206 protein-coding genes, 3 pseudogenes, 1 riboswitch and 1 other annotated feature (1 of these 211 cut by a window edge) are annotated in these 230686 nt (G+C 52.0%); of the genes and pseudogenes, 85 read left to right on the forward strand and 124 right to left on the reverse strand.

The annotated features are described in order from the left end of the window. Positions 1 to 80: 80 nt before the first annotated feature. A complete protein-coding gene (gmhB, locus tag D9736_RS04510) occupies positions 81 to 653 on the reverse strand; it encodes a D-glycero-beta-D-manno-heptose 1,7-bisphosphate 7-phosphatase (protein ID WP_097751265.1) in 573 nt (190 codons plus the stop codon). A 187-nt stretch (positions 654 to 840) separates the two neighbouring features. On the opposite strand from gmhB, the gene metN reads away from it, so the two are divergent. From metN to D9736_RS04545, 7 genes are all read left to right on the forward strand, one after another. Next, the gene (gene metN, locus D9736_RS04515; RefSeq protein ID WP_000593990.1) at positions 841 to 1872 is read left to right on the forward strand and encodes a methionine ABC transporter ATP-binding protein MetN; all 1032 of its coding nucleotides are present in this window, start codon (positions 841 to 843) and stop codon (positions 1870 to 1872) included. After that, positions 1865 to 2518, forward strand: coding sequence for a methionine ABC transporter permease MetI (locus D9736_RS04520; protein WP_001294600.1), 654 nt, complete (start codon positions 1865 to 1867; stop codon positions 2516 to 2518). The genes metN and D9736_RS04520 overlap by 8 nt, the downstream gene beginning before the upstream one ends. Positions 2519 to 2557: 39 nt before the next feature. Continuing rightward, the gene (gene metQ, locus D9736_RS04525) at positions 2558 to 3373 is read left to right on the forward strand and encodes a methionine ABC transporter substrate-binding lipoprotein MetQ (protein ID WP_000874226.1); all 816 of its coding nucleotides are present in this window, start codon (positions 2558 to 2560) and stop codon (positions 3371 to 3373) included. A gap of 117 nt (positions 3374 to 3490) precedes the next feature. Continuing rightward, on the forward strand, positions 3491 to 3895 hold the full coding sequence (gene rcsF / locus D9736_RS04530) for an Rcs stress response system protein RcsF (RefSeq protein ID WP_001202329.1): 405 nt from the start codon (positions 3491 to 3493) through the stop codon (positions 3893 to 3895). Continuing rightward, positions 3892 to 4599 carry a tRNA (N6-threonylcarbamoyladenosine(37)-N6)-methyltransferase TrmO gene (gene tsaA / locus D9736_RS04535; protein WP_130205048.1) on the forward strand — a complete coding sequence of 236 codons (708 nt, stop codon included), beginning with the start codon at positions 3892 to 3894 and terminating at the stop codon, positions 4597 to 4599. The genes rcsF and tsaA overlap by 4 nt, the downstream gene beginning before the upstream one ends. Positions 4600 to 4709: 110 nt before the next feature. After that, entirely contained in the window at positions 4710 to 6428 is a 1719-nt protein-coding gene (gene proS, locus D9736_RS04540; RefSeq protein WP_001260707.1) for a proline--tRNA ligase, read from the forward strand. Between the two features lie 52 nt (positions 6429 to 6480). Next, positions 6481 to 7305, forward strand: coding sequence for a YaeF family permuted papain-like enzyme (locus D9736_RS04545; protein WP_130257816.1), 825 nt, complete (start codon positions 6481 to 6483; stop codon positions 7303 to 7305). Between the two features lie 155 nt (positions 7306 to 7460). On the opposite strand, the gene nlpE is transcribed toward D9736_RS04545, so the two are convergent. From nlpE to D9736_RS04560, 3 genes are read right to left on the reverse strand one after another with little or no spacing between them, the layout of a single operon-like run. Next, positions 7461 to 8171, reverse strand: a complete 711-nt coding sequence (gene nlpE, locus D9736_RS04550; protein WP_130257817.1) for an envelope stress response activation lipoprotein NlpE — start codon at positions 8169 to 8171, stop codon at positions 7461 to 7463. A gap of 13 nt (positions 8172 to 8184) precedes the next feature. Continuing rightward, on the reverse strand, positions 8185 to 8607 hold the full coding sequence (gene arfB, locus D9736_RS04555) for an alternative ribosome rescue aminoacyl-tRNA hydrolase ArfB (RefSeq protein WP_000635550.1): 423 nt from the start codon (positions 8605 to 8607) through the stop codon (positions 8185 to 8187). After that, on the reverse strand, positions 8604 to 9149 hold the full coding sequence (locus D9736_RS04560; RefSeq protein WP_130257818.1) for a YaeQ family protein: 546 nt from the start codon (positions 9147 to 9149) through the stop codon (positions 8604 to 8606). Before D9736_RS04560 ends, arfB begins: the two co-directional genes overlap by 4 nt. Before the next feature lie 165 nt (positions 9150 to 9314). Here D9736_RS04560 and D9736_RS04565 point away from each other — a divergent pair, with 165 nt between their 5' ends. Further along, a complete protein-coding gene (locus D9736_RS04565; protein WP_000417058.1) occupies positions 9315 to 9515 on the forward strand; it encodes a YaeP family protein in 201 nt (66 codons plus the stop codon). Then, positions 9502 to 9762, forward strand: coding sequence for a Rho-binding antiterminator (rof, locus tag D9736_RS04570; RefSeq protein WP_000062312.1), 261 nt, complete (start codon positions 9502 to 9504; stop codon positions 9760 to 9762). The genes D9736_RS04565 and rof overlap by 14 nt, the downstream gene beginning before the upstream one ends. 48 nt (positions 9763 to 9810) lie before the next feature. Here rof and tilS read toward each other — a convergent pair whose 3' ends face one another. The 20 genes from tilS to rpsB all read right to left on the reverse strand — a co-directional run bounded on the left by tilS (position 9811) and on the right by rpsB (position 31912). Next, positions 9811 to 11109, reverse strand: a complete 1299-nt coding sequence (gene tilS / locus D9736_RS04575) for a tRNA lysidine(34) synthetase TilS (RefSeq protein WP_130257819.1) — start codon at positions 11107 to 11109, stop codon at positions 9811 to 9813. 64 nt (positions 11110 to 11173) lie between these two features. Continuing rightward, positions 11174 to 11563, reverse strand: coding sequence for a VOC family protein (locus tag D9736_RS04580; protein ID WP_130257820.1), 390 nt, complete (start codon positions 11561 to 11563; stop codon positions 11174 to 11176). 164 nt (positions 11564 to 11727) lie between these two features. Then, positions 11728 to 11982, reverse strand: coding sequence for a DUF4282 domain-containing protein (locus D9736_RS04585; protein WP_130205036.1), 255 nt, complete (start codon positions 11980 to 11982; stop codon positions 11728 to 11730). Between the two features lie 222 nt (positions 11983 to 12204). Further along, positions 12205 to 13164 carry an acetyl-CoA carboxylase carboxyl transferase subunit alpha gene (gene accA, locus D9736_RS04590; protein WP_000055741.1) on the reverse strand — a complete coding sequence of 320 codons (960 nt, stop codon included), beginning with the start codon at positions 13162 to 13164 and terminating at the stop codon, positions 12205 to 12207. Between the two features lie 12 nt (positions 13165 to 13176). Further along, positions 13177 to 16659 (reverse strand): DNA polymerase III subunit alpha, encoded by a 3483-nt coding sequence (gene dnaE / locus D9736_RS04595; protein ID WP_130257821.1) that lies wholly within the window; start codon positions 16657 to 16659, stop codon positions 13177 to 13179. Positions 16660 to 16695: 36 nt separating this feature from the next. Then, complete coding sequence (gene rnhB / locus D9736_RS04600) at positions 16696 to 17292, reverse strand: ribonuclease HII (protein WP_130217320.1); 597 nt, start codon at positions 17290 to 17292, stop codon at positions 16696 to 16698. Further along, complete coding sequence (lpxB, locus tag D9736_RS04605) at positions 17289 to 18437, reverse strand: lipid-A-disaccharide synthase (protein WP_130221597.1); 1149 nt, start codon at positions 18435 to 18437, stop codon at positions 17289 to 17291. The genes rnhB and lpxB overlap by 4 nt, the downstream gene beginning before the upstream one ends. Then, positions 18437 to 19225, reverse strand: coding sequence for an acyl-ACP--UDP-N-acetylglucosamine O-acyltransferase (gene lpxA, locus D9736_RS04610; RefSeq protein ID WP_000565966.1), 789 nt, complete (start codon positions 19223 to 19225; stop codon positions 18437 to 18439). The genes lpxB and lpxA overlap by 1 nt, the downstream gene beginning before the upstream one ends. Before the next feature lie 3 nt (positions 19226 to 19228). Beyond that, the gene (gene fabZ, locus D9736_RS04615; protein WP_000210739.1) at positions 19229 to 19684 is read right to left on the reverse strand and encodes a 3-hydroxyacyl-ACP dehydratase FabZ; all 456 of its coding nucleotides are present in this window, start codon (positions 19682 to 19684) and stop codon (positions 19229 to 19231) included. 104 nt (positions 19685 to 19788) lie between these two features. Further along, positions 19789 to 20814 carry a UDP-3-O-(3-hydroxymyristoyl)glucosamine N-acyltransferase gene (lpxD, locus tag D9736_RS04620; protein ID WP_064524990.1) on the reverse strand — a complete coding sequence of 342 codons (1026 nt, stop codon included), beginning with the start codon at positions 20812 to 20814 and terminating at the stop codon, positions 19789 to 19791. A gap of 3 nt (positions 20815 to 20817) precedes the next feature. Then, the gene (gene skp / locus D9736_RS04625; protein WP_000758958.1) at positions 20818 to 21303 is read right to left on the reverse strand and encodes a molecular chaperone Skp; all 486 of its coding nucleotides are present in this window, start codon (positions 21301 to 21303) and stop codon (positions 20818 to 20820) included. Between the two features lie 121 nt (positions 21304 to 21424). Then, positions 21425 to 23857 (reverse strand): outer membrane protein assembly factor BamA, encoded by a 2433-nt coding sequence (gene bamA / locus D9736_RS04630; protein ID WP_130217324.1) that lies wholly within the window; start codon positions 23855 to 23857, stop codon positions 21425 to 21427. Positions 23858 to 23886: 29 nt separating this feature from the next. After that, positions 23887 to 25239: a sigma E protease regulator RseP gene (gene rseP / locus D9736_RS04635; protein ID WP_130257822.1), complete on the reverse strand. Its 1353-nt coding sequence runs from the start codon at positions 25237 to 25239 to the stop codon at positions 23887 to 23889. An 11-nt stretch (positions 25240 to 25250) separates the two neighbouring features. Next, positions 25251 to 26108 (reverse strand): phosphatidate cytidylyltransferase, encoded by an 858-nt coding sequence (gene cdsA, locus D9736_RS04640; protein WP_130205024.1) that lies wholly within the window; start codon positions 26106 to 26108, stop codon positions 25251 to 25253. Between the two features lie 12 nt (positions 26109 to 26120). After that, complete coding sequence (ispU, locus tag D9736_RS04645) at positions 26121 to 26879, reverse strand: (2E,6E)-farnesyl-diphosphate-specific ditrans,polycis-undecaprenyl-diphosphate synthase (protein WP_112014149.1); 759 nt, start codon at positions 26877 to 26879, stop codon at positions 26121 to 26123. 188 nt (positions 26880 to 27067) lie between these two features. Continuing rightward, the gene (gene ispC, locus D9736_RS04650; RefSeq protein ID WP_130257823.1) at positions 27068 to 28264 is read right to left on the reverse strand and encodes a 1-deoxy-D-xylulose-5-phosphate reductoisomerase; all 1197 of its coding nucleotides are present in this window, start codon (positions 28262 to 28264) and stop codon (positions 27068 to 27070) included. 92 nt (positions 28265 to 28356) lie between these two features. Further along, on the reverse strand, positions 28357 to 28914 hold the full coding sequence (gene frr, locus D9736_RS04655) for a ribosome recycling factor (RefSeq protein WP_000622419.1): 558 nt from the start codon (positions 28912 to 28914) through the stop codon (positions 28357 to 28359). Between the two features lie 291 nt (positions 28915 to 29205). Beyond that, entirely contained in the window at positions 29206 to 29931 is a 726-nt protein-coding gene (pyrH, locus tag D9736_RS04660) for a UMP kinase (protein WP_000224573.1), read from the reverse strand. A gap of 146 nt (positions 29932 to 30077) precedes the next feature. Next, complete coding sequence (gene tsf, locus D9736_RS04665) at positions 30078 to 30929, reverse strand: translation elongation factor Ts (protein ID WP_000818112.1); 852 nt, start codon at positions 30927 to 30929, stop codon at positions 30078 to 30080. Positions 30930 to 31186: 257 nt separating this feature from the next. Continuing rightward, positions 31187 to 31912 carry a 30S ribosomal protein S2 gene (gene rpsB / locus D9736_RS04670; RefSeq protein WP_000246884.1) on the reverse strand — a complete coding sequence of 242 codons (726 nt, stop codon included), beginning with the start codon at positions 31910 to 31912 and terminating at the stop codon, positions 31187 to 31189. Positions 31913 to 32279: 367 nt separating this feature from the next. Between rpsB and map the strand changes: the two genes are divergently transcribed. The 4 genes from map to D9736_RS04690 all read left to right on the forward strand — a co-directional run bounded on the left by map (position 32280) and on the right by D9736_RS04690 (position 37475). Further along, entirely contained in the window at positions 32280 to 33074 is a 795-nt protein-coding gene (gene map, locus D9736_RS04675; protein WP_001018190.1) for a type I methionyl aminopeptidase, read from the forward strand. Between the two features lie 179 nt (positions 33075 to 33253). Then, the gene (gene glnD, locus D9736_RS04680) at positions 33254 to 35926 is read left to right on the forward strand and encodes a bifunctional uridylyltransferase/uridylyl-removing protein GlnD (RefSeq protein ID WP_130257824.1); all 2673 of its coding nucleotides are present in this window, start codon (positions 33254 to 33256) and stop codon (positions 35924 to 35926) included. 30 nt (positions 35927 to 35956) lie between these two features. Next, positions 35957 to 36781 carry a 2,3,4,5-tetrahydropyridine-2,6-dicarboxylate N-succinyltransferase gene (dapD, locus tag D9736_RS04685; protein ID WP_001186656.1) on the forward strand — a complete coding sequence of 275 codons (825 nt, stop codon included), beginning with the start codon at positions 35957 to 35959 and terminating at the stop codon, positions 36779 to 36781. 307 nt (positions 36782 to 37088) lie between these two features. Then, positions 37089 to 37475, forward strand: coding sequence for a DUF3461 family protein (locus D9736_RS04690; protein ID WP_000272188.1), 387 nt, complete (start codon positions 37089 to 37091; stop codon positions 37473 to 37475). A gap of 88 nt (positions 37476 to 37563) precedes the next feature. On the opposite strand, the gene cdaR is transcribed toward D9736_RS04690, so the two are convergent. From cdaR to dgt, 3 genes are all read right to left on the reverse strand, one after another. Then, positions 37564 to 38721: a DNA-binding transcriptional regulator CdaR gene (cdaR, locus tag D9736_RS04695; RefSeq protein WP_130257825.1), complete on the reverse strand. Its 1158-nt coding sequence runs from the start codon at positions 38719 to 38721 to the stop codon at positions 37564 to 37566. Between the two features lie 154 nt (positions 38722 to 38875). After that, entirely contained in the window at positions 38876 to 40303 is a 1428-nt protein-coding gene (gene degP, locus D9736_RS04700; RefSeq protein WP_130205012.1) for a serine endoprotease DegP, read from the reverse strand. A gap of 129 nt (positions 40304 to 40432) precedes the next feature. After that, complete coding sequence (gene dgt / locus D9736_RS04705; RefSeq protein ID WP_130257826.1) at positions 40433 to 41950, reverse strand: dGTPase; 1518 nt, start codon at positions 41948 to 41950, stop codon at positions 40433 to 40435. Between the two features lie 83 nt (positions 41951 to 42033). On the opposite strand from dgt, the gene mtnN reads away from it, so the two are divergent. Genes mtnN through D9736_RS04720 form a run of 3 tightly spaced genes read left to right on the forward strand, consistent with a single transcriptional unit; the run spans position 42034 to position 44186 of the window. Continuing rightward, a complete protein-coding gene (gene mtnN, locus D9736_RS04710) occupies positions 42034 to 42732 on the forward strand; it encodes a 5'-methylthioadenosine/S-adenosylhomocysteine nucleosidase (RefSeq protein ID WP_064525028.1) in 699 nt (232 codons plus the stop codon). Next, entirely contained in the window at positions 42725 to 43525 is an 801-nt protein-coding gene (btuF, locus tag D9736_RS04715; RefSeq protein WP_130205008.1) for a vitamin B12 ABC transporter substrate-binding protein BtuF, read from the forward strand. Before mtnN ends, btuF begins: the two co-directional genes overlap by 8 nt. A 37-nt stretch (positions 43526 to 43562) precedes the next feature. Next, positions 43563 to 44186: a TRIC cation channel family protein gene (locus D9736_RS04720; protein ID WP_064525034.1), complete on the forward strand. Its 624-nt coding sequence runs from the start codon at positions 43563 to 43565 to the stop codon at positions 44184 to 44186. A gap of 46 nt (positions 44187 to 44232) precedes the next feature. Here the strand turns inward: D9736_RS04720 and erpA are convergent, their stop codons facing one another. From erpA to D9736_RS23535, 4 genes are read right to left on the reverse strand one after another with little or no spacing between them, the layout of a single operon-like run. Further along, positions 44233 to 44577 (reverse strand): iron-sulfur cluster insertion protein ErpA, encoded by a 345-nt coding sequence (gene erpA, locus D9736_RS04725; protein WP_001295564.1) that lies wholly within the window; start codon positions 44575 to 44577, stop codon positions 44233 to 44235. Further along, entirely contained in the window at positions 44570 to 44635 is a 66-nt protein-coding gene (gene yadW, locus D9736_RS04730; RefSeq protein WP_120795373.1) for a small protein YadW, read from the reverse strand. The genes erpA and yadW overlap by 8 nt, the downstream gene beginning before the upstream one ends. Before the next feature lie 23 nt (positions 44636 to 44658). Continuing rightward, complete coding sequence (gene clcA / locus D9736_RS04735) at positions 44659 to 46080, reverse strand: H(+)/Cl(-) exchange transporter ClcA (protein ID WP_130257827.1); 1422 nt, start codon at positions 46078 to 46080, stop codon at positions 44659 to 44661. Beyond that, positions 46077 to 46139 (reverse strand): hypothetical protein, encoded by a 63-nt coding sequence (locus D9736_RS23535; protein WP_214430084.1) that lies wholly within the window; start codon positions 46137 to 46139, stop codon positions 46077 to 46079. The genes clcA and D9736_RS23535 overlap by 4 nt, the downstream gene beginning before the upstream one ends. A 161-nt stretch (positions 46140 to 46300) precedes the next feature. Between D9736_RS23535 and hemL the strand changes: the two genes are divergently transcribed. Then, on the forward strand, positions 46301 to 47581 hold the full coding sequence (gene hemL / locus D9736_RS04740) for a glutamate-1-semialdehyde 2,1-aminomutase (protein ID WP_130205003.1): 1281 nt from the start codon (positions 46301 to 46303) through the stop codon (positions 47579 to 47581). A gap of 348 nt (positions 47582 to 47929) precedes the next feature. Here the strand turns inward: hemL and fhuB are convergent, their stop codons facing one another. From fhuB to hrpB, 6 genes are all read right to left on the reverse strand, one after another. Continuing rightward, positions 47930 to 49912: a Fe(3+)-hydroxamate ABC transporter permease FhuB gene (gene fhuB / locus D9736_RS04745; RefSeq protein ID WP_000044040.1), complete on the reverse strand. Its 1983-nt coding sequence runs from the start codon at positions 49910 to 49912 to the stop codon at positions 47930 to 47932. Beyond that, positions 49909 to 50799: a Fe(3+)-hydroxamate ABC transporter substrate-binding protein FhuD gene (gene fhuD / locus D9736_RS04750; RefSeq protein ID WP_130257828.1), complete on the reverse strand. Its 891-nt coding sequence runs from the start codon at positions 50797 to 50799 to the stop codon at positions 49909 to 49911. Before fhuD ends, fhuB begins: the two co-directional genes overlap by 4 nt. Then, the gene (gene fhuC, locus D9736_RS04755; protein WP_001158929.1) at positions 50799 to 51596 is read right to left on the reverse strand and encodes a Fe3+-hydroxamate ABC transporter ATP-binding protein FhuC; all 798 of its coding nucleotides are present in this window, start codon (positions 51594 to 51596) and stop codon (positions 50799 to 50801) included. The genes fhuD and fhuC overlap by 1 nt, the downstream gene beginning before the upstream one ends. A gap of 50 nt (positions 51597 to 51646) precedes the next feature. Then, positions 51647 to 53890 carry a ferrichrome porin FhuA gene (gene fhuA / locus D9736_RS04760; protein ID WP_130257829.1) on the reverse strand — a complete coding sequence of 748 codons (2244 nt, stop codon included), beginning with the start codon at positions 53888 to 53890 and terminating at the stop codon, positions 51647 to 51649. Between the two features lie 219 nt (positions 53891 to 54109). After that, positions 54110 to 56632, reverse strand: a complete 2523-nt coding sequence (gene mrcB / locus D9736_RS04765) for a bifunctional glycosyl transferase/transpeptidase (protein WP_130257830.1) — start codon at positions 56630 to 56632, stop codon at positions 54110 to 54112. A 162-nt stretch (positions 56633 to 56794) separates the two neighbouring features. Further along, positions 56795 to 59224 (reverse strand): ATP-dependent helicase HrpB, encoded by a 2430-nt coding sequence (hrpB, locus tag D9736_RS04770; protein WP_130257831.1) that lies wholly within the window; start codon positions 59222 to 59224, stop codon positions 56795 to 56797. Positions 59225 to 59297: 73 nt separating this feature from the next. Here hrpB and thpR point away from each other — a divergent pair, with 73 nt between their 5' ends. From thpR to panC, 15 genes and pseudogenes are all read left to right on the forward strand, one after another. Beyond that, positions 59298 to 59828 (forward strand): RNA 2',3'-cyclic phosphodiesterase, encoded by a 531-nt coding sequence (thpR, locus tag D9736_RS04775; RefSeq protein ID WP_130257832.1) that lies wholly within the window; start codon positions 59298 to 59300, stop codon positions 59826 to 59828. 14 nt (positions 59829 to 59842) lie between these two features. Continuing rightward, positions 59843 to 60547 (forward strand): DNA/RNA nuclease SfsA, encoded by a 705-nt coding sequence (gene sfsA / locus D9736_RS04780; RefSeq protein ID WP_130204989.1) that lies wholly within the window; start codon positions 59843 to 59845, stop codon positions 60545 to 60547. A 177-nt stretch (positions 60548 to 60724) separates the two neighbouring features. Continuing rightward, positions 60725 to 61180 carry an RNA polymerase-binding protein DksA gene (dksA, locus tag D9736_RS04785; RefSeq protein WP_001155227.1) on the forward strand — a complete coding sequence of 152 codons (456 nt, stop codon included), beginning with the start codon at positions 60725 to 60727 and terminating at the stop codon, positions 61178 to 61180. Positions 61181 to 61246: 66 nt separating this feature from the next. After that, positions 61247 to 62143: a tRNA glutamyl-Q(34) synthetase GluQRS gene (gluQRS, locus tag D9736_RS04790; protein ID WP_167854546.1), complete on the forward strand. Its 897-nt coding sequence runs from the start codon at positions 61247 to 61249 to the stop codon at positions 62141 to 62143. Positions 62144 to 62202: 59 nt separating this feature from the next. Continuing rightward, on the forward strand, positions 62203 to 63600 hold the full coding sequence (gene pcnB, locus D9736_RS04795) for a polynucleotide adenylyltransferase PcnB (protein ID WP_205712921.1): 1398 nt from the start codon (positions 62203 to 62205) through the stop codon (positions 63598 to 63600). Beyond that, the gene (gene folK, locus D9736_RS04800) at positions 63597 to 64076 is read left to right on the forward strand and encodes a 2-amino-4-hydroxy-6-hydroxymethyldihydropteridine diphosphokinase (RefSeq protein WP_130217350.1); all 480 of its coding nucleotides are present in this window, start codon (positions 63597 to 63599) and stop codon (positions 64074 to 64076) included. The genes pcnB and folK overlap by 4 nt, the downstream gene beginning before the upstream one ends. Positions 64077 to 64422: 346 nt before the next feature. Next, entirely contained in the window at positions 64423 to 65007 is a 585-nt protein-coding gene (locus D9736_RS04805) for a fimbrial protein (protein ID WP_130217352.1), read from the forward strand. Positions 65008 to 65111: 104 nt separating this feature from the next. Further along, positions 65112 to 65852: a fimbrial chaperone gene (locus D9736_RS04810; protein ID WP_130217354.1), complete on the forward strand. Its 741-nt coding sequence runs from the start codon at positions 65112 to 65114 to the stop codon at positions 65850 to 65852. Positions 65853 to 65886: 34 nt separating this feature from the next. Further along, positions 65887 to 68487: pseudogene (htrE, locus tag D9736_RS04815) on the forward strand (Yad fimbria usher protein HtrE). Between the two features lie 16 nt (positions 68488 to 68503). Beyond that, positions 68504 to 69073 (forward strand): fimbrial protein, encoded by a 570-nt coding sequence (locus tag D9736_RS04820; RefSeq protein WP_130217358.1) that lies wholly within the window; start codon positions 68504 to 68506, stop codon positions 69071 to 69073. 14 nt (positions 69074 to 69087) lie between these two features. Continuing rightward, a complete protein-coding gene (gene yadL, locus D9736_RS04825; protein WP_130217360.1) occupies positions 69088 to 69693 on the forward strand; it encodes a fimbrial-like protein YadL in 606 nt (201 codons plus the stop codon). A 26-nt stretch (positions 69694 to 69719) separates the two neighbouring features. Then, positions 69720 to 70316, forward strand: a complete 597-nt coding sequence (locus D9736_RS04830; protein WP_130217362.1) for a fimbrial-like protein — start codon at positions 69720 to 69722, stop codon at positions 70314 to 70316. Between the two features lie 46 nt (positions 70317 to 70362). Beyond that, positions 70363 to 71604: pseudogene (locus D9736_RS04835) on the forward strand (fimbrial-like adhesin); the annotation flags it as partial. Positions 71605 to 71716: 112 nt separating this feature from the next. Continuing rightward, positions 71717 to 72511: a 3-methyl-2-oxobutanoate hydroxymethyltransferase gene (gene panB, locus D9736_RS04840; RefSeq protein ID WP_130204969.1), complete on the forward strand. Its 795-nt coding sequence runs from the start codon at positions 71717 to 71719 to the stop codon at positions 72509 to 72511. Positions 72512 to 72522: 11 nt separating this feature from the next. Further along, positions 72523 to 73374, forward strand: a complete 852-nt coding sequence (gene panC, locus D9736_RS04845; RefSeq protein ID WP_001468145.1) for a pantoate--beta-alanine ligase — start codon at positions 72523 to 72525, stop codon at positions 73372 to 73374. Between the two features lie 81 nt (positions 73375 to 73455). On the opposite strand, the gene D9736_RS04850 is transcribed toward panC, so the two are convergent. After that, positions 73456 to 73677 (reverse strand): hypothetical protein, encoded by a 222-nt coding sequence (locus tag D9736_RS04850; protein WP_130257835.1) that lies wholly within the window; start codon positions 73675 to 73677, stop codon positions 73456 to 73458. Positions 73678 to 73745: 68 nt separating this feature from the next. Further along, the gene (rpnC, locus tag D9736_RS04855; RefSeq protein WP_130257836.1) at positions 73746 to 74630 is read right to left on the reverse strand and encodes a recombination-promoting nuclease RpnC; all 885 of its coding nucleotides are present in this window, start codon (positions 74628 to 74630) and stop codon (positions 73746 to 73748) included. Positions 74631 to 74903: 273 nt separating this feature from the next. Here rpnC and panD point away from each other — a divergent pair, with 273 nt between their 5' ends. Then, positions 74904 to 75284 carry an aspartate 1-decarboxylase gene (gene panD, locus D9736_RS04860; protein ID WP_000621508.1) on the forward strand — a complete coding sequence of 127 codons (381 nt, stop codon included), beginning with the start codon at positions 74904 to 74906 and terminating at the stop codon, positions 75282 to 75284. A gap of 3 nt (positions 75285 to 75287) precedes the next feature. Here the strand turns inward: panD and D9736_RS04865 are convergent, their stop codons facing one another. The 4 genes from D9736_RS04865 to D9736_RS04880 form a co-directional block, all read right to left on the reverse strand. After that, entirely contained in the window at positions 75288 to 76514 is a 1227-nt protein-coding gene (locus D9736_RS04865; RefSeq protein WP_130257837.1) for a polysaccharide deacetylase family protein, read from the reverse strand. Positions 76515 to 76570: 56 nt separating this feature from the next. Continuing rightward, positions 76571 to 77011 (reverse strand): PTS sugar transporter subunit IIA, encoded by a 441-nt coding sequence (locus D9736_RS04870; protein WP_130217376.1) that lies wholly within the window; start codon positions 77009 to 77011, stop codon positions 76571 to 76573. A gap of 104 nt (positions 77012 to 77115) precedes the next feature. Then, entirely contained in the window at positions 77116 to 77886 is a 771-nt protein-coding gene (locus D9736_RS04875) for an ABC transporter permease (RefSeq protein WP_064525104.1), read from the reverse strand. Continuing rightward, entirely contained in the window at positions 77883 to 78809 is a 927-nt protein-coding gene (locus tag D9736_RS04880; RefSeq protein ID WP_000150637.1) for an ABC transporter ATP-binding protein, read from the reverse strand. Before D9736_RS04880 ends, D9736_RS04875 begins: the two co-directional genes overlap by 4 nt. A 108-nt stretch (positions 78810 to 78917) precedes the next feature. Here D9736_RS04880 and can point away from each other — a divergent pair, with 108 nt between their 5' ends. Further along, the gene (gene can, locus D9736_RS04885) at positions 78918 to 79580 is read left to right on the forward strand and encodes a carbonate dehydratase (RefSeq protein WP_130204959.1); all 663 of its coding nucleotides are present in this window, start codon (positions 78918 to 78920) and stop codon (positions 79578 to 79580) included. Positions 79581 to 79620: 40 nt separating this feature from the next. Here the strand turns inward: can and hpt are convergent, their stop codons facing one another. Next, positions 79621 to 80157: a hypoxanthine phosphoribosyltransferase gene (hpt, locus tag D9736_RS04890; RefSeq protein ID WP_000683335.1), complete on the reverse strand. Its 537-nt coding sequence runs from the start codon at positions 80155 to 80157 to the stop codon at positions 79621 to 79623. Positions 80158 to 80362: 205 nt separating this feature from the next. Here hpt and gcd point away from each other — a divergent pair, with 205 nt between their 5' ends. Next, positions 80363 to 82753, forward strand: a complete 2391-nt coding sequence (gene gcd, locus D9736_RS04895; protein ID WP_130257838.1) for a quinoprotein glucose dehydrogenase — start codon at positions 80363 to 80365, stop codon at positions 82751 to 82753. A 201-nt stretch (positions 82754 to 82954) separates the two neighbouring features. Here the strand turns inward: gcd and cueO are convergent, their stop codons facing one another. Continuing rightward, positions 82955 to 84505: a multicopper oxidase CueO gene (cueO, locus tag D9736_RS04900; protein ID WP_130257839.1), complete on the reverse strand. Its 1551-nt coding sequence runs from the start codon at positions 84503 to 84505 to the stop codon at positions 82955 to 82957. 164 nt (positions 84506 to 84669) lie between these two features. On the opposite strand from cueO, the gene D9736_RS04905 reads away from it, so the two are divergent. The 3 genes from D9736_RS04905 to speD all read left to right on the forward strand — a co-directional run bounded on the left by D9736_RS04905 (position 84670) and on the right by speD (position 86798). Beyond that, entirely contained in the window at positions 84670 to 85017 is a 348-nt protein-coding gene (locus D9736_RS04905; RefSeq protein ID WP_000846617.1) for a YacC family pilotin-like protein, read from the forward strand. A gap of 104 nt (positions 85018 to 85121) precedes the next feature. Further along, entirely contained in the window at positions 85122 to 85988 is an 867-nt protein-coding gene (gene speE, locus D9736_RS04910) for a polyamine aminopropyltransferase (RefSeq protein WP_130257840.1), read from the forward strand. Positions 85989 to 86003: 15 nt separating this feature from the next. Further along, a complete protein-coding gene (gene speD / locus D9736_RS04915) occupies positions 86004 to 86798 on the forward strand; it encodes an adenosylmethionine decarboxylase (RefSeq protein WP_130217384.1) in 795 nt (264 codons plus the stop codon). A gap of 37 nt (positions 86799 to 86835) precedes the next feature. On the opposite strand, the gene yacL is transcribed toward speD, so the two are convergent. Together yacL and acnB are read right to left on the reverse strand one after the other, a co-directional pair. Beyond that, positions 86836 to 87198 carry a protein YacL gene (gene yacL / locus D9736_RS04920; protein ID WP_000384304.1) on the reverse strand — a complete coding sequence of 121 codons (363 nt, stop codon included), beginning with the start codon at positions 87196 to 87198 and terminating at the stop codon, positions 86836 to 86838. A 175-nt stretch (positions 87199 to 87373) separates the two neighbouring features. Next, a complete protein-coding gene (gene acnB / locus D9736_RS04925) occupies positions 87374 to 89971 on the reverse strand; it encodes a bifunctional aconitate hydratase 2/2-methylisocitrate dehydratase (RefSeq protein WP_130204951.1) in 2598 nt (865 codons plus the stop codon). A gap of 354 nt (positions 89972 to 90325) precedes the next feature. On the opposite strand from acnB, the gene D9736_RS04930 reads away from it, so the two are divergent. Next, the gene (locus D9736_RS04930) at positions 90326 to 92179 is read left to right on the forward strand and encodes a DUF3300 domain-containing protein (RefSeq protein ID WP_130257841.1); all 1854 of its coding nucleotides are present in this window, start codon (positions 90326 to 90328) and stop codon (positions 92177 to 92179) included. A gap of 242 nt (positions 92180 to 92421) precedes the next feature. Here the strand turns inward: D9736_RS04930 and lpdA are convergent, their stop codons facing one another. From lpdA to pdhR, 4 genes are all read right to left on the reverse strand, one after another. Then, positions 92422 to 93846: a dihydrolipoyl dehydrogenase gene (lpdA, locus tag D9736_RS04935; protein ID WP_130205068.1), complete on the reverse strand. Its 1425-nt coding sequence runs from the start codon at positions 93844 to 93846 to the stop codon at positions 92422 to 92424. A gap of 207 nt (positions 93847 to 94053) precedes the next feature. Continuing rightward, the gene (aceF, locus tag D9736_RS04940; RefSeq protein WP_130257842.1) at positions 94054 to 95946 is read right to left on the reverse strand and encodes a pyruvate dehydrogenase complex dihydrolipoyllysine-residue acetyltransferase; all 1893 of its coding nucleotides are present in this window, start codon (positions 95944 to 95946) and stop codon (positions 94054 to 94056) included. A gap of 14 nt (positions 95947 to 95960) precedes the next feature. After that, positions 95961 to 98624: a pyruvate dehydrogenase (acetyl-transferring), homodimeric type gene (gene aceE / locus D9736_RS04945; protein ID WP_000003820.1), complete on the reverse strand. Its 2664-nt coding sequence runs from the start codon at positions 98622 to 98624 to the stop codon at positions 95961 to 95963. Between the two features lie 160 nt (positions 98625 to 98784). Continuing rightward, positions 98785 to 99549 carry a pyruvate dehydrogenase complex transcriptional repressor PdhR gene (pdhR, locus tag D9736_RS04950; protein WP_000331776.1) on the reverse strand — a complete coding sequence of 255 codons (765 nt, stop codon included), beginning with the start codon at positions 99547 to 99549 and terminating at the stop codon, positions 98785 to 98787. A gap of 540 nt (positions 99550 to 100089) precedes the next feature. Between pdhR and aroP the strand changes: the two genes are divergently transcribed. Next, entirely contained in the window at positions 100090 to 101463 is a 1374-nt protein-coding gene (gene aroP / locus D9736_RS04955; protein WP_165383142.1) for an aromatic amino acid transporter AroP, read from the forward strand. A 42-nt stretch (positions 101464 to 101505) separates the two neighbouring features. Here the strand turns inward: aroP and ampE are convergent, their stop codons facing one another. Both ampE and ampD read right to left on the reverse strand, forming a co-directional pair. Next, a complete protein-coding gene (gene ampE / locus D9736_RS04960) occupies positions 101506 to 102360 on the reverse strand; it encodes a beta-lactamase regulator AmpE (protein ID WP_130257843.1) in 855 nt (284 codons plus the stop codon). Continuing rightward, a complete protein-coding gene (gene ampD, locus D9736_RS04965; protein ID WP_130257844.1) occupies positions 102357 to 102908 on the reverse strand; it encodes a 1,6-anhydro-N-acetylmuramyl-L-alanine amidase AmpD in 552 nt (183 codons plus the stop codon). Before ampD ends, ampE begins: the two co-directional genes overlap by 4 nt. Before the next feature lie 87 nt (positions 102909 to 102995). Between ampD and nadC the strand changes: the two genes are divergently transcribed. The 4 genes from nadC (at position 102996) to hofC (ending at position 107119) form a co-directional block, all read left to right on the forward strand. Then, on the forward strand, positions 102996 to 103889 hold the full coding sequence (gene nadC / locus D9736_RS04970) for a carboxylating nicotinate-nucleotide diphosphorylase (protein ID WP_130204942.1): 894 nt from the start codon (positions 102996 to 102998) through the stop codon (positions 103887 to 103889). Positions 103890 to 104091: 202 nt separating this feature from the next. Continuing rightward, entirely contained in the window at positions 104092 to 104532 is a 441-nt protein-coding gene (gene ppdD, locus D9736_RS04975) for a prepilin peptidase-dependent pilin (RefSeq protein WP_130204940.1), read from the forward strand. A gap of 9 nt (positions 104533 to 104541) precedes the next feature. Next, entirely contained in the window at positions 104542 to 105927 is a 1386-nt protein-coding gene (gene gspE / locus D9736_RS04980; RefSeq protein ID WP_130257845.1) for a type II secretion system protein GspE, read from the forward strand. Beyond that, the gene (gene hofC, locus D9736_RS04985; protein ID WP_130257846.1) at positions 105917 to 107119 is read left to right on the forward strand and encodes a protein transport protein HofC; all 1203 of its coding nucleotides are present in this window, start codon (positions 105917 to 105919) and stop codon (positions 107117 to 107119) included. Before gspE ends, hofC begins: the two co-directional genes overlap by 11 nt. Before the next feature lie 34 nt (positions 107120 to 107153). Here the strand turns inward: hofC and guaC are convergent, their stop codons facing one another. Then, a complete protein-coding gene (guaC, locus tag D9736_RS04990; RefSeq protein ID WP_130204936.1) occupies positions 107154 to 108197 on the reverse strand; it encodes a GMP reductase in 1044 nt (347 codons plus the stop codon). A 224-nt stretch (positions 108198 to 108421) separates the two neighbouring features. On the opposite strand from guaC, the gene coaE reads away from it, so the two are divergent. From coaE to yacG, 3 genes are read left to right on the forward strand one after another with little or no spacing between them, the layout of a single operon-like run. Next, positions 108422 to 109042, forward strand: a complete 621-nt coding sequence (coaE, locus tag D9736_RS04995; RefSeq protein WP_130217396.1) for a dephospho-CoA kinase — start codon at positions 108422 to 108424, stop codon at positions 109040 to 109042. Then, a complete protein-coding gene (zapD, locus tag D9736_RS05000) occupies positions 109042 to 109785 on the forward strand; it encodes a cell division protein ZapD (RefSeq protein ID WP_130217398.1) in 744 nt (247 codons plus the stop codon). Before coaE ends, zapD begins: the two co-directional genes overlap by 1 nt. Positions 109786 to 109794: 9 nt before the next feature. Then, on the forward strand, positions 109795 to 109992 hold the full coding sequence (gene yacG / locus D9736_RS05005; protein WP_130257847.1) for a DNA gyrase inhibitor YacG: 198 nt from the start codon (positions 109795 to 109797) through the stop codon (positions 109990 to 109992). Positions 109993 to 110081: 89 nt separating this feature from the next. On the opposite strand, the gene mutT is transcribed toward yacG, so the two are convergent. The 24 genes from mutT to leuO all read right to left on the reverse strand — a co-directional run bounded on the left by mutT (position 110082) and on the right by leuO (position 137154). Further along, positions 110082 to 110480 (reverse strand): 8-oxo-dGTP diphosphatase MutT, encoded by a 399-nt coding sequence (mutT, locus tag D9736_RS05010; RefSeq protein ID WP_130217400.1) that lies wholly within the window; start codon positions 110478 to 110480, stop codon positions 110082 to 110084. Positions 110481 to 110539: 59 nt separating this feature from the next. Next, entirely contained in the window at positions 110540 to 113245 is a 2706-nt protein-coding gene (secA, locus tag D9736_RS05015; RefSeq protein ID WP_130257848.1) for a preprotein translocase subunit SecA, read from the reverse strand. A gap of 61 nt (positions 113246 to 113306) precedes the next feature. Next, positions 113307 to 113819: a secA translation cis-regulator SecM gene (gene secM / locus D9736_RS05020; RefSeq protein WP_130204926.1), complete on the reverse strand. Its 513-nt coding sequence runs from the start codon at positions 113817 to 113819 to the stop codon at positions 113307 to 113309. A gap of 230 nt (positions 113820 to 114049) precedes the next feature. Further along, positions 114050 to 114967, reverse strand: coding sequence for a UDP-3-O-acyl-N-acetylglucosamine deacetylase (gene lpxC, locus D9736_RS05025; RefSeq protein ID WP_000595482.1), 918 nt, complete (start codon positions 114965 to 114967; stop codon positions 114050 to 114052). A 100-nt stretch (positions 114968 to 115067) separates the two neighbouring features. Continuing rightward, positions 115068 to 116219: a cell division protein FtsZ gene (gene ftsZ, locus D9736_RS05030; RefSeq protein WP_064525175.1), complete on the reverse strand. Its 1152-nt coding sequence runs from the start codon at positions 116217 to 116219 to the stop codon at positions 115068 to 115070. Positions 116220 to 116279: 60 nt separating this feature from the next. Next, positions 116280 to 117542 carry a cell division protein FtsA gene (gene ftsA / locus D9736_RS05035; protein WP_095157740.1) on the reverse strand — a complete coding sequence of 421 codons (1263 nt, stop codon included), beginning with the start codon at positions 117540 to 117542 and terminating at the stop codon, positions 116280 to 116282. Further along, on the reverse strand, positions 117539 to 118369 hold the full coding sequence (gene ftsQ / locus D9736_RS05040; protein WP_000075731.1) for a cell division protein FtsQ: 831 nt from the start codon (positions 118367 to 118369) through the stop codon (positions 117539 to 117541). The genes ftsA and ftsQ overlap by 4 nt, the downstream gene beginning before the upstream one ends. Position 118370: 1 nt before the next feature. After that, positions 118371 to 119291 (reverse strand): D-alanine--D-alanine ligase, encoded by a 921-nt coding sequence (ddlB, locus tag D9736_RS05045; RefSeq protein WP_130204924.1) that lies wholly within the window; start codon positions 119289 to 119291, stop codon positions 118371 to 118373. Beyond that, positions 119284 to 120759, reverse strand: a complete 1476-nt coding sequence (gene murC, locus D9736_RS05050) for a UDP-N-acetylmuramate--L-alanine ligase (protein WP_130217412.1) — start codon at positions 120757 to 120759, stop codon at positions 119284 to 119286. The genes ddlB and murC overlap by 8 nt, the downstream gene beginning before the upstream one ends. Positions 120760 to 120812: 53 nt before the next feature. After that, entirely contained in the window at positions 120813 to 121880 is a 1068-nt protein-coding gene (gene murG, locus D9736_RS05055) for an undecaprenyldiphospho-muramoylpentapeptide beta-N-acetylglucosaminyltransferase (protein WP_130204920.1), read from the reverse strand. Beyond that, positions 121877 to 123121, reverse strand: a complete 1245-nt coding sequence (gene ftsW, locus D9736_RS05060; RefSeq protein WP_130204918.1) for a cell division protein FtsW — start codon at positions 123119 to 123121, stop codon at positions 121877 to 121879. Before ftsW ends, murG begins: the two co-directional genes overlap by 4 nt. Then, a complete protein-coding gene (murD, locus tag D9736_RS05065) occupies positions 123121 to 124437 on the reverse strand; it encodes a UDP-N-acetylmuramoyl-L-alanine--D-glutamate ligase (protein WP_130204916.1) in 1317 nt (438 codons plus the stop codon). Before murD ends, ftsW begins: the two co-directional genes overlap by 1 nt. Before the next feature lie 2 nt (positions 124438 to 124439). Further along, complete coding sequence (gene mraY / locus D9736_RS05070) at positions 124440 to 125522, reverse strand: phospho-N-acetylmuramoyl-pentapeptide-transferase (RefSeq protein WP_000964122.1); 1083 nt, start codon at positions 125520 to 125522, stop codon at positions 124440 to 124442. After that, entirely contained in the window at positions 125516 to 126874 is a 1359-nt protein-coding gene (gene murF / locus D9736_RS05075) for a UDP-N-acetylmuramoyl-tripeptide--D-alanyl-D-alanine ligase (RefSeq protein ID WP_130221633.1), read from the reverse strand. Before murF ends, mraY begins: the two co-directional genes overlap by 7 nt. After that, positions 126871 to 128358, reverse strand: coding sequence for a UDP-N-acetylmuramoyl-L-alanyl-D-glutamate--2,6-diaminopimelate ligase (gene murE / locus D9736_RS05080; RefSeq protein WP_130257849.1), 1488 nt, complete (start codon positions 128356 to 128358; stop codon positions 126871 to 126873). The genes murF and murE overlap by 4 nt, the downstream gene beginning before the upstream one ends. Continuing rightward, a complete protein-coding gene (gene ftsI / locus D9736_RS05085; RefSeq protein ID WP_000642222.1) occupies positions 128345 to 130111 on the reverse strand; it encodes a peptidoglycan glycosyltransferase FtsI in 1767 nt (588 codons plus the stop codon). The genes murE and ftsI overlap by 14 nt, the downstream gene beginning before the upstream one ends. Positions 130112 to 130126: 15 nt before the next feature. Next, on the reverse strand, positions 130127 to 130492 hold the full coding sequence (gene ftsL / locus D9736_RS05090; RefSeq protein ID WP_000625658.1) for a cell division protein FtsL: 366 nt from the start codon (positions 130490 to 130492) through the stop codon (positions 130127 to 130129). Then, a complete protein-coding gene (rsmH, locus tag D9736_RS05095; RefSeq protein ID WP_064525204.1) occupies positions 130489 to 131430 on the reverse strand; it encodes a 16S rRNA (cytosine(1402)-N(4))-methyltransferase RsmH in 942 nt (313 codons plus the stop codon). The genes ftsL and rsmH overlap by 4 nt, the downstream gene beginning before the upstream one ends. A gap of 1 nt (position 131431) precedes the next feature. Then, the gene (gene mraZ / locus D9736_RS05100; RefSeq protein WP_064525207.1) at positions 131432 to 131890 is read right to left on the reverse strand and encodes a division/cell wall cluster transcriptional repressor MraZ; all 459 of its coding nucleotides are present in this window, start codon (positions 131888 to 131890) and stop codon (positions 131432 to 131434) included. Positions 131891 to 132489: 599 nt separating this feature from the next. Then, on the reverse strand, positions 132490 to 133494 hold the full coding sequence (cra, locus tag D9736_RS05105; RefSeq protein ID WP_064525210.1) for a catabolite repressor/activator: 1005 nt from the start codon (positions 133492 to 133494) through the stop codon (positions 132490 to 132492). Between the two features lie 81 nt (positions 133495 to 133575). Then, a complete protein-coding gene (locus tag D9736_RS05110) occupies positions 133576 to 133662 on the reverse strand; it encodes a hypothetical protein (RefSeq protein WP_032160836.1) in 87 nt (28 codons plus the stop codon). 11 nt (positions 133663 to 133673) lie between these two features. Further along, a complete protein-coding gene (ilvN, locus tag D9736_RS05115) occupies positions 133674 to 134165 on the reverse strand; it encodes an acetolactate synthase small subunit (protein ID WP_130257954.1) in 492 nt (163 codons plus the stop codon). 2 nt (positions 134166 to 134167) lie between these two features. Continuing rightward, positions 134168 to 135892 carry an acetolactate synthase 3 large subunit gene (gene ilvI / locus D9736_RS05120; RefSeq protein WP_130204910.1) on the reverse strand — a complete coding sequence of 575 codons (1725 nt, stop codon included), beginning with the start codon at positions 135890 to 135892 and terminating at the stop codon, positions 134168 to 134170. A 317-nt stretch (positions 135893 to 136209) separates the two neighbouring features. Then, complete coding sequence (leuO, locus tag D9736_RS05125; RefSeq protein ID WP_130221635.1) at positions 136210 to 137154, reverse strand: transcriptional regulator LeuO; 945 nt, start codon at positions 137152 to 137154, stop codon at positions 136210 to 136212. Positions 137155 to 137814: 660 nt separating this feature from the next. On the opposite strand from leuO, the gene leuL reads away from it, so the two are divergent. From leuL to leuD, 5 genes are all read left to right on the forward strand, one after another. Then, positions 137815 to 137901: a leu operon leader peptide gene (gene leuL, locus D9736_RS05130; RefSeq protein ID WP_001300467.1), complete on the forward strand. Its 87-nt coding sequence runs from the start codon at positions 137815 to 137817 to the stop codon at positions 137899 to 137901. Between the two features lie 90 nt (positions 137902 to 137991). Then, positions 137992 to 139563: a 2-isopropylmalate synthase gene (leuA, locus tag D9736_RS05135; RefSeq protein WP_130257850.1), complete on the forward strand. Its 1572-nt coding sequence runs from the start codon at positions 137992 to 137994 to the stop codon at positions 139561 to 139563. After that, complete coding sequence (leuB, locus tag D9736_RS05140; RefSeq protein ID WP_000042349.1) at positions 139563 to 140654, forward strand: 3-isopropylmalate dehydrogenase; 1092 nt, start codon at positions 139563 to 139565, stop codon at positions 140652 to 140654. The genes leuA and leuB overlap by 1 nt, the downstream gene beginning before the upstream one ends. Before the next feature lie 2 nt (positions 140655 to 140656). Further along, on the forward strand, positions 140657 to 142057 hold the full coding sequence (gene leuC / locus D9736_RS05145; protein WP_130257851.1) for a 3-isopropylmalate dehydratase large subunit: 1401 nt from the start codon (positions 140657 to 140659) through the stop codon (positions 142055 to 142057). Positions 142058 to 142067: 10 nt separating this feature from the next. Further along, positions 142068 to 142673 (forward strand): 3-isopropylmalate dehydratase small subunit, encoded by a 606-nt coding sequence (gene leuD / locus D9736_RS05150; RefSeq protein ID WP_130257852.1) that lies wholly within the window; start codon positions 142068 to 142070, stop codon positions 142671 to 142673. 107 nt (positions 142674 to 142780) lie between these two features. On the opposite strand, the gene sgrT is transcribed toward leuD, so the two are convergent. After that, positions 142781 to 142912, reverse strand: coding sequence for a glucose uptake inhibitor SgrT (gene sgrT, locus D9736_RS05155; RefSeq protein ID WP_130257853.1), 132 nt, complete (start codon positions 142910 to 142912; stop codon positions 142781 to 142783). Between the two features lie 88 nt (positions 142913 to 143000). Between sgrT and sgrR the strand changes: the two genes are divergently transcribed. From sgrR to thiQ, 4 genes are all read left to right on the forward strand, one after another. After that, positions 143001 to 144656: a DNA-binding transcriptional regulator SgrR gene (gene sgrR, locus D9736_RS05160; protein ID WP_130217434.1), complete on the forward strand. Its 1656-nt coding sequence runs from the start codon at positions 143001 to 143003 to the stop codon at positions 144654 to 144656. Positions 144657 to 144689: 33 nt separating this feature from the next. Then, positions 144690 to 144789: riboswitch (TPP riboswitch) on the forward strand. Positions 144790 to 144819: 30 nt separating this feature from the next. Then, positions 144820 to 145803, forward strand: coding sequence for a thiamine ABC transporter substrate binding subunit (thiB, locus tag D9736_RS05165; protein ID WP_130217436.1), 984 nt, complete (start codon positions 144820 to 144822; stop codon positions 145801 to 145803). Next, positions 145779 to 147389 carry a thiamine/thiamine pyrophosphate ABC transporter permease ThiP gene (thiP, locus tag D9736_RS05170; protein ID WP_130257854.1) on the forward strand — a complete coding sequence of 537 codons (1611 nt, stop codon included), beginning with the start codon at positions 145779 to 145781 and terminating at the stop codon, positions 147387 to 147389. The genes thiB and thiP overlap by 25 nt, the downstream gene beginning before the upstream one ends. Further along, positions 147373 to 148071, forward strand: a complete 699-nt coding sequence (gene thiQ / locus D9736_RS05175; RefSeq protein WP_130257855.1) for a thiamine ABC transporter ATP-binding protein ThiQ — start codon at positions 147373 to 147375, stop codon at positions 148069 to 148071. Before thiP ends, thiQ begins: the two co-directional genes overlap by 17 nt. A gap of 86 nt (positions 148072 to 148157) precedes the next feature. Here thiQ and D9736_RS05180 read toward each other — a convergent pair whose 3' ends face one another. Together D9736_RS05180 and araC are read right to left on the reverse strand one after the other, a co-directional pair. Continuing rightward, positions 148158 to 148922, reverse strand: coding sequence for a DedA family protein (locus D9736_RS05180; protein ID WP_130257856.1), 765 nt, complete (start codon positions 148920 to 148922; stop codon positions 148158 to 148160). Between the two features lie 85 nt (positions 148923 to 149007). Further along, entirely contained in the window at positions 149008 to 149886 is an 879-nt protein-coding gene (gene araC, locus D9736_RS05185) for an arabinose operon transcriptional regulator AraC (protein ID WP_130217548.1), read from the reverse strand. Between the two features lie 338 nt (positions 149887 to 150224). On the opposite strand from araC, the gene araB reads away from it, so the two are divergent. The 6 genes from araB to rluA all read left to right on the forward strand — a co-directional run bounded on the left by araB (position 150225) and on the right by rluA (position 160842). Continuing rightward, entirely contained in the window at positions 150225 to 151925 is a 1701-nt protein-coding gene (gene araB / locus D9736_RS05190) for a ribulokinase (RefSeq protein WP_130257857.1), read from the forward strand. A 10-nt stretch (positions 151926 to 151935) separates the two neighbouring features. Continuing rightward, a complete protein-coding gene (araA, locus tag D9736_RS05195) occupies positions 151936 to 153438 on the forward strand; it encodes an L-arabinose isomerase (RefSeq protein WP_000151734.1) in 1503 nt (500 codons plus the stop codon). A gap of 541 nt (positions 153439 to 153979) precedes the next feature. Beyond that, complete coding sequence (araD, locus tag D9736_RS05200; RefSeq protein WP_000888658.1) at positions 153980 to 154675, forward strand: L-ribulose-5-phosphate 4-epimerase; 696 nt, start codon at positions 153980 to 153982, stop codon at positions 154673 to 154675. A 74-nt stretch (positions 154676 to 154749) separates the two neighbouring features. Then, entirely contained in the window at positions 154750 to 157101 is a 2352-nt protein-coding gene (gene polB, locus D9736_RS05205) for a DNA polymerase II (RefSeq protein WP_130257858.1), read from the forward strand. Between the two features lie 163 nt (positions 157102 to 157264). Then, complete coding sequence (rapA, locus tag D9736_RS05210; RefSeq protein ID WP_130217450.1) at positions 157265 to 160171, forward strand: RNA polymerase-associated protein RapA; 2907 nt, start codon at positions 157265 to 157267, stop codon at positions 160169 to 160171. Positions 160172 to 160182: 11 nt separating this feature from the next. After that, a complete protein-coding gene (rluA, locus tag D9736_RS05215) occupies positions 160183 to 160842 on the forward strand; it encodes a bifunctional tRNA pseudouridine(32) synthase/23S rRNA pseudouridine(746) synthase RluA (RefSeq protein WP_000525176.1) in 660 nt (219 codons plus the stop codon). Between the two features lie 117 nt (positions 160843 to 160959). Here rluA and djlA read toward each other — a convergent pair whose 3' ends face one another. Beyond that, positions 160960 to 161775 carry a co-chaperone DjlA gene (djlA, locus tag D9736_RS05220; RefSeq protein WP_001200560.1) on the reverse strand — a complete coding sequence of 272 codons (816 nt, stop codon included), beginning with the start codon at positions 161773 to 161775 and terminating at the stop codon, positions 160960 to 160962. Positions 161776 to 162029: 254 nt separating this feature from the next. Between djlA and lptD the strand changes: the two genes are divergently transcribed. The 6 genes from lptD to apaH are packed head-to-tail and all read left to right on the forward strand — an operon-like array spanning position 162030 to position 168762. After that, positions 162030 to 164387 (forward strand): LPS assembly protein LptD, encoded by a 2358-nt coding sequence (gene lptD, locus D9736_RS05225; RefSeq protein WP_130257859.1) that lies wholly within the window; start codon positions 162030 to 162032, stop codon positions 164385 to 164387. A 52-nt stretch (positions 164388 to 164439) separates the two neighbouring features. After that, positions 164440 to 165726: a peptidylprolyl isomerase SurA gene (gene surA / locus D9736_RS05230; protein WP_000800488.1), complete on the forward strand. Its 1287-nt coding sequence runs from the start codon at positions 164440 to 164442 to the stop codon at positions 165724 to 165726. Continuing rightward, positions 165726 to 166715: a 4-hydroxythreonine-4-phosphate dehydrogenase PdxA gene (pdxA, locus tag D9736_RS05235; protein WP_130257860.1), complete on the forward strand. Its 990-nt coding sequence runs from the start codon at positions 165726 to 165728 to the stop codon at positions 166713 to 166715. The genes surA and pdxA overlap by 1 nt, the downstream gene beginning before the upstream one ends. Further along, positions 166712 to 167533: a 16S rRNA (adenine(1518)-N(6)/adenine(1519)-N(6))-dimethyltransferase RsmA gene (gene rsmA, locus D9736_RS05240; RefSeq protein ID WP_001065381.1), complete on the forward strand. Its 822-nt coding sequence runs from the start codon at positions 166712 to 166714 to the stop codon at positions 167531 to 167533. Before pdxA ends, rsmA begins: the two co-directional genes overlap by 4 nt. 2 nt (positions 167534 to 167535) lie before the next feature. Next, positions 167536 to 167913: a Co2+/Mg2+ efflux protein ApaG gene (gene apaG, locus D9736_RS05245; protein ID WP_130204873.1), complete on the forward strand. Its 378-nt coding sequence runs from the start codon at positions 167536 to 167538 to the stop codon at positions 167911 to 167913. 6 nt (positions 167914 to 167919) lie between these two features. Continuing rightward, complete coding sequence (gene apaH, locus D9736_RS05250) at positions 167920 to 168762, forward strand: bis(5'-nucleosyl)-tetraphosphatase (symmetrical) ApaH (protein WP_130257861.1); 843 nt, start codon at positions 167920 to 167922, stop codon at positions 168760 to 168762. A gap of 77 nt (positions 168763 to 168839) precedes the next feature. On the opposite strand, the gene folA is transcribed toward apaH, so the two are convergent. The 8 genes from folA to D9736_RS05290 all read right to left on the reverse strand — a co-directional run bounded on the left by folA (position 168840) and on the right by D9736_RS05290 (position 176743). Then, positions 168840 to 169319 (reverse strand): type 3 dihydrofolate reductase, encoded by a 480-nt coding sequence (folA, locus tag D9736_RS05255; RefSeq protein ID WP_130204869.1) that lies wholly within the window; start codon positions 169317 to 169319, stop codon positions 168840 to 168842. Positions 169320 to 169509: 190 nt separating this feature from the next. Continuing rightward, a complete protein-coding gene (kefC, locus tag D9736_RS05260; protein ID WP_130257862.1) occupies positions 169510 to 171372 on the reverse strand; it encodes a glutathione-regulated potassium-efflux system protein KefC in 1863 nt (620 codons plus the stop codon). Next, positions 171365 to 171895 (reverse strand): glutathione-regulated potassium-efflux system oxidoreductase KefF, encoded by a 531-nt coding sequence (gene kefF / locus D9736_RS05265; RefSeq protein WP_130217464.1) that lies wholly within the window; start codon positions 171893 to 171895, stop codon positions 171365 to 171367. Before kefF ends, kefC begins: the two co-directional genes overlap by 8 nt. Positions 171896 to 172005: 110 nt before the next feature. Then, the gene (locus tag D9736_RS05270; protein ID WP_130257863.1) at positions 172006 to 173337 is read right to left on the reverse strand and encodes an MFS transporter; all 1332 of its coding nucleotides are present in this window, start codon (positions 173335 to 173337) and stop codon (positions 172006 to 172008) included. 58 nt (positions 173338 to 173395) lie between these two features. Then, positions 173396 to 173683 carry a ferredoxin-like protein FixX gene (gene fixX / locus D9736_RS05275; RefSeq protein ID WP_000203741.1) on the reverse strand — a complete coding sequence of 96 codons (288 nt, stop codon included), beginning with the start codon at positions 173681 to 173683 and terminating at the stop codon, positions 173396 to 173398. Beyond that, complete coding sequence (locus tag D9736_RS05280; protein ID WP_001558531.1) at positions 173680 to 174966, reverse strand: FAD-dependent oxidoreductase; 1287 nt, start codon at positions 174964 to 174966, stop codon at positions 173680 to 173682. The genes fixX and D9736_RS05280 overlap by 4 nt, the downstream gene beginning before the upstream one ends. Positions 174967 to 175016: 50 nt before the next feature. After that, positions 175017 to 175958 (reverse strand): electron transfer flavoprotein subunit alpha/FixB family protein, encoded by a 942-nt coding sequence (locus D9736_RS05285; RefSeq protein WP_130257864.1) that lies wholly within the window; start codon positions 175956 to 175958, stop codon positions 175017 to 175019. Between the two features lie 14 nt (positions 175959 to 175972). Next, positions 175973 to 176743, reverse strand: a complete 771-nt coding sequence (locus D9736_RS05290; RefSeq protein ID WP_130257865.1) for an electron transfer flavoprotein FixA — start codon at positions 176741 to 176743, stop codon at positions 175973 to 175975. Positions 176744 to 177215: 472 nt separating this feature from the next. Here D9736_RS05290 and caiT point away from each other — a divergent pair, with 472 nt between their 5' ends. From caiT to caiE, 6 genes are all read left to right on the forward strand, one after another. Next, positions 177216 to 178730: an L-carnitine/gamma-butyrobetaine antiporter gene (gene caiT / locus D9736_RS05295; protein WP_130217472.1), complete on the forward strand. Its 1515-nt coding sequence runs from the start codon at positions 177216 to 177218 to the stop codon at positions 178728 to 178730. A 30-nt stretch (positions 178731 to 178760) separates the two neighbouring features. Continuing rightward, the gene (gene caiA / locus D9736_RS05300; RefSeq protein ID WP_130217474.1) at positions 178761 to 179903 is read left to right on the forward strand and encodes a crotonobetainyl-CoA dehydrogenase; all 1143 of its coding nucleotides are present in this window, start codon (positions 178761 to 178763) and stop codon (positions 179901 to 179903) included. A 128-nt stretch (positions 179904 to 180031) separates the two neighbouring features. Next, entirely contained in the window at positions 180032 to 181249 is a 1218-nt protein-coding gene (gene caiB / locus D9736_RS05305) for an L-carnitine CoA-transferase (protein ID WP_130257866.1), read from the forward strand. 72 nt (positions 181250 to 181321) lie between these two features. Beyond that, a complete protein-coding gene (caiC, locus tag D9736_RS05310) occupies positions 181322 to 182875 on the forward strand; it encodes a crotonobetaine/carnitine-CoA ligase (RefSeq protein ID WP_130257867.1) in 1554 nt (517 codons plus the stop codon). 109 nt (positions 182876 to 182984) lie between these two features. Beyond that, positions 182985 to 183770: a crotonobetainyl-CoA hydratase gene (caiD, locus tag D9736_RS05315; RefSeq protein WP_130257868.1), complete on the forward strand. Its 786-nt coding sequence runs from the start codon at positions 182985 to 182987 to the stop codon at positions 183768 to 183770. Between the two features lie 5 nt (positions 183771 to 183775). Then, positions 183776 to 184366: a carnitine operon protein CaiE gene (caiE, locus tag D9736_RS05320; RefSeq protein WP_130257869.1), complete on the forward strand. Its 591-nt coding sequence runs from the start codon at positions 183776 to 183778 to the stop codon at positions 184364 to 184366. Positions 184367 to 184574: 208 nt separating this feature from the next. Here caiE and caiF read toward each other — a convergent pair whose 3' ends face one another. The 12 genes from caiF to D9736_RS05380 form a co-directional block, all read right to left on the reverse strand. Continuing rightward, positions 184575 to 184970 (reverse strand): carnitine metabolism transcriptional regulator CaiF, encoded by a 396-nt coding sequence (caiF, locus tag D9736_RS05325; protein WP_130204845.1) that lies wholly within the window; start codon positions 184968 to 184970, stop codon positions 184575 to 184577. Between the two features lie 260 nt (positions 184971 to 185230). After that, the gene (carB, locus tag D9736_RS05330) at positions 185231 to 188452 is read right to left on the reverse strand and encodes a carbamoyl-phosphate synthase large subunit (protein ID WP_001126356.1); all 3222 of its coding nucleotides are present in this window, start codon (positions 188450 to 188452) and stop codon (positions 185231 to 185233) included. Positions 188453 to 188469: 17 nt separating this feature from the next. Further along, entirely contained in the window at positions 188470 to 189618 is a 1149-nt protein-coding gene (gene carA / locus D9736_RS05335) for a glutamine-hydrolyzing carbamoyl-phosphate synthase small subunit (RefSeq protein ID WP_001589662.1), read from the reverse strand. Between the two features lie 455 nt (positions 189619 to 190073). Beyond that, on the reverse strand, positions 190074 to 190895 hold the full coding sequence (dapB, locus tag D9736_RS05340) for a 4-hydroxy-tetrahydrodipicolinate reductase (protein WP_130257870.1): 822 nt from the start codon (positions 190893 to 190895) through the stop codon (positions 190074 to 190076). A 160-nt stretch (positions 190896 to 191055) separates the two neighbouring features. After that, entirely contained in the window at positions 191056 to 191421 is a 366-nt protein-coding gene (locus D9736_RS05345; protein ID WP_130257871.1) for a DUF805 domain-containing protein, read from the reverse strand. Positions 191422 to 191443: 22 nt separating this feature from the next. Beyond that, positions 191444 to 192358 carry a ribonucleoside hydrolase RihC gene (rihC, locus tag D9736_RS05350; RefSeq protein WP_130257872.1) on the reverse strand — a complete coding sequence of 305 codons (915 nt, stop codon included), beginning with the start codon at positions 192356 to 192358 and terminating at the stop codon, positions 191444 to 191446. Between the two features lie 65 nt (positions 192359 to 192423). Beyond that, positions 192424 to 193374, reverse strand: a complete 951-nt coding sequence (gene ispH, locus D9736_RS05355) for a 4-hydroxy-3-methylbut-2-enyl diphosphate reductase (RefSeq protein WP_001166395.1) — start codon at positions 193372 to 193374, stop codon at positions 192424 to 192426. Between the two features lies 1 nt (position 193375). Then, the gene (gene fkpB / locus D9736_RS05360) at positions 193376 to 193825 is read right to left on the reverse strand and encodes an FKBP-type peptidyl-prolyl cis-trans isomerase (RefSeq protein WP_000004655.1); all 450 of its coding nucleotides are present in this window, start codon (positions 193823 to 193825) and stop codon (positions 193376 to 193378) included. 107 nt (positions 193826 to 193932) lie between these two features. Further along, positions 193933 to 194427, reverse strand: a complete 495-nt coding sequence (lspA, locus tag D9736_RS05365) for a signal peptidase II (protein WP_000083369.1) — start codon at positions 194425 to 194427, stop codon at positions 193933 to 193935. Continuing rightward, the gene (ileS, locus tag D9736_RS05370) at positions 194427 to 197243 is read right to left on the reverse strand and encodes an isoleucine--tRNA ligase (RefSeq protein WP_130257873.1); all 2817 of its coding nucleotides are present in this window, start codon (positions 197241 to 197243) and stop codon (positions 194427 to 194429) included. The genes lspA and ileS overlap by 1 nt, the downstream gene beginning before the upstream one ends. A gap of 42 nt (positions 197244 to 197285) precedes the next feature. Further along, complete coding sequence (gene ribF / locus D9736_RS05375) at positions 197286 to 198227, reverse strand: bifunctional riboflavin kinase/FAD synthetase (protein ID WP_130204831.1); 942 nt, start codon at positions 198225 to 198227, stop codon at positions 197286 to 197288. A gap of 7 nt (positions 198228 to 198234) precedes the next feature. Continuing rightward, positions 198235 to 198453 carry a DUF2575 family protein gene (locus tag D9736_RS05380; RefSeq protein WP_064525381.1) on the reverse strand — a complete coding sequence of 73 codons (219 nt, stop codon included), beginning with the start codon at positions 198451 to 198453 and terminating at the stop codon, positions 198235 to 198237. Positions 198454 to 198555: 102 nt separating this feature from the next. On the opposite strand from D9736_RS05380, the gene rpsT reads away from it, so the two are divergent. After that, positions 198556 to 198819, forward strand: a complete 264-nt coding sequence (gene rpsT / locus D9736_RS05385; protein ID WP_001274019.1) for a 30S ribosomal protein S20 — start codon at positions 198556 to 198558, stop codon at positions 198817 to 198819. Positions 198820 to 198915: 96 nt separating this feature from the next. On the opposite strand, the gene nhaR is transcribed toward rpsT, so the two are convergent. Both nhaR and nhaA read right to left on the reverse strand, forming a co-directional pair. After that, a complete protein-coding gene (gene nhaR / locus D9736_RS05390; RefSeq protein ID WP_130204829.1) occupies positions 198916 to 199821 on the reverse strand; it encodes a transcriptional activator NhaR in 906 nt (301 codons plus the stop codon). Positions 199822 to 199880: 59 nt separating this feature from the next. Next, positions 199881 to 201047, reverse strand: a complete 1167-nt coding sequence (nhaA, locus tag D9736_RS05395) for a Na+/H+ antiporter NhaA (protein ID WP_130257874.1) — start codon at positions 201045 to 201047, stop codon at positions 199881 to 199883. A gap of 584 nt (positions 201048 to 201631) precedes the next feature. On the opposite strand from nhaA, the gene mokC reads away from it, so the two are divergent. After that, positions 201632 to 201784, forward strand: coding sequence for a type I toxin-antitoxin system toxin MokC (gene mokC / locus D9736_RS05400; protein ID WP_000809168.1), 153 nt, complete (start codon positions 201632 to 201634; stop codon positions 201782 to 201784). 105 nt (positions 201785 to 201889) lie between these two features. On the opposite strand, the gene dnaJ is transcribed toward mokC, so the two are convergent. Then, positions 201890 to 203020 carry a molecular chaperone DnaJ gene (gene dnaJ, locus D9736_RS05405; RefSeq protein WP_001118464.1) on the reverse strand — a complete coding sequence of 377 codons (1131 nt, stop codon included), beginning with the start codon at positions 203018 to 203020 and terminating at the stop codon, positions 201890 to 201892. Between the two features lie 88 nt (positions 203021 to 203108). Then, positions 203109 to 205025 (reverse strand): molecular chaperone DnaK, encoded by a 1917-nt coding sequence (dnaK, locus tag D9736_RS05410; RefSeq protein WP_000516135.1) that lies wholly within the window; start codon positions 205023 to 205025, stop codon positions 203109 to 203111. Between the two features lie 374 nt (positions 205026 to 205399). Here dnaK and D9736_RS05415 point away from each other — a divergent pair, with 374 nt between their 5' ends. The 3 genes from D9736_RS05415 (at position 205400) to satP (ending at position 207258) form a co-directional block, all read left to right on the forward strand. Next, complete coding sequence (locus D9736_RS05415; protein ID WP_130221672.1) at positions 205400 to 205804, forward strand: DUF2541 family protein; 405 nt, start codon at positions 205400 to 205402, stop codon at positions 205802 to 205804. Between the two features lie 25 nt (positions 205805 to 205829). Next, entirely contained in the window at positions 205830 to 206543 is a 714-nt protein-coding gene (gene msyB, locus D9736_RS05420) for an acidic protein MsyB (RefSeq protein ID WP_130217496.1), read from the forward strand. Between the two features lie 148 nt (positions 206544 to 206691). Continuing rightward, positions 206692 to 207258, forward strand: coding sequence for an acetate uptake transporter (gene satP, locus D9736_RS05425; protein WP_000528538.1), 567 nt, complete (start codon positions 206692 to 206694; stop codon positions 207256 to 207258). 207 nt (positions 207259 to 207465) lie between these two features. Here satP and mog read toward each other — a convergent pair whose 3' ends face one another. Continuing rightward, the gene (gene mog, locus D9736_RS05430; RefSeq protein ID WP_130204821.1) at positions 207466 to 208053 is read right to left on the reverse strand and encodes a molybdopterin adenylyltransferase; all 588 of its coding nucleotides are present in this window, start codon (positions 208051 to 208053) and stop codon (positions 207466 to 207468) included. 114 nt (positions 208054 to 208167) lie between these two features. Next, positions 208168 to 209121, reverse strand: a complete 954-nt coding sequence (tal, locus tag D9736_RS05435) for a transaldolase (protein WP_000130187.1) — start codon at positions 209119 to 209121, stop codon at positions 208168 to 208170. A gap of 279 nt (positions 209122 to 209400) precedes the next feature. Here tal and D9736_RS05440 point away from each other — a divergent pair, with 279 nt between their 5' ends. Then, entirely contained in the window at positions 209401 to 210831 is a 1431-nt protein-coding gene (locus tag D9736_RS05440) for a sodium:alanine symporter family protein (protein ID WP_130217498.1), read from the forward strand. A gap of 69 nt (positions 210832 to 210900) precedes the next feature. After that, positions 210901 to 211677 (forward strand): peroxide stress protein YaaA, encoded by a 777-nt coding sequence (gene yaaA, locus D9736_RS05445; RefSeq protein ID WP_130204817.1) that lies wholly within the window; start codon positions 210901 to 210903, stop codon positions 211675 to 211677. 39 nt (positions 211678 to 211716) lie between these two features. Here the strand turns inward: yaaA and D9736_RS05450 are convergent, their stop codons facing one another. The 7 genes from D9736_RS05450 to yjjY form a co-directional block, all read right to left on the reverse strand. Then, positions 211717 to 212031: a DUF2502 domain-containing protein gene (locus tag D9736_RS05450; RefSeq protein ID WP_130257875.1), complete on the reverse strand. Its 315-nt coding sequence runs from the start codon at positions 212029 to 212031 to the stop codon at positions 211717 to 211719. A gap of 205 nt (positions 212032 to 212236) precedes the next feature. Then, a complete protein-coding gene (gene thrC, locus D9736_RS05455) occupies positions 212237 to 213523 on the reverse strand; it encodes a threonine synthase (protein WP_130257876.1) in 1287 nt (428 codons plus the stop codon). Next, positions 213524 to 214456: a homoserine kinase gene (thrB, locus tag D9736_RS05460; RefSeq protein ID WP_130257877.1), complete on the reverse strand. Its 933-nt coding sequence runs from the start codon at positions 214454 to 214456 to the stop codon at positions 213524 to 213526. Between the two features lies 1 nt (position 214457). Further along, entirely contained in the window at positions 214458 to 216920 is a 2463-nt protein-coding gene (gene thrA / locus D9736_RS05465; protein WP_130257878.1) for a bifunctional aspartate kinase/homoserine dehydrogenase I, read from the reverse strand. A 25-nt stretch (positions 216921 to 216945) separates the two neighbouring features. Beyond that, positions 216946 to 217065: a sequence feature (Thr leader region), on the reverse strand. Next, positions 217001 to 217066: a thr operon leader peptide gene (gene thrL / locus D9736_RS05470; protein WP_001386572.1), complete on the reverse strand. Its 66-nt coding sequence runs from the start codon at positions 217064 to 217066 to the stop codon at positions 217001 to 217003. It overlaps the preceding feature by 65 nt. A 213-nt stretch (positions 217067 to 217279) precedes the next feature. After that, the gene (locus D9736_RS05475) at positions 217280 to 217966 is read right to left on the reverse strand and encodes a tRNA/rRNA methyltransferase (protein ID WP_130217510.1); all 687 of its coding nucleotides are present in this window, start codon (positions 217964 to 217966) and stop codon (positions 217280 to 217282) included. A 399-nt stretch (positions 217967 to 218365) separates the two neighbouring features. Then, a complete protein-coding gene (yjjY, locus tag D9736_RS05480) occupies positions 218366 to 218506 on the reverse strand; it encodes a protein YjjY (protein ID WP_057696375.1) in 141 nt (46 codons plus the stop codon). 95 nt (positions 218507 to 218601) lie between these two features. On the opposite strand from yjjY, the gene arcA reads away from it, so the two are divergent. After that, the gene (arcA, locus tag D9736_RS05485) at positions 218602 to 219318 is read left to right on the forward strand and encodes a two-component system response regulator ArcA (protein ID WP_001194358.1); all 717 of its coding nucleotides are present in this window, start codon (positions 218602 to 218604) and stop codon (positions 219316 to 219318) included. A 47-nt stretch (positions 219319 to 219365) separates the two neighbouring features. Here arcA and creD read toward each other — a convergent pair whose 3' ends face one another. From creD to creA, 4 genes are read right to left on the reverse strand one after another with little or no spacing between them, the layout of a single operon-like run. Then, a complete protein-coding gene (creD, locus tag D9736_RS05490; RefSeq protein ID WP_130257879.1) occupies positions 219366 to 220718 on the reverse strand; it encodes a cell envelope integrity protein CreD in 1353 nt (450 codons plus the stop codon). A gap of 57 nt (positions 220719 to 220775) precedes the next feature. Next, positions 220776 to 222200: a two-component system sensor histidine kinase CreC gene (gene creC, locus D9736_RS05495; protein WP_130217514.1), complete on the reverse strand. Its 1425-nt coding sequence runs from the start codon at positions 222198 to 222200 to the stop codon at positions 220776 to 220778. Next, entirely contained in the window at positions 222200 to 222889 is a 690-nt protein-coding gene (gene creB / locus D9736_RS05500) for a two-component system response regulator CreB (protein ID WP_130257880.1), read from the reverse strand. Before creB ends, creC begins: the two co-directional genes overlap by 1 nt. 12 nt (positions 222890 to 222901) lie before the next feature. Then, positions 222902 to 223375 (reverse strand): protein CreA, encoded by a 474-nt coding sequence (gene creA, locus D9736_RS05505; RefSeq protein WP_000875488.1) that lies wholly within the window; start codon positions 223373 to 223375, stop codon positions 222902 to 222904. 210 nt (positions 223376 to 223585) lie between these two features. Here creA and robA point away from each other — a divergent pair, with 210 nt between their 5' ends. Next, positions 223586 to 224455, forward strand: coding sequence for an MDR efflux pump AcrAB transcriptional activator RobA (robA, locus tag D9736_RS05510; RefSeq protein ID WP_130221680.1), 870 nt, complete (start codon positions 223586 to 223588; stop codon positions 224453 to 224455). Here robA and gpmB read toward each other — a convergent pair. Further along, positions 224452 to 225099 (reverse strand): 2,3-diphosphoglycerate-dependent phosphoglycerate mutase GpmB, encoded by a 648-nt coding sequence (gpmB, locus tag D9736_RS05515; RefSeq protein ID WP_059216559.1) that lies wholly within the window; start codon positions 225097 to 225099, stop codon positions 224452 to 224454. The two genes, robA and gpmB, sit on opposite strands and share 4 nt — an antisense overlap. Positions 225100 to 225149: 50 nt before the next feature. Here gpmB and yjjX point away from each other — a divergent pair, with 50 nt between their 5' ends. Next, the gene (gene yjjX, locus D9736_RS05520; protein WP_130217516.1) at positions 225150 to 225671 is read left to right on the forward strand and encodes an inosine/xanthosine triphosphatase; all 522 of its coding nucleotides are present in this window, start codon (positions 225150 to 225152) and stop codon (positions 225669 to 225671) included. A gap of 201 nt (positions 225672 to 225872) precedes the next feature. On the opposite strand, the gene trpR is transcribed toward yjjX, so the two are convergent. Both trpR and sltY read right to left on the reverse strand, forming a co-directional pair. Then, positions 225873 to 226199 carry a trp operon repressor gene (trpR, locus tag D9736_RS05525; protein ID WP_000068677.1) on the reverse strand — a complete coding sequence of 109 codons (327 nt, stop codon included), beginning with the start codon at positions 226197 to 226199 and terminating at the stop codon, positions 225873 to 225875. 89 nt (positions 226200 to 226288) lie between these two features. Beyond that, positions 226289 to 228226, reverse strand: coding sequence for a murein transglycosylase (sltY, locus tag D9736_RS05530; protein WP_130257881.1), 1938 nt, complete (start codon positions 228224 to 228226; stop codon positions 226289 to 226291). Positions 228227 to 228561: 335 nt separating this feature from the next. Here sltY and ettA point away from each other — a divergent pair, with 335 nt between their 5' ends. After that, positions 228562 to 230229 carry an energy-dependent translational throttle protein EttA gene (ettA, locus tag D9736_RS05535; RefSeq protein ID WP_000046754.1) on the forward strand — a complete coding sequence of 556 codons (1668 nt, stop codon included), beginning with the start codon at positions 228562 to 228564 and terminating at the stop codon, positions 230227 to 230229. A gap of 160 nt (positions 230230 to 230389) precedes the next feature. Here the strand turns inward: ettA and nadS are convergent. Then, positions 230390 to 230503: pseudogene (nadS, locus tag D9736_RS23345) on the reverse strand (NadS family protein); the annotation flags it as partial. A gap of 33 nt (positions 230504 to 230536) precedes the next feature. Next, positions 230537 to 230686, reverse strand: the end of a protein-coding gene (gene nadR, locus D9736_RS05540) for a multifunctional transcriptional regulator/nicotinamide-nucleotide adenylyltransferase/ribosylnicotinamide kinase NadR (protein WP_130217520.1). 1083 nt of this gene lie beyond the right edge of the window; the window shows 150 of its 1233 coding nt (coding positions 1084-1233); the start codon falls outside the window, past its right edge — the gene reads right to left on this strand; the stop codon is at positions 230537 to 230539.

A 230686-nucleotide genomic window follows, 5' to 3' on the forward strand; every position in this document is an offset into this window, starting at 1 on the left:
TGGAGGCGCATTATAGGGAGTCGGCTCAGGAAGACAAGCGGAAAAATGCATTTTTATTTCAACCGCTCATCTTTTAGTCATCACGCCGATTTTTGCTGCTTTTTTATCGCTTGCGGCAGGTCTGCCAGGCTATTTAACACCCAATCCGCCGCGTTTTCTGCTTCAGGCGTAATAGGTTTACCCGTACGCACCAGCACTTTTGTTCCCACATTCGCCGCTGCCGCTGCCTGCATATCTTCTAATTTATCGCCCACCATATAAGAAGCGGCCATATCAATATGCAAATAATCGCGTGCTGACAAAAGCATCCCCGGATGTGGTTTGCGGCAGTCGCAGACCTGGCGAAACTCTTCAACACTACCCTGCGGATGATGCGGGCAATAATAGATGCCATCCAGATCGACATCGCGGTCCGCCAGCGACCAGTCCATCCACTCGGTCAGCGTTTCAAACTGTGCTTCGGTAAATTTACCGCGAGCAATGCCAGACTGGTTGGTTACTACCACCAGCGCAAAGCCCATTTTTTTTAGCTCGCGCATGGCGTCAATAACACCGTCGATAAATTCAAAGTTGTCGATCTCATGGACATAGCCGTGATCGACATTAATGGTGCCATCACGGTCAAGAAAAATTGCGGGTACGCTCTTCGCCACCTTTTATAGCTCCTTAATAAGGCATGTGACGCTAGTATCGCATGTTTCGACCTGCAAGAAAGTGCTCTTCGCATAAACCTGATTGATTTAGACGTCTGGATGCCTTAACATCCATTTCATTGACGGCGTTGCCCGTTTCAGGCATGCGAAATGCCACGACTAACTTAATGACGATAATAAATAATCAATGATAAAACTTTCGAATATCACCAAAGTGTTCCACCAGGGCACTCGCACCATCCAGGCGTTGAACAACGTCAGCCTGCATGTGCCAGCTGGACAAATTTATGGCGTTATCGGTGCCTCAGGCGCGGGTAAGAGTACGCTTATACGTTGTGTAAACCTGCTGGAGCGCCCAACCGAGGGTAGCGTGCTGGTCGATGGCCAGGAGCTGACCACGCTGTCAGAATCTGAGTTGACCAAAGCTCGCCGCCAGATTGGTATGATTTTCCAGCATTTTAACCTGCTCTCTTCGCGTACTGTTTTTGGCAACGTGGCTCTGCCGCTGGAGCTGGACAACACACCGAAAGACGAGATCAAACGTCGCGTGACGGAATTGCTGTCATTGGTTGGTCTTGGCGATAAGCATGATAGCTATCCGTCGAACCTTTCCGGTGGGCAGAAACAGCGCGTGGCAATTGCCCGTGCGTTAGCCAGCAATCCCAAAGTATTGCTGTGTGATGAAGCCACCAGCGCGCTGGACCCGGCAACGACACGTTCTATTCTCGAACTGCTGAAAGACATCAACCGCCGTCTGGGTTTGACGATTCTGTTGATCACTCACGAAATGGACGTTGTGAAGCGCATTTGTGATTGCGTGGCGGTCATCAGCAATGGCGAACTGATCGAGCAGGACAAGGTAAGTGAAGTGTTCTCGCATCCGAAAACGCCGCTGGCGCAGAAATTTATTCAGTCGACCCTGCATCTGGATATCCCGGAAGATTATCAGGAACGTCTGCAAGCGGAGCCGTTCACTGACTGCGTGCCGATGCTGCGTCTGGAGTTTACCGGTCAGTCGGTCGATGCCCCACTGCTTTCTGAAACCGCGCGTCGTTTCAACGTCAACAACAACATTATTAGCGCGCAGATGGATTACGCCGGTGGCGTTAAGTTCGGCATCATGCTGACTGAAATGCACGGCACACAACAAGATACGCAAGCCGCCATTGCCTGGCTGCAGGAACACCATGTAAAAGTAGAGGTACTGGGTTATGTCTGAGCCGATGATGTGGCTGCTGGTTCGTGGCGTATGGGAAACGCTGGCAATGACCTTCGTATCCGGTTTTTTTGGGTTTGTGATTGGTCTGCCGGTTGGTGTTCTGCTTTATGTCACGCGTCCGGGGCAAATTATTGCTAACGCGAAGCTGTATCGTACCGTTTCTGCGATTGTGAACATTTTCCGTTCCATCCCGTTCATTATATTGCTGGTATGGATGATTCCGTTTACCCGCGTTATTGTCGGTACATCGATTGGTTTGCAGGCAGCGATTGTTCCGTTAACCGTTGGCGCAGCGCCGTTTATTGCCCGTATGGTCGAGAACGCTCTGCTGGAGATCCCAACCGGGTTAATTGAAGCTTCCCGCGCAATGGGTGCCACGCCAATGCAGATCGTCCGTAAAGTGCTGTTACCGGAAGCGCTGCCGGGTCTGGTGAATGCGGCAACTATCACCCTGATTACCCTGGTCGGTTATTCCGCGATGGGTGGTGCAGTCGGTGCCGGTGGTTTAGGTCAGATTGGCTATCAGTATGGCTACATCGGCTACAACGCGACGGTGATGAATACGGTACTGGTATTGCTGGTTATTCTGGTTTATTTAATTCAGTTCGCAGGCGACCGCATCGTCCGGGCTGTCACTCGCAAGTAACGTTCAACACAACATAAATAATTGAAGAAGGAATAAGGTATGGCGTTCAAATTCAAAACCTTTGCGGCAGTGGGAGCCCTGATTGGATCACTGGCACTGGTAGGCTGCGGCCAGGATGAAAAAGATCCAAACCACATCAAAGTCGGCGTGATTGTTGGTGCCGAACAGCAGGTTGCAGAAGTCGCGCAGAAAGTTGCGAAAGACAAATATGGCCTGGACGTTGAGCTGGTAACCTTCAACGACTATGTTCTGCCAAACGAAGCATTAAGCAAAGGCGATATCGACGCCAACGCCTTCCAGCATAAACCGTACCTTGATCAGCAACTGAAAGATCGTGGCTACAAACTGGTCGCAGTAGGCAACACTTTTGTTTATCCAATTGCTGGCTACTCCAAGAAGATCAAATCACTGGATGAATTGCAGGATGGTTCGCAGGTTGCCGTGCCAAACGACCCAACTAACCTTGGTCGTTCACTGCTGCTGCTGCAAAAAGTGGGCTTGATCAAACTGAAAGATGGCGTTGGCCTGCTGCCGACCGTTCTTGATGTTGTTGAGAACCCAAAAAATCTGAAAATTGTTGAGCTGGAAGCACCGCAGCTGCCTCGCTCTCTGGACGACGCGCAAATCGCTCTGGCAGTTATTAACACCACCTATGCCAGCCAGATTGGCCTGACTCCAGCGAAAGACGGTATCTTTGTCGAAGATAAAGAGTCCCCGTACGTAAACCTGATCGTAACGCGTGAAGACAACAAAGACGCGGAAAACGTGAAGAAATTCGTCCAGGCTTATCAGTCTGACGAAGTTTACGAAGCGGCAAACAAAGTGTTTAACGGCGGTGCAGTTAAAGGCTGGTAATTTTTAGGCTGTTTCCACAATTTGTAATATCATTCAGGACGGGCGCTTGCCCGTCTTGTCATTTTTACAAGCGCCTGATTCAATATTGACGTTTTGATCATACATTGAGGAAATACTATGCGTGCTTTACCGATCTGTTTAGTAGCACTCATGCTAAGCGGCTGTTCCATGTTAAGCAGATCCCCTGTCGAACCCGTTCAAAGCACTGCACCCCAGCCGAAAGCGGAGCCTGCAAAACCGAAAGCGCCGCGCGCTACGCCGGTCCGAATTTATACCAATGCAGAAGAATTAGTCGGCAAACCGTTCCGCGATCTCGGTGAAGTCAGTGGCGACTCATGCCAGGCCTCTAATCAGGACTCTCCGCCGAGCATTCCAACCGCGCGTAAGCGGATGCAAATCAATGCCTCTAAAATGAAAGCCAATGCGGTATTACTGCATAGCTGCGAAGTCACCAGCGGTACGCCAGGCTGCTATCGTCAGGCTGTATGTATCGGTTCTGCGCTTAACATTACGGCGAAATGAGCAGTTTCCAGTTCGAGCAAATAGGCGTTATTCGCTCGCCCTATAAAGAAAAATTCGCCGTTCCGCGCCAGCCTGGTCTGGTAAAAAGCGCCAACGGTGAACTGCATCTCATTGCTCCCTACAACCAGGCCGACGCCGTTCGCGGCCTGGAAGCGTTCAGCCATTTATGGATTCTTTTCGTCTTTCATCAAACGATGGAAGGCGGCTGGCGTCCGACTGTGCGTCCACCGCGCCTCGGCGGTAACGCCAGAATGGGGGTTTTCGCTACGCGCTCCACTTTCCGCCCTAACCCGATTGGTATGTCGCTGGTAGAGCTGAAAGAGGTTGTTTGCCATAAAGACAGCGTGATTCTGAAGCTCGGCAGTCTGGATCTCGTCGATGGTACGCCGGTGGTGGATATCAAACCGTATCTCCCCTTTGCCGAATCGCTTCCCGATGCCAGCGCCAGCTATGCGCAAAATGCGCCAGCGGCAGAAATGGCGGTGAGCTTTACCGCAGAGGTCGAAAAGCAGCTTTTGACACTGGAGAAGCGTTATCCGCAGTTAACGCTGTTTATCCGCGAAGTACTGGCGCAGGACCCGCGCCCGGCCTATCGTAAAGGTGAGGAAACGGGTAAAACCTATGCCGTCTGGCTGCATGATTTTAACGTTCGCTGGCGCGTCACCGACGCAGGTTTTGAAGTCTTTGCGCTGGAACCGCGTTAAATTCACGCCCTTCTCTTTTGACATTTCTTTTGCACTGGTAAACTAAATCACTTTTTTTGTCCCAGGCTCGCCTTGAGCCTGTTCTACCTTCCAACTGGAACCGTAACAACATGCGTACTAGCCAATACCTGCTCTCCACTCTCAAGGAGACACCTGCCGACGCCGAGGTGATCAGCCATCAGCTGATGCTGCGCGCCGGGATGATCCGCAAGCTGGCCTCCGGGTTATATACCTGGCTGCCGACCGGCGTGCGCGTTCTGAAAAAAGTCGAAAACATCGTGCGTGAAGAGATGAACAACGCCGGTGCGATCGAGGTGTCGATGCCGGTGGTTCAGCCAGCCGATTTGTGGCAAGAGAGTGGTCGTTGGGAACAGTACGGTCCGGAACTGCTGCGTTTTGTTGACCGTGGCGAGCGTCCGTTCGTACTCGGCCCAACTCATGAAGAAGTTATCACTGACCTGATTCGTAACGAGCTTAGCTCTTACAAACAGCTGCCGCTGAACTTCTATCAGATCCAGACCAAGTTCCGCGACGAAGTGCGTCCGCGTTTCGGCGTCATGCGTTCCCGCGAATTCCTGATGAAAGATGCTTACTCTTTCCATACTTCTCAGGAATCCCTGCAGGAAACCTACGATGCAATGTATGCGGCCTACAGCAAAATCTTCAGCCGCATGGGGCTGGATTTCCGCGCCGTACAGGCCGACACCGGTTCTATCGGCGGCAGCGCCTCTCACGAATTCCAGGTGCTGGCGCAGAGCGGTGAAGACGATGTGGTCTTCTCCGACACCTCTGACTATGCAGCGAACATTGAGCTGGCAGAAGCTATCGCGCCGAAAGAACCGCGCGCTGCTGCTACCCAGGAAATGACGCTGGTTGATACGCCGAACGCGAAAACCATCGCGGAACTGGTTGAACAGTTCAATCTGCCGATTGAGAAAACGGTTAAGACTCTGCTGGTTAAAGCGGTTGAAGGCAGTAGCTTCCCGCTGGTTGCGCTGCTGGTGCGCGGTGACCACGAGCTGAACGAAGTTAAAGCAGAAAAACTGCCGCAGGTTGCAAGCCCGCTGACTTTCGCGACCGAAGAAGAAATTCGTGCCGTGGTTAAAGCCGGTCCGGGTTCACTGGGTCCGGTAAACATGCCGATTCCGGTGGTGATTGACCGTACCGTTGCGGCGATGAGTGATTTCGCTGCTGGTGCTAACATCGATGGTAAACACTACTTCGGTATCAACTGGGATCGCGATGTCGCTACCCCAGAAATTGCGGATATCCGTAACGTGGTGGCTGGCGATCCAAGCCCGGATGGTCAGGGTACGCTGCTGATCAAACGTGGTATCGAAGTTGGTCACATCTTCCAGCTGGGTACCAAGTACTCCGAAGCACTGAAAGCCTCCGTACAGGGTGAAGATGGTCGTAACCAAATCCTGACGATGGGTTGCTACGGTATCGGGGTAACGCGTGTGGTAGCTGCGGCGATTGAGCAGAACTACGACGAACGCGGCATCGTATGGCCTGACGCTATCGCGCCGTTCCAGGTGGCGATTCTGCCGATGAACATGCACAAATCCTTCCGCGTACAGGAACTGGCCGAGAAACTGTACAGCGAACTGCGTGCACAAGGTATCGAAGTGCTGCTGGATGACCGCAAAGAGCGTCCGGGCGTGATGTTTGCTGATATGGAACTGATCGGTATTCCGCACACTATTGTGCTGGGCGACCGTAACCTCGACAACGACGATATCGAATATAAATATCGTCGTAACGGCGAGAAGCAGTTAATTAAAACTGGTGACATCGTCGATTATCTGGTGAAACAGATTAAAGGCTGATGTCAGAAAGGGTCCTGAATTTCAGGACCCTTTTTTACATGGATTGTATAAAATGGATAAACCAAAGGCGTACTGCCGCCTGCTTGTCCCCTGCTTTCTTTTACTTTCGGCCTGTACCGTTGATATCAGCCAGCCAGACTCATCAGCCACAGCGGTAGATGCCGAGGCAAAAACATGGGCAATCAAATTCCAACATCAAAGCTCTTTCACCGAACAAGCAATAAAAGAAATAACGGAACCTGATCTCAAATCCGGCGATTTGCTGTTCTCCTCAAGCCTTGGGGTTACCTCATTTGGTATCCGCGTCTTCAGCACTTCCTCTGTGAGTCACGTTGCAATCTATCTGGGTGATAATAACGTTGCAGAAGCGACAGGCGCTGGCGTCCAGATTGTTTCCCTGAAAAAAGCCATGAAGCACAGTGATAAGCTTTTCGTCCTACGAGTCCCGGACCTTACCCCGCAACAAGCCACAGAAATCACCGCGTTCGCCAACAAAATCAAAGATAGCGGGTATAACTATCGCGGCATTGTCGAGTTCATTCCATTTATGGTGACCCGCCAGATGTGCTCACTGAATCCTTTTTCCGCAGATTTTCGCCAACAGTGCGTCAGCGGCCTGGCGAAAGCGCAGTTAAGCAGTGTGGGCGAAGGAGACAAAAAGTCGTGGTTTTGTTCGGAATTTGTCACTGATGCATTTGCCAAATCCGGGCATCCGCTTACGCTGGCGCAATCGGGCTGGATTAGCCCTGCCGATCTGATGCATATGCGTACTGGCGATGTCTCTGCATTTAAACCAGAAACGCAGTTACAGTATGTTGGGCACCTGAAGCCAGGGATTTATATTAAAGCAAGTCGCTTTGTTGGACTGACTCAGTGATAAAAGCCAGCCTCGTGCGCAAAATGCCGGATGCGGCGTGAACGCCTTATCCGGTCTGCAAAATCGTGCTAATTCAAAATATTGCACTGTATGCTTTAGGCCTGATAAGCGCAGCGCATGAGGCAATATTTCGTTTGTTTCTATCTCAAGACGGGTTACAGCCCCAAACTACTGCAATCCTTGTTCGGGTAAAATTTACCCGCCGTATCGGGCGCTAATACTTTGGTCGGCGCACCGGTATCCGGATTAGCCTCCAGCGTAAAGTGACCTTCAACTGACAGTAACACCGGTTTTTCACTGTTACCCCGCGCAGCCAGGTAGCCACGCTCCAGCTCTGCGTTATTCGCCACCATAAAACGTTTTCCGGTCGCGCAATCAGTAAAGGTCGCCGCATCAGCCATATAGAAATACATGCCACGCAGGGTCATCGGCGTCATTGGCATGCTCGATTTTGTCGGTTCCAGCGTGTAGTTGAACTGCGATTCAATGGGATTACCTTCACGATCGAGCATCTCCAGTGCATCCCCTTTCGCTCGATAATATGACTTTTCACCTTTGCTGTCGGTTAATACCAGCTTGTCGGCAGTTCGCGCCCATGTACCATAGGAGGCAAAGGATGAAGGCTCTTCACGAGCGCCAAGATAGCGTTCGTTCATCACCCAGGTTCCATCTTTTTCGAGGAACAGAGAGGTTTCGATCCCTTCGCAATCGGCACACGGCAGCACGCCGCGCCAACTTTGCGGCATCGGTTTCAGTTCGGCAGCCTGCGCCGGAGAAAGCGTATCGACTTCGGCCCGATTGTTACATCCCATCAGAGTAAAGAGGCTGATTACAGCCATCGCTGTCACTATCGCTTTTCTCACCATCCATTCCTTCTTTTTACTCCCGACCGCTGCGCACTTTGCCGCGCATCGCCTTCACGCTTGATTTTTGTGCCTTCGATGCCAGCCTGCGCTCTTTTGATGCGCGGGTGGGCCGCGTGGGTCGTCGGGCTTTTTGTTCTGTTGTTAATTCTTTAATCACTGCCACCAACCGGGCCAGCGCCGCTTCGCGGTTGAGCTCCTGACTACGGTATTCCTGCGCCTTAATGACAATCACGCCATCGCTGCTGATTAAATGATGGCTGGCGGCGAGCAGGCGTTCTTTGTAATACTCTGGCAGGCTGGACGCCCGAATGTCAAAACGCAGATGAATAGCCGTTGAGGTCTTATTAACATGCTGCCCGCCCGCGCCCTGCGCACGAATGGCGGTGATCTCAAGCTCACCATCGGGGATAGCAACATGTCGGGAAATCACAATCATGAAGGTTGTTGCCAGGCGGTTAACTTCACTTCCAGATTATTCTTATCATCCGATAACCAGATAACACCATCCTGAATCGTTGCCTGCAGCGTCATGGTACGATCGGCAAAGGCGCTTACTTTCGCCAGTTGTTCATCGTCCAGATACCAGACGGAAAGATTGGCAAACTGCGCACATTTGCTCTGATTTTGCTGCCACCAGATTTGCGCCGCCCGACTATTATAGGCAAACAGCGCCACTTCTGCGGCCTGGGTGCAGGCTTTCTTAATCCGCCGCTCATCCGGCAGCCCCAGTTCAATCCACAAATCAATGCCCAGGTGATCGTTACGCAGCCACGCTTCCGGCTCATCATCAGCACACAAACCACGGGTAAATTGCAAACGTTCATCGGCATATTTTAGCCACGCCAGCAGGCGCAGCATCATGCGCTCCTGGGTTTCTGAAGGATGGCGCGCCAGCGTCAGAGAGGCATCGAGAAACTGGTTGCGGTCGAGATCGGCCACATTAACCGTCGCTTTATAAATTGTCGCTTTAAGCGCCATAAGAAAACTCCTTTCGAATCAGGAGGCCATTGTAACGGAATACGTGCAGTTGCGGCGCTGATATTGCAGAAATGAGTGTGGTATAGTCACCTTGCGAAACAGAGTTTATCTTCGTAGGCTTAGACTTGCATCCACGGTTAAGTCAGAGTGCTGACAGGAGGGCATGTGGAAAAATATTGTGAGTTAATACGCAAGCGGTACGCGGAAATCGCCAGCGGAGACTTAGGATACGTTCCGGACGCGCTGGGCTGCGTTTTGAAAGTGCTGAATGAAATGGCTGCCGACGACGCCCTTTCTGAGGCTGTCAGGGAAAAAGCAGCATACGCTGCGGCAAACTTACTGGTGAGCGATTATGTCAATGAATGATACGTATCAACCAATCAATTGTGATGATTACGATAATCTTGAGCTCGCCTGCCAGCATCATTTAATGCTGACACTTGAGCTGAAAGATGGCGAAAAATTGCAGGCGAAGGCCAGCGATTTAGTCTCCCGCAAAAATGTGGAGTATCTGGTCGTCGAGGCCGCTGGCGAAACCCGCGAGCTACGTCTGGATAAAATTACCAGCTTTAGCCACCCGGAAATCGGTACGGTGGTAGTGAGCGAGTCCTGATTGACTTTCGCCGGATGCGACGTTTGAAGCGTCTTATCCGGCTTTCACTTAACTAAGCGTTTTTTGCCAGACAAAACTTACGCCCTTCTCACCTTCAGCCACACCTTCTTGCGTCACAAATACCCCTGCCGCCGCAATCAGCGTTTCGCCATAAAACAGCAGTGGCGTGGTGTCACGTAGCCACGGCGGCACGCCCAGCTCTTGCCAGATTTTCTTCAGCTTACGTCCGCCTTTGCGCCCGACAATATGCAGCAATCCTGGCGCTTTAAAACGCACGCTGACTGCTTCGTCTGCACGCGGAGGGCGAATATCGTCTCCCGCAGTAAGCTGTACACTTCCCAGCCCCGCCGGTAATTCCAGCGGCTGTTGCCACGCCTGCCACGGCACAATGGTTTCGCTTTGCCCGGCGACGGATTTAATCCACCACAGTTGCGACTGATAGCGGCGGATTTCAAACGCGCCCAAACGTAAACAGGGGGAAGCATCTTCCCGCGCCAGCGCCACTTCCTGCCAGATCCTTTCCAGCGCGTCGCGGGAAGGCATTGGTGCATTCAGCCCTGACAGCCAGCGGCGGATAATCGCCGCGCGACGGGCATCACTCATCGCCAGCATTGGCGCAATCTGCAGCGTCCTTTGCGACGTTTGGCAGTGCGCTAAATCATCCGCCAGCAGTTCATCCAGCAGACTCTCTTGTTCGGCGCAAAGTGCGGCACTACGGGCCGTCGCTTCGGCAAAATGTGGCCAACGCTGCTGCAATAACGGCACCACGCGCAAGCGCAGGAAGTTACGATCGTAGCTATCATCCTGATTACTTTCGTCTTCAATCCAGCGTAAACCATGCGCCAACGCCCACTGCGCCAGTTCCCCCCGCGTGCGAGCGAGTAACGGGCGGATAAGCCGCGTTCCGGCAAACTCCGAGACTTCCCCCATAGCCGAAAGCCCGGCAGGGCCGCTACCGCGTTTAAGCGCCAGCAGAAAGGTTTCACATTGATCGTCAAGATGTTGTGCTGTGACCAGTACTTCACCAGGCAACAGGGTGCGGGCAAATGCCTGATAACGCGCCTGCCGCGCCTGGGCCTCAATGCCTAACCCCTCTTGCGCAAGTTGTACGCGCTCGACCACCAGCAGCACCTGCCACTGCTGGCAGATATTTTCACAATGTTGCACCCAGGCATCAGCATTGGCACTTAAACCGTGATGCACATGGATAGCGCGCAAAGTGACGCCCGGATTTTCCGCCCGCCACTGCACCAGCTGATGCAGCAGAACGGTGGAGTCAAGCCCGCCGCTAAAGGCCGCCAGAATCTGGCGTGAGGTGAGAAGTTGTGTATTCAGTGTGAGTGTCATGATAGCGCGATTTTACAGTAGCGATGCCCGGCACGTTACCGGGCAAATGCAGTAATGACAAGCCTTACTGCTCATACAGTTCCAGCGGCAGTCCGTCAGGGTCGTTAAAGAACGTGAAGCGTTTTTGCGTGTATGGATCGATACGTATCGCTTCACATTTCACGTTATTGCTTTCCAGGTGCGCCACTGCCGTATCGATATCATCAACGCTAAAAGCCAGATGGCGCAGGCCGCAGGCTTCCGGTCGACTGGGTCGTTGCGGCGGAAACGGAAATGAGAAAAGCTCAATCACGTACTGCCCATTAAGTGCCAAATCCCCTTTCCGCGAATCTCGCGCTTCACGATAGACTTCGCTTTGCAGCGTGAAGCCGAGAATGTCGCAGTAAAAAGCTTTGCTCACCGCATAATCCGTCGCAATAATCGCAATATGGTGAACCTGTTTTAAACCCAACATAGAATCTCCTGCATTGATATGATACGCACGTGCATCGCTATATATTGATAATACGCACAAATTACAGGAAAGATGAATCAGACATTTACACTGACTTTAAAACAACATCTCAAACGCCTGTAATAGCGGTTGAGATGCGGTTTGGTGAAGCGCTTTGCGAGAGATTACTCTGCGCTATTCTTGCTAACACTCTCGGCAATGCGGCGCAAATATTCGTTATTCTTAAACGCTATCATAATTAATTCGAACGTCATACGACAGCTTATTAGACCAATGACGGTATAAGCTAACCCTAAGATAATGTTTCCACTAAATATGGAGAAGACACCGCCTATCAGTGTCAGCACCATAGCCAGCCAGTAAAAAAACACCAGAACACGCGGCATAAGAAGATGATCAAATCCTAAAATTGCTTTCATATTTTATCCTTAAAAATTCTATGAGATTGATAAATTTATATTATTTTTGACCACTGTGTATATTGGTATATGCCTCCGAAATCGGAGTTATCAACATGAGTTCAAGAATTTTATGGCAGGAGAAAACGAAAGTAAGATTATCTAAATGTATTTATAATATGACTAAATAAACCACATAGAAAAAAAGGCCACCGAAGTGACCCTTTTCAGAATATTTGCTGATTACGCGTAGCCGTAGCTCATCAGGCGCTGATAACGACGATTTTTTAAATCTTCAGTGCTTAACACGTCGAGATCGGCTAGATCCGCCAGCAGCTGCGCTTTCAACGATGCCGCCATCGCTTCCGGGTTACGGTGAGCGCCGCCCAGCGGTTCCGGGATGATGGAGTCGATCAGTTTCAGTTCTTTCAAACGCGGAGCGATGATACCCATCGCTTCAGCCGCCAGCGGCGCTTTGTCGGCGCTCTTCCACAGAATGGACGCGCAACCTTCCGGCGAGATAACGGAATAGGTGCTGTATTGCAGCATATTCACTTTATCGCCCACACCAATCGCCAGCGCGCCGCCAGAACCACCTTCACCGATAACCGTACAAACTACAGGTACGCCGAGGCGAGACATTTCACGCAGGTTGCGTGCAATGGCTTCAGACTGACCGCGCTCTTCTGCACCCACGCCCGGATATGCCCCCGGGGTGTCGATAAAGGTGATGATTGGCATCTTAAAGCGTTCAGCCATTTGCATCAGACGCAGTGCTTTGCGGTAACCTTCTGGCGCTGGCATACCAAAGTTACGGCGAATTTTTTCTTTGGTTTCACGACCTTTTTGATGACCAATGATCATCACCGGACGACCATCGAGACGGGCGATACCACCGACGATAGCTTTATCGTCTGCATACGCGCGGTCGCCAGCCAGTTCGTCAAATTCATCAAATGCCAGGCGAACGTAATCCAGGGTATAAGGACGCTGTGGATGGCGTGCCAGTTGGGCAATCTGCCATGCACCGAGATCGGCGAAGATTTTACGTGTCAGTTCTACGCTTTTTTCACGCAGACGATGCACTTCTTCATCGATGTTAATATCCAGTTTCTCATCCTGACGGCTAACCGCAGTCAGAGAATCGATTTTCGCTTCCAGCTCTGCAATCGGCTGTTCAAAATCAAGGAAATTCAGACTCATAGTATTCCTGTATTAGTCAAACTCCAGTTCCACCTGCTCCGAACCAATGAGGCCACGGAGATCGTTTAATAAACGATCGCTCGGAGAGACACGCCACGTCGCGCCAAAACGCAACCGCGCGCGTGCATCCGCCCTCTGATAGTAGAGATGTACTGGAATTGTCCCAGAGCGGTGGGGTTCCAGAGACTGACGGAGTCGGTTTAAAAGCTGGTCATCAATTTGCCTGTCCGTCAGCGAGATAGCAAGCCCGCGAGCATATTTTTCCCGGGCTTCGTCAATATCCATCACTTCGCGAGCGGTCATTTTAAGCCCACCGCTGAAGTCATCAAAGCTGACCTGTCCGCTGACGATAAGTATGCGGTCTTTTTCCAGCAATTGCTGGTATTTATCCAGGGCGTCTGTAAACAACATCACTTCCAGGCGCCCGGAACGGTCATCCAGCGTGCAGATACCGATACGATTGCCGCGCTTGGTGACCATAACCCGCGCGGCAACAACGAGCCCCGCAGCCGTGGTGACTTTACCACGTTCTGTCGGGTGCATGTCTTTCAGCCTTACGCCTCCGACATAACGCTCAATCTCTTTTAAATACTGGTTGATAGGGTGTCCCGTCAGGTACAGACCTAACGTTTCACGTTCCCCATCTAACACCACCTGCTCCGGCCACGGCTGGCAGCTGGCGTAGGATTGTTCAATTTGTTCCGGCTCTTCGGCCAGCACGCCGAACATATCGGCCTGACCGATAGCTTCCGCTTTCGCGTGTTGATCTGCCGCTTTTAACGCATCGCCCAGCGAGTTCATCAGCGCCGCGCGGTGTGGCCCAAGACGGTCAAACGCCCCGGACATGATCAATTTTTCCAGCACTCGCCGGTTTAACTTTTTGGTGTCGGTTCGGGCGCAGAGATCAAACAGTTCGCGGAAGTAGCCGCCTTTATTACGGGCTTCGATGATGGCCTCAATCGGACCTTCACCTACCCCTTTGATCGCGCCAATACCATACACGATTTCGCCGTCGTCGTTGACGTGGAAATGGTAGAGACCGGAGTTTATATCTGGTGGCAGGATTTTCAGCCCCATCCGCCAGCACTCATCCACCAGGCCCACCACCTTCTCGGTATTATCCATATCGGCAGTCATTACCGCCGCCATAAACTCTGCCGGATAGTGCGCTTTCAGCCATAACGTTTGATATGACACCAAAGCATAGGCCGCAGAGTGCGATTTGTTAAATCCGTAACCGGCGAATTTCTCCACCAGATCGAAGATTTTCATCGCTAGTTCGGCGTTGATCCCGTTCTTTTCTGCACCTTCAGCAAATACAGAACGCTGCTTAGCCATCTCTTCCGGCTTTTTCTTACCCATCGCACGACGCAGCATATCCGCGCCACCGAGGGTATAACCAGAGAGCACCTGGGCAATCTGCATGACCTGTTCCTGATACAGGATAATGCCGTAGGTTGGCTCCAGTACCGGTTTCAGGCTTTCATGCTGCCACTGCACGTCCGGGTAGGAAATCTCCTCGCGACCATGTTTACGGTCGATAAAGTTATCCACCATCCCTGATTGCAACGGGCCGGGGCGGAACAGTGCCACCAGTGCGATCATATCTTCGAAGCAGTCAGGTTGCAGACGCTTGATCAGGTCTTTCATGCCGCGCGATTCAAGCTGGAATACCGCAGTGGTTTCCGAGCGTTGCAGCATGTCGAAGCTTTTCTTATCATCAAGCGGGATCGCGGCGATATCCAGCGGCGGCTCGCCATTCTTCGCCCGCCGCTTGTTGATCATCTCCAGCGCCCAGTTGATGATGGTGAGCGTACGCAAGCCGAGGAAGTCGAACTTCACCAGTCCGGCGTATTCAACGTCGCTTTTATCAAACTGGGTGACCGGATGTTTGCCCTCTTCATCGCAATAAAGTGGCGCAAAATCTGTAATTTTGGTCGGCGCGATAACCACCCCACCGGCGTGCTTACCGGCGTTACGGGTGACCCCTTCCAGTTTGCGCGCCATGTCGATCAGCGCCTTAACTTCTTCATCTGCTTCGTAGATTTCCGGCAGCTGCGGCTCGGCTTCAAACGCTTTCGCCAGCGTCATCCCCGGATCGGGCGGGATCAGTTTCGAGATACGGTCGACAAAGCCGTACGGATGCCCCAGCACGCGGCCTACGTCGCGGATCACCGCTTTCGCCGCCATCGTACCGAAGGTGATAATCTGCGATACCGCATCACGACCGTACATGTCCGCTACGTGTTCGATAACCTGGTCGCGTTTCTCCATACAGAAGTCAACGTCGAAGTCAGGCATGGAGACACGCTCCGGGTTAAGGAAACGTTCGAACAGCAGGTCAAATTCCAGCGGATCGAGGTCGGTGATTTTCAGCGCGTAGGCCACCAGTGACCCTGCACCGGAACCACGGCCCGGCCCTACCGGTACGCCGTTATCTTTCGACCACTGGATAAATTCCATAACGATGAGGAAGTAGCCCGGGAAGCCCATCTGGTTGATAACCTGAAGTTCAGTCTCCAGACGCTCGTCATATTCCGTGCGGCGCTTAAGACGTTCTTCCTCGTCAGGGAATAAAAATGCCAGACGCTCTTCCAGCCCCTCTTTCGCACGCTTGACCAGATAATCTTCAGTACTCATGTCCCCGGTCGGGAACTGCGGCAGGAAGTATTCACCAAGACGCACAGTTACGTTACAGCGTTTGGCGATCTCAACGGTGTTGGCAAGAGCTTCGGGGATGTCGGCAAACAGCTCGCACATCTCCTCTTCGCTACGCATATATTGCTGCGGCGAATAGTTACGCGGGCGTTTAGGATCGTCGAGGGTAAAGCCGTCGTGGATCGCGACGCGGATTTCGTGTGCGTCAAAGTCGCTGCTGTCGATAAAGCGCACGTCGTTGGTCGCCACGACGGGCAAACCGCGCGCTTCCGCCAGTTCCACCGCCGCGTGCAAATAGCTTTCTTCGTCCGGCCTTCCGGTGCGGATCAGCTCGAGAAAATAGCGATCCGGGAAGTGTTCTTCATAAAACGCGACACACTCATCTACCAGCGCGCTGTTACCACGCAAAAGACTGCGCCCGACGTCGCCCATGCGCCCGCCAGAGAGCAAAATCAGCCCTTCGTTTAATTCGATAAGCCAGTCGCGATCGATGATCGGTCCGGCGGCACCGTAACCGCGCTGATACGCTTTTGAGATCAGCAACGTCAGATTCTGATAGCCAGTATTGTTCGCCGCCAGCACCGTCAGGTGGGTTAACTCATCACCCAGCAGGTTGCACTGGACATTAAAATCTGCCCCGACGATGGGCTTAATCCCTGCGCCATGTCCCGCTCCGTAGAACTTCACCAGACCGCAAAGGTTGGTGAAATCGGTGATCGCCAGTGCTGGCATACCCAACGCCGCCGCCTTTTTTACCAGCGGCGCGGTTTTTGCCAGGCCATCGATCATCGAGTAGTCGCTGTGCACCCGCAGGTGTACGAAACGTGGTTCAGACATCTTCAGATTCCGGTTTACTTAATCTCGACACAAGAATCAGGACGCAAGTCCCAGTGCGCGTTTGACAGGCCCAAAGCTGCGACGATGATGTTCAGTCGCGCCATATTCAGCCAGTTTTTCCAGATGAAAAGCGGTTGGATACCCTTTGTGTTGGGCAAAACCATATTGCGGGAAAACAATATCCAGCGCCGCCATTTCGGCGTCGCGCGTCACTTTCGCCAGGATAGACGCAGCACTGATTTCCGGTACGCGGCTATCGCCTTTCACCACTGCCATCGACGGCATCGGTAATTTCGGGCAGCGGTTACCATCAACCAACACATATTCCGGCGCAATATGCAGCCCAGCGACGGCACGCTGCATCGCCAGCATGGTCGCGTGTAAAATATTCAGCTCGTCGATTTCATGAGGTTCCGCACGGCCCAGGCTCCAGCTTAACGCTTTCTCTTTGATCTCTTCACAGAGCGCAAGACGACGTTTTTCACTTAGCTTTTTGGAATCATTCAACCCGACAATCGGGCGCGTGGGATCGAGGATCACGGCAGCGGTAACGACCGCGCCAACCAACGGCCCGCGCCCAACTTCATCCACACCTGCAACCAGATTCGTGTGCGGATAGACAAATTCGATCATTGTGCTAACTCCAGAACGGCTTGTGCCGCCTGCTCATCGGCATTGCAGCGGATCTGCTGATGCAGTTCGCGGAAAGTGTCGTGCATCGCGTGGCTGGTTTTCCCGTTCGCCAACAGCGGTAACAGCGACTCAGCCAGTTTTTGCGGCTCACACTCTTCCTGCAATAATTCTTTAACTAACTCTCTGCCCGCCAGCAGGTTTGGCAGCGAGACATAATCGGTTTTCACCAGCCGCTTCGCCAGCCAGAAGGTGAAAGGCTTCATGCGATACCCCACCACCATCGGGCATTTCGCCAGCATGCACTCCAGTGCAGCCGTACCCGACGCCAATAGCGCCGCATCGCTGGCGACCATCGCCTCACGGCCCATTCCATCCAGCATATGAACCGAAAGGTCTGGCGCGACTTCAGCTTTGATGCGTTCAAACTGCTCACGGCGTTTGGCATTTACCAGCGGCACCACGATCTCCAGATCAGGGTAAGTCTGGCGCAAAAGCTGGGCAGTTTTCAGGAAATCGGCGCTAAGCATCTCCACTTCCGCGCCACGGCTTCCCGGCAACAATGCCAGACAGTGGGCATCGTGAGGGATCCCCAGCACATCACGCGCGGCGTTTTTATCTGGATCTAACGGCATGGCATCAGCCATGGTGTGACCGATAAAACGGCACGGCACGTTATATTTGTCATAAAACGCTTTTTCGAAAGGCAGAAATGCGAGCACCAGATCGGTGGCTCTGCCTATTTTGAAAACGCGTTTCTGTCGCCACGCCCAGACGGACGGACTGACATAATGAATGGTTTTGATACCCTGCTTTTTAAGGTTACCTTCAAGGGTAATATTGAAGTCAGGCGCATCAATACCGACAAAAACATCTGGCTTCAGTTCGCCAAAACGCTTTGTCAGATCGGCACGAATATGCAGTAAGCGACGCAGACGCCCGAGCACTTCAACAATGCCCATCACCGCCAGCTCTTCCATTTCGTACCAGGCTTCGCAGCCTTCGGCTTGCATTCGTGGTCCGGCAACACCAACAAAGCGGGCATTGGGCACACGTTCTTTCAGAGCACGGATTAAACCGGCCCCCAGGATATCGCCGGAGGTTTCTCCGGCGACCAGGGCAATCGTTAATGGACGCTGTTCAGTCATTAACGAATCAGACCGCGCGTTGAGCGTGCAAAGAAATCGGTAAAGGCTTTTACTTCCGGATACGTTTCCGCAAGTTCGGCAATTTCCGGTTTCACTTCATCGAGCGTTTTACCGCTGCGATAAATCAGCTTATACGCATTGCGGATAGCGGTAATCGCCTCGCGGCTGAATCCGCGGCGCTTCAGCCCTTCGATATTAACACCGAACGGCGTTGCGTGGTTACCCTGCGCAATGACATAAGGAGGGACGTCCTGCGCCACACCGGAGCAACCGCCAACCATCACGTGCGCACCAATGATGCAGAACTGATGGACTGCGGTCATGCCGCCGATAATCGCGAAGTCGTCAACAGATACGTGACCCGCCAGCGTTGCGTTGTTGGCGAGAATGCAGCGGTTACCTACCGTACAATCGTGCGCAATGTGCGCGTTGATCATCAGTAAGTTGTCGCTGCCCACCTTCGTCAATCCACCGCCCTGGACTGTGCCACGATGAATGGTGACGCTTTCGCGAATGCGGTTACGATCGCCGATTTCCACGCGGGTCGGTTCGCCAGCATATTTCAGATCCTGGTTAACTTCACCGATGGAGGCGAACTGATAAATCTCATTGTCGCGGCCAATTTTAGTATGACCATTCACGACAACGTGAGATTTCAGTACGGTACCCTCACCAATTTCGACATGGGGTCCAACGATACAAAAAGGACCAATGTGGGCGTTGGCGCCAATCGACGCGCCCTCTTCCACAATGGCGGTTGGATGCACAAAGGCGGATTTATCAATCACGTATCAGGCCTCCCGGCTACGAGCACACATCATCGTTGCTTCGCAAACTACTTTACCGTCGACCAGAGCAACCCCTTTAAAACGGGTCAGGCCGCGGCGCGTTTTTTCGAAAGTGACTTCCATGATCATTTGATCGCCTGGCACGACCGGGCGCTTGAAGCGCGCTTCGTCAATACCGGCGAAGTAGTACAGCTCACCCGGTTCCAGTTTTCCTACGCTTTTAAACGCCAGAATACCTGTTGCCTGTGCCATTGCTTCCAGAATCAGCACACCCGGGAAAATCGGTTTTCCAGGGAAATGGCCCTGGAAGAATGGCTCATTGACAGAGACATTTTTTACTGCGCGCAGAAAACGACCTTCTTCAAAATCCAGCACGCGATCCACCAGTAAGAACGGGAAACGGTGCGGCAGAAGTTCTAAAATCTCTTCAATCTGCAGAGTATGAGTGTTAGTAGTCAAGATACTCTTCCTGTCAAAATATAAGAAACGACAATAATAACACGGCCTGCCGCAATCGTAAGAATGAGACAGGCCGTAAAGTTTGGCGAACAAAAGATGGAACGTTAGTCTTGTTGATTAACCTTGCGCTCAAGCGACTTCAGACGCTTGCTCATGTCATCAATGTTCATCACCAGTGCAGCGGTTTTGCGCCAGACTTTGTTGGGTTGCAGCGGAATGCCTGAGGAATAGACGCCTGGTTCAGTGATGGGACGCATCACCATACCCATGCCCGTAACCGTCACTTTATCGCATATTTCCATATGCCCGTTGATTACGCTGGCACCGCCGATCATGCAGTAACGACCAATTTTCAGGCTGCCCGCCATAATGACGCCACCGGCAACCGCCGTATTGTCGCCAATCACGACGTTATGTGCAATCTGGCACTGGTTATCAATGATCACGCCATTGCCAATAACGGTGTCGTCCAGCGCACCGCGATCGATGGTGGTACATGCGCCGATCTCCACGCGATCGCCAATAATTACGCGACCAATCTGCGGGATCTTCACCCAATTACCACGATCGTTGGCATAGCCAAAGCCGTCTGCGCCTACCACAGTTCCGGATTGGATCAGGCAATTCTGACCAATCTGGATCTCATGGTAAATCGTCACGTTCGCCCAAAGACGCGAACCTGCACCGATTTTGCTGTTTTTACCAACGAAGCAACCGGCGCCGATAACCACGTTATCGCCCAGTTCAACGCCGGACTCAATCACCGCGTTAGCGCCAATTGATACGTTGTTACCCAGCTTAGCCGTCGCGTCGATCACTGCACTCGGTGCAATGTTTTGCGCGGGCTGTGGCGTGGTATCTAAAATTTGCGCCATGCGCGCGTAAGTCAGGTAGGGATTCTTCACTACCAGCGCGGCACTTTTCGCGAAAGGGAGATCGTCCTGGGTCATGACAACCGCAGACGCCTGGCACAAGCCTAAATGTTCACGGTATTTAGGATTAACCATGAACGTGATGTGACCTGTTTGTGCAGATTGCATGGACGCAACGCCGGTGATGACGATATCGCCATCACCGTGTAGTTCTGCATCCAACTGCTGCGCTAAATCAGCCAGTCGAATTGAAGGCATTACTTATTTAACCTGTTTCAGTACGTCAGCAGTGATGTCTTTTACATCGCTGCTGTTGTAAGCAACGGCGTTTGCGTCAACAACCAGATCGATGCTCTGGCTGCTGGCAACGGATTTCACAGCAGTCTGGATACGAGTAACCAGTTTACCGCGTTCTTCGTTGGAACGACGTGCGCGATCCTGCTCAAAAGCCTGCGCTTTCTGAGCAAAAGTCTGGCGCTGAGCCATCACGTCTTTTTCCAGCTTAGTGCGATCGCTGCCGGCTTTCATGGACTGCAGCTTTTTCATTTTAGCTTGCAGATCAGTTTCCATACGCTGCAGTTCGCTGGCACGGCCTTTGAACTCATTTTCCAGCGTGTTAGAAACACCGGTTTTCTGTGCTACCTGCTGAAACAGGCTGCCCATATTGACGATTGCAATTTTGTCAGCCGCCTGAGCAGAAGTTGCCAGTGCTAAACCGAGACCTGCCGCTAATAACCACTTTTTCACAATAAACTCCTTACCATCCCATTTGCACCGGAGGGTGCAGTTCTTTGCGTGGCCCGGCGATCTTATCGTGATCGCCTAAAGTCATCGCTACACTACCACTACATTCCTTTGTGGAGAACACTTACCAGGTTTTACCAATGTTAAACTGGAACTGTTCAGCCTTGTCTCCATCGTACTTTTTGAACGGCTGGGCGTAGGAGAACACCAACGGCCCCAATGGGGACATCCATTGTAATGCGATACCCGCAGACATACGGATATTGCTTGGATCACTATAGTCCGGATATCCAGAGTACTGACTAGAATCCCAGTTAGTATCCCAAACGGTACCCATATCCCAGAAGAAGGAGGTACGGACCGAGTTGGCATACTTGTCGCTAATGAACGGCGTCGGAGTGATGAGTTCCAGGCTGGCAACCGCCATAGCGTTCCCCCCAATTGCATCATCCGATTTACACAGGTCGGTTGCTCCGTCCTGAGTTGCACATTCATAATCGTAGTCCGGATCATAATCACTGGCCTGATGCGGGAAGTAAACCGCTTTCGGACCGATGGTATTGGACTGGAAGCCACGCACGGTGCTGGAACCACCGGCATAGAAGTTTTCATAGAACGGCATTTCTTTGCCGCCTAAACCATCACCGTAGCCCCAGCGAGTACGTCCCAGAACAACCCATTTGTGATCGTCGTCGATCGGCACATAGGTCGCCGTGTCTAACGTCACTTTATAGTATTCGTTATCCGATCCCGGAATGGTCACTTTACCGGTCAGGTTGACACGGGAACCATCCGTCGGGAAATAACCACGGTCGAGCTTGTTATAGGTCCAACCATAGTTAAACGTGAAGTCGTCCGTTTTGAAGCTGTTATCCTGATCAGAGGTGTTTGGATGTTCACCCATAGAGTAGAGATAACGCCACATCGCAACCTGCGGCTGCATGTTGGACAGGGAGTTATGGACATAACCCAGACCTGCACGCAGCGAGTTATATTCGTTGATCGGGAAGCCCAATGTTACGTCTGTACCATAACTCTTGTTGGTATAGTCGGACAGGTCAGCGTCATCTGCCTGGAAGTCATTATAGAAGACACGACCGCCGAGGCTTACACCATCTACAGTGAAGTACGGGTTGGTTACCGACAATTCAGCATAGGTCTGGTAATCGTTTTTGGTCCCGTTGATACCAACAGCATAACCGGTACCTAACCAGTTATCCTGCTGCACGCCAGCCTGGAAGCTCACACCACTTTCAGTACCGTAACCAATACCAAAGTTGAAGCTACCGGTGTTGCGCTCTTTTACCTTGTAGACCACGTCAACCTGGTCCGGGCTACCCGGAACACGTTGGGTATCGGTATCAACCGTTTCAAAGAAGCCCAGACGATTCAGACGTTCTTTACCCTGATCGACCAGGTCGCTGCCCAACCAGGCACCTTCCATCTGGCGCATTTCTCGGCGCAGGACGGCATCTTTCGAGGTGTCGTTACCTTCAAAACGGATCTTACGTACGTAGAAACGGTTACCCGCATCAACGTTCACACGTAATTTAACGGTTTTGTCGGCGTCGTTGATTTCAGGCATCGACTGCACGCGCGGATAGGCATAACCGTAGCGACCGAGAAGTTTTTTAATGTCATCTTCCATTTTGGTCACTTTGGTGCCGTTATACAGCTCACCCGGCTCGATCTTAGTCAACTGTTCGATTTCCGCAGAGTGCCCGGCAAGGTTACCGCTCACTTCAACGCCAGAGAGTTTGTACTGATCGCCTTCGGTGATGTTTACCGTGACGTAGATACCTTTTTTATCTGGAGTCAGACTGACCTGGGTAGAGTCGATGTTGAAACGGGCATAACCGCGATCCAGATAGTAGCTGCGCAGGGTTTCAAGGTCGCCCGCCAGTTTCTGTTTCTGATATTTACGATCGCCTACCACGTTCCACCACGGCACTTCATCACGCAGCTGGAAATGAGAGATCAGTTCGTCGGTGGTGAAAGCATGATTACCAACAATGTTGATTTGCTGGATTTCAGCTGACACACCTTCCTGGAACACCAGTTTTAGGTCAACACGGTTACGCGGCAGTGGGGTCACGACAGCTTTTACGCTGGCGCTGTATTTACCGACGCTGTAGTAGAAGTCTTCCAGACCTTTCTCGATATCGGCAATGGTGGTGCGATCGAGGGATTCCCCCACTCGCACGCCAGAAGCCTCGAGGTTTTGCTTCAGCATGTCATCTTTCACCGATTTGTTACCGGAGAAAGTGATGCTGGCAATGGTCGGACGTTCTTTTACCTGAACCAGAAGGGTATCACCATCACGAAGGACGCGAACATCCTCAAAGTTGCCGGTAGCAAACAGAGCGCGAATGGTATTACTGATATCTTCATCATTAACCGTGTCGCCTGTGCGCACCGGCATACTGAGGAGGGCCGCACCAACGGCGACACGCTGAAGGCCTTCGAAATGAATGTCTTTCACTACGAACCCTTCAGCACCGTATACGGTGGCGCTGCTAAACAGCAGCGACGCTATGAGCAACTTTTTCATCGCCATCGTTATTATGCGTTCTTCCTAACTAACTCTCATAACCGAGAGAAATCATTGAAAAGTGCAAGCCCCATTAACAGCACCAGCAAAATCGAGCCAATGCGATAACAAAAGTCTTGAACCCGCTCGGATACCGGTCCGCCCTTGATCTTTTCGATCGCAAGGAACAGCAGATGCCCCCCGTCAAGTACGGGCAACGGAAACAGGTTAATTATCCCTAAGTTCACGCTAATAAGCGCAAGGAACGGCAGGTAATAAACAACCCCGAGTTCCGCTGTCATCCCAGCCCCCTTGGCGATAGAGATCGGCCCACTGAGGTTGTTCAGTTTCACATCACCGGTGATCAATTTTCCCAGCATACTGACCGTCAGCTTCATCAATTGCCACGTTTTGTCCGTGGCTTCAACGATGGCGTTGAACGGTCCATACTGGCGTACAACTTTATACTCATCTGGCAAAGGAATGACTTTCGGCTCAATGCCGGCAAAACCAATCGCTTTACCCTTACCCGGTTTGCTCTCCGGGATTAATGTCAAAGACAAGGGACTCCCCTGCCTTTCGATATCTAACGCTAACGGTTTATCCGGGTTATCCCGGACAAGCATCACAAACGTCAGCCATTGCGTTAATGGCTGACCATCGACTTTAACGATCCTGTCGCCTGCTTGCAAACCCGCCTTACTTGCCGCTGAGTTTGGTGACACATTTTCCAGTACAGGTTCAATTTGCGGCCCACGAGGGCGAATCCCCAAAGAAGATACCGGATCTTCCTTATCAGGCTCAAACGCCCAGTTTCGCAAATCAAGCTTTACATCTCGTCGTTGATCGCTGCCAAAAGGTGCCACCGTAAGGGTGGTGCTTTCGTCGCCGATTTTGTCAACCAGTTGTAAGCGCACGGCATCCCAATCAGGCGTTTCGATACCATCTACAGCTTTTAGTTCCGTGCCAGGTACAATTTGTGCTTGTGCGGCAATCGAGTTGGCTGATATTTCACCAACAACGGGGCGAACGCCGGGAACACCAATGATAAAAACCAGCCAGTAAGCAAAGATAGCAAAAATGAAGTTTGCAACCGGACCTGCGGCGATTATCGCTGCTCGCTGGCCAACAGTTTTATTGTTGAAGGCATGGTGGCGAAGTTCCGGAACAACCGGTTCTGCGCGTTCATCCAGCATTTTGACATAACCGCCCAGGGGGATCAGGGCGATGACATATTCGGTGCCGAGTTTGTCAGTGCGGCGCCAGAGCGCCTTACCAAAACCTATCGAGAAACGCTCAACGCGAACACCACAGCGCCGGGCAACCCAGAAATGACCAAATTCATGCACGGTGATAAGCACACCCAGTGCAACGACGAACGAAGCCAAATCCCAGAGAAAACTCAGCATAATACCTTCCGTTAAAGCGTCCTGAATACCAGCAACAACAGGCAAGCAAAGACCGGCACCGCAGCCGTCAGGCTATCAATACGATCTAAAATACCACCGTGTCCTGGAATTAAATGACCGCTGTCCTTAATTCCTGCTTCGCGCTTAAACATGCTCTCAGTTAAGTCGCCGAGCACAGAGGCTAGAGCTGCGACAATAGAGCAAATGAGTAAGGTGACGGGGGCGACGTCGAGATTCGCCCACATACCGTAACCCCATGAGATTACTGCGGCGGTCGCGAGTCCGCCAATAAAACCTTGCCAGGTTTTACCCGGAGAAACCTTCGGCGCCAGCTTATGTTTGCCAAATAATTTGCCAAACATATATGCCCCTGAGTCAGCTCCCCAGACCAGGATCATGACATAGAGCAGCCATATCGCGCCACTGTAATGATTCTCGTCATAGTGCCACGCACGTAACGTCAGCATGCCCCAAAAGAAAGGCACAATGGTTAATACACCGAAAATAATGCGTAACGTTTTAGAGTTTCGCCAGATTGCCGCCGAACCGGGGTAAAATAGCACCAATAATAACGCAACACCCCACCAACCAAGCGAAGCCCAAAGTGAGACTTCAACCAGTGGTTGATGAATATTCCGATGATATTCCGGCAATAGAAAAAGCATCAGCGCCAGCAATAACCCGCACAGCACCGCCAGCCATACCCGCTGCGAGCGAGTGGTAAAACCGCTAAGCTGTCCCCATTCCCACGCCGCCAGCATACAAACTACCAGCGTAACAATGGCGAACCCCACCGGCGGCAACAAAAACAGCGCCGCGATGACTACGGGTATTAAAACAAAAGCAGATATCAGGCGATACTTCAGCAAAAGCGACCCCCATCAGGCTGTTTCATCACCGGGCTCGGTGCCGCCGAAACGACGCTCACGATTAGCAAAGGCATTTAACGCCCCTTCAAAGTCTTGTTCATCGAAATCGGGCCAAAGAACATCTGTAAAGTAAAGTTCGGCATAGGCAATTTGCCAAAGCAAAAAGTTACTAATGCGATGCTCCCCCCCAGTCCTAATTACTAAATCTACAGGGGCCAGTTCATGCATACAGACATGCTGGTTAAGCATCTCTTCATCTATCTGATCCGGTTGCAGGTTTCCTTGCTGCACCTTTTCAGCCAGTTGCCTGACTCCCTGGGCAATATCCCAACGTCCACCGTAGTTCGCCGCAATATTTAGCGTCAGACCGGTATTCCCGGCAGTTAACGCTTCAGATTTACGAATACGTTCTTGCAAACGCGAGTTAAAGCGACTGGTATCGCCAATAATACGCAGACGCACGTTATGTCGGTGCAGGCTTTTTACTTCGCTATCAAGCGCCCACACAAACAGTTCCATTAACGCACTGACTTCCTGCGCTGGTCGGTTCCAGTTTTCACTACTAAAGGCATACAGCGTTAACGCCTCAATACCGTTGTTGGCCGCAAAAGAGACAGCCCGGCGGACGGATTTTGCCCCGGCTTTATGCCCAAAGGCACGAATCTTCCCTTGCTTTTTTGCCCAGCGACCATTGCCGTCCATAATGATCGCAACATGGCGACAGCCATGTGCTGGCAATTTTTCGCTAAGTGGTTGAGTAGCAGACAACATCACGCGTTTTTTATTCCCTGATAGGGTTTACGGTACTCAGGAATACTGAAGCCTATACAAAAAAAAGCCGTGTAAAACCACGGCATATCTGACCTTACAAAGCCAACTACTGACGATCAGATGGCGCAGACTATATCACTGAAGCCCTACGCTAACAAATAGCACGACTCTCTGTAGCCGGATTATCCTCAGCTTGCGAGACGCATCACCTCTTTTCTGGCGACCTCACGCGCATTGGCATCAACAGACAACACATCGTCCACACATTGTGGTTCGCGCATATCCATTTTTTCCAGCACGGATAAATTCAACGCGGCGATATCCGTAAAGCGGATTTGTTGCGCAAGAAAGGCTGCAACAGTGATTTCGTTTGCGGCATTCAATGCGGTCGTCGCTGCCTGGCCCTGTTCGAACGCCTTCATCGCCAGTTTCAGGCATGGATAACGCTCATAATCCGGTGCGGCAAATGTCAACGCACTTAATTTGCAAAAATCGAGCGGCTTCACGCCAGAGTTCACGCGATTCGGCCATGCCATGGTGTGGGCAATTGGCGTACGCATGTCGGGTTCGCCCAGTTGCGCCAGAACGCTACCGTCCTGATAACGCACCATCGAGTGAATCACTGACTGCGGGTGAATCAGCACTTCCATCTGGCTGGCGCTGGCGTTAAACAACCAGCGAGCTTCAATGTATTCCAGACCTTTGTTCATCATGGTAGCCGAATCGACAGAAATTTTACGTCCCATCGACCAGTTCGGATGACGGCATGCTTGATCGGGCGTCATTATTGCCAAATCGCGCAAGGGCGTCTCACGGAAAGGGCCACCAGACCCGGTAAGTAAAATGGACACCACGCCATTTTGCTCAAGGTCAGCGTATCCCAGATTATGCTGAATAGGTTGCGGTAAACTCTGAAAAATGGCGTTGTGTTCGCTATCGACCGGTAATAACTGTGCTTTACTCTGCTTTACTGCGTCCATAAACAGACGTCCGCAGGTGACCAGTGATTCTTTGTTTGCCAGCAGGATGGTTTTACCGGCGCGGATCGCGGCAAGGGTAGGTAACAGGCCAGCAGCGCCCACAATCGCCGCCATCACCTGATCAACATCTTCAAGCGCCGCCATATCGCAGGCAGCTTGTTGCCCGCTTAAGACTTCGGTGCGGCTACCCTGTTGCTGTAGCATCGTTTTAAGAAGTTTCGCACTCGCTTCATCGTCCATAACAGCATAGCGGGGAGAGAACTCCAGGCACTGTTCTACCATGCGAGTGACATTTTTGCCTGCCACCAGCGCAACTACGCGGAAGTGTTCGGGATTATGGCGCACCACGTCCAGCGTGCTGCAACCAATCGAGCCGGTCGAGCCCAGAATGGTGAGTTGCTTCATGAAACATCCAGAGTTGAGACAGAATAAAAAGCAAAACGCCGCCAGCCGATCCGCAAGGATCTACTGAGCGGCGTTTTTTGTCGTTCAAGAAATCAGAACTGCATCAGTTCTGCTTCTTTGTCTGCCAGCGCCGCTTCAATTTTCTTGATTGCAGCATCAGTCAGTTTCTGTACATCGTCCTGAGAACGGCGATCGTCGTCTTCGCTGATCTCTTTTTCTTTCAACAGTGCTTTCACTTTGTCGTTCGCATCACGACGCACGTTACGTACTGCAACACGCGCCTGTTCAGCTTCGCCACGAACGATTTTGGTCAGATCTTTACGACGCTCTTCCGTCAGCGGCGGCAGCGGAACACGAATGTCGCTACCCGCAGAGTTCGGGTTCAGGCCGAGATCGGACGCCATAATCGCTTTTTCAACGGCCGGAGACATTGAACGGTCAAACACGTTGATTTTCAGAGTACGGGAATCTTCTACCGTTACGCTTGCCAGCTGACGCAGCGGCGTTGGCGTGCCGTAATATTCCACGACAATGCCATCCAGCAGGCTGGGAGAAGCACGACCCGTGCGTATTTTGCTGATTTGGGTTTTGAACGCTTCAACGCATTTGTCCATGCGTACTTCAGCATCTTTTCTGATATCGCTAATCACGTTACGAATCCTTGAAAACTTGTCTCAGTCAGACCAGACAGTCACACACAGTGGAAGTGTGCTAAGTATAGCCCTGATTAAACATATTACGGGTAATTGTCTGGATTATTAGGCTATTTTATTTGCCATTTTGGCCCCGGGCAGTGCTCGCCATCCTCACGTACTTATGTACGCTCCGGTTGCTGCGCGCTGGCCGTGACCAGACTGCCTGCAACAATAACGCCTTATAACCAGACTTACGCCCCCGCGATACTTATGCGGAATCTTACCCTTATTTATCCATCACGGGAATTATTCCGTGATTAATGTTCCTTCTTTTTCACCCATTACCACACGGCGCAGTGCACCCGGTTTGTTCATGTTGAAAACACGAATCGGTAATTTGTGGTCACGAGCCAGCGTAAAGGCCGCCAGGTCCATGACTTTCAGCTCTTTTTCCAGCACTTCGCTGTAAGTCAGCTGCTCATACATAGTTGCAGTTGGATCTTTCGCTGGATCAGCGGTAAACACACCATCAACTTTGGTCGCTTTCAGCACCACATCGGCTTCAATTTCGATACCACGCAGGCAAGCTGCGGAGTCAGTGGTGAAGAATGGATTACCCGTACCGGCGGAGAGGATCACCACACGGTTGTTACGCAACAGGCTGATTGCTTCTGCCCAGCTGTAACTGTCGCACACGCCATTCAACGGAATAGCGGACATCAGACGAGCGTTCACATAGGCGCGGTGCAGTGCATCACGCATTGCCAGACCGTTCATTACGGTAGCCAGCATCCCCATGTGGTCGCCCACAACGCGGTTCATACCCGCTTTCGCCAGACCAGCGCCACGGAACAGGTTCCCCCCACCAATCACCACACCAACCTGAATACCCAGTTCAACCAGCTCTTTGATTTCCTGAGCCATGCGATCCAGTATGCTTGCATCAATACCGAAGCCTTCCGTGCCCTGCAGAGCTTCGCCACTCAACTTAAGCAGAATGCGTTTATAGACGGGTTTTGCATTGGTAGCCATGTTTCTTTCCTGAGACTGTCAACGATTGAAATGAATTAATACCAGCGACATTGTACGTCGCTTTTCAGCGCAGCCCCATAAGGGTTAGCTGAATTTACAAGATGGGCGCAAAAAGAAGCCGCCCTCAGGCGGCTCCTTTTCGATAATTAAGACTGCTTGGACATCGCAGCAACTTCTGCTGCAAAGTCAGTCTCAACTTTCTCGATGCCTTCACCTACTTCGAAGCGGATGAAGCCAGTCACTTCAGCGTTATGCTCTTTCAGCAGCTGACCAACAGTTTTTGCCGGTTCCATAACGAACGGCTGACCGGTCAGAGAAACTTCGCCGGTGAATTTCTTCATGCGGCCTTCAACCATTTTCTCTGCGATTTCTTTCGGCTTACCAGACTGCATCGCGATGTCCAGCTGTACCTGGTATTCTTTCTCTACCACTTCAGCGGATACATCTTCTGGTTTGATGAATTCTGGTTTGCTTGCAGCAACGTGCATAGCGATGTGTTTAACCAGCTCTTCGTCAGCGCCTTTAGCAGCAACCAGAACGCCGATACGCGCACCGTGCTGATAAGAACCCAGAACGTCGCCTTCCAGTGCAGCAACGCGGCGAATGTTGATGTTTTCACCAATTTTCGCTACCAGCGCAACACGTTCTTCTTCGAACTGTGCTTTCAGAACTTCAACGTCAGTGATTTTGCCAGCTACAGCTGCGTCCAGAACTTTGTCTGCGAACGCCTGGAAACCAGCGTCTTTCGCTACGAAGTCAGTCTGGCAGTTAACTTCCAGAATGATGCCGTAGTTGCCGTCGATTTTGGTTTTGATCACGCCGTCAGCAGCAACGTTGCCTGCTTTTTTCGCTGCTTTAATAGCACCGGACTTACGCATGTTTTCGATTGCCAGCTCGATGTCGCCGTTAGCTTCAGTCAGTGCTTTTTTGCAATCCATCATGCCTGCGCCAGTACGCTCACGCAGCTCTTTTACCAGGGATGCGGTAATTTCAGCCATTCTAAAATCCTCGGAGATGTGATCTGCCCGGCGTTAAACCGCACAGATATAAAAGTGAAAAAGGGGGCCATATGCAGGCCCCCTAACCAAACGTGTACTACCTGGTCTATAAGGGCTCTCCCCCTTCATATTTCGCGCCGCAGATGCGTTGTCTTCGCTCGCTCATCCCGGTCACTTACTGATGTAAGCTCCCGGGAATTCTCGAGCTTGCCGCCTTTCTGCAACTCGAACTATTTTGGGGGAGTTATCAAGCCTTATTACTCAGCTTCTACGAAGCTTTCTTCCGCCTGGGAAGCCAGATCCTGAGAACGGCCTTCACGTACGGTTGCAGCAACAGCGCCCAGGTACAGGGTCACAGCACGGATTGCGTCGTCGTTACCCGGGATAACGAAGTCAACACCGTCCGGATCAGAGTTGGTATCAACGATAGCAAATACCGGAATACCCAGGTTGTTTGCTTCTTTGATAGCAATGTGTTCGTGGTCAGCATCGATTACAAACAGAGCGTCCGGCAGACCGCCCATGTCTTTGATACCGCCCAGGCTGTTTTCCAGTTTCTCCAGCTCACGAGTGCGCATCAGCGCTTCTTTCTTGGTCAGCTTTTCGAAAGTACCGTCCTGAGACTGAGTTTCCAGGTCTTTCAGACGTTTGATGGACTGACGAACGGTTTTCCAGTTAGTCAGCATACCGCCCAGCCAGCGATGGTTCACGAAGAACTGGTCGCAGCTCAGAGCAGCGTCTTTCACCGCTTCGCTTGCAGCGCGTTTAGTACCAACGAAAAGGATTTTACCTTTGCGAGAAGCAATCTTGTTCAGTTCAGCCAGAGCTTCGTTGAACATCGGTACAGTTTTCTCAAGGTTGATGATGTGAACTTTGTTACGCGCACCGAAGATGAACGGCTTCATTTTCGGGTTCCAGTAACGGGTCTGGTGACCGAAGTGAACACCAGCCTTGAGCATGTCGCGCATGGAAACAGTTGCCATGATTAAAACCTCTATATAAAAGTTGGGGTTATGCCTCCACGTATCCCATATTACCGACCCCAAAGGGCACCCCGGAATATGTGCCGATACGTGTGTGTTGTTACACAAAGTGAGATTGTCGCTTCCGTCCAGTCTGTGTATACGAAATGGATCGGAAGTCCGGCGCGCTTTATACCACAAATACGTCGCGGACACCAATAATTGTTGGCGCTGTGTACAGCACCAGACGATGAATTTTCTATTATAGAAAACGTTCAGTGGCACGTTTGGCGAAATTCAGAATGATTCTCAATTTGCCCGGGTGTGATACCATTGACAGCACTTACATATATATTGTCGGTATCACCGACGCTGATGGACAGAATTAATGGCTATCTCAATCAAGACCCCTGAAGATATCGAAAAAATGCGCGTCGCTGGCCGCCTGGCTGCCGAAGTGCTGGAGATGATCGAACCCTATGTTAAACCGGGCGTCAGCACCGGCGAGCTGGATCGCATCTGTAATGATTACATTGTTAATGAACAACACGCGGTTTCTGCCTGCCTCGGCTATCATGGTTATCCGAAATCTGTTTGCATCTCTATTAATGAAGTGGTGTGCCACGGTATTCCGGACGATGCCAAGCTGCTGAAAGATGGCGACATCGTTAACATCGATGTCACCGTTATTAAGGATGGTTTCCACGGCGATACCTCGAAAATGTTTATCGTCGGTAAGCCGACCATCATGGGCGAACGCCTGTGCCGCATCACACAAGAGAGCCTGTATCTGGCGCTGCGTATGGTGAAACCAGGCATCAATCTGCGCGAAATCGGTGCAGCGATTCAGAAATTTGTCGAAGCAGAAGGCTTCTCTGTCGTTCGTGAATATTGCGGACACGGTATTGGTCGCGGCTTCCATGAAGAACCGCAAGTACTGCACTATGACTCCCCTGAAACCAACGTCGTGCTGAAACCAGGGATGACATTCACTATCGAGCCAATGGTCAACGCGGGTAAAAAAGAGATCCGCACCATGAAAGATGGCTGGACGGTAAAAACCAAAGATCGCAGCTTGTCTGCACAATACGAGCATACTATTGTGGTGACTGATAACGGCTGCGAAATTCTGACGTTACGCAAGGATGACACCATCCCGGCGATAATCTCGCACGACGAATAAGAGGAAGACAAACGCAAAAATGCCTGATGCATCCTACCTTCTCCATTTGCAAGGAGTTGTAGGCTGGATAAGGCGTTCACGCCGCATCCGGCATGAACAAAGCGCACTTTGTCAACAATCTGAAGCCGGCGAATGCCGGCTTTTTTAATGTGATAATGTAATCTTATGGGTGGCGCACGATGAATACCCTTCCAGAACAGTACGCAAACACCGCTCTCCCCACCCTGCCCGGTCAACCGCAAAATCCATGCGTCTGGCCCCGTGATGAATTAACTGTCTGTGGGATAAAAGCCCATATCGATACTTTCCAGCGTTGGCTGGGCGATGCCTTTGATAGTGGGATTTCCGCTGAACAATTGATTGAAGCCCGCACTGAATTTATCGACCAGCTCCTGCAACGGTTATGGATTGATTCAGGATTCAGCCAGATCGCCGATCTGGCGCTGGTTGCCGTCGGTGGTTATGGTCGTGGCGAGCTGCATCCGCTTTCAGACGTCGATTTACTGATCTTAAGCCGTAAAAAACTTCCGGACGATCAGGCGCAAAAAGTGGGCGAGCTGTTAACGCTGCTCTGGGATGTGAAGCTGGAAGTCGGTCATAGCGTGCGCACGCTTGAAGAGTGCATGCTGGAAGGATTATCAGATTTAACCGTCGCCACCAACCTGATCGAATCCCGCTTGTTAATTGGCGATGTAGCGCTATTTCTCGAACTGCAAAAGCATATTTTCAGCGAAGGATTCTGGCCGTCCGATAAGTTTTACGCGGCGAAAGTTGAAGAACAAAACCAGCGCCACCAGCGTTATCACGGCACCAGCTACAATCTTGAACCAGACATCAAAAGCAGCCCCGGCGGTTTGCGCGATATCCACACTCTGCAATGGGTTGCCCGCCGCCATTTTGGCGCAACATCACTCGATGAAATGGTCGGATTTGGCTTCTTAACGTCTGCGGAACGTGCAGAGCTAAATGAGTGTTTGCATATTCTCTGGCGAATTCGCTTCGCCCTGCATTTGGTAGTCAACCGTTACGATAATCGCCTGTTATTTGATCGCCAGCTTAGCGTTGCCCAGCGTCTGAATTACGGTGGTGAAGGTAACGAGCCAGTCGAACAGATGATGAAGGATTATTTTCGCGTTACGCGCCGCGTTAGCGAACTTAACCATATGCTATTGCAACTGTTCGACGAGGCTATCCTCGCCCTCCCTGCCGACGAAAAACCGCGACCAATAGACGATGAATTTCAGCTACGCGGCACGCTTATCGATCTGCGCGATGAAACGCTGTTTATGCGCCAACCAGAAGCGATATTACGCATGTTCTATACGATGGTGCGCAACAGTGCGATCACCGGCATTTACTCCACCACGCTGCGCCAGTTACGTCATGCCCGTCGCCATCTGCAACAACCGCTGTGCAATATTCCTGAAGCGCGAAAGCTATTTTTGAGCATTCTGCGTCACCCTGGTTCGGTGCGTCGAGGACTGTTACCGATGCATCGCCATAGCGTGCTCGGTGCCTATATGCCGCAATGGTCGCATATCGTCGGGCAGATGCAGTTTGACCTGTTCCACGCCTACACGGTGGATGAACATACTATTCGCGTGATGTTGAAACTGGAGAGTTTTGCCAGTGAAGAAACGCGCCAGCGCCATCCGTTGTGTGTGGATGTCTGGCCGCGATTGCCGTCACCTGAGCTTATCTTTATCGCCGCACTGTTTCACGATATTGCCAAAGGGCGTGGCGGCGACCACTCTATACTCGGCGCACAAGACGTGGTGCATTTTGCCGAGCTCCACGGGCTGAACTCGCGCGAAACGCAACTGGTCGCCTGGCTGGTTCGCCAGCACTTGCTGATGTCGGTCACCGCCCAACGCCGCGATATTCAGGACCCGGAAGTCATCAAGCAGTTTGCCGAAGAAGTGCAAACGGAAACCCGGCTGCGCTATCTGGTATGCCTGACAGTGGCCGATATTTGCGCCACCAACGAAACACTGTGGAATAGCTGGAAGCAAAGCCTGTTGCGCGAACTCTATTTCGCCACCGAAAAACAGCTACGACGCGGGATGCAAAACACGCCGGATATGCGCGAACGGGTTCGCCATCACCAGCTTCAGGCGCTGGCGCTGCTGCGCATGGACAATATCGACGAAGAGGCGCTGCACCAGATTTGGTCGCGCTGTCGCGCTAACTATTTTGTCCGCCATAGCCCAAATCAACTGGCCTGGCATGCGCGCCATTTATTACAGCATGATTTAAGCAAACCGCTGGTATTGCTTAGCCCGCAGGCTACGCGTGGAGGCACCGAGATTTTTATCTGGAGTCCGGACCGCCCCTATCTGTTTGCCGCCGTCTGTGCCGAATTAGACCGCCGCAATTTAAGTGTTCACGACGCACAAATTTTCACTACCCGCGACGGAATGGCAATGGATACCTTCATCGTGCTGGAACCAGATGGCAGCCCGCTGTCCGCAGATCGCCATGAAGTCATTCGTTTTGGACTTGAGCAGGTGCTGACGCAAAGTAGCTGGCAGCCACCACAGCCGCGTCGTCAACCGGCCAAACTACGTCACTTTACTGTTGAAACCGAAGTGACGTTTTTGCCTACCCATACCGACCGAAAATCATTCCTTGAGCTTATCGCTCTCGACCAACCGGGTCTGCTGGCCCGAGTTGGGAAAATTTTTGCCGATCTGGGAATTTCGCTTCATGGCGCTCGAATTACAACCATTGGCGAGCGAGTAGAAGATTTATTCATAATCGCCACCGCTGATCGGCGCGCACTTAATAACGAGTTGCAGCAGGAAGTGCATCAGCGGTTGACAGAGGCCCTCAATCCAAACGATAAAGGGTGATGTGTTTACTGATATGAAAAGAGTTTAACAATGCAGCAGTTACAGAACATTATTGAAACCGCTTTTGAACGCCGTGCCGAGATCACGCCAGCCAATGCAGACACCGTTACCCGCGAAGCGGTAAATCAGGTGATCGCCTTGCTGGATTCCGGCGCACTACGTGTAGCGGAAAAAATTGACGGTCAGTGGGTGACGCATCAGTGGTTGAAAAAAGCGGTGCTGCTCTCTTTCCGTATTAATGATAATCAGGTGATCGAAGGGGCAGAAAGCCGCTACTTCGATAAAGTGCCGATGAAATTCGCTAACTACGATGAAGCACGTTTCCAGAAAGAAGGCTTCCGCGTCGTGCCACCAGCGGCAGTGCGTCAGGGCGCATTTATCGCCCGTAATACCGTGCTGATGCCATCTTATGTCAACATCGGCGCATATGTTGATGAAGGCACGATGGTTGATACCTGGGCCACCGTCGGTTCCTGTGCGCAGATTGGTAAAAACGTGCATCTGTCTGGCGGCGTAGGCATTGGTGGCGTGCTGGAGCCGCTGCAGGCTAACCCGACCATTATTGAAGATAACTGCTTCATCGGCGCACGCTCTGAAGTGGTTGAAGGGGTGATTGTCGAAGAAGGTTCCGTCATCTCTATGGGCGTATACATCGGTCAAAGCACCCGTATTTACGACCGTGAAACCGGCGAAATCCACTACGGTCGCGTTCCGGCGGGTTCTGTGGTGGTATCCGGCAACCTGCCGTCGAAAGATGGCAAATACAGCCTTTACTGTGCGGTTATCGTTAAGAAGGTTGACGCGAAAACCCGCGGTAAAGTCGGTATCAACGAACTGCTGCGTACCATCGACTAAAAGTATGCACACGGGCAGCACGACGCTGCCCGTTTGCTTTCTGGCTCAGATTAATTCGTCCTACTCATTCTTCCCCTTTTTTAAATACTTTTTCATCTTGTTTCGGACTGTCGTGTAATTCGCAAAACGAAGATAAATGTGCTAATCCATCCCCTGGAATATCGCCAGAATAAAGCAGGTAATTTTTTGATTTTTACGCCATGATAGAAGTCTGGAAAAAAGGCTTTCTGCGATCACAGTCGAGCCGGGCGGGCCAGGCCAAATGCTAAGATAAGCACAATTTACTGACTCATTTTGAGGTAACGCTATGTACGACAATCTGAAAAGTCTGGGTATTACCAATCCTGAAGAAATTGATCGTTACAGCCTCCGGCAGGAAGCCAACAACGATATTCTGAAAATCTATTTTCAGAAAGACAAAGGCGAGTTTTTCGCTAAAAGCGTGAAGTTTAAATATCCGCGTCAGCGCAAAACAGTGGTCGCCGATGGTGTGGGTCAGGGTTATAAAGAAGTGCAGGAGATCAGCCCGAATCTGCGTTATATCATTGATGAACTTGATCAAATCTGCCAGCGTGATCGTAGCGAAGTTGATCTTAAGCGTAAGATCCTCGACGACTTACGTCATCTGGAGTCAGTAGTAACCAATAAGATCAGCGAGATTGAAGCCGATCTGGAAAAACTGACGCGTAAATAATCCCGAACTGACGGTTAGCTCGGGCAATCCCCTCTTCCCTTCGGGGTGAGGGGAACAAGCCAGCGCCGCCTCGACCTTAACGCATAACCTACCGTTCTTCATCCAGTTGCAACGCAACATACAGCAGCAACCTGTCATCAAAATTGCCCAAATCAAGCCCGGTCAGTTCAGATATACGATTAAGCCGATACTCCAGGGTATTACGATGAATAAACAGCGCCTTTGACGTTGCCAGCGGTTGCACATTGTGACGAAACCACGCCGTCAGCGTTCGCCGCAGTAAACCGTTATTGTCCATCGCTTTCAGCCGCGCCAGCGGTCGCGCCAGTTCGTTGGCTTGCCAGTCGCCACGTAAACTGTCGAGTAATACTGGCAGCATCAGATCCTGATAAAAATAGCAGCGACTTTCTGGCATACGCTGTTTACCCACTACCATCGTTGTTTTCGCCGTACGATAAGAACGCGCAATACTGCCAGCGCCGGTAAAATAATTGCCCAGTGACACGCGAAAACGCAGCTGGCCGTACTCCTTCATACGAGTAATAAGTTGCTCTACTCGCTTACGATGGTCTTCCGCATCCCAGCGCCCAAACGTATTCAACGCCGGTTTCAGCACTACCATTTCGGTTAGCGAGACTATCGCCACCAGATTATTGCGTTCCGGCGTGGTGAGTGCATTTTGCAGTTGCTGTAGTTCCGCCATCGCGCTGTCCACGCCAAGCTGGCCGCTATCGACCTCGACAATGGCCACCACGCGGGGTTGATTGAGATCGATACCCAGTCGTTGCGCCCATTCGGTTAACGCTGGCGTATTTTCTTCAGCCTGAATCAGATGCATGACTAACTCTTCACGCAGTCGGCTATCCTGCGCCAGCAGGTGCATCAACCGCGACTGTTCCAGCATCATCTCCGCCGTCATACAGACCAGTTCACCATATTTGCGCAAATGCTCCGGTTCACCGGTCAGGCCGATAACGCCGACAATCTCGCCTTCCAGCCTTAACGGCAGGTTAATCCCCTGACGTACACCGTGCAGATGGCGCGCTACCGCATCATCGATATCGACCACCCGCCCTTGCGACAGTACCAGTAATGCACCTTCGTGCAATTCACCAATACGCTCACGATCGCCGCTGCCGATAATTCGCCCGCGAGCATCCATTACGTTGATATTGGTATCGATGATGCGCATGGTACGCGCCACGATATCCTGCGCCATTTTGGTATCAAGATGCCAGCCAGCCATAAGCCCTCCGTTGTGCACGGTTTAGCATAAGGAAGTACGCAACGCACGGCATTGTGCAAATGCACAAAGGACGACGGAGAAATATGGAGTTGTGGAGGGGGTCACAAATTGAAAAGAGAACCCCTTCCCGTTTGCAGGAAGGGGTTGAGGGAGATTACTGCATTAACAGGTAGATGGTGCTATCGCCGCGCTGAATGTTCAGCGCCAGCACTGACGGCTTGCTGTCGAGAACTTTACGCAGTTCAGCGATGTTTTTCACTGTCTGCTGGTTCGCGCCAATAATCACATCACCTTTTTTCAGGCCAATCTGCGCAGCCGGAGTACCGGTTTTCACGTTGTTCACGACCACGCCCTGATCTTTGCCTTTGTTGCTCATTTCAGCGCCTTCAATGCCGTTGAAGATAGAGCTGGAATCAACCTGATTCTGGCTGCTCTGCTGCAGTTCCAGATTCACGTTGACCTGCTTACCATCGCGCAGCAAGCCCAGGGTCAGTTTGCTGCCCACCGGCATAGTACCCACCTGAGCACGCAGTGCGGCAAAGCTGCTGATCGGCTTACCGTTCAGTGAGGTGATCACATCACCCGCTTTAATACCCGCTTTTGCAGCGGAGGAATTCGGCAGAACCTGACTTACGAAAGCGCCACGCTGGGCGTCAACTTTCATCGCTTTCGCCAGTTCAGAGTTCAGCTCAGTACCCATAATGCCCAACTCACCGCGTTTCACCTGGCCGTATTCCACCATCTGCGAGGTCAGGTTTTTCACCATGTTGCTCGGGATAGCAAAACCGATACCGATGTTACCGCCGTCTGGTGCAAGGATCGCGGTGTTAATACCGATCAGTTCACCGTTCAGGTTAACCAGCGCACCACCAGAGTTACCCCGGTTGATTGCTGCGTCCGTCTGGATGAAGTTTTCGTAGTTTTCGGCGTTCAGACCGCTACGCCCCAGTGCAGAGACGATACCGGAAGTTACCGTCTCGCCCAGACCAAACGGGTTACCGATAGCGACGGTGTAATCACCCACGCGCAGCGCATCGGAATCCGCCATCTTAATCGCGGTCAGGTTTTTCGGGTTCTGGATCTGGATCAGCGCGATATCAGAGCGCGGATCTTTGCCGACCATCTTCGCGTCGAACTTACGGCCATCGCTCAGTTGAACTTTAATGACCGTCGCGTTATCGACAACGTGGTTGTTAGTCACGACATAGCCTTTATCGGCATCAATGATGACGCCAGAACCCAGCGCCATGAATTTTTGTTGCTGGCCACCGCCGTTACCACCTTGTCCACCGCCCTGACAGAACGGGGAGCTCTGGAACGGAGAACCTTCCTGGCAGAACGGGGAATCATCACCGAAGAACTGCTGGAAATTACGCGGCATACGCGGCGTATTAACGGTTGTGCTACCTTCTACGTTAATGCTGACCACTGAAGGCATCACCTTTTCGAGCATCGGTGCAAGGCTTGGCATCTGCTGGGCTGTCGTTGCTGAAGAAGTCTCAGCCGCCGTTGCAGAGAGCGGAGATAACGCCAAACCTAAACTCAGAGCCAGTGCACTCAGTGCTAATGTGGTTTTTTTCATGTATTTCAGTCTCGATTAACAGATAACGCAAAATTGCTGTGTTCTTCAGATTCGTTTTATAGCGCGAAGTTCCGAACTAAAGTTTCTGCAAAAAGTAAAAATTTATTGTCCGTCTTTACAAAAGCCTGGTTATTGTTCTACGGCCATCAGACGTCGGTATTCATCCCACGCATAAAGGTCTGTCATACCGCTGATATAATCCTGTAACAGTCGGCAGCGGTAATAATATTCCCATAGCGGAAGCTCAGGTGAATCTGACGATAATTTACTGACAGCCTCAACATAGGCCAACCGATGGCGCGTTGAGAGCTTATGGAATAAACGCGTTTCAATGGGGAAACGTTTCACACGCTCTTTTTCAACAAGTTCGGTAAAGTCTGATAACGACATGTTTAACAACGGTCGATATATCTCTAATAAACCGCTAATCACCCGGTAGCCCTGCAATTCAAGCTGCTCGACATCTGGATGGCTAAACACATGTTTTACAGCGACATTTTTATATAACTTCAGCAACTGGCTACATTCGCTGGCATCTTCTAACAGTGCATGATTAAAGGTTCCGGCAAAAATTTCAGGTAAGTTATCAATAAATCGTTGTGCCGCATACGGCACCAGTTTATTTAAGGTATTTACGCGTAAATACATAAAAAACTGATCTTCCGTGCTACGACTTAAGCTATTTGAGCGCGATTTTTCCCAGGCATTTTCTACCACCTGCGCAAACAGCGAGCCGTTCTCATGCTGGCCCCACGCTTCATGCAGATGATGATAAAGCTGTTCAACGGTAAATATTCTTTTTTCTACCGCATCTTCAAGATCAGCCACACAATAAGATATATCGTCAGCAGCTTCCATAATCCACGTTAATGGGAAGCGACTGTAAAGCGCTAAATTAAGTTCTTTACGTAAACGCGCAATATAGAATTCTTCAGAAAGGTAATAGCCCGGCTTTTTCATTAAATAATCGTGAGTCGCGGGCGTTTCGCCACGCCACCACGCCGGACGGGTATATTTTAAAATACCGCCTACCTGGGCCCAGGTAAGATTCATCCGCATCAATGTATGCACCAGACGAATACCCTGTGCGTTACCTTCAAAATGACATAAGTCCTGACGAATTTTTCGCCGCAGCTCGTTGAGCGGCTCCTCCCCTTCCCTCAATCGCAACGCTGCCACGCTACAGCGATCGTCGGTTAATGGCTGACTTTCGGCATCCGCCGGGTACAAGCGCTGACGGAACCAGTCATTAATGGCTGCCTCGCCGAAATGACCAAACGGCGGATTTCCTATGTCATGCATCAGGCACGACATTTCGACAATGCTTTCAAACGGCCCGGTCAACTCGTCCAGACCGTAAGCCTCCAGCAATTTAAGCTCTTTCAGGCGGCTTAAAATTTCTTTAGCGATATAACGCCCCACCTGCTGAACTTCCATAGAATGGGTAAGACGCGTGCGCACGGCAGCATTGCGCTCAAGTGGGAAGACCTGGGTCTTTTGTTGCAGACGGCGAATCGCCGGGGAGTTGATAATACGCCCGCGATCGCTCTCGAAGATCCGCAGGATCTCATGTTCAGTTTTAACGCCCTGCGGTGAACGATAACGACGATGCCAGTTTATTTTATTTCGGAAATCAATCTGTGCCATGTCCTCTCCCGCGTGAGAAATACGCTTCCCCTCAAGCGCATGATAAACTATGCCTTCAAATCGAGCTTATCGCGAGTAAATCTATGAAAATCGGCATCATTGGTGCAATGGAAGAAGAAGTTACGCTGCTGCGTGACAAAATCGAAAACCGTCAAACTATCAGCCTGGGCGGTTGCGAAATCTATACCGGCCAACTGAACGGAACCGAGGTTGCGCTTCTGAAATCAGGCATTGGTAAAGTCGCAGCAGCGCTGGGTGCAACTCTGCTGCTGGAACACTGCAAGCCTGATGTGATTATTAACACCGGTTCCGCGGGTGGCCTGGCGCCAACGCTGAAAGTGGGCGATATCGTTGTCTCGGACGAAGCACGTTATCACGACGCGGATGTCACGGCGTTTGGCTATGAATACGGTCAATTGCCTGGCTGCCCTGCAGGCTTCAAAGCTGACGATAAACTGATCGCTGCCGCCGAGTCCTGCATTGCCGAACTGAATCTTAACGCTGTACGTGGCCTGATTGTTAGCGGCGACGCTTTCATCAACGGCTCTGTTGGTCTGGCGAAAATCCGCCACAATTTCCCGCAGGCCATTGCAGTAGAAATGGAAGCGACGGCTATCGCTCACGTTTGCCACAATTTTAACGTTCCGTTTGTGGTGGTGCGCGCCATCTCTGACGTCGCCGATCAACAGTCTCACCTTAGCTTCGACGAGTTCCTGGCCGTTGCTGCCAAACAGTCCAGCCTGATGGTTGAGTCACTGGTGCAGAAACTGGCTCATGGCTAAGTCACTATTCAGGGCGCTGGTCGCCCTGTCTTTTCTTGCGCCACTGTGGCTCAACGCCGCGCCGCGTGTCATCACTCTTTCCCCCGCTAACACCGAACTCGCATTTGCCGCCGGGATCACGCCGGTAGCGGTCAGCAGTTATTCCGACTATCCGCCAGAAGCACAGAAAATAGAGCAGGTTTCCACCTGGCAAGGGATGAATCTGGAACGTATTGTGGCGCTAAAACCCGATCTGGTCGTAGCCTGGCGCGGGGGTAACGCCGAGCGGCAAGTTGACCAGCTTGCTTCGCTGGGAATAAAAGTGATGTGGGTCGATGCGACAAGCATTGAACAAATTGCCGATGCGTTACGTCAACTGGCCCCGTGGAGTCCGCAACCTGACAAGGCCGAGAAAGCCGCGCAAACCTTGCTGGAACAGTATGCGCAACTCAAAGCTAAATTCGCCGACAAACCTAAAAAACGTGTTTTCTTACAATTCGGCATTAATCCGCCCTTCACCAGCGGAAAAGAATCGATTCAGAACCAGGTACTGGAAGTTTGCGGTGGAGAAAACATCTTTAAAAACAGCCATGTTCCCTGGCCACAGGTGAGCCGCGAACAGGTATTAGCACGCGCGCCACAGGCAATTGTCATCACTGGCGGATCGGACCAAACTCCTAAAATCGAGCAATACTGGGGTGAACAGCTCAAAATTCCCATTATTCCTCTCACAAGTGACTGGTTTGAACGTGCAAGCCCACGTATTATCCTCGCTGCACAACAACTCTGTAATGCGCTTTCACAAGTGGATTAGCGCCTGACCTTTTCAGGTGCTCAGTGGGGATTGAACAATGCTCGTCTATTGGCTGGATATAGTCGGCACAGCGGTATTTGCCATCTCCGGCGTTTTACTTGCCGGAAAATTGCGTATGGACCCTTTTGGCGTCCTGGTATTAGGCGTGGTTACCGCAGTAGGCGGTGGAACCATTCGTGACATGGCGCTGGATCACGGTCCGGTATTTTGGGTGAAAGACCCTACCGATCTGGTCGTTGCAATGGTAACCAGCATGCTGACGATCGTCCTGGTACGCCAGCCAAGACGCTTGCCGAAATGGATGCTGCCGGTGCTGGATGCTGTTGGGTTGGCAGTATTTGTTGGCATTGGCGTCAACAAAGCCTTTAATGCGGATGCGGGTCCATTGATTGCGGTATGTATGGGTGTTATTACGGGCGTTGGCGGCGGGATCATTCGCGATGTGCTGGCGCGCGAAATCCCCATGATTTTACGTACAGAAATCTACGCAACAGCCTGTATTATCGGCGGTATTGTCCACGCTACGGCTTATTATACGTTTTCCGTCCCGTTAGAAACGGCCAGTATGATGGGGATGGTGGTAACGCTATTGATTCGACTGGCAGCTATCCGTTGGCATCTTAAACTGCCGACGTTTGCGCTGGATGAGAATGGGCGTTAAAGAGAGTAGATGTGCCGGATAGTTTATCCGGCACATTAACAGCAGATTAGATGCTGAAGGAAGAACCGCAACCGCAGGTGCTTTTCGCGTTCGGGTTGGTCACGATGAAACGCGAACCTTCCAGTCCTTCAGTATAATCAACGGAACCACCAACCAGATATTGCAGGCTCATTGGGTCAACCACCAGGCCTACGCCCTGTTTTTCAATGGTCATATCGCCTTCGTTCACCTGATCATCAAAGGTGAAACCATACTGGAAGCCGCTGCAACCGCCACCGGTGATATACACGCGTAATTTCAGATTCGGGTTATCTTCGTCAGCGATCAGGCTTTTAACTTTGTTGGCTGCTGCGTCAGTAAACTCCAGCGGCAGTGCTACGTCATCACTCATATTTTGCTCCAAACGACATCGGCAATTGGGCAAATTCTAACCCAATAATAATCGCCATTATCTAATACCCTGGTATTTCGTTCAAGTATTCTCGCTGGCGACAGCGGCCTTGCTTCGCGCCAGTTGCTCCGCTTCCTGTTTTGCCAGCGTGCGCGCAAGAATCGCCGAGTATAGCGGTTTTCCGCCGGTAAATTGTGCTAATAGTGTTGCGCCAAGACCGGTAATAATCATTGGCAAAATGAGCTGATAGTTATCTGTCATCTCTAGTACCAGAATGATCCCCGTTAACGGCGCGCGAATGGACGCCGCCAGTAACGCGCCCATTCCGGCAATAGCAAAGGTGCCTGCTTCAAGGTGATATTGCGGAAACAGTTCAACGGCAACCATCCCGAACGCGGTTCCCAGCACGGTACCCAGCGCCAGCATCGGGGCAAAAATACCGCCCGGCGCGCCGGAAGAGAAACAGAGTAAGGTGGTGATGACCCGCGCGACAAAGATAAATACCAGCATTCCCATGCTGAAGTTCCCCGCCGTGGCGATAGGAATCAGGTTAAAACCACCGCCTGAGGTTTCAGGAGCGACAAAACCCAGCAGCCCACACAAACCACCAATCGCACCGCCCATCAGTACCCATTTGGTTATATTGCCGCCGTGTACGCGGTGTAGTAAATCCTGCATCCCCAGCACCCATTTATTAAAAACAGGGCCGAAGATGCCAAAAATAATACCGAGGATCAGATAAAGCCACAGCGTATTGAGCGGGGCGTCAGAAAGTTTACCGACGTCAATAAGTGCAACTTCGTGGTTAAATACCCGGTACATAATGGTCGACATAATGACGCCAATAAATACCGCTTTAATCGAAATTAGCGTATAGCGAAACTGCGGACGCATCTCTTCAATAATAAAAAGAATACCCGCCAGCGGCGCGTTAAAAGCCGCCGCCAGCCCCGCCGCCGCACCGGTTGCCAGTAACGTATGGCGAGCTTCGTCACCTTTCATGCGGAAAATATCAAGCACCATCCGGCCAATATTACCGCCAATCTGCACGGTTGGCCCTTCGCGCCCCAGTACCATACCGCCGCCCAGCGTCCCCAGGCCACCAAAGAATTTCACTGGCAATACACGCCACCAGCGAACGGGACGTTGATCTTCCAGCGCCCCTTCAATTTCCGGGATACCCGAACCACCCGCTTCCGGCGCGTATTTGCGCACTAAGAAATAACCGAACATCGCCAGCACTGCCGAACAGAGAAAAGCAACGGTTAACAGAAGTGGATAATTATCGGCAGTATGTACCAGCGCGCCCATGCGTTGGTTCTGCAACCAGGCGACACCTTTGTCAAAAGCAACCGCTGCCAGCCCGACAAGGGTACCGACGACCGCCGCCATAAACAAAATAGCTAATGGCGTTTTATCACGCTCAAGAAGCTGGCGAATGAGTTGTCTGCGTCGCAGACGCGCAGCCTGCGGTATTTCATAAGAGGGAGTATCAGTTTTCATCCAATGATCACATATTGGTCATACAAATAAGATGACGGCATTTTACTCGTACATTCAATGAAAATCCTTTGCAAAGCGTAATGTTTCAAATGCACAAAACTTTTATACTCTACGAAGTCAAAGTTGCAGCAGTAAAAGCAACTTGTTGACGAGTATTTAACTTGTTATGAATAACCTAGAATAGCAGCCATTCACTTTTTCTACGAATCAGGAACCCTCCATGAGTAAGTCTGAAAATCTTTACAGCGCAGCGCGTGAGCTGATCCCTGGCGGTGTGAACTCTCCTGTTCGCGCCTTTACTGGCGTGGGCGGCACTCCACTGTTTATCGAAAAAGCGGACGGCGCTTATCTGTATGATGTTGATGGCAAAGCGTATATCGATTATGTCGGTTCCTGGGGGCCGATGGTGCTGGGCCATAACCATCCGGCGATCCGTAACGCAGTGATTGAAGCCGCCGAGCGCGGTCTGAGCTTTGGTGCGCCGACCGAAATGGAAGTGAAAATGGCGCAACTGGTGACCGAACTGGTGCCAACGATGGATATGGTGCGCATGGTGAACTCCGGCACCGAAGCGACAATGAGCGCCATCCGCCTGGCCCGTGGTTTTACTGGCCGTGACAAGATCATCAAATTCGAAGGTTGCTACCACGGTCATGCTGACTGCCTGCTGGTGAAAGCCGGTTCTGGCGCACTCACTTTAGGGCAGCCAAACTCACCGGGCGTTCCGGCAGATTTCGCCAAACATACCTTAACCTGTACTTATAACGATCTGGCCTCTGTACGCGCCGCGTTCGAACAGTACCCGCAAGAGATTGCCTGTATTATCGTCGAGCCGGTGGCAGGCAATATGAACTGTGTTCCACCGCTGCCAGAGTTCCTGCCAGGTCTGCGCGCGCTGTGCGACGAATTTGGCGCGTTGCTGATCATTGATGAAGTGATGACTGGCTTCCGCGTGGCACTGGCTGGCGCACAGGATTATTATGGCGTGGTGCCAGATCTCACCTGTCTGGGCAAAATCATCGGTGGTGGAATGCCGGTAGGTGCCTTCGGCGGTCGTCGTGATGTGATGGATGCGCTGGCTCCGACTGGTCCGGTGTATCAGGCGGGTACGCTTTCCGGTAACCCGATTGCGATGGCAGCCGGTTTCGCCTGTCTGAATGAAGTCGCGCAGCCGGGCGTTCACGAGACACTGGATGAGCTGACAACACGTCTGGCAGAAGGTCTGCTGGAAGCGGCGGAAGAAGCGGGAATTCCGCTGGTTGTTAACCACGTTGGCGGCATGTTCGGTATTTTCTTTACCGACGCCGAGTCCGTGACATGCTACCAGGATGTGATGTCCTGTGACGTGGAACGCTTTAAGCGTTTCTTCCATATGATGCTGGACGAAGGTGTTTACCTGGCACCGTCAGCGTTTGAAGCGGGCTTTATGTCTGTGGCGCACAGCATGGAAGATATCAATAACACCATCGATGCTGCACGTCGGGTGTTTGCGAAGTTGTGATCCAACATTGTTTGTCGGATGCGGCGTGAACGCCTTATCCGGCCTACGGTTCAGGACCGTTTGTAGGCCCGATAAGGCGCACCAGCGTCGCATCGGGCATCGGTTGTCGGATGCGGCGTGAACGCCTTATCCGACCTACGGTTCGGGGCCGTTTGTAGGCCCGATAAGACGCGTCAGCGTCGCATCGGGCATTGTTTGCCGAATGCGGCATGGACGCCTTATCCGACCTGGAGTGCAGGACCGTTTGTAGGCCCGATAAGACGCGCCAGCGTCGCATCGGGCATTGTTTGTCGGATGTGGCATGAACGCCTTATCCGACCTACAGTTCAGCGCCGTTATATGGAAAAATTAACGGCTCTGCTTTCTCAGCAAATAAATAAAATACGGTGCGCCGATAAACGTCGACAGCAGACCCGCCGGGATCTGGAATGGAAACAGCACCATCCGTCCACACCAGTCAGCGAACACCAGCAGTAATCCCCCCACCAGCGCTGAAATCACGATGTGCGGCATCGTCCGTCGAAAGCCCATCATCCGCGCAATATGCGGTGCCATCAGACCAACAAAACTCAACGGTCCAATGGTCATTGTCGCGGTCGCCGTCAGGCAAGCCGCTAGCAGCAGCAGCGCAATTCGCGTCGGCGTCAGCGCCATCCCCACGGCCCGCGCGGTATCACCGCCCAGCGGTAAAATGGTCAGCCAGCGGCGGCACAGCGGGGTAATCGCCAGCAAAATCACCATCACAATCCCCGTGCGCCAGACCTGCGCATCGGTCGCGTTGTAGGTCGAACCAGAAATCCAGGTCAGCACTTGCGCCATTCGCGGGTCACCGCTCGCCTGCAACATCATCAAAAGCATGGTGAACGCGGTGCTTAACGCCATCCCCGCCAGTAACATGCGGTGAGGGGAAAATCCACCGCGTCCGGCGGCGATCATAATGATCAACAGCGTCACCGCCGCGCCGAGACTTCCCGCGGGTAACAGCCAGCCAAAGGCATTACCCGGTACCAGAAACAACATCAACACCACGCCAAACGCCGCGCCAGAGCTAATCCCCAGCACTTCCGGGCTTGCCATCGGGTTTCCGGTCAGCCGCTGAATAATACAGCCCGCCACCGCCAGCATGACGCCCGCAAACAGCGCTGCCATAATTCGCGGCCAGCGCCAGGGCATCAAATCCTCGAGCAACGCCCCGCTCGCCCACGTCCAGCCGTGCGCATCACGACCAAACGACAGCGCCACCACCACAGCCATCAACAGCAGCACGCCGCCCGCGAGGGCAAACGCCAGCACGTGTTGGCGTTCAGTCGCGACACGATCGTTGACCTTCATATCCGGCGCGCTAATGCTGCGTAAACGCGGCAGCAGCCACAGTAGCAGCGGCGCACCGATCAACGCAGTGACCGAACCGGTAGAAACTTCCATCCACACGCGAGTCAGCCAGAGGATGATTTGATCAGAAAGCCACAGAATTAACGCACCAATCAGCGACGCCAGCATCAATCGTGGCAACAAACGCCGCGCCCCCAGCATTTTTGCCAGCAGCGGCGCGAACAACCCGATAAAGCCGATAATCCCCACCGCGTTCACCAGCAGCGCACTGATGACTATCGCCAGCGACAGCGCCGCCAGACGCGCCAGCGACAAGGCCAGCCCCAGATTGCGCGCCACGCCATCATCAAGTCCCATCAGGGTTAACGGGCGAAGTAGCAGTAACGTCAGCATCACGCCGCCCAGCAGCTGCGGCCATAAACGCTCAACGCCGCCCCAGTCGGTTTGCGTCAGCGTTCCGGTGCTCCACAGGAACATGCTTTGCAGCTGGTCGTGATGGAAGATAACCAGTAGCTGATTAATTGCCCCGCAATAAAGGCTCACCACCAGCCCCGCGAGGATCAGCGTTACTGGCGAAAGCCGTTTCCCCCACGCGACGCCAAAAACGATTAAGCCAACGACACAAGCGCCCGCCAGCGCAGCAAACTGGCTCGCCATCGCGCCGGGGATCGCCCAGAGCGTGGTGACGGTAATCCCCAGTTGCGCGCCTGTAGCAACGCCCAACGTCGTCGGTTCCGCCAGCGGGTTACGCAGCACTTGCTGAAACAGCACGCCCACCAGCCCCAGGCCCGCGCCCACCAGCAGCGAAATCGCCAGACGCGGCAACAAGCTGTAGTGAAAAATCATCTGCTCGATGACATCGATATCCGGCGACCAGGCAGCCTGCGCCCACTGGCTACGCGGCAGCGCCTGCGAAAAGTTCATCCAGGTGAGCGCCGCTGCGACAATCACCAGCAGCGCCAGCAATAACGCCGGGAAAAGCGCAATTCGTTTACTCACGCTTTACCTCCGATGGCGTTATCCAGAATACGCACAAAGTGCATTGCCGAAAGCGTCGCGCCATAGAACCAGACTGCCGGAACGCGCTGAAAACGTCCGGCGCGGACAAACGGCATGGCCTGCCACAGCGGGGTTGCCATTAGCGCGTCCATCTCCTTGCTGTTGTCATGATCAAAACAGAGCACATCAACATCTTTATACGCCGCCAGACGATCGATACTGACGGTAGTACTGCCCCAGAAATTGGTTTCTCCCTGCCAGGCATTCACAATGCCGTATTCATCGAGAATTTCCTGGAACAGGCTGTTTGGACCGAAGACCAGCATATGGCGCGGATCGAGAAGCGACGTCAGCAATAACGGGCGCGCTCCACGCTTCACAAAGCGGGGTTTCATGCTACGGATAAAGTCTTCATATTGCGCTAAATGCGTTTCTGCTGCGCTTTGCAGATTAAGTAAATCCGCCATTTCCGTCAGCGATTTACGCGCCATCGCCAGCGGCTGTTTTCCGTCGCTGAAGTTAAATCCGCGTCCCGGCGCAATGCGTGCCAGCATTTCTGGCGAAGGCCCATATCCCGCCGACCAGACCATAAACGATGGTTTCATTTCGGTCAGCAGTTCAAGGTTAGGTTCTGTGCGCAAACCAACGTCAATCACCGATTCAGGTAATGGTGGTTCGCTGACCCACAGGCGATAGTTGATGGTGTCCGCCACGCCGTAAGGTACGATGCCGAGCGCCAGCAGTAATTCCACCGGCAACCACTCCAGCGCCACAACGCGATGTGGATCAATAGCCGCCGCACGGGCGGTATTCATCTGCCATAGCAACGGAGAAAGCGCCATCGCCGTTAACAGTCGGCGGCGCGAAATAAGAGGTAAACCGCTCATCAATAAACAAAACTCACAGGTGCAGCACCCGCCGGATGCGGCAAAATCCCCATCGGGATGCCATAAATCATTTCGAGGGTTTCGCCGCGCATAATTTCCGCAGGCGTTCCCTGAGCAATCATTTCACCACCGCGCAGGGCGACCAGATAATCACAATAGCGCGCCGCCATATTGATATCGTGCAGCACAGCAATGACCGTCAGACCACGTTCCTGACTTAAACGATGCACCAGCGCCAGCACGTCAACCTGGTGGGCGATATCCAGCGCCGAGGTCGGTTCATCCAGCAGCAGGCAACGGCTATCCTGCGCCACCAGCATGGCGATCCACGCCCGCTGACGTTCGCCGCCAGAGAGACTATCGACCAGCCGATGCGCCAGCGGTTTTAAGCCAACCAGCGAAATCGCCTCTTCGACCTTTTCGCGATCAGCCGCGCCAAAGCGCCCCAGCGCGCCATGCCACGGGTAACGACCAATCGCCACCAGTTCACGCACGGTCATCCCTTCTGCCGGAGGAAGCTGCTGCGGCAAATAAGCCACTTTGCGGGCGAACGCTTTGCTGCTCCAGCTTTCCAGCGGCTGGGCATCAAGAAGAATTTCGCCTTCCGACGGTGGCTGATGACGGCCAAGCATTTTGAGCAGAGTGGATTTACCAGAACCGTTGTGACCAATCAAACCGGTCACTTTCCCGGCAGGAAAGGTTAACGACAGCGGATGCAAAAGCGTGCGCCCTGGCACACGAAAGGAGATATTACGCAGTGCAAAAGTGGTATCGGAATGATTCGTGTATTCCTGCATAACAGCCAACTTGTGAAGCGGGCACGGAAATCCGTGCCCCAAAGAGAAAATTAGAAACGGAAGGTTGCGGTTGCAACGACCTGACGTTCTGCGCCCCAGAAGCAGCCATAAGTGTTAAAGCAGCTGGCGACGTATTCACGATCGAACAGGTTGTTAACATGCAGCGCTACGTTGGAGCCCGCCATACCGACTCGCGCCAGATCATAACGCACTAACGCATCCACGACCGTATAACTTCCCACTTTAAAGGAGTTCGCCGGATCGCCGTAGCTGGAGCCAGTATAACGGCCGCCAGTACCCAGCGTCAGACCTGAAAGTGGACCGTCAAAGAAGGTGTAATCAGCCCACAGAGAAGCCATGTGTTTTGGCACCTGCGCAGGTGTATTGCCTTTATAGGTAGTATCGGTGGTGTATTCCGCGTCGGTATAGGTATAAGAACCGACCACGTTAACACTCGCCGACAGCGCCGCTTTTGCTTCGATCTCTACGCCACGCGCACGGATCTCGCCACCTTCAACCGAGAAGAAGGAACCCTCAGGATCCGCCATCAGGTTGTTGGTTTTGGTGAGATTATACAGCGCGCCAGTCACCACAATTGGGCGATCTTCCGGTACGTATTTCACGCCGACTTCGTACTGCTTACCTTTAGACGGTGCGAAAATATTACCATCCTTCCCGACCTGTGAAGAAGGTTCAAACGATTCGCTATAGCTGAAGTACGGTGTTACGCCGTTATCAAACAGGTAGTTAACGCCACCACGCCAGGTGAACTGTTTGTCATCACGCTTGTCTGTCGTTCCCGCTACGCGGTTAAGAGATTCTTGATCTGCCCAGTCGTAACGACCGCCCAGAGTGACCAGCACTTTATCCCACTGCGCCTGATCCTGAACGTAAATACCCGTTTGCTTCTGCTTATTCAGAATACGGTACGGGCCGGAGTTTGCCGGATCTTTCGCATTGAAATCGAAATCGGTATTCACCGGATTGTACAGATCGAGCAGTGGCACAGAGTCGTCGTAACCAAACCAGGCGTTGATGTCATTACGCATACGCATAAAGTCGACACCGGTCAGCAGGGTATGGTCGATATCGCCAGTGGCGAATTTGCTTTGCAACTGGGTATCAACAGAGAAGTTTTGCAGCTTCTCATCATCAACGACGTATTTGCGCGCCAGATAATGGCCTTTATCCGCTGGCGCTAAAGCTGCACACTGTTGGCTGTAAGCATTCGCCGGATCGGAGCAGACGCCGTAACCATAAACGCTGTTTTGCGAGGTTTTGTTTTCAGCAAAGCGCAGGTTCTGACGCACAGTAAAGGTGTCGTTAAATTCGTGGTCGAAGCTGTAGCCCACCATCTTCTCATTACGAGAATAGGTGTTGTTCTTCGCCCCTTCATTAAAGTCAGTCGGCAGACGCTTACCGTTTGGCAGCGTATCAACGGTCCCTTCTTTCGGCAACCAGCCGTAATAACCAGTTTCCGGCTCATTCTGGAAGTAAGAGAGGAAGGTGAAATTGGTTTTATCGTCCGGACGCCAGGTAAACGCTGGAGCGATGGCATAACGCTGCTCTTCCGCCCCCTTTTGCTGGGCATTGGCAGAGCGCGCAAGACCGGTCAGACGATAAGAGTAAACGCCGTCATCATCCAGCGCATCGCTAAAGTCAAAACCGGTCTGGAACAGGCTGTCAGTCCCGGCTTTAAACTGTACTTCTTTCAACGGTTCAGTGGTCGGGCGCTTGCTGACCATGTTCAACAGGCCGCCTGGGCTGCTTTTCCCATAAAGCACAGATACCGGGCCACGCATGATTTCAGCGCGCTCCAGCATGTACGGGTCGATAACCGCATCGTTATAGAAGTTGCCCTGCATCTTCAGGCCATTCAGATAGTTGTTCTGGCTTTGGCCGTCAGCGGCAAATCCGCGGATGATCAAGTAATCGTAAGTGTTGGACGCACCACGGGTTCCCACAGCAACACCCGGCGTGTAGCTGAGCGCCTCTTTTACCGACTTCGGCTGGTGCAGCGCCATCTCTTCAGCAGTCACAACAGAAATAGACTGTGGCACTTTTTGAATCGGCGTATCGGTTTTAGTGCCGGTAGCTGACTGTCGCGCCGCGATAGTGGCAGCCGGACCCCATGCGCTTTCTTGCGGCGCAGGTGCAGCGGTAACGGTGATAGTGTCTTCTTTCGGTTCAACCGCTGCCTGTGCATAAACAGACATGCCGCTAACCGCTGTGGCTACTACAACTGCGATTTTACGCAGTGAGTGTTTTGGCTGAGCAGTTTTGGAACGCGCCATTGGTATATCTCTGATGTAAAGTGAATGATAACGTAAACGAGAATGATTATTATAAAGATAAGATAATATTCGAAACGCTGGCGGGTTCGCAAGCGGTACGCAATATGAGCGTTCCTGAAGGGTTAATAAACAACCAGATGAAAAGAAAGGGTTAATGCTTTTGGAGGGATGTTACTTTACCGGATGGCTACTCGCCATCCGGTATGTCACGCTTAGACGTTAATTACTACCAAACATATCCTTGATCCAGCCTGCCACGCCGTCGCTGTCTTTCTGCTGCTGTTGAGCAGGTTGCTGTTGCGGCTGTGAAGACTGATCAAATGGATTGCCTGACGGCTGCTGCTGTACCTCACTCTGCTGGCACAGCGATTGCGGATCGCTGGTCCAGACCGGCAAAGTACGCATACCACCGCTGCAAACAAAGTTACCGTCGTAATCCACGCCCATATCCACGATATCTTCCGGCGGTACAAGATTCAGCGGCGTTGGTGTCTGATTAGCCAGATAACGCTGGTAAATCGACATCGCCCCGCTGGCACCGTACAGCTTAGTCGGCTGGTTGTTATCGCGGCCTACCCAGGTGATGGTCACCGTGCTGCCGTCAATGCCCGCAAACCAGGTATCAACGTTGTTGTTGGTAGTACCCGTTTTCCCTGCCAGATGCAGGTTCGGGTATTTAGCCCCAAGCTGACGCCCTGTACCACGTTGCACCACTTGCTGCATGGTCCACAGCGTCAGATACGCCGCCTGCGCCGGAACTGCGCGTTCCGCCTGCGGGAAGCTCTGATACAGCACCTTACCATCTTCCGCGATTACCGAACGCAGTGCAGAAAGTGGCGCGCGGTTACCGCCGCTGGCGATAGTCTGGAACGCCTGCGCCACTTCGATTGGCGTTAAGTTCAGCGCTCCCAGCAACATTGCCGGAACTGGATTCAACTGGTCTTTCGGCACGCCCAGTTTGATCCAGGTATCCGTAACCGCAGGCAGCCCCAGCGCCATCCCCAGATTCACCGTCGGCACGTTCATCGAACGGGTCAACGCATCCACCAGCATCACTCTGCCGCTTTCGCTATAGCGACGATCATCGTTCTGCGGTGACCAGACCTGACCGTTCGGCTGACGCAGCGCGATTGGCGCATCGGCAATCCACGTATTCAGACGATAGATTTTCGGCTGGCTTAACGCCGTAAGATAAGTCGCTGGTTTTGCCAGTGAACCAATCGAACGACGTGCCTGCATCGCACGGTTGTAGCCCGCAAACTGCGGTTCAGCCCCCCCGACCATCGCACGGACTTCGCCACTAAAGCGATCAACGACGACAATCGCCGTTTCCAGATCGCTCAACTTACGCTGTTTCTTCAGTGCAGGAATGCCTTCTACGGCAGCTTTTTCTGCCGCATCCTGGGCCACTGAGTCAAAAGTAGTGAAGATCTTCACACCAGAGAGATCTTTCACCTTATCGCCCAGTTTCGCCTGCAACTCCTGACGTACCAGCTGCATAAAGGCTGGCTGAGGAGAGATTACTCCGCCGCGTGGCTGTACGCCCAGCGGTCGCGCACTCAGCATTTCATACAGTTCGCCGTCGATAATCTGCTGTTGTTGCAGCAAACGCAGCACCAGGTTACGTCGCTCCAGCGCCAGTTTCGGATTACGCCACGGGTTGTAGATCGACGCGCCTTTCACCATGCCAACTAACAGCGCCTGCTGGTCAAGGCTCAACTCTTCTACCGGGCGACCAAAGTAGTACAGGCTCGCCAGCGGGAAGCCACGAATTTCGTTGTCGCCGCTCTGACCGAGATACACCTCGTTCATATACAGCTCAAGAATGCGATCTTTGCTGTAACGTGCATCCATGATCAACGCCATATAGGCTTCGTTCGCTTTACGCCAGTAAGAACGTTCGCTGGAGAGGAACAGGTTTTTCACTAACTGTTGCGTCAGTGTACTCGCCCCCTGCACCGTGCGTCCGGCTGTCAGGTTCGCCAGCACCGCACGTCCAATGGAGTAGAGGCTGATGCCATCATGCTCGTAGAAATGACGGTCTTCTGTCGCCAGCAAGGTATCTACCAGCAAGTCCGGGAAACCACTGCGCGGCACAAACAGACGCTGCTCGCCGTTTGGCGAGGAGATCATGGTGATCAGGCGCGGATCAAGACGGAAGAAACCGAACTGACGGTTGTTCTCCATATTGACGATGGTCGCCAGATGATCACCATCAAAAGTCAGACGCGCACGCACCTGCCCTTCTTTACTGTCCGGGAAATCAAACGGACGGCGGATCATTTCAATGCTGTTGGCCTGCACGGTAAATTCGCCAGGACGGGTCATCTTCGACACCTGACGATACTGGGTCGCCTCCAGCAGTTTCACCATCTCGTTCTTGCTGATGGTCATATCTGGTTCAAGGTTAACCATTCGGCCATAGACCGCCGCTGGCAACTGCCAGACCTTGCCATCAATACGGCTACGAATTTTTTGATCGAGATAAACGCCGTAAATGGCGATCAGCACGGCAAAAACGATAGCCAGTTTTAGCAGCAGCCATAACCAGCCGCGTTTGCCACGAGGCTTACGCCCTTTTCCTTTGCCCTTTCCTTTGCGCGGCATCGGTTCTTCGTCCTCATAGTCATCATAATCGTCGTAATCATCGTCGTCTTCGTAACGACGACGGCTTACCTTTTGTTTGACTGGACGCGTCGGTTTCCCTTTGCGTCCAATTGGCTCGCGGTCATTCCCGGCCATGCTTTTTCTCCGCAATATTCAGGCGCAAAAGCCCGATTTTCTGTTCTTCTGTTGCAATACAGAAGAAGATATCTCTCAAAATGCTTTTCTCCCTCTCCCTGTGGGAGAGGGCCGGGGTGAGGGCATCAGCGCGCACATTGCCCCTATGCCCGTTTACCAACCTTACGAATACTTTTTCGTCCGCCGCGTTGGTGCGGTATTCGCCGGGTCGTCCGGCCAGACGTGTTTGGGATAACGCCCTTTCATCTCCTTTTGCACCTCACGATACGCCCCTTTCCAGAAGGCCCCCAAATCACGCGTGATTTGCAGCGGCCTTTGGGCGGGTGAAAGTAACTCCAGCACCAGCGGCACACGCCCCTGGGCGATTGTCGGATTGGTGGCTTCGCCAAACATCTCCTGCATTCTTACTGCCAGCGCAGGTGGGTTATCTTCATGATAACGAATGGCGATCCGACTTCCCGTCGGCACAGTGTAATGCGCAGGCAGGGAACTCACCAGACGTTGCTGCATTCCCCAATCGAGTAATCCATGCAGCGCCTGGTAAATATCGACTGATTTCAGGCCACGTAGCGAATGTACACCGCTCATATGCGGCAACAACCACGTTTCAAGCGTCGCCAATAAACTCGCGTCATCGACCGCTGGCCAGTCATACTCTGGTAACCACTTCGCAGCGCACAGTAAACGCAGGCGTAGCTGTTCCGCTTCTGGCGTCCAGTTGAGGACGTTTAATCCTTTATCGCGTATACCGTTAAGCATCGCCTGATGTAATTCTTCTTCCGAAGGTTTCGCTAGTGGCTGCACTTTTACCGTGAGCTGGCCAATTTGCAGCCGACGCCAGGCTTTCAGCGTGCCTTGAGCATCGTCCCACTCCACAGTGTCAGACTGTTGCACCAGTTGCGGGCAACGTTCTACTAACGTATTAATATCGACCGGCAGCGCCAGCAAAATCCGCGCATCCGGCGAGGCGCTGCCCTGCAATAATAACGGTGCGATCAGCCATTCGTGGCGGTTTAACGCGTCGTCGGCATCCAGCATCGCCCCCATACCGTTCGCCAGTTGATAGCGACCATCTTGCCCACGCCGACGAGCAATACGATCGGCAAACGCCCCGGCAAGTAGCGGCGCAATAAGCGAACTGTCCTCCTCACCGCCGCGTACGTTTAAGCGTTTCAACAGTTGCTGACTACGTTGCTGCCAGGCAGGTTGATTGCGCGAGAACGCCACGCCAAGATCGCCATTACCCATCCGTGGCGGTTCTTCGAGAATAGCGGCAATTTTTGCGGCGGTAGCCGCTTCATCGTCACTCTTCGCGCTCACCAGCATTGCCGCTAAACGCGGATCGTTACCCAGCGCCGCCATTTTTTGCCCTTGCGCACTAAGCCGTTCACCGTCCAGCGCCCCCAGCATTTGTAACAGGCGTTTCGCCGCCTGTAGATTCACCGCTGGCGGGTGATCCAGCCAGTTCATCTGTGCCGGATCGCTACATCCCCATTGCAGTAACTCCATCAACAAACCGGAGAGATCGCTTTGTAAGATCTCCGGTTCACTTTGCGCTGCGGCGCGTTCCGCCTGCTCTTTAGCGATTAAATGCAGGCAAATACCTGGCTCCAGACGCCCGGCGCGCCCGGCACGTTGCGTCATCGACGCCTGACTAACGCGCTGAGTGATCAACCGAGTAAGACCCGTACGCGGATCAAAGCGCGCTACCCTTTCCTGGGCGCAATCCACCACCAGACGGATACCTTCGATGGTTAGACTGGTTTCAGCGATGTTGGTCGCCAGCACCACTTTGCGCATTCCTTGCGGCGCAGGGAGGATAGCTTTTCGCTGATCGTTCAGCGACAACGCCCCATACAGTGGGCAGAGCAACACATCACTGCCGATGCGTGACGCCAGTTGTTCCTGCACGCGCTGAATTTCTCCGACGCCAGGTAAAAATAACAGTAATGACCCAGTTTCCTGGCGCAGCAATTCGGCGGTAGCGGCAGCTACTGCTTCGTCAAAGCGTTGGTGTGCAGGCAACGGCAAATAGCGGCGTTCCACCGGATACGAGCGCCCTTCGGAAACAACAACGGGCGCTTCTGGCAGCATCTGCTGCAAGCGATCGTTATCCAGCGTAGCCGACATAATTAGCAGCTTTAAGTCATCGCGCAGACCTTGTTGCACATCGAGTAACAACGCCAGCGCCAAATCCGCCTGCAAACTGCGTTCATGAAATTCATCGAGGATCACCAGCCCCACGCCGTTCAGTTCCGGGTCGCGCTGGATCATGCGCGTCAACACGCCTTCGGTGACCACTTCCAGACGAGTATTCGGCCCGACGCAGTTTTGCGCACGCATCCGGTAGCCAACTGTGTCGCCAGGCTTTTCGTTCAGCAGCTCCGCCAGGCGTTGCGCAACGTTACGCGCCGCCAGTCGACGTGGCTCCAACAGGATGATTTTCCCGTTAATGCCTGAATGCGCCAGAAGTTGCAGCGGTAGCCAGGTCGATTTTCCGGCTCCGGTCGGCGCACTTAATAACACCTGCGGCGCATAATCGAGGGCGGCAAGTAATTCAGGTAAGACGGCTGCAACGGGTAACGACGACACAAAACGCTCCAGAGGGTTAACATTCTTCGCGCCACATTGTAGCATCGCGGTAATTCATAACCGAGTGCCTGACATGTCTGAACCGCAACGGCTGTTCTTTGCCATTGACCTACCTGCTGAAATCCGCGAACAGATTATTCACTGGCGCGCCGCACAGTTTCCACCTGAAGCAGGCCGCCCGGTTGCTGCTGAGAATTTGCATCTGACATTGGCGTTTTTAGGCGAAGTAAGCGCAGACAAAGAGAAGGCGCTCTCACTGCTGGCCGGGCGAATTCGTCAACCCGGTTTTACACTCACGCTTGATGACGCAGGTCAGTGGCTGCGTTCACGCGTGGTATGGTTGGGTATGCGCCAGCCGCCGCGCGGCTTAATCCAACTGGCGAATATGCTTCGTTCGCAGGCAGCACGCAGTGGTTGTTTTCAAAGCAATCGACCGTTTCATCCGCATATCACCTTATTGCGCGACGCCAGCGAGGCGGTAACAATCCCACCGCCTGGTTTTAACTGGTCATATGAGGTGAAGGAGTTCACTCTTTATGCTTCCTCGTTTGCCCGTGGGCGTACACGTTACACACCGCTCAAACGCTGGACGCTGGCGCAATAACAAGGATTGTCATAATGGAATTTTCTCCTCCTTTACAGCGCGCCACGCTAATTCAGCGTTATAAACGCTTTTTAGCCGATGTGATCACACCTGATGGTCGTGAATTGACGCTACACTGCCCCAACACTGGCGCGATGACCGGTTGTGCAACGCCTGGCGATACCGTCTGGTATTCGACTTCCGACAATACAAAACGGAAATACCCGCACACCTGGGAATTAACCCAAAGCCAAAGCGGCGCATTTATTTGCGTTAATACGCTTTGGGCGAATAGATTGACGAAAGAGGCTATCCTTAATGGGGAAATTTCGGAGCTATCAGGCTATAGCTCGCTGAAAAGCGAAGTAAAATACGGTGCCGAGCGCAGTCGTATTGACCTCATGTTACAGGCGAGGTTTCGACCTGACTGCTATATTGAAGTGAAATCGGTTACGTTAGCGGAAAATGAGCAAGGTTACTTTCCCGATGCCGTTACCCAACGTGGGCAGAAACATCTTCGGGAGTTGATGAGCGTAGCGGCTGAAGGCCAACGTGCGGTGATTTTTTTCGCTGTACTGCATTCAGCCATTACACGGTTTTCACCCGCGCGCCACATCGATGAGAAATACGCGCAACTATTGTCAGAAGCACAACAGAGGGGAGTAGAAATTCTGGCTTATAAAGCGGAACTTTCTGCTGAAGGTATGGCTCTTAAAAAATCACTGCCTGTTACATTGTAGTAGTGTAAGTAACTGGTTAATTTACATTCTGGTCGCGTGCGCAAATACGCTTTTCCTCACACAGTTGTCAAGTGTTACGTTTAGATAATTGCTATCCGGAAAAGCATCTGCTATTTATAGCGGCCTCATTTTTCCCCCGAACATGGGGATCGATAGTGCGTGTTAAGGAGAAGCAACATGCAAGAAGGGCAAAACCGTAAAACATCGTCCCTGAGTATTCTCGCCATCGCTGGGGTGGAGCCATATCAGGAGAAGCCGGGCGAAGAGTATATGAACGAAGCCCAGCTGGCGCACTTCCGTCGTATTCTGGAAGCATGGCGTAATCAACTCAGGGATGAAGTCGATCGCACCGTTACACATATGCAGGATGAAGCAGCCAACTTCCCGGACCCGGTAGACCGTGCAGCCCAGGAAGAAGAGTTCAGCCTCGAACTGCGTAACCGCGATCGCGAGCGTAAGCTGATCAAAAAGATCGAGAAGACGCTGAAAAAAGTGGAAGACGAAGATTTCGGCTACTGCGAATCTTGCGGTGTTGAAATTGGTATTCGTCGTCTGGAAGCGCGCCCGACAGCCGATCTGTGCATCGACTGCAAAACGCTGGCTGAAATTCGCGAAAAACAGATGGCTGGCTAATTACAGCCGTTCCATCACGTTTACCACAGGCGGGAAATACTCCCGCCTTATTTTTTGTTCAAAGAGATGACAGACACACAGTATATTGGTCGCTTCGCCCCCTCTCCTTCCGGCGAGCTTCATTTTGGTTCTCTGATTGCTGCGCTTGGCAGCTATTTGCAGGCTCGCGCCCGGCAAGGTCGCTGGCTGGTACGCATTGAAGATATCGACCCGCCTCGTGAAGTTCCCGGTGCCGCAGAAACTATCCTGCGCCAGCTGGAACATTACGGCCTGCACTGGGACGGCGATGTTCTTTGGCAATCGCAACGTCACGACGCCTATCGCGAAGCACTCGCCTGGTTACATGAGCAAGAGCTAAGTTATTACTGCACCTGCACGCGTGCGCGTATTCAAAGCATTGGCGGTATTTACGACGGTCATTGCCGAGCATTGCATCATGGACCTGACAACGCGGCTGTGCGTATTCGGCAGTTGCATCCGGTCACACAGTTTACTGATCAACTACGCGGAATTATTCTCGCCGACGAAAAACTGGCGCGAGAAGATTTTATTATTCATCGTCGTGATGGTTTGTTTGCCTATAACCTGGCGGTGGTGGTCGATGATCACTTCCAGGGCGTCACAGAAATTGTTCGTGGGGCAGATTTAATTGAACCGACAGTGCGGCAAATCTCGCTGTACCAGCTTTTTGGCTGGCAGGTGCCAGATTACATTCATTTACCGCTGGCGCTAAACGAACAAGGCGCTAAACTTTCCAAGCAGAATCATGCGCCTGCGTTACCGAAAGGCGATCCGCGCCCGGTGTTAATCGCGGCACTTCATTTTCTGGGTCAGCAGGCAGAAGCGCACTGGCAGGATTACAGCGTAGAACAAATCCTTCAGTCAGCCGTCAAAAACTGGACGCTGACCGCCGTGCCAGAGTCGGCAATTGTAAATTCAACATTCTCAAATGCGTCATGCTGAGCTATGATTAGCCGCTATTTTTTTGTCCTGAATGATGTTTGACACTACCGAGGTGTATTATTTTTACCCGAGTCGCTAATTTTTGCCGCAAGGTGTTGAGCCGCGAGGAGAGCGAAGCTGAACAGGCAGTCGCCCGTCCACAGGTGACGGTGATCCCGCGCGAGCAGCATGCTATTTCCCGCAAAGATATCAGTGAAAATGCCCTGAAGGTAATGTACAGGCTCAATAAAGCGGGATACGAAGCCTGGCTGGTTGGCGGCGGCGTACGCGACCTGTTACTTGGCAAAAAGCCGAAAGATTTTGACGTGACCACCAACGCCACGCCTGAGCAAGTGCGCAAACTGTTCCGTAATTGCCGCCTGGTAGGTCGCCGTTTCCGTCTGGCTCATGTGATGTTTGGCCCGGAAATTATCGAAGTCGCCACCTTCCGTGGTCACCACGAAGGCAACGTCAGCGACCGCACGACTTCTCAGCGCGGGCAAAACGGCATGTTGCTACGCGACAACATTTTCGGCTCCATCGAAGAAGACGCCCATCGCCGCGATTTCACTATTAATAGTCTGTATTACAGCGTCGCGGATTTTACCGTCCGTGATTACGTTGGTGGCATGCAGGATCTGAAAGACGGTGTTATCCGCCTGATTGGGAACCCGGAAACGCGCTACCGTGAAGATCCGGTACGTATGCTGCGCGCAGTACGTTTTGCCGCGAAACTGGGGATGCGCATCAGCCCAGAAACTGCCGAGCCGATCCCACGCCTTGCTACTCTGCTCAACGATATTCCGCCAGCACGCCTGTTTGAAGAGTCTCTTAAACTGTTGCAAGCGGGCTACGGTTACGAAACCTATAAACTGCTGTGTGAATATAATCTGTTCCAGCCGCTGTTCCCGACCATTACCCGTTACTTCACGGAAAATGGCGACAGCCCAATGGAGCGGATCATTGAGCAGGTACTGAAGAATACCGATACGCGTATTCATAACGATATGCGCGTTAACCCGGCGTTTTTGTTTGCCGCCATGTTCTGGTATCCACTGCTGGAAACAGCGCAGAAAATTGCTCAGGAAAGCGGCCTGACCTATCACGACGCTTTCGCGCTGGCGATGAACGACGTGCTGGACGAAGCCTGCCGTTCACTGGCAATCCCGAAACGTCTGACTACGCTAACTCGCGATATCTGGCAGTTGCAGCTGCGTATGTCCCGTCGTCAGGGCAAACGTGCATGGAAACTGCTGGAGCATCCGAAATTCCGCGCCGCCTACGACCTGCTGGCTCTGCGTGCTGAAGTGGAACGCAACGCCGAGCTGCAACGTCTGGCGAAATGGTGGGGTGAGTTCCAGGTTTCTGCGCCACCAGACCAAAAAGGGATGCTCAACGAGCTGGATGAAGATCCAACACCGCGCCGTCGCACTCGCCGTCCGCGCAAACGCGCGCCGCGTCGCGAGGGTACCGCATGACGGTGGCGTATATTGCCATAGGCAGCAATCTGGCCTCTCCGCTGGAGCAGGTCAATGCTGCCGTGAAAGCATTAGGCGACATTCCGGAAAGCCGCATTCTTGCTGTTTCTTCGTATTACCGTACCCCGCCGCTGGGGCCGCAAGATCAACCCGATTACTTAAATGCAGCCGTGGCGCTGGAAACCGCTCTTGCCCCTGAAGAGTTACTCAATCACACACAGCGTATTGAGTTGCAGCAAGGTCGCGTCCGCAAAGCTGAACGCTGGGGACCACGCACGCTGGACCTCGACATTATGTTATTTGGTAATGAAACAATTAATACCGAACGACTCACCGTTCCGCACTACGATATAAAGAATCGTGGATTTATGCTGTGGCCGCTGTTTGAGATTGCGCCGGAGCTGGTTTTTCCTGATGGAACAACATTAGACAACTTATTACAAATAAATAAATACGATGAATTAGACAAGTGGTAATTAAATAGCCACTTGAATATAAATAAATTCTGAAAAATACTCCCCAACAATTGCAATCAATGCATTTTTAAGTTACAACCACAATTAATAATATATCCCCCCCTCTTAACCTTCCCACCCCATACACTATTTTTTCAACTTTAGATATTTAGTTTTACTTAAAGATGAATTAAGTGGATATATAATTTTTATTATGCACAATATCCCCCCTAATGATGAGCAGATGTAACATTCGGTAAATTCAAGTCCTCATCATTAACAAACCAATCTTCCTAGTCTATCGGGCCTCCCCATGTGCGGACTCCCGATTGAAGTTAAACTCATGGAATATAATTCAAGGATTTTTATGTCTAAAAAATTAGGTTTTGCCCTGTCTGGTCTTATGCTGACAATGGTTGCAGGTACTGCTTCTGCAGATATGGACGGTGGTCAGTTAAATATCAGCGGTCTGGTTGTTGATAACACCTGTGAAACCCGTGTAGACGGTGGTAACAAAGATGGTCTAATCCTGCTGCAAACTGCAACTGTTGGTGAAATCACTGACGGCGTACTGAATGATACCGTTGGTGCTAAAGCTAAACCTTTCAGCATCACCGTTGACTGTAGCAAAGCGAACCCGAATCCAGGTAGCACAGCTAAAATGACCTTCGGTTCTGTTTTCTTTGGTAATAGCAAAGGAACGCTGAACAACGACATGTCTATTAACAACCCGTCTGATGGCGTAAATATCGCTCTGCACAATATTGATGGTTCCACTATCAAACAAGTTCAAATTAACAATCCTGGCGATGTGTACACTAAAACCATGGATGCGACGACAAAATCTGCAGTTTATGATTTTAAAGCGTCTTACGTTCGTGCTGAAGCAAGTCAGACAGCAACTGCTGGTTATGTAAAAACTAACACTGCATACACCATTACTTATCAGTAAGTATTCACCAATTAAATTGATTGAATGAATATACAGGGAATAGTATTAATAATTACTATTTTTATATTATTCCCTGTCTTAATTAACTCTGTCAGGGATGGTTTATGTTTTTTAACACCAAACATACAGCAGCTTTATGCTTCGTAACCTGTATGGCTTTTAGCTCATCGACTATTGCGGATATCGTCATTTCTGGTACTCGCGTAATATACAAAGGCGATCAAAAAAGCGTCAACGTACGTCTGGAAAATAAAGGGAATAACCCATTGCTTGTTCAGAGCTGGTTAGATACTGGCGATGACAACGCAGAACCTGGCAGTATTAAAGTCCCCTTTACCGCCACGCCGCCAGTATCGCGTATTGATGCTAAACGTGGGCAAACAATTAAATTGGTGTATACCGCCAGTACCTCGCTGCCTAAAGACAGAGAGAGCGTGTTCTGGTTTAACGTACTGGAAGTTCCTCCAAAACCAGATGCCGAAAAGGTAGCAAATCAAAGCCTGCTGCAACTGGCATTTCGCACACGTATAAAACTGTTCTATCGCCCGGAAGCATTGAAGGGAAATCCCTCTGAAGCACCATTAGCCCTGAAATGGTCCTGGTCAGGTTCCGAGGGTAAAGCAGCATTACGAGTGGCCAATCCAACCCCTTACTACGTCTCTTTTAGCAGTGGTGATTTAGAAGCCAGCGGTAAACGCTATCCGATTGATGTGAAAATGATTGCACCATTCAGTGATGAAGTCATGAAAGTCACTGGCCTTAATGGCAAAGCAAATTCTGCAAAAGTGCATTTTTACGCCATTAATGACTTTGGTGGAGCCATTGAAGGTAATGCCAGTCTGTAATCAGGCAAGGATATAATTCCGCAGGAAGCATAACGTGACTATAAAACCAACTAAAAATTATCATAATCATCTGACCCGTATCGCCACGTTTTGCGCGCTGCTGTATTGCAATAGTGCTTTCAGTGCTGAACTCGTTGAATATGACCATACCTTCCTGATGGGGCAGAATGCCTCAAATATTGATCTCAGCCGGTATAGTGAAGGTAACCCTGCTATACCGGGTGTTTACGACGTCAGTGTTTATGTCAACGATCAACCTATTATTAACCAAAGCATTACATTTGTTGAGATTGAAGGAAAAAAGAACGCACAAGCCTGTATCACACTTAAAAATTTATTGCAGTTTCATATTAATTCTCCCGATATAAACAGCGAAAAAGCCGTTCTGCTTGCCCGGGATGAAGCTCTCGGCAATTGCCTCAATTTGACGGAAATTATCCCTCAGGCTTCCGTTCGTTATGATGTTAACGATCAACGTCTGGATATAGACGTTCCTCAAGCCTGGGTAATGAAAAATTACCAAAACTATGTTGATCCATCGTTATGGGAAAACGGCATTAATGCAGCCATGTTGTCATACAACCTCAATGGATATCATAGTGAAACCCCTGGTCGAAGAAATGACAGCATTTATGCTGCTTTTAACGGTGGGATGAATTTAGGTGCATGGCGACTGCGTGCCTCAGGCAACTACAACTGGATGACCGATTCTGGCAGTAATTATGATTTTAAGAATCGGTATGTTCAACGTGATATCGCCTCGCTGCGATCTCAACTCATTATTGGTGAGTCTTATACTACGGGCGAAACCTTTGATTCCGTCAGTATCCGAGGCATTCGCTTATACAGTGACAGCCGCATGTTGCCTCCGACATTAGCCAGTTTTGCGCCTATCATTCATGGTGTTGCCAATACCAACGCCAAAGTCACTATTACGCAAGGTGGCTATAAGATTTATGAAACGACTGTGCCGCCAGGCGCTTTCGTCATTGATGATCTGAGTCCGTCAGGGTACGGCAGCGATCTTATTGTTACTGTCGAAGAATCCGATGGCTCAAAGCGGACATTCTCGCAACCTTTCTCATCGGTTGTTCAAATGTTACGCCCTGGCGTTGGACGCTGGGACATTAGCGGCGGTCAGGTCTTAAAAGATGATATTCAGGATGAGCCTAATTTATTTCAGGCCAGCTACTACTACGGTCTGAATAACTATCTGACGGGTTATACCGGTATTCAGATTACCGATAATAACTATACCGCCGGTTTGTTAGGTCTTGGCCTGAATACCTCAGTCGGTGCATTTTCTTTAGATGTGACTCACTCCAATGTTCGTATCCCGGATGATAAAACATATCAGGGGCAAAGTTATCGTGTTTCCTGGAACAAGTTATTCGAAGAAACAAGTACTTCACTGAATATCGCGGCCTATCGCTATTCGACACAGAATTATCTTGGTCTTAATGATGCACTAACTCTAATTGATGAAGTGAAACATCCCGAACAAGATCTTGAACCGAAATCCATGCGTAATTACTCGCGCATGAAAAATCAGGTTACGGTCAGTATTAACCAACCGTTGAAATTTGAGAAAAAAGATTACGGTTCATTTTAGCTTTCCGGAAGTTGGTCCGATTACTGGGCTTCAGGGCAAAATCGTAGCAATTATTCTATTGGCTACAGTAACAGTGCATCCTGGGGCAGCTACAGTGTCAGTGCACAGCGTTCATGGAATGAAGACGGTGACACTGAAGATAGCATTTATCTCAGTTTCACTATTCCTATTGAAAAACTACTCGGCACTGAACAACGTAATTCAGGTTTCCAGAGTATTGATACTCAGATGAGCAGTGACTTTAAGGGTAATAACCAACTCAACGTCAGTAGCAGTGGCTATAGCGATAACGCTCGCGTCAGTTATAGCGTGAATACTGGCTATACGATGAATAAAGCCAGCAAAGATTTGAGTTATGTTGGGGGTTATGCCAGCTATGAGTCACCGTGGGGAACCCTGGCAGGTTCAGTTTCTGCAAATAGCGATAACAACCGTCAAGTTTCTCTCAGCACCGACGGTGGCTTTGTATTGCATAGCGGCGGCCTGACCTTCAGCAATGACAGTTTTAGCGACTCCGATACACTGGCGATAGTTCAGGCTCCAGGTGCTCAAGGAGCGCGAATAAATTATGGCAACAGTACTATCGATCGATGGGGGTATGGTGTCACCAGTGCACTTTCTCCTTATCATGAAAACCGTATCGCGCTGGATATCAACGATCTCGAGAACGATGTTGAATTAAAAAGTACCAGTGCAGTAGCTGTTCCGCGTCAGGGGTCAGTCGTCTTTGCTGATTTTGAAACCGTGCAAGGGCAATCAGCCATTATGAACATCACACGAAGTGATGGTAAAAATATTCCATTTGCTGCAGATATTTATGATGAGCAAGGAAATGTCATTGGTAATGTTGGACAAGGTGGACAGGCTTTTGTTCGTGGTATTGAACAGCAGGGAAATATCAGCATTAAGTGGATAGAAGAAAGTAAACCCGTTAGTTGCCTTGCGCATTATCAACAAAGTTCAGAAGCAGAAAAAATAGCGCAATCTATTATTCTGAATGGAATTCGGTGTCAGATTCAGTAACTACAAGGGACGTCAAATGATAAAAATAACGCCATATAAAATAGCGACACTGATGGGAATATTATTATCCCCCTCAGTATTAGCAACGGATATTAATGTAGAGTTTACAGCTACTGTCAAAGCGACAACCTGTAATATCACTCTTACTGGTAATAATGTCACGAATGATGGCAATAATAACTACACATTGAAAATCCCCAAAATGGGGCTGGATAAGATCGCGAATAAAACTGCAGAATCTCAGGCTGATTTTAAACTGGTTGCCAGTGGGTGCAGCAGTGGCATTAGCTGGATCGATACCACTCTGACCGGAAACGCCTCATCAAGTTCACCCAAGCTTATTATACCGCTGTCTGGTGATACAAATTCTACGACAAGTTATATCGGTATGGGTTTCAAGAGACGGGGTGCTGATGATGCCACTTTTCTTAAACCCAACAGTGCGGAAAAGATACGCTGGGACACAAACGAAATACCGTCCGACAAAGGTCTTGAAATGACTGTTGCGCTACGTGAAACATCTCAAGGCGCTGGTGTGCCGGGGAATTTCCGCGCTCTGGCGACGTTTAATTTCATCTATCAATAATAAGGATAATTAAGATGACATTTAAAAATTTACGTTATGGATTATCCAGCAGTCTGGTTCTGGTAGCCTCATTATTCAGTGTCCCGTCTTATGCTGCAACAGACAGCATTGGACTGACTGTTATTACCACTGTGGAAATGGGTACCTGCACAGCAACACTTATGGATGGTAATAATAAAATCTCCACGGTTAATTTTGGTGATGTATATATATCTGAAATAAATGCTAAAACCAAAATTAAAACATTCAAACTACAGTTTAAAGATTGTGCAGGGATTCCAGGAAAGAAAGCATATATAACATTAACCAAAGTTGGCACATGTGAAGGAAATGCCAATAATGGTGATGGATTTGCCAATGCATCTACATCCACAGAAAAAGCAAATGCGGTTGTGGTTGAAGTCTGGGGTGCCATAACACCAGATCGAGCAGATAAAAATAAACAATTTAGCTGCGCTACTCCTCAAGCGAAAGAAAAGAGTATTGTGGGTGCAACAGGTACTAATGTTGTGAACTTTGATATGAGTGCAGTCCTTGTGGTAGATAAGGATAAAACTGTCAATAATGTTACGGCAGGTGATTTTTTCGCCCCTGCAACATTTACTATCACCTATAACTAACAGACTGACAGATTCAGGAACTATATATGCATCCCACTCAACGTAAGCTGATGAATAGAATAATTCTGTTTCTGTCATTACTGTTTCCCATTACCTGTCCAGCCATCGCTGGACAGGATATCGACCTTGTTGCCAATGTAAAAAACAGCACTTGCAAAAGCGGAATCAGTAACCAGGGTAATATTGATCTTGGCGTCGTTGGTGTGGGATATTTTTCAGGTAATGTTACTCCTGAAAGTTATCAACCAGGTGGAAAAGAGTTCACTGTCACTGTCTCAGACTGTGCATTTCAGGGAACAGGAAATGTATTAAATCAACTACACATAGACTTTAGAGCACAAAGTGGTGCAATGGCTAATGGTTCCCGACAAATATTTTCCAATGAAGTTTCGTCAGGGGCGAGTAATGTAGGAGTGGTTATATTTTCTATCCAGGATCCGGCGAATACATTCAATGTTCTTAATGCTTCAGGCAGCTCACGTTCCATTTATCCAGTGATGTCGGATGACATGAATGGTTCATCCTGGAAATTTAGCACTCGAATGCAAAAAATCGATCCTGCATTGAGTGTTACATCTGGTCAACTTATGAGCCATGTGTTAGTTGATATTTACTACGAATAACTAATAAAAATAGCACAAACTCTAATAAAAACGCAACAATGGAGTAAAAATGAAAACACTCTTCAAATATTTTCTTTTTCTGGCACTATATTTTTGTTGTTATACAGTTAGCGCAACTACAAGTTTTATTGTGGGAGATAAATCAGGCGTTGATAATTTTAAAGGCCCCTCCACTGCCGCACAGATGACCTTTAATTACACATCAACATCAAGCAACTTGGTTTTTTATAAACCCACGCAGTTCGGCCCGACAGGGGTAAAACTGTACTGGTCATATCTGGACACAGGTATCGGTGGTGGTATTCTTTACTGCAATACATCTGGCGGAGCGATTGCTGGGCCAATAACCATTGAAAATGCCATGGTCTATTCAGGTAAAGATTATGGCGGGCATAAACTATTTAAGACATCAGTTCCTGGCCTGTATTACACTTTGTTAATATCAAATGTCTGGTCTGCATACAATACAATAACTGATATTCAATCACCAGGAATATATATCGGAGATCCTTCAAACCAAGAATTTTTCTTTTCCGTAACAGACAACGATCTACAAACCAGGGGTTGCAACAGAGCAAACAGCGACAATAAATTTTGGGCTATTGGTGGTATTTTACACAACATAACTGTTGAATTTTATACAGATGTTAATTTCGACCCTACATCTAATCAACAAGTCCAGTTATCCAGCTCATCAAATTATCTTTATTCGTTTAAGGCCTTCAATCCTGGTACTAAAATCAAACCTCATAGCAACCACATTTATGTCAATTTCACACTGAATAATGTGAAATTAACCTTACCAACATGTTTTATATCCATGCTTACCGGACCATCAGTCAATGGTTCAACGGTTAGAATGGGAGAATATAGTTCTGGGGCAATTAAAAATGGTGCGTCACCTGTTCCCTTTGATATCTCGCTTCAGAATTGTATTCGTGTGCGTAATATTGAAACAAAACTTGTCACTGGAAAAGTAGGTACTGAAAATACACTACTGCTTGGCAATACGCTTACTGGAAGCACTGCAGCCAAAGGTGTTGGCGTACTCATTGAAGGTTTAGCAACCAGTAAAAATCCGCTAATGACATTAAAACCTAATGATACGACCTCTGTTTATAAAGATTATGAAACCGAAGATGACACCTCCGATGGGGTTTACCCTAATCAAGGTAAGGGCACATCACAGCCTCTTCATTTCCAGGCTACATTAAAGCAAGACAGGAATATTACTATCGAACCTGGGGAATTTAAAGCTACCAGTACTTTCCAGGTAACCTATCCCTGATAACGTAGCAGCACTGCCAGCTTCTGGCAGTGCTGCTACGGATAAATCATTGCCCCCACCAATGTGACTGATAAAATGCCAGACAGCACAACATCATTTATCAGGATACGTTATGAAACCGACAACGATTTCCCTGCTGCAAAAATACAAACAAGAAAAAAAGCGTTTCGCGACCATCACCGCTTACGACTACAGCTTCGCTAAACTGTTTGCCGATGAAGGGCTTAACGTGATGCTGGTGGGTGATTCGCTGGGCATGACCGTTCAGGGCCACGACTCCACTCTGCCAGTAACCGTTGCCGATATCGCCTACCACACTGCCGCCGTACGTCGCGGTGCACCAAACTGCCTGCTGCTGGCTGACCTGCCGTTTATGGCATATGCCACGCCGGAACAAGCCTTTGAAAACGCCGCAACGGTTATGCGTGCTGGCGCCAATATGGTCAAAATTGAAGGCGGTGAGTGGCTGGTTGAAACGGTACAAATGCTTACTGAGCGCGCGGTTCCTGTATGTGGTCACTTAGGTTTAACCCCACAGTCAGTGAATATTTTCGGCGGCTACAAAGTACAGGGGCGCGGCGATGAAGCGGGAGATCGACTGCTCAGCGATGCATTAGCCTTAGAAGCCGCTGGTGCACAATTGCTGGTGCTGGAATGCGTGCCGGTTGAGCTGGCAAAACGCATTACCGAAGCGCTGGCGATCCCGGTTATCGGTATTGGTGCGGGTAACGTCACCGATGGGCAGATCCTGGTGATGCACGACGCCTTTGGTATTACCGGCGGTCACATTCCTAAATTCGCTAAAAATTTCCTCGCCGAAACGGGCGACATCCGCGCGGCTGTGCGGCAGTATATGGCTGAAGTGGAGTCCGGCGTTTATCCGGGCGAAGAACACAGTTTCCATTAAGGAGTCACGTTGTGTTAATTATCGAAACCCTGCCGCTGCTGCGTCAGCAAATTCGCCGCCTGCGTATGGAAGGTAAGCGCGTGGCGCTGGTGCCAACCATGGGTAACCTGCACGATGGCCATATGAAACTGGTCGACGAAGCCAAAGCCCGCGCCGATGTGGTGGTGGTCAGTATTTTCGTTAACCCGATGCAGTTCGACCGCCCGGAAGATCTGGCACGTTATCCACGGACCTTGCAAGAGGACTGCGAAAAGCTAAACAAACGTAAAGTGGATTTAGTTTTCGCGCCCTCGGTAAAAGAGATCTACCCGAACGGTACCGAAACCCACACCTATGTTGATGTTCCTGGCCTTTCGACCATGCTGGAAGGTGCCAGCCGTCCGGGACATTTTCGCGGCGTGTCGACCATCGTCAGCAAGCTGTTTAACCTGGTCCAGCCGGACATCGCCTGCTTCGGCGAAAAGGACTTTCAGCAACTGGCGCTGATCCGCAAAATGGTTGCCGATATGGGCTTCGATATTGAGATTGTCGGCGTACCGATTATGCGCGCGAAAGACGGTCTGGCGCTGAGTTCCCGTAACGGTTATCTGACGGCGGAACAACGCAAAATTGCGCCGGGTCTGTACAAGGTTTTAAGTTCGATTGCCGACAAATTGCAGGCTGGAGAGCGGGATCTCGATGAGATTATTGCCATTGCAGGGCAAGAACTGAATGAAAAAGGCTTCCGCGCCGATGATATTCAGATTCGTGATGCCGACACATTGCTGGAGGTCTCTGAAAACAGCAAACGGGCAGTGATTCTGGTAGCCGCCTGGCTTGGCGATGCTCGCCTGATCGACAACAAACTGGTCGAACTGGCGTAATACTTAACTGGCGCTACGGCTGATGGCGCCAATTATTCATTGCCACGATATTTGTAAGCGATTATTCATATCGTAGACAACTTAGTTAGAGTTAATTAGCTTATCAATCTCTGCAAGAGATAAAGCTGTCACCTCTGCAACGTCTTCCCGAGACATCCCTTTATTCAGAAAACGTTGGGCGAATTCCTGTCTTACTTCCTGTCTTACTTCTTGATACGCTTCTTGATACGCCTTCTGGAATCCCTTCTCTTCAAACCACTGCGCCAACGTCTGCCTGGTTTCTCTCCGTGTCTTTATGTCCATAGGTTCTCTTAATTATCTGGTCAGTTAACAATAACAATTATCTGGCTAAAACTGATAATGCAGATAACTTAGTTAATCAGCTTATCAACCTCAGCAAGAGGTAAATTTGCCATCTCTGCAACGTCTTCCCGAGACATTCCTTTACTCAGAAGACGCTGGGCGAATTCCTGACTTACTTCCTGTCTTCCCTTCTCAATCCCCTTCTCTTCAAACCACTGCGCCAGCGTCATCATAGACTCCCCTCCCGTTTCCCTGTCTCTCACCACACCATAAAACAAATCCGCTTGTTCAGTATGACCACGTTGCAGCATATAGTTTTGCATGGCAACTAACTGACTTCCGCTAGTGTACCCTTCGTCAATCAGCGTGACCAGTTGCTCCAGCAATAACATTAAGTCGCGTTGGCGAATATGTTTTTGCAGCAGTTCGAGAATCGCAATCCGCCGATGTTGCATGATTTCGTCATCCGGCGTAATGGTGATGTCCACCAGCGGGAATGGACTGTTATAAACGCGTCGCGCCAGCTCCGGTGAGTAAAACATATCAAACCAGCACATTGAGAGCGGATAAGGTGTGGCCTCGCCCTGATAAAACAGAATCGGCACCACCAGCGGCAGCTTATCGTGATCCGCCTCCAGATGCCGGTGCATGGCAGCAATAGAATAACGCATCATGCGAAAGGCCATTTTCTTATCCGGCTTGCTTTGGTGTTCAATCACAACGTGCAGATAACCGGGATTGCCCTGCATTTGCACGGAATAGAGCACGTCCGTGCTGTGTCCTTTCAGGCTCTCTTCAATGAAACTCCCCGACTCTAAATGAAGCGTGTTGAGGTCACAAAGTTCGCGTAATTCCACTGGCAAATGGATATCCAGGAAGTCGCGAGCCGTTTCCGCATGCATTAAAAATTGTTTAAATACCGCGTCATGCGGTGTGGTACTCGGTGCGTCCATCTTCCCTGCCTTCCGTGTGGCCCTGTGTGAAGGCAGTATCCAGTCAAGGCGTGCCGTCGTCAGCCACCTCTTTGTTGTTTACCGAGCAGCGTTCAGAGAAATTTCAATTGGTTACAGGCGTTACATGGCACGCTTCGGCGCGGTACGCAAACTGCTGGTGCAAAAGCCATCAGATCAGTAGACACTTATCAAAAATCGGGCAATACTGCGTGAGAATTTTCTCAAAGCAGGCACCGCCTGCTTCGTTAACGACAGGGTAGAAAGGTAGAAGTTATGATTCGCACGATGCTGCAGGGCAAACTCCACCGCGTGAAAGTGACTCATGCGGACCTGCACTATGAAGGTTCTTGCGCCATTGACCAGGATTTTCTTGACGCAGCCGGTATTCTCGAAAACGAAGCCATTGATATCTGGAATGTTACCAACGGCAAGCGTTTCTCCACCTATGCCATCGCGGCAGAACGTGGTTCGAGAATTATTTCTGTCAACGGTGCAGCGGCCCACTGTGCCAGCGTCGGCGATATTGTCATCATCGCCAGCTTCGTCACTATGCCAGATGCAGAAGCCCGTACCTGGCGCCCCAACGTTGCCTACTTTGAAGGCGACAATGAAATGAAACGTACCGCGAAAGCGATTCCGGTACAGGTTGCCTGATAATCACCCCTGCGGCTGGTTACTCACCAGCCGCGACATCGTCTCCAGCGAATCTGTTCTTAAAATATACAGCCGCTTTAATAAATACGGATTATCCCCCGGTTTAACTTTCCCTTTCATGGTGGTCACCGCCAGATGAAACCCGGCATCATTTGCCGCCTTTACCGCTTTGTCATTAAATCCGCCAAAGGGATAAGAAAGATACAATACATGAGGATTAAATTGGTTTAGCGCCCGGCGAGAGCGTTCGAAATCAAACAGAATATTATGCTCACTGCGGCTGAGTAATATGGGTCGGCGATATCCATCTACCCTATGCAAAAAATGAGTATGTGACTGGAAATCAAAAACATCGCTGACATCAAGCAGTTCAGAAACACTCATAAACTGTAATGACTGCGGATTCCATTTCTGTGGATGACGTTTGATGCGAGAGGTAATAATAAATGCCGTCGCCTTCATACCGTATTGTTTCAGAATGGGATATGCATAACGACTCACTGATTTCAAGCCATCATCAAATGTCAGCACCACCGCGCGAGCCGGAAGATTCATCGAATTACGCAGATACCCTTCCAGTTGATACAAGGTTAACGTGGTATATCCACGATCGCGCAACCAGGTCATCTGGTTATTGAAAGCTCGCACCGACGTCGTGGTCGAAGTATGACGAAAACGGGTGTTCTCTTCATCGCGTAAAATATGATGGTAGGTCAACACAGGAATACCGTTATCCTGCTGCGCATCCAGTGCACTGATATAGGCCAGTCGTTCGCCAATACGAATTTGATACCAGGTTTGATTCAGGCGATCTTTTAATTTATTAATAATGGGATAACGCAAATTATCGGCCAACACGCCAAATGGCGCACTACCCGCATCAGGCGCGTTGTATATCGGAGTATCTTTCCATGTAATAAGATTTTGGTTACTCAGTGGCTTATTCAGATCCCCCAGACCATCTTCAACTTTTTGCCGCCCTTGTACAGGTTCCAGATGCCCTTTATCAATATACCCCGTAGCAAAACCAAAATTGAATTCATAATAATCGGCAGCGGTTGGGATGACCGAAATAATCTGCCCGGCGCGAATGTTGCCGACGGTTACCGTTTTGTCGCCAATTTTTCCCCAGATAGCTGCATCCTGAGTGGTTTGCATATAACGCGCGGGAAGCGCTGCGCCGACACCAGATGAAACCAGCAGCAGTAAAAAAATAATCTTTTTAATCATGAGAAAACTACCAGGCGAGAAACAGCGCCGTTAGTGTAGCAAAATCGGAATGCGATTTAATACTCGAACCAATTATGCTTGAGGACAAAGGGGGGATTTTTTTGTTGTTGGTGCCAGAGACTACTGACTTCAGGCCCACCCAGTTCGACAATTCGCTCGCGAAACTCCGCACTGGATAACGTTTCACGGTAGGCCAGCATCTGCTCAATTAACGGTAACGTGACACCAGAAATCACTTCGCAACGGGAATGTTTGTGGCTTAATAACGATGCAACACGATAAGGCGCAGCACCTGCAATATCGGTTAAAAAGATAACCCCATCGCCAGAATCTGTTTCATGCAGAGCATCGCACATCATGCGGCTGAGCATATTGGAACTTAATCCGCGCCAGAAATTCACCGCCCGGCACTGGATAAGTGCGCCATGTTTTTTTTCCAGCGCATCCAACATCTCTTGCGCCCGGTCGTCGTGACAGGTAATTACCCAACCTAACATCACCTTCCTCCTTAGCTGAAAATCAGTCTACCCTGACCATTGTTGATAAAGGGTGATAGTCGTCAAAACTCCTCTCCCCCGAATCCAGAGGAGAGGAAATAGCCTTAGCTGCGCAGACCGCGCCCACGCTGGATCAGCGACCAGCAGATCAGATAAAACGCAATAATAAAAATAACCAGCACACCAAAAGTAGTAACCAGCGGCACATCATTAATGCCAAGGAAGCCGTAGCGGAATCCACTGATCATATAAACGATTGGGTTGAGATGCGACAGCCCCTGCCAGAACGGTGGCAGCAAGGTCAGTGAGTAAAACACCCCGCCCAAATACGTGAGTGGCGTTAACACAAAGGTTGGCACCAGGCTGATGTCATCAAACGTTTTGGCAAACACACCATTAAGCAATCCGGCAAGAGAGAACAACACCGCCGTGAGCACCAGCGTTAAAGCGACAAATACCCACGAATGCACCTGAAACGGTACAAAGAACAGCGAAATTGCTGTCACCAGCATACCAACAAGCAGTCCGCGCGCTACGCCACCGCCGACATATCCGGCAATAATGACGTGAGTCGGAACCGGAGCGACCAGCAGTTCTTCAATATTACGCTGGAACTTGGCGCCAAAAAATGATGAAGCGACGTTGGCGTAGGCATTGGTGATCACCGACATCATGATCAGCCCCGGAACAATGAACTGCATATAGCTGAAGCCATGCATATCACCAATACGCGAACCAATCAGGTTACCGAAGATGATAAAGTAAAGGGTCATGGTGATGACCGGTGGCACCAGCGTCTGTATCCAGATACGCATAAAGCGATGGATCTCTTTCGCCCAGATGCTTTTTAACGCCACCCAGTAAAGATGCATCATGCGCGATCTCCTTGTTTTTCATTAACCAGTGAAACAAACAACTCTTCCAGACGGTTAGCTTTGTTACGCATACTTAATACCTGAATGCCCTGCTCACTTAGCTGCGTAAATACGCTGTTGATCCCCTGCTCACGCAGCACTTCAACTTCCAGCGTGGCGGTATCCACCAGTCGATACTGATAGCCATCGAGTTTCGGTAACGGGCTTTTCGGTGCGAGATCGAGAATAAAGGTTTCTGATTTCAGCTTCGCCAGCAGCGCCTTCATCGAGGTATTTTCCACCAGCTCACCGTGTTGAATAATGCCGATATTGCGGCACAGCATTTCTGCTTCTTCCAGGTAATGCGTGGTAAGAATGATGGTGGTGCCTTTGTCGTTTAAATCCTTCAAAAAGCCCCACATTGAACGGCGAAGTTCGATATCCACGCCTGCGGTCGGTTCATCAAGAATCAGCAGTTTAGGTTCGTGCATCAGCGCGCGGGCAATCATTAAACGACGTTTCATCCCGCCCGATAACATGCGCGCACGTTCGTTGCGTTTTCCCCACAAATCGAGTTGCTTAAGATACTTTTCGCTGCGTATGTACGCTTCTTTGCGCTCTACACCGTAGTACCCCGCCTGATTCACCACAATTTGCTGTACGGTTTCAAACGGGTTGAAGTTAAATTCCTGTGGCACCAGTCCTAACTGACGTTTAGCGTTGACGACATCTTTTTCAAGATCGTAACCAAATACGCTGACCCGCCCGGAGGTTTTATTTACCAGAGAGCTGATAATACCGATAGTGGTTGATTTTCCGGCCCCGTTCGGCCCGAGAAGCGCATAAAAATCACCCGCTTCGACTTGCAAATCTATCCCACGAAGCGCCTGAACGCCGCCTGGATAGGTTTTTTTAAGCTGTTGAAGTTCCAGTGCAATGGTCATAAATTTTTACTTACCTTACGTTCTTACACTTTATCTGTGGTTTAAATCGTCCCGGAGTTGCCCTATATTAGCCAAACGTAATTATTTGGTTACAGGTCGTTAACCTCCATGAAAGACATAGATACACTCATCAGCAATAATGCACTATGGTCAAAAATGCTGGTGGAAGAGGATCCCGGGTTTTTTGAGAAACTGGCACAAGCGCAAAAACCGCGCTTTCTATGGATTGGATGTTCCGACAGTCGCGTTCCTGCAGAACGTTTAACCGGTCTTGAGCCGGGCGAACTCTTTGTTCACCGTAATGTTGCTAACCTGGTCATTCACACCGACCTGAACTGCCTTTCCGTGGTTCAGTATGCAGTGGATGTTCTCGAAGTTGAACACATTATTATCTGTGGCCACTACGGTTGCGGCGGCGTACAAGCCGCAGTTGAAAACCCGGAACTGGGGCTTATCAACAACTGGCTGCTGCACATCCGCGATATCTGGTTCAAACATAGCTCATTGCTCGGCGAAATGCCGCCAGAGCGCCGTCTGGATACCTTGTGTGAACTGAACGTAATGGAACAGGTATATAACCTGGGCCACTCCACCATTATGCAATCAGCGTGGAAACGCGGGCAGAAAGTGACCATTCACGGCTGGGCCTACGGCATTCACGACGGCTTGCTGCGTGATCTGGATGTTACTGCCACCAACCGCGAAACCCTTGAGCAACGTTACCGTCACGGGATTTCCAACCTCAAGCTGAAACACGCCAACCACAAATAAATATGCCATGCCGGATGCAACACATCCGGCAACTTTACACTTACTCGTCCAGCAGAATCACTTTGCCGATATAGGGCAGATGACGGTAACGCTGTGCGTAATCAATGCCGTAACCCACCACAAACTCATCCGGGATCGAGAAACCGATAAATTCTACCGGGACGTTCACTTCACGACGGGACGGTTTATCGAGCAGCGTACAAATCGCCAGCGACTTCGGTTCGCGCAGGCTTAAGATCTCACGCACTTTCGACAGTGTATTCCCCGAGTCGATGATATCTTCAACAATCAGCACGTCCTTGCCACGGATATCTTCATCCAGATCTTTGAGGATTTTCACATCACGGGTGGTGGACATGCCGCTACCGTAGCTGGAGGCGGTCATAAAATCGACTTCATGAGATACCTGAACTTCACGGCACAGGTCCGCCATAAACATAAATGAGCCACGCAGCAGACCTACCAGCACCATATCGCTGCCGCTGTCTTTGTAACGCTCAGTAATCTGACGACCCAGTTCGGCGATACGCGCTTTAATCTCCGCTTCGGGGATCATTACTTCTACAGTATGTTTCATATCTCTAACCATATGATTTAAAAACAAATCACTTCGCACGGGCGGGATTCAGCACCGCAACAAAGCGCAAGACATGCAGTATACCAGTAAAACTATTCATTGGCGGAATCTGTTAATAAAGCTCAAATTGTGATGACGATCACACATGTTAAAACCTATAATTAATTGCTACTAAAATATTAATGAATTGAAATGGTGTTTCTTTATGGCAATTAACAATACAGGCTCGCGACGATTACTCGTCACGCTAACAGCCCTATTTGCAGCGCTTTGCGGGCTGTATCTTCTCATTGGCGGAGGCTGGCTGGTCGCGATTGGCGGCTCCTGGTACTACCCTATCGCAGGCCTTGTGATGCTCGGCGTCGCCTGGAAGCTGTGGCGCAATAAACGCGCCGCGCTTTGGCTGTACGCCGCCCTGCTGCTCGGCACCATGATTTGGGGCGTCTGGGAAGTTGGTTTCGACTTCTGGGCGCTGACTCCGCGCAGCGACATTCTGGTCTTCTTCGGCATCTGGCTGATCCTGCCGTTTGTCTGGCGTCGCCTGGCCATTCCTTCCGGCGGCGCAGTTGCCGCACTGGTGGTGGCACTGCTGATTAGTGGCGGTATCCTGACCTGGGCCGGATTTAACGATCCGCAGGAAATCAATGGCACTTTAAGCGCCGATGCCACACCTGCCGAAGCTATCTCACCCGTTGCCGATCAGGACTGGCCTGCCTATGGCCGCAATCAGGAAGGTCAACGCTTTTCACCACTGAAACAAATTAACGCCGATAACGTCCACAACCTGAAAGAAGCCTGGGTGTTCCGTACAGGCGATGTGAAACAGCCGAACGATCCGGGCGAAATCACCAATGAAGTGACGCCAATTAAAGTGGGCGACACCCTTTACCTGTGTACCGCTCACCAGCGTCTGTTTGCGCTCGATGCCGCCAGCGGCAAAGAGAAATGGCATTACGATCCTGAGCTGAAAACCAACGAGTCCTTCCAGCATGTAACCTGTCGTGGCGTCTCTTATCATGAAGCCAAAGCTGAAACGGCTTCGCCGGAAGTGATGGCGGATTGCCCGCGTCGTATCATTCTTCCGGTGAATGATGGTCGCCTGATTGCGATTAACGCTGAAAACGGCAAGCTGTGCGAAACCTTCGCCAATAAAGGCGTGCTCAATCTGCAAAGCAATATGCCGGACACCAAACCGGGTCTGTATGAACCGACTTCGCCGCCGATTATCACCGATAAAACCATCGTGATGGCCGGTTCAGTTACCGACAACTTCTCAACCCGCGAAACGTCTGGCGTGATCCGTGGTTTTGATGTCAACACTGGTGAGCTGCTGTGGGCCTTTGATCCGGGCGCAAAAGATCCGAACGCGATCCCGTCTGACGAGCACACCTTTACCTTTAACTCGCCAAATTCGTGGGCTCCTGCGGCCTATGACGCGAAGCTGGATCTGGTCTATCTGCCGATGGGCGTGACCACGCCGGATATCTGGGGTGGTAACCGCACACCGGAACAGGAACGTTATGCCAGCTCGATTCTGGCGCTGAATGCCACTACCGGGAAACTGGCGTGGAGCTACCAGACCGTTCACCACGACCTGTGGGATATGGATCTTCCGGCACAGCCGACGCTGGCGGATATCACCGTTAATGGTCAGAAAGTGCCGGTTATTTACGCTCCGGCGAAAACCGGCAACATTTTTGTGCTCGATCGTCGTAATGGTGAACTGGTGGTTCCGGCCCCGGAAAAACCGGTTCCCCAAGGTGCAGCGAAAGGCGATTACGTTACCCCTACTCAACCGTTCTCTGAACTGAGCTTCCGTCCGACAAAAGATTTGAGCGGTGCGGATATGTGGGGCGCCACCATGTTTGACCAGCTGGTGTGCCGCGTGATGTTCCACCAGATGCGCTATGAAGGCATTTTCACCCCGCCATCTGAACAGGGTACGCTGGTCTTCCCGGGTAACCTGGGGATGTTCGAATGGGGCGGGATTTCCGTTGATCCGAATCGTGAAGTGGCGATTGCCAACCCAATGGCGCTGCCGTTTGTTTCGAAACTGATCCCGCGCGGACCGGGTAATCCGATGGAACAGCCGAAAGATGCCAAAGGTACGGGTACGGAATCCGGCATTCAGCCGCAGTATGGCGTACCTTATGGCGTCACGCTCAACCCATTCCTTTCACCGTTTGGTCTGCCGTGTAAACAGCCAGCATGGGGCTATATCTCGGCGCTGGATCTGAAAACCAACGAAGTGGTGTGGAAGAAACGAATTGGTACGCCGCAGGATAGTATGCCGTTCCCGATGCCGGTTCCGGTGCCGTTCAATATGGGTATGCCGATGCTGGGCGGGCCTATCTCCACGGCGGGTAACGTGCTGTTTATTGCCGCTACGGCAGATAACTACCTGCGCGCTTACAACATGAGCAACGGTGAAAAACTGTGGCAGGGTCGTTTACCAGCGGGTGGTCAGGCGACGCCAATGACCTATGAAGTGAATGGTAAGCAGTATGTGGTGATCTCCGCAGGCGGTCACGGTTCATTTGGTACGAAGATGGGCGACTATATTGTGGCTTATGCCCTGCCGGATGATGTGAAGTAAGACTTGCTCAGATTGCTGACAACGTGCGCGTTGTTCATGCCGGATGCGGCGTGAACGCCTTATCCAGCCTACAAAATTGTGCAAAATCAATGAATTGCACAGGTAGCGTAGTCCTGATAAGCGTAGCGCATCAGGCAGATTTGCGTTTGTCATCAGTTTAATGCCCGGAGAGATCCGGGCATATTCCCGAATACGGTCTTTTTATACCGTAAACCCTAACATCATCCCCGTATCTTCATGCTCCAGCAAATGGCAGTGCGCCATATAAGCATGTTCTTTCGGTGCATCGTGATTAAACTTCACCAGCACTTCACTGACATTACCTTCTACCTTAACGGTATCTTTCCAGCCCGCGCGATGCGTCGCTGGCGGTTTGCCATTTTCTGACAAGATACGGAACTGCGTGCCGTGAATATGGAACGGATGCAGCATCATGTCGCCCACGCCAGAGATAACCCAACGTTCGTACTGCCCTTTCGCCGCCGCAAACATCGGCTTGTTCATATCAAACGCCTGACCGTTGATTTTATTGGCATGGTGGAAATCGAACTTCCCGCCGTGGTTCATATGATTCATATTGCCATGCCCCATATGCCCCATCATCTGGCTGTGATCCATCCCGGTCATCGCCTGATCGCCATATTTCTCCATCAGCATCTGCAACCCCATCATATCGAGCATCGGGTCCATAGAGAGTTGCAGCTTACGTACCGTCAAACCTTCCAGCGAAGGTAAAGCAGGCAGGCTACTTAACGTATCTGGCAAAGCACCTGAGGCACTAATAGCAATCGGCTGAATCCGCATTACCGGATGCGGCTTGTCAAACGGCGCAATCGCCATCCCCATCTGGCTGACCGGCAGCGTCACCAGGTCAAATGGTTTGTTGTCGTTAACCTCCACCAGCACTTCAAAACGCTCGCCCATCAGCACTGGCAGCTCGTTCACCTTCACCGGTTCAGGCAGCAGACCGCCGTCGCTGGCAATCACATAAAGCGGGCGATTGTCGCTGGTAGCGAAATTGAGCGAGCGGGCGTTACAGCCATTGAGTAAACGCAGGCGCAGCCAGCCGCGCGGTGCGGCGTGTTGCGGGTAGATTGCACCGTTGGTCAGCAACGTATCACCAAACCAGCCCACGGCGGCGGTCATCACATCCAGTTGATAATCAATCTGTCCGTCGGCGTTAAATTTTTTATCCTGAACGATCACCGGAACATCATCGATACCCCACTGTTTTGGCAGCATTAATTTCAGGATCTCGTCATCTTCAATCACCACCAGACCAGCCAGCCCCATCGCCACCTGACGCCCAGTTTTGCCGTGCTGATGCGGATGGAACCAGCAGGTAGCGGCAGGTTGATCGACGTTCAGCGTCACCGTGCGTTGACCGCCAGGCGGAATAATCCCCTGTGGGCCGCCGTCCACTTCACCCGGTACTTCCAGCCCGTGCCAGTGCAACGTCGTCTCTTCCGTCAGTTGGTTATAGATATCAACCGTTACCGCTTTGCCACGCTGTAACTTCACCGCAGGCCCTAACAGATTACCGTTATAGCCCCAGGTGGTCGCCGTTTTCCCGGCAAAGGTGGACTGACCTGGCATTATCGATAATTTTATGCGGCCACGAACATCAGAAGTGAGGAGTTCGGGGATCGGCAGTGTTGGACGTTCGGCGGCAAAAACTGTTCGACTCCACAGCGGCAAAGCCGAAGCCACGCCCAGCGCGACGGAATATTTTAAGAAATCACGGCGTTGCATAGTTATTTCCTTATTCTCAAGCAGGCGAAACAAAATCAAACGTTGAGCATAGTCCTTCCCCTTACGGGAAGGTCAAGCCGCAGACACAATTTAATCGACAATAATGGTCGTCGCCTCGCTCACAGTGTGCTAACGTTTATCTTCTTTAAGTCCTGGTAGAAGCAATGAAGACGTTTTTCAGAACAGTGTTATTCGGCAGCCTGATGGCCGTTTGCGCAAATAGTTACGCGCTCAGCGAGTCTGAAGCCGAAGATATGGCCGATTTAACGGCAGTTTTTGTTTTTCTGAAGAACGATTGTGGTTACCAGAACTTACCTAATGGGCAAATTCGTCGCGCACTGGTCTTTTTCGCCCAGCAAAACCAGTGGGATCTCAGCAACTACGACACCTTCGACATGAAATCCCTCGGTGAAGACAGCTACCGCGATCTCAGCGGTATCGGCATTCCCGTCGCGAAAAAGTGCAAAGCCCTGGCCCGCGATTCCTTAAGCCTGCTTGCCTACGTTAAATAATCACAGCTCCTTTTTGTAGAAATATTGACCGTGCAACCACGGTCAATGTTAGCTATTATGTTGCGCTCTTTTTTTACGAGTGTTAACAAAGGAGGTATCAACCCATGGCCGAAAATAAACTGTGGCATGAAACGCTACACGACCAGTTTGGGCAGTACTTTGCGGTAGATAACGTTCTGTATCATGAAAAGACCGATCACCAGGATCTGATCATTTTTGAGAACGCCGCATTTGGTCGCGTGATGGCGCTGGATGGTGTCGTACAAACCACCGAGCGCGACGAGTTTATCTATCATGAGATGATGACCCATGTTCCGCTACTGGCCCACGGTCACGCGAAACATGTGCTGATTATCGGCGGCGGCGACGGTGCCATGCTGCGTGAAGTAACCCGACATAAAAACGTTGAGTCAATCACGATGGTGGAAATCGACGCGGGTGTCGTGTCGTTCTGCCGTCAGTATCTGCCCAACCATAACGCCGGTAGCTACGACGATCCGCGCTTTAAGCTGGTGATCGACGATGGCGTCAATTTCGTGAATCAAACCAGTCAGACCTTTGATGTCATTATCTCCGACTGCACCGATCCTATCGGTCCCGGCGAAAGCCTGTTCACCTCAGCATTTTATGAAGGCTGCAAACGCTGCCTGAATCCTGGCGGTATCTTCGTCGCACAAAACGGCGTCTGCTTTTTACAGCAGGAAGAGGCTATCGACAGTCATCGCAAACTCAGCCATTACTTCAGCGACGTTGGCTTTTATCAGGCGGCGATCCCGACCTATTACGGCGGCATCATGACCTTTGCATGGGCGACAGATAACGACGCCTTACGCCATCTCTCAACCGAAATTATTCAGGCGCGTTTTCTCGCCTCTGGCCTGAAATGCCATTATTACAATCCGGCAGTCCATACGGCAGCTTTTGCCTTACCTCAGTATCTGCAAGACGCTCTGGCTTCACAGCCGTCCTAAGGAGAAGATAAGAAATTGAAAAAACTGAAACTGCATGGCTTTAATAATCTGACCAAAAGTCTGAGTTTTTGTATTTACGATATCTGCTACGCCAAAACTGCCGAAGAGCGCGACGGTTATATTGCTTATATCGATGAACTCTATAATGCCAACCGTCTGACCGAAATCCTGTCAGAAACCTGTTCCATTATCGGGGCCAATATTCTTAACATCGCCCGCCAGGATTACGAACCACAGGGTGCCAGCGTCACTATCCTGGTGAGTGAAGAACCGATCGACCCGAAACTCATCGACAAAACAGAACACCCCGGCCCACTGCCAGAAACGGTCGTTGCCCATCTCGATAAAAGTCATATTTGCGTACATACCTACCCGGAAAGTCATCCTGAAGGCGGTTTATGTACCTTCCGCGCCGATATTGAAGTCTCTACCTGCGGCGTGATTTCTCCGCTGAAGGCGCTGAATTACCTGATCCACCAGCTTGAGTCCGATATCGTAACCATTGATTATCGCGTGCGCGGTTTTACCCGCGACATTAACGGTATGAAGCACTTTATCGACCATGAGATTAATTCGATTCAGAACTTTATGTCTGACGATATGAAGGCGCTGTATGACATGGTGGATGTGAACGTCTATCAGGAAAATATCTTCCATACCAAGATGTTGCTTAAAGAGTTCGACCTTAAGCACTACATGTTCCACACCAAACCGGAAGATTTAACCGACTGCGAGCGCAAAGAAATTACCGCTGCGCTGTGGAAAGAAATGCGCGAGATTTATTACGGGCGCAATATGCCAGCCGTTTAACGGCTCAGGCGGAGCACGGAGGCTCCGCCTGAGTGACTTACTTCTGTTGCACGAAATTACGGTAAGCCGCCACCACCTGAAGAAAATCCTCAACGCCGCACAGCGACAAGCTCTCTTCGTCGTAGTAGTTCATCCCCTCTTCCATTTCATCGCCAGCGAATTCCAGTTGATTGGCGCGAACCATCACCTCTTCGCCATCCATCCATAGTGTGTACTCATGCCCTGCCCGCTGCCAGGAACGTTCGCTACCTTTGAGCGTGCGCGCGGCGTCTTCCACTTCATCAAGCAAGGCCAGGTTTTCTTTCACCTCTTCATTAAACCAGTGCCCGACCACTTCATGCCCCATGGACATGCGCACCTTTACCACTCCGGTAATATCGCGCAGAAATTCGTAATCCATAGTGTGTTCCTCTGCTCCCGGCAATGCGCCGAAATCGCATTGCGCCATTGATGTAATTATCGCAGCCTTATCGGAGAAAAACAGCGGAGCGACGGTGGTTTAGAGATAAAAAAATGCCCGGGAATCTCATTCACCGGGCATTGTGTCGTTTATGCGCAGCGCATGCGCTTACTTATTAAACCGCTGTCTGGAAAATCACCCCGTCCGCTTTTTCGGTGTACTGAGAAAGCTGGTTGAAGTTCAGATAACGGTAAGTATCAACGGCAGTTTTATCCACCTGCGCCACGTAGGTCTGGTACTCTTCCGGCGTCGGCAGTTTGCCAATCAGCGCCGCAACAGCAGCCAGTTCCGCAGAAGCCAGGAAGACGTTCGCACCAGTACCCAGACGGTTCGGGAAGTTACGGGTAGAGGTGGAAACCACCGTCGCACCGTCTGCCACACGCGCCTGGTTACCCATACACAGGGAACAGCCCGGGATCTCGATACGCGCACCGCTCTTACCGAAGACGCTGTAATAGCCTTCTTCGGTCAACTGCGCAGCGTCCATACGCGTTGGCGGTGCCACCCACAGGCGGGTCGGCAACTGACCTTTGTGCGCATCCAGCAGTTTACCCGCAGCACGGAAGTGACCGATGTTAGTCATGCAAGAACCGATAAACACTTCGTCGATTTTCTCGCCCTGTACCGCAGACAGCGGACGCGCGTCGTCCGGATCGTTCGGCGCACAGAGGATTGGCTCTTTGATATCAGCCAGATCGATGTCGATCACTGCCGCGTATTCCGCATCTGCATCGGCTTCCAGCAGCTCAGGATTCGCCAGCCATTTTTCCATGCCCTGAATACGACGTTCGAGAGTACGACGATCGCCATAACCTTCCGCGATCATCCACTTCAGCAGGACGATGTTGGAGTTCAGGTATTCGATGATCGGCTCTTTGTTCAGCTTGATGGTACAACCAGCGGCAGAACGCTCGGCGGACGCATCGGTAAGCTCAAATGCCTGCTCAACTTTCAGATCCGGCAGACCTTCAATTTCCAGAATGCGGCCAGAGAAGATGTTTTTCTTGCCTTTCTTCTCAACGGTCAGCAGACCTTGTTTGATCGCATACAGCGGAATGGCGTGTACCAGATCGCGCAGGGTAATGCCCGGCTGCATCTTGCCTTTGAAGCGCACCAGAACGGATTCCGGCATATCCAGCGGCATTACGCCAGTTGCAGCAGCAAACGCCACCAGACCAGAACCCGCCGGGAAAGAGATACCGATCGGGAAACGGGTATGGGAGTCACCACCCGTACCGACGGTATCCGGCAGCAGCATACGGTTTAGCCAGGAGTGAATGACGCCGTCACCCGGACGCAGCGACACACCGCCACGGTTCATAATGAAGTCCGGCAGCGTGTGGTGCGTGTTAACGTCAACCGGCTTCGGATACGCCGCTGTGTGACAGAAAGACTGCATCACCAGGTCAGCCGAGAAGCCCAGGCACGCCAGGTCTTTCAGTTCATCACGGGTCATCGGGCCAGTGGTATCCTGAGAACCTACAGAAGTCATTTTCGGTTCACAGTACGCGCCTGGACGAATACCTTTCACACCACAGGCGCGACCTACCATTTTCTGCGCCAGCGAGAAGCCACGGTCGCTTTCAGCGACATCTTTCGCCTGACGGAACACATCGCTCTGCGGCAGACCAAGTGCTTCACGCGCTTTGGTGGTCAGGCCACGCCCGATAATCAGCGGAATACGACCACCAGCACGCACTTCATCAATCAGCACGTCGGTTTTCAGTTCGAAGGTCGCCAGCAGCTCGTTGGTTTCGTGGTTACGCACTTCGCCTTTGTACGGGTAAACGTCAATCACATCGCCCATATTCAGGTTAGAGACGTCCACTTCAATTGGCAGTGCACCCGCGTCTTCCATCGTGTTAAAGAAGATGGGTGCAATTTTACCGCCGAGGCACAGACCACCGCCGCGTTTGTTCGGCACATGTGGAATATCATCGCCCATAAACCACAGGACGGAGTTAGTGGCGGATTTACGCGAAGAACCCGTACCCACAACGTCACCGACATACGCCAGCGGGAAACCTTTCTGTTGCAGAGCTTCAATTTGCTTGATCGGACCAACAGCGCCTGGCTGATCTGGCTCAATACCTTCACGGGCGTTTTTCAGCATCGCCAGCGCGTGCAATGGGATATCCGGGCGTGACCACGCATCCGGTGCCGGAGAAAGGTCATCGGTGTTGGTTTCGCCAGTGACTTTGAAGACGGTAACGGTCAGTTTTTCAGCCAGCGCCGGGCGATTCAGGAACCATTCGGCATCCGCCCAGGACTGCATTACCTGCTTCGCGTATTTGTTGCCTGCTTTGGCTTTCTCTTCTACGTCATAGAAGTTATCGAACATCAGCAGCGTGTGGGACAGTGCTTTGGCAGCGATCGGTGCCAGTTTGGCATCATCCAGCGCGTCGATCAGCGGATGAATGTTGTAACCACCCTGCATGGTGCCCAGCAGTTCGATGGCTTTTTCCGGAGTCAGCAGTGGGGATTTGGCTTCGCCTTTGGCGACAGCAGCCAGGAAACCTGCTTTTACATAGGCGGCTTCATCGACGCCAGGGGGAACACGGTTGGTTAACAGATCTAACAGGAATTCTTCTTCGCCCGCGGGCGGGTTTTTCAGCAGCTCTACAAGCGCGGCCATTTGGTTTGCATCCAGGGGTTTGGGCGCAATCCCCTCAGCGGCACGCTCAGCTACGTGCTTACGGTATTCTTCTAGCACGACGGTTCTCCTCGCTCTCATTGTCATAGTGCGGCAGGCGATTCTCTTCACGCTCCTGTGAGACAGCAGTTTGTAGGGTAAATGCCCAGTACCGCAACGGGCAGAATAGCAGGATTTTGACGATGTGTTAATCTGTTTACAAAAAAGCAACATAAAAAAGTGGCTGAATCGTTAAGGATGGTCTAGAGATTGTTTCCCTCCGTAAAAACTTCGTTAATTCGCATGATGATAATCACCTTTCTCAACGAATCCCAAGATTAGTCAAAATTTAAACTACCGCCTCTTTATACTCGGATTCACAGCACCTGCGGGTGGCAGTTCGCCGACCATTGCGATTTCCTTGAGATCCGAATTATGAAAATGACTTTGCCGTTTAAACCCCATGTGCTGGCGCTAATTTGCAGTGCCGGGCTTTGTGCCGCCTCTGCCGGGCTATATATAAAAAGCCGCACAGTGGAAGCGCCTGTGGAAGCGCAATCGACACAACAGACTGCGCCTGACATCACCGCAGTTACGCTTCCTGCAACGGTTTCCGCGCCCCCCGTAACGCCTGCCGTCGTTAAATCCGCATTCAGCACTGCACAAATCGATCAATGGGTCGCGCCCGTCGCGCTATATCCCGACGCCCTGCTTTCGCAGGTGCTGATGGCATCGACCTATCCGGCAAATGTCGCCCAGGCCGTGCAGTGGTCGCACGACAACCCGCTCAAGCAAGGTGATGCCGCTATTCAGGCAGTATCCGACCAGCCGTGGGATGCCAGCGTCAAATCGCTGGTGGCTTTTCCGCAATTGATGGCGTTGATGGGGGAAACCCCGCAATGGGTACAAAATCTTGGCGACGCATTTCTGGCACAGCCGCAGGATGTGATGGACTCGGTACAACGTTTGCGGCAACTGGCGCAACAAACCGGGTCACTGAAGTCATCAACTGAACAAAAGGTCATCACGACAACGAAAAAAGTCGTACCGGCAAATCAGCCCGCCAGCGCCCCTGTCACACAATCAAATACCGTTTCTACGTCCAGCCCCGTCGTCGCAGAACCTGCACCGACCGTAATAACCATTGAGCCCGCCAATCCGGATGTAGTTTATATTCCCAACTACAACCCAACCGTGGTTTACGGCAGTTGGGCCAATACCGCTTACCCGCCGGTTTACCTGCCGCCACCAGCCGGAGAACCGTTTGTTGACAGCTTTGTGCGTGGATTCGGCTATAGCATGGGCGTTGCTACCACGTACGCACTATTCAGCAGCATAGACTGGGATGACGACGATCATGACCATCATCATCATGACGATGATGATTATCATCACCACGATGGCGGTCATCGTGACGGTAATGGCTGGCAACACAACGGCGACAACATCAATATCGACGTCAACAATTTCAACCGCATTACTGGTGAGCATCTTACTGACAAGAATATGGCATGGCGGCACAATCCGAATTACCGCGATGGTGTGCCTTATCATGATCAGGATATGGCAAAACGGTTTCACCAAACCGATGTTAAAGGCGGCATGAGTGCCACACAGTTACCTGCCCCAACGCGCGACAGCCAGCGCCAGGCGGCAGCAAGCCAGTTTCAGCAACGAACACACGCAGCACCAGTCATTACACGAGATACCCAACGTCAGGCTGCGGCACAGCGGTTTAATGAAGCGGAACACTATGGCAATTATGACGACTTCCGCGAGTTCAGCCGCCACCAACCACTGACCCAGCAGCAAAAGGACGCCGCTCGTCAGCGTTATCAGTCTGCCTCACCTGAGCAGCGCCAGGCGGCCCGCGAGAAAATGCAGACTAACTCACACAACCAGCAGCGAAGAGAGGCGGCGCGTCAGCGTTATCAATCTGCCTCGCCTGAACAGCGCCAGGCGGCTCGCGAGAAAATGCAGACTAACCCGCAGAACCAGCAGCGAAGAGAGGCAGCGCGTCAGCGTATCCAGTCTGCCTCTCCTGAGCAGCGCCAGGCGGCCCGTGAGAAAATGCAGACTAGCCCGCAGAATCAACAGCAAAGAGATGCAGCACGTCAGCGTATCCAGTCTGCCTCGCCTGAGCAGCGTCAGGTTGCGCGGGAGAAAATTCAGGAGAGCCGCCCGCAACGTCTGAACGACAATAACCATACTGCCCGATTGAATAATGAGCAACGGTCAGCGGTACGCGAACGGTTGTCTGAGCGTGGAGCAAGGAGACTGGAAAGGTAAATTGCAGGCATAAAAAAAGCGGCGTAGTTAGCCGCTTAAGACTGATGACAAACATCGAATTGCCCGATGCGCAAGTTTATCGGGCCTACATGGCTCCTGCAATGTATTGAATTTGCATGATTTTGTAGGTCGAATAAGGCGTTCACGCCGCATCCGGCATCAACAACGAGCACTTTATCAACAATCTGAAGCGGCCTGGTCAGCCGCTTCTTAATTTACCGGATGTTCCGGCACAAGAAGAATTACTTCTTCTTCGCTTTCGGGTTCGGCAGGTCGGTGATGCTACCTTCGAACACTTCTGCTGCCAGGCCCACAGACTCGTGCAGAGTCGGGTGCGCGTGGATGGTCAGCGCGATGTCTTCAGCGTCACACCCCATTTCGATCGCCAGACCGATTTCACCCAGCAGCTCGCCGCCGTTGGTACCGACAATCGCACCACCGATCACACGGTGAGATTCTTTGTCGAAAATCAGCTTGGTCATACCGTCTGCGCAGTCGGAAGCGATCGCACGACCAGAAGCAGCCCACGGGAAGGTGGCAGTTTCGTAGCTGATGCCTTTCTCTTTCGCTTCTTTCTCAGTCAGACCTACCCATGCAACTTCTGGTTCGGTATAGGCGATGGACGGGATAACTTTCGGATCGAAGTAGTGTTTTTGACCTGCGATAACTTCAGCGGCAACGTGACCTTCGTGAACACCTTTGTGTGCCAGCATCGGCTGACCGACGATATCGCCGATAGCAAAGATGTGCGGCACGTTAGTGCGCAGCTGTTTGTCAACGCGGATGAAACCACGGTCGTCAACTTCCACGCCAGCTTTACCTGCGTCGAGGTTTTTACCGTTCGGCACACGACCAATCGCTACCAGCACGGCGTCGTAACGCTGCGGTTCAGCGGGTGCTTTTTTGCCTTCCATCGTCACATAAATACCGTCTTCTTTCGCTTCAACGGCGGTAACTTTGGTTTCCAGCATCAGGTTGAATTTCTTGCTGATACGCTTGGTGAAGACTTTAACGATGTCTTTGTCCGCCGCCGGGATAACCTGGTCGAACATTTCAACCACGTCAATCTGTGAACCCAGCGCGTGGTATACGGTACCCATTTCCAGACCGATGATACCGCCGCCCATTACCAGCAGGCGTTCTGGTACTTCTTTCAGTTCCAGCGCGTCAGTGGAGTCCCAGATACGCGGATCTTCATGCGGAATAAACGGCAGTTGAATCGGGCGAGAACCCGCTGCAATGATCGCGTTGTCGAAGTTGATCACGGTTTTACCGTTCTCACCTTCAACTTCCAGGGTGTTAGCCCCGGTGAATTTACCCAGACCGTTGACCACTTTGACTTTGCGGCCTTTCGCCATACCAGCCAGACCACCGGTCAGCTGATTGATCACTTTCTCTTTCCAGGTACGAATCTTGTCGATATCGGTTTTCGGTTCGCCGAAGACGATACCGTGTTCAGCCAGCGCTTTGGCTTCTTCGATAACTTTTGCTACGTGCAGCAGTGCTTTAGAAGGGATACAGCCGACGTTCAGGCAAACACCGCCAAGGGTGTTGTAACGTTCTACGATTACGGTTTCCAGACCTAAATCAGCGCAACGGAAGGCAGCGGAGTAACCTGCGGGGCCTGCCCCAAGTACCACGACCTGAGTTTTGATTTCAGTACTCATCATGACCTCTATATATTTATCTCCGGCGGGTCTGACGTTTTTTTTATGACGCCCATTATCCACCGGGTCGTTCTATCCGTCGGTATTTTACAAAATTGTTAACAATTTTTAAACAACAAACGGCAACCGATTTGTCTATTCGCTAATAATCTCAATACATTCATGAGATTACCAGAAAAAAGCCGGCCGTTGGGCCGGCTCTTTTATTTACATCACCAGACGGCGAATATCAGACAGCGTGTTGTTAATGATGGTAATGAAACGGGCACCATCAGCACCGTCGATCACACGGTGGTCGAAGGAAAGAGAAATCGGCAGCATCAGACGCGGCACGAACTCTTTACCATTCCACACCGGCTCCATCGCGGACTTGGAAACGCCGAGGATAGCCACTTCCGGCGCGTTCACAATCGGCGCGAAGTGGGTAGTACCCAGGCCGCCGATGCTGGAGATGGTGAAGCAACCGCCCTGCATTTCGCCCGCAGTCAGCTTACCGTCACGCGCTTTCTTAGAAATAGTCATCAGCTCGCGAGACAGCTCGATGATGCCTTTCTTGTTGACGTCTTTGAATACCGGAACAACCAGACCGTTCGGGGTATCCACCGCCACACCGATGTTGATGTATTTCTTCAGGGTCAGACGCTGACCGTCTTCCGACAGCGAACTGTTGAAGCGAGGCATCTGCTCAAGCGCCGCAGCAACGGCTTTCATGATGAAGACAACTGGGGTTATCTTCACATCCAGCTTACGTTTCGCCGCTTCTTCGTTCTGCTGTTTACGGAACGCTTCCAGCTCGGTGATATCAGTTTTGTCGAAGTGGGTAACGTGCGGGATCATCACCCAGTTACGGCTCAGGTTAGCACCAGAGATTTTCTGAATGCGGCCCAGTTCCACTTCTTCGATTTCACCAAACTTGCTGAAGTCCACCTTCGGCCACGGCAGCATGCCTGGGATACCGCCGCCAGTCGCCGCCGGAGCCGCTTCTGCACGTTTGATAGCTTCTTTCACGTAAGCCTGAACGTCTTCGCGCAGGATACGACCTTTACGGCCAGTGCCCTTCACTTTCGCCAGGTTAACGCCAAATTCGCGTGCCAGACGGCGGATCAGCGGAGTCGCGTGAACGTAAGCGTCATTTTCAGCAAATTCAGATTTACCTTCCGCTTTCGCAGCCGGTGCCGCTGCCGGGGCTTCAGCTTTTGCTGCCGGAGCCGGCGCTGCCGCTTCCTGTTTCGCAGGAGCTGCCGCAGGCGCTGCGCCTTCAACTTCGAAGATCATAATCAGCGAGCCAGTTTTCACTTTATCGCCAACGTTGACTTTCAGTTCCTTCACGACACCAGCAAACGGAGCCGGAACTTCCATAGAAGCTTTGTCACCTTCTACGGTGATCAGTGACTGTTCAGCGGCAACTTTGTCGCCCACTTTCACCATCACTTCAGTCACTTCAACTACGTCACCGCCGATATCCGGAACGTTAACTTCTTTCACGCCAGCCGCTGGTGCAGGGGCCGCTGCCGGAGCCGCTTCCTGTTTAGCTGCCGGAGCTGCCGCGCCTGCTTCACCCGCGACTTCGAAGACCATAATCAGCGAGCCGGTAGACACTTTGTCACCCACGTTCACTTTGATCTCTTTCACGGTGCCAGCAAACGGAGCCGGAACTTCCATAGAGGCTTTATCGCCTTCTACGGTGATCAGCGACTGCTCAGCTTCAACTTTGTCGCCCACTTTCACCAGGATTTCGGTCACTTCGACTTCGTCGCTGCCGATATCCGGAACGTTAACGTCTTTTGCTGCCGCAGCCGCGGGTACTGCTGCCGGAGCTGCTTCTTTCTTCTCTTCTGCCTGAGCAGGTGCAGCGTCTGCTGCACCGTCGGCGGAATCGAAAATCATAATCAGTGCGCCGGTCTGGGTTTTATCGCCAACAGAGACTTTGATCTCTTTAACGATACCCGCCTGCGGAGACGGAACTTCCATAGAGGCTTTGTCGCCTTCTACGGTGATCAGCGACTGTTCGGCTTCAACTTTGTCGCCCACTTTGACCAGGATCTCGGTGATTTCAACTTCATCAGCCCCGATGTCCGGTACTTTGATTTCGATAGCCATTATTCTTTTACCTCTTACGCCAGACGCGGGTTAACTTTATCTGCATCGATGTTGAATTTGGCGATTGCGTCAGCAACCACTTTCTTATCGATTTCGCCACGTTTAGCCAGTTCGCCCAGCGCCGCTACAACCACGTAGGAAGCATCAACTTCGAAGTGGTGACGCAGGTTCTCACGGCTGTCGGAACGACCGAAGCCATCAGTACCCAGTACGCGGTAGTCGTCAGCCGGTACGTAAGTACGGACCTGCTCAGCGAACAGTTTCATATAGTCGGTAGATGCCACTGCCGGAGCGTCGTTCATCACCTGAGCGATGTATGGAACGCGCGGAGTTTCCAGCGGGTGCAGCATGTTCCAGCGTTCACAATCCTGACCATCACGCGCCAGCTCGGTGAAGGAGGTCACGCTATAAACGTCAGAACCTACGCCGTAATCTTTCGCCAGGATCTCTGCCGCTTCACGGACGTGACGCAGGATAGAACCGGAGCCCAGCAGCTGAACTTTACCTTTGCTACCTTCAATGGTTTCGAGTTTGTAGATACCTTTACGGATACCTTCCTCAGCACCTTCCGGCATTGCCGGCATGTGGTAGTTTTCGTTCAGCGTAGTGATGTAGTAGTAAACGTTCTCTTGTTTTTCACCGTACATACGCTCCAGACCGTCATGCATGATGACAGCAACTTCGTAAGCGTAAGCCGGGTCGTAAGAGATACAGTTCGGGATAGTCAGCGACTGAATATGGCTGTGACCATCTTCGTGCTGCAGACCTTCACCGTTCAGGGTGGTACGACCGGAAGTACCGCCGATCAGGAAGCCACGCGCTTGCTGGTCGCCAGCTGCCCAGCACAGATCGCCGATACGCTGGAAGCCGAACATCGAGTAATAGATGTAGAACGGAATCATCGGCAGATTGTTGGTGCTGTAAGAGGTCGCCGCTGCCAGCCAGGAACAACCTGCGCCCAGCTCGTTGATCCCTTCCTGCAGAATCTGACCTTTCTCGTCTTCTTTATAGTAAGCAACCTGCTCGCGGTCCTGCGGGGTGTACTGCTGACCGTTCGGGCTGTAAATACCAATCTGACGGAACAGACCTTCCATACCGAAAGTACGCGCTTCGTCGGCGATGATCGGTACCAGACGATCTTTGATCGACTTGTTCTTCAGCATCACGTTCAGGGCACGAACGAAAGCGATAGTGGTAGAGATCTCTTTGCTCTGCTCTTCCAGCAGCGCACCGAAGTCTTGCAGGCTCGGCAGCTCAAGCTTCTCGGTGAAGTTCGGCTGACGGCTTGGCAGATAACCGTGCAGTTTCTGACGCTGAGCGTGCAGATAGGTATGCTCTTCAGAACCTTCCGGGAAGGTGATGTACGGCAGTTTTTCGATATCTGCATCAGACACCGGCACATTGAAACGGTCGCGGATGTGACGCACGCCGTCCATGTTCATTTTCTTAACCTGGTGCGCGATGTTTTTACCTTCAGCCGCGTCGCCCATGCCGTAACCTTTAATGGTATGAGCAAGGATTACTGTCGCTTTGCCTTTGGTTTCCTGCGCTTTCTTGAATGCAGCGTAGATTTTCTTCGGATCGTGACCACCACGGTTCAGCGCCCAGATCTGCTCGTCAGTCCAGTCTGCAACCAGTGCTGCGGTTTCAGGATATTTACCGAAGAAGTGTTCACGAACGTACGCACCATCTTTCGATTTGAAGGTCTGGTAGTCGCCGTCAACGGTTTCGTTCATCAGCTGGATCAGTTTACCGCTGGTATCTTTACGCAGCAGTTCATCCCAACGGCTACCCCACATGACTTTAATCACGTTCCAGCCAGCACCTTCGAAGATGCCTTCCAGTTCGTTGATGATCTTGCCGTTACCGGTGACCGGGCCGTCAAGACGCTGCAGGTTACAGTTGATAACGAAGACCAGGTTATCCAGTTTTTCACGGGTAGCGATGGTGATCGCACCTTTGGATTCCGGTTCGTCCATTTCACCGTCGCCGAGGAACGCGTAAACGGTTTGTTTAGAGGTATCTTTCAGGCCACGGTGTTCCAGATATTTCAGGAATTTAGCCTGGTAAATAGCACCAATCGGACCCAGACCCATAGATACGGTCGGGAACTGCCAGAATTCCGGCATCAGTTTCGGGTGCGGATAGGAAGAGAGGCCATTGCCGTGAACTTCCTGACGGAAGTTATCCAGCTGCTCCTGAGTCAGACGACCTTCCAGGAAAGCACGTGCGTACACGCCCGGGGAGATGTGGCCCTGGAAGTAAACCAGGTCGCCGCCATCCTGCTCGTTACGTGCACGGAAGAAGTGGTTAAAGCACACATCATAAATGGTTGCGGAAGACTGGAAGGACGCCATGTGGCCGCCCAGTTCGAGGTCTTTTTTCGACGCACGCAGAACCGTCATGATGGCGTTCCAGCGGATAGCTGAACGAATACGGCGTTCCAGTTCCAGATTACCCGGATACTCCGGTTGTTCTTCAACGGGGATGGTGTTGATGTAGTTGCTGATACCGGTGCCTGCGGCTACGTTGACACCGCCTTTGCGGGCTTCAGCAAGCAGTTGGTCGATCAGATACTGAGCACGCTCAACACCTTCTTCACGGATGACCGATTCGATCGCCTGGAGCCAGTCGCGAGTTTCGATCGGATCCACGTCATTTGGGAAACGTTCTGACATGGGTTATTCCTTATCTATCTAATAACGTTGAGTTTTCTGGAACCTGTCCCATTGAACTCTCGCCGGAAAGCTCAATAAGACAGGTTCTACGTTTAGTTGCCGCGCTTTTATATGCGCTTGATTTACAACATCTTCTGGATAATTTTTACCAGAAAAATCACTAATTCTTTCGTTGCTCCAGACGGCGCAGAGAACGCTCACGGCGACTCTCTTCACGGCTTCTGTCGAGCAAAATTTCTTCGATAAAGGCCAGATGGCGATGCGATGCTTCGCGCGCTTCCTCCGGCTTACCGGCCATAATCGCTTCGAATATGCGGGTGCGGTGACTACTCACCAGCGGCAGCATCTCGCGACGCGAATAGAGCAATTCGAAGTTCTGACGGACATTCTGGGCCAACATCGGCTCCATACACCTTAGCAGATGAAGCAAAACCACATTGTGGGCCGCTTCGGTGACGGCAATCTGATACTGGAGTACGGCGTTTGATTCCGCGTCCAGATCGCCAGACTGCTGCGCCAGTTCTATGGCGTGGTGGAGTTCACGGATGCGTTCCTTGTCTTCATCGGTACTACGCAGCGCGGCGTAATAAGCGGCGATACCTTCCAGGGCGTGTCGTGTTTCGAGCAAGTCATACTGTGATTCAGGATGGTCGGAGAGCAGCTCCACCAGCGGATCGCTGAAGCTTTGCCAGAGGCTGCTCTGAACAAACGTGCCGCCACCCTGGCGACGAAGCAACAAGCCCTTCGCTTCGAGACGTTGAATCGCCTCACGCAATGAGGGACGGGATACATCGAACTGTTTTGCCAGTTCGCGTTCCGGTGGGAGTTTTTCGCCCGGGCGGAGAGTGCCTTCGAGGATCAAAAACTCCAGTTGCTGCTCAATCACATCGGAGAGTTTTGGTTGGCGGATTTTGCTGTAGGCCATGAGTTCCTGTCTTAAGCCACTTGCCGAAGTCAATTGGTCTTACCAATTTCATGTCTGTGACGCTAAAGTAACAAAGTATTCACCTTATGTCCATACAGGTTTTGATTGAAATCATGAAACTGTGCACATTTTAACAACTTGACATATATAACGTTTCAAAGTTGTAACTATGCACAAATGTAGGCTTTACGTAAGAAAGGGATTTTTTAACGATTATTAAACTATAAAAATCCGAGTTGAACCGATTCACTTACCAATTTATCGGTTTTTAATTCAAAAATAATGAATTTATATTCATTTTATATATTGAGCGGATTTGAGGCTGATCTTTACAAACGGTTCCTTTTTAAGCAACTCATCTTCAACCATGCATAAAGCGGGTGCATTCGCTGCCGCATACCATTATTCTTGATCTGACGGAAGTCTTTTTGTAACAATTCAAACGTCTTTGATGTAAACAAATTAATACAACAAACGGAATTGCAAACTTACACACGCATCATTGCGTAGATCAAAAAAACAATCACCGCACGAGGTTTCATGATGGAAGGTCAACAGCACGGCGAGCAGCTAAAGCGCGGCCTTAAAAACCGCCATATTCAGCTTATCGCGCTGGGTGGCGCGATAGGGACAGGACTATTCCTGGGTAGCGCCTCCGTAATTCAGTCCGCAGGACCAGGGATTATCCTGGGTTATGCCATTGCTGGTTTTATCGCCTTTCTGATCATGCGTCAGCTAGGTGAAATGGTGGTCGAAGAACCTGTCGCAGGCTCCTTCAGCCACTTTGCTTATAAATACTGGGGCAGCTTTGCCGGATTCGCTTCTGGCTGGAACTATTGGGTACTGTACGTTTTAGTTGCCATGGCAGAACTTACGGCTGTCGGCAAATACATTCAGTTCTGGTATCCGGAAATCCCCACCTGGGCTTCTGCCGCCGTATTCTTTGTGGTGATTAACGCCATCAACCTGACTAACGTTAAAGTGTTTGGTGAGATGGAGTTCTGGTTTGCCATTATCAAAGTGATCGCGGTGGTAGCGATGATCATCTTCGGCGGCTGGCTGCTATTCAGCGGCAACGGCGGCCCGCAGGCGACTGTTAGCAACCTGTGGGCTCAAGGTGGCTTCCTGCCGCACGGCTTCACCGGGCTGGTGATGATGATGGCGATTATCATGTTCTCGTTCGGTGGTCTGGAACTGGTGGGGATCACCGCTGCAGAAGCTGATAACCCGGAGCAAAGCATCCCGAAAGCAACTAATCAGGTTATCTACCGCATCCTGATTTTCTACATTGGTTCGTTAGCCGTTCTGCTCTCACTGATGCCGTGGACACGGGTTACCGCTGACACCAGCCCGTTTGTGCTGATCTTCCACGAGTTAGGCGATACCTTTGTGGCAAATGCGCTGAACATCGTGGTACTGACGGCTGCGCTCTCCGTGTACAACAGCTGCGTATATTGCAACAGCCGTATGCTGTTCGGTCTGGCACAACAGGGTAACGCACCGAAAATGCTCGCTTCCGTCGATAAACGCGGCGTACCAGTAAATACCATTCTGGTATCTGCGCTGGTTACGGCATTGTGCGTACTGATTAACTACCTTGCCCCAGAGTCCGCTTTCGGACTGTTAATGGCGCTGGTGGTTTCTGCACTGGTTATTAACTGGGCGATGATTAGCCTGGCACATATGAAGTTCCGTCGCGCTAAGCAAGAACAAGGTGTGGCAACTCGTTTCCCTGCCCTGCTCTATCCGCTGGGTAACTGGATCTGTCTGCTGTTTATGGCGGCGGTACTGGTGATAATGCTGATGACGCCGGGAATGGCGATCTCGGTTTACCTGATCCCGGTATGGCTGGTTGTGTTAGGTATCGGTTATCTGTTCAAAGAGAAAACCGCAAAAGCCGTAAAAGCACATTAATCTCTCTACGCCCTCACCCGTTCTGGGTGAGGGCGGCAATATTTACACCAATGTCCCGTAAATCGTCAGTAGCGCAATCACCACCACAACCACGAACGAGGTTTTCTTCGCCATTGAAACCGCTGCTTTCGGTGTCTCAACCTTATCGACATGCGGTTCACGCGCCAGTGAGAACTGTGCCAGACGCGTTAACACCTGGTATTGCGATGTATGGAAATCGGTCAGTGAAGCAAACCAGGCTGGTAACGCTTTCTCACCGTGACCAATCAAGGCATAAACTACGCCCGCAAGGCGAACTGGCACCCAATCCAGTACATGAAGCACGGCATCAACCCCCGACTGTAAACGATGATGCGGCGTCTGGTAGCGCGCCAGCCAGTATTGCCATGCGCGCAAGAATGCATAGCCCATCAGGGTAACGGGTCCCCAGATACCGCCTACAATTAGCCAGAACAGTGGCGCAAGGTAAAAACGAAAGTTAATCCACAGCAGGGCATTTTGCAGTTCACGCAAAAACTCACGCTCATCGCAGCCTGCGGGGACGCCATGAATCATGGTTAACTCGCCAGCCATCGTGGAACGGGCATGGCTGTCGTTACGAGAAGCTGCGGTCAGATAAGCATGATAATGGAGACGAACTTTTCCTGCGCCAATACACAACAAACCAATCAACAGCCACACCACCAGCGTCGGGACGTTGAACAATAGTCCATGCAACGCGCGCAACAGTAAAAAGGTCGCCCCCATCGCGATAATGGCCATTCCTAATGTGCGCCCCAGCGAGAAATGTTTCACCCGACGGAAAAACGCCTCGAGGCGGTGATCAAGCTGCCAGTGCTCGCCCAACTTAAACAGGCGCTCGAAAATTAACACCAGTAAGGTTGTAAACAGCGTCATGTTGTCTCCTTGCTGACCAGGGCGCGAAACCGTGCCCAATCAAAGGCAGGGCCGGGATCGGTTTTCCGATCCGGCGCAATATCACAATGTCCCGTCATATTACTGGCAATGGCTGGATAGCGATGAATCAATGCCCGCGTAACCGCCGTAAGCTGTTGATACTGCGCATCGGTATACGCCAGCGTATCAGTGCCTTCCAGCTCAATCCCAATGGAGAAATCATTACAGCGTTCGCGCCCCTGATACATGGAAACACCCGCATGCCAGGCGCGTTTATCGAAAGGAACATACTGGACAATTTCACCATCACGGCGAATCAAACAGTGAGCGGAGACGCGCAAATGGGCAATCTCTGCAAAGAAGGGATGTGCCTGCGGATCAATAGTTCCGGTGAATAATGCATCAATCCACGGACCGCCAAACTCGCCTGGCGGCAGGCTAATATTGTGCACCACCAGCAAGGTGGGAGTTTCGTCATCCGGGCGACAATCGTAATGTGGTGAGGGAACGCGGCGCGCGCCGACCAGCCACCCCTGTTCTAACAACATGCAGGATCTCCTTATATGTGGTGCTAATACCCGGTTCAGAGTAGCATGTTTCTACCTTATGATTCGTTAGCTATCTGGAGTTTTAACATGCCGCCTCGCCGCTATAACCCTGACACCCGACGTGACGAGCTGCTGGAACGCATTAATCTCGATATCCCCGGCGCGGTGGCCCAGGCGCTGCGAGAAGATTTAGGCGGAACAGTCGATGCCAACAACGACATTACGGCAAAACTTTTACCGGAAAATTCACGCTCTCATGCCACGGTGATCACCCGCGAAGAGGGCGTATTTTGTGGTAAACGCTGGGTTGAAGAAGTGTTTATTCAACTGGCAGGCGACGATGTCACCATTACCTGGCATGTGGATGACGGTGATGTCATTAACGCCAATCAACTCCTTTTCGAACTCGAAGGCCCATCTCGCGTGCTGTTAACCGGCGAACGTACTGCGCTTAATTTTGTACAAACTCTTTCTGGCGTAGCCAGTAAGGTTCGCCACTATGTTGAGTTGCTGGAAGGCACCGATACGCAGTTGCTGGATACGCGAAAAACCTTACCCGGCCTGCGTTCTGCCCTGAAATACGCGGTACTTTGCGGCGGCGGGGCTAACCATCGTCTGGGGCTTTCTGACGCCTTCCTGATCAAAGAAAACCATATTATTGCCTCCGGCTCAGTGCGCCAGGCGGTCGAAAAAGCGTCCTGGCTGCACCCGGATGCGCCAGTAGAAGTTGAAGTCGAGAATCTGGAAGAACTTGATGAAGCACTGAAAGCAGGTGCCGATATCATCATGCTGGATAACTTCGACACAGAACAGATGCGCAAAGCCGTTAAACGCACCAACGGCAAGGCGCTGCTGGAAGTGTCTGGCAACGTCACCGACAAAACGCTGCGCGAGTTTGCTGAAACGGGCGTGGACTTTATCTCCGTCGGTGCGCTAACTAAACACGTACAGGCACTCGACCTTTCAATGCGTTTTCGCTAATTGCTGACAGATTTATCCGCTCCATCGCGGGCGGATAATCTCCCCTTCCCCAACTTTCTTCGTAGCGCCTCGCAAATTTCTTGTCTTTCGCTGCAACGTAATAAAAAACCTCGGAAGCCGCCTTCCCGTTTCGTTTTTTGCCCCTCGCCTGTGCTGATGGCGTTTGCCAAAGTAGCGCCAACCAAATCAAGGAGCGAAACAGATGGACAAGCAACGCGGTTTTACACTTATCGAACTGATGGTGGTTATTGGCATCATTGCCATTTTAAGCGCCATTGGTATTCCCGCTTATCAAAACTACCTGCGCAAAGCCGCACTTACCGACATGCTACAAACCTTTGTGCCTTACCGTACCGCCGTAGAATTGTGCGCGCTGGAACATGGCGGACTGGACACTTGCGACGGCGGCAGCAATGGCATCCCCTCGCCTACCACCACCCGCTATGTTTCAGCCATGAGTGTGGCAAAGGGCGTGGTGTCACTGACCGGGCAAGAGAGTCTCAATGGGCTAAGCATCGTTATGACACCCGGTTGGGATAACGCTAACGGTGTCACCGGCTGGACGCGCAACTGCAATATTCAAAGTGACAGCGCATTGCAGCAAGCCTGCGAAGATGTCTTCCGCTTTGATGACGCCAACTAAGGAGCGGCGATGAATATTTCACAGCTCACCGTCCTGTGTTTGCGTTACCAGGGGGTCTTACTGGATGCCAGCGAAGAAGTGGTTCATGTTGCGGTGGTCGATGCCCCCTCACATGAGTTGCTGGACGCATTGCATTTCGCTACCACCAAACGTATTGAGATCACCTGCTGGACGCGCCAACAGATGGAAGGTCACGCCAGTCGCAAACAACAGACATTGCCCGTAGCCGTTCAGGAGAAACATCAGCCTAAAGCAGAATTGCTGGCTCATACGTTGCAATCTGCACTGGAACAACGCGCATCAGATATTCATATCGAACCAGCGGACAATAGCTATCACATCCGCTTGCGTATCGACGGCGTTCTGCATCCTTTACCTGATGTTTCACTGGATGCCGGAGTCGCTTTAACCGCCAGGTTAAAAGTGCTGGGAAGCCTGGATATTGCGGAACATCGCCTGCCGCAGGACGGGCAATTCACTGTCGAACTGGCAGGGAACGCCGTCTCATTTCGTATTGCTACCTTGCCATGTCGCAGCGGAGAAAAAGTGGTATTACGGTTGTTACAGCAGGTGGACCAGGCGCTGGATGTCAACACGCTGGGAATGCAACCATCACAACTGACGGACTTTACCCACGCCTTGCAGCAACCACAAGGACTGGTGCTGGTAACTGGCCCTACCGGCAGCGGCAAAACAGTCACGCTGTATAGCGCACTGCAAACGCTGAATACCGCCGATATTAATATTTGCAGCGTGGAAGATCCGGTTGAGATCCCCATCGCTGGGCTAAACCAGACACAAATCCATCCGCGTGCCGGACTCACCTTTCAGGGCGTTTTGCGTGCGTTATTGCGCCAGGATCCTGACGTCATCATGATCGGAGAGATCCGCGATGGCGAAACGGCAGAAATTGCCATTAAAGCCGCGCAAACGGGTCATCTGGTATTGTCCACGCTACACACCAACTCCACCTGCGAAACGCTGGTGCGTTTACAGCAAATGGGCGTTGCTCGCTGGATGCTCTCGTCGGCCCTCACTCTGGTAATAGCCCAGCGCCTGGTACGTAAACTTTGTCCGCATTGCCGCCAGCGGCAAGGGGAACCGATCCGCCTTCCGGACAATGTATGGTCATCTCCGCTGTCCCGCTGGCAGGCACCGGGTTGTGAACATTGCTACCACGGTTTTTATGGTCGTACCGCCTTGTTTGAAGTCCTGCCCATTACACCAGCCATACGCCAGCTTATTTCCTCTAATACTGAAGTTGAATCGCTGGAAACACACGCCAGGCGGACAGGTATGCGCACACTTTTTGAAAACGGCTGCCTGGCCGTGGAACAAGGCTTAACCACCTTTGAAGAGTTAATCCGCGTGCTGGGGATGCCACATGGCGAATAAGCAACTCTGGCGATGGCATGGCATAACCGGCGACGGCAATGCGCAAGATGGGATGCAATGGTCTGAGAGCCGTGCTTTGCTACTTTTGGCTCTACAGCAGCAAAGGGTTACCCCACTGCACCTGAAGCGAATCAAGATCAGTTCTGCACAGTGGCGCGGAGATAAAAGCGCGGAAGTCATTCATCAACTGGCGACGCTACTTAAAGCCGGGTTAACGCTTTCTGAAGGGCTGGCACTGCTGGCTGAACAGCATCCAAGTAAGCAATGGCAGGCATTGTTGCAATCGCTGGCGCACGATCTCGAACAGGGCGTGGCCTTTTCCAGTGCCTTATCGCCCTGGTCAGAGGTTTTTCCGCCGCTTTACCAGTCGATGATCCGCACGGGGGAAGTGACCGGTAAGCTGGATGAATGCTGCTTTGAACTGGCGCGTCAGCAAAAAGCCCAGCGCCAGTTGGCCGACAAAGTGAAATCAGCGTTGCGTTATCCCATCATCATTTTAGCGATGGCAATCATGGTGGTTGTGGCAATGCTGCATTTTGTGCTGCCGGAGTTTGCCGCTATCTATAAGACCTTCAACACCCCACTACCGGCGCTAACGCAGGGGATCATGACGCTGGCAGACTTTAGTGGCAAATGGGGCTGGCTGCTGATAGTGCTCGGCTTTCTGCTGGCGATAGCCAACAAACTGCTGATGCGTCGCCCTACCTGGCTTATTGCGCGGCAGAAATGGTTATTACGCATCCCGATAATGGGAGCCCTGATGCGGGGACAAAAACTCACGCAGATCTTTACGATTCTGGCGCTGACACAAAGTGCAGGGATTACTTTTTTGCAGGGAGTGGAGAGCGTCAGGGAGACGATGCGCTGCCCGTACTGGGCGCAACTTCTGACACAAATTCAGCATGATATCAGTAACGGTCACCCCATCTGGCTGGCGCTAAAAAATGCGGGGGAGTTTAGCCCACTCTGTTTGCAGTTAGTGAGGACAGGAGAGACATCCGGGTCGCTGGATATCATGCTGGAGAATCTTGCCCATCATCATCGGGATAACACGCTGGCGCTGGCAGATAACCTTGCCGCCTTACTGGAACCGGCGTTGCTGGTCATTACTGGAGGAATTATCGGTACGTTGGTGGTGGCAATGTATCTGCCAATTTTCCATCTGGGCGATGCGATGAGTGGGGTGGGATAATGCTGGCGTGTTGCTCCACGCCAGCATTGGGAGATTACAGATTATTGAAGATGCGGTTTTCTTGTTCCAGTACGCGGATAAACGTGGTGCGTTTGGTCAGCTCTTTCAGGCGTGAAGCCCCAACGTAAGTGCAGGCTGAACGCAGACCGCCTAAAATATCACGCGCGGTATTTTCAACCGGACCGCGCAGAGGAAGCTTAACGGTTTTACCTTCTGCAGCGCGATATTCCGCAACGCCGCCAACGTGACGTTTCATCGCAGACTCGGAGCTCATACCGTAGAACAGCATAAATTTCTCGCCGTTCTCTTCAACAATACGGCCGCCGCTCTCTTCGTGACCCGCCAGCATTCCGCCAAGCATTACGAAATCGGCACCGCCACCAAAAGCTTTCGCGACATCGCCCGGTGTGGTACAGCCGCCATCGCTGACGATCATCCCGCCCAGACCGTGCGCGGCATCGGCGCATTCGATCACCGCAGAAAGCTGCGGATAACCGACGCCCGTTTTCACGCGAGTTGTACAAACAGAGCCAGGACCAATGCCAACTTTAACGATATCGGCACCGGAGAGGATAAGCTCCTCACACATTTCGCCAGTTACCACATTGCCTGCACAAATAGTTTTGGTCGGCCACGCTTCACGCGCCTTCGCAACAAACTGCACGAAGTGTTCGGAATAACCATTCGCCACGTCAATACAAACAAAGTTTAATGCCGGGTTCAGGTCGAGAATTTGTTTAGTTTTTTCGAAATCGGCATCCGACGTACCGGTAGAAACCATCACATGTTTCAGCACATCAGCAGAAGAATTGTTGATAAACGCTTGCCACTCTTCAACAGAGTAATGTTTATGTACAGCGGTCAAAATATCGAAAGAAGCCAGTGCCGTAGCCATACTAAAAGTGCCTACGGTGTCCATATTTGCGGCGATAATCGGCACGCCGGACCAGCTTTGACCTGAATGTTTGAAGGTGAATTGACGTTCCAGTTCAACATCGGAACGGCTTTTAAGAGTAGAGCGTTTAGGGCGGATGAGGACGTCTTTAAAACCTAACTTCAGATCTTCTTCGATACGCATGTGCAGATTCCTGGGGTTAATGGCTATAAGGGTAAGAGCGCAACTCCAGTGACGCTATCATACGCACTAATCGATATGGCGCAAGACTGCGAAATTGTCTTTTTTTACGCTACAATCCCATAAATTTACCTGGTAAATAGTGGGCGAACGTTTCATCAATTTCGCTTTCGCGCGCTCTTTATTAACATTTTGATAATCATGATGAATTCCCAGGAATATAGATTATGAGGTATACAGTTGCCTTAACAGGCGGCATTGGCAGTGGCAAGAGTACCGTTGCAAATGCATTTGCTGACCTCGGAATTAATGTCATTGATGCCGATATTATTGCGCGTCAGGTGGTTGAACCGGGTACACCTGCACTGCGTGCCATTGCTGAACACTTTGGCGCGGATATGATTGCTGCTGATGGAACATTGCAACGTCGCGCCTTGCGCGAGCGGATCTTTGCCTATCCGGAAGAGAAAAACTGGCTTAATGCCCTGCTGCATCCTCTGATTCAGCAGGAGACGCAACGCCAGATCCAGCAAGCAACTTCACCTTATGTGTTATGGGTTGTGCCATTGCTGGTAGAAAACTCACTGTATAAAAAAGCGAATCGAGTGCTGGTGGTGGATGTCAGCCCAGAAACGCAGCTTAAGCGCACCATGCAGCGCGATGATGTTACTCGCGAGCATGTCGAACAAATTCTTGCTGCCCAGGCTACGCGCGAAGCCCGTCTTGCGGTGGCAGATGACGTCATTGATAATAACGGCACACCGGATGCTATTGCATCAGATGTTGCCCACTTGCACGCACACTATTTGCAGCTCGCGTCGCAGTTTGTCTCACAGGAAAAAACTTAATGCAGACCCAGGTCCTTTTTGAACATCCACTAAATGAAAAAATGCGTACATGGCTGCGCATTGAGTTTTTAATTCAACAACTCACCGTAAATTTGCCTATTGCTGACTACGCTGGTGCTCTGCATTTCTTCCGTAATGTTAGTGAATTGCTGGATGTGTTCGAGCGTGGAGAAGTTCGTACCGAACTACTGAAAGAGCTGGAACGTCAACAGCGTAAACTCCAGACCTGGATTGGTGTGCCTGGCGTGGACCAGACCCGTATTGAAGCATTAATTCAGCAGTTGAAGGCCGCAGGTAGCGTGCTGATTTCCGCGCCGCGTATCGGGCAATTTCTGCGTGAAGACAGGATGATTGCCCTGGTGCGCCAGCGTCTGAGCATTCCCGGTGGTTGTTGCAGCTTTGATTTACCTACGTTGCATATCTGGTTGCATTTACCCCAGTCGCAGCGCGACAGTCAGGTAGAAACCTGGATTGCCAGCCTGAGCCCGCTGACACAGGCACTTACAATGGTGTTGGATTTGATTCGTCAGTCGGCACCGTTCCGCAAACTGACCAGTCTGAACGGTTTTTATCAGGATAACGGCGAAGACGCCGATTTGTTACGGCTGAATCTGGCACTCGATTCACAGCTTTATCCGCAAATATCCGGTCATAAGAGCCGTTTTGCCATTCGCTTTATGCCGCTGGACAGTGAAAATGGACAAGTACCGGAACGTCTGGATTTCGAACTGGCTTGTTGCTAAGGAGTAAAAATGTCAGAAACTATTACGGTGAATTGTCCCACCTGCGGGAAAACGGTGGTGTGGGGTGAAGTCAGCCCATTTCGGCCATTTTGTTCCAAACGCTGCCAGTTGATCGACCTCGGAGAATGGGCTGCGGAAGAAAAACGAATCCCCAGCAGTGGCGATCTTTCTGAGAGCGATGACTGGAGCGAAGAGCCAAAGCCGTGACATTTGTCTAATGCCGCACGTAGGCCTGATAAGACGCGCCAGCGTCGCATCAGGCATCGTGTGTAAATGTCGGATGCGGTATAAACGCCTTATCCGACCTCCAGACACTTAAGCTTCGCAATTACCGGTTCATTGGCTGGCGGAAAATCTTCTGCATTGAGGCTGGCCAGCGCCATCCACTCACCGGGCTGTCCCTCTTTCCCCCACGGTTCCCCTTCCCAGCTTTCGACCAACCAGAACCACAGTGTGATATGCCTGTCAGAGAACTGATATTCCAGCTTTTCAAACAGCGAAAAACGTTGCGGGGTAACCCCGACTTCTTCCTGAAGCTCCCGTACCATCGCTTGTTCTGCCGTTTCTCCCGTTTCTATTTTACCGCCCGGAAACTCCAGCTTATTTGCCATGTGCGCATCTGCGGCGCGACGGGTTATAAAGATTTCGTTGTTTTCGTTGCGAATAATACCTACCGCGATTTGCAGTTTTTTCATTGTCTTAAGCCTATAAAAAAGGCGCAGAATCCTGCGCCTTTTATTTCAACACTTAGCTTTTATTGCAGGCGACCATGGCACTGCTTGTATTTTTTACCAGAACCGCATGGGCAAGGATCGTTACGTCCAACTTTACGATCGCCGGTTTGCGCTGCCAGCGCAGCCGCAGCTGCAGAGTCGTCATCCTGATGGCTAAGCTGCTGCATTTGCGCTAAACGCTCAGCTTCCATACGACGCTGCTGCTCCAGTTCTTCAACTTCTTCCGGCATGCGTACTTGTACTTTGCTTAACGTGCTGATGACTTCATATTTCAACGATTCAAGCATCGCCGCAAACATGGAGAACGATTCACGTTTGTACTCCTGCTTCGGATCTTTCTGTGCATAGCCACGCAGGTGGATACCCTGACGCAGATAATCCATCGCCGCCAGGTGCTCTTTCCACAGGGAGTCCAGCGTTTGCAGCATCACCCCTTTCTCGAAGTGACGCATCATCTCAGCGCCAACCACTTCTTCTTTACGGTGATACACTTCGATGGACTGCTCCAGGATACGCTCACGCAGCGTCTCTTCATGCAATTCTGGCTCTTTGTCCAGCCACTCGGCAATCGGCAAATCAAGGTCGAAGTCGTTTTTCAGACGTTCTTGCAAACCTGGAATGTCCCACATTTCTTCCAGTGACTGTGGCGGAATGTAGGCATCGATGGTTGCTTTGAACACATCTTCACGAATGCTGTTGATGGTTTCGCTCACATCGCTGACATCCAGCAGTTCGTTACGCTGGGAGTAAATGGCACGACGCTGATCGTTAGCTACGTCATCGTATTCCAGCAGCTGTTTACGAATGTCGAAGTTACGGCTTTCAACTTTACGCTGAGCATTGGCAATTGCTTTAGTTACCCACGGATGCTCAATGGCTTCGCCGGGTTTCATACCCAGTTTACGCATCATGCCTGATACGCGGTCAGAGGCAAAAATACGCATCAGCGCATCTTCCATCGACAGGTAGAAACGGGAAGAACCGGCATCACCCTGACGACCAGAACGGCCACGCAGCTGGTTATCGATACGACGAGATTCGTGACGCTCAGTGCCGATGATATGCAGGCCACCTGCTTCCAGTACCGCGTCGTGACGCACCTGCCAGTCGGCTTTAATTTTTTCAATTTGCTCTGCGGTCGGGTTTTCCAGCGCGGCAACTTCTGCCTGCCAGCTACCACCAAGCACGATGTCAGTACCACGACCCGCCATGTTGGTCGCGATGGTCACTGCAGCCGGATAGCCCGCCTGAGCAACGATTGCCGCTTCGTTGGCGTGGAATTTAGCGTTCAGAACGTTATGTTTGATACCGGCTTTGGTCAGCTCGTTTGATACCAGTTCCGATTTCTCGATTGAAATAGTACCCACCAGCACTGGCTGGTCTTTCGCAGTACGTTCTTTGATATCTTCAATGATCGCCTGAATTTTTTCCGCTTCGGTCATGTAGACCAGATCCGGCAGATCTTTACGAATCATCGGGCGGTTGGTCGGAACGACTACAGTATCCAGCTTGTAGATGGAACTGAATTCGAAGGCTTCGGTATCAGCCGTACCGGTCATCCCCGCCAGTTTTTCATACAGACGGAAGTAGTTCTGGAAGGTGATCGAAGCCAGTGTCTGGTTTTCGTTCTGGATCTGTACACCTTCTTTCGCTTCCACAGCCTGGTGCAGACCATCAGACCAGCGACGGCCCTGCATGGTACGACCGGTATGTTCGTCAACGATGATAACTTCACCATCTTTAACGATGTAATCGACATCGCGAGTAAACAGCGCGTGAGCACGCAGCGCCGCCGTTACGTGGTGCATCAGCATAATATTGGCCGGAGAGTACAGCGACTCACCTTCATCCATAATGCCTTCTTTCACCAGCAGCTCTTCAATAAGCACCAGACCACGTTCGGTCAGGTTCACCTGGCGAGATTTTTCATCCACCGAGAAGTGGCCTTCACCCTGGAAGGTTTCGGAGTCTTCTTTTTCCTGACGGATCAGGTACGGAATGATTTTGTTTACGCGCTTATACATTTCCGAACTGTCTTCCGCCGGGCCGGAAATGATCAGCGGTGTACGCGCTTCATCGATCAGGATGGAGTCCACTTCGTCCACCAGCGCATAGTGCAGTTTACGCTGTACACGTTCTTCAGGGCTGAACGCCATGTTGTCGCGCAGGTAGTCAAAGCCGTATTCGTTGTTAGTACCGTAAGTAATGTCAGCCGCGTAAGCTTCACGCTTTGCCGGTGCAGGCATGCCCGGCAGGTTGATGCCGACGGTCAAGCCGAGGAATTCAAACAGCGGACGGTTGTTTTCTGCGTCACGTTGCGCCAGATAATCGTTGACGGTAACAACGTGCACGCCTTTACCGGTTAATGCGTTCAGGTAAGCAGGCAGCGTTGCGGTCAGGGTTTTACCTTCACCTGTACGCATTTCCGCGATGCAACGTTCATTAAGAACCATACCGCCGAGCAGCTGTACGTCGAAGTGGCGCATGCCAAAAACACGCTTACTGGCTTCACGCACGACAGCGAAGGCTTCCGGAATCAAGTTTTCCAGCACTTCGCCTTTTTCCAGACGCGCGCGGAACTCTGCCGTTTTTCCTTTCAGTTCTTCGTCGGAGAGTTTTTCAATCTCCGGTTCCATGGCATTGATAATGTTGACGACTTTGCGCATCCGGCGCAGGGTACGATCGTTACGACTACCGAAAACTTTAGTTAATAATTTGATTAGCATAATAAAATCTCAAACACCCCGCATTGCGGAGTAAATAAAATGAAGTAAAGGTTTTTCGTTGTTAGCTGAGGCGTTGAGGGCCAGCACGGATGCCCTGCGCCTGGCTTATCCAGACGGGCGTGCTGAAGTTTGCTTGAGGGGTAAAATGCGCATAATCAATGCGATAACCATTTTCAGACCGCGTGCCTTCCTGGGTCAGCAGCGCGCTGAGCGTATCCAGTAAAGCAAGATGTTGCGCCTGAAGCGGTAAAGATTCCTCGGCAACGGGCAGCGTTTGCGGCGCCATTGCAAAGGAGAGATGGCGTATTACCGTGCGAATAGCATGTTGATGCCAGTAATCAACGGAATAGTTCGAGTTTGGGCGGCGCGTGTTTGCTTCCAGCAAGGCCAACTGACTAAAGTTAACTTTGGCTGAAGGCTCGTGATTGCGCGTTGTCGCTTTTGCGGGCGCGTTTGGCTCGGCGGCGTTGCTGAGCGCAGGCAAACCTAAACTCGCCGCGACCATCCCTAATAAGAGATGCGGCCAGAAGTAGCGTCTACCTAACTGTCGCCAGCGCGTCAGTATTCCACTCACGTTATTGCCATCCCGATCGTATTCAACGTTTTTAGCGCACAAATCTTATCATTAAAGCCAGAAGTCCACAGCAGTATTCAAGATAAGTAACACGTAAAAGTGCTTAAGAAAACAGCGTTCGCACCGATTTCTTACGACGCTGTAAAAACTCAAAAAAAAACGACTGGGTCACCTGGCCGGAGAGAGTGCCAGATTTGCCAGTCGAATTTTATACGACAGTATAGATGTCGTTATGCCAGTACGGCTGAAGGCGCTTTGAAGGCCAACGGCAGTTCTGCGTCGTCCTGGAAGGTCACATATTCCCAGGCTTCCTGTTTCGCCAGGACAGCCTGCAACAGTTTGTTATTCAGTGCATGACCGGATTTATAAGCGGTAAATGCGCCGATAATGTTGTGACCACACATGAACAAATCACCGATCGCGTCGAGCATTTTGTGACGCACAAACTCGTCTTCAAAACGCAGGCCGTCTTCGTTCAGTACGCGATAATCGTCAACAACGATGGCACAATCGAAGCTGCCGCCCAGGCACAGGCCACGGGACTGCAGATATTCGATATCACGCATGAAACCAAACGTACGCGCACGGCTGATCTGGCGCATAAACGCATCAGCAGAGAAGTTCATCGCATAGCGTTGATTGCTGGAATCGATTGCCGGATGGTTGAAATCGATGGTGAAGTCCAGCGAAAAACCATTGTACGGCTTAAATTCAGCCCACTTATCGCCATCTTCGACGCGAACAGTCTCTTTGATGCGAACAAATTTCTTGGCGCAGTTCAGCTCGTCGATACCAGCATCAAGCAGCAGGTAAACAAACGGAGCGGCACTGCCGTCCATGATTGGGATTTCCGGCGCGTTAACTTCGATAACAATGTTATCGATGCCTAAGCCCGCGAGCGCTGCGTTCAGGTGCTCAACAGTTGAAATCCGTACATCATGCTCGTTGACCAGACACGTACAGAGCATGGTATCACGCACAGATTTGGCATCGGCCGGGAAATCTACCGGTGGATTCAAGTCGGTGCGACGATAGATGACCCCGGTGTTGGCCGGCGCAGGGCGTAAGGTCAGGGTGACTTTCTTGCCGGTATGTAAACCGACACCCGTCGCCTGAACGATACGTTTAAGTGTCCTTTGTTTGATCATCGTATTATCTCGCCAAATTATCTATCCAACCGAAGTGTACTATACATTCGGCAGGCCAGTTTAGCACAAAGAGCCTCGCAACCCAAATTCCAGCTAATTCTTAGTCAGCTTGCTTACGCAGGAATGCCGGGATATCCAGATAATCCGGCTCTTTCACGGTTTGTGGCGTATTGTCGTTCACCACTTTAGCCACGGGCTTCTGCTCTTGCGTCAGCGGCGCCATACCATGCTGCTGGTAGCGATCCATCACTGGCTGTTGAACTTGCTTATTGGTCACGAGCGTGATTTCAGGACGTTTGTCCATACCGATACCTGTAGCAACCACGGTTACACGCAGTTCATCGTTCATATCCGGGTCAAGAGAAGTACCGATAACCACGGTCGCGTTGTCCGAAGCAAATGCACGGATGGTGTTACCTACGGTTTCGAATTCATCCAGACGCAGGTCGAAGCCCGCAGTGATGTTAACCAGCACACCGCGCGCGCCAGACAGGTCGATATCTTCCAGCAGCGGAGAAGAGATAGCCATTTCGGCCGCTTCTTCCGCACGATCTTCACCGCTCGCCACGCCAGAACCCATCATTGCGTAGCCCATTTCAGACATCACAGTACGTACGTCTGCAAAGTCCACGTTCATCAGACCCGGACGAGTAATCAGCTCGGCGATACCCTGAACCGCGCCTTTCAGCACATCGTTAGCTGCGCCAAACGCGTCCAGCAGGGAGATACCGCGGCCCAGAACTTTCAGCAGTTTGTCGTTCGGGATTGTGATCAGTGAGTCCACATGTTTGGATAATTCAGTGATCCCCTGCTCCGCAAATGCCATACGCTTCTTGCCTTCAAAGTTGAAAGGCTTGGTCACGACAGCAACGGTCAGAATACCTAAATCTTTAGCCACTTCAGCAACAACCGGCGCTGCACCTGTACCGGTACCACCGCCCATGCCCGCTGCAATAAAGACCATGTCTGCCCCTTCCAGCGCCGCACGCAGTGCATCACGATCCTCATCAGCCGCATTACGGCCAACTTCTGGATTAGCGCCAGCTCCCAGTCCTTTGGTGATACCACTACCGATCTGAATCGTCTGCCCAACCGCTGTTTTACGCAGCGCCTGTGCATCGGTATTTACCGCGAAAAATTCAACACCTTCAATGCGCTCACGCACCATGTGTTCAACAGCATTACCGCCGCCGCCGCCGACGCCGATGACTTTAATCACCGCGTCGTTGGTAAGTTCCATTGGTTCAAACATAGTTTCTCTCCGATATGTGCCTGTCGCCTGAGGCCGTAATCACCGCCGGCCTCATAAAAATTAAAATTCTTTTCGCAGCCAACTATTGAGTCGCTTGATCCACGAGCCAACAGATGCTGTAACACGTTTTTCAATTTCCGCTTCACCGTTAAGATGTGACTCTTTCCCGTAATGAAGCAATCCCACTGCCGTTGAATAATACGGCTCCTGAGCGTAATCCGTTAAACCGGTGATATTCAGCGGCGCGCCGATACGCACCTGCGTATGAAACACGCGTTGAGCGCAGGCAGCAAGACCTTCGATCTGCGCCGCGCCACCGGTTAATACGATACCCGCAGCCAGGTGATGCTTTACGCCTTGTTGGCGAAGCTTTTCCTGCAGCTGCAATATCTCTTCGTTGACCAGGTTGAGCAGCTCGGTATAGCGCGGCTCAATCACCTCCGCCAGCGTCTGACGTTGCAGACTACGCGGCGGACGACCACCTACACTCGGCACTTCCACGCTCTCGTCTTTACCGACGATGGAACCCAGCGCGCAGCCATGACGAACTTTAATCGCTTCGGCGTCGCTTGGCGGTGTGCCAAAGGCATAAGCGATATCACTGGTCACGACATTGCCAGCATAAGGAATTACCTTGGTGTGACGCAATGCCCCGCCAGTATAAACGGCGATATCCATTGTACCACCACCGATATCGACGACGCAGACGCCCAGTTCACGTTCGTCTTCCGTCAATACCGAATAACTTGATGCCAGTCCGGCAAATATCAGTTGGTCAACTTTCAGGCCACAACGTTCAACGGCTTTCACAATGTTTTTTGCCATATCGTTGTGACATGTGATCAGGTGCACTTTTGCCTGCATACGCACGCCAGAAAGTCCTACCGGATTTTTGATCCCTTCCTGATAGTCAATCGCATACTCTTGCGGGATCACATGCAGCACACGATGTTCATCACGCACGCGCACCGATTTCGCGGTATGGACGACATTTTCTACATCTTCTTGTGTCACTTCTTCTTCAGAAATAGGCACCATACCAATTTCATTCTGGCAGCTGATGTGCTTACCAGAAAGCGCCAGATATACCGAAGAGATCTGACAATCTGCCATCAATTCTGCCTGGTCAATGGCGCGCTGTACGCACTTGACCACGGATTCGAGGTCGTTCACCCCGCCTTTATCCATACCACGTGACGGGCAGCTGCCCACACCAATGATATTGACCATACCGTCGGGCAGAACTTCCCCTACTAAAGCGGCAACCTTCGCGGTACCAATCTCCAGTCCTACTACCAGTTTTCTGTCCGTCGCCTTGATCATTGTTGTTCTGCCTGTGCCTGATTTTGTTGCTGAGTAGATTCCTCTGGTGGCAAGGGCGCCCAGCCGACTGCCGCACCAGAGTCATAACGCAAATCAACGTAGCTAATCCGTTTGCCATCGGTTTGCGCCTGCTGCTGTAAAACCGGATAAAGTTCTACAAAGCGAGCCAAACGTTTCATCGTATCGCCCCGGCCAAGATTGAGCTTAATATCGTTATTCAGCGTCAACTGCCAGGAACGCCGCGCGGTCATCGCCGCTTCCTTCAGAGTAAATCTGTCCTTTGCCAGCATCTGCCCCATTTCGCGATAACCCTGCAACACTTCATTTGCGCTGCCTTCCGGACCATACAACATTGGGAGCACCTGCTTGCTGGTGCGATCTGGCGGAACGCTGAAGGTGTTTCCTTCGGCGTCAACCATATGCTGATCATTCCAACGCGCAATCGGCACATATTCAACCAGATGAATCTTCAATTCATCAGGCCACTGCTTTCTGACGCTCACCTGCTTAATCCACGGCAGGCGTTGTTCAATTTGCGTCTGGATGATGTTTACATCCTGGGTCATAAAGGTACCTGGCTCACCCAATGCCAGGATCGACTGCCGGATATCGTCATTACGCGTGTAATGGCGTTCACCGGTCAACACCAGCTTTGAGAGCGGCAGGCGTTGCGCATCTTCCATCCAGCCCAACACGACCCAGCCGCTCACCAACACTGTCGTTAAAACGGTCAGCAGGAAAAGGATCCCCGCCAGACGCGTTCCATTATTGCGGTGAGAAGAAATCTCTTCTTCACTGTTTCGCGTGTTCAGAGCAGCCTGCGACATATTAGTCCGCCAGTTCCAGAATTCGTACTACCAACTGCGAGAAGCTCATACCCGCCTGACGTGCCGCCATCGGCACCAGACTGTGACTGGTCATACCCGGTGAGGTATTAGCTTCCAGCAGATAAAACTGTCCATCGCTGTCCAGCATGACGTCTATACGCCCCCATCCTTTGCATCCTAAAGTCGTCCATGCTTTCAGCACTAATGCCTGCAAATTTGCCTCTTGAGCCACTTCTAAACCTGCCGGGCAGAAATACTGTGTCTCATCAGAGAGATACTTCGCCTCATAATCATAGAAGGTTCCAGCGGGTTGAATACGTATTGACGGTAAAATTTCTTCACCGAGTATCGCAACCGTGAACTCCGGCCCACTTAGCCATTTTTCAATCAAAACTTCTTCATCGTGCTGAAATGCCAATCTTAATGCATCTTGCAGAGCATTTTCTGCTACTACTTTTGACATTCCCACACTGGAACCTTCGCGGCTCGGCTTGACGATAAGCGGCAAACCTAAGGCAGAAATTTCTGCTAACTGCTTATCACTAATGCCTTTTTCAAACTCTGCGCGGGTTAATGCTACCCACGGCGCTACCGGTAAACCAGCGCCCTGCCAAAGCAGTTTGCTGCGTAGTTTATCCATTGAAAGCGCAGATGCCATCACTCCACTGCCGGTATAAGGCAAGCCCATCAGCTCGAGCATACCCTGCAGCGTGCCATCTTCACCACCGCGACCGTGCAGAGCGATAAACACTTTCTGAAAGCCCATCGACTTCAGTTGCGTTACGTCGATTTCTTTTGGGTCGACAGGATACGCGTCAATACCGCCTTCACGCAGCCCAGCTAACACTGCCGCGCCAGAATTCAGAGAAACTTCCCGCTCTGCGGAGGTCCCGCCCAACAGGACCGCGATTTTATCAGTCATGTTGCTCTTCCTCCGTAGTTTGCGGCTTCAGTTTGATTTCAGCTAAAGATCGGGCAATTTTTCCGATATTTCCTGCCCCCTGAACGAGGATCAGGTCGTTACCAGTTAATACTGGTGCTAACATCTCGGCCACCTGCGCCGGGTCCGGCACCAGAATCGGATCAATTTTCCCACGGCCACGGATTGTACGACACAACGAACGACTGTCCGCTCCCGGAATAGGCGCTTCGCCTGCCGGATACACTTCCAGCATCAGCAGGGTATCCACCTGAGTCAGCACATTGGCAAAATCATCATACAGGTCGCGCGTGCGGGTGAAACGGTGCGGCTGAAACAGCATCACCAGGTTTTTATCCGGCCAACCTGCACGCGCCGCTTTAATAGTCGCGTCCACTTCGGTCGGGTGGTGACCATAGTCATCAACCAGCATTGCCGTACCGCTTTTACCATTCACGGGTTCCAATGGAAATTCACCAAGGAAATCAAAGCGGCGTCCGGTCCCCTGGAAACTCTCCAGCGCACGCAAAATAGCCTCGTCTTCAATCCCCTCTTCCGTGGCGACCGCAACGGCAGCGGCAGCATTCAGGGCATTGTGACGACCTGGCGCATTCAGTGTAACGCGCATTGGCTCTTTGTCCTGACGCAGCAGCGTAAAGTGTCCCTGCGGGCCAATCTGCTGATAATCTTCCACACGCACGTCAGCATCTTCGCTGAAGCCATAAGTGGTGGTCTGACGGCCTACACGCGGTAACAATTCGCGAATTACCGGATCGTCAACACACATCACCGCACGACCGTAAAACGGCAGGTTGTGCAGAAAATTAATAAAGGTCTGTTTTAAATTCTCAAAGTCGCCCTGGTAGGTATCCATATGGTCGGCTTCGATATTAGTGACAATCGCTACCATCGGTTGCAGATGCAGGAACGACGCATCGCTTTCATCCGCTTCAGCAATCAGGTAACGACCGTGCCCTAAACGTGCATGAACTCCCGCCGCTTTTACCAGCCCACCGTTCACGAAGGTCGGGTCGAGGCCCGCTTCTGCGTAGATGCTGGAAACCATCGCGGTGGTTGTGGTTTTGCCATGCGTCCCGGCAATGGCGATGCCATGACGAAAACGCATTAACTCAGCCAGCATTTCAGCACGACGAATAACCGGAATACGTGCCTCATGAGCGGCAACAATTTCCGGGTTATCGGCGGAAATCGCGCTGGAAACTACGACCACACTGGCATCACGCACGTTTTCCGGGCGATGGTTGAAGTAAATCGTCGCTCCCAGATTCGTTAACTGTTGCGTGACTGGGTTTGGCGCTAAATCGGAACCACTGATCTGATACCCTTCATTGGCCAGAACTTCGGCAATACCGCCCATACCGGCACCACCGATGCCGACAAAGTGTATGTGCCGAACGCGACGCATTTCAGGCACGATGTAACGCAGTTTTGCCAATTGTTGTGTATTCATTCTTTACGCCATTAACTTCTCAAATTCATACGATGCAAAAGGCATCGCTACGATTACGCCCGGGCAGCCCGACTCACTTCATTTGCCACTCGCTCGGTGGCATCCGGAATGGATGCAGCTCGGGCGCGTTCTGCCATGGTTAATAAGGTTTCTCGCGACCACCCGGCCAGGGTGTTGGCGACGGCATCCACAGTAAGCTGTGGCTGCTCGATAATTTTGGCCGCGCCCGCTTTTTCCAGCGGCAGCGCATTCCAGTACTGTTGGCGGTCTTTATGTTGAAACGGCACAAACAACGCCGGTAGCCCTGCCGCAGCGATTTCACTCACCGTCAACGCGCCAGAGCGGCAAACGACGACATCCGCCCACGCATAGGCCGCCGCCATATCATCAATAAATTCCGTCACTTTATGCTGCGGTTGCCCCGCTTCGGCATAAGCCTGTTCAACGGTTTGTTGCGAACCTTTGCCGCTCTGATGCCAGATAGTGACTGAATCACCCAGCTTTGCTGCAACCTGCGGCATTGTCTGGTTAAGGATGCGCGCTCCCTGGGAACCACCCACAACCAGAACACGAACCGGACCTTCACGACCAGCCATACGCTGCTGTGGCAACGGCAGCGCCAGCACATCAGTACGCACCGGGTTACCAACAACTTCGGCATCAGGGAAAGCCCCCGGAAACGCCTGCATCACTTTGGTAGCAATTTTCGCCAGCCATTTATTGGTCAAGCCAGCAATGCCGTTTTGTTCGTGAAGTACGACCGGAATGCCTAACGACCATGCAGCCAGACCACCAGGCCCGGAAACATAGCCGCCCATACCGAGCACCACATCGGGCTTGTAAGCTTTCATAATCGCCCGCGCCTGACGCCAGGCGTTAAAGATCCGCAGCGGAGCCGCGAGCAACGCTTTAATACCCTTGCCGCGCAGACCAGAAATACGAATAAAGTCGATCTCGATACCGTGCTTCGGCACTAAGTCCGCTTCCATACGATCGGCAGTACCCAGCCAGCGAACTTGCCACCCCTGGGCCATTAAATGGTGCGCAACAGCCAGTCCCGGGAACACGTGCCCGCCAGTACCGCCTGCCATCACCATTAATCGCTTCCCTTTACCACTCATCGAGAACCTCGTACAAACGCCTGCGCTTTCTCCAGACGTGTTTCATAATCAATACGTAACAGCATCATGATGGCTGTCGACATAATCAGTAAGCTCGAACCACCGTAACTGATCAGCGGCAATGTCAGACCTTTAGTTGGCAACATCCCCGCTGCCGCGCCTACGTTAACCAGCGCCTGGAAGCTAAACCAGATACCAATTGAACAGGCGAGAAAACCGGAAAAACGGTGGTCAATTTCTAACGCTTTACGGCCAATCGACATCGCGCGAAAAGCGACGAAGAATACCATTAAAAGCGCCAGCACCACACCGATATACCCCAGTTCTTCGCCGATTATGGCGAAAATGAAGTCAGTGTGAGCTTCTGGCAGATACTCCAGTTTTTGTACCGAATTGCCTAAACCTTGCCCCCACAATTCGCCACGACCAAAAGCCATCAGGGATTGCGTTAACTGATAGCCGCTACCGAAGGGATCTTCCCACGGGTTCCAGAACGCAGTAACACGGCGGATACGGTACGGTTCGGCGAGGATCAGCAGCACGACCGCTGAAATCCCCATGCCGATAATGGCAATGAACTGCCACAATTTTGCCCCCGCCAGGAACAGCATCGCCAGTGTGGTGACGAACAATACGACTACTGTACCAAGGTCTGGCTGTGCCAGCAGTAACACTGCCAGCACCAGAATTACGCCCATCGGTTTCAGGAAGCCGCGCAGGTTGTTACGTACTTCGTCGCCTTTGCGCACCAGATAGTTGGCGATGTAACAAAACAGCGACAGCTTGGTCAACTCCGCAGGCTGAATACGCAGCAGGCCGAGATCGATCCAACGTGATGCCCCTTTAACTGAGCTACCTACCACCAGCACGATCATCAGCAGGATGATTGATCCAAGCAGCATCGTGGCGCTGTAACGTTGCCAGAACTCCATCGGCAGACGCAGCGTAATGATCGCCAGAATGAATGCCAGGATCAGATAGACGCCATCACGCTTCGCGAAGAAAAACGGATCGTTGGTTAAGCGCTGCCCAATGGGCATTGACGCCGAAGTCACCATGATAAAGCCGATCGCCGCGAGGCCGAAGGTCAGCCACAGCAAGGTGCGATCGTACATGATCAGGCTGTCGGTATCTTTTTCCCGCGAGCCCATCACCCAGCCTTTAAGCGCCGTGGAGATCCAGACCAGGATACTGAGTCCTGGCAGGCGCGGCATTTTCAGGCGAGGGAGAGATAAACGCATCAACCTAACTCCTTCGCCAGACGGGCGAACTCATTGCCCCGTTGTTCAAAGTTCTTGAACTGATCGAGGCTGGCACAGGCTGGTGACAACAGCACCATATCCCCTGGCTGCACGCGTGGCGCCAGCAAGAGCATCGCCTGCTCCATGGTTTCGGTTTGCTCTGCCACTTCCGGGCGCAGTGCCGCTAACTGGGCGCCATCACGACCAAAACAGTACAAACGCACGTTGTCGCCATTCAGATAGCGCGCCAGTGGACTGAAATCCGCCGATTTGCCATCACCGCCCAGCAACAAATGCAGCGTACCGTCTACCTGCAAGCCGTTCAGCGCCGCTTCTGTACTCCCGACGTTGGTAGCTTTCGAATCGTTAATCCAGCGCACGCCGTTGTGCTCCAGCACCACTTCAAAACGATGCGGCAGACCAGTAAACGTAGTTAACGCTTTCAGGCTGCTGGCGCGCGGTAACCCTGCGGCATCAGCCAGCGCCAGCGCCGCCAGCGCATTGGTATAGTTGTGTTGCCCGGAAAGTTTCATCTCTTTCACGTTCAACACTTTCTCGCCTTTCACCCGCAGCCAGGTTTCGCCCTGCTGATGATTCAAGTGGTAGTCACCCATGTTGACGCCAAAGCTGACGCAACGTTCATCCGCACCGCGAATCGGCATCGTTAAGGCATCATCGGCATTGACGACACAAACTTTCGCATTTTCGTAAATGCGCAGTTTTGCCGCTCGATATTGCTGCAATCCAAACGGATAGCGATCCATATGATCTTCAGTCACGTTCAGAATGGTCGCCGCCACCGCCTGTAAGCTGGAGGTGGTTTCCAGCTGGAAGCTCGATAGTTCCAGCACGTACAGTTCGCACTCGGCATCCAGCAACATCAACGCAGGCAGGCCAATGTTACCCCCCACGCCGACGTTAACACCTGCCGCTTTCGCCATTTCGCCCACTAAGGTGGTGACAGTGCTTTTGCCGTTAGAACCGGTGATCGCCACAATCGGTGCCTGCGCTTCGCGGCAGAACAGTTCGATATCGCCAACAATTTCAATTCCGGCATCGGCAGCGGCGCTTAAAGATGGATGCGCCAGCGCAATACCGGGGCTGGCGACGATCAGATCGGCTGCCATCAGCCACGCGTCATTAAGACCGCCAGTGTGACGTTCCACCGCTTCGGGTAATTTATCCAGGCCAGGCGGTGTCATACGTGTATCCATAACGCGCGGCGTCACGCCGCGAGCAAGGAAAAAGTCCACGCAGGAAAGCCCGGTGAGGCCCAGGCCGATAATAACGACATTTTTACCCTGGTAATCAGCCATGATTAACGTACCTTCAGCGTTGCCAGGCCAATCAGGACCAGCATCAGCGAAATAATCCAGAAGCGCACAATGACGCGCGGTTCCGGCCAACCTTTCAGTTCATAGTGGTGATGAATCGGCGCCATGCGGAAAATACGTTGCCCGCGCAGTTTAAAGGAGCCGACCTGCAAAATAACCGACAGGGTTTCAACCACAAACACACCGCCCATAATCACCAGCAGGAATTCCTGACGCAGCAGCACAGCGATAATGCCCAGCGCGCCGCCTAATGCCAGCGAACCGACATCGCCCATAAAGACCTGCGCCGGATAGGTGTTAAACCACAAGAAGCCCAGCCCTGCCCCGACTATCGCGGTGCAGACAATAACCAGTTCCCCGGCGTGCCGCAGATACGGTATATGCAAGTAGCTGGCAAAGTTCATGTTGCCGGTTGCCCACGCCACCAGCGCAAAACCACCGGCGACAAATACGGTCGGCATAATCGCCAGCCCGTCGAGGCCATCGGTCAGGTTTACCGCGTTACCGGTACCCACAATGACGAAGTAAGCCAGCAGGATGTAGAACAGCCCCAGCTGCGGCATCACATCTTTAAAGAACGGCACCACCAGCTGCGTTGCTGGCGTGTCTTTCCCGGCAAGATACAGCGCAAAGGCGACGCCCAGCGCGATCACCGACATCCAGAAATACTTCCAGCGCGCAATCAGGCCCTTGGTGTCTTTACGCACCACTTTGCGATAGTCGTCGACAAAACCAATGATGCCGTAACCCACCAGCACCACAAGTACGCACCAGACGTACGGGTTGGAGGGGTAAGCCCACAGCAGTACGGAGATCACAATCGCCGTCAGGATCATAATCCCGCCCATGGTCGGCGTACCGCGCTTACTAAAGTGCGATTCCGGGCCATCGTTACGAACGACCTGACCAAAGGAGAGTTTTTGCAAATGGGCAATCATACGCGGGCCCATCCACAATGAGATGAACAGCGCGGTCAGCAGGCTGACGATGGCGCGAAACGTCAGATAGGAAAAGACGTTAAAGCCGGAATAATATTTGACCAAATGTTCGGCCAGCCAAACTAGCATGTCCCATTCTCCTGTAAAGCGCGTACCACCTCTTCCATGGCGGCACTACGTGAACCCTTAACTAAAATCGTAATCACCTGTTGCTCTGCAATCAGTGATTTAAGACGCGCAATTAACGCGGATTTATCAGCAAAATGTTCGCCAACGCCGCTGGCGGTGCTGATAGCATGGCTTTGTTTACCCACGCTTAACACGCGGTCAATACCAGCCGCCTTCGCCGCTTCGCCCACCTGTACATGGCAGGCTTCGCTTTCAGCGCCCAGTTCCGCCATATCGCCCACCACCAGCACGCGGTAGCCAGGCATTTCAGCCAGTACCTGGACAGCTGCGGTCATTGAACCGACATTGGCGTTGTAGGAGTCGTCGAGCAACAACTGGTTTTCCGCCAGTTGAATGGGGAACAGACGCCCGGGAACGGCTTTCAGATTTGCCAGCCCCGCTTTGATGGCATCAAGCGTTGCGCCCACGGACATGGAGAGCGCGGCGGCTGCCAGCGCATTCGCAATATTGTGACGCCCCGGTAGCGGTAGCAGAACATCGACGCTACCCGTTGGGGTTTGTAGCGTAAATTCCGTACCGTGCGAAGTCACATGGATATTGGTGGCGGTGAAATCGCTGTTGGCGGCATTGGGTGAGAAACGCCACACTTTGCGTGAGCCAATTACGCTCTGCCAGTTCAGCCAGTCGTTGTTGTCGGCGTTCATAATGGCGATACCGTTTTCCGGCAGGCCGGTAAAGATTTCGCCTTTCGCTTTTGCCACGCCAGCCAAAGAACCGAAACCTTCCAGATGCGCCGCCGCCAGATTGTTGACCAGCGCCGCTTCCGGGCGAGTCAGGCTAACGGTCCAGGCAATTTCGCCCTGATGGTTCGCGCCAAGCTCAATTACCGCGTAATCGTATTCCGGCGTTAAGCGCAGCAGCGTCATTGGCACGCCGATGTCGTTGTTGAGATTGCCTGCCGTATAAAGCGTGTTGCCGCACTGGCTTAAAATCGCCGCCGTCATCTCTTTAACGGAGGTTTTACCGGAGGAACCTGTCAGAGCAACCACGCGCGCCGGAACTTGCTGGCGTACCCATGCAGCCAGTTCACCGAATGCCAGACGCGTGTCTTTAACGATTAACTGCGGCAGGTCGATATCCAGTGGACGGCTGACCAGTAGTGCGCCCGCGCCGCCAGCTTTCGCCTGGTCGGCAAAATCGTGGGCATCGAAACGTTCGCCTTTCAGGGCAACAAACAGGCAGCCCGGCGTCAGTTTTCGCGTGTCAGTGGTTACAGCATCAAGGGTGATATCTGCCCCTTTTAGTTCACCGTTGAGAATATCGGTAAGTTGGCTAAGGGTTACGCTAATCATGCGATCACCCCCAGCAAACGCGCCACCGTGACGCGATCGGAGTAGTCCAGGCGCTGATTGCCAACAATCTGGTAATCTTCATGGCCTTTGCCCGCGACCAGCACCACATCGTTCTCTTTAGCCTGCATAACGGCGCAAGTCACCGCTTCGGCGCGGCCTTCCATCACTTTGGCATGTCCGGCATCTAACATTCCCGCCAGAATATCGTTGATGATGGCGCGCGGTTCTTCGGTACGCGGGTTATCGTCAGTTACTACCGCCACGTCAGCAAACTCTTCAGCAATCGCCCCCATCAGTGGACGCTTGCCTTTATCACGATCGCCGCCACAGCCGAAGACGCACCACAGCTTGCCTGCACAGTGAAGACGTGCAGCCTGCAAGGCTTTTTCCAGTGCATCCGGGGTGTGAGCGTAATCCACAACCACCGTCGGTTTGCCCGGTGCAGTAAACACTTCCATACGTCCGCAAACCGGTTGCAGACGCGCGGCGGTTTTCAGCAGGTCAGCCAGCGGATACCCCAGTGCCAGCAGCGTCGCCAGCGCGAGCATCAGGTTGCTGACGTTAAAAGCGCCCATCAGATGGCTTTCAATTTCGCCATCGCCCCAACTTGAGCTAAAGCGAATCGTCGCACCGCTGTCGTGATAGTTCACGTCGTTCGCTTTTAACCAGCGGCCATGACAGTTCAGATTGATATGGTCTTCCATCGACACCGCAATTGCATCCGGCAGTTTTGCCAGCCAGCGACGGCCTACTTCGTCATCGGCGTTGACTATCGCCTGACCGCAATGATGTTCAGAATAAAGCAGCCATTTTGCGGCTTCGTAATGTTCCATATCACCGTGATAATCAAGGTGATCGCGGCTTAAGTTGGTAAAGACCGACGCCGCAAATTTCAATGCTGCCACACGGTGTTGTACCAGCCCATGGGAGGAAACTTCCATTGCGCAAAAAGTCGCGCCCTGATCCACCAGCCCCGCCAGCTCATGCTGAACGTCGACTGCCGAACCGGTCGTGTTTTCCGTCGGAATAACTTTACCCAGCAGGCCGTTACCTACGGTACCCATCACCGCGCTGGTTTCACCAAGCAACTGACTCCACTGCGCCAGAAGCTGGGTAGTGGTGGTTTTGCCGTTGGTACCCGTTACGCCCACGAGACGTAAATTGTCAGAGGGTTCATGGTAAAAGCGGCCCGCCAGCGCTGATAAACGCTCATTGAGCTGGCTGAGATAGATGACCGGTACGCCGTGCATTTCACGGATTTCACCATCGGTCGCCTCATCTTTCGCCTCTGCAATAATGGCAGCCACACCTTGCGCTATCGCCTGCGGGATATATCGACGCCCGTCCGCCTGATGACCTACTACAGCTACAAAAAGATCGCCCGACGCAGCCACACGGCTGTCGAGTGTCATCTCTCGCAGTGCTCGCGAAGGTGCGTTTGGCACCCACGGAGCAAGAAGGTCGCGCAAATTACGATCTGCCACCTGTCCCCTCGCCTTGATTAATCACAAATTCGTTTTTATCACCCGTTGTCAGCGCATCCGGTTCGATGTTCATGGTGCGCAATACGCCGCCCATGATGGCACCAAAGACCGGCGCGGAAACGGCGCCGCCGTAGTATTTACCCGCCTGCGGATCGTTGATAACAACAACCAGCGCGAAGCGCGGCTGACTCGCAGGCGCAACGCCTGCGGTATAAGCAATATATTTATTGATGTAGCGACCATCCGGCCCGACCTTTTTCGCGGTACCGGTTTTAATGGCGATACGATAGCCTTTAATCGCCGCCTTCACGCCACCGCCGCCCGGTAGTGCCACGCTTTCCATCATATGCACCACAGTGCGGACAATGGATTCCGGGAAGACACGTTCACCAGGAACCGGGGGGTCAACCTTGGTAATCGACAGTGGGCGATAAATGCCGTAGCTGCCGATAGTTGCATAGACTCGCGCTAACTGTAACGGTGTTACCATTAGCCCGTAGCCGAAAGAGAAGGTGGCCCTCTCTATGTCAGACCACCGTTGTTTTTGAGGATATAAGCCACTGCGTTCTCCGACCAACCCCAAATTGGTCGCTTTTCCCAACCCAAAACGAGAGTAAGTATCTACTAACGCTGAGGACGGCATCGCTAACGCCAGCTTGGAAACACCGACGTTACTCGACTTCTGTAATACCCCGGTCAGGGTTAATTCGCTATAGCGCGCCACGTCTTTAATTTCGTGGCCGTTAATTCGATAAGGAACGGTATTAAGCACCGAGTTTTCCCGCACCACACCACGTTGCAACGCGGTCATCACCACCATCGGTTTAACAGTAGAACCCGGTTCAAACACGTCGGTAATGGTACGGTTACGCATCGCCTCTTTTGGCGTGCCACTCAGATTGTTGGGGTTGTAAGACGGGCTGTTGGCCATCGCCAGCACTTCACCGGTGTTGACATCCACCAGCACGGCGCTGCCGGATTCAGCCTTGTTAAAGGCCACGGCGTTGTTCAGTTCGCGATAAACCAGCGCCTGCAGGCGTTCATCAATACTCAACGCCAGGTTGTGCGCCGCCTGGCTGTCGGTAGAAGAAATATCTTCGATTACACGGCCATAGCGGTCTTTACGCACAATACGTTCGCCCGGTTGCCCGGTAAGCCATTTATCAAAACTTTTCTCAACGCCCTCAATCCCCTGGCTATCAACGTTGGTAAAGCCAATGAGGTGAGCGGTCACTTCGCCAGACGGGTAGTAACGGCGAGATTCTTCGCGCAGATGAATCCCCGGCAGCTTCAGTTTTTTGATGTATTCAGCCATGTCAGGGTTAACCTGACGCGCCAGATAGATAAAGCGCCCTTTCGGGTTGGCATTAATGCGGGCGGAAAGTTGATCCAGCGGAATATTGAGCGCGTTAGCCAGCGCCTTCCAACGGTCGCCGACGCTGATGCCACCGGCTTCATGCACTTCTTTCGGGTCGGCCCAGATCGCTTTTACTGGCACACTTACTGCTAACGGGCGACCAGAACGGTCGGTAATCATGCCGCGGGAGGTGGAGACTTGCTGAACGCGAAGAGAGCGCATGTCGCCCTCTTTCACCAGCATATCCGGGGAGATTACCTGCAACCAGGCAACGCGCCCCAGCAGGAAAGCCAGTGCCAATAAAATACAGCCGCATAACAACGCAAAACGCCAACTGATAAAGTTGGCATGTTCTTCCTGACGTTTTGGTTTCTGCGTTTTCGCCGCTGCTTTCATGCGTCGCGTTTATCCTTATTTTTGCACTACGATATTTTCTTGTGATGGATCAACATGCTGCATTTGCAGCTTCTCCGTGGCGATCCGTTCCACCCGGCTATGGTCGCCGAGCGCATTCTCTTCAAGAATGAGGTTGCGCCATTCAATGTCTAAAGCGTCTCGCTCCAGCACCAGTTGTTCGCGCTGAGCGGTGAGCAAACGGGTATGGTGCGCCGTGGTCACCACAGTCACCGCCGTCAAAATAATGCAAATGAACAGGCAGAGCGGCAGCTTCCCAAACCGCAAAAGATCGTCACCGATAACGCCAGGCAAGGCATGGCGCTCGTGGCTTCCCATCGATCCTTTAACTTTGCTGAGGGCTTCTGTCACTCTGCTGATCATGCGTTCGTCCTCTCTGCAATACGCAGAACTGAACTACGGGCACGAGGGTTCTCTGCCACCTCTTCTTCGCCCGGCATCAACTTACCTAGTGCTCGCAACTGACGGCCACCCAGTTTTTTGAGCTGCTCTTCAGTCATCGGTAACCCTGCCGGAACTTGTGGACCGCGACTGTTTTCACGCATAAAGCGTTTCACAATACGATCTTCCAGCGAATGAAAACTGATGATCGAAAGCCGCCCGCCTGGGGCCAGCACGTTAAGCGAGCTTTTTAGCGCCTGCTCTATCTCCTCCAGTTCACTGTTCACCCAAATGCGCACCGCCTGGAAGGTACGGGTCGCGGGATGTTTGAATTTGTCTTTCACCGGCGTTGCGGCAGCAACGACTTCTGCCAGTTCTTTAGTGCGGGTCATCGGCTGTTCGCGGTTACGCTCGACAATGGCGCGTGCAATACGTTTAGCAAAACGCTCTTCGCCATAGGTTTTTAATACCCAGGCAATATCGGATTCTTCTGCGGTTTGTAGCCATTCGGCGGCAGACTGACCGCGTGTCGGGTCCATACGCATGTCCAACGGGCCATCGCGCATAAAGGAAAAACCGCGTTCAGCATCATCGAGTTGCGGTGAAGAGACGCCAAGATCGAGCAGAATGCCGTCGATCTTGCCGATAAGATCGCGCTCGGCGACATATTCGCCCAGCGCAGAGAAAGGTCCATGAATGATGGAGAAGCGCGGATCATCAATAGTCTTCGCGACGGCAATAGCCTGCGGGTCGCGATCGATTGCCAACAAGCGTCCCGTTTCGCCAAGTTGCGAAAGAATCAGACGTGAGTGACCACCGCGACCAAAAGTTCCATCAATGTAGATACCGTCAGGACGGATATTGAGGCCATTTACGGCTTCGTCCAGCAGTACCGTGGTATGTTTATAGTTTTCCATCATTTTATAGAGACAAGTCCTGCAGTCGCTCCGACAAGTTTTCGGTAACAGACTGTTCAGCGTCGATATCTTCCCTGACCTGTTGATGCCAGGTCGTTTCATCCCACAGTTCGAACTTATTGAACTGCCCGACCAGCATCACTTCTTTCGTCAGCCCGGCATGCTGCCGCAACACAGGCGCGATTAATAATCGACCTGCGCTATCCAGCTGACACTCACTGGCATGCCCTAACAGAAGGCGTTGAACACGACGTTCAACAGGGTTCATGCTCGAAAGACGCGATAATTTGTGCTCGATAATTTCCCATTCAGGAAGGGGGTAAAGCAGCAGGCACGGGTGATGAATGTCAATGGTACACACCATTTGACCGGCAGCGCTCCCGAGCAGTTCTTCCCGATAACGGGTAGGCACCGATAAGCGCCCTTTACTGTCGAGATTGACTAACGTTGCTCCCCGGAACATGCCAGTCTCCCCCCGATTACCACTTTATCCCACAAATTCCCACTAAAAGGAGTTTACGGAGCGGAGGAAAAGCTTGTCAAGCCAGGAACATTCCTTACCGAAGCAAAAAACCCAATGTTTACGGCTAATATCTGCATTGTTTAAAAATCGCCCAACAAACGAAGCAAATTAACGTCATGAATAGTTGTAAGAAAAAATCCCATTCATCATTACCGTTTTAAAAACGACTCGATTTTCCTTAATGGAAATATAAAGTGTCAGTTTGCGACGCGAGCGGCATTTTAGGACATATCTCCCCCGGATAACAGTCCCTGTTGCACGTGCGCCATGCCTGATGCCAGCGACTTTGGACAAAAGTTTAGAAAAGTGTTTGTTTAATCGGCAATTGCCGATTTGCTTGTAACAAAATAATGCAATTGCAATCTACCGTTACGAGTTAATTATCATTCAGCGCAGCGAATGGAGTTAATTGGCAGGATATTCAGGAGGGCTTATGGATAATTGTCCAGAATAGTCTTATTTACATTATGGATATCGATGTCCAATTACGTACTCAATGCGCCAGAGGTAAAATCCACTGGCGCATCTTTTCGTAATGTTTATCTACGGCTTAGTACACCACGACGATAGAGATTACGTTTAATGCGTGTTAAGCCTGGTTTTGGTTTGCGCGGCTCGTCCAGACTGGCGAGCACAATCTCCAGTACGCGTTCCGCAACATCGCGATGACGCTGGGCTACCGCCAGTACCGGACACTGTAAGAAGTCGAGCAATTCGTTGTCACCAAAGGTCGCAATTGCCAAATCAGAAGGCAGTTTGCCATCGCGGCGCAGCGTGACATCCATAACGCCTTGCAACAACGCAAATGAGGTGGTGAACAGCGCCTGCGGCATCGGATGCGTTTCCAGCCATTTTTCGAACAACTGGGCAGCGGTTTCTCGCTCATAACTGTTGGCATAAAGGAAATGCACTTCGCGTGGATCATCTTTCCAGGCGGTACGGAAACCCTGCTCGCGCAGGAAGCTGACAGAAAGCTCCGGCAACGCGCCAAGATAAAGCACCGTCTCAGCAGGAAACTTACGTAACTCTTCGGCCAGCATTTCTGCATCATCCTGGTCGGCACCAACCACGCTGGTGAAGTGTTCACGATCGAGGGCGCGATCCAGCGCGACAATCGGGAACGGGTCGTTAGCCCAGCGTTGATAAAAAGGATGCTCCGGCGGCAGCGACGTCGAAACAATGATGGCATCGACCTGACGCTGCAAAAGATGCTCAATACAGCGCATTTCGTTGTCTGGCTGATCTTCTGAGCAGGCAATCAGCAGTTGATAACCCCGTTGCCGTGCCTGGCGTTCAAGATAGTTAGCGATACGGGTGTAACTTGTGTTCTCCAGATCGGGGATCACAAGACCAATCGAACGTGTGCGTCCAGCACGAAGCCCAGCAGCCACGGCATTTGGGTGGTAATTGTGCTCACGCACCACTGCCATGACTTTTTCAACGGTTTTGTCGCTCACACGGTATTGCTTCGCTTTGCCGTTAATAACATAGCTTGCAGTGGTCCGCGACACTCCCGCCAGCCGAGCGATTTCATCCAGTTTCACAATTGCCCCTTGAGTAAAATGTAAAAACCATACCCATTGTACTGGCATGGGTTAAATTCATTAACATCTAAGCGCAGAAAATTAACTGCGGCAACTGCTTTTATTCCAGGTTCCCACTGAATTCGCAAAAAAAGCCCAACGTGACATGTTGGGCTGTAAATTGCGCATTGAGATCATTCTCAACGCATTATTTTATCGCCGCGCGAAAGTCCTACTACACCGGAACGAGCGACCTCCACAATTTTCGCCACATCGCGAATCGATGCTAAAAATGCATCAAGCTTATCGCTGGTTCCCGCCAATTGAACGGTATAAAGCGATGGCGTGACATCAATGATTTGCCCACGGAATATTTCCGTATTGCGCTTCACTTCGTCACGTCCGTAGCCACTGGCCTGAATTTTCACCAGCATGATTTCCCGCTCAACATGCGCCCCCTGCCCCAGTTCGCTAACATGCAGCACATCGACCAGCTTGTGTAATTGCTTTTCAATCTGCTCCAACACTTTTTCATCGCCCACGGTCTGGATAGTCATACGCGATAATGTCGGATCGTCGGTTGGCGCAACGGTCAGGCTTTCAATGTTATAGCCCCGTTGGGAAAAGAGGCCGATCACGCGGGATAACGCGCCTGATTCATTTTCGAGTAATACGGATAATATCCGGCGCATAATCAGGTTCTCTCCGTTTTGCTTAACCACATTTCATCCATTCCGCCGCCACGAATCTGCATCGGGTAGACGTGCTCGCTGCCATCAACAGTGACATCAACAAACACCAGGCGATTATTGCGGACCTGTTCCAGTGCCTCGCTAAGTTTGTTTTCCAGCTCTTGCGGATGAGAGATCTGGATCCCAACATGGCCATAGGCTTCCGCCAGACGAACGAAATCCGGTAGCGACTGCATATAAGATTGTGAATGGCGGCCGGAATAGATCATGTCCTGCCACTGCTTCACCATCCCCAGATAGCGGTTATTGAGATTCACCACCAGCACCGGCAGTTCATATTGCAAAGCGGTAGACAGTTCCTGAATGTTCATCTGAATGCTGCCGTCGCCAGTGACACAGACCACGGTTTCTTCTGGCAATGCCATTTTGACACCCAGCGCCGCAGGCAAACCAAAGCCCATAGTGCCGAGGCCACCGGAATTGATCCAGCGGCGCGGTTTGTCGAAAGGATAATAAAGCGCGGCGAACATCTGGTGCTGCCCGACGTCGGACGTGACATATGCATCGCCTTTCGTCAGTCGCCAGAGTGTCTCGATCACCGCTTGCGGTTTAATCTTTTCGCTCTGAGTGTCGTATTTAAGGCACTGGCGAGCGCGCCACTGTTCAATCTGTTGCCACCAGTCACGAATTTCATCCAACGGTTGGTGAGCCGTTTCTTGTGCCAGCAACTCCAGCATTTGATCCAGCACCAACCGCGCGTCACCAACGATCGGAATGTCGGCGGTAACGGTTTTTGAGATCGACGTAGGATCGATATCAATATGTAAAACCGTTGCATTCGGGCAGTACTTGGCCAGATTGTTAGTGGTGCGATCGTCAAAGCGCACGCCGACCGCAAAAATAACATCGGCATTATGCATGGTCATATTGGCTTCGTAGGTGCCGTGCATTCCCAGCATCCCCAGCGCCTGACGATGCGTTGCCGGAAACGCCCCCAGCCCCATTAATGAAGAGACGACGGGAAGATTAAGCTGCTCAATAATCTGTTTGAGTTGTTGATGGCAACTCGCAGTCACGGCGCCGCCGCCAACGTAAACTACCGGTTTTTTCGCTGCCGCCAGTGTCTGCAATGCGCGTTTAATCTGCCCCTTATGACCCAGTGTTGTCGGGTTATAAGAGCGCATACTGACCGACTCCGGCCAAACGTAGGGTAATTTGTTCGCCGGATTAAGAATATCTTTCGGTAAATCAACCACCACTGGCCCAGGACGACCACTTGCCGCCAGCCAGAATGCCTTTTTCAGCACCTGAGGAATGTCTTCCGTTTGCTTAACCAGGAAACTGTGTTTGACCACCGGGCGGGAAATTCCCACCATGTCGCACTCCTGAAAGGCATCGTAGCCTATCAGCGAGGTCGCTACCTGACCAGAAAGGACAACCAAGGGAATGGAGTCCATATAAGCAGTAGCGATACCGGTAATCGCGTTAGTCGCCCCAGGACCCGACGTCACCAGCACGACCCCCACTTCCCCGGTTGCACGTGCCAGGCCATCGGCCATATGCACAGCCGCTTGCTCATGACGAACTAATACGTGATCGATCCCCCCCACGGTATGCAATGCATCGTAAATATCAAGGACCGCGCCTCCGGGATAACCGAATACTTGTTTAACGCCCTGATCGATAAGCGATCGGACGACCATCTCGGCTCCAGACAACATCTCCATGGCCTGCCTCACTGTTTGGCGGAAAAAATGTGTAAAACACATTAACCGTCCGATCTTGCTTAAGCAATTGGCAGACAGAGTCACAAACGTGAAGAAATAAGAATAAACAGGAGGAAAGGAGAAAAGAAACGATAAAATACTCTAGAATGAAGGCGTAAATTGATAATAAATTGGCTAGATTCGACTACTTACAGCAATTTCTCTATTTTTTTAATTATTCATGAAATCTGGCGCACATGCATTTAGAACAAAATTCTGCATTTAATAAAAAAAGCAGAATAAACCAGAAAGGAATGCCTGATTTATTCTGCTTTTGTTTAGCGTTTACATATAGAAATTAATTGCTCTTCCATCCACTGATGGCCTTTATCGCGCCCGGCAGCTTCATGCCAGGAGAGATAACAGGTTCTGCTATTCTGTTTTAATGGCAGCGGCAATATCTGTAATTCTAAAGATTCGGCGAACTCTTCAGCCAGCCAACGAGGCGCAATAGCGACCAGGTGAGTTTGCGACACCACGCTAAGGACGCTCATCATTGCCATGCCCTGATAAGCAATACTGGCTTGCTTATCTACTGTGTCGTACCACGGTTGACTAAATGAGGCGAAACGATCGAGCGAAACCGCCGCATGTTGTTCGTTATAAACATCATGTTTCAGTAATGGGCCTTTAATATGCGGATGGTTCTTACTGGCTACCAGCACCATTTCATCTTTAAATAACGGCACACTGGTAAATTCAGGGCGGTGGAAATCTTCATAACTTATGACGAACTCCGTTTCCTGATAGCGCAACTGATGTTCAGTGTTCTGATTTAATGAAGACTTGAACATAACATGTATATTTGGCGCAATCTGTTCAATGTGATTATAAATCTGCGAGGTCAGAATGCTGTCTAACGGGCTGCAAACACAGAGATGGAATACCCGCTCGCTACTGGCAGGCTCAAAACCTGAACCCGGTAATTCGTTTTGCACTAATTGCAGCGCCTGGCGCACAGAGCCAAAAAGCTGAAATGCGCGGGCAGTCGGTTGGATACCACGACCATAACGAACAAACAACTCGTCATTAAACATCACTTTCAGGCGTGCAACAGCGTTACTGACCGCAGGTTGCGACATTCCCAGAACATGAGCGGCACGAGTAATATTCTGCTCCTGCATCACGGCATCGAAAACAGTTAATAAGTTTAGATCGACCATGCGCAGCTGTGGCTTACTAAAATCTGCTGGTTCTGGATGATCTGTTTTTACCTCTGGCATACTTAACTCCACTGTCACACTTAACTCCCTTTTCCTTACCGGAATGCAGAAAAAAAATAATCCTGAAAAATATGATTTACCATACATATAAAATAAGAAAAAGGAAAATGAGTAAAATTAGGAAAACATAAAGATAAGAGTTCTGTTTAAAACAGAACCCACCGCCGCGCAGAGAGTCACCCACCACAGCATGATTATCTATAATGTTTTTGTCACACAAACAATATAATCATAATCACCATGAATGCTCAATCATCCGTGATATGTATAAAATCGCCACTTTAATTAAAAATTTATATATTAATCACCCATACCTTCCTTATTAACTTATCAATAATATAAGCCTCATCAATAATTAAACATTCATCAAATAAATAATTACAGAAAAATCATCAGGATGGGTTAGGTAATTGATACTATCTATACGTATATCACTTATTGATTAAATGCAATAAATTATGCTGAAGTATGTCAATTAATGAAAAGTGTGATCTGGCTGACAGAAATTAATATTGTTGGTTTATGTATACACAGCACAATTAGCTAATTTGAGACATGCAAAATTACCGCTGAAAAGCCGCTTTTCTTACTACAGGGTTGACATCCGTTTTTGTATCCAGTAACTCTAAAAGCATATCGCATTCATCTGGAGCTGATTTAATGACTCACATCGTTCGCTTTATCGGTCTACTACTACTAAACGCATCTTCTTTGCGCGGTAGACGAGTGAGCGGCATCCAGCATTAAGCCAGCACGCAGTCAAAAACAACCCGCGCCATTGCGCGGGTTTTTTTATGCCCGAAGCGAGGCGCTCTAAAAGAGACAAGGACCCAAACCATGAGCCAGCAAGTTATTATTTTCGATACCACATTACGCGACGGTGAACAGGCGTTACAGGCAAGTCTGAGTGCGAAAGAAAAACTGCAAATTGCGCTGGCCCTTGAGCGTATGGGGGTTGACGTAATGGAAGTTGGTTTTCCCGTCTCTTCGCCGGGCGATTTTGAATCGGTGCAAACCATCGCCCGCCAGGTCAAAAATAGCCGCGTATGTGCGTTAGCCCGCTGCGTGGAAAAAGATATCGATGTGGCGGCTGAATCTCTGAAAGTCGCCGAAGCCTTCCGTATTCATACCTTTATTGCTACCTCCCCAATGCACATCGCCACCAAGCTGCGCAGCACGCTGGATGAAGTGATCGAACGCGCTATCTATATGGTGAAGCGCGCCCGTAATTACACCGATGACGTTGAATTTTCTTGCGAAGATGCCGGGCGTACCCCGATTGCCGATCTGGCGCGAGTGGTCGAAGCGGCGATTAACGCCGGTGCCACCACCATCAACATTCCGGACACCGTGGGCTACACCATGCCGTTTGAGTTCGCCGGAATCATCAGCGGCCTGTATGAACGCGTGCCTAACATCGACAAAGCCATTATTTCCGTACACACCCACGACGATTTAGGCCTGGCAGTCGGTAACTCACTGGCGGCGGTACATGCCGGAGCGCGGCAGGTAGAAGGCGCAATGAACGGGATCGGCGAACGCGCCGGAAACTGTTCGCTGGAAGAAGTGATCATGGCGATCAAAGTTCGTAAGGATATCCTCAACGTTCATACCGCCATTAATCACCAGGAGATATGGCGCACCAGCCAGTTAGTTAGCCAGATTTGTAATATGCCGATCCCGGCAAACAAAGCCATTGTTGGCAGCGGCGCGTTCGCACACTCCTCCGGTATCCACCAGGATGGCGTGCTGAAAAACCGCGAAAACTACGAAATCATGACACCAGAATCTATTGGTCTGAATCAAATCCAGCTGAATCTGACCTCTCGTTCAGGCCGTGCGGCAGTGAAACACCGCATGGATGAGATGGGATATAAAGAAAGTGAATATAATTTAGACAATCTGTACGACGCCTTCCTGAAGCTGGCAGATAAAAAAGGTCAGGTGTTTGATTACGATCTGGAGGCGCTGGCCTTTATCGGTAAACAGCAAGAAGAGCCAGAGCATTTCCGTCTGGATTACTTCAGCGTGCAGTCTGGTTCTAACGATATTGCCACTGCCGCCGTCAAACTGGCCTGCGGCGAAGAAGTCAAAGCAGAAGCCGCCAACGGTAACGGTCCGGTCGATGCCGTCTATCAGGCAATTAACCGCATCACTGAATATAACGTCGAACTGGTGAAATACAGCCTGACCGCTAAAGGTCACGGTAAAGATGCGCTGGGTCAGGTGGATATTGTCGCCAACTACAACGGTCGCCGCTTCCACGGCGTCGGCCTGGCCACCGATATTGTCGAGTCCTCCGCCAAAGCCATGGTGCACGTACTGAACAATATCTGGCGCGCCGCAGAAGTCGAAAAAGAGTTGCAACGCAAAGCTCAACACAACGAAAACAACAAGGAAACCGTGTGATGTCGAAGAATTACCATATTGCCGTATTGCCGGGGGACGGTATTGGTCCGGAAGTGATGACCCAGGCGCTGAAAGTGCTGGATGCCGTGCGCAACCGCTTTGCGATGCGCATCACCACCAGCCATTACGATGTAGGCGGCGCAGCCATTGATAACCACGGGCAGCCGCTGCCGCCTGCGACGGTTGAAGGTTGTGAGCAAGCCGATGCCGTGCTGTTTGGCTCGGTAGGCGGCCCGAAGTGGGAACATTTACCACCGGACCAGCAACCAGAACGCGGCGCGCTGTTGCCTCTGCGTAAGCACTTCAAATTATTCAGCAACCTGCGTCCGGCAAAACTGTATCAGGGGCTGGAAGCATTCTGTCCGCTGCGTGCTGACATTGCCGCTAACGGCTTTGACATCCTGTGTGTGCGCGAACTGACCGGCGGCATCTATTTCGGTCAGCCAAAAGGCCGCGAAGGTAGCGGACAATATGAAAAAGCGTTTGATACCGAGGTGTATCACCGGTTTGAGATCGAACGTATCGCCCGCATCGCGTTTGAATCTGCTCGTAAACGTCGCCATAAAGTGACGTCGATCGATAAAGCCAATGTGCTGCAATCCTCTATTTTATGGCGGGAAATTGTTAATGAGATCGCCATTGAATATCCGGATGTCGAACTGGCGCATATGTACATCGACAACGCCACCATGCAGCTGATTAAAGATCCATCACAGTTTGACGTTCTGCTGTGCTCCAACCTGTTTGGCGACATTCTGTCTGATGAGTGTGCGATGATCACTGGCTCGATGGGGATGTTGCCTTCCGCTAGCCTGAACGAGCAAGGTTTTGGTCTGTATGAACCGGCGGGCGGCTCGGCACCAGATATCGCAGGCAAAAACATCGCCAACCCGATTGCGCAAATTCTGTCGCTGGCACTGCTGCTGCGCTACAGCCTGGATGCCGATGATGCGGCTTCCGCCATTGAACGCGCCATTAACCGCGCATTAGAAGAAGGCATTCGCACCGGAGATTTAGCCCGTGGCGCTGCCGCCGTTAGTACCGATGAAATGGGCGATATCATTGCCCGCTATGTGGCAGAAGGGGTGTAATCATGGCTAAGACGTTATACGAAAAATTGTTCGACGCTCACGTAGTGTACGAAGCCGAAAACGAAACCCCGCTGTTATATATCGACCGCCACCTGGTGCATGAAGTGACCTCACCGCAGGCGTTCGATGGCCTGCGCGCCCACGGACGCCCAGTGCGTCAGCCAGGGAAAACCTTCGCCACTATGGATCACAACGTCTCAACTCAGACTAAAGACATTAATGCCTGCGGTGAAATGGCGCGGATCCAGATGCAGGAGCTGATCAAAAACTGCAAAGAATTTGGCGTCGAGCTGTATGACCTGAATCACCCGTATCAGGGGATCGTCCACGTAATGGGGCCAGAACAGGGCGTCACCTTGCCGGGGATGACCATTGTCTGTGGCGACTCGCACACCGCCACCCACGGCGCATTTGGCGCACTGGCCTTTGGTATCGGCACTTCCGAAGTGGAACACGTACTGGCAACGCAAACCCTGAAACAGGGTCGTGCGAAGACCATGAAAATTGAAGTCCAGGGCAAAGCCGCACCGGGCATTACCGCGAAAGATATCGTGCTGGCGATCATTGGTAAAACCGGCAGCGCTGGCGGCACCGGGCATGTGGTGGAGTTTTGCGGCGAAGCAATCCGTGATTTAAGCATGGAAGGTCGGATGACCCTGTGCAATATGGCAATCGAAATGGGCGCGAAAGCCGGTCTGGTTGCACCTGACGAAACCACCTTTAACTATGTCAAAGGCCGTCTGCATGCGCCGAAAGGCAAAGATTTTGACGATGCCGTCGCCTACTGGAAAACCCTGCAAACCGACGAAGGCGCAACTTTCGATACTGTTGTGACTCTGCAAGCAGAAGAGATCGCCCCTCAGGTCACCTGGGGAACGAACCCCGGTCAGGTGATCTCTGTGAACGACAATATTCCCGACCCGGCTTCGTTTGCCGATCCGGTTGAACGCGCGTCGGCAGAAAAAGCGTTGGCCTATATGGGGCTGAAACCGGGTATTCCGCTGACCGAAGTCGCTATCGATAAAGTGTTTATCGGTTCTTGCACCAACTCGCGCATTGAAGATTTACGTGCGGCAGCGGAAATCGCCAAAGGGCGAAAAGTCGCGCCAGGCGTACAGGCACTGGTGGTTCCCGGCTCTGGCCCGGTAAAAGCTCAGGCGGAAGCGGAAGGTCTGGACAAAATCTTTATTGAAGCCGGTTTTGAATGGCGTTTGCCTGGCTGCTCAATGTGTCTGGCGATGAACAACGACCGTCTGAATCCGGGCGAACGTTGCGCCTCCACCAGCAACCGTAACTTTGAAGGCCGCCAGGGGCGCGGCGGGCGCACGCATCTGGTCAGCCCGGCAATGGCTGCCGCCGCTGCTGTGACCGGACATTTCGCCGACATTCGCCACATTAAATAAGGAGCACACCATGGCAGAGAAATTTATCAAACATACAGGCCTGGTGGTTCCGCTGGATGCCGCCAATGTCGATACCGATGCGATTATCCCGAAACAGTTTCTGCAGAAAGTGACGCGTACAGGTTTTGGCGCGCATCTGTTTAATGACTGGCGTTTTCTGGATGAAAAAGGCCAACAGCCAAACCCGGACTTCGTGCTGAACTTCCCGCAGTATCAGGGCGCTTCCATTTTGCTGGCTCGAGAAAACTTCGGCTGCGGCTCCTCGCGTGAGCACGCGCCGTGGGCATTGACCGACTACGGTTTTAAAGTGGTGATTGCGCCGAGTTTCGCTGACATCTTCTATGGCAACAGCTTTAACAACCAACTGCTGCCGGTGAAATTAAGCGATGCAGAAGTGGATGAGTTGTTTGCACTGGTGAAAGCCAATCCGGGGATTCATTTCGACGTGGATCTGGAAGCGCAAGAGGTGAAAGCGGGTGATAAAACGTATCGTTTTTCTATCGATGCCTTCCGCCGCCACTGCATGATGAATGGTCTGGACAGCATCGGTCTGACCCTGCAGCACGACGACGCTATTGCCACTTATGAAGAGAAGCAACCGGCGTTTATGCGTTAATTTGTACGCCGTCCGGCACTCAATCGCCAAAAAGAAAAAAGCCAGCAGGTATTCACTGCTGGCGTGGCGATTAACACCAATACTCAGTCACACATGATGTCCGCAAATCAGTATTCAGAATCACTCCCCTCCCACTGCATCAGTTCTTCAAGCATGGCTAAACGCTGTGGAACGCTTAACCAACGCAGCCAGCACAACGTCGCTATCGCGGTAAAATAGTGCTGATAAAACTGACGCATGGGGCACCTCGTTGCTTCATCGTTAGGAATTATTGACTTAATATAGGGAAAATAAAATTGCTGACTTTTGCGCAGGAGTTCCCCTTTTATGCCATCTGCTCGTCTGCAACAACAGTTCATCCGCCTGTGGCAATGCTGCGAGGGTAAATCGCAGGACACGACGCTCAACGAACTAGCGGAGTTATTGAGCTGCTCCCGTCGTCATATGCGCACCCTGCTCAACACCATGCAGGATCGCGGCTGGCTGACGTGGGAAGCGGAAGTCGGGCGCGGTAAACGCTCGCGTCTGACATTCCTCTACACCGGGCTGGCGCTTCAGCAACAGCGGGCGGAAGACCTGCTGGAACAGGATCGCATCGACCAGTTGGTGCAGTTAGTCGGTGATAAAACTGCCGTGCGGCAAATGCTGGTTTCTCATCTGGGCCGCAGCTTCCGCCAGGGGCGGCACATCCTGCGCGTGCTCTACTATCGCCCGTTGCGCAATCTGCTGCCTGGCAGCGCATTACGCCGTTCCGAAACCCATATCGCCCGGCAAATCTTCAGTGCGTTAACCCGAATAAATGAGGAAAATGGGGAACTGGAGGCGGACATAGCCCACCACTGGCAGCAAATTTCCCCACTCCACTGGCGCTTCTTTTTGCGCCCCGGGATCCATTTTCATCATGGTCGTGAACTGGAAATGGACGACGTCATCGCCTCGTTGAAGCGGATCAATACGCTGCCGCTCTATTCCCACATCGCTGAAATTGTGTCGCCGACGCCCTGGACGCTGGATATTCATCTCACTCAGCCAGATCGCTGGTTGCCGTTACTGCTGGCGCAAGTTCCGGCGATGATCCTGCCGCGTGAATGGGAAACCCTCAGCAATTTTGCCAGCCACCCTATCGGTACCGGTCCGTATGCGGTAATGCGTAACAGCACTAACCAACTGAAAATTCAGGCATTCGATGATTTCTTCGGTTATCGGGCATTAATCGACGAAGTTAACGTCTGGGTCTTGCCGGAAATTGCCGATGAACCCGCTGGAGGCCTGATGCTGAAAGGGCCGCAGGGCGAGGAAAAAGAGATTGAAAGTCGCCTGGAAGAAGGTTGCTACTATCTACTGTTCGACAGCCGCACCCATCGCGGGGCGAATCAGCAAGTCAGAGACTGGATAAGCTATGTACTTTCGCCGACCAATCTGGTTTATTTCGCCGAGGAACAGTACCAGCAACTGTGGTTTCCGGCCTATGGGCTGCTCCCCCGCTGGCACCATGCCCGCCCAACACATTGCGAAAAACCTGCCGGGCTGGAACATCTCACCCTGACCTTTTATCAGGATCATATTGAACATCGGGTGATTGCCAGGATCATGCAGCAGATTCTGGCAAGTCACCAGGTCACGCTGGAAATCAAAGAGATCAGCTACGATCAGTGGCACGAAGGTGAGATCGAAAGCGACATCTGGCTTAACAGCGCCAACTTTACGCTGCCGCTGGATTTTTCGCTGTTCGCGCACTTGTGCGAAGTACCGCTGCTACAACACTGTATTCCTCTCGACTGGCAAGCCGACGCCGCCCGCTGGCGTAATGGCGAGATGAATCTGGCGAACTGGTGCCAACAGCTGGTTACCAGTAAAGCAATGGTACCGCTGATCCACCACTGGCTGATCATTCAGGGGCAACGCAGTATGCGCGGCCTGCGCATGAATACCCTCGGCTGGTTCGATTTTAAATCAGCGTGGTTTGCGCCACCGGATCCATGATTGCTGGTTGATAACAAAATCACTACACTAACGCCGTTCTCAACGGGGTGCCACGCAGACGCGTGCGCTGAGAAAATACCCGTCGAACCTGATCCGGATAACGCCGGCGAAGGGATTTGAGGCTCCTTCTCAAGTCCTTTGCCACTCTTTTTTGAGGTGCAAAGTGTTAAAAAAATGTCTTCCCCTGCTGTTGCTGTGCACAGCGCCTGTTTTTGCTAAACCCGTTCTGACTGTTTATACCTACGATTCCTTCGCCGCCGACTGGGGGCCTGGTCCGGTGGTCAAAAAAGCCTTTGAAGCCGACTGTAATTGCGAACTGAAACTGGTGGCGCTGGAAGATGGCGTTTCGCTTCTCAACCGTCTACGGATGGAAGGCAAAAACAGCAAAGCCGATGTGGTGCTGGGGCTGGATAACAACTTGTTAGACGCCGCCAGCAAAACCGGATTGTTTGCCAAAAGCGGTGTGGCAGCGGATGCCATTAACGTTCCCGGCGGCTGGAATAATGACACTTTCGTCCCGTTTGATTACGGCTACTTCGCCTTCGTTTATGACAAGAACAAACTGAAAAATCCGCCGCAAAGCCTGAAGGAGCTGGTTGAGAGCGATCAAAACTGGCGGGTGATTTATCAGGATCCGCGCACCAGTACGCCGGGGCTGGGTCTGCTGTTGTGGATGCAAAAAGTCTATGGCGATGACGCCCCGCAAGCCTGGCAGAAGCTGGCGAAGAAAACCGTCACAGTCACCAAAGGCTGGAGTGAAGCCTACGGCCTGTTTTTAAAAGGCGAAAGCGATCTGGTACTGAGTTACACCACCTCTCCGGCTTATCACATTCTCGAAGAGAAGAAAGATAACTACGCCGCTGCGAACTTTAGCGAAGGTCACTATCTGCAAGTGGAAGTTGCCGCCCGCACCGCTGCCAGCAAGCAGCCGGAGCTGGCGCAAAAATTCCTCCAGTTTATGGTTTCTCCGGCTTTCCAGAATGCGATCCCAACCGGCAACTGGATGTATCCGGTGGCAAATGTCACGCTGCCTGCCGGGTTTGAACAATTGACCAAACCGGCCACCACGCTGGAGTTCACGCCAGCCGAAGTGGCGGCACAACGTCAGGCATGGATTAGCGAATGGCAACGCGCCGTCAGCCGTTAATTCCCGGCTGGTTAATTCCAGGTGTAAGCGCCGCTACGCTTGTGGTGGCGGTTGCACTGGCGGCGTTTCTCGCCCTGTGGTGGAACGCGCCGCAGGGTGACTGGGCGGCAATCTGGCAGGACAGCTACCTGTGGCATGTGGTGCGCTTCTCCTTCTGGCAGGCGTTTCTCTCGGCGCTGCTCTCTGTCGTACCCGCAATATTCCTTGCCCGCGCGCTTTATCGCAGGCGCTTTCCCGGGCGGTTGGCGCTGTTGCGTCTGTGCGCAATGACCTTGATCCTCCCGGTGCTGGTCGCCGTTTTCGGCATTCTTAGCGTCTATGGTCGCCAGGGCTGGCTGGCATCGCTCTGGCAATCGCTTGGTCTGGAGTGGACATTTTCGCCCTACGGCCTGCAAGGCATTTTGCTGGCGCATGTATTTTTTAATCTGCCGATGGCGAGCCGCTTATTACTCCAGGCGCTGGAAAACATTCCCGGCGAACAACGTCAACTTGCCGCACAACTTGGGATGCGTGGCTGGCATTTTTTCCGCTTCGTCGAATGGCCGTGGTTACGGCGCCAAATCCCGCCGGTTGCTGCGCTTATCTTTATGCTCTGTTTCGCCAGCTTCGCAACCGTGCTATCGCTGGGCGGCGGTCCGCAAGCGACGACTATCGAGCTGGCTATTTATCAGGCGCTGAGTTACGACTACGATCCTGCCCGCGCGGCGATGCTGGCGCTGATCCAGATGGTGTGCTGTCTCGGTCTGGTGCTGCTGAGTCAGCGATTGAGTAAGGCCATTGCACCTGGCACCACGCTGCTGCAAGGTTGGCGCGACCCGGACGATCGTCTGCATAGCCGCATTTGCGACACTGTGTTAATTGTGCTGGCGCTGCTGCTGTTGCTGCCACCGTTACTGGCGGTGATCGTCGATGGGGTAAATCGCCAGTTGCCGGAAGTGCTGGCACAACCGGTGCTGTGGCAGGCGCTGTGGACCTCGTTGCGTATTGCGTTGGCGGCAGGCGTATTGTGTGTAGTGCTGACCATTATGCTGCTATGGAGCAGTCGCGAACTGCGGGCGCGGCAAAAAATGCTGGCGGGTCAGGTGCTGGAGATGAGCGGCATGTTGATCCTCGCCATGCCGGGGATTGTGCTGGCAACGGGCTTCTTTTTACTGCTCAACAACACCATTGGCCTGCCGCAATCTGCTGACGGCATTGTGATTTTCACCAATGCGTTAATGGCGATCCCTTATGCGCTGAAGGTGCTGGAAAACCCGATGCGCGATATCACCACGCGTTACAGCATGTTGTGTCAGTCGCTGGGTATTGAAGGCTGGTCGCGCTTAAAAGTGGTGGAGCTGCGCGCCCTGAAACGTCCGCTGGCGCAGGCGCTGGCCTTTGCCTGCGTGTTATCGATTGGTGATTTTGGCGTGGTGGCGTTGTTCGGTAACGATGATTTCCGTACCCTGCCGTTTTATCTCTACCAGCAAATTGGCTCTTATCGCAGCCAGGACGGCGCGGTCACCGCGTTAATTCTGCTGCTGCTCTGTTTTCTGCTGTTTACCGTGATTGAAAAACTACCGGGGCGAAATGTTAAAACTGACTGATATCACCTGGCTTTACCACCATTTGCCGATGCGTTTTAGCTTAACGGTGGAACGCGGCGAGCAGGTGGCGATCCTCGGGCCAAGCGGCGCGGGTAAAAGTACCCTGCTGAATTTGATCGCCGGTTTTCTGACGCCAGCCAGCGGTTCGCTGACTATCGACGGCGTTGATCACACCACGACGCCGCCGTCACGCCGTCCGGTGTCGATGCTGTTTCAGGAAAACAACCTGTTCAGTCACCTGACGGTCGCGCAGAACATCGGGCTGGGACTTAATCCAGGACTGAAGCTGAACGCGGTACAGCAGGATAAAATGCATGCTATCGCCCGCCAGATGGGAATTGATAATTTAATGGCGCGGTTACCGGGCGAGCTTTCCGGCGGTCAGCGACAGCGCGTGGCGTTAGCGCGTTGTCTGGTACGCGAACAGCCGATTTTATTGCTCGATGAGCCGTTCTCCGCGCTCGACCCGGCGCTACGCCAGGAGATGCTGACGCTGGTAAGTACGAGCTGCCAGCAGCAAAAAATGACGTTATTGATGGTGTCGCACAGTGTGGAAGATGCCGCGCGGATCGCCACGCGCTCGGTGGTGGTCGCCGACGGGCGTATCGCCTGGCAGGGTAAGACCGATGAATTGTTGAGCGGTAAGGCGAGTGCTTCGGCACTATTGGGGATTACGGGTTAGTATGCACTGTCGGATGCGGCGTGAACGCCTTATCCGACCTACGGGTGCGTTTTGTCCGCATCAGTCGCCCCGCACAAGACTATGCCCTAAACCCCAACCACTTTACGCAATATATCGATATACATCGGCATCAACGGATGGCGAATTAACACCACCAGCGCCACCACGCCAATGGCAGAAATCAACGGTGCCAGCCACAGCAAATGACCACGCGACAAATAATGACTTAAACGATCGGTTACCTTGCCGCTGCGCCATAATCGCCAGCACAACCAACCGCCAACCCACAAAAACACCGCCGTCGCCAGCAGCAACCATTTAAACTCGCCACTCTGCATTCCGGCAGGAATATCGATCGCCGCGCCTGCCAGAATCCCCGGCAGGAAGTAAAATGGCGGCCACAGCAGGCAGCCGATAATATTTGGCGTGATAAATTTTGCCACCGGGAGATCCAGCATCCCCGCCACCATTGGCACCAGCGGACGCGTCGGGCCGACAAAACGACCGACCAGAATGGTAAACATGCTGTGTTGATGCAACGCATGTTCAGTTTTATCAAGTAGTGCTTTGTTTTTCTTCAGAAATGACCAGCGATGCAACGGCTTTTTAAACCGCCAGCCCAGCCAGAAGGAGATCCAGTCGCCCATCAGGCAGCCAACAATCCCCGCCAGCCAGGCGTGCCAGAAACTTAACTCGCCGCTACCTATCAGCGCCCCCAGCCCCGCCATCAGCACCGTACCGGGCAGAATCAAACCGACCAGCGCCAGTGACTCCAGAAAGGCCACCAACACCACCGCCATCAATGAATACACAGTGGATTGGGTAATAAAGTGTTCCAGCAATGCTTGCATAATGTGCCTGTCAAATGGACGAAGCAGGGATTCTGCAAACCCAATGCTACTCCGTCAAGCCGTCAATCGTCTGATTCGTTACCAATTATGACAACCTGAGAGCTACATCATTCACTTTTTCTTCACATCCTGCCCTAAACTCGCTCGGGCTGGCGCCTGTACATTTTTTAAATACCCGCGAGAAATAGAGCTGATCGTCAAAGCCAACATTGCGTCCGACGGTGGCGATAGGCATACGAGTCGTGCTCAATAGCAGCTTCGCCTGACTGATGCGTTGATCTTCGCGCCAGCTTAAGACGCTTATCCCTAATTGCTGGCGGAACAGATGCGACAGACGCGACGGAGACAGGCAAACATGCTGTGCGACACTGGCGATATCAAAATTGCTGTCCGCCAGGTGATCGCTGATGTACTGACAAGCCTCGCGTACCCGATTATCCATTGGCGGATGTAGCGACTCATTAATGACTTCCATGCGCCGCAGTAACAATTGCTCAAGAAGATTTATCGCCAGCAACTCCGAATAGCGCCCTTCCCCTTGTCCAGCATTGATAATTTGCCCGAACAAATCGCTGAAATGCGGCTGATGCGCTTCGTTCGGGCGAAAGAAACCGGTATTGGCAAATATCGACGGCCAGTTAAGCCATTCGTGCCAGTAAGCGCGGGGGCGAAAGTAAACCCACTGGTGATACCATTCGCGGGCCTCCGGATGACGACCGTAGTGATGAATTTCTCCCGGCGGGAATAGCAAAATATCGCCAGGCCGGCAGACAAATTCTCGCCCCTGGTTTTTCACTATGCCCTGTCCGCGAATGGTGAGATTGAGAATATAGCCTTTCATTCCCAGCGGTCGGTCGATAAAAAAATCGAGATAACCGTTGGCCTCAATCGGCGTTAAACCCGCCACCAGATGGGCGTTGAACGAGTAACCCGGCAGCAAGGGATCATTTTGCGCTTCAGCCATACTTTTCATACTCCCGCCATTCAGAGAAGAAACCAATTGTCCATATTGCATCAGACATTGCCGTCACTGCGTCTTTTACTGGCTCTTCTCGCTAATCCAACCGGCAACCCCGCTTGTGAAAAGCATTTTGTAACAAAGGGGGGCAAAAGCCATGACAAAAACGCGTAACAAAAGTGTCTATAATCACGGCAGAAAAGTCCACATTGATTATTTGCACGGCGTCACACTTTGCTATGCCATAGCATTTTTATCCATAAGATTAGCGGATCCTGCCTGACGCTTTTTTTCGCAACTCTCTACTGTTTCTCCATACCCGTTTTTTTGGATGGAGTGAAACGATGGCGATTGCAATTGGCCTCGATTTTGGCAGTGATTCTGTGCGAGCTTTGGCGGTGGAATGCGCCACCGGTGAAGAGATCGCCACCAGCGTAGAGTGGTATCCCCGTTGGCAGGAAGGGCAATTTTGTGATGCCCCAAATAACCAGTTCCGTCATCATCCGCGTGACTATATCGAGTCAATGGAAGCGGCGCTAAAAACCGTGCTGGCCGCGCTTAGCGCCGAACAACGCGCTGACGTGGTCGGCATTGGCGTCGACAGTACCGGCTCCACGCCTGCACCAATCGACGCCGACGGCAACGTGCTTGCGCTGCGCCCGGAGTTTGCCGAAAACCCGAACGCGATGTTCGTTTTGTGGAAAGACCACACGGCGGTTGAAGAAGCGGAAGAGATTACCCGCTTATGTCACACGCCGGGCAACGTTGACTACTCCCGCTATATCGGCGGTATTTATTCCAGCGAATGGTTCTGGGCAAAAATCCTGCATGTGACTCGCCAGGATAGCGCCGTGGCGCAATCTGCCGCATCGTGGATTGAACTGTGCGACTGGGTACCCGCCCTGCTCTCCGGCACCACACGCCCGCAGGATATTCGCCGCGGACGCTGTAGCGCCGGGCATAAATCTCTGTGGCACGAAAGCTGGGGCGGTTTACCGCCAGCCAGTTTCTTTGATGAGCTGGACCCGATTCTCAACCGTCATTTACCTTCCCCGCTGTTCACTGACACCTGGACTGCCGATATTCCGGTGGGCACTTTATGCCCGGAATGGGCGCAGCGTCTCGGTCTGCCTGAAAGCGTGGTGATTTCCGGCGGCGCGTTTGACTGCCATATGGGCGCAGTCGGCGCAGGCGCACAGCCTAACGCACTGGTAAAAGTTATCGGTACTTCCACCTGCGACATTCTGATTGCCAACAAACAGAGCGTTGGCGAGCGGGCAGTTAAAGGCATTTGCGGTCAGGTTGATGGCAGCGTGGTTCCTGGATTTATCGGTCTGGAAGCAGGTCAGTCGGCGTTTGGTGATATCTACGCCTGGTTTGGTCGCGTACTCGGCTGGCCGCTGGAACAGCTTGCCGCCCAGCATCCGGAACTGAAAGAGCAAATCAAAGCCAGCCAGAAACAACTGCTTCCGGCGCTGACCGAAGCATGGGCTCAAAACCCGTCTCTGGATCACCTGCCAGTAGTACTCGACTGGTTTAACGGTCGTCGCACGCCAAACGCTAACCAACGTCTGAAAGGGGTGATTACCGACCTGAACCTCGCTACCGACGCTCCACTACTGTTCGGCGGTTTAATTGCCGCTACCGCTTTTGGCGCGCGCGCAATTCAGGAGTGCTTCACCAACCAGGGGATCGCCGTAAACAACGTGATGGCGCTGGGCGGCATCGCGCGGAAAAACCAGGTGATTATGCAAGCCTGCTGCGACGTGCTGAATCGCCCGCTGCAAATTGTCGCCTCTGACCAATGCTGTGCGCTCGGTGCGGCGATTTTTGCTGCCGTCGCCGCGAAAGTGCATGCCGACATCCCATCAGCCCAGCAAAAAATGGCCAGTGCGGTAGAGAAAACCCTGCAACCGTGCAGCGAACAGGCACAACGCTTTGAACAGCTTTATCGCCGCTATCAGCAATGGGCGATGAGCGCCGAACAACACTATCTTCCAACTTCCGCCCCGGCACAGGCTGCCCAGGCCGTTCCGACTCTATAAGGACACGACAATGACGATTTTTGATAATTATGAAGTGTGGTTTGTAATTGGCAGCCAGCATCTGTATGGCCCGGAAACCCTGCGTCAAGTCACCCAACATGCCGAGCACGTCGTTAATGCGCTGAATACGGAAGCGAAACTGCCCTGCAAACTGGTGCTGAAACCGCTGGGCACCACGCCGGACGAAATCACCGCTATTTGCCGCGACGCGAATTACGACGATCGTTGCGCTGGTCTGGTGGTGTGGCTACACACCTTCTCCCCGGCAAAAATGTGGATCAACGGCCTGACCATGCTCAACAAACCGTTGCTGCAATTCCACACCCAGTTTAACGCGGCGCTACCGTGGGACAGCATCGACATGGACTTTATGAACCTGAACCAGACTGCACACGGCGGTCGCGAGTTCGGTTTCATCGGCGCGCGTATGCGTCAGCAACATGCCGTCGTTACCGGTCACTGGCAGGATAAACAAGCACATGAGCGTATCGGCTCCTGGATGCGTCAGGCGGTATCTAAACAGGATACCCGTCATCTGAAAGTCTGCCGTTTTGGCGATAACATGCGTGAAGTGGCGGTCACTGACGGCGATAAAGTTGCCGCACAGATCAAGTTCGGTTTCTCCGTCAATACCTGGGCGGTTGGCGATCTGGTGCAGGTGGTGAACTCCATCAGTGACGGCGATGTTAACGCGCTGGTCGATGAGTACGAAAGCTGCTACACCATGACGCCTGCCACTCAAATCCACGGCGAAAAACGACAGAACGTGCTGGAAGCGGCGCGTATTGAGCTGGGGATGAAGCGTTTCCTGGAACAAGGTGGCTTCCACGCATTCACCACCACCTTTGAAGATTTGCACGGTCTGAAACAGCTTCCTGGTCTGGCCGTACAGCGTCTGATGCAGCAGGGTTACGGCTTTGCGGGCGAAGGCGACTGGAAAACTGCCGCCCTGCTTCGCATCATGAAGGTGATGTCAACCGGTCTGCAGGGCGGCACCTCCTTTATGGAGGACTACACCTATCACTTCGAGAAAGGTAATGACCTGGTGCTCGGCTCCCATATGCTGGAAGTCTGCCCGTCGATCGCCGTAGAAGAGAAACCGATCCTCGACGTTCAGCACCTCGGTATTGGTGGTAAGGACGATCCAGCGCGCCTGATCTTCAATACCCAAACCGGTCCAGCGATTGTCGCCAGCCTGATTGATCTCGGCGATCGTTATCGTCTGTTGGTTAACTGCATCGACACGGTGAAAACACCGCACTCCCTGCCGAAACTGCCGGTGGCGAATGCGCTGTGGAAAGCGCAACCGGATCTGCCAACCGCTTCCGAAGCGTGGATCCTTGCTGGTGGTGCGCATCACACCGTCTTCAGCCATGCGCTGAACCTTAACGATATGCGCCAGTTCGCCGAGATGCACGACATTGAAATCACGGTGATTGATAACGATACCCGCCTGCCAGCGTTTAAAGACGCGCTGCGCTGGAACGAAGTGTATTACGGATTTCGTCGCTAAGTAGCCGCATCAGGTATGTAACGCCTGATGCGACGCTGGCGCGTCTTATCAGGCCTACACGCTGCGATTTTGTAGGCCGAATAAGCCAAAGCGCATCCGGCATTCAACGCCTGATGCGACGCTAGCGCGTCTTATCAGGCCTACACGCTGCGATTTTGTAGGCCGGATAAGCAAAGCACATCCGGCCTTCAACGCCTGATGCGACGCTGCCGCGTCTTATCTGGCCTACACGCTGCGATTTTGTAGGCCGGATAAGCCAAAGCGCATCCGGCATTCAACGCCTGATGCGACGCTGCCGCGTCTTATCTGGCCTACACGCTGCGATTTTGTAGGCCGGATAAGCAACGCGCATCCGGCATTCAGCGCCTGATGCGACGCTGGCGCGTCTTATCAGGCCTACGCGCTGCGATTTTGTAGGCCGGATAAGCAACGCGCATCCGGCATTCAGCGCCTGATGCGACGCTGGCGCGTCTTATCAGGCCTACACGCTGCGATTTTGTAGACCGGATAAGCAAAGCGCATCCGGCACGAAGGAGTCAACATGTTAGAAGATCTCAAACGTCAGGTTTTAGAAGCCAACCTGGCGCTCCCAAAACACAACCTGGTCACTCTGACCTGGGGCAACGTCAGCGCCGTTGATCGCGAGCGCGGCGTCTTTGTAATCAAACCTTCCGGCGTCGATTACAGCATCATGACCGCTGACGATATGGTCGTGGTCAGCATCGAAACCGGTGAAGTGGTTGAAGGTACGAAAAAGCCCTCCTCCGACACGCCAACTCACCGACTGCTCTATCAGGCATTTCCGTCCATTGGCGGTATTGTGCACACGCACTCCCGCCATGCCACCATCTGGGCGCAGGCGGGTCAGTCGATTCCAGCAACCGGCACCACTCACGCCGACTATTTCTACGGCACCATTCCCTGCACCCGCAAAATGACCGACGCAGAAATCAACGGCGAATATGAGTGGGAAACCGGTAACGTCATCGTTGAAACCTTTGAAAAACAGGGTATCGATGCAGCGCAAATGCCTGGCGTTCTGGTCCATTCTCACGGCCCGTTTGCATGGGGCAAAAACGCCGAAGATGCGGTGCACAACGCCATCGTGCTGGAAGAAGTCGCTTATATGGGGATTTTCTGCCGCCAGCTTGCTCCGCAGCTGCCTGATATGCAGCAAACCTTGCTGGATAAACACTATCTGCGTAAGCATGGTGCAAAGGCGTATTACGGGCAGTAATGACTGTATAAAACCACAGCCAGTCAAACGAAACCAGGCTATACTCAAGCCTGGTTTTTTATTGGATTTTCAGCGTGGCGCAGGCAGGTTTTATCTTAACCCGACACTGGCGGGATACCCCTCAAGGGACCGAAGTTTCTTTCTGGCTGGCAACGGACAACGGGCCGTTGCACGTTACGCTTGCGCCGCAAGAATCCGTGGCGTTTATTCCCGCCGATCAGGTTCCCCGCGCTCAGCATATTTTGCAGGGTGAACAAGGTTTTCGCCTGACGCCGCTGGCGTTAAAGGATTTTCACCGTCAGCCGGTGTATGGCCTTTACTGTCGCGCTCATCGCCAGTTGATGAATTACGAAAAGCGCCTGCGTGAAGGTGGCGTTACCGTCTACGAGGCTGATGTGCGCCCGCCTGAACGCTATCTGATGGAGCGGTTTATCACCGCTCCGGTGTGGGTCGAGGGAGATATGCGCAATGGCGCTATCGTTAATGCTCGCCTGAAACCGCATCCCGACTATCGTCCGCCGCTCAAGTGGGTTTCTATTGATATTGAAACCACCCGCCACGGTGAGCTGTACTGCATCGGCCTGGAAGGTTGCGGGCAGCGCATCGTTTATATGCTGGGGCCAGAGAATGGCGACGCCTCCGCGCTCGATTTTGAACTGGAATACGTCGCCAGTCGCCCGCAGCTGCTGGAAAAACTTAACGCCTGGTTTGCAAACCACGATCCCGATGTGATCATCGGCTGGAACGTGGTGCAGTTCGATCTGCGAATGCTGCAAAAACATGCCGAGCGTTACAGTATTCCACTGCGTCTGGGGCGCGATAACAGCGAGCTGGAATGGCGCGAGCACGGCTTTAAAGACGGCGTCTTTTTCGCCCAGGCCAAAGGTCGGCTAATTATCGACGGTATCGAGGCGCTGAAATCCGCGTTCTGGAATTTCTCTTCATTCTCACTGGAAACTGTCGCTCAGGAGCTATTAGGCGAAGGAAAATCTATCGATAACCCGTGGGATCGGATGGACGAAATTGACCGCCGTTTCGCCGAAGATAAGCCCGCGCTGGCGACTTATAACCTGAAAGATTGCGAGCTGGTGACGCAGATTTTCCATAAAACTGAAATCATGCCGTTTTTGCTCGAACGAGCGACGGTGAACGGCCTGCCGGTGGATCGGCACGGGGGGTCGGTGGCGGCGTTTGGTCATCTCTATTTTCCCCGTATGCACCGCGCTGGTTATGTCGCGCCTAATCTCGGCGAAGTGCCGCCACACGCCAGCCCTGGCGGCTACGTGATGGATTCGCGGCCAGGGCTTTATGATTCGGTGCTGGTGCTGGACTACAAAAGCCTGTACCCGTCGATCATCCGCACCTTTCTGATTGATCCCGTCGGGCTGGTAGAAGGCATGGCGCAGCCTGATCCAGAGCACAGCACCGAAGGTTTTCTCGATGCCTGGTTCTCGCGGGAAAAACATTGCCTGCCGGAGATTGTGACTAACATCTGGCACGGGCGCGATGAAGCCAAACGTCAGGGCAACAAGCCGCTGTCGCAGGCGCTGAAGATCATCATGAATGCCTTTTATGGCGTGCTCGGCACCACCGCCTGCCGCTTTTTCGATCCGCGCCTGGCCTCGTCGATCACCATGCGTGGTCATCAGATCATGCGGCAAACCAAAGCATTGATTGAAGCGCAGGGCTACGACGTGATCTACGGCGATACCGACTCAACGTTTGTTTGGCTGAAAGGCGCACATTCGGAAGAAGAGGCGGCGAAAATCGGTCGTGCACTGGTGCAGCACGTTAACGCCTGGTGGGCGGAAACGTTGCAAAAACAACGGCTGACCAGCGCGCTGGAACTGGAGTATGAAACCCATTACTGCCGTTTTCTGATGCCGACCATTCGTGGAGCCGATACCGGCAGCAAAAAACGCTATGCCGGGCTGATTCAGGAGGGCGACAAACAGCGGATGGTGTTTAAAGGGCTGGAAACCGTGCGTACCGACTGGACGCCGCTGGCCCAGCAGTTTCAGCAGGAGCTGTACTTGCGCATCTTTCGCAACGAGCCATATCAGGAGTACGTGCGTGAAACTATCGACAAACTGATGGCGGGCGAACTGGATGCGCAACTGGTTTACCGTAAACGGCTGCGCCGTCCGCTGAGCGAATATCAGCGTAATGTACCGCCACATGTACGCGCTGCACGCCTTGCCGATGAAGAAAACCAAACTCGCGGTCGCCCCTTGCAATACCAGAACCGTGGCACCATTAAGTACGTATGGACCACCAACGGCCCGGAGCCGCTGGACTATCAACGTTCACCGCTGGATTACGAACACTATCTGACCCGCCAGCTTCAGCCAGTGGCGGAAGGAATACTCCCCTTTATTGAGGATAATTTTGCTACACTTATGACCGGGCAACTTGGGCTATTTTGAGCAAAAAAAGAGTTCGTCAGATACCATTTTGATGCGTGACGAATGCCTTGCCATCCAGTACCATAGCGCCCTTTCCATTCCTGGACCTGAATAACACCACTACCACATTAGCCTGGTAGCGGGTAGTTATTGCCTGCAATTAAAGATATAGAGCCAAACACATATGCCTTTTACACTTGGTCAACGCTGGATCAGCGATACAGAAAGCGAATTAGGACTTGGAACCGTTGTCGCGGTGGATGCGCGAACTGTCACATTACTTTTCCCATCTACTGGTGAAAACCGTCTGTACGCACGCAGTGATTCCCCCGTGACCCGCGTGATGTTCAACCCTGGTGATACCATTACCAGCCATGACGGCTGGCAGATGCAAGTCGAAGAAGTAAAAGAAGAAAATGGCTTGCTGACCTATATCGGTACTCGCCTGGATAATGAAGAGTCCGGCGTTGCCCTGCGTGAAGTTTTCCTTGATAGCAAACTGGTGTTCAGCAAACCGCAGGACCGCCTGTTTGCCGGGCAGATTGACCGTATGGACCGCTTTGCGCTGCGTTATCGCGCGCGTAAGTATTCCAGCGAACAGTTCCGTATGCCGTACAGCGGCCTGCGCGGTCAGCGTACCAGTCTGATCCCGCACCAGCTCAACATCGCTCATGATGTTGGTCGCCGCCACGCGCCGCGCGTTCTGCTGGCTGACGAAGTGGGTTTAGGGAAAACCATTGAAGCCGGGATGATCCTGCATCAGCAGTTGCTCTCTGGCGCTGCTGAACGTGTGCTGATTATCGTACCGGAAACTTTACAGCATCAGTGGCTGGTGGAAATGCTGCGCCGTTTCAACCTGCGCTTTGCGCTGTTTGATGATGAGCGTTATGCCGAAGCTCAGCACGATGCTTACAACCCGTTCGACACCGAACAGCTGGTGATTTGCTCGCTGGATTTTGCCCGTCGTAGCAAACAGCGTCTGGAACACCTCTGTGAAGCCGAGTGGGATCTGCTGGTGGTCGATGAAGCGCATCACCTGGTGTGGAGCGAAGACGCGCCGAGCCGTGAATATCAGGCTATTGAACAACTGGCAGAGCACGTGCCGGGCGTTCTGCTGCTGACCGCAACCCCGGAACAGCTGGGAATGGAAAGCCACTTCGCCCGTCTGCGTCTGCTGGACCCGAACCGTTTCCACGATTTCGCGCAGTTCGTTGAAGAGCAGAAAAATTATCGTCCGGTTGCGGACGCCGTTGCCATGCTGCTGGCAGGTAACAAACTGAGCAATGACGAACTGAACATGCTTGGCGAGATGATCGGCGAGCAGGATATCGAGCCGCTGTTGCAAGCAGCAAACAGCGACAGCGAAGATGCCCAGAGCGCCCGTCAGGAACTGGTTTCGATGCTGATGGATCGCCACGGTACCAGCCGCGTGCTGTTCCGTAACACCCGTAACGGTGTGAAAGGCTTCCCGAAACGCGAGCTGCACACTATTAAGCTGCCGCTGCCGACGCAGTATCAGACCGCTATTAAAGTCTCCGGCATTATGGGCGCACGTAAAAGTGCGGAAGATCGCGCTCGCGATATGCTCTACCCGGAGCGTATTTATCAGGAATTTGAAGGCGATAACGCCACCTGGTGGAACTTCGATCCGCGCGTTGAATGGCTGATGGGCTACCTGACCAGTCATCGCTCTCAGAAAGTGCTGGTGATCTGCGCCAAAGCGGCCACTGCGCTGCAACTGGAGCAGGTACTGCGCGAACGTGAAGGTATTCGCGCCGCGGTGTTCCACGAAGGCATGTCGATTATCGAACGTGACCGCGCTGCCGCCTGGTTTGCTGAAGAAGACACCGGTGCGCAAGTACTGCTGTGCTCGGAAATCGGTTCTGAAGGACGTAACTTCCAGTTCGCCAGCCACATGGTAATGTTCGATCTGCCGTTCAACCCGGATCTGCTGGAGCAGCGTATTGGTCGTCTGGATCGTATCGGTCAGGCGCACGATATTCAGATCCATGTGCCATATCTGGAAAAAACCGCTCAGTCAGTACTGGTGCGCTGGTATCACGAAGGTCTGGATGCGTTCGAGCACACCTGCCCGACCGGACGCACTATTTACGATAGCGTATACAACGATCTGATTAACTATCTGGCTTCACCGGATCAAACCGAAGGCTTTGACGATCTGATCAAAAACTGCCGCGAGCAGCATGAAGCGCTGAAAGCACAGCTGGAACAGGGTCGTGACCGCCTGCTGGAAATCCATTCCAACGGTGGCGAAAAAGCCCAGGCACTGGCAGAAAGCATTGAAGAGCAGGATGACGATACCAACCTGATCGCCTTCGCCATGAACCTGTTCGATATCATCGGTATCAATCAGGACGATCGCGGCGACAACATGATCGTGCTGACGCCGTCCGATCATATGCTGGTGCCGGACTTCCCTGGCCTGTCGGAAGACGGTATTACCATCACCTTCGACCGTGAAGTGGCGCTGGCGCGTGAAGATGCACAGTTTATTACCTGGGAGCATCCGCTCATCCGCAACGGTCTGGATCTGATCCTCTCTGGCGATACTGGTAGCAGCACGATTTCACTGTTGAAAAACAAAGCATTGCCGGTAGGTACACTATTGGTAGAGCTGATTTACGTGGTTGAAGCCCAGGCGCCGAAGCAGTTGCAGCTTAACCGCTTCCTGCCGCCGACACCGGTACGTATGCTGCTGGATAAAAACGGCAACAACCTGGCGGCGCAGGTGGAGTTTGAAACCTTTAACCGTCAGCTTAACGCGGTGAACCGCCACACCGGCAGCAAACTGGTTAACGCCGTGCAGCAGGATGTTCACGCTATCCTCCAGTTGGGTGAAGCGCAGATCGAGAAATCTGCCCGTGCATTGATTGATGCAGCGCGTAACGAAGCCGACGAAAAACTGTCTGCCGAGCTGTCTCGTCTGGAAGCGCTGCGCGCAGTGAACCCGAACATTCGTGACGACGAACTGACCGCCATTGAGAGCAACCGTCAGCAGGTAATGGAAAGCCTGGATCAGGCAGGCTGGCGTCTGGATGCCCTGCGTTTGATCGTTGTAACGCATCAGTAACGGAGCCGAAAATGGGGATGGAAAACTACAATCCACCGCAGGAACCCTGGTTGGTTATCCTGTATCAGGATGACCACATTATGGTGGTCAACAAGCCGAGCGGTTTGTTGTCTGTGCCGGGTCGTCTGGAAGAGCACAAAGACAGCGTGATGACGCGCATTCAGCGTGATTATCCGCAGGCAGAATCGGTGCATCGTCTGGATATGGCTACCAGCGGGGTGATTGTAGTGGCGCTGACCAAAGCCGCGGAGCGGGAGTTAAAACGCCAGTTCCGCGAGCGCGAGCCGAAAAAGCAGTATGTGGCCCGCGTCTGGGGGCATCCATCCCCCGCAGAAGGTCTGGTGGATCTACCGCTGATTTGCGACTGGCCAAACCGCCCGAAGCAGAAAGTCTGTTACGAAACAGGGAAACCTGCGCAGACGGAATATGAAGTGGTGGAGTATGCGGCGGATAACACGGCAAGAGTGGTGTTAAAACCGATTACCGGGCGTTCGCATCAGTTGCGTGTGCATATGCTGGCGCTGGGTCATCCGATTCTCGGCGATCGCTTTTATGCATCACCAGAAGCGAGAGCAATGGCACCGCGTTTGTTGCTACATGCAGAGATGTTGACGATTACCCATCCGGCGTATGGCAATAGTATGACGTTTAAAGCGCCAGCGGATTTTTAATCGTCACGCTGGCGAAGTTCGGTAGGCCGGAGAAGGCGTTCACGCCGCATCCGGCAATTTTGCGCCGATTGCCTGATGCGATGCGGGCCGCGTCTTATCAGGGCTACAATTTGAAACTTATTTAAATCCTTTCTGCTGCTTAATCAGCTCATACGCCTGCTGAATTTCCTGTGCTTTCTGCTTCGCCATCTCCATCATCTCAGGCGGTAAACCTTTCGCCACCAGCTTATCCGGATGGTGTTCACTCATCAGCTTACGGTAGGCACGTTTGATGGTGGTCGCATCATCCGTCGGCTTCACGCCCAGCACATTACAGGCATCTTCCAGCGTCGGGCCACGCTGCGCTTGCTGCCAGTTACCACCGCCAGATTGCTGCTGATAACCGCCGCCAAACTGTGCACCGCCCTGCATCATGCGCAGAAACTGATCAAACTGGGCGCGGGAGATCCCTAATTCTTCAGCAATGACATACAGCACCGCTCGCTCATTCGGATGCAGCGAACCATCAGCAAATGCCGCCTGAATCTGGATCTCCAGAAACATGCGAATTAAATCAAAACGCCCGAAGCAGACACTGCGAAACTGACGCATCTTTTCACGCAGTGGGTAATTGTCTGATTTTCCCACCCGGAATGCATTTTGCGCCGCAGTACGGGAAGCGCCATGAAGATTCATTCTGTCCATCAGTTGGCTGGCGATATGAATATCAGCTTCCGTGACGCGACCTTTGGATTTGGTTAAATGCCCCATCACTTCAAAAGTGGTGGCAAAAAACAGCGCCTGACGCTCACGCTGGTTGGCGAACCACGCCATTTTACGGCTACGGGCTTTATCAAACATATGGCCAATTAACAGGCCCAATACTACGCCCCAAAAGCCGCCGCCCATTATTAAGGCCACGGCCACGCCAATGATTTTTCCCCAATACTGCATATATTCCCCAAATCGACACACGGATATCAGGGCTATCTCCCACAATATAAAGGTGCTTTTACCGTTTTCCGGCTACGGTCAATTGTGGGACATCGCCTATAATTTGCATTATCATACCTGTCATTCAATGCCGTGCCTAACACCACAGACGCTATTCGGACAGGATTAACACTAGCGTAGAGATGACGAGTACGTTAGTCTCTGACCGTTTGTCACGCGCAACGTTACCGATGATGGAACAATAAAATCAACGTATGAAAAAACGTATCCCCACTCTCCTGGCCACCATGATTGCCACCGCCCTTTATAGTCAACAGGGACTGGCAGCCGACCTCGCCTCACAGTGCATGTTGGGCGTGCCAAGCTATGACCGTCCTCTGGTACAGGGCGATACCAATGACCTACCCGTGACGATTAATGCTGACCATGCAAAGGGGAACTACCCCGATGACGCCGTGTTTAGCGGCAGCGTGGATATCATGCAGGGTAACAGCCGTCTGCAGGCCGATGAAGTACAGCTTCATCAAAAAGAGGCGCCAGGACAACCGGAGCCGATACGTACCGTCGATGCGCTCGGTAATGTCCATTACGACGATAACCAGGTGATCCTCAAAGGGCCAAAAGGCTGGACGAATCTGAACACCAAAGACACCAACGTCTGGGAAGGTGATTATCAGATGGTGGGGCGTCAGGGGCGCGGTAAAGCAGACCTGATGAAACAGCGTGGCGAAAACCGCTACACCATTCTGGATAACGGTTCTTTTACCTCCTGTCTGCCAGGTTCTGATACCTGGAGCGTGGTGGGTAGCGAAATTATTCATGACCGCGAAGAACAAGTCGCGGAGATCTGGAACGCCCGTTTTAAAGTGGGTCCGGTTCCGATCTTTTACAGCCCCTATTTACAGTTGCCGGTGGGTGACAAACGTCGTTCTGGTTTCTTGATCCCGAACGCCAAGTACACCACCACCAACTACTTTGAGTTCTACCTGCCGTATTACTGGAACATCGCGCCAAATATGGATGCCACCATCACGCCGCATTATATGCATCGTCGTGGCAACATTATGTGGGAAAACGAATTCCGTTATCTCACCCAGGCCGGCGCAGGCTTGATGGAACTGGACTATCTGCCTTCAGATAAAGTCTATGAAGATGAACATCCAGAAGATAGTAATTCACGCCGTTGGTTGTTCTACTGGCAACACTCCGGAGTGATGGACCAGGTTTGGCGCTTTAACATCGACTACACCAAAGTCAGCGACCCGACCTATTTCAATGATTTTGATAATAAATATGGTTCCAGTACCGATGGTTATGCCACGCAAAAATTCAGCGTGGGCTATGCGGTGCAGAACTTTGACGCCACGCTTTCGCATAAACAATTCCAGGTTTTTGATGATACCAGTGGCAACAGCTATGCCGCTGAACCGCAGTTAGACGTCAACTACTACCATAACGATCTCGGCCCGTTTGATACCCGATTTTATGGTCAGGCAGTGCATTTTGTTAATACAAACAGCAATATGCCGGAGGCTACTCGCGTTCATCTGGAGCCGACGATCAACCTGCCGTTATCCAACACCTGGGGCAGTATCAATACCGAAGCGAAGTTGCTGGCTACCCATTATCAGCAGACCAATCTCGACTGGTATAACAGCAACCCGCAAAACAATAAGTTGGCAGATTCTGTTAACCGCGTAATGCCGCAATTTAAAGTTGACGGCAAAATGGTCTTCGAACGTGATATGGAAATGCTGGCGCCGGGTTACACCCAGACGCTGGAGCCGCGCGCACAATACCTGTATGTGCCGTATCGCGATCAGAGCGACATCTATAACTATGACTCCGCACTGTTGCAATCCGACTACTCGGGCCTGTTCCGGGACCGGACTTATGGCGGTCTTGACCGTGTTGCTTCCGCAAACCAGGTCACAACCGGTATCACAACTCGCGTATATGATGATGCAGCCGTTGAACGTTTTAATATTTCCGTTGGTCAAATCTACTATTTCACGGAGTCTCGCACCGGCGATGACAACATAACATGGGAGAATGACGACAAAACGGGCTCACTGGTATGGGCTGGCGATACCTACTGGCGCATCTCCGAGCGCTGGGGATTGCGGGGCGGCATTCAGTACGATACTCGTCTTGATAACGTAGCCACCAGTAACACCAGCATTGAATACCGTCGGGATGAAGACCGTCTGGTACAGCTGAACTATCGCTACGCCAGCCCGGAATATATACAGGCGACACTGCCTAATTATTATTCCACATATGAACAGTTTAAAAACGGCATTTCGCAGGTGGGTGCAGTCGCTAGCTGGCCAATCGCCGATCGTTGGTCGATTGTCGGGGCGTACTACTACGACACCAACGCGAACAAGCAAGCCGACTCAATGTTAGGTGTGCAATACAGCTCCTGCTGCTATGCGATTCGCGTCGGTTATGAGCGTAAGCTGAACGGTTGGGATAACGATAAACAACATGCGATATATGACAACGCAATCGGCTTTAACATCGAACTTCGTGGCCTGAGTTCCAACTACGGTCTGGGTACGCAAGAGATGCTGCGTTCGAACATTCTGCCGTATCAAAACTCTTTGTGATTTGTTGATTTACCACGTAATCCGCAGTGCGGTTAATTGAAATGGAAAAAGTATGAAGAACTGGAAAACGCTGCTTCTCGGTATCGCCATGATTGCGAATACCAGTTTCGCTGCCCCCCAGGTAGTCGATAAAGTCGCAGCCGTCGTCAATAACGGCGTCGTGCTGGAAAGCGACGTTGATGGATTAATGCAGTCGGTAAAAATGAACGCTGCCCAGGCAAGGCAGCAACTTCCTGATGATGCTACGCTGCGCCACCAAATCATGGAACGTTTGATCATGGATCAAATCCTCCTGCAGATGGGGCAGAAAATGGGGGTTAAAATCTCCGATGAGCAGCTTGATCAGGCGATTGCCAACATTGCCAAACAGAACAACATGACGCTGGATCAGATGCGCAGCCGTCTGGCTTACGATGGTCTGAACTACAACACCTATCGTAATCAGATCCGCAAAGAGATGATTATCTCGGAAGTGCGCAACAACGAAGTGCGTCGTCGCATCACTATCCTGCCACAGGAAGTTGAAGCTCTGGCGCAGCAAGTCGGTAATCAAAATGATGCCAGCACTGAACTGAACTTAAGCCACATCCTGATCCCGCTGCCGGAAAACCCGTCTTCTGAACAGGTGAATGAGGCGGAAACTCAGGCGCGTGCCATTGTCGATCAGGCGCGTAACGGCGCTGATTTCGGTAAGCTGGCAATTGCTCATTCTGCCGACCAGCAGGCGCTGAACGGCGGCCAGATGGGCTGGGGTCGCATTCAGGAGCTGCCGGGGATCTTCGCCCAGGCATTAAGCACCGCGAAGAAAGGCGACATTGTTGGCCCAATTCGTTCCGGCGTTGGCTTCCACATTCTGAAAGTTAACGACCTGCGCGGCGAAAGCAAAAATATCTCGGTGACCGAAGTTCATGCTCGCCATATTCTGCTGAAACCGTCGCCTATCATGACTGACGAACAGGCCCGCGTGAAACTGGAACAAATTGCTGCGGATATCAAGAGCGGTAAAACCACATTTGCTGCCGCAGCGAAAGAGTTCTCTCAGGATCCTGGCTCTGCAAATCAGGGCGGCGATCTCGGTTGGGCTACGCCAGATATTTTCGATCCGGCCTTCCGTGACGCACTGACCCGCCTGAACAAAGGCCAGATGAGTGCACCGGTTCACTCTTCATTCGGCTGGCATTTAATCGAACTGCTGGACACCCGTAACGTCGATAAAACCGATGCAGCGCAAAAAGATCGTGCATACCGCATGCTGATGAACCGTAAGTTCTCGGAAGAAGCAGCAAGCTGGATGCAGGAACAACGCGCCAGCGCTTATGTGAAAATTTTGAGCAACTAATGGTTAAACCCCAACGTGTTGTGATCACTCCCGGCGAACCCGCCGGGATTGGCCCGGACTTAGTTGTCCAGCTTGCACAACGAGAGTGGCCGGTAGAACTGGTTGTTTGTGCTGATGCCACTCTCCTTACCGACCGGGCAGCGATGCTCGGTTTACCGCTTAACCTCCGCCCTTATTCCCCCGACTCCCCTGCGCAACCGCAATCTGCGGGAACGCTGACGCTACTTCCCATTGCACTACGTTTACCTGCCACTGCGGGACAATTAGCAGTTGAGAATGGGCATTATGTGGTGGAGACGCTGGCACGCGCGTGCGACGGTTGCCTTAACGGCGAATTTGCTGCACTGATTACAGGTCCGGTGCATAAAGGCGTTATCAACGACGCAGGCATTCCGTTTACCGGTCATACCGAGTTTTTTGAAGAACGCTCGCAGGCGAAAAAAGTGGTGATGATGCTGGCAACCGAAGAACTTCGCGTGGCGCTGGCAACAACGCATTTACCGCTGCGCGATATTGCTGACGCCATCACCCCTGCGCTTCTGCACGAAGTGATTGCTATTTTGCATCACGATTTGCGAACCAAATTTGGTATTGCCGAACCGCGGATTCTGGTCTGTGGCCTGAATCCGCACGCGGGCGAAGGCGGTCATATGGGCACGGAAGAGATAGACACCATCATTCCCGTTCTCGACGAACTGCGGGCGCAGGGGATGAAACTCAACGGGCCGTTGCCTGCCGATACCCTGTTTCAGCCGAAATATCTCGACAACGCCGACGCCGTGCTGGCGATGTACCACGATCAGGGTCTTCCCGTGCTAAAATACCAGGGCTTCGGGCGCGGTGTGAACATTACGCTGGGCCTGCCCTTTATTCGCACATCAGTGGACCACGGCACCGCGCTTGAACTGGCGGGACGTGGCAAAGCCGATGTCGGCAGTTTTATTACGGCGCTTAATCTCGCCATCAAAATGATTGTTAATACCCAATGAATAATCGAGTCCACCAGGGCCATTTAGCCCGTAAACGCTTCGGGCAAAACTTTCTCAACGATCAGTTCGTGATCGACAGTATTGTTTCTGCCATTAACCCGCAAAAGGGCCAGGCAATGGTCGAAATCGGCCCCGGTCTGGCAGCTTTAACCGAACCGGTTGGCGAACGACTGGACCAGCTGACAGTCATCGAACTTGACCGTGATCTGGCAGCGCGCCTGCAAACGCATCCGTTCTTAGGCCCGAAACTGACGATTTATCAGCAGGATGCGATGACCTTCAACTTCGGTGAACTGGCAGAGAAAATGGGCCAGCCGCTGCGTGTTTTCGGCAACCTGCCGTATAACATCTCCACACCGTTGATGTTCCATCTGTTTAGCTATACTGATGCCATTGCCGACATGCACTTTATGTTGCAAAAAGAGGTGGTGAATCGTCTGGTTGCAGGACCGAACAGCAAGGCGTATGGTCGATTAAGCGTCATGGCGCAATACTATTGCAACGTGATCCCGGTGCTGGAAGTGCCGCCATCAGCCTTTACACCACCACCCAAAGTGGATTCCGCCGTCGTGCGCCTGGTTCCTCATGCAACGATGCCTCACCCGGTTAAAGATGTTCGCGTGCTGAGTCGTATCACCACTGAAGCCTTTAACCAGCGTCGTAAAACCATTCGTAACAGCCTCGGCAACCTGTTTAGCGTCGAGGTGTTAACGGGAATGGGGATCGACCCGGCGATGCGAGCGGAAAATATCTCTGTCGCGCAATATTGCCAGATGGCGAACTATCTGGCGGAGAACGCGCCTTTGCAGGAGAGTTAACGATGATCAATTCGCCCCGAGTGTGTATTCAGGTTCAAAGCGTCTACATTGAGGCACAATCTTCACCTGATAACGAACGTTACGTTTTTTCTTATACCGTAACCATACGCAACCTGGGGCGAGCGCCAGTGCAGTTGTTGGGGCGTTACTGGCTGATCACTAACGGCAATGGCCGTGAAACAGAAGTCCAGGGCGAAGGTGTGGTGGGCGTCCAACCGCATATCGCGCCTGGCGAAGAGTACCAGTATACCAGCGGCGCGATTATCGAAACGCCGCTGGGCACCATGCAGGGTCACTACGAAATGATTGATGAGAACGGCGTTCCCTTTATCATCGACATTCCCGTATTCCGACTCGCCGTTCCAATATTCATTCATTAAAAAATTATGGCGACATACCTTATTGGCGATGTTCATGGCTGTTACGATGAACTGATCGCATTGCTGCATAAAGTGGAATTTATCCCTGGGAAAGATACCCTCTGGCTGACGGGCGATCTGGTTGCGCGCGGTCCTGGTTCGCTTGATGTTCTGCGCTATGTGAAATCCTTAGGCGACAGCGTACGTCTGGTGCTGGGCAATCACGATCTGCATCTGCTGGCAGTATTTTCAGGCATAAGCCGCAACAAACCAAAAGATCGTCTCACGCCGCTACTGGAAGCACCTGATGCCGATGAACTGCTTAACTGGCTACGTCGTCAGCCTTTGTTGCAAATCGATGAAGAGAAAAAGCTGGTGATGGCCCACGCGGGGATCACGCCGCAGTGGGACTTACCGACCGCGAAAGAGTGCGCACGTGACGTAGAAGCGGTACTGTCAAGCGACTCTTACCCTTTCTTCCTCGATGCCATGTACGGCGATATGCCGAACAACTGGTCACCAGATTTGCGTGGTCTGGCGCGATTACGTTTTATCACCAACGCCTTTACCCGTATGCGCTTTTGCTTTCCAAACGGTCAACTGGATATGTACAGCAAAGAATCGCCGGAAGAAGCCCCTGCCCCGCTGAAACCGTGGTTTGCGATTCCTGGTCCCGTCGCTGAAGAGTACAGCATCGCTTTTGGTCACTGGGCATCGCTGGAAGGCAAAGGTACGCCAGAAGGTATTTACGCGCTGGATACCGGCTGCTGCTGGGGTGGTACATTAACCTGCCTGCGCTGGGAAGATAAACAGTATTTTGTCCAGCCGTCGAACAGACATAAGGATATGGGTGAAGCGGCGGCGTCTTAAACACAGCCTGATACAGGAAGGCCGGATAAGACGCGACCGGCGTCACATCCGGCACTAGCCGTAAATTCTATACAAACTTACCGCCGCTCCAGAATCTCAAAGCAATAGCTGTGAGAGTTCTGCGCATCAGCGTCGTGGAATTCGCTGAATACCGATTCCCAGTCATCCGGCTCGTAATCCGGGAAATGGGTGTCGCCTTCCACTTCTGCGTCGATATGCGTCAGATACAGTTTTTGCGCTTTCGGCAGGAACTGCTCATAAACGCGACCGCCGCCAATCACCATAATTTCTGGTACGTCACCACACGCCGCAATGGCTTCATCAACCGATTTCACCCACGTTACGCGATCGTCCGTACCCGGCTGGCTGCTGATGACAATATTCTTGCGTCCAGGTAGCGGGCGGCCAATGGATTCCCAGGTATGGCGGCCCATAATCACAGGTTTATTTAAGGTGTTGCGTTTAAACCAGGCGAGATCGGCAGGCAGATTCCACGGCATGGCGTTTTCCATGCCGATAACGCGATCTACCGCTAGCGCCGCAATCAAACTGATCATTGAAATTTCCCGATAAAAAAAATTGTCGTCACTATACGTAAAGCGTAAACCTTCGTCGACTGGCGAGAGGATGATGTTGAGGAAAATTTTTATTTTGCTGGCGAGTCCATAATCTGTTCGTGGACTCGCCGCAATACAATGAAATAAAAACAAATAGTTAGCTGTAAAGCGTGATTTACGTCACTCTATATTAGGATAAGGGTTTCGTTTCCGGTTCATCCGCCATATTACCGGTATGTTTCCCCTCTTCAGTACCCTGCCAGCCATGCCGTTGGGTGAGTGACAGATGTTCCCGGTCCTCGGTGATGATCTCGCTTAACATCGCGCTGGTGCGTTTATAGACCGCCGCGCGGGCTTTGGTATCGTTTTCGCCCATTGCCATCTCTTCCACCATTTCAATATTAAAGCGGCGGAACACATCGGCGCGTTCTCGCGCTTCATACGGCCCCAGCCCTAAACTTTCCAGCGCCAGACGCCCGATTTTCAGCGCTCCTTCGAAGGTTTCACGTTCCGGCTTTTCAACACCTGCCTGGCGCAAACGAATGTAGTGGTCGACATCGCGGGCGCGGGCAATAATATGCAAATGCGGGAAATGTTCTTTCACCATCTCCGTCAGTTGCAGGTTGGTTTGCGGATCGTCGATGGCGTTAATCAGCACTTCCGCTTTCGCCGCACCCGCAGATTCCAGTAAATCCATCCGCGTGGCATCGCCATAAAACACTTTCATGCCGAATTTACGCAGCGTTTCGATATGGTCCGGGTCGTGATCGAGCACCACCATTTTCACCCCGCTGGAGAGCAATAAACGTCCGGTGATCTGCCCAAAACGACCGAATCCGGCAATGATTACCCGCGGCTGTTCTTCGTCGATCTCATCGGCTTCACGCGCCTCTTCAGTAGAAGATTGCTCAAGGCGATTGAGGATCACCAGCAGGATCGGCGTTGCCGCCATCGACAGCGCCACCGCCAGGGTCAGCGATTTCGCCCACTCCGGCTCCAGCACATTCGCCATTTGCGCTGCACCAAATACCACAAAGGCAAACTCACTGCCCTGCCCTAACAGCACCGCAAACCAGCGACGCTGTTTATTTGGCACCTGCAACGGTCGGGCAATCAGCCACAGCATGGCAATTTTGATGATGAGGAAACCAAGCAGCAAAATGACAATACGCAATGGGTTTTCAATCAGCGTGCCAAAGTCTATCGACATGCCAACACCGATAAAAAACAGCCCCAGCAACAAACCTTTAAACGGTTCGATATCGCTTTCCAGCGCATGACGATATTCCGAGCTTGCCAGCAGTACGCCCGCCAGAAACGCGCCCATCGCCATCGACAAGCCAACCTCTTCCAGCAGCAAACCAAAGCCAAACACGAGGAATAAAGCTACGGCGCTGAACACTTCCCGCAAGCCAGAGCGGGCAACAAAACGCAGCGCCGGACGCGTGACATAGCGCCCCAGCAGTACCACCAGCACCAGCGCGCCCGCCACTTTTAACGCCGACAGGGCAAATGCGCCCATCGTCGTTGAGGCACTGCTCGCCGCCAGTAGCGGGATCATCGCCACCAGCGGGATTGCCGCGATATCCTGGAACAGCAGCACCGCAAAGGCACTGCGGCCCATCTGCGTCATCATCAGATTGCGCTCATTCATCGCCTGCATGGCAATTGCCGTAGAGGAGAGCGCCAGCGTCATGCCGATCAGTTCCGCGACCTGCCAGCGCAGTCCAAGTAACATGCAGAACAGCCCCAGCAGGCCGCCACAAATCACCATCTGTAATGCGCCACCACCGAACACTGCCGCACGCAGCTTCCACAGCCTTTGTGGATCGAGTTCGAGGCCGATAATAAACAACATCAGCACCACGCCGATTTCAGCAAAGTGCAGAATAGATTCGGCATCGGTCACCAGTCGCAGCCCCCACGGGCCAATAATACAACCCGCGATCAGGTAGCCAAGTACCGATCCCAGACCAAGACGTACCGCAATGGGGACAATCAGCGCCGCCGAACCGAGATAAATCAGCGCCTGAATCAGCGTATGGCTATCCATGATGTGCCTCCTGCCATTCCAGCAGACGTTGCTTATAGTGGCGCGCCTGCCCTTCGAGGGTTTCGTCGTCACAAATAAAGGTGCAGTGCATGGCAAACGGTGGCAGCCAGTTCAGCCCGCAGTAGATTGCCGTCGCCTGTAGCGGCTGCGCCAGCACATCAAAGCCCGGATGCGCACCAATCTCAAAATGGCTTTCCCCGCCGCCGGTCGTTACCGCCCACAGCAAATGTTTACCATGCAGCGCCGTGCCGCCATGACCGTAAGCCCAGCCGTGGGAGAAGACTTTATCGATCCAAAGTTTAAGGAGCGGTGGAATGCTGTACCACTGCATCGGGTGCTGCCAGACGATCAGATCGGCGCGAGACAGCGCCTCCTGCTCGGCGGCGATATCGATATTGAAGTCAGGATAGAGTTGATAAAGAGAGCGAATTTCGACGCCTTCCAGCGTCCTTGCCTGTTCAAGCATCCGTTTATTCGCATGGGAATGATGCGGATACGGATGCGCATAAATTATGAGGATCATAGTTATTAGCCCGCGTGTTTACGCCTTTGTTTTCCCACAAAGTGTAGTCATATATTCACGCGGCTTATAGTCAATAATATTGATTCAGAAAAGAGAGAAATCTGAACAAATTACCCCATTCTCTGCCCGCGGATCGTCATATTACTGGTCTGCGCCAGTGACATCCCACGTGTTTCCGGGGCAAACGCTACGGAAATCAACAAGCCAAATAGCGAGATCCCCGCCCCCATCAGCATGGTGCTACTGATGCCGTAATTATTGATAAAGATTGGCAGCGCCCAGGTCGAAACAATGGTGCCAATACGGCTTAATGACATAATCACGCCCACGGCTGAAGCCCGAATATCCGTCGGGAAGAGTTCATTAGGATAGAGCCACTGCAAATTACCCGGCCCACCGGAGAAAAAGGCATACACCGCAAAAGCCATTACTACCAGCCAGATCCCCATATCCGGGATCAGCCCCAAAACCGCCAGCGCCAGCGTCATCATGGCAAAGCTGCCAATCAACAATGGACGCCGTCCGGCAGTGTTTAACCACAGCATCGGCGGAATACAGCCGAGCATAAAGAACAGGCTAATCACCACATTCCCCAGCGCCGCGTTTTTGCCAACACCAAATCCCAACAAACCAACGATTTGCGGGCCAAAGGTGTAAATGGCGAACATTGGGATCACCTGGCAGGTCCAGATGGCGGCAACAAACAGAACAAAAGGAAAATGGCGGCGATTAAACAGATCGCGAAAACGGGTTTGCTGCGGCTGCTCTTCCTCGAAAGCCACCGGTTCGCCAAACAGTTTGATCATCATCTCTTCGCACTCTTTTACTCGCCCTTTGCGTAACAACCAGCGGGGAGATTCAGGCAGTTCGAATCGACCAATCAAAATCAACAAACAGGGGATCGCCGCGCTACCCAGCATCCAACGCCAGCCGCCTTCCACATCATAAAGCCAGTAGCCAACCAGATCGGCGCAGGTCGCGCCGACATACCACATCGCGGCGATAAAGCTGATGGAAAACGCCCGCTGACGGGTACTGGAGAACTCGGTGATCATTGAGGTGGCGATGGGATAATCTGCACCGATGACAATGCCGATAAGTACCCGCATCACCAGCAGTTCGACGGGGGATGAGACAAACATCGTCGCCACCGATATCACGCCGATGGCGATGATATCAATGAGGAACATTTTGCGCCGTCCGACTTTATCGGTGATATAGCCAAACAGCGATGTGCCAACGAACAGCCCGGCGAGCGTTCCCGCGCCCAGCAAGCCAATCCAGTCAGCGTCCAGTTTCAGCGCCGGAGTCAGTTGCTCCAGTGCCACGCCAATCATTACCAGTACATAACCATCCAGAAACGGACCACCGCTTCCCCACAGCAAAATGCGGCGGTGAATAGAGGAAAATTTAAGATCGTCAAAGTTTCTGGACGGTTGCATGGGTTATTCCTGTTTTTTTGCAATGAGAGTCAGTACGGCGTTACGTATCGAACCGACATCAACCGTAACGGAACTCCACACCAAAGGTGCCGCGCGGGTATTCCCACTGTTCCAGCGCCGACCCCAGCCCCAGAATGCGACAGGTGCCGCACTCCAGACATCCGGCGTAATCGAAGCGCACACTGCCGTCATCCTGCTTCTTGTACAGACCTGCGGGGCACGCTTTCACCAGCAGCTCCAGCGCCTGTTTATCGGCATCGGCCTTCACAACAATGTGCGGATGCTCTTCATCGACATTGAATTTATTGACGCCCAGTTTGACGTCCACATTGACGGGAGAAGTCATAAAACGGTCACTCCTTTCATGCCATCCTTGATTAGATTGATGAAGCCCACTTTCTTGCCGTGGCGGAGGATTTTCTTGCGCATCAGTTCCGGCGCGCTGCCGTCAATGGTGAACAGGTCACGCGCCACGCCCACCGCCAGTTCCGGGTAGCCGTTAAACATGCGTGGGTTATCAAGGAACGCCGGTAGTTTCTGGTACATTCGCATATCGCGCAGCGGACCACTCTCAAGATGCTGACGATATTCCGCTAGTTTTTGCTTACTGAAATCGTCGCTTTTCATCGCTGAAAGCACGGTTTTTGCTGCGGCTTCCCCGGCGGCAATCGCCAGATCCATACCGCGAATGGTAAAACCGAGGTTCATACACATTCCGGCGGCATCACCGGCAATCAATACGCCGTCACCAACCAGCTCCGGTAGCATGTTGATGCCTGCTTCCGGCACTACGTGAGCGGAATATTCCACCAGCTTGCCGCCCGCGATCAGCGGTGCAACTGCCGGATGTTGTTTGAAATCTTCCAGCATTTGCGGCACCGATTTTTTTGCGTCATGCAGATGATGCAGACCACAAACCAGCCCCAGCGACAGAGTGTTTTCATTGGTATAAAGGAAGCCGCCGCCCATCAGGCCATCGGTGGGTGATCCCGCAAACAGGCAAGCCGCGCCCTGATTACCCTGCAACTGAAAACGGTCTTCGATAACCGACTTCGGTAACTCGATCAGTTCCTTCACGCCAACCGCCACATCCGTCGGTTTAACGCGTTTAGCCATCCCCAGCTTTTCGGCAAGGATGGAATTCACCCCATCAGCAAGGATCACTGTTTTCGCTTCAATCACATCACCATCGGCTTCTACGCCGACAACTTTGCCATCGCGCTGTACGAGGTTATCGACGCGGATCCCGGTAATTAACTGCGCGCCCGCTTCTTCGGCCTGCTCCATCAACCAGGCATCAAATTTACTGCGCAAAACGGAGTAAGAACGCTGGGATGGCGAGGTTTCGTCACCATTGCAGTAGTCCATAGTCATCGCTGACTTTTCCGTCATAAACGCGAGTTTTTCATGGGTGATCAGGCGTTCTACGGGGGCGGACTCGGCGAAACCTGGAATAATGTGTTCCAGACTGTGGGCATAGAGACGCCCGCCGGTGACGTTCTTGGCACCTGCGGAATTGCCACGCTCGATAACTAACACTTGCGCCCCTTCGCGGGCGAGCACCAGTGCGGCAACCGAACCGGCAAGCCCTGCACCAACGATGATGGCGTCAAAGATATCTTCGGACATAAGAACTCCCTGTCAGCGGCAGGGCCGAAATGCAGCCCTGCCAGAGTGGATCAACGCGCTAAAGCTGCGGTCAGTGCCGGAAGGATCTTCACGGCGTCGCCAACAATGCCGTAATCCGCGTACTGGAAGATCGGCGCATTTTTATCTTTGTTGATGGCGAAAATGGTTTGCGACGCGTTAGCGCCAACCATGTGCTGGATCTGCCCGGAGATGCCCACCGCCAGATACAATTCAGGTTTCAGCATCAGGTTGGAGATACCGACATAGCGTTCGTGTTCCATCCATTTTTCGTTTTCCGCCACCGGACGAGAACAGGCCAACTCCGCACCTATCGCCTTGCAAAGCTGTTCTGCCAGCGCAATGTTCTCTTTGCTGCCAATGCCGCGACCGACGCTGACCACCAGACGGGCTTTGTCGAGATCGACGCTGTTGCTCTGGCGCGCCTGGGTTGCCATGCGGGTAATCGCCACAGCCGGAGCCTGCCACTCCACGGTGTGCGTTTCGCCAGTACGTGATGCGTCTGGCTGAGCCGCATCGAACGTGCCGCTGCTGATGGTCAGTACCGCATACGGCGTGGCAATGCGTTCTTCGCCAATCGCCAGACCGCCGTAAACCATGTGTTTCACTGTCGCTTTACCGTCCTGTACGCTGACGGTGCTGGCATCGTTAGACACCGCCGCTTTAAGGCGATAACCCAGTTTTGCCGCCAGTAATTTGCCGCGACGGGTGTTTGGCAGCAGTACCAGGCCGTCTGCGCCGTGCTGGCGAATAGTGTCAGCCATGACACTGGCGTAATCTTCGATCATCCGATCGTCCGGTTTGCCGCTTAATTTCCAGACATGATTAGCGCCGAGCTGGATTGCCTGTACGCCATCGGCATCATTGAGGACAAAGGCATTGATTTGATTAGCTAAAGCCTGCGCACCGTTCATCAGTTCCGGCAGACGAGAAGGGGTATCGCTGAATACCCAGACTTGAGAAAACGTGTTCATAGCATCCCCTGTAATTAAATGACTTTGCGAAGATTTTCAGCAAATGCGGCGATCTGTTCTTCGCCGTCGCCTTCAATCACGATGCGCTGACGCTCGCGCTGTTTCGGTGCGGCAACCTGTTGTTCAGACCAGGCTTCCACGGTGTTAAAGCCAATATCCGCCGCCGACCATACCTGGACTGGCTTTTTCGCCGCGCCGAGAATGGCTTTCATCGAAGGAATTTGTGGGGAGTTGATATCAGTGGAAACAGCAACAACCGCAGGCAGCGGAATGCTTAAGGTTTCTGTTTCATCTTCCAGTTCGCGCTCAACGGTGAGGGTATCTGCCGTCAGGGAGATAATTTTGCTGACACCGTTAACTGCCGGAATATTGAGGATTTCGCCCACCAGCAAACCAACCTGCTGGGCATAAAGGTCGGAAGAACCGTCGCCGCACAGGATCAGATCAAAGCCAGCTTTCTGCGCCGCGGCAGCCAGTGCAGTCGCCGTTTGTTGCGGCAGTGCCTGCTCGAACTGGTCATCAATCACCACAATCAGTTCATCCGGGCCGCGCGATAGCACATCTTTACGCCCTTTGGCGTTGGTCAGGGCTTTACCGCCCACACTTAAGGCCGTCACCTGCGCCTCTGCCGCCTGCTGTTTTAACTGGCAAGCCGCTTCAATAGCGTTGAGATCGTATTGGCTTATTTTGGCATCGGCTTTGCTGAGATCTAATGAACCATCAGCATTATTGATCGCAATATCCTGTTCATCAGGCACGCACTTATAGCAAGTAATAATCTTCATTGCATCTCCAGAAATCATGAAGGAAACGTCGTTCATATCGGTGGTGTTAATTACAGATATCACGTCCTTTAATTCGGGAATAAAATTTTAATCACCAATATTGAAAATGTCACACGCAGATAAATCCAACTTTCAATATTGTTAAGTTCCTCACCAATATTGAAAACATGGCGTAGCAAAAAGAAATTTTCAATATTGTTTTATGGATCACCAATATTGAAAGTCAGATGCTATTTTTTTACTCACAATCAAACTTATCATATTGATTAATAATGGATATTTACACAAAGACACTCTGTTTTTACCCGATAAAAAACTGTGGTTTACATCACAGAATGCAGCCAGTTGAATACCCATTATGAGTTAGCCATTAACGCGTCCACGAGGTTAATAATAATTATATTAAATGTTAACAAAAATAAAACAAACGGGAACGCCAAATAAATATTTATTTTTACAGTGGAATTAACTCATGACAAAAGAAAAGAGAAAAACGGGAATAGAACCGAAGGTGTTCTTTCCGCCATTAATAATCGTTGGCATACTTTGTTGGCTTACAGTCAGAGATCTGGATGCGGCGAATGTCGTTATTAATGCTGTATTCAGTTACGTCACCAATGTATGGGGATGGGCATTTGAATGGTATATGGTGGTGATGCTTTTCGGTTGGTTCTGGCTGGTATTTGGCCCGTATGCCAAAAAGCGTTTAGGTAACGAACCCCCTGAGTTCAGCACCGCCAGTTGGATCTTTATGATGTTCGCCTCCTGTACGTCTGCTGCCGTACTGTTCTGGGGATCGATTGAGATCTACTACTACATCTCCACGCCGCCATTTGCTTTAGCGCCAAACTCCACTGGCGCGAAAGAACTGGGGCTGGCCTACAGTTTGTTCCACTGGGGACCGCTACCGTGGGCCACTTACAGCTTCCTTTCCGTCGCCTTCGCGTACTTCTTCTTTGTCCGCAAAATGGATGTGATTCGCCCCAGCTCCACTCTGGTGCCGCTGGTAGGTGAAAAACATGCCAAAGGCTTGTTTGGCACTATCGTCGATAACTTCTATCTGGTGGCGCTGATCTTCGCAATGGGCACCAGTCTGGGTCTTGCCACGCCGCTGGTGACCGAGTGTATGCAGTATCTGTTTGGTATTCCGCATACCCTGCAACTGGACGCTATCATCATTACCTGCTGGATCATCCTCAACGCTATCTGCGTAGCCTGTGGCCTGCAAAAAGGGGTGAAAATTGCCAGCGATGTGCGCAGCTATTTGAGTTTCCTGATGCTTGGCTGGGTATTCATCGTCAGCGGCGCCAGCTTCATCATGAACTACTTCACCGACTCGGTGGGGATGTTGCTGATGTATCTGCCGCGCATGTTGTTCTATACCGATGCCGTTGGCAAAGGCGGCTTCCCGCAGGGCTGGACCGTGTTCTACTGGGCATGGTGGGTAATTTACGCCATCCAGATGAGTATCTTCCTGGCGCGTATTTCCCGTGGTCGTACCGTGCGTGAACTGTGCTTCGGTATGGTGATGGGGCTGACAGCATCCACCTGGATCCTGTGGACCGTGCTCGGCAGTAACACTCTGCTGTTGATGGATAAAAACATCATCAACATTCCAAACCTGATCGAACAGTACGGTGTGGCGCGCGCCATCATCGAAACCTGGGCCGCTCTGCCGCTCAGCACTGCCACCATGTGGGGCTTCTTCATTCTCTGCTTTATTGCCACCGTTACCCTGATTAACGCCTGCTCTTACACCCTGGCGATGTCCACCTGCCGCGAAGTGCGCGACGGTGAAGAACCGCCACTGCTGGTGCGTATCGGCTGGTCAGTGTTGGTTGGTGTTATCGGCATTGTTCTGCTGGCGCTCGGCGGTCTGAAACCGATTCAAACCGCCATTATCGCCGGAGGATGCCCGCTGTTCTTCGTCAACATTATGGTGACGCTCTCGTTTATTAAAGACGCGAAACAGAACTGGAAAGATTAATTAACCCCCAAAATATCAAGAGGTTGAAAGATGGATTTTAATTTAAATGATGAGCAGGAACTGTTTGTCGCCGGTATCCGCGAACTAATGGCCAGCGAAAACTGGGAAGCCTATTTTGCCGAGTGCGACCGTGACAGCGTCTACCCGGAGCGTTTTGTCAAAGCGCTGGCGGATATGGATATCGACAGCCTGCTGATCCCGGAAGAGCACGGTGGTCTGGATGCGGGGTTTGTTACCCTCGCCGCCGTGTGGATGGAACTGGGTCGTTTGGGGGCGCCAACCTACGTGTTGTATCAGTTGCCAGGCGGGTTTAACACCATCCTGCGTGAAGGTACACAAGAGCAGATCGACAAGATTATGGCGTTTCGTGGTACCGGTAAGCAGATGTGGAACTCAGCGATTACCGAACCAGGCGCGGGCTCTGACGTGGGTAGCCTGAAAACGACTTATACCCGTAGAGATGGTAAGATTTATCTTAATGGTAGTAAGTGTTTTATTACCAGCAGCGCCTACACCCCGTACATCGTGGTGATGGCGCGCGACGGGGCTTCTCCGGACAAACCTGTCTACACCGAATGGTTTGTCGATATGAGCAAACCGGGCATCAAAGTGACCAAACTTGAGAAGCTCGGGCTGCGTATGGATAGCTGCTGTGAAATCACCTTTGACGACGTGGAACTGGACGAGAAAGACATGTTCGGTCGGGAAGGTAACGGCTTTAACCGCGTCAAAGAAGAGTTCGACCATGAACGTTTCCTGGTAGCCCTGACCAACTATGGTACAGCGATGTGCGCCTTTGAAGATGCGGCGCGCTACGCCAACCAACGCGTGCAGTTTGGCGAGGCGATTGGTCGTTTCCAGTTGATTCAGGAAAAATTCGCCCACATGGCGATCAAATTAAACTCCATGAAAAACATGCTGTATGAAGCAGCGTGGAAAGCAGACAACGGCACCATCACCTCTGGTGATGCGGCAATGTGCAAATACTTCTGCGCCAATGCGGCATTTGAAGTGGTGGATAGCGCAATGCAGGTGCTGGGCGGTGTCGGGATTGCGGGCAACCACCGCATCAGCCGCTTCTGGCGTGACCTGCGTGTAGACCGCGTCTCCGGCGGATCTGACGAAATGCAGATCCTGACGCTGGGTCGTGCGGTGCTGAAGCAATACCGCTAAGTCCGTGCGCTGCCTGATGCGACGCTGTCGCGTCTTATCAGGCCTACGGGAGCACGAATGTAGGCCGGATAAGGCGTTTACGCCGCATCCGGCAGTCATGCGCTACACAAATTTTTCAGGAGCTAATAATGGATCATCTACCCATGCCGAAATTCGGGCCGCTGGCCGGATTGCGCGTTGTCTTCTCCGGTATCGAAATCGCCGGGCCGTTCGCCGGGCAAATGTTCGCAGAATGGGGGGCGGAAGTTATCTGGATCGAGAACGTCGCCTGGGCCGACACCATTCGAGTTCAACCTAACTACCCGCAGCTCTCCCGCCGCAATTTGCACGCGCTGTCGTTAAATATTTTCAAAGATGAAGGCCGCGAAGCGTTTCTGAAATTAATGGAAACCACCGATATCTTCATCGAAGCCAGTAAAGGTCCGGCCTTTGCCCGTCGTGGCATTACCGATGAAATCCTGTGGCAGCACAACCCGAAACTGGTTATCGCTCACCTGTCCGGTTTTGGTCAGTACGGCACCGAGGAGTACACCAATCTTCCGGCCTATAACACCATCGCCCAGGCCTTCAGTGGTTACCTGATTCAGAACGGTGATGTTGACCAGCCGATGCCTGCCTTCCCGTATACCGCCGATTACTTTTCTGGCCTGACTGCCACCACGGCGGCGCTGGCAGCACTGCATAAAGTGCGCGAAACCGGAAAAGGCGAAAGTATCGACATCGCCATGTATGAAGTGATGCTGCGTATGGGCCAGTACTTCATGATGGATTACTTCAACGGCGGCGAAATGTGCCCGCGCATGACCAAAGGGAAAGATCCCTACTATGCAGGTTGCGGTCTGTACAAATGCGCCGACGGCTACATCGTGATGGAACTGGTGGGCATTACTCAGATTGCAGAATGCTTTAAAGATATTGGCCTCGCGCATCTGCTCGGTACGCCGGAAATCCCGGAAGGCACCCAGCTTATCCACCGTATCGAATGCCCTTACGGACCACTGGTAGAAGAGAAACTCGATGCCTGGCTGGCGGCGCACACCATCGCGGAAGTTAAAGAACGCTTTGCTGAACTGAATATCGCCTGCGCCAAAGTGCTGACCGTACCGGAACTGGAAAGCAATCCACAGTATGTGGCCCGTGAATCAATCACCCAGTGGCAAACGATGGATGGTCACACCTGCAAAGGGCCAAACGTGATGCCGAAATTCAAAAATAACCCAGGCCAAATCTGGCGCGGAATGCCATCACATGGCATGGACACGGCTGCCATTTTGAAAACTATCGGCTACAGCGAAAACGACATTCAGGAGTTGGTCAGCAAAGGTCTGGCCAAAGTTGAGGACTAAACGCGTGGCGCCAGTCAGCTTGCCTGACTAGCGCCCGCCCAATCACAAACGAACAAAATGGATAGAGGTGCAATGGATATCATTGGCGGACAACATCTACGTCAAATGTGGGACGATCTGGCGGACGTTTACGGTCACAAAACGGCGCTGATTTGTGAATCCAGCGGCGGAGTCGTTAACCGGTATAGTTATCTTGAGTTAAATCAGGAGATTAACCGCACGGCAAACCTGTTTTATACGCTGGGGATTCGCAAAGGCGACAAGGTTGCTCTACATCTCGACAACTGCCCGGAATTTATCTTTTGCTGGTTCGGGTTGGCAAAAATTGGCGCGATTATGGTGCCGATTAACGCCCGCCTGTTGCGCGAAGAAAGCACGTGGATCCTGCAAAATAGCCAGGCGTGCCTGCTGGTAACCAGTGCACAATTCTATCCCATGTATCAACAGATTCAGCAGGAAGATGCCACGCAGTTGCGGCACATTTGCCTGACAGATGTGGCGCTTCCCGCTGATGATGGCGTGAGTTCGTTTACTCAACTGAAAAATCAACAACCTGCCACCTTGTGCTATGCACCGCCGCTATCGACCGACGATACGGCGGAAATTCTCTTTACCTCCGGTACCACTTCCCGACCGAAAGGTGTGGTGATTACCCATTACAACCTGCGCTTCGCTGGATATTACTCCGCCTGGCAGTGCGCACTGCGTGACGATGACGTCTACCTGACGGTAATGCCTGCGTTTCATATCGATTGCCAGTGTACTGCGGCGATGGCGGCGTTTTCTGCCGGAGCCACCTTTGTGCTGGTCGAGAAATACAGCGCCCGCGCCTTCTGGGGACAGGTACAGAAGTACCGCGCCACCATTACCGAATGTATTCCGATGATGATTCGTACGTTGATGGTGCAGCCGCCTTCAGCGAACGATCGGCAACACCGCCTGCGGGAAGTGATGTTTTATCTCAACCTGTCGGAGCAGGAAAAAGATGCGTTTTGTGAACGCTTCGGCGTTCGCTTGCTGACGTCTTATGGGATGACGGAAACCATTGTGGGCATTATCGGCGATCGCCCTGGCGATAAACGACGCTGGCCGTCGATTGGTCGGGCGGGGTTTTGCTACGAAGCGGAGATTCGCGACGATCACAATCGTCCGCTCCCGGCTGGTGAGATCGGTGAAATCTGCATTAAAGGCGTACCGGGAAAAACCATCTTCAAAGAGTATTTTCTCAACCCGCAAGCCACTGCGAAAGTGCTGGAAGCCGATGGCTGGCTGCATACTGGCGATACCGGATACCGCGACGAAGAGGGCTTTTTTTATTTCGTCGATCGCCGCTGCAATATGATCAAACGCGGTGGGGAGAATGTCTCCTGCGTGGAGCTGGAAAATATCATCGCCACCCATCCAAAAATTCAGGACATCGTGGTTGTTGGTATTAAAGATTCGATTCGCGATGAAGCCATCAAAGCGTTTGTGGTGCTGAATGAAGGTGAAATATTGAGCGAAGAGGAATTCTTCTGCTTTTGCGAACAGAATATGGCGAAATTTAAAGTGCCCTCTTATCTGGAGATCAGAAAAGATCTGCCGCGTAATTGCTCGGGGAAAATAATCAGAAAGGCGCTGAAATAAACACTACAGCAGGGTACTACTCTGCCTGGTAATAATCACGTTCAACAATAATATGCATTTTTTTGCAGGGCCGTTGTCGTCCCTGAAAAAGCAAAAATGGAGAAAAGGAATGAGTGAATCATTACATCTGACCCGCAATGGATCAATTCTGGAAATTACCCTTGATCGACCAAAAGCGAATGCTATTGATGCGAAAACCAGCTTTGAAATGGGCGAAGTATTTCTAAATTTCCGTGACGATCCGCAATTACGTGTCGCCATTATTACCGGTGCCGGAGAGAAATTCTTTTCCGCAGGCTGGGATTTAAAAGCAGCAGCAGAAGGCGAAGCACCGGATGCTGACTTTGGTCCGGGTGGTTTTGCGGGCTTAACCGAAATTTTCAATCTGGATAAACCGGTCATCGCAGCCGTGAACGGCTACGCCTTTGGCGGCGGTTTCGAACTGGCGCTGGCGGCAGATTTTATTGTTTGTGCCGATAACGCCAGCTTCGCCCTGCCGGAAGCCAAACTGGGCATCGTTCCTGACAGCGGCGGTGTGCTGCGTCTGCCGAAGATCCTGCCGCCTGCCATCGTCAATGAAATGGTGATGACCGGCAGAAGAATGGGCGCAGAAGAGGCGCTGCGTTGGGGGGTAGTCAACCGCGTGGTTAGCCAGGCGGAACTGATGGATAACGCCCGCGAACTGGCGCAGCAACTGGTTGACAGCGCCCCGCTGGCGATCGCGGCGCTGAAAGAGATCTACCGCACCACCAGCGAAATGCCGGTAGAAGAAGCGTATCGCTATATTCGCAGCGGCGTGTTGAAACACTATCCGTCGGTTCTGCATTCGGAGGATGCCATTGAAGGGCCGCAGGCGTTTGCCGAGAAGCGCGATCCGGTGTGGAAAGGACGTTAACAACCGTGAGCTATTACGCCTTTGAGGGGTTAATTCCGGTGGTTCACCCGACGGCGTTTGTCCATCCCAGTGCAGTCTTGATTGGCGATGTGATTGTGGGGGCCGGAGTCTACATCGGCCCCCTCGCCTCACTGCGTGGTGATTACGGGCGGTTGATCGTGCAAGCGGGAGCCAATATTCAGGATGGCTGCATTATGCATGGCTACTGCGACACTGACACCATCGTTGGAGAAAACGGCCATATCGGGCACGGAGCGATCCTACATGGCTGCATGATTGGTCGCGATGCATTGGTCGGGATGAACAGCGTGATTATGGATGGCGCGGTCATTGGCGAAGAGAGCATTGTTGCCGCCATGAGCTTTGTCAAAGCAGGCTTTCACGGCGAGAAACGCCAGTTGTTGATGGGTACGCCAGCCCGCGCTGTACGCAGTGTGAGTGACGACGAGTTACACTGGAAGCGGTTGAATACCAAAGAATATCAGGATCTTGTCGGGCGCTGTCATGCATCGTTACATGAAACGCAGCCGTTGAGGCAAATGGAGGAAAATCGCCCCCGTTTGCAGGGGACGACGGATGTGATGCCGAAACGGTAACATCGTCGGATGCGGCATAAACGCCTTATCCAACCCGGCAGGAAAGCACCCGTAGGCCGGATAAGATGCGCCAGCATCGCATCCGGCGATAGCTGTCGGATGCGGCATAAACGCCTTATCCAACCCTGCTGGAGAGCAACCGTAGGCCGGATAAGATGCGCCAGCATCGCATCCGGCGACCAGGTCGCACGGTATCAACGAAATGACATTAACGACGCATACTCTTTGACAACATCATCTGCCACTTCTGCTCGCGGTTAAGTTCCGTGAGCGGAACGGCAGGAATACGCGGCGTCTTTCTTACGCCGACTAATTTATCCCGGCTGTTATTGCGCAGGCGCGCGTAAATTTGCTCATCGATATCGACCACTTTTACCAGTCGCTGGCACTGGCATCCCCGCCCTTCCAGCTTATTAGGGATCATCTTAACTTCGCAGCTTATTTCTGCGACTTCCGACAGAATATAAGTCAGGGTATTAACCGCCTTGCTGTGTTCAATATCGAAATGAATAGAGATCTCTCTTGCTATCACCCAGCGGTTTTCAGCCATCATCCATTCGGCGATTAACAAATAGAGTGGTTTTTCAACACATCCTTCACACATACGAACTCCAGTTTCACAAATTAAAAGACTGGCTATGACTCGTTTTGCAGCAATGAAACAAGGCCATATTAAAATTGTGGATATATCGATAGTATGCAACCTAACGAAGGATTAGTGTGAGCAAAATCCTGCTTACGCCATCAAAAATATGAATTCCAACAAAGTTTTGTCTTACAGGTAAAAAAAACGGTCCTCTTTCGAGAACCGTATTAGTTATTCGATCAAATTGGCGAATAAAACATATCCGCCATCACACGCTATTATTTGATCTGTGCGTGCATTTCCTGCACCGATATTACTTTTTCGGTCGCATCGGCATTCAGCGCCATCGCGGTGGCAAAGCCGCCGTTCAGGGTGGTGTCGTAATGCACTTTATATTGCAGCGCACTGCGACGGATCACGCGGGAGTCTTCAATCGCACGACGACCTGAGGTGGTGTTGATGATGTAGGTATATTCGCCATTCTTAATACGGTCCTGAATGTGCGGACGACCTTCATGCACCTTGTTCACCAGACGCGGATTAATGCCCGCTTCGCCCAGCACAATCGCCGTGCCGTGGGTCGCATCCAGCTCGAAGCCCTGTTTCAGCAGTTTTGCCGCCAGGTCCACCACGCGTTCTTTGTCACCTTCACGCACGGAGAGCAGCGCACGACCGTGTTTCTTCATGGTGGAGTTACTGCCCAGCTGCGCTTTGGCGAACGCTTCAGCGAAGGTACGGCCGACGCCCATCACTTCCCCGGTAGAGCGCATTTCTGGCCCTAACAGCGGGTCAACGCCCGGGAATTTATTGAACGGCAGCACCACTTCTTTCACCGAGTAGTACGGCGGGATAACTTCTTTGGTTACGCCCTGCTCAGCCAGGGATTTGCCAGCCATCACGCGCGCCGCCACTTTTGCCAGCGGCACGCCGGTGGCTTTGGAGACGAACGGAACGGTACGCGCCGCACGCGGGTTAACTTCAATCAGGTAGACTTCGTTGTTTTTCACCGCAAACTGCACGTTCATCAGACCGCGCACCTGCAATTCGAAGGCCAGTTTCTGCACCTGTTGGCGCATCACATCCTGAATTTCCTGACTTAAGGTGTAGGCTGGCAGAGAACATGCGGAGTCACCGGAGTGCACGCCCGCCTGCTCGATGTGCTCCATAATGCCGCCAATCAGCACCATTTCGCCGTCGCAGATGGCGTCCACATCCACTTCTACCGCGTCATCGAGGAAGTGATCCAGCAACACTGGCGCATCGTTAGAGACACTCACCGCCGTCTGGAAGTAGCGACGCAGGTCAGCTTCGTCATAGACGATTTCCATCGCCCGACCGCCGAGAACGTAAGACGGACGTACCACCAGCGGGTAGCCAATCTCTTTCGCCTTCTCTACCGCCATTTCAATAGCGGTAACGGTGGCGTTCGCCGGTTGTTTCAGTTTCAGACGATCAACCGCATGCTGGAAGCGTTCACGGTCTTCTGCACGGTCGATAGCATCCGGGCTGGTGCCGATAACCGGTACGCCAGCAGCTTCCAGCGCGCGCGCCAGTTTCAGCGGGGTCTGACCGCCGTACTGAACGATAACGCCTTTCGGCTTCTCAATACGCACGATTTCCAGCACATCTTCCAGAGTTACCGGCTCGAAGTAGAGACGGTCGGAAGTGTCGTAGTCGGTGGAGACGGTTTCCGGGTTACAGTTAACCATAATGGTTTCGTAACCGTCTTCGCGCAGCGCCAGCGAGGCGTGTACGCAGCAGTAGTCGAATTCGATACCCTGACCGATACGGTTCGGGCCGCCGCCAAGCACCATGATTTTTTCACGGTCGGTAGACGGATTCGCTTCGCACTCTTCTTCATAAGTGGAGTACATGTAAGCGGTGTCGGTGGCAAATTCTGCCGCACAGGTATCCACGCGCTTGTAAACCGGGTGCAGGTCATACTGATCGCGCAGCTTGCGGATTTCCGCTTCACGAACGCCCGCCAGTTTAGCCAGACGCGCATCGGCAAAACCTTTGCGTTTCAGCTGGCGCAGGAAGTCAGCGTTCAGGCCAGTGATGCCCACTTCTGCGACTTTCTCTTCCAGACGCACCAGTTCTTCAATCTGTACCAGGAACCAGCGGTCAATGTTGGTCAGGTTAAAGACACCGTCTACAGACAGGCCCGCACGGAAGGCATCGGCGATATACCAGATACGCTCTGCGCCTGCATCTTTCAGTTCGCGGCGGATTTTGGTCAGCGCTTCCGGGTCGTCCAGGCTCACTTTCGGGTCAAAGCCAGTCGCACCGACTTCCAGGCCGCGCAGCGCTTTTTGCAGGGATTCCTGCTGCGTGCGACCAATCGCCATCACTTCGCCAACCGATTTCATCTGAGTGGTCAGACGGTCGTTCGCACCAGCGAATTTCTCGAAGTTGAAGCGAGGAATTTTAGTAACCACATAGTCGATGGACGGCTCGAAGGAGGCCGGAGTACGCCCGCCGGTGATGTCGTTCATCAGCTCGTCGAGGGTGTAACCCACCGCCAGTTTTGCCGCCACTTTAGCAATCGGGAAGCCGGTCGCTTTCGACGCCAGCGCCGAAGAACGGGACACGCGCGGGTTCATTTCGATAACAATCAGACGACCGTTTTTCGGGTTCACCGCAAACTGAACGTTGGAACCACCGGTTTCAACGCCGATTTCACGCAGCACCGCCATCGAGGCATTACGCATGATTTGATATTCTTTGTCGGTCAGCGTTTGCGCTGGCGCGACAGTGATGGAGTCACCGGTGTGGATGCCCATCGCATCAAAGTTTTCGATAGAGCAGACGATGATGCAGTTGTCGTTTTTATCACGCACCACTTCCATCTCGTACTCTTTCCAGCCGATCAACGACTCATCAATCAGCAGCTCTTTGGTTGGGGAGAGATCCAGACCGCGGGCGCAAATTTCTTCAAACTCTTCACGGTTATAAGCGATACCGCCACCGCTACCGCCCATTGTGAAGGATGGGCGAATAATGCACGGGAAGCCCACGTCAGCGGCAACCGCCAGCGCTTCTTCCATCGTGTGCGCGATACCGGAACGCGCAGTTTCCAGACCGATTTTCTTCATCGCTACGTCGAAACGGCGGCGGTCTTCTGCTTTATCAATCGCATCGGCAGTGGCACCAATCATGGTGACGCCGAACTCTTCCAGCACCCCCTGACGCTCCAGCTCCAGCGCGCAGTTCAGCGCCGTCTGACCGCCCATCGTTGGCAGCACCGCATCCGGGCGCTCTTTTTCAATAATCTTGCGTACCACTTCCCAGTGAATCGGCTCGATGTAGGTCGCATCAGCCATTTCCGGGTCGGTCATGATGGTCGCCGGGTTGGAGTTCACCAGAATGACGCGGTAACCTTCTTCGCGCAGGGCTTTACATGCTTGCGCGCCAGAGTAGTCAAACTCACACGCCTGACCGATAACAATCGGGCCCGCACCCAGAATCAGGATACTTTTTATATCTGTACGTTTTGGCATGGCTCTTTTACTCCTGATTACTTAGCGGTTTTACGGTACTGCTCAATTAACTCGATAAAGTGGTCGAACAACGGCGCTGCGTCGTGTGGCCCAGGGCTGGCTTCCGGGTGACCCTGGAAGCTGAACGCCGGTTTATCGGTGCGATGAATGCCCTGTAACGTACCGTCGAACAGGGATTTATGTGTAACACGCAGGTTTGCAGGTAATGTTGCTTCGTCCACCGCAAAACCGTGGTTCTGGGCGGTGATCATCACCACGTTTTTCTCCACATCTTTAACCGGATGATTGCCGCCGTGGTGACCAAATTTCATTTTGATGGTCTTCGCACCGCTCGCCAGCGCCAGCAGCTGATGACCGAGGCAGATGCCGAATACCGGGATGTCGGTTTCGAGGAATTTCTGGATGGCGGTAATGGCGTAATCACACGGGGCCGGGTCGCCAGGACCGTTGGAGAGGAAGATGCCGTCCGGATTCATTTTCAGCACATCTTCAGCAGATGTTTGCGCCGGAACGATGGTCAGGCGACAGCCTCTGTCCACCAGCATCCGCAGGATGTTGCGCTTGGCACCAAAGTCATAAGCCACGACGTGGAACGGCAGCTCGTCTTCTTTTTTCGCTTCTGGCAGGCCTCCGGTCAGCGTCCAGCTCCCTTGTGTCCAGCTATAGGCTTCTGCGGTGGTCACTTCTTTTGCCAGATCCATGCCGTTCAGACCTGGGAACGCGCGGGCTTTTTCTAACGCCAGCGCCGCATCCGGGTTATCGCCCGCGATAATGCAGCCATTCTGTGCGCCTTTCTCGCGCAGTAAACGCGTCAGCTTACGGGTGTCGATATCGGCAATCGCCACGATGTTATGGCGTTTCAGGTAAGAAGAGAGGTCTTCGGTGTTGCGGAAGTTGCTGGCAATCAGCGGCAGGTCGCGAATCACCAGACCTTGTGCATGTACCTGAGAGGATTCTTCATCGGCGTCATTAGTGCCGACATTGCCAATATGGGGATAAGTAAGAGTAACGATTTGACGAGAATAGGAAGGATCAGTGAGGATTTCTTGATAACCGGTCATTGAAGTATTGAAAACGACTTCCCCAACCGCCGAACCTGTTGCCCCTATGGCCCGACCGTGAAACTGGGTTCCGTCTTCCAGAACCAATAGCGCTGACTTAATCAAAACACCCTCCAGAGAATATTCACTCACTTTATTTGCATATTAATTCACAGTGATGACGTAAATCAATGCAAATCTGCTTACCGACGAATTTCTGGCAAACGGCGGAATTCTGGAGATATGGGCGCTAAAAGTCAACTTAATGGCGGGATTTTTTATATTATTTTGTGGCTCATGCATGTTTTACAGGCATTAAGCGGCAAAAACATCATCTAACCCGTTCTGGAAAACGCTTGCGCAGCAAGAAAATTGCATAAAACCAAAACCCTTAGAAAAAAGTGGACCAGATGGTCAAAATTTACATTAAAACAACAAAAACAGGAAACTAAACTTTAATTTTTAGCCATTTTTTAATTATTAATAAACGAAACAAGAAAAATAAAAGGGCTAAAAATTAAAGCCCTTTATAATCAATAGATTGGATATGTTATTTTTGCATCAACACAAATGTTTTGTGGTTATAATCTATTGAGATCCAGTACATCTCGCATATCAAAAAGACCACTTTCCTTATCATTTAGCCACAATGCCGATCTTACCGCACCGTTAGCAAATGTCATGCGGCTGGACGCCTTATGGGTAATCTCCAGACGTTCGCCGATATCGGCGAACATGGCGGTATGTTCCCCCACGATGTCACCCGCACGTACAGTGGCAAAACCAATGGTGCCAGGAACACGTTCACCAGTATGGCCTTCACGACTGTAGACCGCGCAATCTTTCAGGTCTTTATCAAGAGCGTGGGCAATCGCCTCCCCCATTGCCAGCGCAGTGCCTGACGGCGCATCGACTTTATGTCTATGATGTGCTTCGATAATTTCGATGTCAGTGTAGTCACCCATTACCTGAGTGGCTTTCTCCAGCAGCTTAAGCATGACGTTAACGCCAACGCTAAAATTGGCGGCAAAGACAATCGCAATATCTGTGGCAGCGTCACGAATCGCTTGTTTGCCAGCGTCATCAAAACCCGTTGTACCAATCACCATCCCTTTGCCATGCTGGCGACAAAAAGCGAGATGGTTCAGCGTACCTTCCGGACGGGTAAAATCGATAAACACATCAAAATCATCTTTTACCGCGTCGAGGCTGCTTTGCACGGTGACGCCTGTTTTTCCGACTCCGGCCAGTTCACCAGCATCGCGGCCCAGTAAAGAAGATCCTTCGCGCTCCAGCGCCGCGCCCAGCTGCACGCCTTCTAACGCCAGCGCCGCCTGAATCAACTGGCGGCCCATACGCCCCCCGGCTCCCGCGATGGCAACGCGGATGTTTGCATCATGCATAGCTATTCTCTTTTGTTAATTTGCATAGACCGTTTTCAGAGTAACCAGCGCATCGCTACGCCGCCAGCCAAAAACGCTGATAATTAGAAATTAATGATAAACAGGGAGGGATATCAGTGAAAGGCATGACGCAGAAAGTGATGCGTCATACCATCTGTCATTATGCCTGGTCTTGTGACTTTGACGGCAGGCAGCACAGTATAAGCAGAATTACGCCCGTAACAGGGATCAACACGGCAATGGTAACCCACCCCCCTGAATATCCGATATCGTGCATCCTTCTGACGGCTAACGCTATCGCCGGTACGGCAAAAATCAACGTTAAAATAAATGACGCGGGCAGCACAAAAAAAATGAAAACACCATAGTCATTGTTCATTGTTACCGCTAACCACCAACATAAAAGCGGAAGCAGACAGATAACGCCACTACCAATCATAAACGACCAGAACTCGAAGCGATTGGAAACACCTTCATAATTAAAGATGTTTTTCCACCCTTCCAGATACGCTTCTCCACACGTCATAGAACACTTCCTTGTTTTATTATTAGAGCGCCAGGGCCAGCACCTCAGCCACCCACTGCTGGAAGCCTTTCACATCCAGATCCAGCGCCACCTGCACGTTTGCAGGTTTACTCAGGCAACCGTCGATATCAACAACCGTAGTGCCTGAGGTAAATTCGCCCTGCGTTTCCACTGCCACAAAACACGGTTTGAGAGTGAACAATTCCGGGCGCACCAGCCAGGCGATGGCGCAGAGATCGTGCATTCGCAGGCCGCTTTGCATACTGCCGCTACGGTAGTGGCTAAACAGTGCATGAAGCATTTTTCCGGTGCGATTCAACTCCGGCAATGTAGCAAGATAATCAGGAGTTAACACCGCCTGATTGGTGACATCCAGACCGCACATGACGATTTCGATGCCGCTACGGAAGACACAGGCTGCCGCTTCTGGATCGGCAGCGATATTAAACTCGGCGTTTGGTGTGCAGTTGCCGCGACCGGCAGAACCACCCATGATCACCAGACGGCGAATATGCGGTTTGCATTCCGGGCATTGTGAAAGTAACAGCGCAATGTTGGTTAACGGGCCGATGGCTACCAGAGTAACAGGCTCTGGTGCACGCAGCAGGGCATCACGAATCGCCAGAAATGCCGGTACCTCGAGCGGCTTTCGGTTGTGCTCAACAAAGTCGTAGCCAGCCATTCCCGATTCGCCGTGCACAGATGCCGCATCACGCGGTGCGCGTACCAGCGGCACAGCGGCTCCCTGGGCGAGCGGAATCTCCGCATTCCAGAAATGCAGCAGTTGCAGGGCGTTGCGGGTAGTTTTCTCAACCGAGACATTACCCGCGACGGTGGTCATCAGTTGCAGGTCGAGCTCGGGGGCAAAAATCGCAGCGGCAATGGCGACGGCATCGTCAATGCCTGGGTCAGTATCGAGGAAAATAGGTAAACGCATGTTTTCTCCATAAAAAATGCCGGTAACAAGACCGGCATTTTCGCATAACTTAGGCTGCTAATGACTTAATCGACTTCACGAATATCGACACGCAGCTCTTTCGGCACTTCGAAAACAATGTTTTCTTCACGGCCTTCCAGCGGAATGGCTTCACCACCGCCCAGCTGTTGCAAACGTGCCACCACATTCTGCACCAGAATATCCGGAGCCGATGCACCCGCAGTCACGCCGACGCATTTAACCTCTTTCACCCACTCTTCCTGGATATCTTTCGCATCGTCAATCAAAAACGCGCGTTTGCCCATACGCTGGGCCAGCTCCGCCAGACGGTTGGAGTTGGAGGAGTTTTTCGAACCGACCACCAGCACAACTTCCGCCTGTTCTGCCAGAGCGCGTACCGCTTCCTGACGGTTGGTGGTGGCATAGCAGATATCATCTTTGCGCGGACCGACAATTTTCGGGAAGCGTTTACGCAGTGCGTCGATCACATCAGACGTGTCATCCACCGATAGCGTGGTCTGGGTCATAAAGGAGAGTTTCTCTTCGTTTTTGACCGTCAGTTTCCACACATCGTCCGGCGATTCGACCAGATACATTCCCCCTTCCGGGTTACTGTACTGGCCCATCGTCCCTTCCACTTCCGGATGCCCGGCGTGGCCGATGAGAATTGACTCTTCGCCACGACGGCTGGCGCGGGCGACTTCCATATGCACTTTGGTCACCAGCGGACAGGTCGCGTCAAATACCGTCAAATCACGGCTTTTCGCTTCGTTACGTACCGCCTGAGAAACACCGTGTGCGGAGAAAATCAGGATCGCACCGTCCGGCACTTCGCTAATCTGCTCAATAAAGATAGCCCCACGCTCGCGCAGGCTATCGACCACGTAGCGGTTATGCACCACTTCGTGACGGACATATATCGGTGCGCCGTAAATGGCCAGCGCGTTTTCAACAATGCTGATAGCGCGGTCTACCCCGGCACAAAAACCACGCGGGTTGGCCAACAGGATCTGCATGTTACGCCTCCAGTGCCGGATCGATTTCCAGCACTTCAATATCAAAATGAACGGTCTGCCCGGCCAGCGGATGGTTAAAATCAACGGTAATGGAATCACCGTTAATTTCGCGGATCACGCCAGGCATCTCACTGCCATCCATTGCGGTAAAAAGCATTATTGCGCCAATTTCTGGCTCGCCTGCATCCATAAACTCACGGCGGGAGAAGTACTGAATCAGGTCCGGTGACGGCACGCCAAACGCCGCATCTGGCTCCAGCGAGAAGGTGGTTTTATCGCCCACTTTCAGCCCCAGCAGGTGTTGCTCCAGCCCTTCGGAAAGAGAAGCATCGCCCAGGCGGAATAGCGCCGGTTTACCGTTGTTGCGGGTGGACTCGGCGGTGGTGCCATCGTCGAGTTTTAGCGTGAAGTGCACCAGGACGGCGCTATTGCTCTGTACAGATTCAGACATGCAGGTTTGCTCTTATATTTTGAGGATTTTTGCCGGATGCGGCCTACGATTTCGCAGCAATCTGTAGGCCGGATAAGATGCGTCAGCATCGCATCCGGCAGGGTTTATTATTGTTTTTTCGCTTTAGAAGGCAAAAAACCTTCCAGCACAATCAGTGCCGCACCGACACAGATTGCAGTATCGGCAAGGTTGAAGGTGGCGAAGTGCCAGTCGCCGACGTAGAAGTCGATCATATCGACAACGAAGCCGTGCCACAGGCGGTCGAACAGGTTGCCCAGCGCGCCGCCAATAATCAGCGCGTAAGCGATATTGTTTAGCTTCTGCGTGGCCTTCGAGCGATACATCATCACTGCAAGGATCACGCTAATACCAATCGCAATACCGGCAAAGAACCAACGCTGCCAGCCGCCGCTATCGGCAAGGAAACTAAACGCCGCGCCATAGTTACGCGCATAATGCAGATTAAGCGACGGGAACAGCGGGACCGTATCCCCCAGAGCAAAGTTCTGGAGGATCAGGTATTTGCTGCCCAGATCGATAATCAGCACGACTACCACCAGCCACAGCCAGCGCAGCCCTGTTGAACAGATCGATTGACTCATCAGGCAAACTTACGTTTTTCACCGTCACCGGCGACGTTGCTGACACAGCGGCCGCAGATTTCTGCGTGTTCCGCCACCTTGCCGACATCCTGGGTGTAGTGCCAGCAGCGTGGGCACTTCTCACCTTCGGCTTTACTCAACGCGACTTTCAGCCCTTTGAGTACTTCGCTCTGCTGAGCATCAGCAGGTGCGTCGTTATAGTCTGCAACGGTAGCGCCGGAGGTCAACAGGACAAATCGTAATTCATCGCCCAGCGCGGTCAGTTTCGCCGCCAGTTCCGGTTCTGCATACAGCGTCACAGCAGCTTCCAGCGAGCCGCCCACTTTCTTGTCGGCACGCGCTTGCTCAATGACTTTGTTCACTTCGCCACGCACTTTCAACAGCTCGTCCCAGAACGCATCGTTCATCGCTTCACTGTCTGCCAGACCAAACAGGCCTTCGTACCACTCGCCGGTGAAGACGTATTTTTCACGTTCGCCCGGCAGGTAGCCCCACACTTCATCAGCGGTGAAGGAGAGGATTGGTGCCATCCAGCGCACCAGCGCTTCAGCGATGTGATACAGCGCAGTCTGGCAGCTACGACGCGCCACGCTGTCCGCTTTGGCGGTGTACTGACGGTCTTTGATGATATCGAGGTAGAAGGATCCCATCTCAACGGAGCAGAAGCGCATCAGACGCTGTACCACTTCGTGGAAATCGTATGCTTCGTACGCCTTGAGGATGTCTTCCTGTGCCGCTTTCGCACAACCTACGGCCCAGCGATCCAGTACCACCATCTCTTCCGGTTTCACCATATCTTTTGCCGGATCGAAACCATTGAGGTTTGCCAGCAGGAAGCGTGCGGTGTTACGGATACGACGATAGCTGTCGGCAGCACGTTTCAGGATCTCGTCAGAAACGGCCATTTCACCGGTGTAGTCAGTTGATGCCACCCACAGACGCAGAATATCCGCGCCCAGTTTGTTCATCACATCCTGCGGCGAAACGGTGTTGCCGATGGATTTAGACATCTTGCGACCCTGACCATCCACGGTAAAGCCGTGGGTCAGTACCTGACGATACGGCGCTTTGCCCTTCATCGCGGTGGAGATCATCAGGGAAGACATGAACCAACCACGGTGTTGGTCAGAACCTTCCAGATACATGTCCGCTGCGTGACCAGCAAATTCCGGGCGCACGTCAACAACAGAAGAGTGGGTAGATCCGGAGTCAAACCATACATCCAGCGTGTCCGGCACTTTCACGTACTGATCAGCTTCATCGCCGAGGATCTCTTTCGCATCGAGATCCCACCACGCCTGGATGCCATCAACTTCAACACGTTTTGCCACTTCTTCCATCAGTTCGAGGGTACGCGGATGCAGTTCTTCCGTGTCTTTATGCACGAACAGTGACATCGGTACGCCCCAGGTGCGCTGACGGGAGATACACCAATCAGGACGGTTAGCAACCATCGACTCGATACGCGCCTGGCCCCAGTCCGGGATCCACTGCACGCCTTTGATCTCTTTCAGTGACTGCGCACGCAGACCTTTCTGATCCATGCTGACGAACCACTGCGGCGTCGCGCGGAAGATGATCGGCGTTTTGTGACGCCAGCAGCACGGATAGCTGTGCTGCATTTTCTCAACGTGCAGCAGCGCACCTTTTTCCTGCAGCAGCGCAACGACGATGTCGTTCGCTTTGAAGACGTTCACACCATCCAGCGTCGGGTAAGTGCCCGGCAGATAAGTGCCGTCCGGGCCAACCGGGTTAGCGGTTTCCAGACCGTATTTCTGGCCAATCACATAGTCGTCCGGACCGTGGCCAGGCGCGGTGTGAACGGCACCGGTACCAGCATCCAGGGTAACGTGATCGCCGAGGATTGCCGGAACGTCGAAACCCATAAACGGATGGGTAAAGCGCAGCAGCTCAAGCTCCGCACCTTTTACCGTGCCGAGAATGGTGTAATCGGTCACGCCGATACGCTGCATTACGCTTTCAACCAGATCTTTCGCCAGAATCACGGCCTGACCGTCGATCTGCACCAGCGCATAGTCGAAATCAGGTGCAATAGAGATTGCGCGGTTTGCAGGCAGAGTCCACGGCGTGGTAGTCCAGATCACCAGCGAGATTGGGCCGTTAACGTTGCTGACACCAAATTTTGCTTTCAGCGCATCCTGATCGACCGCCTGGAAAGCGACGTCGATGGACGGAGAAGTTTTGTCGTAATACTCAACTTCCGCTTCTGCCAGTGCAGAACGGCAGTCAACGCACCAGTGCACTGGCTTCGCGCCTTTGTGCAGGTGACCGTTGCCGATGATTTTGCCCAGCGCGCGGATGATGTTGGCTTCAGTTTTGAAGTCCATGGTCAGGTACGGGTGCGACCAGTCGCCCAGCACGCCCAGACGGATAAAGTCTTTGCGCTGACCGTCAACCTGGGTAGCTGCGTATTCGCGGCACTTGGCGCGGAACTCGGCAGCAGTGAATTTCTCACCCGGCTTACTGTATTCTTGCTCTACTTTCAGCTCGATCGGCAGACCATGGCAGTCCCAGCCAGGCACATACGGCGAGTCATAACCGGAAAGTCCTTTGGACTTCACGATAATGTCTTTCAGAATCTTGTTAACCGAGTGACCAATATGAATGCTGCCATTCGCATAAGGAGGGCCATCATGCAGAATGAAGGTTTTTTTGCCTTTTTTAGCCGCACGAATGATGCCGTACAGGTCATCATCAGTCCAACGCGCCAGCATTCCCGGTTCGCGCTTGGCGAGATCGCCACGCATCGGGAACCCTGTTTCCGGCAAATTCAGGGTTGATTTATAGTCACTCATCAGATTCTCGGTTCCGTATTTCGGTTTGATTACATAACAGGCTTAAGCCGGTTTTGTTAGCCCAAAAAATTCGCGGGCGGTTAATTCATCACGCGCAATCTGCGCTTTCAGTTCGTCCAGCGACGCAAATCGCTGCTCATTGCGTATTTTTTTACGCAGCACTACTTGTATATGGCGACCGTAAAGGTCCATTGCAACATCTAACAAATGCACTTCCAGCTGCTGGCGAATACCGGCAACCGTTGGGCGTGTTCCGATGTTTGCCACGCCGGGTAACGGCTTTTCACCGAGGCCCAGCACTTCTACCGCATAAACCCCTTTCACCGGGGAAACCTGACGGCGTAGCGGTACATTCGCCGTCGGGAAACCTATAGTGCGCCCTAATTCATCACCGTGGACCACACGCCCGGAGATGGCAAACGGGTGCCCCAGTAAACTTTCTGCCAGAGCCAGATTATCGTCTGCCAGTGCCTGACGCACAGCGGTGCTGCTGATACGCACGCCACCTTCGCAAAAAGTTTGCGTACTGGTAATGTCAAAGCCGTATTCCACGCCAGCTTTCTGTAATAACAAGAAATCGCCTTCACGACCAGCGCCAAAGCGGAAATCGTCACCCACGGCGAGAAATTTTACCCGCAAATGCTTCACCAGAAGATCGCTGATGAAGTTTTGCGCAGTCAGCGCCGCAAAGCGCCTGTCGAAACGCACGCACAGCACGTAATCTACGCCACACTCTGCAAGGTAACGCAGTTTTTCCCGCAGTCGGGTCAGTCTTGCCGGGGCTTTATCGGTAGCAAACAGTTCCAGTGGTTGAGGTTCAAAAAGCATCACCATCACCGGTAAGTTTCGCCTGCGCCCTTCTTCCTGCAAGCCCTGTAACAACGCGCGATGACCGCGATGCACGCCGTCGAAATTACCAATAGTCAGCACACACCCTTCTTGCGGGGCCTGGCTGAGATTATGTATGCCGCGTATCAGCTTCATGTCTGGCTCAAAACAGTGAAAATCGTCCGAGTATACCTTGTACAGCGGTCAAGGTTAACCGGCGATTGAGTACCGAAATCAGAAAGAAGTGGCTTTTCATTGCCATGGCGCAAATCACGGGCAGAAACTCACGGCCTGATGCAATTTTTATCGCGGAAAAGCTGTATTCACACCCCGCAAGCTGGTAGAATCCTGCGCCATCACTACGTAACGAGCGCCGGCACATTAACGGCGCTTATTTGCACAAATCCATTGACAAAAGAAGGCTAAAAGGGCATATTCCTCGGCCTTTGAATTGTCCATATAGAACACATTTGGGAGTTGGACCTTGGCTAATATCAAATCAGCTAAGAAGCGCGCCATTCAGTCTGAAAAGGCTCGTAAGCACAACGCAAGCCGTCGCTCTATGATGCGTACTTTCATCAAGAAAGTATACGCAGCTATCGAAGCTGGCGACAAAGCTGCTGCACTGAAAGCATTTAACGAAATGCAACCGATCGTGGACCGTCAGGCTGCTAAAGGTCTGATCCACAAAAACAAAGCTGCACGTCATAAGGCTAACCTGACTGCACAGATCAACAAACTGGCTTAATCGCCTTTTGTTGTCAGCTTTGTAAAAAAGCCCGCGCAAGCGGGTTTTTTTATGCCCATCTGCAGGCCAAAACTGCAGCCTGCAGAGTACAAATGGTTATTTTGAAGCTGAAGTAAACAACGCAGAGTAATCTGTGTTGCAAATACGCTGTACCGCAGGATGTTGAATCATCCTTTCGGCGAAAATCGCGTGGTACTCTTCCATGACGTTCTCAACGCGGCCTATCTCCATAACCGAGTCATCGTTATAGAAATCATTAGCGTAAAGCGAAGGTGCAACGAAAATAGCGTTATGCGTCGCTCCAAAAGCTTTCATCAACGCCGCATCATCAAACTCCCCCAGAATTTCAACGTTTAAGCCCTGAGAGTTAAACCAGTTTAATAGCTTGCGTCCCAACATTGAGCGACGCCCCGGAATAAGTAAGCGACGCTCTTCCAGACAGGCAGGAAACGGCTTTTCTGGCAGCGGGTTAGTGCACCAGAAACTGACACCACACTCGCCAATTTTTATGGAAAACAGCCCTTCCTGCTGGGTGGAGTCTATCGGGCAGTCAGAGATGATCATATCCAGCTTATGCTGACTCAGTTGCTCCAACAGCATCTCGTGCGTCGATTCAAAACAGCGTAAATGGATCTGCTCGTCTTCCACCACTGCGGCATTCAATACACTACTGACCAGGCGTTTGGAAAGAGCATCTGCCACGCCAACATCAAACAACAAATTGGACTCTTTGCGATAGTTGACGATATCCAGCATTTCCTGGCTTAAGGTGAACATTTTATCGGCGTAGCGATAGACCAGTTCCCCCAGTTCGCTGGGTTCCAGACCACGTCCTTTACGCTTAAATAGTTTCCCTTGCAGGCGCTCTTCCAGCGCCCGGATCTGCCCGGTAATGGTTTGTGGTGTTAAATAAAGCGCCTCCGCTGCGCCAACCACAGAACCTTCTTTGTAGACATGCCAGAAGTAATACAAGTGGTTGTAATTGATATGAGACATGCTCATTTCTCTCCCTGATAAGAATGAAAAGGGAGCCATTTATGGCTCCCCGGTACATCGTCCTGTCAAACTGATGGACGTAAACGAATGCGTAACCAGCTATATCCAATTACTGCCGAAGAGATTGAGCCAACCAGAATGCCCAATTTCGCCCAGTTAATCAGTTCTGGATCTACGCTACCAAAAGCCAGGCTGGCAATAAAGATAGACATAGTAAAACCGATACCGCACAAGATCCCAACCGCCATAATTTGCTGATAAGTGGTTCCCTCTGGCAAATGAGCCAGTTTCAAACGCAGCGCCAACCAGCAGAACAAACTAATACCCAACGGCTTGCCAATCAGCAAACCGGCGATGATCCCTAATGGCAGGATGGAGGTCAGGCCATCCAACGTCACGCCTTGCAGAGAAACGCCGGCATTGGCAAAAGCAAACAGCGGCAAAATCAGATAAGCCACCCATGGATGTAATACATGCTCCATGCGCTTCGCCGGAGAACGGCCATGCTTCTCTTTCAATGGAATAAAGAAACCGACAATGACACCTGCCAGCGTTGCGTGAACACCTGATTTCAACACCGCGGTCCACAACACCACGCCGACCAGAATATAAACTCCCGTGCGGCGAACACCACAAATGTTGAGCACCGCGAGCACCGCAATTGCTACAGCTGCAACGCCAAGAGAAGCCATCGACAAGTCATTAGTGTAAAACAAGGCGATGATTATGATGGCTCCAAGATCGTCGATAATAGCCAGCGCCATCAGAAAGATCTTCAGTGCTAACGGTACACGACTTCCCAATAACGCCAGCACACCAAGGGCAAAGGCAATGTCAGTCGCAGCCGGGATTGCCCACCCTTCACGTGTGATAGGATCGGCGTAGTTAAAGGCCAAATAGAGCAATGCCGGGACAATCATCCCGCCGATTGCGGCAATAACCGGAAACGCAGCCTGGCGCAAGCTGGCCAGCGATCCTTGCATCAGCTCGCGTTTAACTTCCAGACCAACTAACAGGAAAAATATCGCCATTAGCGCGTCATTTATCCATAACAGCATGTTTTTATTGATTTCAAGAGAACCTACCCGGAGCTGAACCGGCGTCTCAAGAAAGTCGTGATACCATCCACTGGTTGCGCCGCTGTTGGCCATAATCATCGCCAGAACAGCGGCAATGATGAGAATAATGCCTCCCGAGGCATCACTGCTAAAGAATCGATGCAGATGTTTCACTTTTTATTTCTCTTTCAGGTGAATAGATCGTTTTAACTATTTTACCCCGCACAAATCATCGTTAAAATCAGATTATAGTGTAGGAATAATTCGCTTTTTACGATCTATAAAGAAGATTAAATCACCAGCAGAGGAAGTGTTTTTGGCGCTCGAAAGCGGTGGCTGATGACCTTAAGCCCTGATAATCATAGCTTAAGGTCAAGATTTCTGAGGGATTAATTCGGAAAAGTAATAATTAATTTGTTGTCAGTCGGCGTTGTTTGTTAGGACAATATTTCAAAAATAATCCAGCTTGTCGTCAATAATTGCGATAAAGAGATAAATTAAAGTTAAATAATTAAATCCTTAAAAAATTACGCCATAAAAATGCGAGGCGTCTTCAGGATTATAATCGATAAAACAGAGTGGGTTAAAGAGAGCGGTATAATAGCGGCGGGTGCTTGAGGCTATCTGTCTCAGGCATTAGCTGGATGGCACATAGAGAAAAGCCCCGAGTGATATTTTACCATCAACCCGAGGCCCCCTATATGCAGAACACATGTAGAGTGCCTCTTACTGACCGTAAGGTCAAGGAGAAGAGAGCAATGAAGCAGCATAAGGCGATGATTGTCGCCCTGATCGTCATCTGTATCACCGCCGTAGTGGCGGCGCTGGTAACGAGAAAAGACCTCTGTGAGGTTCACATCCGAACTGGCCAGACGGAGGTTGCTGTTTTCACGGCTTACGAATCCGAGTAAGAGCAACGGCGGGGAGTGACCCCCGCCACTTTACAGGTGCTCGCATATCTTCAACGCACCCTATTTTTTTACCCAGGCCTGCCCACGGGCAGGCTTTTGGGGAGGTTAGCGAGTCAGGTCGTCGAAAAACTTCTTCACGCCATCAAAGAAGCTCTTTGAGCGCGGGCTGTTGTGCTCGCCGGTTGGGCCACCGAAGCTTTCTTGCAGCTCTTGCAGCAGCTGTTTCTGCTTCTCGTTCAGGCCTACCGGTGTTTCGACAACAACGCGGCACAGCAAGTCACCTTGCGCACCGCCGCGGACAGACTTGACGCCTTTACCGCGCATACGGAACAACTTACCGGTCTGGGTTTCGCCAGGCACTTTCAGTTTGACGCGACCATCAAGGGTCGGTACTTCGATTTCGCCACCCAACGCCGCCATAGCGAAGTTGATCGGGACTTCGCAATACAGGTTGTTGCCTTCACGCTCGAAAATCGGGTGCTGTTTAACCTGAACCTGAACGTACAGATCGCCTGCCGGTGCGCCGTGTTCGCCCGCTTCACCTTCGCCCGCAAGACGGATGCGGTCCCCGGTGTCCACCCCTGCCGGGATTTTAACGGACAGCGTTTTGCTGCGCTCAACACGACCATGACCATGACATTTGTTGCACGGATCTTTGATCAGCGTACCGCGGCCCTGACAGTGTGGACAGGTCTGCTGCACGGCAAAGAAGCCCTGGCGCATCTGCACCTGACCAGAACCATGACAGGTCGGACAGGTCTGCGGCTGCGTGCCTGGTTTTGCACCGCTACCGTGGCAAACGTCACACTCTTCCAGAGTCGGAATGCGGATCTCTTTGGTCACGCCACGTACAGCTTCTTCGAGGGTGAGCTCCATGTTATAGCGTAAATCAGCACCGCGCGCCGCACGTTGACGACCACGCCCACCGCCAAAAATATCGCCGAAAACGTCACCAAAAATATCGCTGAAGTCTGCGCCGCCGCCAAAACCGCCGCCGCCCATGCCGCCTTGCTCAAACGCCGCATGACCATACTGATCGTATGCCGCACGTTTTTGCGAGTCGGTCAGAACTTCATAAGCTTCCTTGATCTCTTTAAATTTCGCCTCGGCCTCTTTGTCACCCTGGTTACGGTCCGGGTGGTATTTCATGGCCAGGCGTTTGTAGGCCTTTTTGATTTCACGCTCTTCCGCTGTTTTGGAAACGCCTAAAATCTCGTAATAATCTTGCTTAGCCATCTTTTTTTAATTGCCCCTAGATGAATGCACGGGCGGAGAGGAAATTCCCCTTCGCCCGTGTCAGTATAATTACCCGTTTATAGGGCGATTATTTTTTGTCTTTGACTTCTTCAAACTCGGCGTCGACAACATCGTCATCTTTCGCGTTGTTTGCAGAAGCATCAGCACCGGCAGTCTGCTGCTGTGCATGTTGCTGCTGGGCGATTTCCATCAGTTTCTGGGAAACCTGTGCCAGTTCCTGCATTTTCGCTTCGATAGCGGCTTTGTCTTCACCTTTCAGAGCAGTTTCCAGTGCAGTCAGCGCAGACTCGATAGCAGTTTTGTCGTCAGCCGGCAGTTTGTCGCCTGCTTCTTCAACCTGCTTACGGGTACTGTGCAGCAGATGGTCGCCCTGGTTGCGAGTCTGTACCAGCTCTTCAAACTTACGGTCAGCTTCGGCGTTAGCTTCTGCGTCGCGTACCATTTTCTGGATTTCATCTTCGTTCAGACCAGAAGACGCCTTGATGGTGATCTTCTGCTCTTTACCGCTGTTTTTATCTTTCGCGGAAACGTGCAGGATACCGTCAGCATCGATATCGAAGGTAACTTCGATCTGCGGCATACCGCGCGGTGCCGGGTTGATACCATCCAGGTTGAACTGACCCAGAGATTTGTTATCAGCCGCACGTTTACGTTCACCCTGCAGCACGTGGATGGTTACCGCAGACTGGTTGTCTTCAGCGGTAGAGAACACCTGGCTGTGCTTGGTCGGGATAGTGGTGTTTTTCGCGATCAGCGTCGTCATCACACCGCCCATGGTTTCGATACCCAGAGACAGCGGGGTAACGTCCAGCAGCAGTACGTCTTTTACGTCACCAGTCAGAACACCACCCTGAACAGCAGCACCGATAGCTACAGCTTCGTCCGGGTTAACGTCTTTACGCGGCTCTTTACCAAAGAATTCAGCAACTTTCTTCTGAACCATTGGCATACGAGTCTGACCACCAACGAGGATAACGTCGTCAATATCAGATACGGACAGGCCAGCGTCCTGCAGTGCAACTTTCAGCGGCTCGATGGAACGGTTTACCAGGTCTTCAACCAGGCTTTCCAGTTTCGCACGAGTCACTTTGATGTTCATGTGTTTCGGACCGGTCGCATCTGCAGTGATGTACGGCAGGTTAACATCGGTCTGCTGAGCGGAAGACAGCTCGATTTTCGCTTTTTCTGCCGCTTCTTTCAGGCGCTGCATTGCCAGCGGGTCGTTGCGCAGGTCAATGCCCTGATCTTTCTTGAATTCTTCAACCAGGTAGTTGATCAGGCGGCTGTCAAAGTCTTCACCACCCAGGTGGGTATCACCGTTGGTAGCCAGAACTTCGAAGGTTTTTTCGCCGTCAACTTCGTCGATTTCGATAATGGAAATATCGAAAGTACCACCACCCAGGTCATAAACCGCGATAGTACGGTTACCAGTACCTTTGTCCAGACCGTAAGCCAGCGCAGCTGCGGTCGGTTCGTTGATGATACGTTTTACTTCCAGACCAGCGATACGGCCTGCGTCTTTGGTTGCCTGACGCTGAGCATCGTTAAAGTATGCCGGTACGGTGATAACAGCTTCAGTTACCGGTTCGCCCAGGTAATCTTCCGCGGTTTTCTTCATTTTTTTCAGCACTTCAGCAGAAATCTGCGGCGGTGCCATTTTCTGGCCTTTAACTTCGACCCATGCGTCGCCGTTATCAGCAGCAATAATTTTGAACGGCATGATGGAAACATCACGCTGTACTTCTTCGTCCTGGAAGCGGCGGCCAATCAGGCGTTTAATCGCAAACAGGGTGTTTTGCGGGTTCGTCACTGCCTGACGTTTAGCCGGCTGACCAACCAGAGTTTCACCATCCTGGGTATAGGCAATGATAGAAGGCGTGGTGCGATCGCCTTCGGCGTTCTCCAGCACACGAGGAGTGGTGCCATCCATAATCGCTACACAAGAGTTGGTAGTACCCAGGTCGATACCAATAATTTTACCCATCTAAACGTCTCCACTATATATTCGGTCATCATGTGGTATGAGTCTGTAATAGGGGCGAAACGTCTGGTTTCAACTGCCCAATTTCATTTTTTTGCAGACTCACTCACTGCGGTTGACTACTAAATGGGGTCGTAACCCACGTCATCAAGGGGGAGATGCAAAAATTTTTTGTGCTTTTGCGCAGAAATTTCGTGATATACCCAAAGAAGACATGAAACAGACGGCATTTTCATTCATATAAAGAATGAATTCAACACAAGACATTCACCAAAAAATTGTAATAAAAAGAAAAGATTACATACCTGAATCTTCTTTTCGTCAGCAGTAAACTAGTGGCTATTCATCCCCTACTGCTCCCCGCTAAGAGAATCTTTATGAAATCCGTTTTTACGATTTCCGCCAGCCTGGTACTTGGCCTTATGTTGTGCTGCACGGCGCAAGCTAACGACCATAAAATCCTCGGCGTCATTGCGATGCCGCGTAACGAAACCAACGATCTGGCGCTGAAACTCCCCGTTTGCCGCATCGTAAAACGTATCCAACTCACCGCCGACCACGGCGATTTACAGTTGAGCGGCGCGTCGGTTTATTTCAAAGCCGCCCGTAGCGCCAGTCAAAGCCTGAATGTTCCCGCCGAAATTAAAGAAGGGCAAACCACCAACTGGATCAACATTAACAGCGATAACGACAACAAACGTTGCGTGTCAAAAATCACCTTTTCCGGTCATACCGTGAACTCGTCCGATATGGCCACGCTGAAAATTATCGGCGACGATTAACGCTTGAACAGAGAAGCCACAATAAATGAATGTTAATTACCTGAATGATTCAGATCTGGATTTTCTCCAACATTGTAGTGAGGAGCAACTGACCAATTTCGCCCGTTTGCTCACCCATAACGAAAAAGGCAAAACTCGACTCTCCAGCGTTCTGATGCGTAATGAACTGTTCAAATCGATGGAAGGGCATCCCGAGCAACATCGCCGCAACTGGCAGCTAATTGCCGGAGAATTACAGCATTTTGGCGGCGATAGTATCGCTAACAAACTTCGCGGACACGGCAAACTGTACCGGGCCATTTTGCTCGACGTCTCAAAACGGCTGAAGCTAAAAGCCGATAAAGAGATGTCTACGTTTGAAATTGAGCAACAGTTACTGGAACAATTTCTGCGCAATACCTGGAAGAAAATGGACGAGGAACATAAGCAGGAATTTCTCAAGGCGGTCGATGCCAGAGTCAACGAGCTGGAAGAGCTATTACCGCTGCTGATGAAAGACAAATTATTGGCAAAAGGCGTGTCGCATCTGCTTTCCAGCCAACTTACCCGCATTTTACGCACCCACGCAGCAATGAGCGTTCTCGGGCATGGTTTGCTGCGCGGCGCGGGGCTAGGAGGCCCGGTGGGCGCGGCATTAAACGGAGTTAAAGCTGTCAGCGGTAGCGCCTATCGCGTTACTATTCCGGCGGTCCTGCAAATTGCCTGCCTGCGTCGAATTGTCAGCGCCACTCAGGCCTAATCCCTCACATCGGGGAAAATTTTCATTTTCCCCTCAAAAGATCATGGACACTACTCCATTGGCTGATTATTATGCCGCGCCCTGAAATCACTACAGTTATTCAGGGAAATTATTTCACCATTCATTCAATGATGATTTTTGAGGAATTATGGGCAACACTAAGTTGGCTAATCCGGCACCGCTGGGCCTGATGGGCTTCGGCATGACCACCATTCTACTTAACCTGCACAACGTGGGTTATTTCGCTCTGGACGGTATTATTCTTGCCATGGGCATCTTCTACGGCGGCATCGCGCAAATTTTCGCTGGTCTGCTGGAGTATAAAAAAGGCAACACTTTCGGGTTAACCGCCTTCACCTCTTACGGTTCTTTCTGGCTGACGCTGGTTGCGATTCTGCTGATGCCGAAACTGGGCCTGACCGATGCGCCAAATGCGCAGTTCCTTGGTGTCTACCTGGGTCTGTGGGGCGTGTTTACGCTGTTTATGTTCTTCGGCACGCTGAAAGGCGCACGCGTTCTGCAATTCGTTTTCTTTAGCCTGACCGTGCTGTTTGCCCTGCTGGCGATCGGTAACATTGCTGGCAACGCCGCGATCATCCACTTTGCCGGCTGGATTGGTCTGATCTGCGGTGCCAGCGCAATCTATCTGGCGATGGGTGAAGTGCTGAACGAGCAGTTTGGTCGCACCGTTCTGCCGATTGGTGAATCCCACTAATTGCTTGATATCCCCCGCTCGGGGGATATCAGATTGTTGACAACGTGCGCTTTATTCATGCCGGAAGCGGCGTGAACGCCTTATCAGGCCTACAAAATCGTGCAAATTCAATATATTGCAGGAAGAACGTAGGCCTGATAAGCGTAGCGCATCAGGCTGTTTTGCGTTTGTCATCAGTCTGATCCCCCCGCCTGGGGGGATTTTTTTTTATTCGCTAACTTCGCGTCTTGCGCTCTTCGGTCTGAATGCTGCAACCACTTCCGGTGCCGTTTCAACATATGGCCCTTCCAGCAACTGAATGCAGTACGGTACGCTGGCAAAAATACCGTGCACCACGACCTTACCCTCGGCATCCTTCACGCCTTCCAGCGTCTCTTTAATAGACTTCGGCTGACCGGGTAAGTTAAGGATCAGTGCCTGTTTGCGGATCACGCCCACCTGGCGCGAAAGGATCGCAGTTGGCACAAAATGCAGGCTAATCTGGCGCATCTGTTCACCAAAGCCTGGCATCTCGCGGTCCGCTACTGCCAGCGTCGCATCGGGCGTTACGTCACGGCGCGCCGGGCCAGTACCGCCGGTTGTCAGCACCAGATGGCAACTCATTTCATCCACCAGCTCACACAACGTTTGCTCGATGATCGCCTGCTCATCGGGGATTAAGCGGGTTTCCAGTTCAAACGGCGTGGTTAGCGCCGATGTCAGCCATTCTTCCAGCGCAGGGATGCCTTTATCCTGATAAACGCCGCTGGACGCGCGATCAGAGATGGAAACTAAGCCAATACGTAAAGTATTCATCAAGATTTTTCCGTTTAAACAGTCTCGTTAAACAGAATGATACACTGCGAAGGGAGTGACAGACAGGCTTCAGAAGAGGTAGCGTGACCGACTTCCCGGTCACGCTAAGAATGATTACAGCAGATCGCCGATCATTTTTTCCAGTTTTTCCTGGTCAACAGCAAACTTACGGATACCTTCCGCCAGTTTATCTACTGCCATTGGATCCTGGTTGTGCTGCCACAGGAACTCGGACTCGGTGATACGCGCCGGACGCGCTTTCACTTCGCCGGTGTAAGACAGTTTACGTTCGATAGCCCCTTCGCTCTCCGCCAGCTCTTTCAGCAGTGCCGGTGCGATGGTCAGACGGTCGCAGCCTGCCAGTTCCAGAATTTCGCCGATGTTACGGAAGCTTGCGCCCATAACCACGGTTTCATAACCGTGTTCTTTGTAATACTGGTAGATTTCAGATACAGAAACGACACCCGGATCTTCTGCCGGGGCGTACTCTTTCTTATCGGTATTGGCTTTGTACCAGTCAAGAATACGGCCAACAAACGGAGAAATCAGGAACACGCCCGCTTCCGCACAAGCACGTGCCTGAGCGAAGGAGAACAGCAGAGTCAGGTTACAGTTGATACCTTCTTTTTCCAGCTGTTCTGCAGCACGGATACCCTGCCAGGTAGAAGCCAGTTTGATCAGAATACGATCGTTGCTAATACCTGCATCGTTGTAGAGCTTAATCAGGCGTTTTGCTTTCGCAATTGACGCTTCGGTGTCATAGGAAAGACGCGCATCAACTTCAGTTGAGATACGGCCCGGAACCAGTTTCAGGATTTCCAGACCAATATTTACTGCCAGTTTGTCGGTCGCGTCCACGATCTGCTGCGCGCGATCGTTGCTCTGCTGTTTCGCCCAGGCGACAGCATCATCAATCAACTTACGGTATTCCGGAATTTGCGCTGCGTTAAGAATGAGAGAAGGGTTGGTTGTGGCATCCTGCGGTTGATACAGCTTCATTGCCGCGATGTCCCCAGTGTCGGCCACTACGGTGGTGTACTGACGAAGGGAGGTCAATTTGTCCGTCATGATAGTATTTCTCTTTAAACAGCTTGTTAGGGGGATGTAACCGGTCTGCCCTGATGATATCACGACGTAACGACAGCGCAACCGCAGACAAAAGGGTTATCACCAGGCAAGACTGTTTCGGATTTCTGACATGGCGTTGATATCACCCGCCATTTTTAAACAAAACCTCATGTATGCTACACAGACGTTATCAACCAATGCACATCGTATATAATTCTTAATCAATTGGTAACGTTTACACAGGAATGTAACCGCGCGCCGGCGACAAGAGGGATACGAATGCCTGACTTTTTCTCTTTTATTAACAACGTACTATGGGGATCAGTGATGATCTACCTGCTCTTCGGCGCAGGCTGTTGGTTCACTTTTCGTTCTGGGTTCGTTCAATTTCGCTATATTCGTCAGTTTGGCAAAAGTCTTAAAAATAGCATTCATCCGCAACGAGGCGGTTTAACTTCTTTTCAATCATTGTGTACCAGTCTCGCCGCACGTGTCGGCAGCGGCAACCTGGCAGGCGTTGCGCTGGCTATCACCGCAGGTGGGCCGGGTGCCGTTTTCTGGATGTGGGTTGCCGCATTTATTGGCATGGCGACCTCTTTTGCCGAATGTTCCCTTGCCCAGCTTTATAAAGAACGTGACGTCAATGGGCAGTTTCGCGGCGGACCGGCATGGTATATGGCGCGTGGGTTAGGGATGCGCTGGATGGGCGTTCTGTTCGCCGTCTTTTTGCTCATCGCCTACGGACTGATTTTCAGCGGAGTTCAGGCAAATGCTGTCGCGCGCGCGATGAGTTTTGCATTTGATTTCCCTCCGTTAGTAACGGGTGTCATTCTCGCCATTTTTACTCTGTTGGCGATAACTCACGGCATTCATGGCGTCGCCCGGTTAATGCAATGGTTTGTCCCTATTATGGCGTTAATCTGGGTACTCGCCAGCCTGGTCATTTGCGCAATGAATATCGGGCAACTTCCACACGTTATTTGGTCTATTTTTGAAAGCGCCTTTGGCTGGCAGGAAGCGGCAGGCGGCGCGGCGGGTTATACCCTGAGTCAGGCGATTACTAACGGCTTTCAGCGCAGTATGTTTTCCAATGAGGCAGGGATGGGATCAACACCGAACGCAGCAGCGGCGGCGGCATCATGGCCACCGCATCCGGCAGCGCAAGGTATTGTCCAGATGATCGGCATCTTTATCGACACGATGGTGATTTGTACGGCAAGCGCCATGCTGATATTGCTGGCTGGTAACGGCACCACCTATTTGCCACTGGAAGGTATCCAACTCATTCAGAAAGCGATGCGTGTATTAATGGGTTCCTGGGGGGCAGAATTTGTCACGATAGTGGTGATTCTATTTGCCTTCAGCTCGATCGTCGCCAACTACATTTATGCCGAAAATAATCTCTTCTTTTTACGGCTGAACAACCGGAAAGCTATCTGGAGTCTGCGTATCTGTATCTTTGTTACGGTCATTGGCGGTACCCTACTGAGCCTTCCTCTGATGTGGCAACTGGCCGATATTATTATGGCCTGCATGGCAATCACCAATTTGACAGCGATTTTGCTGCTTTCCCCCGTGGTGCATATCATTGCCAGCGATTATCTGCGCCAACGTAAACTCGGCGTACGTCCGGTGTTTGATCCGCTGCGCTACCCGGATATCAGTCAGCAACTGTCCCCTGATGCGTGGGATGATTTGTCACAGGAGTAATCACAACTATCGATCAACTCATCCGCTTTTTTTGCTACAGTCGCAGTAAATTTCCTGCAAGGACTGGATATGTTGATTCTGATTTCACCTGCTAAAACACTTGATTATCAAAGCCCTTTGGCCACCACACGCTACACGCTGCCGGAGCTGTTAGACAACTCCCAACAGCTTATTCATGAAGCGCGAAAACTAACGGCACCGCAGATTGGCAAACTGATGAAAATCAGTGACAAGCTGGCCGATCTCAACGCTACCCGCTTTCATGACTGGCAGCCAGATTTCACGCCAGAGAATGCCCGGCAGGCAATTCTGGCATTTAAAGGCGATGTCTATACCGGCTTGCAAGCCGAAACCTTTAGTGAAGAAGATTTCGCTTTTGCCCAGCAGCATTTACGTATGCTTTCCGGTTTGTACGGCGTACTGCGCCCGCTCGATTTAATGCAGCCATACCGTCTGGAGATGGGGATCCGTCTTGAGAATGCGCGGGGTAAAGACCTGTACCAGTTCTGGGGGGATGTGATCACCAACAAGCTAAACGAAGCGCTCGAAGCACAAGGCGATCAGGTGGTGATTAACCTGGCGTCAGATGAGTATTTTAAATCAGTGAAACCGAAGAAATTAAATGCCGAGATAATCAAGCCGGTATTCCTCGATGAGAAGAACGGCAAGTTTAAGGTCATCAGCTTCCATGCTAAAAAAGCGCGTGGCCTGATGAGTCGGTTTATCATTAAAAATCGCCTGACCAAGCCAGAGCAACTGACAGGTTTTAACAGTGAAGGTTACTTCTTCGATGAAGCCTCTTCCAGCAATGGCGAACTGGTGTTTAAACGCTACGAACTGCGTTAAGTTTGCGGTAAATGCCGGAGGTCATCCGGCATTTATAATTTAGCGGTGATGTCTGCCAGGCCCCGGATAATGATCATCCCGGTGATCATGACGATGATCGTCACGATGATCGCGATGATTATTATAGTGCGGCTGCAGTCCGTATGGGTGCCAGCGATTGCCTCGCCATTCATAATTTCTGTGCCACCAGTCGTGGTCACGCCAGTAACCGCCATCCCAGTAGAAACCGCGATAATCACGATCGCCAATCTGTAACTTTACTGATGGCACCAGCATTATTTCCTCAGCCTGCGCTGCTATAGGAGCAACCAGAATCAGGGAAAATGCGAGTAAGAGAGATTGCATCTTTTTCACAGGTGACTCCTTATTATCATTGCCAGTTATGGGCCGATATAAGGAGCTTACGGTAAAAGAATCCTCGTTGTCATTATCCAATCTAAGTTACCGCATTTATTGAAAATTTCTCCTTTTTTTCTGTCGATTTTTCTCATATTTTCTCCACAAAAAAGCCGAGCTGTATAAACACAAGCCCGGCTATTTTTTCGGAATTTAATGGATATTAATTATGATTCATCATGAGTTTGCGCAGCGCAGCAAAATCGGCAGGCAGACTATGTGAAAGTAAGGGCAAATCAGCACGTTCTGCCAGCTCTTTTGGCAGTTCCAGCGTTTCACCAAGAATCACTTCCACGCTCTCTTTAAACTTCGCCGGGTGCGCGGTGCCGAGGAACAGGCCATATTCTCCCGGATGAAGCTGGTCACGCAGCGCACGGTAAGCCACGGCAGCATGCGGTTCCGAGGTATAGCCCAGTGCTTTTAACTCACGCATTGTCTGCCGGGTGGTTTCATCATCCACCGCCGCATAACCCAGCTCCTTCAGTTGCCAGATTTTACGGCGGAACAACTCTTCCACTCGCGGCCAGTTGTTTGGCTGGCTGACATCCATCGCATTGGATAATGTCGCCTGGGTAGCTTTAGGCGCCCACTGCCCGTCGTGCAGGAAACGCGGCACCGTATCGTTAACGTTAGTGGCAGCAATAAAACGTTTCACCGGCAGACCGAGTGATTTCGCCAGCAATCCTGCCGTCAAATCGCCGAAGTTTCCGCTCGGCACTGAAACAACTAGCTGGTTACGCGCTTCCTGTGGCAACTGCGCCACGGCTTCAAAGTAATAGCAAATCTGCGCCAGCAAACGACTGATGTTAATAGAGTTAGCAGAGTTCAGTCCCAACGCCACTTTTAGTTCTTCATCATCGAACGCCTGTTTAACAAGAGCCTGGCAGGCATCGAAATCGCCGTCGATGGCGACGGTTTCAATATTGCCACCCAGCGTACAGAACAGTTTTTCTTGCAGTGGACTGATTTTGCCGTGCGGATAAAGGATGACCACTTTAACGTTCGGTAAACCGTAGAAAGCGTGAGCCACTGCTGCTCCGGTGTCGCCGGAAGTCGCAGTCAGAATAGTCACTGGCTTATCGCCCGCAATATGGGTCAGCATTTGCGCCATAAAGCGACCGCCGAAATCTTTAAATGCCAGCGTTGGCCCGTGGAACAACTCCAGACAACCGACGTCATTTTCAACTTTGGCGACCGGAGCCGGGAAAGCAAATGCCGCGCGCACGCGCTCTTCCAGAACTTCCTGTGGGATCTCATCACCAATAAACGCCGAGAGGATCTTCGCGCTGCGAGTGACGAAATCCAGTTTCAGCATCTCATCAATTTCGGTCAGGCTGAATTCCGGTAGCTCATGAGGGAAAAACAACCCCTGATTTTTGCCCAATCCCTGCGTTACGGCTTGCGCAAAACTGACCTGCTCATTGTGATCTTTCAGATTGTAGAGTTTCATTTAGTTTTCCAGTACTCGTGCGCCCGCCGTATCCAGCCGGCAAATATGAACAAAACCTTCCTGATTTTGCAGGTAATTCTTACCTAACCAGTCGGCAACTCGCTGGGCGGTATCCAGTTTATCGCACAGGGCGAACAAGGTCGGCCCCGAGCCGGAGATACCGCTCGCTACCGCACCGATTTCCGCGACCGCCTGACGTGCTTGCCTGAAGCCTGGCAATAAACGTTCACGGTAGGGTTCAGCGATAACATCTTTCATCAGCTTCGCGGCAAGTTCAGGCTGGCGGGAATAGCAGGCGTGAATGAAGCCCGCCAGGTGTCGCCCGTGCGCAATGCAATCCTGGCGGCGATACTGCGCCGGTAAAATAGCCCGTGCTTCTGCCGTCGAGACTTTAATCCCCGGATACGCCAACACCCATAACCACTCATCAAATCCTGGTACCTGCTGGCTGATGATGCCGTTTTCTTCGATCATCAACTGCATGCCGCCAAGAAAGCACGGTGCCACGTTGTCGTAATGAATGCTGCCGGAGATACGCCCTTCCAGTTCGCCCATCAAGGCCAGCAGGCGGGTATCATTGAGCGGCTTACCGCAGTGTTCATTCATCGCCACCAGCGCCGCGACCACCGAACAGGCGCTGGAACCTAAGCCAGAACCGATCGGCATATTCTTTTCCAGGGTCATCGCCACCGGAATTTGCTTACCCACTTCCTGGCAAAAACGCTCCCAGCACTGATAAACGATATTTTCCCGAGGTTCTGACGGCAGCTTATCGGCAAAGCGTCCGAGGTTATTGAGACTGAATGTCTCTGCCGCCTCAACCGTGACTACATCTCCGAGCAATGCACCATCAACGGGTGTCACCGCCGCCCCGAGCACATCAAACCCGACGCTCATATTGGCACTGGAAGCCGGGGCATAAACTTTAACCATGTCAGACTCCTAACTTCCATGAGAGGGTACGTAGCAGATCGGCAAAGACACCAGCAGCTGTAACGTCATTGCCCGCACCATATCCGCGCAGCACCAACGGCAGCGGCTGATAATAGTGGCTATAGAAGGCCAGGGCGTTTTCACCATTTTTCACTTTGAACAGCGGATCATTACCATCCACTTCGGCAATCTTCACGCGGCAGACGCCATCTTCATCAATATTGCCAACATAGCGCAAAACTTTTCCTTCATCACGGGCCTTCGCCACGCGCGCGGCAAAGAGATCGTCGAGCTGTGACAGATTCGCCATAAAAGCGGCAACATCACCCTCGGCGTTAAACTCTGCGGGCAGCACAGGTTCAATTTCAATATCCGCCAGCTCCAGTTCACGTCCCGTTTCACGAGCGAGAATCAATAGTTTACGCGCCACATCCATACCAGAAAGATCATCTCGCGGGTCCGGTTCGGTATAACCCATTTCCCGCGCCAGCGTGGTCGCCTCGGAGAAACTCATGCCTTCGTCTAACTTGCCGAAGATATAAGAAAGCGAACCAGAAAGAATGCCAGAGAATTTCATCAATTCATCACCCGCGTTGAGCAGGTTTTGTAAGTTCTCAATGACCGGCAACCCCGCACCGACGTTGGTGTCATAAAGGAATTTACGCCGTGATTTTTCCGCCGCGTAACGCAGCTGATGGTAGTAATCCATCGACGAGGTGTTGGCCTTTTTGTTCGGAGTCACCACGTGGAAACCTTCGCGCAGGAAGTCGGCATATTGATCCGCCACCGCCTGGCTGGAAGTGCAATCGACAATCACCGGATTCAGCAAATGATATTCTTTCACCAGGCGAATTAAGCGCCCAAGGTTGAACGGCTCTTTGGCTTGCGCCAGTTCTTCCTGCCAGTTATCCAGGTTAAGGCCATGCACATTAGTCAGCAGCGCCTTCGAGTTAGCAACGCCGCAAACGCGTAAATCGATGTGTTTGTTCTTCAGCCAGCTTTGCTGACGTTTCAGTTGCTCCAGCAGCGCGCCGCCAACGCCACCGACGCCAATCACAAAAACTTCGATAACCTGATCGGTATTGAACAGCATCTGGTGGGTAACGCGTACGCCAGTGGTCGCATCATCGTTATTTACCACGACAGAGATTGAGCGTTCAGAAGACCCTTGAGCAATGGCGACAATGTTGATATTGGCGCGGGCCAGTGCGGCAAAGAATTTCGCCGAGATCCCACGCAAGGTGCGCATACCATCGCCCACCACCGAGATAATGGCCAGCCGTTCAGTGACCGCCAGCGGCTCCAGCAAACCTTCTTTCAGTTCCAGGTAGAACTCTTCCTGCATCGCGCGTTCAGCACGCGCACAGTCGCTTTGTGGTACGCAGAAACTGATACTGTATTCGGAAGATGATTGCGTAATCAGCACCACTGAAATGCGGGCGCGTGACATTGCCGCAAAGACGCGCGCCGCCATGCCGACCATCCCTTTCATCCCCGGACCAGAAACGCTGAACATTGCCATGTTATTCAGATTGGAAATGCCCTTGACCGGTAATTCATCTTCATCACGGCTGGCGCCAATGAGCGTACCTGGTGCTTGAGGATTTCCGGTATTTTTAATCAGGCAAGGGATCTGGAACTGAGCGATAGGGGTAATGGTGCGAGGGTGAAGAACTTTAGCGCCGAAGTAGGAAAGCTCCATCGCTTCCTGGTACGACATCGACTTCAACAGCCTCGCATCGGGCACCTGACGCGGGTCGCAAGTATAGACACCATCGACATCCGTCCAGATCTCGCAACAATCGGCGCGTAAGCAGGCGGCCAGTACCGCGGCGGAGTAGTCAGAACCGTTACGTCCCAGCACCACCAGCTCACCTTTTTCATTACCGGCGGTAAAACCAGCCATCAGCACCATATGGTCAGCCGGAATGCGGCTTGCCGCAATACGGCGGGTGGACTCAGCAATATCGACCGTAGATTCGAGGTAATGACCGATTGCCAGCAGCTTTTCGACCGGATCGATAACGGTAACGTTGTGCCCACGCGCTTCCAGTACCCCGGCCATAATGGCGATCGACATTTTTTCACCACGGCAAATCAGCGCGGCGTTGATGCTGTCCGGGCATTGCCCCAATAAGCTAATGCCATGCAGGACATGTTTGATTTGGGCAAATTCTTGATCAACGAACGCTTTCAATTGCGCCAGTGGAAATCCCGGTTGGGCGGCGGCGAGTCCCGTCAGAAGTTCGGCAAAAATACGTTCGGCATCGCTGATATTGGGTAAAGCATCCTGACCGCTAATGGTTTTTTCAATCATTGCGACCAGATGGTTGGTAATTTTGGCGGGGGCAGAGAGGACGGTGGCCACCTGCCCCTGCCTGGCATTGCTCTCCAGAATATCGGCAACCCGCAGAAAACGTTCTGCATTTGCCACTGATGTACCGCCGAACTTCAACACTCGCATGGTTGTTACCTCGTTACCTTTGGTCGAAAAAAAAGCCCGCACTGTCAGGTGCGGGCTTTTTTCTGTGTTTCCTGTACGCGTCAGCCCGCACCGTTACCTGTGGTAATGGTGATGGTGGTGGTAATGGTGGTGCTGATGCGTTTCATGGATGTTGTGTACTCTGTAATTTTTATCTGTCTGTGCGCTATGCCTATATTGGTTAAAGTATTTAGTGACCTAAGTCAATAAAATTTTAATTTACTCACGGCAGGTTACCAGTTCATAGAGTGCTGGTAGATGCTCTTTTTTTAATCCACACAGAGACATATTGCCCATTGCAGTCAGAATAAAAATCTGAAAATGCCCTTCCTTGTCGTTTTTTATTTGGTGATATTTTTTTCAATATCATGCAATAAACGATGCAACATGGCCGTGTCTCGTTGCTCCAACAGCCCGATGCGTTGTTGTAACCAGTCGACCAGTTTGGTGTCATCTGCCACCGCCAGAGTCGTTAACAATGACATGGCACGTTCACGCAAAGCCTGCAGTTGAAATGGGTCCGCCGTTGCGGCAGATTCCACCGGTTGTTGTATTAATGTTGCTAATTGATAGCAATAGACCATCACCGCCTGCCCCAAATTCAGTGATGGATAATCCGCCACCATTGGCACGCCGGTGAGGACATCAGCAAGCGCCAACTCTTCGTTAGTCAAGCCGGAATCTTCGCGACCAAAGACCAGCGCCGCATGGTTCATCCATGTCGATTTTTCCTCCAGTAGCGGCACCAGTTCTATTGGCGTGGCGTAGTAATGGTATTTCGCCCGACTGCGCGCAGTGGTAGCAACGGTAAAATCAACGTCGTGTAGCGATTCAGCCAGCGTTGGAAAAACTTTAATATTATCAATAATATCACCAGAACCATGCGCCACCCAGCGGGTAGCTGGTTCCAGGTGTGCCTGGCTATCGACAATGCGCAGCTCGCTAAATCCCATTGTTTTCATCGCCCGAGCCGCTGCACCAATATTTTCAGCTCTGGCAGGTGCTACCAGAATGATCGTTATACGCATGTTGCCACTCTTCTTGATCAAATAACCGCGAACAGGGTGATGAATGTCAACTTATTACGCGGAGAGAATTTACAAATTCGTAACGTAAGTCGCAGAAAAAGCCCTTCAGTTAACTTAAAAAAAGCTAAACTATTTCTTGACTATACTAACGGTGTAATTGTTAAAAATTGCTACATATCCTTCTGTTTACTTAGGATAATTTTATAAAAAATAAATCTCGACAATTGGATTCACCACGTTTATTAGTTGTATAAGGCAACTAGTTGTATTATTAAAATAATGTGACGAAAGCTAGCATTTAGATACGATGATTTCATCAAACTGTTAACGTGCTACAATTGAACTTGATATATGTCAACGAAGCGTAGTTTTATTGGGTGTCCGGCACGTCTTAGCCTGTTATGTTGCTGTTAAAATGGTTAGGATGGCAGCCGTTTTTGACACTGTCGGGTCCTGAGGGAAAGTACCCACGACCAAGCTAATGATGTTGTTGACGTTGATGGAAAGTGCATCAAGAACGCAATTACGTACTTTAGTCATGTTACGCCGATCATGTTAATTTGCAGCATGCATCAGGCAGGTCAGGGACTTTTGTACTTCCTGTTTCGATTTAGTTGGCAATTTAGGTAGCAAACATGCAGACCCCGCACATTCTTATCGTTGAAGACGAGTTGGTAACACGCAACACGTTGAAAAGTATTTTCGAAGCGGAAGGCTATGATGTTTTCGAAGCGACAGATGGCGCGGAAATGCATCAGATCCTCTCTGAATATGACATCAACCTGGTGATCATGGATATCAATTTGCCGGGTAAGAACGGTCTTCTGTTAGCGCGTGAACTGCGCGAGCAGGCGAATGTTGCGTTGATGTTTCTGACTGGCCGTGACAACGAAGTCGATAAAATTCTCGGCCTCGAAATCGGCGCAGATGACTACATCACCAAACCGTTCAACCCGCGTGAACTGACCATCCGTGCACGCAACCTGCTGTCCCGTACCATGAACCTGGGTACAGTCAGCGAAGAACGTCGTAGCGTTGAAAGCTATAAGTTCAATGGTTGGGAACTGGACATCAACAGCCGTTCATTGATCGGTCCTGATGGCGAGCAGTACAAACTGCCGCGCAGCGAGTTCCGCGCCATGCTTCACTTCTGTGAAAACCCAGGCAAAATTCAGTCTCGTGCTGAACTGCTGAAGAAAATGACCGGCCGTGAGCTGAAACCGCACGACCGTACTGTAGACGTGACGATCCGTCGTATTCGTAAACACTTCGAATCTACGCCGGATACGCCGGAAATCATCGCCACCATTCACGGTGAAGGTTATCGCTTCTGCGGTGATCTGGAAGATTAATCGGCTTTACCACCGTCCAAAAAAACGGCGCTTTTTAGCGCCGTTTTTTATTTCCAGATACGTAACTCATCGTCCGTTGTGACTTCTTTACTGGCTTTCATTTTCGGCAGTGAAAACGCATACCAGTCGATATTCCGCGTCACAAACATCATGCCGGCCAGCGCCACCACCAGCACACTGGTTCCCAACAACAGTGCGCTATCGGCAGAGTTGAGTAGTCCCCACATCACACCATCCAGCAACAATAGCGCGAGGGTAAACAACATGCTATTGCGCCAACCTTTTAATACCGCCTGCAAGTAAATACCGTTCATTAATGCCCCTATCAAGCTGGCAATTATCCATGCCACGGTAAAACCGGTGTGTTCAGAAAGCGCCAGCAAGAGCAAATAAAACATCACCAATGACAGCCCCACCAGCAAATATTGCATCGGGTGCAAACGTTGCGCGGTGAGCGTTTCAAAAACAAAGAAGGCCATAAAAGTCAGCGCAATCAGCAAAATAGCGTACTTAGTCGCCCGGTCCGTTAATTGATACTGATCGGCAGGCGTAGTGACTGCGACGCTAAACGCCGGGAAGTTTTCCCAGCCGGTATCATTGCCTGAAGCAAAACGCTCACCGAGATTATTGGCAAACCAGCTACTTTGCCATTGCGCCTGAAAACCGGATGCACTTATTTCTCGTTTCGCAGGCAAAAAATCACCTAAAAAACTGGGATGCGGCCAGTTGCTGGTTAAGGTCATTTCGCTATTACGCCCGGCAGGCACCACAGAAAGATCGCCGGTACCGCTTAAATTCAGTGCCATATTCAGCTTCAGGTTCTGCTTCCGCCAGTCCCCTTCGGGTAAAGGGATATGCACGCCCTGCCCGCCTTGCTCTAACCCGGTACCGGGTTCAATGGTCAGCGCTGTTCCGTTAACTTCAGGCGCTTTCACCACACCAATACCACGCGCATCCCCGACGCTAATCACAATAAATGGCTTGCCTAAGGTGATATTTGGCGCGTCGAGTTCGCTAAGACGCGAAACATCAAAATCGGCTTTTAGCGTTAAATCACTGTGCCAGACCTGACCGGTATAAATACCAATCTTGCGTTCTTCCACATTCTGATTACCATCAACCATCAACGACTCAGGTAACCAAAAATGGATAAAACTTCGTTTCCGCTCCACGGTTTTATCCTCTTCCTGCACCGTATAAAGCTCGGTCACAGGAATAGCGATGAGCGGCCCAACGAGTTTTTGCGGCCCGCTGGTACTTTGGCGAATCGCATCTTCCACATCGCTACGGTAATCGGCACGTTCGACAATCACCTGCCGAATCAGCATTATCGGGATCAACAACAGCAATACAGCACCAAACAGGGTGGTCATTTTCCAGAACAGGGGGGATTTCAACATAGTCTTCTCCTTTGCAATGGCGACAGGATATGAAGGCTATGTGGGAAGAATTTGAAGTTATGTGAAGTGACGGTGAAGTCGAAGCGAGGCCAATACGCCGCCTTCCGGCACGTTGTGCAACGTGACTTCGCCATTAAGCAAACGGGCAACTTCACTGACAAACGCCAGCCCCAGACCACTGCTTTTTTGCCCATTCGCACGCGGCAAAGAGTAGAAACGCTCAAAAATACGTGACAGCGCGTAGTCAGGAATACCACTACCGGTATCCAGCACATTAAGCGTGACGTGTTCCTGATCCACTTCGGCGCTTAGCGTTATGCGACCGCTTTCGGGGGTAAAATCGATGGCGTTATCCAGTAAATTCCCCAGCGCCTGCTCCAGTAACGCCGGTTCAGCAGCAACGTTAACCTCGGTGGGCATAACATTAAGAGTGATATTTTTTTCTGCCAACTGCACGGTGCGCGCTTCGCTGACGCGGCGAAATAATGCCGCCACATCAACCGCAGAAAGAACGACCTCCTGGCGATTCTCCAGTCTTGCCTGGCGTAGTAGCGTTTCCACCAGCGCCTGCATTCGCGCGTTTTGCGTCAGAATATTGTCGGTAAAACGGGCTACCACTTCCGGTGGCGGACCTTCGCGTAAAATTTCCGCCGCGCCACGAATTGCCGCCAGCGGACTTTTCAACTCATGAGTTAACGCGTAGACATACTGCTCAATATAGTTTTTCCCCTCCAGTTTCACGCGCATACTTTCCAGCGCCTGCGCTAACTTACGCAGCTCGCTACTGCCGAGTTCAGGAAGCGGAACGGGCTTATTGTCGGTAACGGAATCAGCATAACGAGTGAGCCGGGCAATGGAGCGGTTGATCCACCAAACCATTCCTGCGCCGATTACCAGCGCAATTCCCAGCAAAATGGCGCTCGCCCATAAAATTCGCCGCTCGCTGCGTTTAATCACCGGTGCCATCGCCGCGTTCGGTTTGCCTACGCTCAAAACGCCAACCAGCCGCGTGCCGTCCATAATAGGTGCGGCAACATACATCACAGAACTTTCGGGATCGGCAGGATTTTGCAACGTACTGCGCGCACCATACTGACCACGCAACGTTAGCCAGACATCATTCCAGCGGGAATAATCCTGCCCGACGGCTTTATTGGCCGAATCAAACAATACTTTGCCCTGCGCATCGGTCATATAGACATGATATTCGTTGCGCACTTTGTTGATGCCGCTGATATTGGCGCGAAACGGGCGATTTTGTAGCTGGTTAAATGCCTGCGCCAACTGCCCATGCGTTGGGTCACCAGAGAGCAAATCGGCACGCGCCAGCTCCGCCAGCAACGTTGCCGTATCGATCAACGTCCCTTCCGTCGCCCTTCGCACGCCCGGTTTAACTTCTTTGACAAAAATAGCCAGTACGAACCAGGCGGCTACCGCCACCAGTAAAAAATACCCCAGCAACAGCCGCATGCCGATACGCATTACAGGATCCTCAGGCTGTATCCCATGCCGCGATGGGTATTGATCGGCGAAAGCTCGGGATTAATAGCGCGCAGTTTGGCACGCAGCGTTTTAATGTGAGTATCGACAGTGCGATCGTAGGTGTCCTGGGCATCTTCCCAGACGCTATCCATCAGTTGCTGACGGGACCAGACGCGGCCCGGCGACTTAAGTAACGTTTTCAGCAACAAAAACTCATACCGTGTTAGCGTTAACGGCGTGTCAAACCAGCTGATCTGCGCCGCAGGTTCATTCAGTTCAAAATGACCAATACGGATGACGGGAGAAGGCGTAGAAAACTTCTTCACCCGACGCAGTAAGGTGCGCACTCTGGCGCACACTTCGCGGGGTGAAAACGGTTTAGCCACGTAGTCGTCAGCGCCAATTTCCAGTCCAAGCAGGCGGTCCACCTCTTCACTACGGGCTGTCAGGAACAGTACAGGTAGCGCCGGATGGATCGCCAGCAACTGACGGCACAGTTCAAAGCCGCTGATATCCGGCAGACCAACATCGAGAATAATGACGTCGGGAACCTGCTGGCGTGCTTTATCCAGCACCGGCAAGCCTCGCTCAAAGACCTCGACGGCAAAACCTTCCTGCTGCAACATATAGACCAGCGTGTCGGCTATCCCTTGCTCGTCTTCCACTAACCAGACCGTTTCCCGTTGCATATATCGCCTCTGTTATTGCCGCCACGGCATGACAGGCACCGCGCTAATCGCGTTTTTCGGCGACCCATCTACAACTTTGTCGGAGTAGGCCAGGTAAGCGAGCGCGTTGCGTTTGGCGTCATAGAAGCGTACGACCTGTAACGACTTAAAGACCAGCGACGTACGTTTTTTGAATACCACTTCGCCCTGAGCTTTGCCGTTTTTAATGCGCTCTGACAGTTCAATCGGCCCGACTTGCTGGCAGGAAATAGCCGCATCGGAAGTATCTTCCGCCAGGCCCAATCCCCCTTTAATACCGCCGGTTTTTGCCCGACTCACATAACAGGTGACATTTTTCACATCGGGATCGTCAAAGGCTTCTACGACAATTTTGTGATCCGGGCCGATCATTTTAAATACGGTATCGACCGAACCAATTTCTTCCGCATGTGCCAATGGCCCCAGCATTATCAGGCTTAAAGACAGGATCAAATGCTTGTATTTCATATTGTTACCATTTTTATAAGTTACACAGAGCAATTAGTTCGTCACGGTAAATAACATATTGATTAAGAACAAAATCTCAACACTTTTATTTCCGTCAAGACCTAAAACATACTCTACTAAGAAAAAAACACTGAATGCTAAAACAGCAAAAAATGCTATTATCCAATTACCTGATGTCAGGTGCTCGTTGTGAAAGGATGAGGATATTTTATGGATCAGGCCGGCATTATTCGCGACCTTTTAATCTGGTTGGAAGGTCATCTGGATCAGCCACTGTCGCTCGACAATGTAGCGGCGAAAGCAGGTTATTCCAAGTGGCACTTACAGAGAATGTTTAAAGATGTCACTGGCCATGCTATTGGCGCGTATATTCGTGCTCGTCGTTTGTCGAAATCGGCGGTTGCACTACGCCTGACCGCGCGCCCAATTCTGGATATTGCGCTGCAATACCGCTTCGACTCTCAACAGACATTTACTCGTGCATTCAAGAAGCAGTTTGCCCAGACTCCCGCACTTTACCGCCGTTCTCCTGAATGGAGCGCCTTTGGTATTCGCCCACCGCTGCGTCTGGGTGAATTCACCATGCCAGAGCACAAATTTATCACGCTGGAAGACACGCCGCTGATTGGCGTAACTCAGAGTTACTCCTGTTCACTGGAGCAAATCTCTGATTTCCGCCATGAAATGCGTTATCAGTTCTGGCACGATTTTCTCGGTAATGCGCCGACTATTCCGCCAGTACTTTACGGCCTGAATGAAACGCGTCCAAGCCAGGATAAAGACGACGAGCAAGAGGTGTTCTACACGACTGCATTGGCTCAGGAGCAAGCAGACGGCTATGTACTGACGGGGCATCCGGTGCTGTTGCAGGGCGGCGAATATGTGATGTTTACCTATGAAGGTCTGGGAACCGGCGTGCAGGAATTTATCCTGACGGTGTACGGAACCTGTATGCCGATGCTGAACCTGACGCGCCGTAAAGGTCAGGATATTGAGCGATACTATCCGGCAGAAGATGCCAAAGCGGGAGATCGCCCAATTAATCTGCGCTGCGAACTGCTGATTCCAGTACGTCGTTAACGTTGCAGCTCGTCTAATGCAGGGGCGTCCAGATGCGAGATGTCCCCTGCTGTTTCAACTACCCAACCAGACGCCAGCCACAGGCTTTCCTGATAATCCACGCGCGAAATAGAACAGTTACGCAGACGTAAGCGGCGTTCTGCCCATGCAGGTAGGCCCAGAATAGTACTCACCAGGCATCCCAGCGCGATACCGTGGCTCACCAGTAGCGGTCGACTTCCCTGCGGCAAATCCCGACAAGATTCCAGAGCAGCATTGACGCGCTCGCTCAGTTCCTGCATTGACTCGCCTTCAGGAATACGCCCGTCAACAGTGCCATTTACCAGTTGGCGACGCCAGTTCTCTTCTTCTTCGGTCAGAGAGTCGATATGTCTTTTTTCCAGCACGCCCATATTTAATTCACGCAGGCGGGAATCAAAGATAATGTCACAGCCGCAAGCCTGAGCGATGATTTCCGCCGTGCGCCGGGTGCGACCTAAATCGCTACTGATGATATGTGTAATGCCAAGCTCTTTGGCTCGCGCCGCCACCTGCATTGCTTGTTGCTCACCTTTGGCAGTCAGTGGGCTATCAGACTGGCCCTGAATACGTCGCTCGGCGTTCCACTGCGTTTCACCGTGGCGGACTAGGTATACCTGTAACATGCTTTTTTTCCGTATACTGCTGTAACGTTAATTTTTGAGTAATCCTGATTATGCACCATGTTGTCTGTGCGACCACCAATCCCGCTAAAATTCAGGCCATTCTGCAGGCATTTCACGAGATCTTCGGCGAAGGATCCTGCCACATTGAGTCCGTTGCCGTCGAGAGCGGCGTACCGGAACAACCCTTTGGCAGTGAGGAAACGCGCGCTGGCGCACGAAATCGGGTAGAAAATGCCCGCCGTTTACATCCAGAGGCTGATTTTTGGGTGGCGATTGAAGCGGGCATTGATGGTGACAGCACCTTCAGTTGGGTGGTCATTGAAAACGCCAACCAACGTGGCGAAGCACGTTCGGCTACTTTGCCGTTACCTGCGGTGATTCTGCAGAAAGTGCGTGAAGGCGAGGCGCTCGGCCCCGTGATGTCGCGTTATACCGGTATTGATGAGATTGGTCGTAAGGAAGGGGCGATCGGCGTGTTTACCGCCGGTAAGCTCACTCGCGCCAGCGTCTATCACCAGGCGGTGATCCTGGCGCTGAGTCCGTTTCATAATGCCGTGTATCAGCCATTGTAAACCGGATAAGGCGTTCACGCCGCATCCGGCATTCGGTGCACGGTGCCTGATGCGACGCTGACGCGTCTTATCAGGTCTACGAATATATTGAAATTAGTCGCTTTTCAGTATTTGTAGGACGGATAAGGCGTTCACGCCGCATCCGGCATTCGGTGCATATTGCCTGATGCGACGCTGCCGCGTCTTATCAGGCCTACAAAATCAATCGCTTTTCAGCAACACGTCTTCCAGCCACTGGCGCAGCTCGACGGGCGCGGCTTTCAGACTGTTAGATCCACGCGTAATGGTCGCGATGCCCGCGCCGAGTTCATTTTTTAACTCGCGCTGGCTCATTTCACCACGCAGCAACTCTTCAACGATACGCACGCGAGTCCCCAACGCTTCGCGCTCATCTGGCGTCAGCATCAGGTTTAACAATGGTAAATGGAGATCGTTTTGGTAGGCATTCTTAAGCAGGTCGACAAAACGTAACCACTCCTGGTGACGCTGTTCTGCCATCGCTGCTGAATAGGGTGATTGTTGGGCCATAGTGTGTCGCCATTGTTAGCGGGGGAAGCAAAATGCCTCCCCCGGTTGTACTCGCTAAAGAGTACGATAGCATATCATAAAGGTTCAAATCAGTAACGACGTCCCCATTCCGTAGCGCTCAAAAGCGTGGGCTTATCGCCCATGAAATAGCGATAGTACGCGTCATAAGCCAGCACATTTTTCACATAACCGCGCGTCTCGGAAAACGGAATACTCTCGACAAACGCCACCGCGTCGATACGCCCGGCGCTGTTACCAAGCCACGTGCGCACCCGCCCTGGGCCGGCGTTATAAGCTGCCGAGGAGAAAATGCGGTTATTGCCAAATTGCTGATAAACATATTGCAGATAACTGGTACCAATGTTGATGTTCGTTTCCGGATCCAGCAATTGCCCAGGGCTGCTATAACCAGGAATAGAGAACATCTTCACCGTCTGAGTCGCCGTACCGGGCATAATCTGCATCAGACCGCTGGCTCCTACCGGTGATTTCACTTTCGGATTCCAGGCGCTCTCCTGACGGGCAATCGCCATCGCATAGCTTTGCGGGATCTCCTTCCCACTGGTGTAACGTTTGAAAAGATCGTTGTAAGCCAGCGGGAATCGTTCTTCCAGATGATCCCACAATTTCCCGGCGATCGTCGCCTGAACACTGAGATCCCACCAGTGATTATTAAAGGCATAGCGTGCCAATTGCGCCTGCTCTGTTTTTGACTTGCTCTTCACCAGATTGGCCCACTCGCTACGTGCGGTGTTATCCATATTCCAGTACATCAACTCGCGCACGCGCGCCATCTCCGGCCCCTGGGTCAGGGCGCTGTCAACGTTCTGCGGCGCTTTATCAATCTTTAGTTGATACTCTTCGCCAATACGTTGCGCAGCGACCATCGGGTAGAAACCACGCTGTTGCATGAGTTGATGCAAAATCTCTTTTGCTTCAGCTTCACGCCCGCGTTCCAGCAGTATATCCGCCTGCCAGTAGCGCCATTCATCTTTATCTTTCGCCTCTATTGGCAGACGCGCCAGCCAGGTATTCAGACCACGGCGATCGCCAGTGCCAAGCGCCATCCGCACGCGGCGTTCAATTAACGACGTGGATTGCGAACGCATAATCGCGTCATCACGCCATTTCGCCTGCTCATCGGTGACATCGTTGCCCATCAGACGCCAGGCGACGATATCGCGCAACTCCTGAATCTGATCTTCATTAAGCTGCTGCGCCTGGGCAAGTGAAGGGATCATCAGCCGTGCATTTTCAGCATCCTGACGTGCCACGCTGGCAAATGCCACCGCCGCCATCTGACGGGTAAAATCGGTCGCGCCGGTGGAACGCGCGAAAGTCAGCACAGTATTAGGATCATTCGCCAGAGAAATAATTGCCGAAGCAATAGTCTGGTAATCGGCAGGCATTTGCCCTGCCAGCACCGTCACCAGCCCGGTATTGCCTGCTTTCATCGCCAGGCGGATACGCTCTAAATATGCCAGGGGTTCTTGTTTGCCGGACGCTCGCCAGACGCTAAATAACTTGTCACAAGCGTTAGGCTGGCTCTTTCCGGTTAGCCACAGCTCTTTCGCCCCCTGCCAGGCTTCTTCACTCTGCCCGGTGTTCCATTTTGCATAGTAGTAATTACACTGGGCTTCGGTTGTGCCTGGCTTTTCCGGGCTAAAGGCTAACAAGCCACGCCAGTCTTCGCGTCGCGCCAGTTCATTGACGAAACGCGATTGCAGCGTGCGAGCAGGAGGAAGCGTGGGGTTAGCGCGAACAAAGTTAGTAACCGTCACCGCCGGTTGATTCATCAGGTCATCGGTGATCTGGCGGTATTCCAGATAGGGATAAAGCGGATAATCCTTCAGGGATGGCATCATTTGTTCGACCACATCCATTTGTCGATTATCCCAGGCCTGCTTGATTTGCGCGTAACGGCTACGCTGCTCATCCAGTGAGTTGGCTCGCGCCACGCTGCTGACCGTCAGCAGACAGACACCGGCAGCCAACAGCCGCCAGGTAACTTGTTTGGCTTTTTCCACAAGCGCACCCTCTAAGTGTAAATACATCAATGCAGCATCATGCCGCGTAATAGATTTATGCTAACCAGTCATTGCCGTTTACGCCACGTTACGGACACTTTTTTACTTTTATACTCTAAATAATTCGAGTTGCAGGAAGGCGATAAGTGAGTGAGTCCCCAGGAGCTTACAGAAGTAAGTGACTGGGGTGAGCGAGCGTAAGCGCAGCACATGCAACTTGAAGTATGACGAGTATACTGCGAGGGTGATCGACCGGCTGGGATTAGATAAGGAAACAGGCTACACTTCGCCTTTGAAAACTCATCATCACGATAAACATAGAGGCGAAGTCCAACGTGGCTCAATTCGTTTATACCATGCATCGTGTCGGCAAAGTTGTTCCGCCGAAACGTCATATTTTGAAAAACATCTCTCTGAGTTTCTTCCCTGGGGCAAAAATTGGTGTCCTGGGTCTGAACGGCGCGGGTAAGTCCACCCTGCTGCGCATTATGGCGGGCATTGATAAAGACATCGAAGGTGAAGCGCGTCCGCAGCCAGACATCAAGATTGGTTATCTGCCGCAGGAACCGCAGCTGAACCCGGAACACACCGTGCGTGAGTCCATTGAAGAAGCGGTTTCTGAAGTGGTTAACGCCCTGAAACGTCTGGATGAAGTGTACGCGTTGTATGCCGATCCGGATGCCGATTTTGACAAGCTGGCCGCTGAACAAGGCCGTCTGGAAGAGATCATTCAGGCTCACGACGGTCATAACCTGAACGTTCAGCTGGAGCGTGCGGCGGATGCGTTGCGTCTGCCGGACTGGGACGCGAAAATCGCTAACCTCTCTGGTGGTGAGCGTCGTCGCGTGGCGTTGTGCCGCCTGCTGCTGGAAAAACCAGACATGCTGCTGCTCGACGAACCGACCAACCACCTGGATGCCGAATCCGTGGCCTGGCTGGAACGCTTCCTGCACGACTTCGAAGGCACCGTTGTGGCGATTACTCACGACCGTTACTTCCTCGATAACGTTGCAGGCTGGATCCTCGAACTGGACCGCGGTGAAGGTATTCCGTGGGAAGGCAACTACTCCTCCTGGCTGGAGCAGAAAGATCAGCGCCTGGCGCAGGAAGCTTCACAAGAAGCGGCGCGTCGTAAGTCGATTGAGAAAGAGCTGGAATGGGTACGTCAAGGTACTAAAGGCCGTCAGTCGAAAGGCAAAGCACGTCTGGCGCGCTTTGAAGAGCTGAACAGCACCGAATATCAGAAACGTAACGAAACCAACGAACTGTTTATTCCACCTGGACCGCGTCTGGGCGACAAAGTGCTGGAAGTCAGCAATCTGCGTAAATCCTATGGCGATCGTCTGCTGATTGACTCCCTGAGTTTCTCGATCCCGAAAGGGGCGATCGTCGGGATCATCGGTCCGAACGGCGCGGGTAAATCGACCCTGTTCCGTATGATCTCTGGTCAGGAACAACCGGACAGCGGCACCATCACTTTAGGTGAAACGGTGAAACTGGCGTCTGTCGATCAGTTCCGTGACTCAATGGATAACAGCAAAACCGTTTGGGAAGAAGTTTCCGGCGGGCTGGATATCATGAAGATCGGCAACACCGAGATGCCAAGCCGCGCCTACGTTGGCCGCTTTAACTTTAAAGGGGTTGATCAGGGTAAACGTGTTGGCGAACTTTCCGGTGGTGAGCGCGGTCGTCTGCATCTGGCGAAGCTGCTGCAGGTTGGCGGCAACATGCTGCTGCTCGACGAACCAACCAACGACCTGGATATCGAAACCCTGCGCGCGCTGGAAAACGCCCTGCTGGAGTTCCCGGGCTGTGCGATGGTTATCTCGCACGACCGTTGGTTCCTCGACCGTATCGCCACGCACATCCTGGACTACCAAGATGAAGGTAAAGTTGAGTTCTTCGAAGGTAACTTTACCGAGTACGAAGAGTACAAAAAACGCACGCTGGGCGCAGACGCGCTGGAGCCGAAGCGTATCAAGTACAAGCGTATTGCGAAGTAATGCGTAAAATGCCGGATGCGGCGTGAACGCCTTATCCGGCCTACAAAACCAGCGATTTCAATACGTTGTGAAACTCCAGGCCTGATAAGACGCGGTAAGCGTCGCATCAGGCATTGAGCACCGGATGCCGGATGCGGCGTGAACGCCTCTTCCGGCCTACAACAGCCTTAGCATCCGCAATTTCGTAGCGGGTCATCCGTGCTGGTTCTTTCAAACCTTGTTTAATCTCGACAGCCTCTTCCAGAGAGGTTTTCAACTCATCAAAAAAACTCATTTTATACCTCGCCTTTGAGCCGTTTCGTCACGGTTACCTCTGCTCCCCCATCATCTCCCGCACCAGCTCCACGCAGCGCAGGAAACGGCTGTCGTAATCGTCCTCTTCAACCCGCACAAATTCGATATTGTTCTCTTCCAGCATCTCCACCAGCAAGTTCTGGAACTCTTTACGATCCACCGA

The organism is Escherichia sp. E10V10, from assembly GCF_004211985.1.
Lineage (GTDB): Bacteria > Pseudomonadota > Gammaproteobacteria > Enterobacterales > Enterobacteriaceae > Escherichia.

Excerpts from the sequence above, each read along its gene's own strand:
- metN (WP_000593990.1), top strand. The coding sequence starts at position 841 with ATGATAAAACTTTCGAATATCACCAAAGTGTTCCACCAGGGCACTCGC.
- D9736_RS04520 (WP_001294600.1), top strand. The coding sequence starts at position 1,865 with ATGTCTGAGCCGATGATGTGGCTGCTGGTTCGTGGCGTATGGGAAACG.
- metQ (WP_000874226.1), top strand. The coding sequence starts at position 2,558 with ATGGCGTTCAAATTCAAAACCTTTGCGGCAGTGGGAGCCCTGATTGGA.
- rcsF (WP_001202329.1), top strand. The coding sequence starts at position 3,491 with ATGCGTGCTTTACCGATCTGTTTAGTAGCACTCATGCTAAGCGGCTGT.
- tsaA (WP_130205048.1), top strand. The coding sequence starts at position 3,892 with ATGAGCAGTTTCCAGTTCGAGCAAATAGGCGTTATTCGCTCGCCCTAT.
- proS (WP_001260707.1), top strand. The coding sequence starts at position 4,710 with ATGCGTACTAGCCAATACCTGCTCTCCACTCTCAAGGAGACACCTGCC.
- D9736_RS04545 (WP_130257816.1), top strand. The coding sequence starts at position 6,481 with ATGGATAAACCAAAGGCGTACTGCCGCCTGCTTGTCCCCTGCTTTCTT.
- nlpE (WP_130257817.1), bottom strand. The coding sequence starts at position 8,171 with ATGGTGAGAAAAGCGATAGTGACAGCGATGGCTGTAATCAGCCTCTTT.
- arfB (WP_000635550.1), bottom strand. The coding sequence starts at position 8,607 with ATGATTGTGATTTCCCGACATGTTGCTATCCCCGATGGTGAGCTTGAG.
- D9736_RS04560 (WP_130257818.1), bottom strand. The coding sequence starts at position 9,149 with ATGGCGCTTAAAGCGACAATTTATAAAGCGACGGTTAATGTGGCCGAT.
- rof (WP_000062312.1), top strand. The coding sequence starts at position 9,502 with ATGTCAATGAATGATACGTATCAACCAATCAATTGTGATGATTACGAT.
- tilS (WP_130257819.1), bottom strand. The coding sequence starts at position 11,109 with ATGACACTCACACTGAATACACAACTTCTCACCTCACGCCAGATTCTG.
- D9736_RS04580 (WP_130257820.1), bottom strand. The coding sequence starts at position 11,563 with ATGTTGGGTTTAAAACAGGTTCACCATATTGCGATTATTGCGACGGAT.
- D9736_RS04585 (WP_130205036.1), bottom strand. The coding sequence starts at position 11,982 with ATGAAAGCAATTTTAGGATTTGATCATCTTCTTATGCCGCGTGTTCTG.
- accA (WP_000055741.1), bottom strand. The coding sequence starts at position 13,164 with ATGAGTCTGAATTTCCTTGATTTTGAACAGCCGATTGCAGAGCTGGAA.
- dnaE (WP_130257821.1), bottom strand. The coding sequence starts at position 16,659 with ATGTCTGAACCACGTTTCGTACACCTGCGGGTGCACAGCGACTACTCG.
- rnhB (WP_130217320.1), bottom strand. The coding sequence starts at position 17,292 with ATGATCGAATTTGTCTATCCGCACACGAATCTGGTTGCAGGTGTGGAT.
- lpxB (WP_130221597.1), bottom strand. The coding sequence starts at position 18,437 with ATGACTGAACAGCGTCCATTAACGATTGCCCTGGTCGCCGGAGAAACC.
- lpxD (WP_064524990.1), bottom strand. The coding sequence starts at position 20,814 with ATGCCTTCAATTCGACTGGCTGATTTAGCGCAGCAGTTGGATGCAGAA.
- bamA (WP_130217324.1), bottom strand. The coding sequence starts at position 23,857 with ATGGCGATGAAAAAGTTGCTCATAGCGTCGCTGCTGTTTAGCAGCGCC.
- rseP (WP_130257822.1), bottom strand. The coding sequence starts at position 25,239 with ATGCTGAGTTTTCTCTGGGATTTGGCTTCGTTCGTCGTTGCACTGGGT.
- ispU (WP_112014149.1), bottom strand. The coding sequence starts at position 26,879 with ATGTTGTCTGCTACTCAACCACTTAGCGAAAAATTGCCAGCACATGGC.
- ispC (WP_130257823.1), bottom strand. The coding sequence starts at position 28,264 with ATGAAGCAACTCACCATTCTGGGCTCGACCGGCTCGATTGGTTGCAGC.
- pyrH (WP_000224573.1), bottom strand. The coding sequence starts at position 29,931 with ATGGCTACCAATGCAAAACCCGTCTATAAACGCATTCTGCTTAAGTTG.
- tsf (WP_000818112.1), bottom strand. The coding sequence starts at position 30,929 with ATGGCTGAAATTACCGCATCCCTGGTAAAAGAGCTGCGTGAGCGTACT.
- rpsB (WP_000246884.1), bottom strand. The coding sequence starts at position 31,912 with ATGGCAACTGTTTCCATGCGCGACATGCTCAAGGCTGGTGTTCACTTC.
- map (WP_001018190.1), top strand. The coding sequence starts at position 32,280 with ATGGCTATCTCAATCAAGACCCCTGAAGATATCGAAAAAATGCGCGTC.
- glnD (WP_130257824.1), top strand. The coding sequence starts at position 33,254 with ATGAATACCCTTCCAGAACAGTACGCAAACACCGCTCTCCCCACCCTG.
- dapD (WP_001186656.1), top strand. The coding sequence starts at position 35,957 with ATGCAGCAGTTACAGAACATTATTGAAACCGCTTTTGAACGCCGTGCC.
- D9736_RS04690 (WP_000272188.1), top strand. The coding sequence starts at position 37,089 with ATGTACGACAATCTGAAAAGTCTGGGTATTACCAATCCTGAAGAAATT.
- cdaR (WP_130257825.1), bottom strand. The coding sequence starts at position 38,721 with ATGGCTGGCTGGCATCTTGATACCAAAATGGCGCAGGATATCGTGGCG.
- degP (WP_130205012.1), bottom strand. The coding sequence starts at position 40,303 with ATGAAAAAAACCACATTAGCACTGAGTGCACTGGCTCTGAGTTTAGGT.
- dgt (WP_130257826.1), bottom strand. The coding sequence starts at position 41,950 with ATGGCACAGATTGATTTCCGAAATAAAATAAACTGGCATCGTCGTTAT.
- mtnN (WP_064525028.1), top strand. The coding sequence starts at position 42,034 with ATGAAAATCGGCATCATTGGTGCAATGGAAGAAGAAGTTACGCTGCTG.
- btuF (WP_130205008.1), top strand. The coding sequence starts at position 42,725 with ATGGCTAAGTCACTATTCAGGGCGCTGGTCGCCCTGTCTTTTCTTGCG.
- D9736_RS04720 (WP_064525034.1), top strand. The coding sequence starts at position 43,563 with ATGCTCGTCTATTGGCTGGATATAGTCGGCACAGCGGTATTTGCCATC.
- erpA (WP_001295564.1), bottom strand. The coding sequence starts at position 44,577 with ATGAGTGATGACGTAGCACTGCCGCTGGAGTTTACTGACGCAGCAGCC.
- clcA (WP_130257827.1), bottom strand. The coding sequence starts at position 46,080 with ATGAAAACTGATACTCCCTCTTATGAAATACCGCAGGCTGCGCGTCTG.
- hemL (WP_130205003.1), top strand. The coding sequence starts at position 46,301 with ATGAGTAAGTCTGAAAATCTTTACAGCGCAGCGCGTGAGCTGATCCCT.
- fhuD (WP_130257828.1), bottom strand. The coding sequence starts at position 50,799 with ATGAGCGGTTTACCTCTTATTTCGCGCCGCCGACTGTTAACGGCGATG.
- fhuC (WP_001158929.1), bottom strand. The coding sequence starts at position 51,596 with ATGCAGGAATACACGAATCATTCCGATACCACTTTTGCACTGCGTAAT.
- fhuA (WP_130257829.1), bottom strand. The coding sequence starts at position 53,890 with ATGGCGCGTTCCAAAACTGCTCAGCCAAAACACTCACTGCGTAAAATC.
- mrcB (WP_130257830.1), bottom strand. The coding sequence starts at position 56,632 with ATGGCCGGGAATGACCGCGAGCCAATTGGACGCAAAGGGAAACCGACG.
- thpR (WP_130257832.1), top strand. The coding sequence starts at position 59,298 with ATGTCTGAACCGCAACGGCTGTTCTTTGCCATTGACCTACCTGCTGAA.
- sfsA (WP_130204989.1), top strand. The coding sequence starts at position 59,843 with ATGGAATTTTCTCCTCCTTTACAGCGCGCCACGCTAATTCAGCGTTAT.
- dksA (WP_001155227.1), top strand. The coding sequence starts at position 60,725 with ATGCAAGAAGGGCAAAACCGTAAAACATCGTCCCTGAGTATTCTCGCC.
- gluQRS (WP_167854546.1), top strand. The coding sequence starts at position 61,247 with ATGACAGACACACAGTATATTGGTCGCTTCGCCCCCTCTCCTTCCGGC.
- folK (WP_130217350.1), top strand. The coding sequence starts at position 63,597 with ATGACGGTGGCGTATATTGCCATAGGCAGCAATCTGGCCTCTCCGCTG.
- D9736_RS04805 (WP_130217352.1), top strand. The coding sequence starts at position 64,423 with ATGTCTAAAAAATTAGGTTTTGCCCTGTCTGGTCTTATGCTGACAATG.
- D9736_RS04810 (WP_130217354.1), top strand. The coding sequence starts at position 65,112 with ATGTTTTTTAACACCAAACATACAGCAGCTTTATGCTTCGTAACCTGT.
- D9736_RS04820 (WP_130217358.1), top strand. The coding sequence starts at position 68,504 with ATGATAAAAATAACGCCATATAAAATAGCGACACTGATGGGAATATTA.
- yadL (WP_130217360.1), top strand. The coding sequence starts at position 69,088 with ATGACATTTAAAAATTTACGTTATGGATTATCCAGCAGTCTGGTTCTG.
- D9736_RS04830 (WP_130217362.1), top strand. The coding sequence starts at position 69,720 with ATGCATCCCACTCAACGTAAGCTGATGAATAGAATAATTCTGTTTCTG.
- panB (WP_130204969.1), top strand. The coding sequence starts at position 71,717 with ATGAAACCGACAACGATTTCCCTGCTGCAAAAATACAAACAAGAAAAA.
- D9736_RS04850 (WP_130257835.1), bottom strand. The coding sequence starts at position 73,677 with ATGGACATAAAGACACGGAGAGAAACCAGGCAGACGTTGGCGCAGTGG.
- rpnC (WP_130257836.1), bottom strand. The coding sequence starts at position 74,630 with ATGGACGCACCGAGTACCACACCGCATGACGCGGTATTTAAACAATTT.
- panD (WP_000621508.1), top strand. The coding sequence starts at position 74,904 with ATGATTCGCACGATGCTGCAGGGCAAACTCCACCGCGTGAAAGTGACT.
- D9736_RS04865 (WP_130257837.1), bottom strand. The coding sequence starts at position 76,514 with ATGATTAAAAAGATTATTTTTTTACTGCTGCTGGTTTCATCTGGTGTC.
- D9736_RS04870 (WP_130217376.1), bottom strand. The coding sequence starts at position 77,011 with ATGTTAGGTTGGGTAATTACCTGTCACGACGACCGGGCGCAAGAGATG.
- D9736_RS04875 (WP_064525104.1), bottom strand. The coding sequence starts at position 77,886 with ATGATGCATCTTTACTGGGTGGCGTTAAAAAGCATCTGGGCGAAAGAG.
- D9736_RS04880 (WP_000150637.1), bottom strand. The coding sequence starts at position 78,809 with ATGACCATTGCACTGGAACTTCAACAGCTTAAAAAAACCTATCCAGGC.
- can (WP_130204959.1), top strand. The coding sequence starts at position 78,918 with ATGAAAGACATAGATACACTCATCAGCAATAATGCACTATGGTCAAAA.
- hpt (WP_000683335.1), bottom strand. The coding sequence starts at position 80,157 with ATGAAACATACTGTAGAAGTAATGATCCCCGAAGCGGAGATTAAAGCG.
- gcd (WP_130257838.1), top strand. The coding sequence starts at position 80,363 with ATGGCAATTAACAATACAGGCTCGCGACGATTACTCGTCACGCTAACA.
- cueO (WP_130257839.1), bottom strand. The coding sequence starts at position 84,505 with ATGCAACGCCGTGATTTCTTAAAATATTCCGTCGCGCTGGGCGTGGCT.
- D9736_RS04905 (WP_000846617.1), top strand. The coding sequence starts at position 84,670 with ATGAAGACGTTTTTCAGAACAGTGTTATTCGGCAGCCTGATGGCCGTT.
- speE (WP_130257840.1), top strand. The coding sequence starts at position 85,122 with ATGGCCGAAAATAAACTGTGGCATGAAACGCTACACGACCAGTTTGGG.
- yacL (WP_000384304.1), bottom strand. The coding sequence starts at position 87,198 with ATGGATTACGAATTTCTGCGCGATATTACCGGAGTGGTAAAGGTGCGC.
- D9736_RS04930 (WP_130257841.1), top strand. The coding sequence starts at position 90,326 with ATGAAAATGACTTTGCCGTTTAAACCCCATGTGCTGGCGCTAATTTGC.
- lpdA (WP_130205068.1), bottom strand. The coding sequence starts at position 93,846 with ATGAGTACTGAAATCAAAACTCAGGTCGTGGTACTTGGGGCAGGCCCC.
- aceF (WP_130257842.1), bottom strand. The coding sequence starts at position 95,946 with ATGGCTATCGAAATCAAAGTACCGGACATCGGGGCTGATGAAGTTGAA.
- aceE (WP_000003820.1), bottom strand. The coding sequence starts at position 98,624 with ATGTCAGAACGTTTCCCAAATGACGTGGATCCGATCGAAACTCGCGAC.
- pdhR (WP_000331776.1), bottom strand. The coding sequence starts at position 99,549 with ATGGCCTACAGCAAAATCCGCCAACCAAAACTCTCCGATGTGATTGAG.
- aroP (WP_165383142.1), top strand. The coding sequence starts at position 100,090 with ATGATGGAAGGTCAACAGCACGGCGAGCAGCTAAAGCGCGGCCTTAAA.
- ampE (WP_130257843.1), bottom strand. The coding sequence starts at position 102,360 with ATGACGCTGTTTACAACCTTACTGGTGTTAATTTTCGAGCGCCTGTTT.
- ampD (WP_130257844.1), bottom strand. The coding sequence starts at position 102,908 with ATGTTGTTAGAACAGGGGTGGCTGGTCGGCGCGCGCCGCGTTCCCTCA.
- nadC (WP_130204942.1), top strand. The coding sequence starts at position 102,996 with ATGCCGCCTCGCCGCTATAACCCTGACACCCGACGTGACGAGCTGCTG.
- ppdD (WP_130204940.1), top strand. The coding sequence starts at position 104,092 with ATGGACAAGCAACGCGGTTTTACACTTATCGAACTGATGGTGGTTATT.
- gspE (WP_130257845.1), top strand. The coding sequence starts at position 104,542 with ATGAATATTTCACAGCTCACCGTCCTGTGTTTGCGTTACCAGGGGGTC.
- hofC (WP_130257846.1), top strand. The coding sequence starts at position 105,917 with ATGGCGAATAAGCAACTCTGGCGATGGCATGGCATAACCGGCGACGGC.
- guaC (WP_130204936.1), bottom strand. The coding sequence starts at position 108,197 with ATGCGTATCGAAGAAGATCTGAAGTTAGGTTTTAAAGACGTCCTCATC.
- coaE (WP_130217396.1), top strand. The coding sequence starts at position 108,422 with ATGAGGTATACAGTTGCCTTAACAGGCGGCATTGGCAGTGGCAAGAGT.
- zapD (WP_130217398.1), top strand. The coding sequence starts at position 109,042 with ATGCAGACCCAGGTCCTTTTTGAACATCCACTAAATGAAAAAATGCGT.
- yacG (WP_130257847.1), top strand. The coding sequence starts at position 109,795 with ATGTCAGAAACTATTACGGTGAATTGTCCCACCTGCGGGAAAACGGTG.
- mutT (WP_130217400.1), bottom strand. The coding sequence starts at position 110,480 with ATGAAAAAACTGCAAATCGCGGTAGGTATTATTCGCAACGAAAACAAC.
- secA (WP_130257848.1), bottom strand. The coding sequence starts at position 113,245 with ATGCTAATCAAATTATTAACTAAAGTTTTCGGTAGTCGTAACGATCGT.
- lpxC (WP_000595482.1), bottom strand. The coding sequence starts at position 114,967 with ATGATCAAACAAAGGACACTTAAACGTATCGTTCAGGCGACGGGTGTC.
- ftsZ (WP_064525175.1), bottom strand. The coding sequence starts at position 116,219 with ATGTTTGAACCAATGGAACTTACCAACGACGCGGTGATTAAAGTCATC.
- ftsA (WP_095157740.1), bottom strand. The coding sequence starts at position 117,542 with ATGATCAAGGCGACGGACAGAAAACTGGTAGTAGGACTGGAGATTGGT.
- ftsQ (WP_000075731.1), bottom strand. The coding sequence starts at position 118,369 with ATGTCGCAGGCTGCTCTGAACACGCGAAACAGTGAAGAAGAGATTTCT.
- ddlB (WP_130204924.1), bottom strand. The coding sequence starts at position 119,291 with ATGACTGATAAAATCGCGGTCCTGTTGGGCGGGACCTCCGCAGAGCGG.
- murC (WP_130217412.1), bottom strand. The coding sequence starts at position 120,759 with ATGAATACACAACAATTGGCAAAACTGCGTTACATCGTGCCTGAAATG.
- murG (WP_130204920.1), bottom strand. The coding sequence starts at position 121,880 with ATGAGTGGTAAAGGGAAGCGATTAATGGTGATGGCAGGCGGTACTGGC.
- ftsW (WP_130204918.1), bottom strand. The coding sequence starts at position 123,121 with ATGCGTTTATCTCTCCCTCGCCTGAAAATGCCGCGCCTGCCAGGACTC.
- murD (WP_130204916.1), bottom strand. The coding sequence starts at position 124,437 with ATGGCTGATTACCAGGGTAAAAATGTCGTTATTATCGGCCTGGGCCTC.
- mraY (WP_000964122.1), bottom strand. The coding sequence starts at position 125,522 with ATGCTAGTTTGGCTGGCCGAACATTTGGTCAAATATTATTCCGGCTTT.
- murF (WP_130221633.1), bottom strand. The coding sequence starts at position 126,874 with ATGATTAGCGTAACCCTTAGCCAACTTACCGATATTCTCAACGGTGAA.
- ftsI (WP_000642222.1), bottom strand. The coding sequence starts at position 130,111 with ATGAAAGCAGCGGCGAAAACGCAGAAACCAAAACGTCAGGAAGAACAT.
- ftsL (WP_000625658.1), bottom strand. The coding sequence starts at position 130,492 with ATGATCAGCAGAGTGACAGAAGCCCTCAGCAAAGTTAAAGGATCGATG.
- rsmH (WP_064525204.1), bottom strand. The coding sequence starts at position 131,430 with ATGATGGAAAACTATAAACATACCACGGTACTGCTGGACGAAGCCGTA.
- mraZ (WP_064525207.1), bottom strand. The coding sequence starts at position 131,890 with ATGTTCCGGGGAGCAACGTTAGTCAATCTCGACAGTAAAGGGCGCTTA.
- D9736_RS05110 (WP_032160836.1), bottom strand. The coding sequence starts at position 133,662 with ATGCGCAATTTACAGCCCAACATGTCACGTTGGGCTTTTTTTGCGAAT.
- ilvN (WP_130257954.1), bottom strand. The coding sequence starts at position 134,165 with ATGCGCCGGATATTATCCGTATTACTCGAAAATGAATCAGGCGCGTTA.
- ilvI (WP_130204910.1), bottom strand. The coding sequence starts at position 135,892 with ATGGAGATGTTGTCTGGAGCCGAGATGGTCGTCCGATCGCTTATCGAT.
- leuO (WP_130221635.1), bottom strand. The coding sequence starts at position 137,154 with ATGCCAGAGGTAAAAACAGATCATCCAGAACCAGCAGATTTTAGTAAG.
- leuL (WP_001300467.1), top strand. The coding sequence starts at position 137,815 with ATGACTCACATCGTTCGCTTTATCGGTCTACTACTACTAAACGCATCT.
- leuA (WP_130257850.1), top strand. The coding sequence starts at position 137,992 with ATGAGCCAGCAAGTTATTATTTTCGATACCACATTACGCGACGGTGAA.
- leuB (WP_000042349.1), top strand. The coding sequence starts at position 139,563 with ATGTCGAAGAATTACCATATTGCCGTATTGCCGGGGGACGGTATTGGT.
- leuC (WP_130257851.1), top strand. The coding sequence starts at position 140,657 with ATGGCTAAGACGTTATACGAAAAATTGTTCGACGCTCACGTAGTGTAC.
- leuD (WP_130257852.1), top strand. The coding sequence starts at position 142,068 with ATGGCAGAGAAATTTATCAAACATACAGGCCTGGTGGTTCCGCTGGAT.
- sgrT (WP_130257853.1), bottom strand. The coding sequence starts at position 142,912 with ATGCGTCAGTTTTATCAGCACTATTTTACCGCGATAGCGACGTTGTGC.
- sgrR (WP_130217434.1), top strand. The coding sequence starts at position 143,001 with ATGCCATCTGCTCGTCTGCAACAACAGTTCATCCGCCTGTGGCAATGC.
- thiP (WP_130257854.1), top strand. The coding sequence starts at position 145,779 with ATGGCAACGCGCCGTCAGCCGTTAATTCCCGGCTGGTTAATTCCAGGT.
- thiQ (WP_130257855.1), top strand. The coding sequence starts at position 147,373 with ATGTTAAAACTGACTGATATCACCTGGCTTTACCACCATTTGCCGATG.
- D9736_RS05180 (WP_130257856.1), bottom strand. The coding sequence starts at position 148,922 with ATGCAAGCATTGCTGGAACACTTTATTACCCAATCCACTGTGTATTCA.
- araC (WP_130217548.1), bottom strand. The coding sequence starts at position 149,886 with ATGGCTGAAGCGCAAAATGATCCCTTGCTGCCGGGTTACTCGTTCAAC.
- araB (WP_130257857.1), top strand. The coding sequence starts at position 150,225 with ATGGCGATTGCAATTGGCCTCGATTTTGGCAGTGATTCTGTGCGAGCT.
- araA (WP_000151734.1), top strand. The coding sequence starts at position 151,936 with ATGACGATTTTTGATAATTATGAAGTGTGGTTTGTAATTGGCAGCCAG.
- araD (WP_000888658.1), top strand. The coding sequence starts at position 153,980 with ATGTTAGAAGATCTCAAACGTCAGGTTTTAGAAGCCAACCTGGCGCTC.
- rapA (WP_130217450.1), top strand. The coding sequence starts at position 157,265 with ATGCCTTTTACACTTGGTCAACGCTGGATCAGCGATACAGAAAGCGAA.
- rluA (WP_000525176.1), top strand. The coding sequence starts at position 160,183 with ATGGGGATGGAAAACTACAATCCACCGCAGGAACCCTGGTTGGTTATC.
- djlA (WP_001200560.1), bottom strand. The coding sequence starts at position 161,775 with ATGCAGTATTGGGGAAAAATCATTGGCGTGGCCGTGGCCTTAATAATG.
- lptD (WP_130257859.1), top strand. The coding sequence starts at position 162,030 with ATGAAAAAACGTATCCCCACTCTCCTGGCCACCATGATTGCCACCGCC.
- surA (WP_000800488.1), top strand. The coding sequence starts at position 164,440 with ATGAAGAACTGGAAAACGCTGCTTCTCGGTATCGCCATGATTGCGAAT.
- pdxA (WP_130257860.1), top strand. The coding sequence starts at position 165,726 with ATGGTTAAACCCCAACGTGTTGTGATCACTCCCGGCGAACCCGCCGGG.
- rsmA (WP_001065381.1), top strand. The coding sequence starts at position 166,712 with ATGAATAATCGAGTCCACCAGGGCCATTTAGCCCGTAAACGCTTCGGG.
- apaG (WP_130204873.1), top strand. The coding sequence starts at position 167,536 with ATGATCAATTCGCCCCGAGTGTGTATTCAGGTTCAAAGCGTCTACATT.
- apaH (WP_130257861.1), top strand. The coding sequence starts at position 167,920 with ATGGCGACATACCTTATTGGCGATGTTCATGGCTGTTACGATGAACTG.
- folA (WP_130204869.1), bottom strand. The coding sequence starts at position 169,319 with ATGATCAGTTTGATTGCGGCGCTAGCGGTAGATCGCGTTATCGGCATG.
- kefC (WP_130257862.1), bottom strand. The coding sequence starts at position 171,372 with ATGGATAGCCATACGCTGATTCAGGCGCTGATTTATCTCGGTTCGGCG.
- kefF (WP_130217464.1), bottom strand. The coding sequence starts at position 171,895 with ATGATCCTCATAATTTATGCGCATCCGTATCCGCATCATTCCCATGCG.
- D9736_RS05270 (WP_130257863.1), bottom strand. The coding sequence starts at position 173,337 with ATGCAACCGTCCAGAAACTTTGACGATCTTAAATTTTCCTCTATTCAC.
- fixX (WP_000203741.1), bottom strand. The coding sequence starts at position 173,683 with ATGACTTCTCCCGTCAATGTGGACGTCAAACTGGGCGTCAATAAATTC.
- D9736_RS05280 (WP_001558531.1), bottom strand. The coding sequence starts at position 174,966 with ATGTCCGAAGATATCTTTGACGCCATCATCGTTGGTGCAGGGCTTGCC.
- D9736_RS05285 (WP_130257864.1), bottom strand. The coding sequence starts at position 175,958 with ATGAACACGTTTTCTCAAGTCTGGGTATTCAGCGATACCCCTTCTCGT.
- D9736_RS05290 (WP_130257865.1), bottom strand. The coding sequence starts at position 176,743 with ATGAAGATTATTACTTGCTATAAGTGCGTGCCTGATGAACAGGATATT.
- caiT (WP_130217472.1), top strand. The coding sequence starts at position 177,216 with ATGACAAAAGAAAAGAGAAAAACGGGAATAGAACCGAAGGTGTTCTTT.
- caiA (WP_130217474.1), top strand. The coding sequence starts at position 178,761 with ATGGATTTTAATTTAAATGATGAGCAGGAACTGTTTGTCGCCGGTATC.
- caiB (WP_130257866.1), top strand. The coding sequence starts at position 180,032 with ATGGATCATCTACCCATGCCGAAATTCGGGCCGCTGGCCGGATTGCGC.
- caiC (WP_130257867.1), top strand. The coding sequence starts at position 181,322 with ATGGATATCATTGGCGGACAACATCTACGTCAAATGTGGGACGATCTG.
- caiD (WP_130257868.1), top strand. The coding sequence starts at position 182,985 with ATGAGTGAATCATTACATCTGACCCGCAATGGATCAATTCTGGAAATT.
- caiF (WP_130204845.1), bottom strand. The coding sequence starts at position 184,970 with ATGTGTGAAGGATGTGTTGAAAAACCACTCTATTTGTTAATCGCCGAA.
- carB (WP_001126356.1), bottom strand. The coding sequence starts at position 188,452 with ATGCCAAAACGTACAGATATAAAAAGTATCCTGATTCTGGGTGCGGGC.
- dapB (WP_130257870.1), bottom strand. The coding sequence starts at position 190,895 with ATGCATGATGCAAACATCCGCGTTGCCATCGCGGGAGCCGGGGGGCGT.
- D9736_RS05345 (WP_130257871.1), bottom strand. The coding sequence starts at position 191,421 with ATGACGTGTGGAGAAGCGTATCTGGAAGGGTGGAAAAACATCTTTAAT.
- rihC (WP_130257872.1), bottom strand. The coding sequence starts at position 192,358 with ATGCGTTTACCTATTTTCCTCGATACTGACCCAGGCATTGACGATGCC.
- ispH (WP_001166395.1), bottom strand. The coding sequence starts at position 193,374 with ATGCAGATCCTGTTGGCCAACCCGCGTGGTTTTTGTGCCGGGGTAGAC.
- fkpB (WP_000004655.1), bottom strand. The coding sequence starts at position 193,825 with ATGTCTGAATCTGTACAGAGCAATAGCGCCGTCCTGGTGCACTTCACG.
- lspA (WP_000083369.1), bottom strand. The coding sequence starts at position 194,427 with ATGAGTCAATCGATCTGTTCAACAGGGCTGCGCTGGCTGTGGCTGGTG.
- ileS (WP_130257873.1), bottom strand. The coding sequence starts at position 197,243 with ATGAGTGACTATAAATCAACCCTGAATTTGCCGGAAACAGGGTTCCCG.
- ribF (WP_130204831.1), bottom strand. The coding sequence starts at position 198,227 with ATGAAGCTGATACGCGGCATACATAATCTCAGCCAGGCCCCGCAAGAA.
- D9736_RS05380 (WP_064525381.1), bottom strand. The coding sequence starts at position 198,453 with ATGTGCCGGCGCTCGTTACGTAGTGATGGCGCAGGATTCTACCAGCTT.
- nhaR (WP_130204829.1), bottom strand. The coding sequence starts at position 199,821 with ATGAGCATGTCTCATATCAATTACAACCACTTGTATTACTTCTGGCAT.
- mokC (WP_000809168.1), top strand. The coding sequence starts at position 201,632 with ATGAAGCAGCATAAGGCGATGATTGTCGCCCTGATCGTCATCTGTATC.
- dnaJ (WP_001118464.1), bottom strand. The coding sequence starts at position 203,020 with ATGGCTAAGCAAGATTATTACGAGATTTTAGGCGTTTCCAAAACAGCG.
- dnaK (WP_000516135.1), bottom strand. The coding sequence starts at position 205,025 with ATGGGTAAAATTATTGGTATCGACCTGGGTACTACCAACTCTTGTGTA.
- D9736_RS05415 (WP_130221672.1), top strand. The coding sequence starts at position 205,400 with ATGAAATCCGTTTTTACGATTTCCGCCAGCCTGGTACTTGGCCTTATG.
- msyB (WP_130217496.1), top strand. The coding sequence starts at position 205,830 with ATGAATGTTAATTACCTGAATGATTCAGATCTGGATTTTCTCCAACAT.
- satP (WP_000528538.1), top strand. The coding sequence starts at position 206,692 with ATGGGCAACACTAAGTTGGCTAATCCGGCACCGCTGGGCCTGATGGGC.
- mog (WP_130204821.1), bottom strand. The coding sequence starts at position 208,053 with ATGAATACTTTACGTATTGGCTTAGTTTCCATCTCTGATCGCGCGTCC.
- tal (WP_000130187.1), bottom strand. The coding sequence starts at position 209,121 with ATGACGGACAAATTGACCTCCCTTCGTCAGTACACCACCGTAGTGGCC.
- D9736_RS05440 (WP_130217498.1), top strand. The coding sequence starts at position 209,401 with ATGCCTGACTTTTTCTCTTTTATTAACAACGTACTATGGGGATCAGTG.
- yaaA (WP_130204817.1), top strand. The coding sequence starts at position 210,901 with ATGTTGATTCTGATTTCACCTGCTAAAACACTTGATTATCAAAGCCCT.
- thrC (WP_130257876.1), bottom strand. The coding sequence starts at position 213,523 with ATGAAACTCTACAATCTGAAAGATCACAATGAGCAGGTCAGTTTTGCG.
- thrB (WP_130257877.1), bottom strand. The coding sequence starts at position 214,456 with ATGGTTAAAGTTTATGCCCCGGCTTCCAGTGCCAATATGAGCGTCGGG.
- thrA (WP_130257878.1), bottom strand. The coding sequence starts at position 216,920 with ATGCGAGTGTTGAAGTTCGGCGGTACATCAGTGGCAAATGCAGAACGT.
- D9736_RS05475 (WP_130217510.1), bottom strand. The coding sequence starts at position 217,966 with ATGCGTATAACGATCATTCTGGTAGCACCTGCCAGAGCTGAAAATATT.
- yjjY (WP_057696375.1), bottom strand. The coding sequence starts at position 218,506 with ATGACTAAAGTACGTAATTGCGTTCTTGATGCACTTTCCATCAACGTC.
- arcA (WP_001194358.1), top strand. The coding sequence starts at position 218,602 with ATGCAGACCCCGCACATTCTTATCGTTGAAGACGAGTTGGTAACACGC.
- creD (WP_130257879.1), bottom strand. The coding sequence starts at position 220,718 with ATGTTGAAATCCCCCCTGTTCTGGAAAATGACCACCCTGTTTGGTGCT.
- creC (WP_130217514.1), bottom strand. The coding sequence starts at position 222,200 with ATGCGTATCGGCATGCGGCTGTTGCTGGGGTATTTTTTACTGGTGGCG.
- creB (WP_130257880.1), bottom strand. The coding sequence starts at position 222,889 with ATGCAACGGGAAACGGTCTGGTTAGTGGAAGACGAGCAAGGGATAGCC.
- creA (WP_000875488.1), bottom strand. The coding sequence starts at position 223,375 with ATGAAATACAAGCATTTGATCCTGTCTTTAAGCCTGATAATGCTGGGG.
- robA (WP_130221680.1), top strand. The coding sequence starts at position 223,586 with ATGGATCAGGCCGGCATTATTCGCGACCTTTTAATCTGGTTGGAAGGT.
- gpmB (WP_059216559.1), bottom strand. The coding sequence starts at position 225,099 with ATGTTACAGGTATACCTAGTCCGCCACGGTGAAACGCAGTGGAACGCC.
- yjjX (WP_130217516.1), top strand. The coding sequence starts at position 225,150 with ATGCACCATGTTGTCTGTGCGACCACCAATCCCGCTAAAATTCAGGCC.
- trpR (WP_000068677.1), bottom strand. The coding sequence starts at position 226,199 with ATGGCCCAACAATCACCCTATTCAGCAGCGATGGCAGAACAGCGTCAC.